Origin of the sequence: Dokdonella sp., from assembly GCF_019634775.1 — a bacterium.
GTDB lineage: Bacteria > Pseudomonadota > Gammaproteobacteria > Xanthomonadales > Rhodanobacteraceae > Dokdonella.
The window spans coordinates 1-229,644 of the sequence record NZ_JAHCAS010000002.1; the positions used below are offsets into that span (position 1 = coordinate 1).

The 229,644-nt window shown below is 66.4% G+C and carries 202 protein-coding genes, 10 tRNA genes and 3 pseudogenes (1 of these 215 only partly in view); 132 read left to right on the forward strand and 83 right to left on the reverse strand.

The genetic code is table 11. The features are described from left to right. Positions 1–112 precede the first annotated feature (112 nt). The 5 genes from KF907_RS10845 (at position 113) to KF907_RS10865 (ending at position 8,129) form a co-directional block, all read left to right on the forward strand. A complete protein-coding gene (locus KF907_RS10845) occupies positions 113–1,153 on the forward strand; it encodes a DNA-binding protein (protein WP_162377049.1) in 1,041 nt (346 codons plus the stop codon). 73 nt (positions 1,154–1,226) lie between these two features. Continuing rightward, entirely contained in the window at positions 1,227–1,415 is a 189-nt protein-coding gene (locus tag KF907_RS10850; protein WP_291220340.1) for a hypothetical protein, read from the forward strand. Then, a complete protein-coding gene (locus KF907_RS10855) occupies positions 1,402–4,215 on the forward strand; it encodes a helicase-related protein (RefSeq protein WP_291220342.1) in 2,814 nt (937 codons plus the stop codon). Before KF907_RS10850 ends, KF907_RS10855 begins: the two co-directional genes overlap by 14 nt. Further along, entirely contained in the window at positions 4,212–7,328 is a 3,117-nt protein-coding gene (locus KF907_RS10860) for a type I restriction endonuclease subunit R (RefSeq protein WP_291220344.1), read from the forward strand. Before KF907_RS10855 ends, KF907_RS10860 begins: the two co-directional genes overlap by 4 nt. A gap of 6 nt (positions 7,329–7,334) precedes the next feature. Next, positions 7,335–8,129, forward strand: a complete 795-nt coding sequence (locus KF907_RS10865; RefSeq protein WP_291220346.1) for a hypothetical protein — start codon at positions 7,335–7,337, stop codon at positions 8,127–8,129. Here the strand turns inward: KF907_RS10865 and KF907_RS10870 are convergent. The 5 genes and pseudogenes from KF907_RS10870 to KF907_RS15445 all read right to left on the reverse strand — a co-directional run bounded on the left by KF907_RS10870 (position 8,070) and on the right by KF907_RS15445 (position 11,895). Further along, positions 8,070–8,381, reverse strand: a complete 312-nt coding sequence (locus KF907_RS10870) for a GIY-YIG nuclease family protein (RefSeq protein ID WP_210433867.1) — start codon at positions 8,379–8,381, stop codon at positions 8,070–8,072. The two genes, KF907_RS10865 and KF907_RS10870, sit on opposite strands and share 60 nt — an antisense overlap. Beyond that, positions 8,374–9,606, reverse strand: a complete 1,233-nt coding sequence (locus KF907_RS10875) for a hypothetical protein (RefSeq protein WP_291220347.1) — start codon at positions 9,604–9,606, stop codon at positions 8,374–8,376. Before KF907_RS10875 ends, KF907_RS10870 begins: the two co-directional genes overlap by 8 nt. A gap of 77 nt (positions 9,607–9,683) precedes the next feature. Continuing rightward, the gene (locus tag KF907_RS10880; protein ID WP_136004701.1) at positions 9,684–10,136 is read right to left on the reverse strand and encodes a helix-turn-helix domain-containing protein; all 453 of its coding nucleotides are present in this window, start codon (positions 10,134–10,136) and stop codon (positions 9,684–9,686) included. A gap of 21 nt (positions 10,137–10,157) precedes the next feature. Further along, the gene (locus KF907_RS10885; protein WP_291220348.1) at positions 10,158–11,339 is read right to left on the reverse strand and encodes a tyrosine-type recombinase/integrase; all 1,182 of its coding nucleotides are present in this window, start codon (positions 11,337–11,339) and stop codon (positions 10,158–10,160) included. 263 nt (positions 11,340–11,602) lie between these two features. Then, positions 11,603–11,895, reverse strand: a pseudogene (locus KF907_RS15445) (Fic family protein). Positions 11,896–11,999: 104 nt separating this feature from the next. Between KF907_RS15445 and KF907_RS10890 the strand changes: the two are divergent. Both KF907_RS10890 and KF907_RS10895 read left to right on the forward strand, forming a co-directional pair. After that, positions 12,000–13,265, forward strand: coding sequence for an AAA family ATPase (locus KF907_RS10890; RefSeq protein WP_291220349.1), 1,266 nt, complete (start codon positions 12,000–12,002; stop codon positions 13,263–13,265). Then, positions 13,265–13,939, forward strand: a complete 675-nt coding sequence (locus KF907_RS10895; RefSeq protein ID WP_291220350.1) for an RloB family protein — start codon at positions 13,265–13,267, stop codon at positions 13,937–13,939. Before KF907_RS10890 ends, KF907_RS10895 begins: the two co-directional genes overlap by 1 nt. 6 nt (positions 13,940–13,945) lie before the next feature. Here the strand turns inward: KF907_RS10895 and KF907_RS10900 are convergent, their stop codons facing one another. From KF907_RS10900 to KF907_RS10935, 8 genes are all read right to left on the reverse strand, one after another. After that, the gene (locus tag KF907_RS10900) at positions 13,946–14,707 is read right to left on the reverse strand and encodes an abortive infection family protein (protein WP_291220351.1); all 762 of its coding nucleotides are present in this window, start codon (positions 14,705–14,707) and stop codon (positions 13,946–13,948) included. Positions 14,708–14,765: 58 nt separating this feature from the next. Next, complete coding sequence (locus tag KF907_RS10905) at positions 14,766–15,443, reverse strand: PIN domain-containing protein (RefSeq protein ID WP_291220352.1); 678 nt, start codon at positions 15,441–15,443, stop codon at positions 14,766–14,768. A 23-nt stretch (positions 15,444–15,466) separates the two neighbouring features. Then, positions 15,467–16,132: a hypothetical protein gene (locus tag KF907_RS10910; protein ID WP_291220353.1), complete on the reverse strand. Its 666-nt coding sequence runs from the start codon at positions 16,130–16,132 to the stop codon at positions 15,467–15,469. Between the two features lie 163 nt (positions 16,133–16,295). Continuing rightward, complete coding sequence (locus KF907_RS10915; protein WP_291220354.1) at positions 16,296–19,313, reverse strand: type I restriction endonuclease subunit R; 3,018 nt, start codon at positions 19,311–19,313, stop codon at positions 16,296–16,298. After that, the gene (locus KF907_RS10920) at positions 19,310–19,888 is read right to left on the reverse strand and encodes a restriction endonuclease subunit S (protein WP_291220355.1); all 579 of its coding nucleotides are present in this window, start codon (positions 19,886–19,888) and stop codon (positions 19,310–19,312) included. The genes KF907_RS10915 and KF907_RS10920 overlap by 4 nt, the downstream gene beginning before the upstream one ends. An 11-nt stretch (positions 19,889–19,899) precedes the next feature. Continuing rightward, on the reverse strand, positions 19,900–20,562 hold the full coding sequence (locus tag KF907_RS10925) for a restriction endonuclease subunit S (RefSeq protein WP_291220356.1): 663 nt from the start codon (positions 20,560–20,562) through the stop codon (positions 19,900–19,902). Continuing rightward, positions 20,559–22,124, reverse strand: a complete 1,566-nt coding sequence (locus tag KF907_RS10930; protein ID WP_291220357.1) for a type I restriction-modification system subunit M — start codon at positions 22,122–22,124, stop codon at positions 20,559–20,561. The genes KF907_RS10925 and KF907_RS10930 overlap by 4 nt, the downstream gene beginning before the upstream one ends. A gap of 10 nt (positions 22,125–22,134) precedes the next feature. Beyond that, positions 22,135–22,458 carry an HVO_A0114 family putative DNA-binding protein gene (locus KF907_RS10935; RefSeq protein WP_472843865.1) on the reverse strand — a complete coding sequence of 108 codons (324 nt, stop codon included), beginning with the start codon at positions 22,456–22,458 and terminating at the stop codon, positions 22,135–22,137. A 162-nt stretch (positions 22,459–22,620) separates the two neighbouring features. On the opposite strand from KF907_RS10935, the gene KF907_RS10940 reads away from it, so the two are divergent. The 10 genes from KF907_RS10940 (at position 22,621) to KF907_RS10985 (ending at position 30,711) form a co-directional block, all read left to right on the forward strand. Further along, positions 22,621–23,184 carry a DUF3489 domain-containing protein gene (locus KF907_RS10940; protein WP_291220359.1) on the forward strand — a complete coding sequence of 188 codons (564 nt, stop codon included), beginning with the start codon at positions 22,621–22,623 and terminating at the stop codon, positions 23,182–23,184. A gap of 89 nt (positions 23,185–23,273) precedes the next feature. Next, positions 23,274–23,639 carry a hypothetical protein gene (locus tag KF907_RS10945; protein WP_291220360.1) on the forward strand — a complete coding sequence of 122 codons (366 nt, stop codon included), beginning with the start codon at positions 23,274–23,276 and terminating at the stop codon, positions 23,637–23,639. A 569-nt stretch (positions 23,640–24,208) separates the two neighbouring features. Beyond that, positions 24,209–24,883 carry a hypothetical protein gene (locus KF907_RS10950; protein ID WP_291220362.1) on the forward strand — a complete coding sequence of 225 codons (675 nt, stop codon included), beginning with the start codon at positions 24,209–24,211 and terminating at the stop codon, positions 24,881–24,883. A gap of 101 nt (positions 24,884–24,984) precedes the next feature. Then, positions 24,985–25,191: a helix-turn-helix transcriptional regulator gene (locus KF907_RS10955; protein WP_291220364.1), complete on the forward strand. Its 207-nt coding sequence runs from the start codon at positions 24,985–24,987 to the stop codon at positions 25,189–25,191. 13 nt (positions 25,192–25,204) lie between these two features. Beyond that, positions 25,205–27,001 carry a hypothetical protein gene (locus tag KF907_RS10960; protein ID WP_291220366.1) on the forward strand — a complete coding sequence of 599 codons (1,797 nt, stop codon included), beginning with the start codon at positions 25,205–25,207 and terminating at the stop codon, positions 26,999–27,001. Between the two features lie 71 nt (positions 27,002–27,072). Beyond that, the gene (locus KF907_RS10965; RefSeq protein ID WP_291220368.1) at positions 27,073–27,912 is read left to right on the forward strand and encodes a hypothetical protein; all 840 of its coding nucleotides are present in this window, start codon (positions 27,073–27,075) and stop codon (positions 27,910–27,912) included. A 72-nt stretch (positions 27,913–27,984) separates the two neighbouring features. Next, positions 27,985–28,329 (forward strand): hypothetical protein, encoded by a 345-nt coding sequence (locus KF907_RS10970; RefSeq protein WP_291220370.1) that lies wholly within the window; start codon positions 27,985–27,987, stop codon positions 28,327–28,329. Between the two features lie 77 nt (positions 28,330–28,406). Beyond that, positions 28,407–28,883 carry a DUF2924 domain-containing protein gene (locus KF907_RS10975; protein WP_291220372.1) on the forward strand — a complete coding sequence of 159 codons (477 nt, stop codon included), beginning with the start codon at positions 28,407–28,409 and terminating at the stop codon, positions 28,881–28,883. Then, the gene (locus KF907_RS10980) at positions 28,880–30,244 is read left to right on the forward strand and encodes a recombinase family protein (protein ID WP_291220374.1); all 1,365 of its coding nucleotides are present in this window, start codon (positions 28,880–28,882) and stop codon (positions 30,242–30,244) included. The genes KF907_RS10975 and KF907_RS10980 overlap by 4 nt, the downstream gene beginning before the upstream one ends. After that, entirely contained in the window at positions 30,241–30,711 is a 471-nt protein-coding gene (locus tag KF907_RS10985) for a site-specific recombinase resolvase (protein ID WP_291220375.1), read from the forward strand. Before KF907_RS10980 ends, KF907_RS10985 begins: the two co-directional genes overlap by 4 nt. 173 nt (positions 30,712–30,884) lie before the next feature. Here KF907_RS10985 and KF907_RS10990 read toward each other — a convergent pair. Continuing rightward, positions 30,885–30,960, reverse strand: a tRNA-Ala gene (locus tag KF907_RS10990). A 217-nt stretch (positions 30,961–31,177) separates the two neighbouring features. Further along, entirely contained in the window at positions 31,178–32,266 is a 1,089-nt protein-coding gene (locus KF907_RS10995) for a ribonuclease D (RefSeq protein ID WP_291220376.1), read from the reverse strand. Positions 32,267–32,374: 108 nt separating this feature from the next. On the opposite strand from KF907_RS10995, the gene KF907_RS11000 reads away from it, so the two are divergent. The 3 genes from KF907_RS11000 to KF907_RS11010 all read left to right on the forward strand — a co-directional run bounded on the left by KF907_RS11000 (position 32,375) and on the right by KF907_RS11010 (position 35,520). Next, positions 32,375–34,285 (forward strand): SUMF1/EgtB/PvdO family nonheme iron enzyme, encoded by a 1,911-nt coding sequence (locus KF907_RS11000; RefSeq protein ID WP_291220377.1) that lies wholly within the window; start codon positions 32,375–32,377, stop codon positions 34,283–34,285. Between the two features lie 179 nt (positions 34,286–34,464). After that, the gene (locus KF907_RS11005; protein WP_291220378.1) at positions 34,465–35,370 is read left to right on the forward strand and encodes a M48 family metallopeptidase; all 906 of its coding nucleotides are present in this window, start codon (positions 34,465–34,467) and stop codon (positions 35,368–35,370) included. A 60-nt stretch (positions 35,371–35,430) separates the two neighbouring features. Then, positions 35,431–35,520, forward strand: a tRNA-Ser gene (locus tag KF907_RS11010). 81 nt (positions 35,521–35,601) lie between these two features. Here KF907_RS11010 and KF907_RS11015 read toward each other — a convergent pair. The 12 genes from KF907_RS11015 to hemN all read right to left on the reverse strand — a co-directional run bounded on the left by KF907_RS11015 (position 35,602) and on the right by hemN (position 46,994). Beyond that, complete coding sequence (locus KF907_RS11015; protein WP_291220379.1) at positions 35,602–36,333, reverse strand: sulfite exporter TauE/SafE family protein; 732 nt, start codon at positions 36,331–36,333, stop codon at positions 35,602–35,604. Between the two features lie 95 nt (positions 36,334–36,428). Further along, positions 36,429–36,602: a cbb3-type cytochrome oxidase assembly protein CcoS gene (ccoS, locus tag KF907_RS11020; RefSeq protein ID WP_291220380.1), complete on the reverse strand. Its 174-nt coding sequence runs from the start codon at positions 36,600–36,602 to the stop codon at positions 36,429–36,431. Continuing rightward, complete coding sequence (locus tag KF907_RS11025; protein WP_291220382.1) at positions 36,599–39,100, reverse strand: heavy metal translocating P-type ATPase; 2,502 nt, start codon at positions 39,098–39,100, stop codon at positions 36,599–36,601. The genes ccoS and KF907_RS11025 overlap by 4 nt, the downstream gene beginning before the upstream one ends. A 13-nt stretch (positions 39,101–39,113) precedes the next feature. Further along, the gene (locus tag KF907_RS11030) at positions 39,114–39,341 is read right to left on the reverse strand and encodes a hypothetical protein (protein ID WP_291220384.1); all 228 of its coding nucleotides are present in this window, start codon (positions 39,339–39,341) and stop codon (positions 39,114–39,116) included. Continuing rightward, the gene (locus KF907_RS11035) at positions 39,338–40,873 is read right to left on the reverse strand and encodes an RdxA/RdxB/FixG family protein (protein ID WP_291220386.1); all 1,536 of its coding nucleotides are present in this window, start codon (positions 40,871–40,873) and stop codon (positions 39,338–39,340) included. Before KF907_RS11035 ends, KF907_RS11030 begins: the two co-directional genes overlap by 4 nt. Then, complete coding sequence (locus KF907_RS11040) at positions 40,870–41,184, reverse strand: hypothetical protein (protein ID WP_291220388.1); 315 nt, start codon at positions 41,182–41,184, stop codon at positions 40,870–40,872. The genes KF907_RS11035 and KF907_RS11040 overlap by 4 nt, the downstream gene beginning before the upstream one ends. A 220-nt stretch (positions 41,185–41,404) precedes the next feature. Continuing rightward, complete coding sequence (gene ccoP / locus KF907_RS11045) at positions 41,405–42,337, reverse strand: cytochrome-c oxidase, cbb3-type subunit III (protein ID WP_291220389.1); 933 nt, start codon at positions 42,335–42,337, stop codon at positions 41,405–41,407. Then, positions 42,334–42,483 (reverse strand): cbb3-type cytochrome oxidase subunit 3, encoded by a 150-nt coding sequence (locus KF907_RS11050; RefSeq protein WP_291220390.1) that lies wholly within the window; start codon positions 42,481–42,483, stop codon positions 42,334–42,336. The genes ccoP and KF907_RS11050 overlap by 4 nt, the downstream gene beginning before the upstream one ends. Then, the gene (gene ccoO, locus KF907_RS11055; protein ID WP_291220392.1) at positions 42,480–43,094 is read right to left on the reverse strand and encodes a cytochrome-c oxidase, cbb3-type subunit II; all 615 of its coding nucleotides are present in this window, start codon (positions 43,092–43,094) and stop codon (positions 42,480–42,482) included. Before ccoO ends, KF907_RS11050 begins: the two co-directional genes overlap by 4 nt. A gap of 9 nt (positions 43,095–43,103) precedes the next feature. Further along, positions 43,104–44,528: a cytochrome-c oxidase, cbb3-type subunit I gene (gene ccoN / locus KF907_RS11060; RefSeq protein ID WP_291220393.1), complete on the reverse strand. Its 1,425-nt coding sequence runs from the start codon at positions 44,526–44,528 to the stop codon at positions 43,104–43,106. A 208-nt stretch (positions 44,529–44,736) separates the two neighbouring features. Then, positions 44,737–45,501 (reverse strand): cyclic nucleotide-binding domain-containing protein, encoded by a 765-nt coding sequence (locus KF907_RS11065; RefSeq protein ID WP_291220395.1) that lies wholly within the window; start codon positions 45,499–45,501, stop codon positions 44,737–44,739. 59 nt (positions 45,502–45,560) lie between these two features. Continuing rightward, positions 45,561–46,994, reverse strand: a complete 1,434-nt coding sequence (hemN, locus tag KF907_RS11070; RefSeq protein ID WP_291220397.1) for an oxygen-independent coproporphyrinogen III oxidase — start codon at positions 46,992–46,994, stop codon at positions 45,561–45,563. Positions 46,995–47,396: 402 nt separating this feature from the next. Between hemN and KF907_RS11075 the strand changes: the two genes are divergently transcribed. The 4 genes from KF907_RS11075 (at position 47,397) to KF907_RS11090 (ending at position 49,806) form a co-directional block, all read left to right on the forward strand. Next, on the forward strand, positions 47,397–48,014 hold the full coding sequence (locus KF907_RS11075; RefSeq protein WP_291220399.1) for an OmpW/AlkL family protein: 618 nt from the start codon (positions 47,397–47,399) through the stop codon (positions 48,012–48,014). Between the two features lie 256 nt (positions 48,015–48,270). After that, positions 48,271–48,663, forward strand: coding sequence for a DUF6165 family protein (locus tag KF907_RS11080; RefSeq protein WP_291220400.1), 393 nt, complete (start codon positions 48,271–48,273; stop codon positions 48,661–48,663). A gap of 1 nt (position 48,664) precedes the next feature. After that, complete coding sequence (locus KF907_RS11085) at positions 48,665–49,432, forward strand: L,D-transpeptidase family protein (protein WP_291220401.1); 768 nt, start codon at positions 48,665–48,667, stop codon at positions 49,430–49,432. Then, positions 49,432–49,806, forward strand: coding sequence for an MmcQ/YjbR family DNA-binding protein (locus tag KF907_RS11090; protein WP_291220402.1), 375 nt, complete (start codon positions 49,432–49,434; stop codon positions 49,804–49,806). Before KF907_RS11085 ends, KF907_RS11090 begins: the two co-directional genes overlap by 1 nt. A gap of 70 nt (positions 49,807–49,876) precedes the next feature. Here the strand turns inward: KF907_RS11090 and KF907_RS11095 are convergent, their stop codons facing one another. Together KF907_RS11095 and KF907_RS11100 are read right to left on the reverse strand one after the other, a co-directional pair. Then, positions 49,877–50,374: a Slp family lipoprotein gene (locus KF907_RS11095; RefSeq protein WP_291220403.1), complete on the reverse strand. Its 498-nt coding sequence runs from the start codon at positions 50,372–50,374 to the stop codon at positions 49,877–49,879. Positions 50,375–50,444: 70 nt separating this feature from the next. Further along, positions 50,445–51,290 carry a 23S rRNA (adenine(2030)-N(6))-methyltransferase RlmJ gene (locus KF907_RS11100; RefSeq protein WP_291220405.1) on the reverse strand — a complete coding sequence of 282 codons (846 nt, stop codon included), beginning with the start codon at positions 51,288–51,290 and terminating at the stop codon, positions 50,445–50,447. Positions 51,291–51,424: 134 nt separating this feature from the next. On the opposite strand from KF907_RS11100, the gene KF907_RS11105 reads away from it, so the two are divergent. From KF907_RS11105 to KF907_RS11115, 3 genes are all read left to right on the forward strand, one after another. Continuing rightward, on the forward strand, positions 51,425–53,248 hold the full coding sequence (locus KF907_RS11105; protein WP_291220407.1) for a DUF885 domain-containing protein: 1,824 nt from the start codon (positions 51,425–51,427) through the stop codon (positions 53,246–53,248). 251 nt (positions 53,249–53,499) lie between these two features. After that, positions 53,500–54,093: a GNAT family N-acetyltransferase gene (locus KF907_RS11110; RefSeq protein ID WP_291220409.1), complete on the forward strand. Its 594-nt coding sequence runs from the start codon at positions 53,500–53,502 to the stop codon at positions 54,091–54,093. After that, positions 54,090–54,974, forward strand: coding sequence for a carbon-nitrogen hydrolase family protein (locus tag KF907_RS11115; protein WP_291220411.1), 885 nt, complete (start codon positions 54,090–54,092; stop codon positions 54,972–54,974). The genes KF907_RS11110 and KF907_RS11115 overlap by 4 nt, the downstream gene beginning before the upstream one ends. Positions 54,975–55,116: 142 nt before the next feature. Here KF907_RS11115 and KF907_RS11120 read toward each other — a convergent pair whose 3' ends face one another. From KF907_RS11120 to cysS, 5 genes and pseudogenes are all read right to left on the reverse strand, one after another. After that, positions 55,117–55,419 carry a hypothetical protein gene (locus tag KF907_RS11120; RefSeq protein ID WP_291220413.1) on the reverse strand — a complete coding sequence of 101 codons (303 nt, stop codon included), beginning with the start codon at positions 55,417–55,419 and terminating at the stop codon, positions 55,117–55,119. A gap of 156 nt (positions 55,420–55,575) precedes the next feature. Then, complete coding sequence (locus tag KF907_RS11125) at positions 55,576–56,121, reverse strand: PH domain-containing protein (RefSeq protein ID WP_291220414.1); 546 nt, start codon at positions 56,119–56,121, stop codon at positions 55,576–55,578. After that, positions 56,084–56,497: pseudogene (locus KF907_RS11130) on the reverse strand (phosphatase PAP2 family protein); the annotation flags it as partial. The gene KF907_RS11125 and the pseudogene KF907_RS11130, both read right to left, overlap by 38 nt. A 170-nt stretch (positions 56,498–56,667) precedes the next feature. After that, the gene (locus KF907_RS11135; RefSeq protein WP_291220416.1) at positions 56,668–57,096 is read right to left on the reverse strand and encodes a SufE family protein; all 429 of its coding nucleotides are present in this window, start codon (positions 57,094–57,096) and stop codon (positions 56,668–56,670) included. A gap of 1 nt (position 57,097) precedes the next feature. Then, positions 57,098–58,495, reverse strand: a complete 1,398-nt coding sequence (cysS, locus tag KF907_RS11140) for a cysteine--tRNA ligase (RefSeq protein WP_291220418.1) — start codon at positions 58,493–58,495, stop codon at positions 57,098–57,100. Positions 58,496–58,793: 298 nt separating this feature from the next. Between cysS and KF907_RS11145 the strand changes: the two genes are divergently transcribed. The 11 genes from KF907_RS11145 (at position 58,794) to tadA (ending at position 70,949) form a co-directional block, all read left to right on the forward strand. Next, positions 58,794–59,348, forward strand: coding sequence for a glycine zipper 2TM domain-containing protein (locus KF907_RS11145; RefSeq protein ID WP_291220420.1), 555 nt, complete (start codon positions 58,794–58,796; stop codon positions 59,346–59,348). A 290-nt stretch (positions 59,349–59,638) separates the two neighbouring features. Further along, complete coding sequence (locus KF907_RS11150; protein ID WP_291220422.1) at positions 59,639–60,649, forward strand: N-acetylornithine carbamoyltransferase; 1,011 nt, start codon at positions 59,639–59,641, stop codon at positions 60,647–60,649. 67 nt (positions 60,650–60,716) lie between these two features. Continuing rightward, on the forward strand, positions 60,717–61,973 hold the full coding sequence (locus KF907_RS11155) for an argininosuccinate synthase (RefSeq protein ID WP_291220424.1): 1,257 nt from the start codon (positions 60,717–60,719) through the stop codon (positions 61,971–61,973). Positions 61,974–62,050: 77 nt separating this feature from the next. Next, a complete protein-coding gene (locus tag KF907_RS11160; RefSeq protein WP_291220425.1) occupies positions 62,051–63,172 on the forward strand; it encodes an acetylornithine deacetylase in 1,122 nt (373 codons plus the stop codon). After that, the gene (locus tag KF907_RS11165) at positions 63,159–64,475 is read left to right on the forward strand and encodes an acetylglutamate kinase (RefSeq protein WP_291220426.1); all 1,317 of its coding nucleotides are present in this window, start codon (positions 63,159–63,161) and stop codon (positions 64,473–64,475) included. Before KF907_RS11160 ends, KF907_RS11165 begins: the two co-directional genes overlap by 14 nt. Positions 64,476–64,494: 19 nt before the next feature. After that, complete coding sequence (gene argC, locus KF907_RS11170) at positions 64,495–65,469, forward strand: N-acetyl-gamma-glutamyl-phosphate reductase (RefSeq protein WP_291220427.1); 975 nt, start codon at positions 64,495–64,497, stop codon at positions 65,467–65,469. Next, positions 65,466–66,758: an argininosuccinate lyase gene (locus KF907_RS11175; protein ID WP_291220428.1), complete on the forward strand. Its 1,293-nt coding sequence runs from the start codon at positions 65,466–65,468 to the stop codon at positions 66,756–66,758. Before argC ends, KF907_RS11175 begins: the two co-directional genes overlap by 4 nt. A 133-nt stretch (positions 66,759–66,891) precedes the next feature. Next, positions 66,892–68,031: a glutamate 5-kinase gene (proB, locus tag KF907_RS11180; protein ID WP_291220430.1), complete on the forward strand. Its 1,140-nt coding sequence runs from the start codon at positions 66,892–66,894 to the stop codon at positions 68,029–68,031. Next, on the forward strand, positions 68,031–69,308 hold the full coding sequence (locus KF907_RS11185) for a glutamate-5-semialdehyde dehydrogenase (protein ID WP_291220432.1): 1,278 nt from the start codon (positions 68,031–68,033) through the stop codon (positions 69,306–69,308). Before proB ends, KF907_RS11185 begins: the two co-directional genes overlap by 1 nt. A 148-nt stretch (positions 69,309–69,456) precedes the next feature. Continuing rightward, complete coding sequence (locus KF907_RS11190; protein ID WP_291220434.1) at positions 69,457–70,467, forward strand: PIG-L deacetylase family protein; 1,011 nt, start codon at positions 69,457–69,459, stop codon at positions 70,465–70,467. Then, positions 70,464–70,949 carry a tRNA adenosine(34) deaminase TadA gene (gene tadA / locus KF907_RS11195; RefSeq protein WP_291220436.1) on the forward strand — a complete coding sequence of 162 codons (486 nt, stop codon included), beginning with the start codon at positions 70,464–70,466 and terminating at the stop codon, positions 70,947–70,949. Before KF907_RS11190 ends, tadA begins: the two co-directional genes overlap by 4 nt. A gap of 78 nt (positions 70,950–71,027) precedes the next feature. On the opposite strand, the gene KF907_RS11200 is transcribed toward tadA, so the two are convergent. The 6 genes from KF907_RS11200 to KF907_RS11225 form a co-directional block, all read right to left on the reverse strand. Continuing rightward, on the reverse strand, positions 71,028–71,837 hold the full coding sequence (locus KF907_RS11200; RefSeq protein ID WP_291220438.1) for a cyanophycinase: 810 nt from the start codon (positions 71,835–71,837) through the stop codon (positions 71,028–71,030). An 84-nt stretch (positions 71,838–71,921) separates the two neighbouring features. After that, the gene (locus tag KF907_RS11205; protein WP_291220440.1) at positions 71,922–74,570 is read right to left on the reverse strand and encodes a sensor domain-containing protein; all 2,649 of its coding nucleotides are present in this window, start codon (positions 74,568–74,570) and stop codon (positions 71,922–71,924) included. 144 nt (positions 74,571–74,714) lie between these two features. After that, positions 74,715–75,620: a hydroxymethylglutaryl-CoA lyase gene (locus KF907_RS11210; RefSeq protein WP_291220442.1), complete on the reverse strand. Its 906-nt coding sequence runs from the start codon at positions 75,618–75,620 to the stop codon at positions 74,715–74,717. Next, the gene (locus tag KF907_RS11215; protein WP_291220443.1) at positions 75,617–76,306 is read right to left on the reverse strand and encodes a hypothetical protein; all 690 of its coding nucleotides are present in this window, start codon (positions 76,304–76,306) and stop codon (positions 75,617–75,619) included. Before KF907_RS11215 ends, KF907_RS11210 begins: the two co-directional genes overlap by 4 nt. Continuing rightward, on the reverse strand, positions 76,303–78,318 hold the full coding sequence (locus tag KF907_RS11220; RefSeq protein WP_291220445.1) for an acetyl/propionyl/methylcrotonyl-CoA carboxylase subunit alpha: 2,016 nt from the start codon (positions 78,316–78,318) through the stop codon (positions 76,303–76,305). The genes KF907_RS11215 and KF907_RS11220 overlap by 4 nt, the downstream gene beginning before the upstream one ends. Positions 78,319–78,378: 60 nt before the next feature. Beyond that, entirely contained in the window at positions 78,379–79,182 is an 804-nt protein-coding gene (locus KF907_RS11225; protein ID WP_291220447.1) for an enoyl-CoA hydratase-related protein, read from the reverse strand. Between the two features lie 342 nt (positions 79,183–79,524). On the opposite strand from KF907_RS11225, the gene KF907_RS11230 reads away from it, so the two are divergent. The 4 genes from KF907_RS11230 (at position 79,525) to hutG (ending at position 82,924) form a co-directional block, all read left to right on the forward strand. Beyond that, positions 79,525–79,764 carry a FeoA family protein gene (locus KF907_RS11230; protein ID WP_291220448.1) on the forward strand — a complete coding sequence of 80 codons (240 nt, stop codon included), beginning with the start codon at positions 79,525–79,527 and terminating at the stop codon, positions 79,762–79,764. Positions 79,765–79,772: 8 nt separating this feature from the next. Then, entirely contained in the window at positions 79,773–81,584 is a 1,812-nt protein-coding gene (gene feoB, locus KF907_RS11235) for a ferrous iron transport protein B (RefSeq protein WP_291221217.1), read from the forward strand. Further along, positions 81,581–81,892: a DUF6587 family protein gene (locus KF907_RS11240; RefSeq protein WP_291220450.1), complete on the forward strand. Its 312-nt coding sequence runs from the start codon at positions 81,581–81,583 to the stop codon at positions 81,890–81,892. The genes feoB and KF907_RS11240 overlap by 4 nt, the downstream gene beginning before the upstream one ends. 249 nt (positions 81,893–82,141) lie before the next feature. Further along, positions 82,142–82,924: an N-formylglutamate deformylase gene (hutG, locus tag KF907_RS11245; protein WP_291220452.1), complete on the forward strand. Its 783-nt coding sequence runs from the start codon at positions 82,142–82,144 to the stop codon at positions 82,922–82,924. Positions 82,925–82,960: 36 nt separating this feature from the next. Here the strand turns inward: hutG and KF907_RS11250 are convergent, their stop codons facing one another. Further along, positions 82,961–84,187, reverse strand: a complete 1,227-nt coding sequence (locus KF907_RS11250) for an MFS transporter (protein ID WP_291220453.1) — start codon at positions 84,185–84,187, stop codon at positions 82,961–82,963. 112 nt (positions 84,188–84,299) lie between these two features. Between KF907_RS11250 and KF907_RS11255 the strand changes: the two genes are divergently transcribed. Beyond that, positions 84,300–84,446 carry a hypothetical protein gene (locus KF907_RS11255; RefSeq protein ID WP_291220454.1) on the forward strand — a complete coding sequence of 49 codons (147 nt, stop codon included), beginning with the start codon at positions 84,300–84,302 and terminating at the stop codon, positions 84,444–84,446. A 50-nt stretch (positions 84,447–84,496) separates the two neighbouring features. Here the strand turns inward: KF907_RS11255 and parE are convergent, their stop codons facing one another. Beyond that, complete coding sequence (parE, locus tag KF907_RS11260) at positions 84,497–86,392, reverse strand: DNA topoisomerase IV subunit B (protein WP_291220456.1); 1,896 nt, start codon at positions 86,390–86,392, stop codon at positions 84,497–84,499. A gap of 211 nt (positions 86,393–86,603) precedes the next feature. Between parE and KF907_RS11265 the strand changes: the two genes are divergently transcribed. The 8 genes and pseudogenes from KF907_RS11265 (at position 86,604) to truD (ending at position 93,463) form a co-directional block, all read left to right on the forward strand. Then, positions 86,604–88,283 carry a CTP synthase gene (locus KF907_RS11265; RefSeq protein ID WP_291220457.1) on the forward strand — a complete coding sequence of 560 codons (1,680 nt, stop codon included), beginning with the start codon at positions 86,604–86,606 and terminating at the stop codon, positions 88,281–88,283. Next, the gene (kdsA, locus tag KF907_RS11270; RefSeq protein WP_291220458.1) at positions 88,280–89,101 is read left to right on the forward strand and encodes a 3-deoxy-8-phosphooctulonate synthase; all 822 of its coding nucleotides are present in this window, start codon (positions 88,280–88,282) and stop codon (positions 89,099–89,101) included. The genes KF907_RS11265 and kdsA overlap by 4 nt, the downstream gene beginning before the upstream one ends. Positions 89,102–89,115: 14 nt before the next feature. Next, entirely contained in the window at positions 89,116–89,577 is a 462-nt protein-coding gene (locus tag KF907_RS11275) for a hypothetical protein (RefSeq protein WP_291220460.1), read from the forward strand. Beyond that, the gene (gene eno / locus KF907_RS11280; protein ID WP_291220462.1) at positions 89,574–90,869 is read left to right on the forward strand and encodes a phosphopyruvate hydratase; all 1,296 of its coding nucleotides are present in this window, start codon (positions 89,574–89,576) and stop codon (positions 90,867–90,869) included. Before KF907_RS11275 ends, eno begins: the two co-directional genes overlap by 4 nt. Before the next feature lie 25 nt (positions 90,870–90,894). After that, positions 90,895–91,206 (forward strand): cell division protein FtsB, encoded by a 312-nt coding sequence (gene ftsB / locus KF907_RS11285; protein WP_291220464.1) that lies wholly within the window; start codon positions 90,895–90,897, stop codon positions 91,204–91,206. Then, positions 91,190–91,891: a 2-C-methyl-D-erythritol 4-phosphate cytidylyltransferase gene (ispD, locus tag KF907_RS11290; protein ID WP_291220466.1), complete on the forward strand. Its 702-nt coding sequence runs from the start codon at positions 91,190–91,192 to the stop codon at positions 91,889–91,891. Before ftsB ends, ispD begins: the two co-directional genes overlap by 17 nt. A gap of 10 nt (positions 91,892–91,901) precedes the next feature. After that, positions 91,902–92,369: pseudogene (gene ispF / locus KF907_RS11295) on the forward strand (2-C-methyl-D-erythritol 2,4-cyclodiphosphate synthase); the annotation flags it as partial. A gap of 80 nt (positions 92,370–92,449) precedes the next feature. Further along, positions 92,450–93,463, forward strand: a complete 1,014-nt coding sequence (gene truD, locus KF907_RS11300) for a tRNA pseudouridine(13) synthase TruD (protein WP_291220468.1) — start codon at positions 92,450–92,452, stop codon at positions 93,461–93,463. Between the two features lie 206 nt (positions 93,464–93,669). On the opposite strand, the gene KF907_RS11305 is transcribed toward truD, so the two are convergent. Continuing rightward, entirely contained in the window at positions 93,670–94,962 is a 1,293-nt protein-coding gene (locus KF907_RS11305) for an MFS transporter (protein WP_291220470.1), read from the reverse strand. A gap of 602 nt (positions 94,963–95,564) precedes the next feature. Here KF907_RS11305 and KF907_RS11310 point away from each other — a divergent pair. Further along, on the forward strand, positions 95,565–95,783 hold the full coding sequence (locus KF907_RS11310; RefSeq protein WP_291220472.1) for a hypothetical protein: 219 nt from the start codon (positions 95,565–95,567) through the stop codon (positions 95,781–95,783). Between the two features lie 9 nt (positions 95,784–95,792). Here the strand turns inward: KF907_RS11310 and KF907_RS11315 are convergent, their stop codons facing one another. Next, positions 95,793–96,383 carry a Smr/MutS family protein gene (locus tag KF907_RS11315; RefSeq protein WP_291220473.1) on the reverse strand — a complete coding sequence of 197 codons (591 nt, stop codon included), beginning with the start codon at positions 96,381–96,383 and terminating at the stop codon, positions 95,793–95,795. Between the two features lie 116 nt (positions 96,384–96,499). Between KF907_RS11315 and surE the strand changes: the two genes are divergently transcribed. From surE to KF907_RS11340, 5 genes are all read left to right on the forward strand, one after another. Beyond that, the gene (gene surE / locus KF907_RS11320; protein WP_291220475.1) at positions 96,500–97,273 is read left to right on the forward strand and encodes a 5'/3'-nucleotidase SurE; all 774 of its coding nucleotides are present in this window, start codon (positions 96,500–96,502) and stop codon (positions 97,271–97,273) included. 31 nt (positions 97,274–97,304) lie between these two features. Further along, positions 97,305–97,985 carry a protein-L-isoaspartate(D-aspartate) O-methyltransferase gene (locus KF907_RS11325; RefSeq protein ID WP_291220477.1) on the forward strand — a complete coding sequence of 227 codons (681 nt, stop codon included), beginning with the start codon at positions 97,305–97,307 and terminating at the stop codon, positions 97,983–97,985. A 25-nt stretch (positions 97,986–98,010) separates the two neighbouring features. Beyond that, entirely contained in the window at positions 98,011–98,616 is a 606-nt protein-coding gene (locus tag KF907_RS11330; protein WP_291220479.1) for a YqaA family protein, read from the forward strand. A 15-nt stretch (positions 98,617–98,631) separates the two neighbouring features. Next, positions 98,632–99,549 carry a peptidoglycan DD-metalloendopeptidase family protein gene (locus tag KF907_RS11335; RefSeq protein WP_291220481.1) on the forward strand — a complete coding sequence of 306 codons (918 nt, stop codon included), beginning with the start codon at positions 98,632–98,634 and terminating at the stop codon, positions 99,547–99,549. 214 nt (positions 99,550–99,763) lie between these two features. Further along, positions 99,764–100,666, forward strand: a complete 903-nt coding sequence (locus tag KF907_RS11340) for a sigma-70 family RNA polymerase sigma factor (protein WP_291220483.1) — start codon at positions 99,764–99,766, stop codon at positions 100,664–100,666. A 33-nt stretch (positions 100,667–100,699) separates the two neighbouring features. Here the strand turns inward: KF907_RS11340 and KF907_RS11345 are convergent, their stop codons facing one another. Both KF907_RS11345 and yhbY read right to left on the reverse strand, forming a co-directional pair. Next, positions 100,700–101,071: an Mth938-like domain-containing protein gene (locus KF907_RS11345; protein WP_291220484.1), complete on the reverse strand. Its 372-nt coding sequence runs from the start codon at positions 101,069–101,071 to the stop codon at positions 100,700–100,702. A gap of 13 nt (positions 101,072–101,084) precedes the next feature. Next, positions 101,085–101,381 carry a ribosome assembly RNA-binding protein YhbY gene (yhbY, locus tag KF907_RS11350; RefSeq protein WP_291220486.1) on the reverse strand — a complete coding sequence of 99 codons (297 nt, stop codon included), beginning with the start codon at positions 101,379–101,381 and terminating at the stop codon, positions 101,085–101,087. 108 nt (positions 101,382–101,489) lie between these two features. Here yhbY and rlmE point away from each other — a divergent pair, with 108 nt between their 5' ends. The 17 genes from rlmE (at position 101,490) to KF907_RS11435 (ending at position 116,447) form a co-directional block, all read left to right on the forward strand. Next, positions 101,490–102,110 carry a 23S rRNA (uridine(2552)-2'-O)-methyltransferase RlmE gene (gene rlmE, locus KF907_RS11355; protein ID WP_291220488.1) on the forward strand — a complete coding sequence of 207 codons (621 nt, stop codon included), beginning with the start codon at positions 101,490–101,492 and terminating at the stop codon, positions 102,108–102,110. Positions 102,111–102,137: 27 nt separating this feature from the next. Beyond that, on the forward strand, positions 102,138–104,078 hold the full coding sequence (ftsH, locus tag KF907_RS11360) for an ATP-dependent zinc metalloprotease FtsH (protein WP_291220490.1): 1,941 nt from the start codon (positions 102,138–102,140) through the stop codon (positions 104,076–104,078). A 61-nt stretch (positions 104,079–104,139) separates the two neighbouring features. After that, entirely contained in the window at positions 104,140–105,027 is an 888-nt protein-coding gene (folP, locus tag KF907_RS11365; RefSeq protein ID WP_291220491.1) for a dihydropteroate synthase, read from the forward strand. A gap of 238 nt (positions 105,028–105,265) precedes the next feature. Further along, positions 105,266–105,859, forward strand: coding sequence for a tetratricopeptide repeat protein (locus tag KF907_RS11370; protein WP_291220493.1), 594 nt, complete (start codon positions 105,266–105,268; stop codon positions 105,857–105,859). Continuing rightward, the gene (locus KF907_RS11375; protein WP_291220495.1) at positions 105,834–106,724 is read left to right on the forward strand and encodes a hypothetical protein; all 891 of its coding nucleotides are present in this window, start codon (positions 105,834–105,836) and stop codon (positions 106,722–106,724) included. Before KF907_RS11370 ends, KF907_RS11375 begins: the two co-directional genes overlap by 26 nt. 233 nt (positions 106,725–106,957) lie before the next feature. Beyond that, positions 106,958–107,034 (forward strand) — tRNA-Pro (locus KF907_RS11380). 44 nt (positions 107,035–107,078) lie between these two features. Then, positions 107,079–107,155, forward strand: a tRNA-Arg gene (locus KF907_RS11385). Between the two features lie 52 nt (positions 107,156–107,207). Further along, a tRNA-His gene (locus KF907_RS11390) sits at positions 107,208–107,284 on the forward strand. Positions 107,285–107,356: 72 nt separating this feature from the next. Next, positions 107,357–107,432, forward strand: a tRNA-Lys gene (locus KF907_RS11395). 75 nt (positions 107,433–107,507) lie between these two features. Beyond that, positions 107,508–107,589 (forward strand) — tRNA-Leu (locus KF907_RS11400). A 133-nt stretch (positions 107,590–107,722) separates the two neighbouring features. Further along, positions 107,723–109,006, forward strand: a complete 1,284-nt coding sequence (gene tig / locus KF907_RS11405) for a trigger factor (RefSeq protein ID WP_291220496.1) — start codon at positions 107,723–107,725, stop codon at positions 109,004–109,006. Between the two features lie 27 nt (positions 109,007–109,033). Beyond that, positions 109,034–109,666, forward strand: coding sequence for an ATP-dependent Clp endopeptidase proteolytic subunit ClpP (gene clpP / locus KF907_RS11410; RefSeq protein ID WP_291220497.1), 633 nt, complete (start codon positions 109,034–109,036; stop codon positions 109,664–109,666). A 116-nt stretch (positions 109,667–109,782) separates the two neighbouring features. After that, positions 109,783–111,060 (forward strand): ATP-dependent Clp protease ATP-binding subunit ClpX, encoded by a 1,278-nt coding sequence (gene clpX / locus KF907_RS11415; protein WP_291220498.1) that lies wholly within the window; start codon positions 109,783–109,785, stop codon positions 111,058–111,060. A 150-nt stretch (positions 111,061–111,210) separates the two neighbouring features. Beyond that, complete coding sequence (gene lon, locus KF907_RS11420) at positions 111,211–113,730, forward strand: endopeptidase La (RefSeq protein ID WP_291220499.1); 2,520 nt, start codon at positions 111,211–111,213, stop codon at positions 113,728–113,730. A gap of 262 nt (positions 113,731–113,992) precedes the next feature. Then, the gene (locus KF907_RS11425) at positions 113,993–114,265 is read left to right on the forward strand and encodes an HU family DNA-binding protein (protein WP_291220500.1); all 273 of its coding nucleotides are present in this window, start codon (positions 113,993–113,995) and stop codon (positions 114,263–114,265) included. Between the two features lie 20 nt (positions 114,266–114,285). Continuing rightward, positions 114,286–114,360, forward strand: a tRNA-Val gene (locus KF907_RS11430). A gap of 179 nt (positions 114,361–114,539) precedes the next feature. After that, the gene (locus tag KF907_RS11435) at positions 114,540–116,447 is read left to right on the forward strand and encodes a SurA N-terminal domain-containing protein (RefSeq protein WP_291220501.1); all 1,908 of its coding nucleotides are present in this window, start codon (positions 114,540–114,542) and stop codon (positions 116,445–116,447) included. Positions 116,448–116,601: 154 nt separating this feature from the next. Here the strand turns inward: KF907_RS11435 and KF907_RS11440 are convergent, their stop codons facing one another. The 3 genes from KF907_RS11440 to gloB form a co-directional block, all read right to left on the reverse strand. Continuing rightward, positions 116,602–117,384: an enoyl-ACP reductase FabI gene (locus KF907_RS11440; protein ID WP_291220502.1), complete on the reverse strand. Its 783-nt coding sequence runs from the start codon at positions 117,382–117,384 to the stop codon at positions 116,602–116,604. Positions 117,385–117,451: 67 nt separating this feature from the next. Beyond that, on the reverse strand, positions 117,452–118,780 hold the full coding sequence (locus KF907_RS11445) for a transglycosylase SLT domain-containing protein (RefSeq protein WP_291220504.1): 1,329 nt from the start codon (positions 118,778–118,780) through the stop codon (positions 117,452–117,454). After that, positions 118,777–119,556 carry a hydroxyacylglutathione hydrolase gene (gene gloB, locus KF907_RS11450; RefSeq protein WP_291220505.1) on the reverse strand — a complete coding sequence of 260 codons (780 nt, stop codon included), beginning with the start codon at positions 119,554–119,556 and terminating at the stop codon, positions 118,777–118,779. The genes KF907_RS11445 and gloB overlap by 4 nt, the downstream gene beginning before the upstream one ends. A 406-nt stretch (positions 119,557–119,962) precedes the next feature. Between gloB and KF907_RS11455 the strand changes: the two genes are divergently transcribed. From KF907_RS11455 to KF907_RS11470, 4 genes are all read left to right on the forward strand, one after another. After that, entirely contained in the window at positions 119,963–120,622 is a 660-nt protein-coding gene (locus KF907_RS11455) for a class I SAM-dependent methyltransferase (protein WP_291221264.1), read from the forward strand. Continuing rightward, complete coding sequence (gene rnhA / locus KF907_RS11460; protein WP_291220506.1) at positions 120,619–121,068, forward strand: ribonuclease HI; 450 nt, start codon at positions 120,619–120,621, stop codon at positions 121,066–121,068. The genes KF907_RS11455 and rnhA overlap by 4 nt, the downstream gene beginning before the upstream one ends. Further along, entirely contained in the window at positions 121,065–121,760 is a 696-nt protein-coding gene (dnaQ, locus tag KF907_RS11465; RefSeq protein ID WP_291220507.1) for a DNA polymerase III subunit epsilon, read from the forward strand. The genes rnhA and dnaQ overlap by 4 nt, the downstream gene beginning before the upstream one ends. 86 nt (positions 121,761–121,846) lie before the next feature. After that, on the forward strand, positions 121,847–123,169 hold the full coding sequence (locus KF907_RS11470) for a cytochrome c family protein (protein ID WP_291220508.1): 1,323 nt from the start codon (positions 121,847–121,849) through the stop codon (positions 123,167–123,169). A 37-nt stretch (positions 123,170–123,206) separates the two neighbouring features. On the opposite strand, the gene KF907_RS11475 is transcribed toward KF907_RS11470, so the two are convergent. Beyond that, positions 123,207–123,695 carry an NUDIX hydrolase gene (locus KF907_RS11475; RefSeq protein ID WP_291220510.1) on the reverse strand — a complete coding sequence of 163 codons (489 nt, stop codon included), beginning with the start codon at positions 123,693–123,695 and terminating at the stop codon, positions 123,207–123,209. A 112-nt stretch (positions 123,696–123,807) separates the two neighbouring features. Between KF907_RS11475 and yddG the strand changes: the two genes are divergently transcribed. After that, positions 123,808–124,677 carry an aromatic amino acid exporter YddG gene (yddG, locus tag KF907_RS11480; RefSeq protein WP_291220511.1) on the forward strand — a complete coding sequence of 290 codons (870 nt, stop codon included), beginning with the start codon at positions 123,808–123,810 and terminating at the stop codon, positions 124,675–124,677. Positions 124,678–124,805: 128 nt separating this feature from the next. Here the strand turns inward: yddG and KF907_RS11485 are convergent, their stop codons facing one another. Then, positions 124,806–125,111 carry a DUF1244 domain-containing protein gene (locus KF907_RS11485; protein ID WP_291220513.1) on the reverse strand — a complete coding sequence of 102 codons (306 nt, stop codon included), beginning with the start codon at positions 125,109–125,111 and terminating at the stop codon, positions 124,806–124,808. 170 nt (positions 125,112–125,281) lie between these two features. Between KF907_RS11485 and folD the strand changes: the two genes are divergently transcribed. From folD to guaA, 3 genes are all read left to right on the forward strand, one after another. Further along, positions 125,282–126,136 carry a bifunctional methylenetetrahydrofolate dehydrogenase/methenyltetrahydrofolate cyclohydrolase FolD gene (gene folD / locus KF907_RS11490; protein WP_291220515.1) on the forward strand — a complete coding sequence of 285 codons (855 nt, stop codon included), beginning with the start codon at positions 125,282–125,284 and terminating at the stop codon, positions 126,134–126,136. 78 nt (positions 126,137–126,214) lie between these two features. Continuing rightward, the gene (gene guaB / locus KF907_RS11495) at positions 126,215–127,672 is read left to right on the forward strand and encodes an IMP dehydrogenase (protein ID WP_291220516.1); all 1,458 of its coding nucleotides are present in this window, start codon (positions 126,215–126,217) and stop codon (positions 127,670–127,672) included. Positions 127,673–127,715: 43 nt separating this feature from the next. Beyond that, on the forward strand, positions 127,716–129,281 hold the full coding sequence (gene guaA / locus KF907_RS11500) for a glutamine-hydrolyzing GMP synthase (protein WP_291220517.1): 1,566 nt from the start codon (positions 127,716–127,718) through the stop codon (positions 129,279–129,281). A 16-nt stretch (positions 129,282–129,297) separates the two neighbouring features. Here guaA and KF907_RS11505 read toward each other — a convergent pair whose 3' ends face one another. From KF907_RS11505 to KF907_RS11515, 3 genes are all read right to left on the reverse strand, one after another. Continuing rightward, the gene (locus tag KF907_RS11505; RefSeq protein WP_291220518.1) at positions 129,298–130,098 is read right to left on the reverse strand and encodes a DUF2189 domain-containing protein; all 801 of its coding nucleotides are present in this window, start codon (positions 130,096–130,098) and stop codon (positions 129,298–129,300) included. A 141-nt stretch (positions 130,099–130,239) separates the two neighbouring features. Next, on the reverse strand, positions 130,240–130,797 hold the full coding sequence (locus KF907_RS11510) for a DUF3228 family protein (RefSeq protein WP_291220520.1): 558 nt from the start codon (positions 130,795–130,797) through the stop codon (positions 130,240–130,242). A 121-nt stretch (positions 130,798–130,918) separates the two neighbouring features. Beyond that, positions 130,919–130,995 (reverse strand) — tRNA-Pro (locus KF907_RS11515). A 152-nt stretch (positions 130,996–131,147) separates the two neighbouring features. Between KF907_RS11515 and hisS the strand changes: the two genes are divergently transcribed. Genes hisS through KF907_RS11530 form a run of 3 tightly spaced genes read left to right on the forward strand, consistent with a single transcriptional unit; the run spans position 131,148 to position 134,733 of the window. Continuing rightward, complete coding sequence (gene hisS, locus KF907_RS11520) at positions 131,148–132,527, forward strand: histidine--tRNA ligase (RefSeq protein ID WP_472843866.1); 1,380 nt, start codon at positions 131,148–131,150, stop codon at positions 132,525–132,527. Further along, complete coding sequence (locus tag KF907_RS11525; RefSeq protein WP_291220522.1) at positions 132,524–134,419, forward strand: HAL/PAL/TAL family ammonia-lyase; 1,896 nt, start codon at positions 132,524–132,526, stop codon at positions 134,417–134,419. The genes hisS and KF907_RS11525 overlap by 4 nt, the downstream gene beginning before the upstream one ends. Beyond that, positions 134,416–134,733 carry a non-heme iron oxygenase ferredoxin subunit gene (locus KF907_RS11530; protein ID WP_291220524.1) on the forward strand — a complete coding sequence of 106 codons (318 nt, stop codon included), beginning with the start codon at positions 134,416–134,418 and terminating at the stop codon, positions 134,731–134,733. Before KF907_RS11525 ends, KF907_RS11530 begins: the two co-directional genes overlap by 4 nt. A gap of 96 nt (positions 134,734–134,829) precedes the next feature. Here KF907_RS11530 and KF907_RS11535 read toward each other — a convergent pair whose 3' ends face one another. The 4 genes from KF907_RS11535 to KF907_RS11550 all read right to left on the reverse strand — a co-directional run bounded on the left by KF907_RS11535 (position 134,830) and on the right by KF907_RS11550 (position 136,882). After that, a complete protein-coding gene (locus KF907_RS11535) occupies positions 134,830–135,468 on the reverse strand; it encodes a HutD/Ves family protein (RefSeq protein ID WP_291220525.1) in 639 nt (212 codons plus the stop codon). Continuing rightward, complete coding sequence (locus tag KF907_RS11540; protein ID WP_291220527.1) at positions 135,461–135,985, reverse strand: GNAT family N-acetyltransferase; 525 nt, start codon at positions 135,983–135,985, stop codon at positions 135,461–135,463. The genes KF907_RS11535 and KF907_RS11540 overlap by 8 nt, the downstream gene beginning before the upstream one ends. Before the next feature lie 12 nt (positions 135,986–135,997). After that, positions 135,998–136,459, reverse strand: a complete 462-nt coding sequence (locus KF907_RS11545; protein WP_291220529.1) for an SET domain-containing protein — start codon at positions 136,457–136,459, stop codon at positions 135,998–136,000. Positions 136,460–136,570: 111 nt separating this feature from the next. Next, complete coding sequence (locus KF907_RS11550; protein WP_291220531.1) at positions 136,571–136,882, reverse strand: ComEA family DNA-binding protein; 312 nt, start codon at positions 136,880–136,882, stop codon at positions 136,571–136,573. Between the two features lie 205 nt (positions 136,883–137,087). On the opposite strand from KF907_RS11550, the gene KF907_RS11555 reads away from it, so the two are divergent. Further along, positions 137,088–138,566: a M20 family metallopeptidase gene (locus tag KF907_RS11555; RefSeq protein WP_291220533.1), complete on the forward strand. Its 1,479-nt coding sequence runs from the start codon at positions 137,088–137,090 to the stop codon at positions 138,564–138,566. A gap of 146 nt (positions 138,567–138,712) precedes the next feature. Here the strand turns inward: KF907_RS11555 and KF907_RS11560 are convergent, their stop codons facing one another. After that, on the reverse strand, positions 138,713–139,408 hold the full coding sequence (locus KF907_RS11560; RefSeq protein WP_291220535.1) for a ribonuclease T2 family protein: 696 nt from the start codon (positions 139,406–139,408) through the stop codon (positions 138,713–138,715). A 102-nt stretch (positions 139,409–139,510) separates the two neighbouring features. Here KF907_RS11560 and KF907_RS11565 point away from each other — a divergent pair, with 102 nt between their 5' ends. Further along, complete coding sequence (locus KF907_RS11565; RefSeq protein ID WP_291220536.1) at positions 139,511–140,011, forward strand: SET domain-containing protein; 501 nt, start codon at positions 139,511–139,513, stop codon at positions 140,009–140,011. Between the two features lie 173 nt (positions 140,012–140,184). Then, positions 140,185–141,414: a hypothetical protein gene (locus KF907_RS11570; protein ID WP_291220538.1), complete on the forward strand. Its 1,230-nt coding sequence runs from the start codon at positions 140,185–140,187 to the stop codon at positions 141,412–141,414. Positions 141,415–141,515: 101 nt separating this feature from the next. Here KF907_RS11570 and fusA read toward each other — a convergent pair whose 3' ends face one another. Beyond that, positions 141,516–143,564 carry an elongation factor G gene (gene fusA / locus KF907_RS11575; RefSeq protein WP_291220539.1) on the reverse strand — a complete coding sequence of 683 codons (2,049 nt, stop codon included), beginning with the start codon at positions 143,562–143,564 and terminating at the stop codon, positions 141,516–141,518. 330 nt (positions 143,565–143,894) lie between these two features. Here fusA and KF907_RS11580 point away from each other — a divergent pair, with 330 nt between their 5' ends. The 15 genes from KF907_RS11580 (at position 143,895) to KF907_RS11650 (ending at position 161,426) form a co-directional block, all read left to right on the forward strand. Further along, a complete protein-coding gene (locus tag KF907_RS11580; RefSeq protein WP_291220540.1) occupies positions 143,895–144,617 on the forward strand; it encodes an alpha/beta fold hydrolase in 723 nt (240 codons plus the stop codon). A gap of 592 nt (positions 144,618–145,209) precedes the next feature. Continuing rightward, positions 145,210–145,569 carry a YerC/YecD family TrpR-related protein gene (locus tag KF907_RS11585; RefSeq protein WP_291220541.1) on the forward strand — a complete coding sequence of 120 codons (360 nt, stop codon included), beginning with the start codon at positions 145,210–145,212 and terminating at the stop codon, positions 145,567–145,569. Next, the gene (hisG, locus tag KF907_RS11590) at positions 145,566–146,450 is read left to right on the forward strand and encodes an ATP phosphoribosyltransferase (protein WP_291220542.1); all 885 of its coding nucleotides are present in this window, start codon (positions 145,566–145,568) and stop codon (positions 146,448–146,450) included. The genes KF907_RS11585 and hisG overlap by 4 nt, the downstream gene beginning before the upstream one ends. After that, a complete protein-coding gene (gene hisD, locus KF907_RS11595) occupies positions 146,447–147,754 on the forward strand; it encodes a histidinol dehydrogenase (RefSeq protein ID WP_291220544.1) in 1,308 nt (435 codons plus the stop codon). Before hisG ends, hisD begins: the two co-directional genes overlap by 4 nt. Next, positions 147,751–148,818: a histidinol-phosphate transaminase gene (gene hisC / locus KF907_RS11600; protein ID WP_291220545.1), complete on the forward strand. Its 1,068-nt coding sequence runs from the start codon at positions 147,751–147,753 to the stop codon at positions 148,816–148,818. The genes hisD and hisC overlap by 4 nt, the downstream gene beginning before the upstream one ends. After that, positions 148,815–149,882 carry a bifunctional histidinol-phosphatase/imidazoleglycerol-phosphate dehydratase HisB gene (gene hisB / locus KF907_RS11605; protein ID WP_291220547.1) on the forward strand — a complete coding sequence of 356 codons (1,068 nt, stop codon included), beginning with the start codon at positions 148,815–148,817 and terminating at the stop codon, positions 149,880–149,882. Before hisC ends, hisB begins: the two co-directional genes overlap by 4 nt. Beyond that, entirely contained in the window at positions 149,879–150,478 is a 600-nt protein-coding gene (hisH, locus tag KF907_RS11610; protein WP_291220549.1) for an imidazole glycerol phosphate synthase subunit HisH, read from the forward strand. Before hisB ends, hisH begins: the two co-directional genes overlap by 4 nt. Then, complete coding sequence (locus KF907_RS11615; protein WP_291220552.1) at positions 150,475–151,203, forward strand: 1-(5-phosphoribosyl)-5-[(5-phosphoribosylamino)methylideneamino]imidazole-4-carboxamide isomerase; 729 nt, start codon at positions 150,475–150,477, stop codon at positions 151,201–151,203. The genes hisH and KF907_RS11615 overlap by 4 nt, the downstream gene beginning before the upstream one ends. Beyond that, the gene (gene hisF / locus KF907_RS11620) at positions 151,197–151,967 is read left to right on the forward strand and encodes an imidazole glycerol phosphate synthase subunit HisF (protein ID WP_291220553.1); all 771 of its coding nucleotides are present in this window, start codon (positions 151,197–151,199) and stop codon (positions 151,965–151,967) included. The genes KF907_RS11615 and hisF overlap by 7 nt, the downstream gene beginning before the upstream one ends. Next, entirely contained in the window at positions 151,964–152,578 is a 615-nt protein-coding gene (gene hisIE, locus KF907_RS11625; RefSeq protein ID WP_291220555.1) for a bifunctional phosphoribosyl-AMP cyclohydrolase/phosphoribosyl-ATP diphosphatase HisIE, read from the forward strand. The genes hisF and hisIE overlap by 4 nt, the downstream gene beginning before the upstream one ends. 874 nt (positions 152,579–153,452) lie before the next feature. Continuing rightward, positions 153,453–154,526, forward strand: coding sequence for an HlyD family secretion protein (locus KF907_RS11630; RefSeq protein ID WP_291220557.1), 1,074 nt, complete (start codon positions 153,453–153,455; stop codon positions 154,524–154,526). Then, positions 154,523–157,267, forward strand: coding sequence for a ribosome-associated ATPase/putative transporter RbbA (gene rbbA / locus KF907_RS11635; RefSeq protein ID WP_291220559.1), 2,745 nt, complete (start codon positions 154,523–154,525; stop codon positions 157,265–157,267). Before KF907_RS11630 ends, rbbA begins: the two co-directional genes overlap by 4 nt. Before the next feature lie 2 nt (positions 157,268–157,269). Further along, positions 157,270–158,397: an ABC transporter permease gene (locus KF907_RS11640; protein WP_291220560.1), complete on the forward strand. Its 1,128-nt coding sequence runs from the start codon at positions 157,270–157,272 to the stop codon at positions 158,395–158,397. A 20-nt stretch (positions 158,398–158,417) separates the two neighbouring features. Next, positions 158,418–160,646, forward strand: coding sequence for a DUF3141 domain-containing protein (locus tag KF907_RS11645; RefSeq protein ID WP_291220562.1), 2,229 nt, complete (start codon positions 158,418–158,420; stop codon positions 160,644–160,646). Between the two features lie 27 nt (positions 160,647–160,673). After that, positions 160,674–161,426 carry an SDR family NAD(P)-dependent oxidoreductase gene (locus tag KF907_RS11650; protein WP_291220563.1) on the forward strand — a complete coding sequence of 251 codons (753 nt, stop codon included), beginning with the start codon at positions 160,674–160,676 and terminating at the stop codon, positions 161,424–161,426. A 164-nt stretch (positions 161,427–161,590) separates the two neighbouring features. Here the strand turns inward: KF907_RS11650 and KF907_RS11655 are convergent, their stop codons facing one another. Next, a complete protein-coding gene (locus KF907_RS11655) occupies positions 161,591–161,962 on the reverse strand; it encodes a DUF3861 domain-containing protein (RefSeq protein ID WP_291220564.1) in 372 nt (123 codons plus the stop codon). 12 nt (positions 161,963–161,974) lie between these two features. Next, positions 161,975–162,829 (reverse strand): SDR family oxidoreductase, encoded by an 855-nt coding sequence (locus KF907_RS11660; RefSeq protein ID WP_291220566.1) that lies wholly within the window; start codon positions 162,827–162,829, stop codon positions 161,975–161,977. A gap of 153 nt (positions 162,830–162,982) precedes the next feature. Here KF907_RS11660 and KF907_RS11665 point away from each other — a divergent pair, with 153 nt between their 5' ends. Continuing rightward, complete coding sequence (locus tag KF907_RS11665; protein ID WP_291220567.1) at positions 162,983–163,354, forward strand: winged helix-turn-helix transcriptional regulator; 372 nt, start codon at positions 162,983–162,985, stop codon at positions 163,352–163,354. A gap of 348 nt (positions 163,355–163,702) precedes the next feature. Here the strand turns inward: KF907_RS11665 and KF907_RS11670 are convergent, their stop codons facing one another. The 4 genes from KF907_RS11670 to KF907_RS11685 all read right to left on the reverse strand — a co-directional run bounded on the left by KF907_RS11670 (position 163,703) and on the right by KF907_RS11685 (position 170,838). After that, complete coding sequence (locus tag KF907_RS11670) at positions 163,703–165,805, reverse strand: hypothetical protein (RefSeq protein WP_291220569.1); 2,103 nt, start codon at positions 165,803–165,805, stop codon at positions 163,703–163,705. A gap of 40 nt (positions 165,806–165,845) precedes the next feature. Continuing rightward, the gene (locus tag KF907_RS11675) at positions 165,846–168,143 is read right to left on the reverse strand and encodes a protein kinase domain-containing protein (protein ID WP_291220571.1); all 2,298 of its coding nucleotides are present in this window, start codon (positions 168,141–168,143) and stop codon (positions 165,846–165,848) included. Positions 168,144–168,145: 2 nt separating this feature from the next. After that, on the reverse strand, positions 168,146–168,700 hold the full coding sequence (locus KF907_RS11680; protein WP_291220573.1) for an ECF-type sigma factor: 555 nt from the start codon (positions 168,698–168,700) through the stop codon (positions 168,146–168,148). A gap of 410 nt (positions 168,701–169,110) precedes the next feature. Continuing rightward, positions 169,111–170,838, reverse strand: a complete 1,728-nt coding sequence (locus tag KF907_RS11685; RefSeq protein ID WP_291220575.1) for a M14 family zinc carboxypeptidase — start codon at positions 170,836–170,838, stop codon at positions 169,111–169,113. Between the two features lie 401 nt (positions 170,839–171,239). Between KF907_RS11685 and KF907_RS11690 the strand changes: the two genes are divergently transcribed. Next, positions 171,240–171,449: a cold-shock protein gene (locus KF907_RS11690; RefSeq protein ID WP_291220576.1), complete on the forward strand. Its 210-nt coding sequence runs from the start codon at positions 171,240–171,242 to the stop codon at positions 171,447–171,449. A 63-nt stretch (positions 171,450–171,512) separates the two neighbouring features. Further along, positions 171,513–171,995 carry an FKBP-type peptidyl-prolyl cis-trans isomerase gene (locus KF907_RS11695; RefSeq protein ID WP_291220578.1) on the forward strand — a complete coding sequence of 161 codons (483 nt, stop codon included), beginning with the start codon at positions 171,513–171,515 and terminating at the stop codon, positions 171,993–171,995. A 236-nt stretch (positions 171,996–172,231) separates the two neighbouring features. Here the strand turns inward: KF907_RS11695 and KF907_RS11700 are convergent, their stop codons facing one another. Further along, on the reverse strand, positions 172,232–173,173 hold the full coding sequence (locus KF907_RS11700; protein WP_472843868.1) for a peptidylprolyl isomerase: 942 nt from the start codon (positions 173,171–173,173) through the stop codon (positions 172,232–172,234). A 283-nt stretch (positions 173,174–173,456) separates the two neighbouring features. Between KF907_RS11700 and KF907_RS11705 the strand changes: the two genes are divergently transcribed. Then, complete coding sequence (locus KF907_RS11705) at positions 173,457–173,795, forward strand: PadR family transcriptional regulator (protein WP_472843878.1); 339 nt, start codon at positions 173,457–173,459, stop codon at positions 173,793–173,795. Beyond that, positions 173,792–174,715: a sensor domain-containing protein gene (locus tag KF907_RS11710; RefSeq protein WP_291220581.1), complete on the forward strand. Its 924-nt coding sequence runs from the start codon at positions 173,792–173,794 to the stop codon at positions 174,713–174,715. Before KF907_RS11705 ends, KF907_RS11710 begins: the two co-directional genes overlap by 4 nt. On the opposite strand, the gene KF907_RS11715 is transcribed toward KF907_RS11710, so the two are convergent. Together KF907_RS11715 and KF907_RS11720 are read right to left on the reverse strand one after the other, a co-directional pair. After that, positions 174,709–175,656, reverse strand: a complete 948-nt coding sequence (locus KF907_RS11715) for an aldo/keto reductase (RefSeq protein ID WP_291220583.1) — start codon at positions 175,654–175,656, stop codon at positions 174,709–174,711. The genes KF907_RS11710 and KF907_RS11715 overlap by 7 nt on opposite strands. Positions 175,657–175,754: 98 nt before the next feature. Beyond that, on the reverse strand, positions 175,755–177,044 hold the full coding sequence (locus KF907_RS11720; RefSeq protein WP_291220584.1) for a polyhydroxyalkanoate depolymerase: 1,290 nt from the start codon (positions 177,042–177,044) through the stop codon (positions 175,755–175,757). Between the two features lie 175 nt (positions 177,045–177,219). Here KF907_RS11720 and KF907_RS11725 point away from each other — a divergent pair, with 175 nt between their 5' ends. The 7 genes from KF907_RS11725 (at position 177,220) to KF907_RS11755 (ending at position 183,451) form a co-directional block, all read left to right on the forward strand. Beyond that, positions 177,220–179,049: a M61 family metallopeptidase gene (locus KF907_RS11725; RefSeq protein ID WP_291220586.1), complete on the forward strand. Its 1,830-nt coding sequence runs from the start codon at positions 177,220–177,222 to the stop codon at positions 179,047–179,049. A 23-nt stretch (positions 179,050–179,072) separates the two neighbouring features. After that, positions 179,073–179,681, forward strand: a complete 609-nt coding sequence (locus tag KF907_RS11730; RefSeq protein ID WP_291220587.1) for a class I SAM-dependent DNA methyltransferase — start codon at positions 179,073–179,075, stop codon at positions 179,679–179,681. A gap of 166 nt (positions 179,682–179,847) precedes the next feature. Next, positions 179,848–180,405 (forward strand): hypothetical protein, encoded by a 558-nt coding sequence (locus KF907_RS11735; protein WP_291220588.1) that lies wholly within the window; start codon positions 179,848–179,850, stop codon positions 180,403–180,405. Positions 180,406–180,477: 72 nt separating this feature from the next. Beyond that, positions 180,478–181,755, forward strand: a complete 1,278-nt coding sequence (gene serS, locus KF907_RS11740; protein WP_291220589.1) for a serine--tRNA ligase — start codon at positions 180,478–180,480, stop codon at positions 181,753–181,755. Positions 181,756–181,840: 85 nt separating this feature from the next. Then, a tRNA-Ser gene (locus tag KF907_RS11745) sits at positions 181,841–181,930 on the forward strand. Between the two features lie 12 nt (positions 181,931–181,942). After that, positions 181,943–182,659: an NAD(P)-dependent oxidoreductase gene (locus tag KF907_RS11750; RefSeq protein ID WP_291221223.1), complete on the forward strand. Its 717-nt coding sequence runs from the start codon at positions 181,943–181,945 to the stop codon at positions 182,657–182,659. 141 nt (positions 182,660–182,800) lie between these two features. After that, positions 182,801–183,451, forward strand: coding sequence for a response regulator (locus tag KF907_RS11755; RefSeq protein ID WP_291220590.1), 651 nt, complete (start codon positions 182,801–182,803; stop codon positions 183,449–183,451). An 87-nt stretch (positions 183,452–183,538) separates the two neighbouring features. Here the strand turns inward: KF907_RS11755 and KF907_RS11760 are convergent, their stop codons facing one another. Next, on the reverse strand, positions 183,539–186,934 hold the full coding sequence (locus KF907_RS11760) for a ribonuclease E/G (RefSeq protein ID WP_291220592.1): 3,396 nt from the start codon (positions 186,932–186,934) through the stop codon (positions 183,539–183,541). Between the two features lie 393 nt (positions 186,935–187,327). Between KF907_RS11760 and KF907_RS11765 the strand changes: the two genes are divergently transcribed. Then, positions 187,328–188,305, forward strand: coding sequence for an RluA family pseudouridine synthase (locus KF907_RS11765; RefSeq protein ID WP_291220594.1), 978 nt, complete (start codon positions 187,328–187,330; stop codon positions 188,303–188,305). Between the two features lie 336 nt (positions 188,306–188,641). On the opposite strand, the gene KF907_RS11770 is transcribed toward KF907_RS11765, so the two are convergent. Together KF907_RS11770 and KF907_RS11775 are read right to left on the reverse strand one after the other, a co-directional pair. Beyond that, positions 188,642–190,216 carry a CPBP family glutamic-type intramembrane protease gene (locus KF907_RS11770; RefSeq protein ID WP_291220595.1) on the reverse strand — a complete coding sequence of 525 codons (1,575 nt, stop codon included), beginning with the start codon at positions 190,214–190,216 and terminating at the stop codon, positions 188,642–188,644. After that, positions 190,213–190,551 (reverse strand): 4a-hydroxytetrahydrobiopterin dehydratase, encoded by a 339-nt coding sequence (locus KF907_RS11775; RefSeq protein WP_291220597.1) that lies wholly within the window; start codon positions 190,549–190,551, stop codon positions 190,213–190,215. The genes KF907_RS11770 and KF907_RS11775 overlap by 4 nt, the downstream gene beginning before the upstream one ends. A gap of 96 nt (positions 190,552–190,647) precedes the next feature. Here KF907_RS11775 and KF907_RS11780 point away from each other — a divergent pair, with 96 nt between their 5' ends. Continuing rightward, complete coding sequence (locus tag KF907_RS11780; protein WP_291220599.1) at positions 190,648–191,232, forward strand: NfuA family Fe-S biogenesis protein; 585 nt, start codon at positions 190,648–190,650, stop codon at positions 191,230–191,232. 114 nt (positions 191,233–191,346) lie between these two features. Here the strand turns inward: KF907_RS11780 and KF907_RS11785 are convergent, their stop codons facing one another. Both KF907_RS11785 and KF907_RS11790 read right to left on the reverse strand, forming a co-directional pair. Beyond that, positions 191,347–191,697, reverse strand: coding sequence for a c-type cytochrome (locus KF907_RS11785; RefSeq protein ID WP_291220601.1), 351 nt, complete (start codon positions 191,695–191,697; stop codon positions 191,347–191,349). A 17-nt stretch (positions 191,698–191,714) separates the two neighbouring features. Continuing rightward, positions 191,715–192,008 carry a c-type cytochrome gene (locus tag KF907_RS11790; RefSeq protein ID WP_291221225.1) on the reverse strand — a complete coding sequence of 98 codons (294 nt, stop codon included), beginning with the start codon at positions 192,006–192,008 and terminating at the stop codon, positions 191,715–191,717. A gap of 251 nt (positions 192,009–192,259) precedes the next feature. On the opposite strand from KF907_RS11790, the gene KF907_RS11795 reads away from it, so the two are divergent. From KF907_RS11795 to KF907_RS11805, 3 genes are all read left to right on the forward strand, one after another. Next, positions 192,260–193,411, forward strand: coding sequence for an efflux RND transporter periplasmic adaptor subunit (locus tag KF907_RS11795; protein ID WP_291220603.1), 1,152 nt, complete (start codon positions 192,260–192,262; stop codon positions 193,409–193,411). Then, positions 193,408–196,707, forward strand: a complete 3,300-nt coding sequence (locus KF907_RS11800; protein ID WP_472843869.1) for an efflux RND transporter permease subunit — start codon at positions 193,408–193,410, stop codon at positions 196,705–196,707. The genes KF907_RS11795 and KF907_RS11800 overlap by 4 nt, the downstream gene beginning before the upstream one ends. A gap of 121 nt (positions 196,708–196,828) precedes the next feature. Then, a complete protein-coding gene (locus KF907_RS11805; RefSeq protein ID WP_291220605.1) occupies positions 196,829–199,930 on the forward strand; it encodes an efflux RND transporter permease subunit in 3,102 nt (1,033 codons plus the stop codon). A 191-nt stretch (positions 199,931–200,121) separates the two neighbouring features. On the opposite strand, the gene KF907_RS11810 is transcribed toward KF907_RS11805, so the two are convergent. Together KF907_RS11810 and KF907_RS11815 are read right to left on the reverse strand one after the other, a co-directional pair. After that, entirely contained in the window at positions 200,122–201,135 is a 1,014-nt protein-coding gene (locus KF907_RS11810) for an isoaspartyl peptidase/L-asparaginase family protein (protein WP_291220607.1), read from the reverse strand. Then, positions 201,132–202,196: a cyanophycinase gene (locus KF907_RS11815; RefSeq protein WP_291220609.1), complete on the reverse strand. Its 1,065-nt coding sequence runs from the start codon at positions 202,194–202,196 to the stop codon at positions 201,132–201,134. The genes KF907_RS11810 and KF907_RS11815 overlap by 4 nt, the downstream gene beginning before the upstream one ends. Positions 202,197–202,402: 206 nt before the next feature. On the opposite strand from KF907_RS11815, the gene KF907_RS11820 reads away from it, so the two are divergent. The 3 genes from KF907_RS11820 (at position 202,403) to KF907_RS11830 (ending at position 207,938) form a co-directional block, all read left to right on the forward strand. Next, a complete protein-coding gene (locus KF907_RS11820; RefSeq protein WP_343214759.1) occupies positions 202,403–205,201 on the forward strand; it encodes a TonB-dependent receptor in 2,799 nt (932 codons plus the stop codon). Positions 205,202–205,365: 164 nt separating this feature from the next. Further along, positions 205,366–206,823: a hypothetical protein gene (locus tag KF907_RS11825; protein WP_291220613.1), complete on the forward strand. Its 1,458-nt coding sequence runs from the start codon at positions 205,366–205,368 to the stop codon at positions 206,821–206,823. Continuing rightward, on the forward strand, positions 206,820–207,938 hold the full coding sequence (locus KF907_RS11830) for an aromatic ring-hydroxylating oxygenase subunit alpha (protein WP_291220614.1): 1,119 nt from the start codon (positions 206,820–206,822) through the stop codon (positions 207,936–207,938). Before KF907_RS11825 ends, KF907_RS11830 begins: the two co-directional genes overlap by 4 nt. A 67-nt stretch (positions 207,939–208,005) precedes the next feature. Here KF907_RS11830 and KF907_RS11835 read toward each other — a convergent pair whose 3' ends face one another. Together KF907_RS11835 and KF907_RS11840 are read right to left on the reverse strand one after the other, a co-directional pair. Then, positions 208,006–210,339 carry a choice-of-anchor Q domain-containing protein gene (locus KF907_RS11835; RefSeq protein ID WP_291220615.1) on the reverse strand — a complete coding sequence of 778 codons (2,334 nt, stop codon included), beginning with the start codon at positions 210,337–210,339 and terminating at the stop codon, positions 208,006–208,008. A 347-nt stretch (positions 210,340–210,686) separates the two neighbouring features. After that, a complete protein-coding gene (locus tag KF907_RS11840; RefSeq protein ID WP_291220617.1) occupies positions 210,687–212,627 on the reverse strand; it encodes a choice-of-anchor X domain-containing protein in 1,941 nt (646 codons plus the stop codon). A 276-nt stretch (positions 212,628–212,903) separates the two neighbouring features. Here KF907_RS11840 and KF907_RS11845 point away from each other — a divergent pair, with 276 nt between their 5' ends. Continuing rightward, the gene (locus KF907_RS11845; RefSeq protein ID WP_291220619.1) at positions 212,904–214,706 is read left to right on the forward strand and encodes a DUF885 domain-containing protein; all 1,803 of its coding nucleotides are present in this window, start codon (positions 212,904–212,906) and stop codon (positions 214,704–214,706) included. 164 nt (positions 214,707–214,870) lie between these two features. Here KF907_RS11845 and KF907_RS11850 read toward each other — a convergent pair whose 3' ends face one another. After that, complete coding sequence (locus KF907_RS11850; RefSeq protein WP_291220621.1) at positions 214,871–217,282, reverse strand: S8 family peptidase; 2,412 nt, start codon at positions 217,280–217,282, stop codon at positions 214,871–214,873. A 165-nt stretch (positions 217,283–217,447) separates the two neighbouring features. Here KF907_RS11850 and KF907_RS11855 point away from each other — a divergent pair, with 165 nt between their 5' ends. Continuing rightward, entirely contained in the window at positions 217,448–217,669 is a 222-nt protein-coding gene (locus KF907_RS11855; RefSeq protein ID WP_291220622.1) for a hypothetical protein, read from the forward strand. Between the two features lie 22 nt (positions 217,670–217,691). On the opposite strand, the gene typA is transcribed toward KF907_RS11855, so the two are convergent. The 3 genes from typA to KF907_RS11870 all read right to left on the reverse strand — a co-directional run bounded on the left by typA (position 217,692) and on the right by KF907_RS11870 (position 221,775). Next, positions 217,692–219,521 (reverse strand): translational GTPase TypA, encoded by a 1,830-nt coding sequence (typA, locus tag KF907_RS11860; RefSeq protein ID WP_291220623.1) that lies wholly within the window; start codon positions 219,519–219,521, stop codon positions 217,692–217,694. 191 nt (positions 219,522–219,712) lie between these two features. After that, positions 219,713–221,140 (reverse strand): FAD/NAD(P)-binding protein, encoded by a 1,428-nt coding sequence (locus KF907_RS11865; RefSeq protein WP_291220625.1) that lies wholly within the window; start codon positions 221,138–221,140, stop codon positions 219,713–219,715. A 35-nt stretch (positions 221,141–221,175) separates the two neighbouring features. Then, entirely contained in the window at positions 221,176–221,775 is a 600-nt protein-coding gene (locus tag KF907_RS11870) for a cysteine dioxygenase (protein ID WP_291220626.1), read from the reverse strand. 239 nt (positions 221,776–222,014) lie between these two features. Here KF907_RS11870 and KF907_RS11875 point away from each other — a divergent pair, with 239 nt between their 5' ends. Further along, positions 222,015–222,533, forward strand: coding sequence for a peptidylprolyl isomerase (locus tag KF907_RS11875; protein WP_291220628.1), 519 nt, complete (start codon positions 222,015–222,017; stop codon positions 222,531–222,533). Between the two features lie 97 nt (positions 222,534–222,630). Here the strand turns inward: KF907_RS11875 and KF907_RS11880 are convergent, their stop codons facing one another. After that, positions 222,631–222,888, reverse strand: a complete 258-nt coding sequence (locus KF907_RS11880) for a GlsB/YeaQ/YmgE family stress response membrane protein (protein WP_291220630.1) — start codon at positions 222,886–222,888, stop codon at positions 222,631–222,633. Between the two features lie 198 nt (positions 222,889–223,086). Here KF907_RS11880 and KF907_RS11885 point away from each other — a divergent pair, with 198 nt between their 5' ends. The 6 genes from KF907_RS11885 to KF907_RS11910 all read left to right on the forward strand — a co-directional run. Then, the gene (locus KF907_RS11885; protein ID WP_291220632.1) at positions 223,087–224,283 is read left to right on the forward strand and encodes a pyridoxal phosphate-dependent aminotransferase; all 1,197 of its coding nucleotides are present in this window, start codon (positions 223,087–223,089) and stop codon (positions 224,281–224,283) included. Then, positions 224,280–224,645, forward strand: coding sequence for a glutaredoxin family protein (locus KF907_RS11890; RefSeq protein WP_291220634.1), 366 nt, complete (start codon positions 224,280–224,282; stop codon positions 224,643–224,645). Before KF907_RS11885 ends, KF907_RS11890 begins: the two co-directional genes overlap by 4 nt. A gap of 43 nt (positions 224,646–224,688) precedes the next feature. Further along, on the forward strand, positions 224,689–225,669 hold the full coding sequence (locus tag KF907_RS11895) for a malate dehydrogenase (RefSeq protein WP_291220636.1): 981 nt from the start codon (positions 224,689–224,691) through the stop codon (positions 225,667–225,669). Between the two features lie 99 nt (positions 225,670–225,768). After that, on the forward strand, positions 225,769–227,172 hold the full coding sequence (locus KF907_RS11900; protein WP_291220638.1) for a sensor histidine kinase: 1,404 nt from the start codon (positions 225,769–225,771) through the stop codon (positions 227,170–227,172). 70 nt (positions 227,173–227,242) lie between these two features. Then, complete coding sequence (locus tag KF907_RS11905) at positions 227,243–227,959, forward strand: response regulator transcription factor (protein ID WP_291220640.1); 717 nt, start codon at positions 227,243–227,245, stop codon at positions 227,957–227,959. Between the two features lie 372 nt (positions 227,960–228,331). Beyond that, positions 228,332–229,644, forward strand: partial view of a beta strand repeat-containing protein gene (locus tag KF907_RS11910; RefSeq protein WP_291220641.1) — the 5' portion only. It continues 6,799 nt past the right edge of the window; the window shows 1,313 of its 8,112 coding nt (coding positions 1–1,313); its start codon is at positions 228,332–228,334; its stop codon lies beyond the right edge, outside the window.

Consider the following 229,644-nt stretch of genomic DNA (forward strand, 5'->3'; position numbering starts at 1 on the left):
ACCACTATTATCCCGTCTTAATTTATCGCCTAATTCATGGCCGTCTCCAAGCTTGATTGGTATGTAATTACGTGATATGTAATACATTACGAAATCATCCGAGGGGACGGCCATGGCCCGTGGCGGGTTGTACAAGAGCGACGTGCAGAAGGCTCGCGATGCGCTGCGGGCGCAGGGCAAGCACCCGTCGGTGGACGCGGTGCGGGTGGCGCTGGGCAACACCGGCTCCAAGACCACCATCCACCGCTACCTGAAAGAGCTGGAAGAAGAGGAAGGGCAAGGCCTGGGCGCCAAGGTAGCGGTCAGCGACGCGCTACAGGATCTGGTCGGCCGGCTCGCCGGGCGCCTGCACGAAGAGGCCGAGGCCGTCGTCGCCGAGGCCCGGCAGCGCTTCGAGGCGCAGCTGCAAGAGCGCGGCCAGGCGCTGGAGCGCGCCCAGCAAGAATCGGCCGCCCTGAGTGCACAGCTCCAGCGCGCTGAAACCGCGTTGCATGAGGAAAAGACCGCGCGCGCCGCCACTCAGCAGGCGCTGGCCGAACGGATGACGGAGGTCGCGCAGCTCGGCGAACGCATCGCCGGCCTGACCACCCGCCTGGCCGAGCACGAGAGCCACGTGCAGTCGCTGGAGCAGAAGCACCAGCACGCCCGCGAGGCGCTGGAGCACTACCGGACGTCGGTCAAGGAGCAGCGCGAGCAGGAGCAGCGCCGGCATGAGCACCAGGTGCAGGAACTGCAGGTCGCGCTGCGACAGGCCAATGAGGCGTTGACCGCCAAGAACCACGAGTTGGTGCAGCTCAACCGCGACAATGGGCAGTGGCTAGAGCGCCACAGTCGGCTGGAGCGGGAGCTGGCGCAGGTCCGGCATGGCGCGGACGATCAGCGGAAGGAACTGGACGCGCTGCGGCTCACGGCTACCGAGCACCAGGCCCTGCAGACGCGCTGGGCGCAAGATACCCAGACCCTCGAAGCCGTACGGACGGAGTTGGCCAGCGCTCGCGCCGATCTAACGAAGGAGCGGGAACGTCGCGAACAGGCCGAAGCCGACGCACTGCGGGCTAGTGTGCGCCTGGACACGTTGGAGCAGTTGCTGGCGCAATTACGACCCGATCACGTGGATAGTTCGGACGCGCGAAAAAATCCGGCAACTCAATGATTCAAAAGACGAAATCAGACTCTATGGGGTATTTTTACACGTATCTCGGCTGAACCCCTTCCTGCTCTGCGAATTGACCCAGGAGCTGGAAGGCCTGCGATTGAAGGACGCGGCGGGGCGCGAGGTCGACCCCGCGCTGCAGGCCCGACTGGATGCCTTTGTCAAGGAGCAGCGCGCGCGTCTGCATCACGCACTCGACGGCGCGTCCGAGTCCCTACGGAGCTACGTCTCGCTGGCGGAGGGGCAAGATGAAGCTGCCTGATTCCTTGAATCTGCATGTGGAAGGACGGCTTTCGGAAGCTGATGCCAAGCGGCAGGCGCGCTCGGCCCAAGTCATCCTCGAACGCTTCAGGACCCAGCCCGGTGTGATCCTAGGCGACGAAGTAGGCATGGGAAAGACCTTCGTGGCGCTCGCGGTAGCGGCGTCGTTCGTGGTCCGCGACCCGAGCCGGCCCGTCGTGATCATGGTGCCGCGCGGCGTGGTGAGGAAATGGGAGCGCGACAGCGGCACGTTCCGCAGCGAATGCTTGCGCGAGGATGAGGAGCGCGCCCGATTCCGGGTGAAGGTTGCGGAAACCGGAATCGAGTTTCTGAAGCTGCTCGATGATCCGGAGGAACGAGAGCCCGCCACCGTCATCGTACTGGCACACGGCGCACTGCAGGGTCGCCTCGCAGACAACTGGGCCAAGCTGGCCTTGCTTCAGGCTGCCATCAAGGGCCGCCATGGTGCCGACCAACTGCGGGAGCGATTGGCGCGCTATGCCTCCAAGGTGCTCCGCATGGGGCCTCGGGTCACCGAGGACCTTGTGCTCAGGTTGCTGAAGTCGCCGACCGCTGATTGGAAGCGGCACATCGTCAAGCAGGGCCTGCTCAGCGAGTCTGACGATGACCCGGTGCCACAACTGTTCGTCGAGACCGTCGAGAGACTCGACTTGAGCGACGTGTACACCCGCGTACTCGAAGTCATTCCAGCGCGAGGTTCGAAATACCTGAATGATCGCCTGCGCGCTGCCCGCAATGCGCTGAACAACGCGAGCGACGGCGTGCTGCCCCCGATCTGGCGTCAGGTGCTTCGGAAGATGAGCCTGGCGCTCCCGCTGCTCGTACTGGACGAGGCACATCGCGCCCGTCATGGGGGCACGCAGCTTGCCCAGTTGCTGGCCCAGCACAGGGAGGGACTTGACGCAGCCAGTGGCCAGCTCGCGCATCGTTTCGAGAGGATGCTGTTTCTGACGGCCACACCGTTCCAGCTCGGGCATGCCGAGCTGTGCAACGTGCTGTCCCGCTTTGAAGCTGTGGCGTGGGACGAAAGCCGTGCGGCAGCCATGGGACGCGAGGCCTTCGTGGCGACAATCCGCGATCTGCGGGCCAAGCTGGATGCCATGCAACTCTCCACGGAACGCCTCGAGCGCGCCTGGAAGCGGCTGCTCATACCGGACCTCGACGAGGCGATCAGCACCTATGGGGAGACCTGGTGGACCGAAGGTGAGCGCGCCGAGAACACTGAGTGCTCTTCGGTCGCCAACGAGCGCGTGCGCGGCGTGATGCTCGCGTACCGCGAAGCTCGCGCGGCGATTCGATTCGCGGAGCAACGGCTGCGTGAATGGGTGCTGCGCAGTTCTCGCTCACTCTGCCTGCCGCCACCTTTTGATCGGGTTCCTCGCCGGGAGCGTGTCGAAGGCGCAGCGGTCGTGTCCGAGCTGCAGACTGGTGCGACTGTGTTGACCGGAGGGCTTCGCGTTACAGCATCCAATGCGCTGCCTTTCCTGCTGGCTGCACGTCTGGGTACCTTGGGCTGCGCTCACCGTGTTTTTGGGGACGGCATAGCATCGAGTTATGAAGCCCTGACCGAAACGCGGCGCGAGGCAGACACCGTCGCCCCGGAGGATGCGGAGGCAGAAGGTCAAGTGTCTGGCAGCTGGCACTTGGCCCGACTGCGAGAGTCCGTGCAGGCCATCGGAACACGCGGACGCGCCCTGCATCCCAAGGTGAGCGCCACCATCGACCTTGCGATGGCGCTTTGGCGACGCGGAGAGAAGGTCCTGATCTTCTGTCACTACCGACAGACGGGTCGAGCACTGCATCGGTACTTGTCGGAGGCGATGATTGAGGAGATCGAAGCACGCGCCGCCAAGCAGCTGGGTTGCCCACGGGGTGAAGTGACCGCTGCCATGCGGCGATTCATCGACCGACTCGACAGGGATCGGGCGACGGATGTGATCGAGCTGATCGACGCGATGTTGGCCTGCTATCCGGAACTGCAGGAACCGCCAAGACGCGCCTCCATCCACGACATCGTCCTTCGCTTTCTTCGTACGCCGACGTTTCTCGTGCGATTCGCGGACCTTGCGGTGGACAAGATTCCTGCCGGATGGATCGACTCGATGTTCGACAGCCCGGATGCCTCGGGCCAGAGTCTTCGCGAGGTGCTTCGGAAGTTCCTCGATTTTCTCGCCGTGCGCTGCGGTACTGAGGAGCGGGACGCCTACCTGGACGCGCTTTCCAAGATTCAGACGGGCGCTCATGCAGGGGCCGAAGTTGAAGCCTCCTTTGGTGAGGACGAAGCCCAAGTCGGTGAGCGGTCGCGTCTGGTGGCGAACGTCCGCCGCGTCTACGGCGACACTCGGGATCAGACCCGGGATCGCATCATGCTGACCTTCAACACACCCTTCTACCCGGAGATCCTGATCGCCAGCAGCGTGATGGCTGAGGGGGTGGACTTGCACCTCAATTGCCGCCACGTGATTCACCACGATCTGGACTGGAATCCCAGCTCGCTGGAGCAGCGCACCGGCCGCATTGACCGTCTCGGATCGAAGGCCGAGCGTAGCGGTCGCTCCATCAAGGTGTACCTGCCCTATGTCGAAGGCTGCCAGGATGAGAAGCTATTCCGCGTGGTCATGGACCGCGAGCGGTGGTTCGGCGTTGTGATGGGGGCAGATGAATCGATGAGCCGGGTTTTGTCGGCCAGTGCTTGGGAGGTCGAACGGATGGCTGAGCAGCCTTTGATCCCAACGCCCATGGTTGATGCACTGAAGTTGCGACTTGGGGCAGACGAATGAAAGAGGACCATCTCGAGGCCGTCTGTCTCGACTGGCTAGCCGGTCTGGGTTGGGAATGCCTGCATGGCGACGCGGTATCGCCGGGTGGGGAGCTGGCTGCAAGAGAACGCTACGCCGATGTCGTGCTGACGCCGCGCTTGCGTGACGCGGTGTTGCGGCTTGCGCCTGATCTGTCGCCGTCCGAAGTGGACGAGGTCGTTGCCAAGGTCGCGAGCTACGGCTCGCAGTCGCTGGTCGACGGCAACCGCGAGATGTACGACTGGCTGCGCAATGGGGTGCCGCTGGAACGCATCGAGTCAGACGGGCGACGCAGCGTGCTGCGCGTGCCGGTGATCGACTTCGATGGCCCCAACGACCTACTCGCGGTCCAGCAGTTCACCGTACACGGCCAGAAGCTCCGCCGGCCCGACCTGGTGCTGTTCGTCAATGGACTGCCGCTGGTAGTGATTGAGCTGAAGAACCCGGCCGATCCGAATGCCGACTACGAGAAGGCGTACAACCAGATTCAGACATACAAGGCCGATATCCCGCAGCTGTTCGCCTACAACCTGCTGAACGTCATCTCTGACGGCACCGTAGCCCGCTACGGCTCGCTCAGCGCTGATCTGAGCCGTCATTCCCGTTGGCGCCTGGTGGGCGGCGAAAAGGCCGCCAAGGGCATGTTGGAGCTGGAGTCGCTGATGCGCGGCCTGATGGAGCCGCGCACCCTGCTCGATTTCTTCCGCGGGTTCGTGGCCTTTGGCGGCAGCGACGGCGGAGCTAGCTTCAAGATCATCGCGCAGTGGCATCAGTACCACGGCGTGAAGAAAGCGGTGCAACGAGCTGTCGACGCCCTGACCCATCGCAAAGACGGCAAGGGCGGCGTGATCTGGTTCACCCAGGGCTCGGGCAAGTCGCTGCTCGCCTTGTTCTACGTGATGGCCCTGCGCGAGCGATCCGAGTTCGCGAACCCGACCGTCGTGCTGGTCACCGACCGCAAAGACCTGGACGGCCAGTTGTTCGAGACCTTTGCCGACTGCCGCTGGTCGATCCGTGCCACGCCGGTGCAGGCCAACAGCCGCGACGACCTGCGCGAGCAGCTCACGGCCGTGGAAGCCGGCGGCGTGTTCTTCACCACCATCAACAAGTTCGCGCCCGAGCGTGGCCAGACTTCGGTGCCGGTGCTGTGCGAGCGCAGCAACGTCATCGTGATCGCCGACGAGGCCCATCGCACGCAGTACGGCTTCAGGGCCGACCTCGACACAAAGACGGGCCAGACCAAATACGGCCTCGCAAAGTACATGCGCGACGCGCTGCCGAACGCGATCTACCTGGGCATGACCGGCACGCCCGTCAGCCTGGACGACCGCGATACCGAGGCAGTGTTCGGCACCTACGTCGACGTCTACGACATGATCGCCGCGCAGGAAGACGAGGCGGTGGTGCCAGTCAGCTACGAGAGCCGGATCATCGAGCTTCGCTTCAATGAGGCCGAGAAGCAGGCGCTCATGGACGAGTTCCTGGAGGCGACCGAGGACGAGGACGAACAGGAGCAGGGCCAGACGGTCAGTCGGCTGACCCGGCTCGAGGCCTTGGCGATGGCGGATGGTCGTCTGGCGACCCTGGCCGCCGATCTGGTCGCCCACTGGGAAGCGCGCAAGGAGCAGATCGAGGGCAAGGCGATGATCGTGGCGGTCTCACGCGAGGCGGCCGTGCGGCTGTTCGACGAGCTCGTGAAGCTGCGGCCCGCGTGGGGCGACCCGGATATCGCCAAGGGTCGACTGAAGATCGTGATGACCAGCAACTCGTCTGACCCTTCGCACTACCAGCAGCATCGGACCGACCGCTCGGGCGCCAAGCTGTTGGAGAAGCGCTTCAAGGACGCGGACGACCCCCTCGACCTGGTGATTGTTCGCGACATGTGGCTAACCGGTTTCGACGCGCCACCGGTCCACACGCTCTATGTCGACAAGCCCATGCAGGGCCACGGGCTGATGCAGGCAATCGCCCGCACCAATCGCATCTGGAAGGACAAGCCCGGCGGGCTGATCGTCGACTACATCGGCATTGGCGAGGAGCTGAAGAAGGCCATCCGCCAGTACACCCGAGACGCTGGGCAGGAGCGCGAGCCGGTCGACACCTCAGGTGAGGCGCTGCGCATCCTGCTCGACACGCTGGACGTGATCCGCCGCGAGTTCTTCCACGGCTTCGACTACGCCGGCTTCGCTGACCCCAAGCGCGCACTTGCCCTGCTGGGGCCGGCGATGGAGCACGTCCTGCAGGTCGACCCCGAGCCGGACGACAAGGGCCGCAATCGCGGCGTGCGCACCTTCCTCGACCAGGTGCTGAAGTTGACCAAGGCGCAGTCGCTGTCCGGCACCCGAAGCGCGGCGATGGAGGTGCGCGAGGAGATCGCGTTCTTCCAGGCGGTGCGAGTGTGTCTGATCAAGCTGACGCGTGCCGGTGAGTCGCGATCGCGGCTCGAAAAAGAAGCGGCGCTTCGTCAGCTCGTCGCCAAGGGCGTGTTGGTCGAGGGCGTGAAAGACGTCTTCGGCACACTGGGCCTCGGCAAGCCGGACATCTCGCTGCTGGACGAACAGTTCCTCGCCCAGATCCAGAAGATGCCGACCAAGAACCTGGCCGCCGAACTGCTGGAGCGACTGATCGCCGACCAGGTGAAGGCGCGTGGCCAGAAGAACGCCATGCAGGCCAAGGAGTTCACCCAGAAGCTCGAAGAGGCGATCGCCAAATACCAGAACCGCGCGTTGACCACGGTGGAGGTGATCGAGGAACTGATCAAGCTCGCCAAGGAGATCAACGCCGCCAAGCCACCGGAAGGCCTGACCGAGGAGGAGTTCGCCTTCTATCAGGCGCTATGCGAGAACGAATCCGCCGTGCGCGAGATGGGCCACCCGGTACTGCGCGCACTGGCGCAGGAGCTGACCGACAAGCTGCGCAAGTCGGCGACGATCAACTGGCAGAACCGCAAGTCGTCGCGTGCAAGGATGCTGGCCATGGTCAAAGTGCTGCTGGCCAAGCACAAGTACCCGCCGGATGCGCAACCTGACGCCACTGACAAAGTGATTGCGCAGGCCGAGCTGCTGGCCGATAGCTGGGCCTTCGAGCACCCGTAAGCCGCCGTGCCTATTCTCTGCTACGAAATCACGGGCGCCGCGACGCCCAACGCACGGAGCACGACCGGCGCCGAGGACGGGCAGCTGTCCGCTGTGCTGAAGTGCGACCACGAGGCTGCGCAGTCGCAGGTCTACGCCGAGCTGGTGGCGAACCGCTTGGCGCTCTTTCTGGGGATTCCCGTTCTGGTCGGCGTGCCGGCGCGGGCGTCGGCCTCGGACGCCCGCCTGCGCTTTGCCGCGCTGCGCGCCGCCGAGGTCGGACTGGACGTGTACGACTTCACGGACGATGACCGACACGATCCCGACAACGATCCTGATGACGCGCCGCCGTTGCCCGACGGCATGTACCGGCACGCCGGTCATGCCAGGGCCATGACGCTGCTGGCGCAGAAGTATCCCAAGGAGACCGCTGACCTCGCGGTGTTCGACCTGTGGATCGGCAACGAAGACCGCGCTCTCAACTTCAAGGCCGATCTGGGCGCCCAGGACCGAGGGGTGATGTTTGCGCTTGACCAAGGATCGTCGCTGCTCGCCTGTCGCCCGACCGTTGACCAATCTCTGGAATGGCTGGCGCGGGACGACTTCCCTTCCTTTCACCCGTTCCAGAAGCTGGTCAATGCCCGCTATTGCGGCGCCATGGTGGAGCGGATTATGTCGATGCCGGACTGGGCGATCCTCTCGGCGACTACCTACGACGACACCGTAGGCAACGTCACGATCGACGAGCAGGTGGCTGCCTACCTAGCCCTGACCGAGCGCAAGCGCTTCCTGGGCGCGCTCGTCGACCGGGTGCTCCTTTGACCACTCCGCCGCCAGAAATCGCTTGTGGGCCGCGGGAAGGCGCTTTACTTGGGCTTCCACCTGCTGCGCTTCGCTGCGATTCTCGAACGGCTTCGCGGCGAGCAGCCGCTCCGGCGGATTGATCCGCGTGAACGCCGCACCGCGTCCGCGCCGATGTGCATTCATCCGGTTCACGAGATCGGGCGTGACCCCGGTATAGATACGACGGGTCCGGCACTCCACCAAGTACACGAACCAGCGGCGGTCAGTCATCGACGTGCCCCGTGATGTGCGCATTTCGGGCCTCCACCAAGCTGGGATCCAGCCGCCGATGGAGGTCTACGGACAACAGGCGCTCAAGCTGCAGGATCGTGGGCATCGACACGCCCATGGTGTGGCGCAGGGTCACGCGATCCAGATGACCGTCGAGCATTGCCGCAAAGATGGCCGATGCGCGCAGCAGGCGCGTACGACCCTGCAGTACCTTTGCTGTGAACTCGTCGAGGTCGGTGATGTAGTGGTCGAACAGCGTGACGAAGCGAAGCGACTCGGGGTCGACCTTGCCCCAACTCGGATCGACGGGCTCGATGATCTTGCGAAACTGGTCGGCAACTCGCTGAGGCACTTCGACCCAGACGAGCGCCGGGCGGATGACCATTCGACCACGGTCGTTCAATTGAATTCGGTCCAGGGTAATGCTGTAGGCGTGCCTGGCGATCATGCCCAGCCGGCACACCATCCACGCGAGCAAATACTCGTGCACGCTGTAGCGCTCGCGCACGTCGGCGAGAAACTGCAGCAGGATCTCGGGACGCAGCACCTGAGGCGGCGGGCGACGCTTGGCGTCACGCATTCGCTTGCGTCCGCCAGCCGGTCGACCGCGGCGCTCACGGAACGGGCGGTGATCCTCCATGGACTGAAGGAAACGCTCGATGGGCTGACGCGGAGCCGCGGGGTTCTTCTGGAAGAACGCGACCAGGTCGCGATTCCTGACGATGTCCCAGCGCTCGATGCCCTCCCCGGCGAGGAAGACGGCCAGTCGCACGGGCACCTTCATGGCGGCCGCGACGTACTTGTGCGAACGCGTGTGCCCGCGCTCAACCAGCGTCTCGTAACGTGCCTGCAATCGCTTCTCGAATGCCAGCAGGCCATCCAGGAGCGGCTGAGGCAATCCGTCCGGAATCCGTGCGCTGGTCGTGGCCGGCCGCACCTCGGCGTTCGGCAGCGCGGCGATGCGCTTGGACAGCGCCGCCCGCAGCTCGGCGGAGCCGTACTTCAGCAGCATCGACCTCGCCTCTGGCGATATCGTCGCCAGCAGGTTGTCGACCGCAAGATCGTCTTGCTGGAACGCTTCGCCGACGCGCCGAAGCAGCTGGAGATACAGGCTGCGCTTTTCCGCGCCCTGCATGGAGGTGACCATCGATTGAGCGCACCACCGCAGTTCCTCCTTGGAGGAATGCAGCCAGCAGGTGCCCGGCGGATCGACCCGCGTTCTCATGCAGAAACGTGGCGCACGCCAGCGTTCACCGCGGCCGATGCTGTGACACAGGGCGCAGGCAATGGCCAAGGCTCAACTCACTTCTTCAGCTTGCCGGCGTGCAGATGCGAGACCCGCGGACCGGCGATTGCATCCAGATCCATCGCCGGCTTTGCCTTCTTGGCGGGCGTTGAGGCGACTTCTCCTGTCGGCTCGGAAGCCATCTCAGTCGCCGGCCCGGGCTTCTGCAGGCGGATCGTGCCGTAGCGGAACGGTTGCAGCCGCGTGCGCAGCTCTTCCACGAACGTCTCGGAAGCGTCGGACACTTCGGTCTCGAAAATGTCGCCGGGCAGGCACTGCAGTTCGTTGCAGATCGCTTCGATCATGGAAAGCGCGAGCGATACATCCTGATCGCGAAACTTCCGGCTCAGTGCGGTGCGAGTGATCTTGCAGCCTTGATTCTGCGTCAGGCGCTGGGCCATCTCCTCGAAGCTGTTGACGCCCGAGTCCTTCATCAGAACCTCGAGTCGGTTGCGGAGCTTGATCTTCATGGTCGGACCTCGTGTATCACGTCATTCCTCGTCATCGCGGAACAGGGCAACGGCGCTGTTGACCTCGTGCGCGGCGTTCAGCGGTGTGGGGTGGTAGTAGTAGAGCGTAGTGAACAGGTTCTTGTGGCGCATGTACTTCTGCGCGATTTCGGGCGAGTACACCGGCACCATGAGCGTGCACCCGGTATGGCGCAGCACATGCGGTGTGAGCTTCTTGCGGATCACGCCAGCGCGCATCGCCATCTTCTTCAGGCGCTTGCGAAATGCCTGGGGGTTGATCACGCCGCCGCGCTCGCTGGGGAACAGCAGCTGTGAGGTGACGAACTTCCGTCCGTCGAACTCGCACAGGCCGTTGCCAGCGTCTTTCCGACGCAGCAGGATCTTCTGGCGGACAGAGGACAGGTACCACTCCAGCAGACCAAAGACTTCCGGCTCCCGCATCGGGATGGTGCCGGTCACGTCGTTTTTGCCGGTGATCGTGAGCGTGCCGAAATTTCCGAAGTGAGCCAGCTTGGGATCGTGGCTGGGCTGGAACGCCGGAAGCTCGACCGTCACCAACTCGGAAACGCGCAAGGCGAAGTGGATCGAGAGGTGAAACATGACGCGGTCGCGCTGGAGCGGCAGCAGGGACTTGCTCCGGGACGCAAACGCCTGCTTGATGTCGGCCACGAACTGGGCATCGATCGCGTCAATCTCTTCCGGCGTCAGCGCCCAAGCCTTCGGAACCCAGTTCGCCTTGTACTTCTTGACGGCAATCGAGTTCTCTTCGGTGACGAACTTGCGTGGTCGCGTCTTGAAGCGCGCCACGATCTCGTTGACGCGATCTAGTTCGAGCATGAAGTTCTGGAACGAGCGCCAGGCAGCGCAGTAGCTGCCGACGGTCGCCGGCGACAGCGCGCCGCTCGGCCGCAGCTTGGACCGCGCCTGCAAGAAGCTGGTGACATGCTCTTTCTTGAGGTCCCACGGTGCGACCTTGGCGTGGTTGAGCAGCCGGAACACGTCGTCGGCGAAGCTCTTGGCGCTGTTGCCCTTGAGCCCTTCCAGATGGATGAGCTGAGCTTCCCAGTCGCGAACGAGGTTGAAGGCGTAGGCGTGGCCGTCGCCACCGAGGAACGCAAGGCTGCGCTCGCTACCCGGCTCTGGCCGGTTTTCCTTGGCCAGTGAACTATTGGGCGTTCCAGAGATGGCCACAACGTTCGTCATGGGAACGAATGTAGCCTGAGAGTACGTAACGTGCAAGTTGTGCACGTTTCTGCACTGGCCCTACTGAGGAGGGCCGGGAGAAACCCGCAAATCCGTCCGAAACGTGCAATTCCTGCACGCCAGAAGTAGCCATAGTAGTGAGAAAAAAAACCAACCGAGAGTGGTTGGTTTTTTGAATATTGGTGGCGGACGGCACCGCCATCGAATAGACGAAAATTATAGCGTATGGCAATGGGGCGGGTTGCCGAGGGAGTGCGGGTGGCTCAGACCGAATCCCCGCCGGGATGCGCCTCCAGCCATCGCCGCCCGATGGCCGTCAGGCGGTAACGCTGCTTGCTGCTGCGGGGCGTGTCAGGCAGGGTCATCTCGATCACCTGCAAGGCCAGCGCAGGTTTCAGTAGGCATTGCGGAAATGATCCTCGTGCTTGAGCGCCAGCCCCTTCTGCAACTGCTGGCGGGACATCTCCCCGACCAGAACCCGTAGCAGGCGCGCGACTTCCCCTGTGACTTCCGTGGTGACTTGGTCGGTCGCCGGCCTGCGGGGGCTTGGATGCAGTGTGTCATCCTAGCATCATCCGATGTGTCATGCAAAAATAAATTGACTTTTCGCGTGCCAATGACAAAAATAACGTCTATTCAATAGATACTCCGGTGAATGCGATGCTGGTCGAGTTCCACGTCAAGAACTTCCGCAGCCTGCGCGACGAGCAGGTGTTGAGCCTAGTCGCGTCCAAGGACAAGACCCTGGCCGACACCCACGCCCTGGCAACCGGCCTGACGGCAGTGCCGCAACTGCTCAAGAGCGCCGCCATCTACGGCGCGAACGCCAGCGGCAAGTCCAACCTCATCAAGGCGCTGCAATACATGCGCGGCGTGGTGTTGGAGTCGGCGGCGCTGCCACCGAGTCAGCCCTTCGCCGTACAGCCTTTCAGGCTCGACGCCGAATCCGGCGGCCAACCCACGGAGTTCGAAGTCACCTTCATCTTGGACGGCGTTCGGTACCAGTACGGCTTCGCCATGACGCAGCAGCGCATCGTGGCCGAGCACCTGCTGGTCTACAAGGCCTTCAAGCCGCAACGCTGGTTCGAGCGCCATTTCGATGAGGCCACGGGCAAGGACGTTTACGAGTTCGGCCCCGGCCTGAAGGGGCCGAAAAATGTGTGGGAGGGTGCGACCCGCCCCAACGCCCTGTTCGTCTCGATGGCGGTGCAGCTCAACAGCGAGGCGCTGCGCCCGGTGTTCGACTGGTTCGCCACCGGCCTGGTCATCTTCAACGAGCAGGCGCAGATCGGCCCACAGTTCTCAATCCAGATGCTCAAGCAGCCCGATGGCCGCAAGCAGATCTGCGAATTCCTCAGCGCCGCCGACATCAGCATCGCGGACATCAACGTCGAGACCCGCAAGGTGCCGGGACAGTCCGTGCATTTCGACCTGCTCGCGGGCAAGACCGAAGTCCGCTCGGAGGAAGTCGAGGAGCATCAACTGCTGTTCTCCCACGTCACGGAGAAGGGCAAGGCAGTGTTCGGCCTGATGGATGAATCCGGCGGCACGCGCAATCTGCTGTTCCTCGCTGGGCCGGTGCTGGACATCCTGCGCAAGGGGCTGACGCTGGTCATCGACGAGCTGGACACCAGCCTGCACACCTTGCTGGTGCGTGAACTGGTGCGACTGTTCCATCGCCCCGAGGTCAACACGGGCGGCGCACAACTGATCTTCACCACGCACGACACCTCGCTGCTGGATGCGGCCGACCTGTTCCGCCGCGATCAGGTGTGGCTGGTGGAGAAGGATGCGCACCAGGCCTCCGCGCTGGTGGCCCTGTCCGAATTCAGCCCGCGCAAGAACGAGGCGCTGGAGCGCGGCTACCTGATGGGCCGTTACGGCGGCGTGCCCCTGCTCAGCGACAGCTTGGGGCAGACGCACTGATGGGCCGTGACAATTCCGCCAAAGAACGACAGCGCAGGCAGCTCGAGCGCAAGCTGAACCAGCGCGCCAGCTACGACCGCATCCTGATCGTCTCCGAGGGCAGCAAGACCGAGCCGAACTACTTCGGCGAAATCCGCGCCGCGCATCGGCTGCATACGGCCAACGTGGTGGTGCGGCCCAGCGAACTAGGCACCGCTCCGATTCAGGTGGTGCAGTACGCCAAGGAACTGTTCGAGGGTGGCGACCGGCATCGGCGCATTCAAGCCCGCGCCTTCGAGCAGGTGTTCGCGGTGTTCGACCGTGATGACCACGAAAGCTATTTCGACGCTCTGCGGCTGGCCGAATCGTTGGACGGCAAGTTGCGGAGCGACGCCAGACAGCCGGTGCGCTTTCGTGCCATTGCCTCGGTGCCCAGCTTCGAGCTGTGGCTGCTGCTGCACTACGAGGACATCCGTGCGCCGCTGCATCGCGACGAGGTGTTGCGCCGGTTGCGTCAGCACTTCCCGAACTACATCAAGGGCGCAGGCAATGCCTTCGCCACGACACGCAACCAACTGGATGTCGCCGCGCAGCGGGCCGAGGCATTGGCCGCGCGGTTCACGGCGGACAACGCCCCCGAACCGTTCACCGCCGTGGTTGAGCTCGTCAGGCTGCTGACGACACTGCGAGGTTGAAGGCGGTTAGAACGGAATTTCGTCTGACTCCAAGCCGGACGACTTCGTTAGTGCCTGTACCTTGATCTTTCCTTCCAGCGCCTTGATGAATCGGATCGAGGCCGCAACGTGGTTGAAGATCAGCAGGCTTTCCTCGTAGTTGAGAATCGGGTTGTCGTGCGCGAGGCTCTTGTTGTTGCGGACATCGTTGAATGCCTCCAGAACGGAGATACTGGATTTCAGGATGCGCTCGGTCATTGCCGACTCCAGGTGCCCGCCATCGCGCAGGGCGCGGACGTACTCGCCGAACACGCTGTGCAGCGGCTTGTCGCGGTTGATCTCGATGCCGTGAGGCTCGCAGGCAATCCGAACAAACTTGATGACAAAAGTGTGCAGCCGGTCGAGTGCGCCTTCGGGCTGGTTCTTCTCAATGGCCTCGCGCACATGCTCGGCCACCACCTCGAAGTCGCGTTCATCGGCGGTCGCAGCCAGTGCGTCCAACTCCGCGACCGGCTGGTCGCTGAGCAGGCGCTGGGCGATCTTGCGGCAGTCGTCGACCAGCACGGGATTGCTGTCACCGAAACACTGCTCCTCGCCCGCGTAGTCGATCAGGCCGCCGATGACGCGACCAACCACATGGTTCGCATCCAATTCCCAATGGGTGCGCAGGCGATTGGCTTTGGATGTTCCGCGCGCCCAGTAGCGATCGGCGTCGATCTCGACCCGGTACTCATCGAAGAATTCCCCGAACGTGCGGTCGGAGAAGTTGAGTACATACCCGCTGCCCATTCCAAGCAGCTTTTCCAGCTTCCGACGTTCACTCCCTGTAAGGTCAGACATTGCGCGCCTATAGCCCCAGAAGATGTCGGGCAGCCCCGAAGTTCGGCGCGTACTCCATCAGCAGGGGGGCAAATTCCGCTTGCAACGCGGTGTGAAGTTTCCCGTTGGCGCAGTAATCGGCCGTGTTCGAGGAAAGGAATACAACCTTGCTCGACAGGCCGCTACTGCGCAAGCGACCAACGGTCTCAAAGTAGGTTTCGATGATGGCGCAGTCGCCCGGCGATCCCTTGCCCTTTTTCGATGGCGGTTGTGCCAACACCGAACGGCGATGGGCGCGGGAAGGAATGTCTGCCGATTGCGGTACGTGCTCGGCTACGTTGATCAAGCGATCAGCGGCAGATCGGGCGAGCTGCGGATGATTGTCCCAATGGCTTGTCGCCAGTGCGCCGTTCGCGCCGAATTGAGCTGCGATGGTATTCACGCGCTCGATCCGTTCGCGGAACTTGTCGAGCGCTTTCTTGCTTTCTTCTTGAATGTTGACGACGTGTTCCTGAAACTCCTGTCGAACCTGATCGCACGCGAGCGCCACGAGCGTCTTCTGGTTCTCGATACGATCCAGAAGATCGAGCGCAACTGCAAGATCGGAGGGTTGCGCTGTATCGCGCGTCGGATCGCGCAGGATGTCGAGGATGGAGCACGTATCGAGGCACAGGACGGGCAAGCCCGCCTGCAGGATGCGCGTCACGTCGGCTGGCTGAAGCCCCATGCTCAATCCAGATGCTGATCGTATTTTTGCAATAACTCCAGACCGAATTCGTACTCGATGACCAAATCCCAAGCGGCTTCCGCAGGCCAGTGCTCGACCTCGATGAGCCACCGTTTCAGGGTGTCGCCCGCCTTGCTCTGCTCCTTGTGCGCTGCAATCACAAAGGCAAGCCAGCGATCCCGGTCCATCGGGTGCGAAGACCCCGTGGACTTGTTGGCGAGCCGAGAAAATCGGACAAGCAGGTCGGCAGTTCCCTGCGACATCCAGTCGGTCAGGGACTGCCTGTCATTGCTGATATCGAGCCGAAGACCAAGGCGTGCCGCCACCGGTGCGACGGTCTGATCGGAAAACTGACGCAAGGCCGCGTTGTACTGCTGATAGTTCAACTCACCGATGTCGACCGGGACGATGTTGGTGACACGGAAACTGTCGGGGTCTTTCCACAGTACCAGCCCGACCTTCGGCGAATCGCCGCTCGCCTCGCGTTCGAAGGCGATGAATTCGGTTTCAGTACCCGATGAAATGGCCGCTTCGCGCTCCGGCGCGTGACGCCACGGCAGCGCAGCCTGCGCGACCAGTGCGTCGCGCACTTCGGTTTGCGCTCGGCCATCGAGCCACAAGGTTAGGTCTTGGAATACTTCGATGGAAGCCGGGGCATCGGCGCTCATGTGCTTCTCCTGCATCGGTTACTGACGACAGGCCCGCCGCTCCAACGCTGCGGGTTGCAAAGTGGTGGCAGGGAAATGGAAGGTGTCCGCCGACACAGCAACCTTCTCCATGCGCAGCAAGGTGTCGGCATCAGATTGTGTAAGTGCGTCCTCGGCCATAACTTCACCCCAATCCGAAATACCGCTCGAAGAACGCCGCGAGCTTGTCCAGCACAGTCTGCTTCTTCGCCGAATGGTTGTTGTTCTTCGAGAACCGCGACACGGGCGGCAGAATCTTCGTGATGGCCGTGCCCGTGGTCGGGATTGCGCCGTCGCGGAAGGCGTTGTCCACGAACGCCTTCGCCTCGTCGGCCTTCAAGCCCTCGTCGGCGATGATCTGGTCAAGCTCTTCGGCCTTCTTCCTGGCAACGAACGCCTGCCATTCCGCATCCACCCGGGCTTTGGGCGAAACGGAATCCACGAACTGCTCGATGAGGTCTTTCTTGTTGCGCAGCGACGGGCTGGAATTGATCGCGCGCTCGATGGTCGCGAGGATTTCCTTGTCCTTGCCAGTGCCCTTGGCTTTGATGTACCGCTCGACCAGCATCAGGATGTAATCGACGTTGATCTCGACCTGCTTGATCAGCTCGATCTCGAACACCACGTCGTCGTTGATCGTTTCCTTCTCGGCCTCGGACGCGCTGCGGAACTCGGCGTACAGGTTCAGGTACAGGCTCTGGTAGTCCTGAAAATCGCGGTCGGAAAGGATTTCGTTACCCGCGAAATCGTCGAAAGCCGTGAGGATGTTCTTCAGCCGCAGGATCGAGCCGAACAGCTTGATGAACGCCTTCTGCGCCGCCTCGCCGGTGATGGCCTTGCCCAGCGGGAACAGCGCCACCAGTTCGGCGACTTTCTTCTGGTACTCGGCGTAGTAGTCCGCGTAGGGCTTGAGCAGCACGATGCCCTTGGCGTCCTTGTTGCCGAACAGGGCCAGCGCGTCGTTGGTCGCCTGCTCCAGATCGCGGAAGGAAACGATGTTGCCGTAGGTCTTGACCGAATTGAGGATGCGGTTGGTGCGCGAATACGCCTGGATCAATCCGTGCGCACGCAGGTTCTTGTCCACCCACAGCGTATTGAGCGTGGTGGCGTCGAAGCCGGTCAGGAACATGTTGACCACGATCACGAGGTCAAGCTCGCGGTTCTTCAGCCGCTGCGACAAATCCTTGTAGTAGTTCTGGAACTTGTCGGCGGAGGTGTCGAAGTTGGTGGCGAACAGGCCGTTGTAGTCCTTGATGGCCGCATCGAGGAAGTCGCGTGAGCCCTGATCCAGCCCTTCGGTCTCGAATTCCTCCTCTTCCAGCAGGCCATCGGCGTCCTCGTTGGCGGCGAAGCTGTAGATCAGGCCGATCTTCAGCCGCTGTGCGGGCGGGATGTCCTTTTGCTGGCTGGCAAACTCCGTGTAGTAGCGTTTGGCCGCATCGATGGAGGCCGTGGCGAACAGCGAGTTGAAGCCGTTGAGCCGCTTGCCGCCATGCCGATAGCTGGCGCTGCGCTTGGTCTTCTGGTCGAAGTGCTCGCGGATGTAGCCCGCGATCTGCGTGATGCGCTCCGGCGCGAGCAGTGCCCGCTCCGTGTCGATGGCTGACACCTGCTTGTCGCGCACGTTCGGCGCGGTCTTGATGGTGTTGATGTAGTCGATGCGGAACGGCAGCACGTTCTTGTCGTTGATCGCATCGACGATGGTGTAGGTGTGCAGCTTGTCGCCGAAGGCCTGCTCGGTGGTGCGCAGTCGAGGATTGCCGCCCGAGCCCGCGTTGTCGGCGAAGATCGGCGTGCCGGTGAAGCCGAACAGGTGGTAGCGATTGAAGACGCGGGTGATCTCCGCGTGCATGTCGCCGAACTGGCTGCGGTGGCATTCGTCGAAGATCACCACGACGTGCGCGTCGTACACCGGGTGCTTCTTGTTCTTGGCGACGAAGCGGCTGAGCTTCTGGATGGTGGTGATGATGATGCGCGCGTTCGGGTCTTCCAGCTGCTTTTGCAGCACCGCCGTCGAGGTGTTGGAGTTCGCCGCGCCTTTCTCGAAGCGTTCGTATTCGCGCATGGTCTGGTAGTCCAGATCCTTGCGATCCACCACGAACAGCACCTTGTCGATCTCCGGCAGGCCGCGCGCCAGTTGCGCGGCCTTGAAGCTCGTCAGCGTCTTGCCGCTGCCCGTGGTGTGCCAGATGTAGCCGCCCGCTGCCACCGTGCCCAGTTGCCGGTGATTGGTGGCGGTGGCGATGCGTTGCAGGATGCGTTCCGCCGCGACGATCTGGTAGGGGCGCATCACCAGCAGCTTGCGATCCACGTCGAACACACAATACTTGGTGAGGATGTTCAGCAGGGCGTGCTTGGCGAAGAAGGTCTTGGTGAAGTCGGCCAGTTCGGTGATCGGCTGGTTCTTCGCGTCGGCCCACCAACTGGTGAAGGAAAAGCTGTTCGAGGTCTTCTTGCGGTCGCGCTTGTTGCGCTGCTCGGCGAGGTGGCCGTCGCGCACGGTGTTGCTGTAGTACTTGGTCAGCGTGCCGTTGCTGATTACGAACAACTGCACGTACTCGAACAGGCCGGAACCGGCCCAGAAGCTGTCGCGCTGGTAGCGGTCGATCTGGTTGAACGCCTCGCGGATGTCCACGCCCCGCCGCTTCAGCTCGATGTGCACCATCGGCAGGCCGTTGACCAGCACCGTCACGTCGTAGCGGTTGGCGCGCTTGCCTTCGATCTCGTACTGGTTGATGACCTGCAGGCGGTTGTTGTGGATGCTCTGCTTGTCGATCAGGTAGATGTTCTTGGTGCTGCCGTCGTCGCGCTTCAAGACCTGAACGTGGTCTTCCTGGATGCGGGCGGTCTTCTCGACGATGCCGTCGTTGGCCCCGGCGATCTTCTCGCCGAAGAACTGCTGCCATTCCTTGTCGCTGAACGTGATCTTGTTCAGCGCCTCCAACTGGCGGCGGAGGTTGGCGATCAGGTCGGCTTCACTGGTGATGCGCAGATATTCGTAGGCCTGAACCTGCAAGCGCTCGATGAGGTCGCGCTCAAGCTCCGCCTCGGACTGGTAGCGTTCTTCGCGCACCTCGTTCGGGCGCACGAACTCCGCGACGACGGTGCTTTCGTTGGAAAGCGCAATCGCTTCGTAGCGGGAGGGCTTGAGGTCTTCGCTCACGCGGCCTCCCGGAAGGTGAGCAGGCGGTCGCGGTAGTGCTCGTACTGCTGGCGGCGGGCCTTGATCTCGGCGGGCAGGCCGGAGGAGAGGTCGTTCACCAGTGCGTCGAATTTGTCGAGGATGGCGGCGATACGTTCCTGATCATCAAGCGAAGGAACAGGAATCGGGTATGCCTTGATGATTCCGATGTTTAGATCGGAGCGATTCCCGTGGCCACGAGAACGCAGATCGTCGTACTGATTGACGAGCCAGTGATAGACGAACCTGTAATGCGCCTGTGCAGGATCGATCTCCATATTGCAGCAATGCTGGTTCGTGGTAAGCGGAATCTTGTTGACCGCGACACGACCTCGCGTGACACCGGCCCCGGAGATGGCAACGATGACGCTGTTCGCTGGGACCCACTTTGCTGCCGAGTTTTTCAGTCCTGCTTCGGTGATCGTTACGCTGGTCGAATGGATGTCCGAGTAGTCAACTTCCTGAGTGCGCAGCCACGGAATATCCCCGCCGTAGAAATCGGCGCGCCTCGACAAGGGCGTCCCGCCGGACGACACGCTTAGACAGATGTCACTCAAGGTCGTCCACCTTATACTTGCTTGCTTGCTTGCTTGCTTGCGCTATCCGTGCGCTCGCCGAACGTCAAAAGCGCGTCGCGGTAGTACTTGTACTGCCGCCGACGCGCCTCCAGCTCCGCCTCCAGCTCCGCCTCCAGCTGGGTGAATCCGTCAAGCACCTTCACTATTTCGCGCTGGATTTCGAGCGGCGGCACGGGCACGCGAATCTTCGCAAGACTCTTGGCCGATACGTCGATGACCTTCGTGCCTGTGGCCTGTTTCTTCTTCTGCGCGAGGAAGTCGGGCGTGCGGAAGTAGTACGACAGGTACTTCGGGTCTTGCCCGTGCTTGATCACTGTGGCGTGGCCGCCGGTGACGATTTGCGATTCACCGAGCCATGCGACCGCCTTGCACACGTCCTCGACGTTCTCGCTGGTGTTGGTGATGATCAGATCGCCGGCATCGACCTTGGCGAGCGGCGCAGCGGTGTCCGGCGCGACGAAGGAGATGGTTTCGGTCGCCCAGACCCCATAGTGGGTGTAAATCTGGCCGTAGTGGATGCAACCGACGCCGGATTCTGTGAAGTCGGATTTGGGCATTCCATTGCCGCGAACCAGTTCGGCGATGTCTCCCAATGCCATGAACTCGATACCGTCGGGGCAAAGCTCGGCGATGAGGCGATCAATGCGGCTCATGCCCGCTCCCCTTCCAGATCGGCGACGATGGCATCGATCTGCGCCCGCAGCTTCGCTTGCCGTGCCACGATGTGGGCTATCTGGGCGTTGAGCGCCTTGATGTCCACGGCTTCCGTGGTGTCCGGCTGTTCGACGTAGGACGAAATCGTGATCTTGTAGCTGTTTCCGGCGATGTCGCCGTTGTCCACCAGCTTGGCGAAGTGTTCGACATCCTTGCGATTGACGAAGGCGTCGAGAATCCTTTGCTGGTTCGCTTCCGTGAGCTTGTTCTTGTTGCCGTTACGCACGAACTCGGCAGAGGCGTCGATGAACAGCGTCTTGTTGTCGTGCTTGGATTTCTTCAGCACGATGATGCAGGTTTCGGTCGTTGTGCCGAAGAACAGATCGGGCGGCAACTGGATGACGGTATCGACGTAGTTGTTGTCGATCAGGTACTGGCGGATCTTCTGCTCCGCGCCGCCGCGATACAGCACTCCGGGATACTCGACGATGGCCGCCGTGCCGTTGACTGCAAGCCAACTGAGGATGTGCATCGTGAAGGCGAGGTCGGCGTAGCTTTTCGGCGCGAGCACGCCCGCAGGCGCGAAGCGCGGGTCGTTGATCAGCAGCGGATTGCTGTCGCCCGCCCACTTGATGGAATACGGCGGATTGGAAACGATGGCCTCGAACGGCTCGTCGTCCCAATGCGCCGGATCGGTGAGCGTGTCGCCGTGCGCGATGTCGAACTTCTCGTAGTTCACGTCGTGCAGGAACATGTTGATGCGGCACAGGTTGTAGGTGGTCAGGTTGATTTCCTGCCCGTAGAAGCCCTGTCGCACCTTGTCGTGGCCCAGCACCTTGGCGAACTTGAGCAGCAGCGAGCCGGAGCCGCAGGCTGGGTCGTACACCTTGTTGACCTCGGTCTTGCCGCTCACTGCGATGCGTGCCAGCAGTTCGGAGACTTCCTGCGGCGTGTAGAACTCGCCACCGGACTTGCCGGCGGTCGAGGCGTACATCTGCATCAGGTATTCGTAGGCGTCGCCGAACAGGTCGATGGTGTTGCCGTTGTGGCTCAGTGGAAGATCACCGATGGCGTCGAGCAGCTTGACCAGTTTTTCATTGCGCTTGGCGACGGTGGGACCGAGCTTGCCGCTGTTGACGTCGAGGTCGTCGAACAGGCCCTTGAAGTCGTCTTCGCTGTCCGCGCCGATGGCCGAGCCTTCGATATCCTTGAACACGCGGGACAGGGTCTCGTTGAGGTTGGCGTCGTGCCGCGCCCGCTCGCGCACGTTGACGAACAGGTGCGAGGGCAGGATGTAGAAGCCCTTTTCCTTGACCGTTTCGGCGCGGCCCTGTTCGGCATCGGCATCGGAAAGCGCGGCGTAGTCGAAAGCCTTTTCGCCGGCGCGATGGGCTTCGTCGTTCAGGTAGGCGGTGAGGTTCTCCGAGACGAAGCGGTAGAACAGCATGCCGAGCACGTAGCTCTTGAAGTCCCAGCCGTCCACGCTGCCGCGCAGGTCGTTGGCGATGCGCCAGATGGTTTTGTGCAGTTCCGCCCGTTCGGCTTCTTTGTTGTTGTTCACGTCCGAACCTTCAGTCGATCAAAATCTTGAAACTGGTCGCCAGCGCCACCGGCTCCACCCCATGCCCGTCGCGCTTGAGCCTGACCAGGCCGTAGCCTTCCATCATCCGCAGCGAACGCGACAGGTTGGGCACGCGCCGCCCTGAGAGCGCCGCCAGCGCCGTCAAAGACTTGGGCCGCTGGTCGCGAATCAGACGCAGCAGCGCCCGGTTGTCCTCGGACAGCACCGCCGCCATCGTTGACATCGACGGGAACCAGACCGAAGGCTGGCCCCGGCCAGTGGCCGGACGGCTCCGATCCTGGGGGTGGCGGATGCCAACGGTGCAGCGCTTCATCTCGGATGGTCGGGCGGATGGAAGATGACCAGCAGTTTATCAGGCTGGCATACAGGCATGGGAACTTTGATGGCGCTGGCTGGAGCATCGGAATCCGCTTGGCTTCCGCGCCGAACAGCGCGTTCATCGTGCTCCCAATCACAATCCTTGAAGGAGCATCCCATGACCGCAGTCCTGTTGACCCCGGCGCAACACGCCATCCTCGCCCACGCCCTCGATCACGCCGATGGCCGGATCGAATGGTTCCCCGACAACATCAAAGGCGGCGCGCGCCAGAAGGTGCTGGAAGGCCTCATCAAGCGCGATCTCATCCGGCAGGTGGGAAAGCGGTGGCTGGTCGCCGCTGGAGGCTACGACGCACTTGGCGTCCCGCGCCCCGGCGTCGGCAAGAAACGCATCGGCAAGTTCGAGGCCAAGCTCGACCAGATCATCGCCAATGCCGAAGGTGCACCGTCCGCGCCGAACGACGCGGAACTGGAGGCCGCCGTTGCCGCCGCCGAAGCAACGTGGGCCACGCCGCGCACGCGGGCGAACAGCAAGCAGGCCGAGGTCGTGCGGATGCTCCAGCGCCCCGAAGGCGCGACCGTGCGGCAGATTTGCGACGCCACCGGCTGGCAGGCGCACACCGTGCGCGGCGCGTTCGCTGGGGCGTTCAAGAGGAAGCTGGGCCTGACGTTGGTATCCGACAAGCAGCCCGCCGGCGAGCGCATCTACCGCGTGGCCTGAGGAGGATGGAGCCGGAGGCCAGAAAGAGCTTGGCTTCCGGCTCCGTCAGCGCGTTACTTCCATCATCGCCACCCACCACGGAGAACGCCATGAGCAACGCCAACATCCCCGCCACCCGCAACGAAGCATGGGGCTTCTGGGGCACGATGAACGAGCACGCCGCAACCGCGTGGCCGATGGCGATTGCCACCGTCGCCGACGCCACGGGCGAGGATTTCGAAAACGTCCGCGCCTTCCTCGACAGCCGCTACGGACGCCACTACGCGGACGAAGTCCAAAACGGCCTCTACGTCGGCAAGACCCTCAAGGACGCCATCGACGCCGCCACGCAGACGTGGATGGGCTGGACGATTGGACGCCAGACCAGCAAGGACTACGGCATCCCGCGCGGGCTGCCTTACCTCACGGGCTTTGTGATCCACTGCGGGATCGTCGAAGAGCAGGAAGCGGCCTGACCATCTTCTGATTGCGCTGCCGGGGTGTCCAGTTTCTGGATACCCTTTCGGCGCTGGCGGCGGTACATTCACTGATCCCAGGTAATCGGGCGTCGAAATGGCACGAACCCCGCGCCGTTGCTGGGTTTCCGGCCGTCACCGTTTTTCGGCCCCCCGTTCCGCAAACCCCGCTGGGGGTGCGAACCTGCGAACCGTGCGAACCTCGGTTCGCACCCTGACAGTAGCGAAGCCCTGCGCTCGCGCCCCCCGTATTACGTCTTCCACAGGAAGGACCCGTTTTGCCTCGGGCGACCTTCGTTCTGCCCGACCACAACAATAAGGAGTGACCGTCACAACCATCACCATCGTCACGCCGGCCGCCATTCGGTGATGGTCGTGACGGTGGTGATGGTCACCGCCCTTTGTTGCGGCTCGCCGAAAACGGACTGCGCGCGGTCGCCAAGCCCGCATCGCACCGCAGCCAACGACCGCGCCCGTTCTCGGACAGCGTTGGACGACGTTGGCCGGTAGACTGATCGGCGATGAATCCCGAACTCCTCGCCCTGGCTCTGCGCACGCCGCTGGAACAATTGCTGGCGCTGCCGAATGCCATCCGCATCGTCGTGCTGGCGAAGGAGGAATTGGTTCGTTTCGACGACGACCAGTTGCAGGAATTGCTGGCGTGGATCGACGCGACGATCCTGCAGGCTGCGGCATTGGACGAGGACGCGGCGCGCGACGACGAACGCGATCTGGATTGGCTGATGCGGGCCATCGAACACCACGAGGTGGTCGCGCTGGAGGACGGCACGTCGTTCGGCTTCCGTGACTGCTACCGCGTGCTGGCGCTCTACAAGCTCGGTGTGGTCATCGATGCCGTGGGCGATCCATCGGCGGGTGTCCTCGGTGTGTCCGTGACGGCCGTGTTGATGGAGGCGTTGGAGGCCGTGTTGCTGTCGGATTTGCTGCCGGACGTAGAGTCGGTGGAGGCGGTCGTCGAGCGTGCGTGGCGCGAGGGATTGACGCCGCCCGTCGATGTGGCGCACGAGGTCAAGCGCGCCAAATCCCAAGGCGGGCGCAAGGCCGCCGACATTCGGCACGCCACGAATCGCGAAGCCAAGACCCGCGCGCTGGAACTGTATTGGAACGGGAAATACAGCAGCATCGATGCAGCGACCAAGATCATCGGCGCGCAGGTATTCCGATCTCCGGCCACGGTGAGGAACTGGATATTCGAGGATCGCAGGCAGCGCGGCACCAGATAGAAGCCGTCACGCTGCGCGCAGCGTGATTCCTGTGCGCGCAGCGGTTCTACCGCCACGACGAATCGTGGCATTGAATAGCGAGCATCCCGAAACGACCACGGATGCTCGCGATGAAACTCTCCCGACCGCTTCTGCCCGATACCGGCTTTCTCCGGTTGCCGCAGATTCTTTCCCTGATCCCGATCAGCCGCTCCGCGTGGTGGGCGGGCATCCGCGAAGGCAAATTCCCCAAGGGCGTCAAGCTCGGTAGCAAGACCACGGTCTGGCGCGCCGAGGACATCCGCGCGCTCATCGACCAGTCGCGCTGACGGGGTGCTGGTCATGGCACCTTCGTTTCCGGCGACCTCAGCAATAGGGGGCGACCATCACCACCATCACGACCGTCACATCGGTGAGGGTGGTGATGGTCGTGACGGTCAAAGCGCACCTGACGCACTGGCCGTCATCGAGGGTGCGCTCGCCCGCCTGCCCGCAGATGTCGGAGCCATCTTCGAGCCGGGGGTGATCTCCGCGCTGTCTGGCCTGCGCTCCCATGACATCGCCAGCTACCAGCGCCTTCGTCAGCAGGCCAAGAAACTCAACCCCGCCTGTTCCATCACGGCACTGGACGCCGCCTTGCGCGGGGAATCGGACGGTGCCGAAGAATCCTCGGCGCTGGACGAACTGGTGTCACTGGCGCGCGAGCAATGCCAGTTGCACCACGACGCCGACCGGCAGGCTGTGGCCGTCGTCCCGATGCCCAACCGTCGGGAGGTCTGGCGCGTGCAGTCTTCCGGTTTCGCGGACTGGTTGCGCGCCGCCTACTGGCGCGCCCGGCAGGCTGGTGTCACCGACACCACGATGAAGGCGGCGCTCGCCACCCTGTCGGCGGCGGGCATCAACGACGGCGAGCCGGTCGAAGTCCACGTCCGCGCCGCCCGCTGGCAGGACGGCTACGTCATCGACCTGTGCGACGAGTGTTGGCGGGCGGTCGAAGTGAATCCACGCGGCTGGCGCGTGGTTGCCGAATCCCCGGTGCTGTTCACCCGCACGCCCTCGATGCGGCCGTTGCCGATGCCTGTTGCTGGCGGCGACATTGGCCTGCTCTGGCACCACACCAATATCCCGCCGAACCGCCGCGTGCTGGTCTTGGCGTGGCTGCTGGACTGCTGGCGTCCCGACACCCCGTTCCCGGTGTTGGAACTGGTCGGCGAACAGGGTTCGGCGAAGTCCACCACGCAATCCGTGCTGCGCAGTCTGGTCGATCCGAACAAGGTGATGTTGCGCGGGCGGCCCAAGACGGTGGAGGACGTATTCGTCGCCGCCGCGAACAACTGGCTCGTCTCCTACGAAAACCTCTCTGGCCTGACGCCGGAACAGCAAGACGCGCTCTGCACGCTCTCGACCGGCGGCGGCTTCGCGGCGCGGCAGCTTTACACCAATGGCGAGGAACACGTCCTCGAATGCAAGCGCCCGGTGGCCTTGAACGGCATCGCCGTCGTCGCCACGCGCCCAGACCTGATCGACCGCGTGATCCACGTCGATCTGCCGACCATTCCGGCCGAGGCCCGGCGTGACGACGCCGACACGCACGCGGGCTGGGAACGCGACCTGCCGCGCGTGTTTGCTGGTCTGCTCGACCTGTTCGCTGCGGCGCTGGCGATCCTGCCCACGGTCACGCTGGCGCGCAAGCAGCGCATGGCGGACTTCGAACGGCTGGGCGAAGCGGTGGCGCAGGCCTTGGGATTCGACGCGGGCGAGTTCCAGCGCCAATACGCCGAACTGGTGCGCGCGGGCATCGACCGGGCTCTGGAGAGCAATGCCGTCGCACAGGCCCTCGACAAATACATCGCCGAGCGCCTGACGCCGCTGAACTGGCAGGGCACGGCTGGGCAACTCTACGACCTGCTCGGCAACTTCGGCATCCCCGACCGCAGCACCTGGCCGCGCTCGCCGAAAGGCTTGGCCGACCAGCTTCGGCGCATTGCTCCGGCTTACCGCGCCAAGGGCATCGACATCAGTCATCTGGGCCACGGGCGCGACGGCGCGCTGTGGCGTATCGCGCAGATGCGCTCCATCAACCCTGCCACGCCGCCCGGCATCGAGAGCGGCATTCGCTACGGAGAACACCGTGGGTAGCTCCGGCCTGCATCCCGTCCAGTGTCTGGACGCCATCCATTTCCCGCAACCCTGATCAGGAGATCACGACCATGAAACTCAACCCCTTCAGCAAGAAGTCCGGCTACCTCGCGCGCATCAAGGCCGAGTACGCCGAAGCACAGCACAAGCTCGACGCCCTGAAAGCACAAGCCACCGAGGCGCAGGCCGAGTACGAAGCCAAGCGCAAGGCCAGCCGCGAGATGGAGGCGCGCGGCAATCACCACCTGTGGACCGACGGCGAAGTCCGCCTGAGCCGCCAAGCCGATGCTGCTTGGCAGCGCGTCAACGAGCTGCAACGCGAAGCCACCGAACTGGAGCGCGAATGCAATCGCCTGCACGCCATCGTCGCGGCGCCGGGCAAGCTGGAGCAAGCGCGTGCCGCGATCATCGATCTGCGTCACCGTCGCGGCGTGCTTCAGTCCGAACGCGCGCAGTCGGTGAAGGCCGTCGCCAAGCTCGAAAGGCGCATCGGCGAACTGGAACAACGCATCGCCGCCGAAACGCAGGCCGCAGGCGAAGCGATGGCTGCGGACGACGGCGACTTCACGATGTCCGAGACCCTGGCAAAGGTCGACACCGAACTGCGCATCGCCCGCACCACGCTGAAGAACGTCACCGGCAAGGTGCAAGCGCTCGATGCCGACATTGCCGCGATCCCGAATCAACTGTGGGAAGCGGAGCGGGCATTCAAGTTTCACCAATCCGAGGTCGCCGAGATCGAACTCAACGAGCAGTTGCCGAATGTGCTCGACACCTTCGCCCGCGCCGCCGTTTCGATCTGCACCGTCAACGGCTACGGCCGGCGCGAGGACGAATACACCATCAGCATTCCGCTGGACTACGTCGAGGCCGCCCGCGCCAAGCTGGCCGCTGAGATGCCGGGCGCGTGATGCCCTCAAGAAACTGGAGGTCATCCCATGAATGATTGTTCGCTACTGCCCATCGGCGCTGACAGCTTGCCGATGGAAGTCGAAGTCCTCGGCTGGTTCGCTGCCGGTCACGACGTGCTGTGGATTCCCATCGTCGAGGTGGGCGACGGGCCGGACGCCATCGCGCGGGCACAGGCGCAAGCCGATGCGCTCGGCAAGCCCTACCTGCTGGAGAGCGTCGAGGAATTCGCCCGGCTGCCCGATGGTGTCCGGGGCTGGGTGTTTCCGGCGCATCAGGACGACACCTGCATCGTGGCCACGCGCAACGGCGGCGAGGTGACGTTCGGCGTACTGCGCCATCCGGTCACGGGCGAAGCCATCCGCTACCGCACCGACACGGAAACCGCCGTGGGCCTGACCCCACCATTGGCGGCCTAGCCACAGAGCGCGGTTTGACCTTGGCTTCTGCCCGCCACAGCGCCTTCATGCGCATCCCTCAACAACGGAAGTTCACGATGTCGAATCCAACGATCACCGCACCGACATTGGCGGCACGTCTGGCGGCGCTGCCGACGATGCCGATGGAACGCCTGTGGCAACTGTGGGACGAGCATTTCCCGCGCCGCCCGCAGAAGGTTACGCGCCGCACCCTCGAAGCACGCCTCGCCCACCGCTTGCAGGAAGTGGAACTGGGCGGCCTGCCGCAGAAGATCAAGGATCACCTTGCCGATGTCGGCGAGCGGCATTCCAAGATCAAGGTCGGACGCGTGCCTGACCGCAACGTCAAGCGCAGTCTCGGCAAACGGTTGATGCCCGGCACGACGCTGATCCGCGAATGGGAGGGACAGGAATTCCGCGTCACGGTCGCGTCCGATGGCTTCTACCTATTCAACGGCCAGCGGTTCAAGAGCCTGTCCGGCGTCGCGCGCAGCATCACCGGCACCAACTGGTCGGGGCCGCGATTCTTCGGCGTGGAGGATGGTGGCCGATGAAGAAGTACCCCGCACCCACCACGCCACTGGTTTCGCCGAAACGATGCGCCGTCTACTGCCGCGTGTCCAGTGACGAACGGCTCGATCAGGAATTCAATTCCATCGACGCGCAGCGCGATGCAGGTCACGCCTTCATCGTCAGCCAGCGCGCCGAAGGCTGGATCGCGGTCGGCGACGGTTACGAAGACCCCGGCTACTCCGGCGGCAACATGGATCGTCCGGCGCTGCGCCGATTGCTGGCCGACATCGAGGCCCGTCGCATCGATGTGGTCGTGGTCTACAAGATCGACCGTCTCTCGCGCAGTCTCGCCGACTTCGCCCGGATGGTGGACGTGTTCGACCGCCACGGCGTGTCCTTCGTGTCCGTCACGCAGCAGTTCAACACCACGACCTCGATGGGCAGGCTCACGCTCAACATCCTGCTGTCCTTTGCGCAGTTCGAACGCGAGGTCACCGGCGAGCGCATCCGCGACAAGTTCGCGGCGTCGAAAGCCAAGGGAATGTGGATGGGCGGCGTCGTGCCCTTGGGCTACCGTGTGGAGAACCGGCAACTGCTGATTGAGCCTGTCGAAGCCGCCACCGTCCGCCGCATCTTCGAGAAGTTCGTCGAGACGCGCTCCACTACGGAGGTCGTGCGCTGGCTGCGGCGCGAGGGCATCACCAGCCGCAAGGGGTGCGCCTTCACGCGCAACGCACTGGTCAAGCTGCTCAACAACCCGATGTATCGGGGCGAGATCGCGCACAAGAACAAGGGCAAGGTGTATCCGGGACAGCACGAGGCCTTGATCGCACCGGAGCTGTGGAACGCGGTGCAGGCCGTCTTCGCCGAGAACCAGCGCGCCTACGGGACGGCCACGCGGCCACGGCGCGGGCCGGAGTTCCTGTTGGCTGGCTTGGTGGAAACCGACGCGGGCGAACCGCTGCACACCACGTTCACCACGAATTCCGCCGGCAGGTGCTACGCCTACTACGTGCCACGGCGCGTGCGAGCCCTGGGCGAACACCACGCTCTTGGGAGCATTCCCGCCGGGCAACTGGACGAGGTGGTGCTGGCGCAAATCCACGCCGCGCTTCGCACGCCGGAGATGGTGCAGTCCGTGTGGGACGCGACGCAGGCCTGCGGCGCGAAGCTCGACGAACCGGAGGTGGTGCTGGCCTTGCTGCGTAACCTCGGCGCGGTGTGGCAGGCGCTGTATCCGGCGGAGCAGCAGCGCATCGCGCAGTTGCTGATCAAGAAGGTGGTGGTCAGCGCGGAAGCCGTGTCCATCGTCTGGCACGACGCGGGCTGGGCGGAACTGGCGACGGAGCTTCGGCCTGGCAGCATCGGCGCGGAACTGCGGGAACTGGAGGAAGCGGCATGAACTTCAAGCAGACGGGCGACGCCATCCGTGGGTCGAACCTGACGACGGTCATTCCGATCAAGTTCCTGCGGCGTGGTGCGCGCAGGCTGGTGGTGCCGATGAACAGCACCGAGCAGGCTCCGAATTGCGATTCACCGATGCTGGTGGCGCTGTGCCGAGCCTGTCACTGGCAGCGGCTGATGGATGAATGCGTGGTCGAAAGCGGCGCCGACATTGCCCGGCGCGAAGGCCTGCACCCGACCACGGTCAACGAACTGCTGCGCTTGACGCGCCTCGCGCCCACCGTGGTGCAGGCCATCCTCGCGGGGCGGCAGCCGCGCACGCCGAGCCTGCTGTGGGTGAAGAACCACGAACTGCCGTGGTCGTGGGAGGAGCAGGAGGCGTTGTTCGGCGGGTTCGATGCCGCATCGGTCGGCACGGTGCCGAACGAACTACCGCGCGCAAGTGCTTGTCCTGCATCGCAGTGACGGCGAGCGTAGCCACCGCATTTTTGAGCATGTGAGACGGGGCTGGCGCGGGAATGCCGAAAAACAGGGTGGTTCTGGACGCCCTTACCCGCCGCATCCCGGCCCGGAACCCCGCGAATACTGGCGATTCCGCAAAGAAAAAGGCCAACTCAGCAGAGTTGGCCTTGGAACGGTGGTGGAGCGGATGGGGATCGAACCCACGACCTTCGCATTGCGAACGCGACGCTCTCCCAGCTGAGCTACCGCCCCGTGATCTGCCAGCGCGGGTCTGGTTGGCCTGGGGGCCGGCCCGTGCGGGGCGCGCATGATAGCCGAGCGCGGCGTGGTGCGCCAAGCCGCGCAGGTCGAACACGGCCCGCTTCGGTGCGCAGCGTCCCGAAGCCTTGCCGCTGGCGGACGTGCGTCCGCTGTGACGGCGCGGTTTCGGGCTTGCGCAGCCGAGGCGCATTGCTGCCGGGGTGGGGGCTCAAACGTCGGCCAGGCGTGCCATCAGCGCATCGTGCAGGATTTCGCGGCGCCAGCCATCGAGCGCAGCAGGCCACTGGCGCGTCAGCCACAGGGCTTCGAGGTGGCGGCGGGCGCAGAGCAGGCCGTCGGGCAGGTCAAGTTCGGCAGCGCGTGCGATGACGATGTCCTTGAGTGCGCTGATTGCCTTGCGCTCACGCGGGCTCGCGGCGGGCGGGATCGTGGCGAACTCGAGGTCGGCGTCTTCGATCGGTGCGGCCAGTGCATCGAACAGGCCGGCGCGTTCGGCCTTGCGCAGCGCGCGCAGGCCGCGGCCACGTTCGTACAGGTCGCCGGGGTCGAGTGGCGGGCGCTGGGCGAAATCGATCAGGCGCTGCTCGTCGAGGAGCCATGGGCGCGGCGTGTCGAGTGCGCGTGCGGTGTGTTCGCGCCAGAGCAGGGTGCGGCGCAGGCGGGCCTGCTGTTCGCGCGGCCAGTCGGCGGCCATGCGGTACGCGAGTTGTGGCTCGGGGTCGATTTCGCGGCGGCGCGCCCGGTCGAGCAGGCGTTGGCAGTCTTCGGCGTGCCAGGCCGCGTAGCCGCGTTCGGCGAGGCGTTCTGCGAGCCGCGCGTGCAGGAACGGCAGGTGCGCGACGTCTTGTGCGGCGTATTCGAGCTGGGTGGGCGACAACGGCCGGCGCAGCCAGTCCGATCGGGTTTCGCCCTTGTCGACTTCGATGCCGGTCAGGCTGAATACCAGCTTCTGATAGCCGAGGCCGGCGCCGAGCCCACAGAACGCGGCGGCGATCTGGGTGTCGAACAGGCGGCCGAGCCCGGCTGGCACGATCGGCGCGAGTGCGTCGAGGTCTTCGCCGGCGCTGTGCATGATCGACGTCGTGCCCGGATCGGACAGTCGCGCGGCGAGCGGTGTCAGGTCCAGGTCGGCGAGCGGGTCGATCAGGGCGATGGTGGTGCCGATCCCGAGTTGGACGAGGGCGAGCTTCGGCGCGAAGGTGTCGACGCGCATGAACTCGGTATCGAGCCCGACGGTGTCGCCGTCGCTGGCGAGGACGTTGCGCAGGGAGTCGGTACGGTCTATCCAGTCCGCCAAGGGCAGGTTCCTTTGTCGATGTGTCATCCGCGCGGTTGCGGATGCCGAGCCGGCTAGCCTAAGGTGCCGGCTCTCGGCTGTCAGTAATTTCCGCTCCAGGCGCCCTGCATGCCCGGTACCGATCCAGTCAGCAAGCAACGCAATCTCGGCGGCGCGCTCGGGATCGCGGTGCTGCTGTTCGCGCTGGTGTACCGCTTCTTTCCGGATGTCCTGCAGGGCGGGCCGAAGGATGAGGTCGCCGGTGATGTCCCTCAGACAACGACGATGTCGCCGCCGTGGCTGGTCGAGCATGCCGCGGCGGAGACCAAGCCTGACGAGGTGCCGGTGGTCGGCACGACCTTGGCCGAGGCGATCACCATGGGTCCGCCCGCGCCGGTGACCAAGGAGGTCGCGGCCCTGCTCGCGCGCGCGCGCGCGGCCGAGGAACAGGGCAAGCTGATCGATCCACCCGAGGCCAGCGCGATCGTGTTGTATCGCGAGGTGCTCACCAAGGACCCCAACAACACGCAGGCGTTGGGCGGCTTGCAGCGCATGGGGGGGGCGATGCGCGACTGGGCCATCGCCGCGCTCGAACGCGGCGACGAGGCGGCGGCACAGCGCTTCGCGGCCGCGTTCGCCGAACTGCCGCATTCGGATCGCGAGCTCGAACAGCTGCGTGCGCGCCTGAAGACGCTGCGCGAGGTCATGCCGCTGCTGACCACGGCCGCCGAGCTGCTCAAGCAGGGACGGCTCATCGGCGATGGCATGGGCAGTGCGCTCGGCGTCTATCGCAAGGTGCTGGCGATCGATCCCGGCAACCGCATCGCCGACAACGGGCTCGCCCAGATCGAGCGCGGTTTCCTCGACCGTGCCTTGAATGCCGCAGCCCAGGACGATTTCACCGCAGCCGATTCGATCCTGGCCGAGGCGGCGGCCATCCGCCCCGGTTCGCAGGCGCAGCAGGACGCACGCTCGCGGATCGAGGGCATCCGCCGCCAGCGCGCCGAAGGCGTGCTCGCGCAGGCGCGTTCGGCACTCGATTCGGGCAATGCCGATCTCGCCGAGCAGTTGCTCGGCACTGCGCAGAAGATCAGTCCCGATCTCGCCGGGCTCGACGAGTTCAACCAGCGCCTGCGCAACGCGCGCCTGTACGCGAACTTCGCGCCAGGCCAGGTCATCGTCGATCGCTTCCTCGACATCTCGGGTTCGGCGCCGGCGGTCGTGGTCATCCCGACCGGGCGTTTCGTCATGGGGTCGCCGGCCGACGAGGAGGGGCATCGCGACAACGAGGAGCCGCAGCGCCAGGTCGCGATCTCGCGTGGCTTCGCACTGGGCCAGAGCGAGGTCACGGTCGCGCAGTTCCGCGAGTTCGCGCGCGCGGTGCGCTATCGCAGCGAGGCCGAGCGCGAAGGCCGCGGCAGCATGTACGAGGAAAGCACGGGCCGCATGATCGAACGCCGCGGCATGGACTGGGAGCGCGACTACAAGGGCACTCGCGCTGGTGAGCGCCTGCCGGTGCTCAACGTGTCGTGGAACGACGCGCGCGTCTATGTCGACTGGCTCACCGAGCGCACCGGCAAGCGCTATCGCCTGCCGACCGAGGCCGAGTACGAGTACGCGCTGCGGGCGGGGACGCAGACCGCGTACTGGTGGGGCGACGGCGAACCGGCGAGCGTGCTCGCCAATCTCACCGGCGATCGCGACCGTTCGCCGGGCAAGCGCAGTTGGGGACGTGCTTTCAAGGACTACGACGACGGTTACTGGGGGCCGGCGCCGGTCAAGTCGTTCCCGGCCAATCCCTTTGGTCTGCACGACATCGACGGCAATGTCTCGGAATGGGTCGAGGACTGCTGGCACGACAACTACATGCGTGCGCCGCGCGACAGCACCGCTTGGGTCAACCCCGGCTGCGCGCGTCGTGTGATCCGCGGGGGTTCCTGGGGCAGTGCGCCGGAGCAGGTGCGTTCGGCCTGGCGACTTGGCGTGCCGGCCAGCGAACGCAGCGCGCGGGTCGGCTTCCGCGTCGCGCGCGATCTTTGACGCCAGCCAGCGCGGTCACCGCCCGCGCCACGCTCGCCCGGCGCAGGGTGGTGCGCGGTTTCGGCGGCGATCAGCGGAGTCGGGGCGCATGTTCGAGCCTGGGGTAAAAATGCGTGGCAACGCGTGCACGCGCCACGCATCACGCTAAAGTGCGCGTGGTAAATCGGAGGGAATGAAACATGGGTCCGTTCGGCAACCGTCCTTCCAGCATGGGCCAGAACCCGGGCCGGCGTCGCGGCATCAAGCTGTGGCCGCTCCTGTTGTTCGGCGCCTATTTCGCCTACTACTACTTCTCCCACAGCAACGAAGCGTCGTTCACCGGGCGCAATCAGTTGCTCGATACCACCGCCCGGCAGGAGGCGGCGCTCGGCTTCCAGTCGTATCGGGAGATTCTCAGCCAGTCGCGCGTCGTGCGCGACGGGCCGAACGCGCAACTGGTCGTCGACATCGCCGGGCGCCTGGTGGCCGTCGCGCCGAAGGTCGAGCAGTACCTCGCCGAATCGGCCCGCGTGCCGGCCACCACCGACTGGAGCGCATTCCAGTGGGAGGCCGCACTGATCCAGTCCGACCAGGTCAATGCCTTCTGCCTGCCGGGCGGCAAGATCGCCGTCTATACCGGCATCCTTCCGGTTGCGCAGAACTCCGATGGCCTGGCCGCGATCATGGGCCACGAGATCGCCCACGCGCTGCTGCGCCATGGCGGCGAGCGCATGGCGCAGCAGAAGCTCGTGCAGATCGGTTCGATCGCAGCGAGCATGTCGACCGGCGAGATGGACCCGCAGCAGCGGCAGATGGTCATGGCGGCGATCGGCGCCGGGGCACAGTACGGCTTGCTGCTGCCGTTCTCGCGCAGCCATGAATCCGAAGCCGACCGGGTCGGCCTGCTGCTCTCGGCTGCGGCCTGTTACGACCCGCGCGAAGCGCCCAAGCTGTGGGAGCGCATGGCCGCCCTCGGCCGCCAGAAGCCGCCCGAGTTCATGTCCACCCACCCCGCCGAAGGCACGCGCATTGCCCAGCTTCAGCAATGGATGCCCGAAGCGTTGCAGGTCCACCAGCAGTTCTGCGGGGCTGCGGCTGCCCGCTGAGCCTTCGGCGGGTTGTCAGTCCGTACGCCGATCCGTATGATGCGCGGCCCACCGCTTCATGGAGAGGTGGCAGAGTGGTCGAATGTACCTGACTCGAAATCAGGCGTGCGTGCAAGCGCACCGTGGGTTCGAATCCCACCCTCTCCGCCAGACACGAAAACGGCCCCGCGAAGGGGCCGTTTTCGTGTCTGGCGGTAGCGTGAATCGTGCCGGGGTTCGCCGGCACCCATTTCAGCCATGCCGTGCGTGCTCGGCCGGTGCGCAATCGAACGGCAGCCAGCCGTGCAGCCACGGTGCATGACCGAGCAGCCACGGCGCGATGGCGGTGATGAGCGCGCTGGCGAGCAGCAGTGCGCCGGCCGAACGACGCAGGCCCTCACGGTTGGCCAGCGCTGCGAAGCGCGGTGCCGCCCACGAGGCGGCGAACAGCGCGGGCAGCGTACCGAGGCCGAACGCGGCCATCGTCGCCGCGGCCTGCAGCGGCTGCGCGGTCAGCGCGGCGACGAGCAGGATCGTGTAGACGAAGCCGCACGGCATCCAGCCCCAGATCGCACCGAAGGCGAGTGCGCGCGGCAGGCTGGCGACCGGCAGCAGGCGCCGCCCGAGCGGTGCGAGTTTCGGCCACAGGTGGCGGCCGAGACCGGCACCCGGATCGCGGATCACGCCGAGCATGACCAGGGCGGCCAGTGCGAGTGCCGCGGCGGTGGCGATGCGCAGCGTCAGGCGCGTCGCCTCGCCATCGAGCAAGGCGATGAAGGCGCCGCCGACCGAGCCGATCAACAAGCCGGCGAGGGTGTATGAGGAGATGCGCCCGAACTGGTAGCCAAGCAGCAACAGGCGTCGCGGCCGCCCGTCGGCCCGCTTGGCCGTGGCCAGGCCGAGCGCACTGGTGATGCCGCCGCACATCAGCACGCAATGGCCGCTGGCCAGCAGACCGAGCAGGAAGGCGGCGAAGGGAGTCATCGCGTTGCTCATGCGGACTTCAAGAAGCTTTCGGTTTCCTCGTCATCCAGGCGAAAGCCGGGATGACGAGCGTTGAGGCGCAGCGGGTGTCCTGCTCATGCCGGATCGTCGTCCTTTGCCGGCACCACGATGTCGTCTTCGGCCAATGGGCTCAGTGAGGGCGTGTCGAGGTCATCGAACTGCGAGTGGTTGACCGCCCAGAAGAACGCCCACACGCCGAGCGCGAGCAGGATGACGCTGAGCGGGATCAGCAGCAGGATGATGTTCATGTGGTCGCCTCCTCGCCCGGAGCGGCTGCCATCACGTTGCCGGTGCCGCGACCGATGCGCAACGAGTTGAGGATGACCACGATCGAACTCGCCGACATGCCGATCGCGGCCAGCCACGGCGGCACGAAGCCAAGCGCGGCGAGCGGTACCACGGACAGGTTGTAGGCAAGCGCCCAGTTGAGGTTCTGGCGCAGCGTGCGCTGCGTCTGTTGCGCGATCGCGCGCGCCTCGACGAGCGTGCCGAGGCGCGATCCGCCGAGCAGGATGCCGCTGGCCGCATGCGCGAGCGAGGCTCCGTCGCCGATGGCGAGGGCGACATCGGCAGCGGCCAGCACCGGCGCATCGTTGACGCCGTCCCCGACCATGGCGACGCGGCGACCCTCGGCGCGCAGTGTGGCGAGGCGCGCCAGCTTGGCAGCGGGGCGCGCACCGGCCTGCCAGCGCTCCACACCGAGGCGTGCGGCCATCGCGGCGACGCGCGGCGCGGCATCGCCGCTCAGGATCTCGGTGTCGATGCCGGCTTCGCGCAGCGCGGCGAGCATCTGCACGGCACCGGGGCGTGGTGCTTCGTCGACAGCGAAGCGCGCGATCTCGCCGGCATCGTCGGCAAGCACGAGTGCGGGCGTGGCGTCGTCCTCGCAGGCAGCGCCGGTCGAGGTCGTGCGCTTCGAGAATGTGGCGAGACCGAAGCGGTAGCACACGCCGCCGATTTCGCCCTCGACGCCGGCACCAGGGGTTTCGCGCAAATTCCCGGCGAGCGGCAGGTCGTCGCCGGCAGCAGCGCGCATGGCGCGTGCGAGCGGATGCTGGCTGGCTTGCTCGAGTGCGGCAGCGATGCGCAGGGCGTCGTCGAGCTGGCCGCGCATGGCATGGCTTCGGGTGCGGTCGAGGCGCGGTTCGGTCAGCGTGCCGGTCTTGTCGAACACGAAGCAGTCGGCCGTGGCCAGCGCCTCGAGTGCATCGGCCTCGACCACGAGCACGCCACGCCGCGCGAGCACGGCCACCGCGCGCGTCAAGGCAGTTGGCACGGCCAGGGCGAAGGCACACGGACAGCTCACCACGAGCACGGCCAGCGCGGCGGAAAACGCACGCGACGGATCGAAATGCAGCCACGCCACGGCAACCAGGGAGGTGATCACGAGCACGCGCACGACGAAGCGCGCCGCGCGAGCATCGGCCATGCGCGCCAGGCGCGGACGTTCGCCGGCGGAGCGAGTGACCATGCGCACGATGCCGGCGAGCACTGTGTCGGCACCGATGCGCTGCACCTCCACCAGCACGGGTCCGTCGAGGGCGAGGCTGCCGGCGACCACGGCCTCGCCGCGCCGGCGCAGCAAGGGTTTCGATTCGCCGCTGAGGAGCGATTCGTCGATGCGGCAACTTGCGTCCGCAAGCACGCCATCGGCCGGGATCGTCGCCCCGGCGGCCACGCGGACCAGATCACCGGCTTCGAGTTCGTGCACGCCGACGGTCTCGAAGGCGGCCGCGTCCCCGCTGCGCACGCGGCGTTCGGCCAGCGCCGGCTGCAGGCGTGCGAGCGCGTCGACGACATCGCCGGCGCGGTGGCGTGCGCGCATCTCGAGGGTGCGCCCGATCAGCAGGAAGAACACGAACATGCTGACCGAGTCGAAGTAGATCTCGTGGCCACCGCGCAGCGTCTCGTACAGGCTGGCGGCGTAGATCGGGGCGATCGCTATCGCCACCGGCGTGTCCATCGACAGGCGTCGCGCGCGCCATTCGCGCAGCGCACCGGTGAAGAACGGCTGTGCCGAATACAGCACCACCGGCGTAGCAACGAGGAAGCCGACCCAGCGGAAAAAGTCGCGCACCGCCGGGTCGATGCCCTCGAACACGCCGGCATACAGCGCCACCGCGTACATCATCGCCTGCATCGCGCCGAGGCCGGCGACGACGAGGCGCTTCAGCGCCGTGCGCGATTCGCGTTGGCGCAACGAGTCGAGTGCCTCGGCGGTCAGCGGATGTGGCGCATAGCCGAGCCGGGCAAGCGCATCGAGCAGTTGCGAAAGTTGCACACGCGAGGGATCGAAACCGAGCTGAACGCGACGTGCCGCGGCATTGACGCCGACTTCGTGCACGCCGGCGAGTGTTCCGAGCGCCCGTTCGATCAGCCAGGCGCAGGCCGCGCAGCGCAGGCCGTCGACGAGCACGACCACTTCGGCACGGTCCGCGGCCGTCCGGCGCACATGCAGGCGTGTGAGTGCGGGGCGGTCCCAGGCCGTGTAGTCGGTGTCGGCCGCGTTGCGCTGCGCGGGTTCACTGCGCAGGCGGTAGTAGTCGCCGAGCCCGAGCCGGCCGATCCATTCCGCGGCGGCGGCGCAGCCGTGGCAGCACACGGCCCGGGTGCGGCCGTCGTGGCGGATCGCGATGTCGACGCCGGCCGGGATCGCCTCGCCGCAATGGAAGCAGGCCGCGTCGACGGCGCAGGCCTGCGCCGCGTTGTCCGTGTCGGCGGCCGGCATCGTGGGCGCAGTGGCCATGCGCGGACGCTCCTCAGCCGCTGCCGTCGTCCGGCGCAGGCTTGGCATCGGCCGGCATGATCGGTGGGATCTTGCTCGGCCGCGGCACGTCGTTCGGCACCACGAGATGCGTGTCGGGCTGGCGCGAGGCCATCGCCATCATCACGAAGGTTCCGACGACTGTCGCGCCGAGCAGGATGAAAATCAGCCACACCTCCGGAACGCGGTACCAGGCGGAGCGGGGAGCAGGCACGGTAGTCATTTCGGATCCGGGGCGTAGAACAGCGACGAACTGGTGGCGAGCACTTCACCATCAGCGCCAACCACCTCGATCGTGATTGGCGCATGGCCATTCACCGTCCCGGCGTCGGCGCGCAGGGTCAGCGGCAGCGAGAATACCTCGCCCGAGGCCAGCGAGACCTCGGCACGCCCGACCGTGCGCAGGGGAAGGTCGGTGCTGGCACGCAGCGACAGCAGCAATGGACCATCGGTCTTGTTGACCAGCTTGACGTTGTAGCTGTTCTCGATCGCGCCGTGCGCGATCGTGCGGAAAAGCGCATTGCGGTCGCGCAGCACCTCGACGATGACCGGAGCGCGCGCGGCCACGCTCCACACGAAACCGAGGATGAAGGCGGTGAGCACGCCGGCGTAGATCAGCGTGCGCGGTCGCAGCACACGGACCGACTTGCCTTCGAGCATGTTCTCGGTGGTGTAGCGGATCAGCCCGCGCGGGTAGTTCATCTTGTCCATGACGGCGTCGCAGGCATCGATGCAGGCGGCGCAGGCGATGCATTCGATCTGCAGGCCGTCACGGATGTCGATGCCGGTCGGACACACCTGCACGCAGGCGAGACAGTCGATGCAGTCGCCGAGATTGGGGGAATCGGGAGTGCGGGATGGAGAATGGATCGAAGCGGGAGCAACGGCATCGGACATGGCTGTCGCGCCGGATCGCGCGGCTGCGCCGCTTTGACCAGTCCCGACCCCGGATTCCCCGGTCCCTGCAGCGGTCGCCGGCTTCGCCCGCCGCCGGTGCCCCCTCGGTTCGCCGCGTGCCACGTCGTAGCTGATCACCAGCGTGTCGCGGTCGAACATTGCGCTCTGGAAGCGCGCGTATGGGCACATGTACTTGCACACCTGTTCGCGCAGGATGCCGGCGTTGCCGTAGGTGGCGAAACCGTAGAACAACACCCAGAACCATTCCCAGCCGCCGGCAGTACCGGCGAGCAGGGATGGGCCGAGTTCACGGATCGGGGTGAAGAAGCCGACGAAGGTGAAACCGGTCCACAGCGAAAACAGGATCCACACAGCCTGCTTGGTGATCTTGCGCCGGGCCTTGTTCGCCGACCACGGTGCGGCGTCGAGCTTCATGCGCGCGTTGCGGTCGCCTTCGATGCGCCGCTCGATCCACAGGAACACTTCGGTCCATACGGTCTGCGGACACGCATAGCCGCACCACAGGCGGCCGGCCAGTGCGGTGAAGAAGAACAGGCTCAGCGCGGCGATCACCAGCAGCAGGGTCAGCAGGTAGAAATCCTGCGGCCAGAAGGTCAGGCCGAACACGTGGAAGCGGCGCGCCGGCAGATCGAACAGCACGAGCTGCTGACCGCCGATGTTGATCCACGGGAACACATAGAACATGCCAAGCAGCCAGAACACCGCCGCCGTGCGCAGGCGCTGGAAGCGTCCGTCGATCTCGCGCGGGTAGACCTTCGGTTCCTTGGCGTAGAGCGAATTGCTCTCGACGACCTTGATGTCGAGCCTGCGTCCCTTCGCGGGCGGGCGATCATTCACAGCGTGGGGGTCCGGTCATCGAGTGGTGGTGGCGAGATCAGGATCGCGGTGAACAGGCAGGCCGAAGCCGTGCACAGCCAGAACATGAAGAACCCGATCGTGTAGCCGGCCTGGCGCGAGATCTCGAAGCGTGGCCAGGTGATGTGTGCGAGTTCGATCGGATCGACGATGGCGAAGAACACCATCGTCGCCACGCCGGCGGCGAAGAACGACGGCCACAGGATCGAGCCGATACGCCGCGCGGCGCTGTCGCGCGGGGTTTCCCGACGCTCGCGACGCTGCGATCCGGCCGGCGGGCGGTAGCTGCTCATGGGAACCTCGAATACCCCTGGTGTTGATCGTCATCCCGGCGAACGCCGGGATCCCCTTGGGCGCATGCAGGTGTGATGGACTGTCCCCGGGATGACGGGGCAGGCGATTTGCTCCGACACGACGTTGCATGCCGATCGCGATGCTGCGCAAGCTGCTTTGCTTGAGGGAATCCCGGCGTCCGCCGGGATGGCGAGGCATGCGCGGATTTCGCGGCTGTGCTCATGGTGCGTTGCCGGCCGCCGTGGATTCCGACTCGGCGTTGGCGGCGCCCTGGGCGAGCAGCCAGGCCACGGCGAGCCGCGAGCGGTCCATGCCGATGATCGGTTCCCAGGCCGGCATCTCGCCGCTGCGGCCGTAGGTGATCGCATCGCGGATTGCGGCGAGGTTGCCCTGGCCGTGCAGCCACACATCGTCGGTGAGATCCGGCGCGCCGAGGGCGTGCATGCCCTTGCCGTCGACGCCGTGGCAGGCGGCACAGACCGCTTCGAACTTGGCCTTGCCTTCGCCGGCGAGGCGCGCGTCGTGGTCGATGCCGGAAAGGCTCAGAACGTAGTGCGACACTTCGTCGACGCCGTTGCCCGGCAGGGTGGCGACCATCGGCGGCATCAGGCCGTGGCGGCCGTTGAGCACGCTGGCCAGCACGGTATCGGGCTCGCCGCCATACAGCCAGTCGCCATCGACGAGGTTCGGATAGCCCTTGGCACCACGCGCATCGGTGCCATGGCAGGCTGCGCAGTTGTTGGCAAACACGTTGCGGCCGACCTTGGTTGCGTTCGGGTCCTTCGCCAGTTCGGCCAGTGGACGGTCACGGAAACCGGCATACAGCGTCTCCAGCCGGGCGTTGGTCTCGTCGAGTTCGGCATTGGCCTCCTGCACCGAGGTCCAGCCGAGCTTGCCGTCGAAGGTGCCCATGCCCGGGTACAGGGCGAGGTAGAGCGCGGTGAACAGGATGGTCAACAGGAACAGCACGAACCACCAGCGCGGCAGGGGATGGTCGAGTTCGGTGATGCCGTCCCAGACATGGCCGGTGTCGCTCGCGGTACCGGCCTCGTCGGCCTTGGTCTTGCGCGAGTTCGCCAGCAGCAGCCAAGTGATCGCGATCGTGAAGACGACCGTCAGGATGATGATGTACCAGCTCCATGACGAGCTCATTGGCGCGGCTCCCGGTAGATGCGGTCTTCCTCGAGTGGCAACTGCGAGGCTTCGCTGAAATCACGTTGGCGGCGCTTGCTCCAGGCCCAGGCGACGAGCCCGAGGAAGGCGGCAAGCAGGACGGCGGTGACGATGCCCGAGGTCATGGCGCGGCCTCCCTGTCGAACTTGCCCAGGCCCTGCAGGTAGGCGATGACGGCGTCCATCTGGGTCTGCCCGGTGACTTCCTCCTTGACCTTCGCGTAGTCGGCCTCGGTGTAGGGATGGCCGAGCTTGGCCAGCATGCGCATCTTGTGTTCGACCAGCGCCGGGTCGACCAGGGTCTGGCTCAGCCACGGATAGCCCGGCATGTTCGACTCGGGCACGACATTGCGCGGGTTGCGCAGGTGCTCACGGTGCCAGTCGTCGGAATAGCGGCCGCCGACGCGGGCGAGGTCGGGGCCGGTGCGCTTGGAGCCCCACTGGAACGGGCGGTCGTATACCGATTCGCCGGCGACCGAATAGTCGCCGTAGCGCAGCTTCTCCGAAGCGAGCGTGCGAACCATCTGCGAGTGGCAGCCGTAGCAGCCCTCGGCGATGTACACGTCGCGACCGGCCAGGCGCAGTGGCGAGTACGGCTTGACACCCGGTGCCGGCTCGATCGTCTGCGCCTGGTACATCAGCGGCACGATTTCGACGAGACCGCCGACCGCGATGGCGATGACGATCAGCACGGCCATCAGGCCGACGTTCTTCTCGATGGTCTGGTGGGTGATCATGTCGGTTCCTCAGGCATGCGCCGGGGCGGGGATGCGCACGACGGGCATCTCGCGCGCGGGGGCCACGGTCTTCCATACGTTCCAGACCATGATGAACATGCCGGCGAGGAACATGGCGCCGCCGACGACGCGGGTGACGTAGTACGGATAGGTCTGCCGTACCGACTCGATGAAGGTGTAGGTCAGCGTGCCGTCCGGGTTCACCGCGCGCCACATCAGGCCCTGCATGACGCCGGCGATCCACATCGCGGCGATGTAGAGCACGATGCCGATCGTGGCGACCCAGAAGTGCACATCGATCGCCTTGATCGAATGCATGCGTTCGACGCCGTAGAGTTTCGGCAGCATGCTGTAGATCGCGCCGATGGTGATGAAGGCGACCCAGCCAAGCGCGCCGGCGTGCACGTGGCCGATCGTCCAGTCGGTGTAGTGCGAGAGCGCGTTGACCGTCTTGATCGACATCATCGGTCCCTCGAAGGTCGACATGCCGTAGAACGACAGCGAGACGATGAGGAACTTGAGAATCGGGTCGGTGCGCAGTTTGTGCCAGGCACCCGACAGGGTCATCATGCCGTTGATCATGCCGCCCCAACTCGGCGCGAGCAGGACCAGCGAGAACACCATGCCCAGGGACTGCGCCCAGTCCGGCAGGGCGGTGTAGTGCAGGTGGTGCGGACCCGCCCACATGTAGACCGAGATCAGGGCCCAGAAATGCACCACCGACAGGCGGTACGAGTAAATCGGCCGCTGTGCCTGCTTGGGCACGTAGTAGTACATGATGCCGAGGAAGCCTGCGGTCAGGAAGAAGCCGACCGCGTTGTGGCCGTACCACCACTGCACCATGGCGTCGACCGCACCCGAGTAGACCGGGTAGGACTCGGTCCATGACACCGGGAGGGCGATGCTGTTGACGATGTGCAGCACGGCGACGGCGAGAATGAAGCCGCCGTAGAACCAGTTGGCCACGTAGATGTGCTTGACCCGGCGCTTGACGATGGTGCCGAAGAACACCACCGCATAGGCCACCCACACCAGTGCGATCAGGATGTCGATCGGCCAGATCAGTTCGGCGTACTCCTTGCTCTGGGTCAGGCCCATCGGCAGGGTGATCGCCGCGGCGACGATGACCGCCTGCCAGCCCCAGAACGTGAACGCGGCGAGCTTGTCGGAGAACAGGCGTGCGTGGCAGGTGCGCTGCACCACATAGTACGCCGTGGCGAACAGGCCGCAGCCGCCGAAGGCGAAGATCACCGCATTCGTGTGCAGGGGCCGCAGGCGGCCGTAGCTCAGCCAGGGGATACCGAAGTTCAGGGCGGGCCAGGCGAGCTGGGCGGCGATGAGGAGTCCGACCGCCATGCCGACGACGCCCCAGACGATGGTGGCGATCGTGAACTGGCGGACGACCTTGTCGTTGTACGTATCCGTGGCTTGCACGGGCACACCTCCGGGCGATTGTGTCGCGGTGAGTTTCCGCGATTCCCGTTCAGCGACTGTTGACCCTGATCAATGCCGGGTGTTTTGGGGCTGGCGATTTGTCGCAGTGCGGCAGGAGAAGCCGGGAATGGGGAATCGGGACTGGGCGGGAGCAAGGCATTGGGGCGTGCGAGCAGGAGCATCGCGGCTGAAGCCGCGATGCCTTTGCTCAGGCCTGGGCCGAGGCGTGGGCCTCGTCATCACCCTGGGCGAGGTTTTCGAGCGCGGCAAGGTCGAGGATGCGCACGTTCTTGCGCTCGACCTCGAGCACGCCCAGCGCCTGCAGGCGCGAAAACAGCCGGCTCACCGTCTCGATGACCAGGCCAAGGTAGTTGGCCAGTTCCTGGCGTGACATGCCGAGGTGCAGTGAAACCGGGTCGTGTCCGGTCGCCCGCCGCCGCTCGCTCAGGCTATGCAGGAACAGGGCGAGGCGCGCCATCGCCTGGCGGCGCCCCATCATCACGGCATGCATCTGCTCGCGCGAGAACTCGCGACCCATGATGCGGTAGACCTGCTGCTGCAGGCCGGGAATGTGCGCGGCGATCTCGGTCAGCCGACCGATCGGCACTTCGCAGACGGTCGAATCCTCCAGTGCCTCGGCACTGGAGTGATGCGGCTCGTCGAGCAGGCCGTCGAAACCGACGATCTCACCGGCCAGGTGGAAGCCGAGCACCTGGGTGTCGCCGTCGGGCAGGGTCGTCGAGGTCTTCAGCAGGCCGCTGCGGACCACGAACAGCGACGGATGGCGCATCCCCTCGCGGTAGAGCACATCGCCACGGCGCAGCGGCCGGCGCTTGCGCACGACTTCGTCGAGGCGTTCGAGGTTGTCGCCGTCCAGCGAGGCCGGCAGGCACAGTGCCTGCCAGGCGCATTGCGTGCATGAGGCCGAGCGGGCTTCATTGAACGGGATGATACCGGTCGTGTGGGCTTTCACGGCGCTTCCTGGGCAGGCCCCGCAAGGGCCCCCTTGGGGTTGCCCATGATGGCTGTTCTTCAGACCGTTTTCGAGTAGCGCAATGCCGCAGGCAGGCCGCGGCCGAGGTAGCGGTCGAAACACATGGCCACGTTGCGCAGCAGCAGCCGCCCCCTGGCGTGCACGCGGATGTGGGTCGGTGACAGCGAAACAAGCCCATCGGCGGCCATTTCAGCCAGTTTGTCGAGCGCCTCGCGGAAGTACGAGGCGAAGTCGATGCGGTGCTGGCTTTCGATGCGGCGCACATCGACGGCGTCGTTGCACATGAGCTGCTGGATGACGTCGGCACGGATCAGGTCGTCGGCATCGAGCGCGAGGCCGCGGCAGACCGGCAGGTGACCGGCATCGATCGCCGCTTCATAGCTTTTCAGGTCACGCGCGTTCTGGCTGAAGCTCGCACCGACATGGCTGATCGAACTCATGCCGAGCGCGACGAGGTCGGTGCGGGCATGCGTCGAATAGCCCTGGAAGTTGCGCTGCAGGGTGCCGGCGGCCTGGGCGAGGGCGAGGTCATCCTCCGGCAGGGCGAAATGATCCATGCCAATGTAGACGTAGCCGGCCGCGCACAGGCGCTCGACCGCCAGTTCGAGCAGGCCGAGGCGCGTGGCCGCGTCGGGCAGTTCGTGGCGGTCGATGCGGCGCTGTGCCGGGAAGCGCTCCGGCAGGTGCGCGTAGGCGTAGGTGACGATGCGTCCCGGCCGCATGGCGACGACGCGGTCGAGCGTGTCGGCGAAACGCTGTTCGGTCTGCAGCGGCAGGCCGTAGATGAGATCCACGCTGGTCGAGCGGAAACCATGGGCGCGCGCCGCTTCCAGCAGGGCCTGTGTCTCGGCCACGCCCTGCACGCGGTTGACCGCGCGCTGCACGTCGGGGTCGAAGTCCTGGATGCCGAGCGAGAGGCGGTTGAAGCCCAACCTGGCGAAGCGCGCGATGTCGCCCGGCGTGGCCAGGCGTGGATCGACCTCGATGCCGAATTCGCGCGAGGGTGCGTGCGACAGACTGAAATGATGGCCGAGCGCGCTCATCAGGTAGTCGAAGCTCGGTTCGTCGAGCACGTTCGGCGTCCCGCCGCCGAAATGCAGCTGGATCACTTCGCGGTCGCGGTCGAACAGCGGCGCGAGCAACGAGGCCTCGCGTACCAGGCGATCGACATAGGCGACCGGCTTGCTTGCGTCGCGCGTGATGATGCGCGTGCAGCCGCAATAGAAGCACGGGCTCGGGCAGAACGGCACGTGCACGTACAGCGACAGCGGATGCGGGATCGGATCCTCGTTCGAGGCGCGCACCGCGGCACGGAACTCCGCCTCGCCGAAATCGGTGCGGAAATGCGGTGCGGTCGGATACGAGGTGTAGCGCGGTCCGTTCAGCTCGTAGCGCTCGATCAGGGCGCGGTCGAACTGGGGAGCGGAAGGCGTGACGGGCAGGGCGGAGGTGGCGAGCATGGCGGCGATCATGCGTGATCGCGGCACGCCGGCCATTGACCGTGGTCAAGCGGGGGCACGGTGGGGAAGGTCGGCCGGTGGCAGGCCTCGCGGTGCACGCGCGCGTTCTGTGTGGCGGCGGACAAGGGGCGGGTACGGGAGTGGCCGGCACAGGTGCGGCGGGTGCGTTGGGTGTGCTGGGTGTGGAAGAACCCTCGGTCGCGATGCTGTCCGGCCCGCGCCGAATTGACCGGCAAAGAGCCATCACGCCGGGCTCCCACCCGCTTCCAGGTCGGACGTCCTCGAGCCGCAGCAGGACCGACCTGGTCACTGTGCTGCGGCGCCTCGTCGCAGCCCGTCGCGTGCTTGACCACGATCAATCCCGGCCGGGATGCGCTGCTCAGAATCGCGGCGATTCCAACGAGGAGCCCCGCCATGAACATGAAAAAGAATCTGCTTGTCGCCGCCGTGCTGGCCGCGATGCCCTGCGCCGCGCTGGCCGCCGAAAGTGGTCCGTGGACGTTCCGTTTCGGTGCCCACGTCGTGCAACCGAAATCGAACAATGGTTCGCTCGCCGGCGGTGCACTGAAGAGCGATGTCGACGACAACTGGCGCCCGACGCTGTCGCTCGAGTACATGCTGACGCCGAACCTCGGCGTCGATCTGCTCGCCGCGCTGCCGTTCAGTCACGACGTCAAGCTCAACGGCGTCAAGGCCGCATCGGTCAAGCAGTTGCCGCCGACGCTCGGGGTCAACTGGTATTTCAACCCGGGTGGCACGGTGAACCCGTTCGTCGGTGTCGGCCTCAACTACACGCGTTTCTTCTCGATCGACGAAAAGGGTCCGCTGGCCGGCACGCGTGTCTCGCTCGACGATTCGTTCGGCGCCGCGGCGCATATCGGTATCGACTTCGCCATTTCGCCACGCTGGGGTGTCACCGTCGACGCACGCTGGATGGACATCGACACCAAGGTCAAGGTCGACGGCGCCCGCGTCGGCACGGTCGCCATCGATCCGCTCGCCTTCGGCGTCTCGGCCGCCTACCACTTCTGATCCGTCTCTCCACGTCCGGTTGACACCGGGCGTTCGCGGTGCGCGTCGGGGGGCGCGCACCGCTTTTTTCCTTGCAGTCCGTGCGAACGACAGCGACGCGGAGCTGCGCCCGGGTCGCGTTTGGCGAGCGCCCGGCGATTCGTGGTTGTAAGCGTGCCAGGGCATGGGCTGGCCGGCGTGCGGCCGCCATGCGCGACGCGCGCGAATGCTGCACGGAATCTGGGCTACCATCGCGATTTTTCCACGGTGGTATCCCATGAGCACGATTTCCGTTCCGGTGTCCTACGGCGAACTGATCGACAAGATCACCATCCTCGAGATCAAGGCCGCGCGCATCGGCGATGCGGCCAAGCTGGCCAACGTGCGCACCGAACTCGACCTGCTCAATGCGACCTGGGCGGCCGATCCGGCTTCGCGCACCGACATCGCCGGCGAACGCGCGAAGCTCAAGGAGGTCAACGAGGCGCTGTGGGAGATCGAGGATCGCATTCGCGTGAAGGAGAAGGCCAGGGCCTTCGATGCCGAGTTCATCGAACTGGCGCGCTCGGTGTACTTCCGCAACGACGATCGCGCGCGCTTCAAGCGTGAGATCAACGACCGCCTGGGCTCGACCCTGGTCGAGGAAAAATCCTACGAGGACTACCGCTGAAGTGCGTGCGCGCCGGCGTCGCGCCTGGATCGTCGTCGCGCTGCTCGCGGTGGCGTTTGCCGCGTTCGCGCCGGCGTTCTGGCGCGACAACGGACACACGCTGATGGCGCGTGCGACGGCTGCCGAAGGCGACCGCGCCGCCGCGGCGGCGACGCGCGTGCGCCCGGCGCTCGAACGCGATCTCGCCGCTGCCGGCCTGCACTGGGGTGCGCCGGTGTTCATGCGCATCTTCAAGGAGGAGAGCGAACTGGAACTGTGGATCGAAGGTGCCGATGGGCGCTATGTGCTGTTCCGCACCTGGCCGGTGTGCGCGTGGTCGGGCAGGCTCGGGCCGAAGCTTCGCGAAGGCGACAACCAGGCGCCGGAAGGCTTCTACCGGGTTGACGCCGCGCGGATGAATCCGCGCAGCCAGTACCACCTGTCGTTCAACCTCGGCTATCCCAACGCCTACGACCGCGCGCATGGCCACACCGGCAGTTTCCTCATGGTCCACGGTGCCTGCGTATCGATCGGCTGCTACGCGATGGGTGATGCCGCGATCGAGCAGATCTACACCCTGGCGGCCGCCGCCCATGCCGGTGGCCAACGCGCCTTCGACGTGCATGCATTCCCGTTCCGCCCGGAAGCTGCCAGACTCGACGCGGCGAAGGCCTCGCCGTGGCACGCGTTCTGGAGCGAGCTGGCACCGGCCTGGACGGCCTTCGAGCAGTCGCGCCGGCCGCCGCGCATCCGCGTCGTCGACGGCCGCTACATGGTGGGGGAGGGGTGATGGCCGAACGAATGGGCCTGGATGTCGAAACACTCGATGAACTCTGCGCCAACTGGCCTGGTGCCAGCCGTTCGATCAAGTGGGAGGTGGATCTGGTCTGGAGCGTGGCCGGCAAGATGTTCGCCGTGCTGTGCATGCTCGGGCCGGAACGCGGCCGCTTGAGTTTCAAGGTCGAGCCCGAGCGCTTCCTCGAACTGACCGACCAGCCCGGTTACGCCCCGGCGCCCTACATGGCGCGCGCGTTCTGGGTCAGCGTGACCGAACCACAGGATTTCGCCGAGGCCGAACTGGCCGGCTATGTGCGTCAGTCCTACGACCTCGTGCGCGCAGCCTTGCCGAAGAAGACGCAGGCTGCGCTAGACGCGAAAGCCTGACCTGCTTTCCTTCTCCCCATGGAAGGAACGGGGGAGAAGGGAGAAAGGGTGCTGATCGCCGATGCGTGCTTCAACGCACGCGCACACCCACGCCGACATGCACGCGCGGACGGCGGTCGAGCATGAAGCCCCACGGCCACACGTGCACTTCGCGACCCCGTACGACCGGATAGAGATAGGGCTGCTCCTGGACCATGCCTGCATGCGTGCCGGCGAGGATGCCGCGCACGGTCAGGTGGCGACCGACCGCATAGTCGAGCGGTTCCACGAAACCCGACAGCTGAAGCATGAAGCGGCCTTCGCTGGGCGCTTCGGTCAACGGACTCTGGTCGCGCGCGAGCGGGTACGAGACGACCTCGATCTCGGCATGTCCACTGCGATGGTCGAAAGCGACGATGCGCCCGCCCCAGAGCACCTCGGCGCCGTCGTCGCGCGCGGGCTGCTGCTGCACGTCGAGCGGACGCAAGGCGACCACGCGGGCCGTGTCGCGGATGGGTGGTGTCGCGCAGCCAACGAGCGTGGCCGCCACCAGCATGGCTGAACCGAGGGTGCGGAGGGGGGATTGCATGGCATGCATTGTGCGCCAGCAAGTGGTGTCGTGACAGGGGAGGCCGCGAACGGATCCGCCCGATGGCGCTTCAGGCGCCCGCCAGCCACTCGATGTGGTGCTGGCCGAAACGGCCCTGCGCGAGCAGCTCCTGCAGGGCCGGCAACAGTTCGGCGAGCGTGCGCTCGAACTTCCACGGCGGGTTGATGATCGCCATGCCGCAGCCGTTGAGACGCAGTGCCGAGTTGTCCGGGTGCAGCAGCAGTTCGGCAACCTGCACCTTCGGAAAGCCCGAGCGCGCGAGCCAGCGGTGGAACGGTTGTACATGCTGGCGCAGCTTGATCGGGTACCAAACCGCGTAGACGCCGGTAGGCCACGACTTCAGCGCCTCGGCAAGCGCCCTCTCGATCGTGCGGAACTCATCTTCCTGTGCCTCGAAGGGGGGGTCGATCAGGACCAGGCCGCGGCGCTGGCGCGGGGGAAGCATCGCCTTCATGCCTTCGTAGCCATTGCGCGTGTGCACGGCGAAGCGCGCGTCGCCACGGAACACGCTGCGCAGGAACTCTGCCTCGCCGGGTTCGAGTTCGCAGAGGATGCCGCGGTCGTCCTCGCGCATCAGCAGGCTGGCGATCAGCGGCGAACCGGGATAGATCGCCAGTTCCTCGTGGCCGCCGTTGAGCGCACGCACCAGGTTGACGTAAACGTGCAGCAGGGCCGGCGCACGCGTCGAGGCGAGCAGGCGTTGGATACCGTTGGCAGCCTCGCCGGTGCGCGTGGCCTCGGCGCCGCCGAGGTCGTAGCGGCCGCGGCCGGCGTGTGTGTCGAAGTAGCAGAATGGCGTCTGCTTGGCCTTCAGGGCTTCGATCAGCCCGACCAGGATCGTGTGCTTGAGGACGTCGGCGAAGTTGCCGGCGTGAAAGGCGTGGCGGTAGTTCACGACGCATCCGCGCCCGTGGTCATGGGATGGCCAGACTAGTGGCCGTGGCGGCACGCGGCAAGGCTGCCGGAAGTCACACCCAGCACGTGAGCGCTGCTACAGTCCACGCCCTCGTCCCGCTCCAGGAACTCCCCATGCGCATCGTGTGGAAATGGCTGTCGCGCCTCGTCCTTCTGGCGATCGCGCTGATTGCCCTGTTCGTCGTCCACGTCTGGTATTTCAAGCCGGCCAAGATCGAGTGGTTCTATGCGCGCACGTTCGCGCAGTTCGCCCTGCAGAGTCCGATGATGTTGAGCAGCATGCGCATCCTGCCGGCGTGGATGGACTTCTACAGCGACGACATCGACGACATGTCTCCGGCGCATCAGGTGGAGATGTCGGCGAAGATGGCTGATGAACTGGCCGTGTTGCGCTCGTACGACCGCGACAGGCTCGATACCGAAGGCCGGCTGTCCTACGACGCGCTCGAGCACTTCCTCGCCGATCAGGTCGAGGGCCAGCGCTTTCGCCTGAACACTTTCCCGGTCAATCAGATGTTCGGCGTGCAATCGGGCCTACCGAACTTCCTCACCCAGCAGCACGCCATTGCCAGTGCCGGCGACGCGTCGAACTACATCAAGCGCATGGAGCTGTTCCCGCGCGCGTTCGGTCAGGTGCTGGAAGGGCTGCGCGAGCGCGAACGACACGGCGCGATCCCGCCGCGCTTCGTGGTCGAGAAGGTGCTGCTGCAGATGAGTGACTTCATCTCCGCGCCGCCGCGCGAGCACATGCTGTACGCGAACCTCGTCGAGAAACTCGACAAGCTGCCGGCCGGCACACTCGATGCCGCGAAGCGAGACGATCTTCTCGCCAGTGCCGCCGCGGCGATCGAGGGCAGCGTCTACCCGGCCTATCGCTTGCTGATCGATCATTTCACCGCCCTGCAGCCGAAGGCGCAGGTCAACGAGGGCGCCTGGAGCCTGCCTGACGGCGAGGCCTATTACGCCTGGGCCGTGCGCAGCCACACCACGACGACGATGACGCCGGACGAGGTGCACGAACTCGGCCTCACCGAGGTCGCCCGCATCGGTGCCGAGATGGACGCGATCCTGCGCGACCACGATCTCGTCGACGGCACGGTCGGCGCGCGCCTGCAGGTGCTGGCACGCGCGCCCGAGCAGATGTATCCGAACACCGACGAAGGCAAGCGGGCGATGCTGGCTGCCTACCAGGCGATCCTCGACGACATCAACGGCAAGCTCGGCGACACGTTCCGTGCGCGTCCGCAGCTCGGCGTCGAGGTCAGGGCGGTGCCGGCATTCTCCGAGAAGACCGCGCCCGGCGCGTACTACGAAGCCGGTGCTTTCGACGGCTCGCGGCCCGGCATCTTCTACGCGAACATGCGTGACCCCGGCGAGACGCCGAAATTCGCCATGCGCACGCTGGCCTATCACGAGGGCATTCCGGGCCATCACTTCCAGATCACGATCGCGCAGGAACTCACGGGTCTGCCGTTCTTCCGTCGCGTGCTGCCGTTCACCGCATACTCGGAAGGCTGGGCGCTCTACACCGAGCGCCTGGCCTGGGAAATGGGTTTCCAGAACGACCCGCTCGACAACCTCGGCCGCCTGCGCGACGAGATGATGCGGGCCGTGCGCCTGGTCGTCGACAGCGGCATCCACCACAAGCGCTGGACGCGCGAGCAGGCGATCGCCTACATGCTCGACAACACCGGCATGGGCGAGGGCGATGTCACCGCCGAGATCGAGCGTTACTTCGTCTCCCCCGGACAGGCCCTGGCCTACAAGGCCGGCATGCTGAAGATCCTCGCCCTGCGCGAAAAGGCCAAGGCCGCCCTCGGTGCGAAGTTCGCCCTCGCCGACTTCCACGACGAGGTGCTGACCCACGGCGCCCTGCCGCTGTCCCTGCTCGAGCGCGTCATCGATGACTGGATCGCGCGCGGCGGCGGGCCGCGTTGAGCGCTGGCGTTTCGCCACGGGTCGCCGCCGCGGGTAGTGGGATATCCCGGGCTGCCCGCGGTGCTGGCCGCAGCGGCGCTGACATGCGGCGTCGCGCGGGTGTTCCCGGCGTTGTCCGGATCGGATCGGATGCCCGGTTCGGAGTGGTGCCGATGCCTGCTGGATCCGCCGTCCGTCCGCGCGCCGGACAGTGGCGGCCGCGACGCTGCGCCGCGTGTGGCTGGCCGCACGCGGCGCCCTAGAATCCGCGCATGGACATTCGCATCTTCACCGGTGGCGCGGTCGCGCCGCATCTGGACGACGTCGCGCGCCTGCGCATCGAGGTCTTCCGCGACTTCCCGTACCTCTATGACGGCGACGTCGGCTACGAGGCGACCTATCTCGCCACCTACGCGAAGTCGCGCGAAAGCCTGTTCGTGCTCGTCTTCGATGGTGCCCGCGTGATCGGTGCCTCGACCGGCCTGCCGCTGGCCGACGAAACCCCCTCGTTCCAGAAACCCTTCGTCGAGCGTGGCATCGACCTCGGCAGGGTGTTCTACTTCGGCGAATCCGTGTTGCTGCCTGCGTACCGGGGGCAGGGCATCGGTCATCGCTTCTTCGACGAACGCGAAGCCTATGCGCGCCAGCTCGGCCGATTCACGATGACGGCCTTCTGCGCGGTGGTGCGGGCCGAGGACGACCCGCGGCGGCCGCCCGGGCATCGCCCGAACGACGTGTTCTGGACGCGCCGCGGATACGTGCAGCAACCGGACATGCACTGCGCGATCGAGTGGAAGGAAGTCGGTGCGAATGCACCGAGCGTGCATCCACTTGCGTTCTGGTTGCGCCCGCTGGAGGCGAAGTGAAGGTCAGGATCGCCGCCGCGCGTTATGCGATCGGCGCTCCCTCGCATTTCCCGGCGTTTGCCACCCGCGTTGCGTCCCGGGTATCGCAGGCTGCGGTGCGTGGTGCGCAGGTCGTCGTGCTGCCGGAATATCTCGCGCTCGAAGCCGGTGCCAGCCTGCCGCCGGCCGAGCGTGGTGATTTCGTGCGGTCGCTCGCCGCCCTGCAGGCGCGCCGTGACGACTACGTCGAACTCGCGTGCACGCTGGCCCAGCGACACGGCGTTTACCTCGTGGCGGGCAGTTTCCTCGTCGACGAGCAAGGCGCCGGTCGTTACCGCAACCGCGCCTGGTTCGCCTCGCCCGACGGCGGGATCGGTTTCCAGGACAAGCTCTGCCTGACCGGCTTCGAGCGCGCCAGCGGGGTGATCGAACCCGGTGACTCTCTCAAGGTGTTCGACACCGCCTTCGGTCGTATCGCCATCGCGATCTGCTACGACATCGAGTTTCCGCTGTACGCGCGCGCGCAATGCGAGGCCGGAGCGCGCCTGCTGCTCGTGCCGAGTTGCACCGACACCGAGGCTGGCGCCAACCGCGTGCGCTACGGCTGCCAGGCGCGCGCGATGGAGAACCAGGTTTACGTTGCCTGTGCCGTCACTGCGGGCAACGCGGAATGGAGCCCCGCGCTCGACGTCAATACCGGCCGTGCGGCGATCTACACCCCGGTCGACCGCGGCTTCCCGGACGACGGCATCGCCGCACGCGACGACGGCGAATGGGCCGTGACCGAGCTCGACCTGGACGCCCTGGACACCTTCACGCCGGAAGCCCAGGTCGGCATCCGTACCGATTGGCCGCAGCAACAGCGCCCAAGCGTCGTGCGCGCACGGGTCGAAGTGCTGTAGGCGATCCTCGCGGACGTGCACGATGGCTGCGACGACATCGTCGGACGCGCATGATCGTCGGGCACGGGCGCGGCGGCGTCGTTAGAGGCAGCGGGCGTGCCGGTGGGCGCGCGCCGGACGACCCTCGGCGCAGTCCGGGGGCTCAGCGTGGCTGGCTGCGCAAGCGCCGCTTCGCCATGAACCGGGCAGCGACGATCGGCGGCAGCGCCAGCACCGAGAACACGATCATGCCGAGCGGCAACAGGCCGAAACTGCCACTGCTCACCGCCAGCACGCCCGCCTGCGCCAGCATCACGCCGAGACCCCAGCGCCACGGCTTTTCGGGAACCTGGGCGCCGAGCCAGCCGGCCAAGGCAATGGAAAAGGGGTAGGCGAGCATCCAGTAGAGCGGTGAGTCCCAGGCTTCCACCCGGCGGCTGATGGCAGCGGTCACGATCCACAGCAAGGCCCCGCCGACGATCGCAATGGTATGGGCGAACGTGGCCCTGTCGTTCGTGGCCTGCCGTTCCCGTGCGGATGGCTCGGGCGCGGTGTCGTCCGTGTCATTTCGGGAGGAAGTCATGCGTTCCCCGGTCGCCGGGTGTGCATCGGGCCGGTGCGTTCAGCGCGCAGGCGATGAACGGGCCGCGCCACGACGCGCCGCCTCGACATCCCGCATGAACCGCTCCTTGTCACGCGGGGAGATCATGAGTGATCGGCCCGGACCGTACTCGATGCGAAGCCGATCCAGCGAAAGGGCCGGACTCGACAGCGGATTGGAGGTCGGCACGATGCCGGTGATGTCCGCCACCGTGATACGCCACCTGAACGGACCGCTCTGGACGAGCAGTTCGCCGCGCGCCAGCGTGTAGCGGGTCGAAAGCAGCAGCCAGAGCGGCAGCCCGATGCCGACGATGGCCGTGAATGCCGAGATTGCCCAGGCCACGGGCGATGGGACTGCCAACGCCATGATCGCAGCGACGAGTGCGCCGAGCATCGCGGTCGCCAGCACGACCGCCAGCCACGCGTCGATTTTCGATGGGTGCACGATGGGCATGTCGTGAGCGATCCTGCGATGGCCGGCAAGAGTGGTCAAGCGTGGACACGGCCCTGCGATCGCCGGGTCCCGGTCACGCTCCGTAGCTTGCGGCGGCGTGGCCTGGGCCAAGCGCTCGCCGGTGCTGTCGCACCAGCGCAATCGACGCTTCGGCAAGCGCGAATCCGATCGCCGAGGCGACGAGGACATCGCTCGGATAGTGCAGGCCGAGCACCACCCGCGAGGTGGCGACGAGGGCGGTGAATGGCGGCAGCAACGGCGCGAGCATGGGGAACCAGGCGAGTGCGACGAGGGCGAAGCTCAGCGCATGCAGCGTGTGCCCGGACGGGAAGCTGAACTCGTCGAGTGGGGCGATGTGGGCGATGATGCCGGCATGCGCGCGGAACGGACGCGGGCGTCGCGTCCAGCGTTTCAACCTGCGGTAGAGCAGCGCAGCGACACCGCCGGTCAGCAGCATGTGCAGCGCGGCCTGCCAACCGAGTGTGCCGCCGAATGCCACGCGACCCATGCCGGATTGGCGCGGGCGCACCACCTCGACCGCGTGGCCGAGTGCGCGACGGCCGTTTCCTACGGGGGATCAACCGATCAGGCGGCCGAACGGAGCGTCGGAAGATCCGATGCTTGAACGGAGCGCCAAGGGAATCGCCGAACGATGACTTACGAAGCCAATGCCATCCGCGCGTGCTCGCGGATCTTCTCGAGCATCGCTGCGAGTCCGTTCGAGCGGGTCGGCGAGAGATGCCTGGCAAGGCCGATCGCATTGATGAAGCGCGGCTCGGTGGCAAGGACTTCTCCGGCGCTGCGGCCCGAGTAGACGCGCAGCAGCAGGGCGATCAGGCCCGAGACGATCGCCGAGTCGCTGGCGGCGCGAAACTCCAGGCGTGTGGCATCGCCGCTGGCGACGAGCCAGACCTGGGACTGGCAGCCGTCGACCTTGTGTTCGTCGGTCCTTAGTTCGACCGGCAGTTCCGGCAGCTTGCGGCCGAGATCGATCAGGTACTGGTAGCGCTCGGTCCAGTCGCCGAAGAAGCCGAATTCGTCGGCGATGGCGTCCTGGGCGGCGTCGGCGGAGGGTGTGGTGTCCATTTCAGCCGGCGTCCGTCGGTGCGACGACCTTCCAGCGCGTACCCTGCGCGCCGTCCTCGATGACGATGTTGCGCGTGGCGAGTTCGGCACGGATCGCGTCGGCGCGGGCGAAGTCCTTCGCCTTGCGGGCGGCAATGCGTTCGTCGAGCAGGCCCTGCACCCAGTTTGCGTCGATCGCTTCAGCGGCACCGCTGTGCTGGAACCAGGCTTCGGGATCCTGTGTGAGCAGGCCGAGGAAGCCGGCACCCGCGCGCAGGGCGGCCTTGGCGGCAGCCTTGCCATCCGGCGTGGTCTGCCGGCGTGCTTCCGCGGCGAGGCGGGCGATCGCGGCAAGCGCCTTGGGCGTGTTGAGGTCATCGAGCAGGGCGGCCTCGACCTCGGTGGGCAGGTCGGATGCGGTCTCCATTTCGACATCGGCGAGATCGCGCAGTGTGCCGTACCAGCCATCCAGCGTCGCCCGCGCCTGGGCGAGGGCGCTGTCGGACCAGTCCAGGGGCTGACGATAGTGGCCGGAGAGGAGCAGGCAACGCAGTACTTCGGGTGGGTGCTTGGCCAGCAGTTCGTGCAGGCGCAATACGTTGCCGATCGACTTGGACATCTTCTTGCCGTCGAAGGTCAGCATGCCGTTGTGCAGCCACCAACGTGCGAACACCTTGCCGCCGTGCGCGCAGGTGCTCTGCGCGATCTCGTTCTCGTGGTGCGGGAACATCAGGTCGTTGCCGCCGGCGTGGATGTCGATGGTCTCGCCGAGATGGGCTTCGGCCATCGCCGAGCATTCGATGTGCCAGCCGGGCCGGCCGCGGCCCCACTGGCTGTCCCAGCCCGGCAGGTCGTCGCTGGAGGGCTTCCACAGCACGAAGTCGGCAGGGTTCTTCTTGTACGGCGCGACCTCGACGCGCGCGCCGGCGATCATGTCCTCGAGCGAACGTCCCGACAGGTGGCCGTAGTCGGCATAGCTGGAAACGTCGAACAGCACATGGCCTTCGGCCGCATAGGCATGGCCGGAGGCGATCAGGCGCTCGCACATGGCGACGATTTGCGTGATGTGGGCTGTCGCGTGCGGATTCACGTCGGGCGCGTCGACGCCGAGTTTTTCCATGTCCTCGAAGAACGCGGCGGCATAGCCTTGCGTGATCTGCTCGATCGGCACGCCGGCCTCGCGCGCGGCGGCGTTGATCTTGTCGTCCACATCGGTGATGTTGCGTGCGTAGACGACCTTCGGATAGATCCTGCGCAACAATCGCGCGAGCAGGCCGAACACCACGTAGGGGCGCGCGTTGCCGATGTGGACGTAGTTGTAGACCGTGGGGCCGCAGACATACATCGTCACTCGCGTCGGATCGAGGGGTTCGAACGGTTCGACACGGCGGGTCAGGGAGTTGTGCAGGCGCAGGCTCATCGACGGTCGGCGGATGCGAAGGGTCGGCGATCATAGCAGGGGGCGGGAGCCGGCCTGGTGCAGGTGCAGATCGAGGCGCGACGGCGAGGGCAGACTGGCCGTCCGTCGAGTCGGCGCAACGCCTGGCTGCGCCCGCACAGGACGCTGACGCCATTGTGGAATTGACCGGAGCATCCTTAAATCGGCATTCAGACGCCGGATGCTGTAATGCGTCGCAAATCCGTGACCGCGTACCGCTCCAGGCGGCAAGTCGCATCCCACGCAGGACGACCACGCGGTATGCACCCCCGATCAGGAGATGACTGTGAAGATGTCGATCAAGTGTTCGCTGCTCGTCGCTGCGGGATTCGCCGCTGCCGGTGTCGCCCATGCGCAGGGCCGCGGTTACGGCGGCGAGCGTGACGGCAACGAGCGTGTCGCCTGGGCCGACGTCCTCAGCGTCGATCCGATCTACGACGACGTCCAGGTCAGCCGCCCGCGCGAGGAATGCTACGACGCCGAAGTCGATCGCTACGAGGATTCGCGCGGCGACAACGGAGCCGGCACGGTCATCGGTGCGATCGTCGGCGGCGTGCTCGGCAACGCGGTCGGCAAGGGCGATGGCCGCAAGGCGGCCACCGTGGCTGGGGCCCTGGTCGGCGGCGCCATCGGCAACAATGCCTCGCGTCGCGATGATCGCTATTACTCGTCGGTCGAGACGCGTTGCCGAACGATCAACGAGCGCGTCAGCGAGCGCCGCATCGTCGGCTACGACGTGCAGTACCGCTATCGCGGCGACGTCTACATGTCGCAGCTCGACTACGATCCCGGCGAGCGCATGCGCGTGCGGGTCAGCGTGACGCCGGCGGAGTAGGTTCCGGCTTTCCTTCCCCCGCGAAGCGGGGGGAGGTGGGGCGGCAGCGCCGGAAGGGGCGATCCACTGTTGCACCGCCGCACGTTTGCCGGTAACGTCCGCAACCGCATGAACGCACACCTTTCCGCCAGCGAATACCTGTCCAGCGCGCATCTTGCCGCCGGCATGACTTCGCGTGCGCGCCGACCGTCGCCGGAGATCCGGGTCGGGTAGGCATCCGCATGCGCTGTTCGCATGCATCGCTCGAAACCCGGCCCCCGTGCCGGGTTTTTTCGTTTCCAGGGGATCCCATGACGCTCAAGCACTTTCTCACCACGCAGGATTGGAGCCGTGCCGAACTCGACGCGCTGCTTGCGCAGGCGGCGGCGTACAAGCGCACGCGCCTCGGCAGCGAACTGGCTGGCAAGTCGATCGCGCTGATGTTCTTCAATCCGTCGATGCGCACGCGCACGAGCTTCGAGCTGGGCGCGCATCAGCTCGGCGGCAAGGCGATCGTGCTCGCGCCCGGCAAGGACGCATGGCCGATCGAATTCGACGTCGGCACGGTCATGGATGGTGAGGCGGAGGAACACGTCGCCGAGGTCGCGCGCGTGCTCAGCCGCTATGTCGACCTGATCGCCGTGCGCGCATTCCCGAAGTTCCAGGACTGGTCGATCGATCGCCAGGACCGCGTGATCCATGCCTTCGCCAGGCACGCGACGGTGCCGGTCATCAACATGGAGACGATCACGCACCCCTGCCAGGAGATGGCCCATGTCATGGCCCTGCAGGAACGCTTCGGCACCGATCTTCGCGGGCGCAAGTACGTGCTGACCTGGACCTACCACCCGAAGCCGCTCAACACGGCGGTCGCCAACTCGGCCCTGCTGATCGCCACCCGGTACGGCATGGACGTGACCCTGCTTTGCCCGAACGAGGGCTACCTGCTCGATCCGCGCTACATGGATTTCGGTCGCGCCAACGCAGCCGAGAACGGCGGCTCGCTGACCATCAGCCACGACATCGAATCGGCCTACCGAGGCGCCGACGTCGTCTACGCCAAGAGCTGGGGCGCGCTCCCGTTCTTCGGCCGCTGGGACCAGGAGAAAGCGGTGCGCGAAGCGAGCAGGCATTTCATCGTCGACGAGGCCAAGATGGCCCTGACCAACAACGGCGTGTTCAGCCACTGCCTGCCCTTGCGCCGGAACATCAAGGCCACCGATGCGGTGATGGACTCTCCCGCCTGCATCGCCATCGACGAAGCCGAGAACCGGCTGCATGTGCAGAAGGCGGTGATGGCCGCGCTGGCGGGGAAGCCGTGACTCGTCATTCGTGATTCGCAGAAGCCAGCTTCGCTGACAACCTCTTCCAGCTGCCACGGACATTTCCATGTCGCAATCTCCAGCTTCATCCAATCACCAATCACCGATCGCCAATCACCACGGCAAGCACATAGTGCTTGCCTTCTCCGGCGGGCTCGACACCAGCTTCTGTGTCCCCTACCTGCAGGAGCAGGGCTATGCCGTGCACACCGTGTTCGCGGATACCGGCGGCGTGGATGCCGAAGAGCGTGCCTTCATCGAGGCGCGTGCGCATGAGCTTGGCGTGGCGAGCCATGTCACGGTCGATGGTGGACCGGCGATCTGGGACGGTTTCGTCAAGCCGTTCGTGCGTGCCGGCGAGGGCTACCAGGGTCAGTACCCCCTGCTCGTCTCCGACCGCTACCTGATCGTTGCGGCGATGCTCAGGCGCGCCGACGAACTGGGCACGAAGCATGTGGCGCACGGCTGCACCGGCATGGGCAACGACCAGGTGCGCTTCGATCTTGCGATCAAGGCGCTCGGCGACTACGTGATCGTCGCGCCGATCCGCGAGATCCAGAAGGAGCACACGCAGACGCGCGCGTACGAGCAGCAGTACCTCGAGGCGCGTGGTTTTGGCGTGCGCGCCAAGCAGAAGGCCTACACGATCAACGAGAACTTGCTCGGCGTGACCATGTCCGGCGGCGAAATCGACCGCTGGGAGGCGCCGGGTGACGGTGCGCGTGGCTGGTGCGCGCCGCGTGCCGAATGGCCGGCGGAAGCGCTGCGGGTGACGATCGGTTTCGAGCAGGGCGAGGCGGTGTCGCTCGACGGAGAGCGCATGGCGGGTCCCGCCATCCTTGCGCGGCTGAATCGCCAGTTCGCGGCCTATGGCGTCGGTCGCGGCCTCTATACCGGCGACACCACCATCGGCCTCAAGGGCCGCATCATCTATGAAGCACCCGGCCTGGCTGCGCTGCTCACCGCGCATCGGGCACTCGAGGAAGCCGTGCTGTCGAAACAGCAGAACCGCTTCAAGCCGGTCGTTGCGCGGCAATGGGTCGAGATCGTCTACGAAGGGTTCTTCCACGATCCGCTCAAGGCCGACCTCGAAGCTTTCCTCGCTTCGAGCCAGCGTTGCGTCAATGGCGACGTCACGCTCGAGACAAGCGGCGGCAGCGTGCAAGCGGTCGCCGTGAAGTCGGCACATCTGCTGCACGCCAAGGGGGCCACGTATGCCCAGTCGGCCGATTGGGGCGTCGAGGAGGCCGAGGGTTTCATCCGCTTGTACGGCATGAGCTCGACGCTGTGGGCGGAGGTGAATGGAGCGGGGAATCGGGAATAGCGCAATGCATCGCACTTGCTCCCGTCGTCCCGGTGCAGGCCGGACCTGGTGCCCTCGCCCTGACAATGGATCGATCGATGGATCTGCTCGCTGACACCTTGAAGCATCTGCGTGCGCTGGTCGGATTCGACACGCGCAATCCGCCGCGCGCGATCGATGCGGGCGGCATATTCGCGTACCTGTGCGCGAACCTGCCGGGCTTCGAGTGTACGGTCACCGACCATGGCGCCGGTGCGGTCAGCCTGCATGCCGTGCGTGGCCGGCCAAAGCGGCTGTTCAACGTGCACCTCGACACCGTGCCCGATTCGCCGCACTGGTCGGCAAGCCCGTTCGAGCTGCGCCTGACCGACGATCGTGCGATCGGTCTCGGTGCTTGCGACATCAAGGGGGCCGCCGCCGCCCTCGTCGCCGCCGCCAACGCCAGCGATGGCGATGCCGCGTTCCTGTTCAGCAGTGACGAGGAGGCCAACGATCCACGTTGCATCGAAGCCTTCCTGCGCGCCCATCCTGCCACTCCGAACAGCGAATCGCGGACTCCTGCCGTCGTGCTTGTCGCCGAACCGACCCGCGCCGAGGCCGTGCTCGCGCACCGCGGCATCAGCTCGGTGCTGATGCGCTTCGGCGGTCGTGCCGGGCACGCCTCGGGCCGGCAGTCTGGCGCCGACAGCGCCCTGCACCAGGCGGTTCGCTGGGGCCAGCGCGCGCTCGACCATGTCGAATCGCTTGCCCACGAACGTTTCGGCGGGCTCACCGGCCTGCGCTTCAACATCGGCCGCATCGATGGCGGGATCAAGGCCAACGTGATCGCGCCGACCGCTGAATTGCGCTTCGGCTTCCGCCCGTTGCCATCGACCGACATCGATGCGCTGCTGGCCACGTTCCGCGCGTTCGCCGAGCCCGAGCCGGTCGAGTTCCGCGAGACCTTTCGCGGACCGAGCCTGCCGGGCGGTGCGATCGCCGAAGCCGAGGCGCGCCGCCTCGCAGCACGCGACGCCGCCGATGCGCTCGGGTTGCCGGTCGGCAACGCAGTCGATTTCTGGACCGAGGCATCGCTGTTCTCGCAGGCCGGCTACACCGCCATCGTCTACGGACCTGGCGACATCGCCCAGGCGCACAGCGCCGACGAATGGGTCGCACTCGAACAACTCCGGCAGTACGCCACCACCGTGCATGGGATCATCGATGATGGAAACGCATAGGCAGACGCGGCAGACGATCGTGCGCCTGCTGTCGAGCATGGCCAGCGCGAAGGAAATCTCGCAGTATCTCAAGCGCTTCTCGCAGGTCGATGCGAAGCGCTTCGCCGTGGTCAAGGTTGGCGGCGCCGTGCTGCGCGACGATCTGGAAGCGCTGACCTCGTCACTGGCCTTCCTGCAGGAAGTCGGCCTCACGCCAATCGTCGTGCACGGCGCCGGTCCGCAGCTCGACGAGGAACTTGCCGCTGCCGGCATCGAAAAACACACCGTCAACGGCCTGCGCGTGACCTCGCCCGCGGCGCTGGCCATCGTGCGTCGCGTCTTCCAGGCGCAGAACCTCAAGTTGGTCGAGGCCCTGCAGGAGTCCGACGCACGCGCGACCTCGATCATGTCCGGCGTATTCGAGGCGGACTACCTCGACCGCGACACCTACGGGCTCGTCGGTCAGGTCACTCGCGTCAATCTGGCGCCGATCGAAGCCAGCCTCAACGCCGGCTCGATCCCGGTCATCGCCAGCATGGGTGAAACCAGCGGCGGACAGATCCTCAACGTCAACGCCGATTTCGCCGCCAACGAGCTCGTGCAGGTGCTGCAGCCATACAAGATCATCTTCCTGACCGGCACCGGCGGCCTGCTCGACGACCAGGGCAAGGTGATCGATTCGATCAACCTGTCCACCGAGTACGAGCACCTCATTGCGCAGCCGTGGATCAACGGCGGCATGCGCGTGAAGATCGAGCAGATCAAGGACCTGCTCGATCGGCTGCCGCTGACTTCCTCGGTTTCGATCACCAAGCCCGCGGAACTGGCCAAGGAGTTGTTCACGCACAAGGGCTCGGGAACTCTCGTGCGTCGTGGCGAGAAGGTGCAGTGCGCGACCTCGTGGAGCGACCTCGATCTCGCACGCATGCGTTCGCTGATCGAATCGAGCTTCGGCCGGACCCTCGTCGACAACTATTTCGAGCGCACACGCCTGCACCGCGCCTATGTCAGCGAAAACTACCGTGCGGCGCTGATCCTCACCGAGGAGGAAGGCATCGCCTATCTCGACAAGTTCGCCGTGCTCGATGATGCCCAGGGCGAGGGCCTTGGCCGCGCGGTCTGGCAGGTCATGCGCGAGGACAATCCGCGTCTGTTCTGGCGCTCGCGCCATGGCAATTCAGTCAATCCGTTCTACTACGCCGAATCGGATGGCTGCTGGAAGCAGGAGAAATGGAAGGTGTTCTGGTACGGCATCGATGACTTCGACCTGATCCGCCGCTGCGTCGAGCACTGCGCGCAACGGCCGCCGACCCTGCTCGGCTGAATCGGATGGAGACTGTGGCATGACCGCGAAGAAGAATCTCGGCATCGTCGGCGCACGCGGCCATACCGGCGCGGAGCTGATCCGACTGGTCGCCGGTCATTCGCAGCTCGCCCTGGCGTTCGTCTCGTCACGCGAGCTGGATGGCCAGCGTGTGTCCGATCATGTCGGATGGTTCAGTGGCGATCTTCGCTACGAGAATCTCGATGCGGGCGCAGTCGCGGCGAAAGGGGCCGATGCGGTCGTGCTGGCCCTGCCGAACGGCAAGGCCAGCGGCTACGTGCAGGCGCTCGACAGCGTCGCCGCGGATACGGTGATCGTCGACCTGTCAGCCGATCATCGCTTCGACGACCGCTGGTACTACGGTCTGCCAGAACTGACCCGCGGGCAGTATCGCGGCCAGCGCCGTATCGCCAATCCGGGCTGCTATGCGACGGCGATGCAGTTGGCGATTGCGCCGCTCGCCGGTTGCCTGGCCGGACCGCCGCAATGCTTCGGCGTGTCCGGTTACTCGGGCGCGGGCACCACGCCGTCGGACAAGAACGACATCGCCAAGCTGCGCGACAACCTCATGCCGTACGCCCTGGTCGATCATCTGCACGAGCGCGAGGTTTCGCGCCAGCTCGGCCTGCCGGTCGAGTTCATCCCGCATGTCGCGCCGCACTTCCGCGGCATCACGATGACGGTCAATCTGTGGTTGCAGGAGCCGATGACGCGCGAGGCGATCCGCGGGCGCTACGTTGAACGCTATGCGGACGAACCGCTGGTCGCGGTCGTCGACGACGCCCCCTGGGTCAGCCGCATCGCCGGCCGTCATGGCGTCGAGATCGGCGGTTTTGCGGTTGCGCCGGGCGGACGTCGCGTGGTCATCGTCGCCACCCTCGACAACCTGCTCAAGGGCGCCGCCACCCAGGCGATGCAGAACCTCAATCTCGCGCTCGGCTTCGATGAGTTCGCGGGGATTCCACTGCAACACGAAGGGGAGGCCGCGGCATGAGCGGATTGCTCTGGCAGAAGTCCGGCGTCGAGGTCGACGCGCGCATCATGCGTTTCCTCGCCGGCGACGACGTGATCCTCGATCGCGAGTTTTTCCTTTACGACATCGAGGCGAGCAAGGCGCATGTCGAGGGGCTGGCGCGCATCGGCATCGTGGCAGCCGACGAGGCCGTGGCACTCGCGCGCGAGCTCGACACATTGGCGACAGACTTCCGTAGTGGCGCTTTCGTTCTCGATGAGCGCCACGAGGACGGCCATTCGGCGATCGAGGCGCGCCTGACCGAACGTCTCGGCGACCCCGGCCGGCGCGTGCACACCGGGCGCAGCCGCAACGACCAGATCCTTGTCGCGACGCGGCTGTGGCTGAAGGCGAAGCTCGATGAACTCGGCGCGACCTGTCGCACGATTGCCGCAACGTGCCTCGACCGGGCCGCGCGCGAATCACTGCCCATGCCCGGTTACACGCACATCCAGCGCGCCGTGGTGTCGTCGACGGCGATGTGGTTCGCCGGTTTCGCCGAAGCCTTCATCGACGACGCCTGGCGCGCCCGCCAGACCCTCGACCTGGTCGACGCCAATCCACTCGGCACGGCGGCGGGATATGGCGTCAACCTGCCGCTCGATCGCGCCCACACCACCATGCGCCTCGGCTTCGCGCGCATGCAGGTCAGCCCGATCTATGCCCAGCTCTCGCGGGGCAAGTTCGAGATTGCCGCGCTTGATGCACTCGGCGCGGCCACACTCGACCTGCGCCGCCTGGCCTGGGATCTGTCGTTGTTCACGACTGCGGAGTTCGGCTTCGTGACGCTGCCCACCCGCTACACCACGGGCAGCTCGATCATGCCGAACAAGCGAAACCCCGATGTCGTCGAACTGATGCGCGCGACCCACGCCAGCGTCGCTGCCGCGCGCGCGGAGATCGACAACCTGCTGTCGTTGCCCTCCGGCTACCAGCGCGACCTCCAGCTCGGCAAGGGTTCGATCGTGCACGGCTTCGGCCGCGGCCTCGCCGCGCTCGCCCTGTTGCCCGACCTGATTGCCGGGTTCGATTGGAACGAAGCGGCGATGCGCGCCGCGATCGAGCCATCGATGCATGCCACCGACGTCGCCATCGAGGCGGCGATCGCCGGCGTGCCGTTCCGCGAGGCCTACCGCGCCGCCGCCGATTCCGGCACGGGCAGTGGCGCAGGGCGCACAGCCGAATCAAGCCTCAACGCGCGCACCTCGCCCGGCTCAGGCCACGACCTGCGCCTCGACGAACTGCGCGCGCGCCTGGCGGCGTTGTCGTGAAAACCGTTTGCTCCCTCCACCCGCCCGGCAGGAGCCCCTGCAGGCGCGATGCTTCCACGCATCTCGAAAGAAAAGCATCGCCCCTGAAGGGGCTCGTACAGGTCGAGCGGGTTGCACCGGACGATCGCCGCCCATGACACCGCATCGCTTCAGCGAACAGGCCCTGCCGCACTGGCGCCGCGCCGTACTCAAGGTCGGCAGCAGCCTGCTCGCCGCCAACGGCGGCGGGTTGAGTCCGCGCCATGCCCTCGGACTCGCACAGTTCGTGTCGGCCAGCCTGGCGGCCGGACGCGAAGTCGTGGTCGTTTCGTCCGGCGCGGTGGCAGCCGGCCGTGCGATCGTGCCGAGAGCAGCCGAAGCCGGCGCGGCAATGGCAGCGCGGCAGGCGCTTGCGGCACTCGGCCAGGCCCAACTGATCGGGCTCTGGCAACGCTTCTTCGAACGTCCGGTCGCGCAGGTTCTGCTGACCCACGACGACCTGCGCAACCGCCGCCGCTACCTCAATGCGCGCGCCACGCTCAACGAACTGTTGCGCCTCGGTACGCTGCCGGTGGTCAATGAGAACGACACCGTGTCGGTGGATGAGCTGAAACTCGGCGACAACGACAACCTTGCCGCGATCGTCGCCGCCCTCGTCGATGCCGAGGTGCTGTTCATCGCCACCGACATCGATGGTTTGTACAGTGCCGATCCGCGTATCGATGCCCACGCGCGCGCGATCGACGAAGTCGCCGCACTCGGGCCGGAGATTTTCGCCATGGCTGGCGGCAGTGGCAGTGCGGCTGGAACCGGCGGCATGCGCACCAAGCTCGAGGCGGCTTCCAAGGCCGCAGCCGCCGGCATAGAGACGATCCTCTTCAATGGCACCGACGCCGAAGCCGTGCGCCTGCTCGGCCAGGGCCGCCTGCGCGGCACGCGCCTGCGCGCCGGACAAACGCGCGTCGCTGCGCGCAAGTACTGGTTGCGCCATGTGCCGGCGGTGCCGGGCGCGATCATCGTCGATACCGGCGCGGTGCGTGCCCTCGTCGACAAGGGGGCGTCGCTGTTGCCCGGCGGCGTGACCGGCACCGAAGGCGAGTTCGCGCGCGGCGACATGGTCGAGATCCGCTGCCGTGACGAGGCTGGTGAACGCACGGTCGCGCGCGGCGTGAGCCAGTATTCGGCGGTCGACATCCGCCGCATCGCGCGCCGGCACACCCGCGACATTGATGGCGTGCTCGGTTACAACTACGGCGAGAACATCGTCCATCGCGACGACATGGTGCTGCTGTGATGAGTGCCTCGACGATCCGTAGCGAAGCCATCGCCTGCCGCGAGGCCGCGCGCGTGCTCGCGCGCATGAGCGCGGCGGAGAAATGTGCATTGCTGCTGGCCATGGCCGCGGCGCTCGAAGCCGATGCCACGGTGATCCTGGCGGCCAACGCCGAAGATATGTTGGATGCTCGGGGCAAGGGCGTTGCCCCGGCCATGCTTGATCGCCTGCGCCTCGACGAAACGCGCCTCGCCGGCATCGCCGCGGCCGTGCGCGAGGTCGCCGCGTTGCCCGATCCGGTCGGGATCGTGACGCGCCGCGAGACGCGCCCGAATGGGCTCCTCGTCGAACGCGTGCGCGTGCCACTCGGTGTAGTCGCGATGATCTACGAGGCGCGCCCGAACGTGACCGCCGACGCCGCCGCGCTGTGCATCAAGGCTGGCAACGGGGTAATCCTGCGAGGCGGGTCCGAAGCACTGCATTCGAATACCGCGATCGCCACGGCCTTGCGACGCGCGCTGGTCGAGGCCGGTGTGGATGGTGCCGCGCTGACCCTGGTCACCGATCTCCGGCGCGAGACCATGGTCGAGATGTTGCAGCTGGCCGACATTGTCGACCTCGCCATTCCGCGCGGGGGTGAAGGCCTGATCCGCTTCGTCGCCGAGCACGCGCGCGTGCCGGTGATCAAGCACTACAAGGGCGTGTGCCATTTGTACGTCGACCGCGCCGCAGACATCGAACTCGCGCTCGGCCTGCTGGTTGATGGAAAGACCACGCGACCGAGCGCCTGCAATTCACTGGAGACCCTGCTCGTGCATGCCGGCATCGCCGCGGAGTTCCTGCCCGCGGCAGCAACCGAGCTCGGTGCACGCGGTGTCGAACTACGCGGTTGCGCGCGCACACAGGACATTCTGCCGTTCGTGCGCGCCGCGGACCCGGCCGACTACGCGGCCGAGTACCTCGATCTCGTCATCGCCGTGCGCGTCGTCGACGATCTGGATGATGCGATCGCGCACATCGTGGAGTACGGCTCCGACCACACCGAAGTCATCGCCACCCAGGACGAGTCCGCCGCGCGGCGCTTCATCGAGGCGCTGCGCTCGGCCGTGGTCATGGTCAATGCCTCCTCGCGCTTCAGCGACGGCGGCGAACTCGGCCTGGGCGCCGAGATCGGCATCTCGACCACGCGCCTGCACGCCTACGGCCCGATGGGTGCGGAGGCGCTGACGATCGAGCGCTTTGTCGTGCGTGGGGTGGGGCAGGTGAGGCATTCGTTGAGCCTGGGGATTGGGGAATAGGGAGTTGGGAGTTGGGAATGATTGGAGCCAAGCGGTTGCTCTCCACCGTTCCCCATTCCAAATTTTCGGCTCCAAGTGGTTCAATTCGCGCTTTCGCCCCACCGGGCAATCGGGATCGCGCGTCATTTTTCAGTCCACGCAACCATCGATGGCGTCGTTTACGGCAGCACCCGCGTTCGAGGCGGGGCATCGCCTGCTCGTGCTGGCGCCGCACCCGGATGACGAGACCCTGGTCACCGGCGAGCTGCTCCAGCGTGCGCGGGTAGCCGGTGCCGAGGTACGCGTGGTGATCGCCACCGATGGTGATGACAACCCATGGCCGCAGCGCTGGATCGAGCGACGCTGGCACATCGACGCGTCGGCACGTCGGCGCTGGGGAAAGCGGCGACGCGAGGAATCTCTGCGCGCGCTCGACGTGCTCGGGGTGCCGCGTGCGGCCGTGCATCATCTCGGTTGGGGTGACGGCAGCCTGACTGGGCGACTCATCGGCGATGCGAACGCCGAAGACGAACTCGCCGATGTCATCGCCACGTTCGCGCCGACTCATGTCGCCGTGCCGGTGCTCGACGATCGCCATCCGGACCACAGTGCGTTGCGGGTGCTTGCCGAACTCGCCTGGGCGACGCGACGCGTCGCGCCCGCGCAGCGTCTCGGCTTCGTCGTGCATGCCTGCGCGCGCGTGGCAACGCGCACAGCCGCGCATGGCCCCTTGCTGAAGCGCAAGCTCGAAGCCTTGGGCATGCACACTTCGCAACTCGCATTGAGCGCGAAGCGCATGCACGGCATTGCCATGCGCGAGGAATGTTTCGATACGTCCGTGCCGTTCATGCACCTTTCCGACGGCGGGTTCTCCTTGCCATTGCGTGGCCCGCATCTGCGCGCGCGGGAGTTGCTGATCATCGCAACGATCGGTAGGTGGGCGTGGCGCGGCCGCCTGCGTCTGCGCCACGGCAGCAGCACGCTGCGCCTGGAATCCGCCGGCGCCGCGCCGCTCGAAGGGCGCATTGATTGCCGGCGCGGACGGGCTGACTTCACCTTCACCGGCTGCGCCCCCGAATGCGTCTTCGCCAAACTGCACCGGCGCGGCCGGCGCCTGCTGATCTTCGATACTGAAGGCTGGCATGCCTTCGGTGGCGTACCCGTTGTGGAGCATCCATGAGCGATCCCGTATCGCCCCCGCCGCCGTTCGACGCCGCTGACGCGGCATGGATGCGCCGCGCACTCGAACTCGCCGCGCATGCGCGCGACGTCGATGGCGAGGTGCCGGTCGGCGCGGTGCTGGTCGTCGATGGCGAGGCCATCGGCGAGGGCTGGAACCGCAATATCGGTTTGCATGACGCCAGTGCGCATGCCGAGATCCTCGCCCTGCGTGCCGCGGGGCAGCGCCTCGGCAACCACCGTCTGCCCGGTTCGACGCTGTACGCCACGCTCGAACCCTGCGCGATGTGTGCAATGGCCCTCATCCACGCCCGCGTCGCCCGCGTCGTCTACGCTGCGAACGACCCGAAGACCGGCGCCGCCGGCAGCGTCTTCGACACTCTCGTGTCGCCGCTGCACAACCATCGCGTCATCGTCGAATCGGGCCTTTACGCCGACGAGAGCGCGACCTTGCTGCGCGATTTCTTTCGCGGAAGGAGATAGAAGCCGGGAATATGCAACGGGGAATCGGGATCGATCAGGGCTTGCTCTCGGTTTCTATCCATTCCCATTCCCGGCCCTTCACCCAATCGCCCGCCGAAAGTCGAGGTCGTAGCGCGCGCCGGCGGTGAGTGAGTGCAGGCGCAGGTTGGTGATGCGGATCGGTGCGCCGTGGTCGAGTTCGGCGGCGTTGGAATCGCTCATCTCGCTCGGGTCGATCAGGGTGACTCCGCCGTGGCCGAGCACGTCGAGCACGTTGTCCGGGCCGATCACGGCGACGGTCGCCGCGTCGATGCCGAGTCCGAGCGCGAACGGATTGAGCGCGAGTGCGGCGAGCAGGCGGCCGAGGCGGTCGCTGGCATGACCGCCCTGGTCGATGACGACGCGGTTGGTCAGGCCGAGGCCGGGCGCCAGAGAGCTGCCACCCATGCGCGGCGTCGGCCCCGGTGCACCGGCGGCAAGCATGTGCTCGCACAGCACGGCGGCACCGGCGCCGATCCCGCAGACGACCATGCCCGAGGCATTGCGCCGGCGCAGCAGGCGAGCGAGCGAGGTGCCGCCGATCACGGTGCTGAGGCGCAATGGTTGAACGGCATCGAGGACGACCAGGTCGGCCTGTTCGACGAGGTCGAGCAATTCACGGTTCTCCGCGGCAGCGCGTGTAGCCAGGTCGAAGCGGTGTGGATTCGTGGTGCCTGCGGCGTACAGCAGGGTTTCCAGTTCGGTGTCGTCGTCCTCGCCGTCGACGGCGCGCACCAGTACGATGCGTGGCGATTCGGCGGCATGGGCGAGGATACGGGTGAGCAGGGCCAGGGTGCGTGGGTCTGCACGAAGTTCGCCGCAGGCGATGATCGCGCCGCGCGTGTGTTCCGGGGCAAGTTTGGCGGGCACGCTTGGGTTTCCGTGGGAGGCTCTGGATTTTAGGGATGCTCGGAGCGAATCCACAACGGCATCACCGCATGGACTCGAGTATCCCTAGGCGCCGCGCTGCCTGCTGCTGCGCACTTCGCTGCGTGCATTGCACGCGCGCGCGTAGGCGGCGAAATCGTTTGCGCGCAGCGGTCGGCTGAACAGATATCCCTGGGCAATGCACATGCCGCGTGTGGCGAGAAAGTCGAGTTGCTGCTCGTTCTCGACGCCTTCGGCGATGACCTCGAGGTCGAGGCTCTGACCAATACGGATGATCGCCTCACAGATCGCCATGTCGGCGGCAACGACCGGGATGTGTTGCATGAAGCGGTGACTGATCTTGATGCCTTCGATCGGCAGGCGGCGCAGGTATCCGAGTGCCGAATAGCCCTCGCCGAAATCGTCGATGACCATGCGCACGCCGAGGCCCTGCAGGATCGAGAAGGTCTGCTGGCTGTCGCTCAGGTCCTCGATCAATACGCGTTCGGTCAGTTCGAGTTCGAGCGCCTCGCCGGGCAGGTCGAACTCGCGCAGCGCGGAGACGATGCAGCTGGTGAGCGAGCCTCCGAGCACCTGCCGGTACGAGACGTTGACCGCGACGTGGGCGAGGTCGAGGCCATCGTTGCGCCATTGCCTGAGCTGGCGGCAGGTTTCGCGGATCGTCCACTCACCGATCGCAACGATATCGCCGTTCGCCTCGGCATACGGAACGAACAGATCAGGCGAAACTTCGCCCAGGTCGTGGTTGGTCCAGCGCAGCAGGGCTTCGGCGCTGCGAACGCGTCGCGTGGCAAGGTCGAGCTGCGGTTGGAACTCCAGTTGGAACTCGCCGGCGTCGATGGCGCGGCGCAGTTGCGATTCGATGTGTACGCGATGGCTCGCGCGGCGCGCGAGTGCCGGTGTGAAGCGTTGCCAGAGGTTGCGGCCACGTCGCTTGGCTTCGACCATGGCGGCGCCGGCATGGCTCATCAACTGGTGCAACGTCGCGCCATCTTCCGGATGCTGCGCAATGCCGGTCGACAGGGTCAGGCGCATTTCGTGGTCGTCGACGCGGAATGGTTCAGCGAACGCGCTGGCAAGCGCTTCGGCCGTGCGCTGGCACTGGTCCTCGTCGCAGTCGGCCGGCAGCAACACCATGAACTCGTCACCACCGATGCGCGCGCACAGCCATTCGCCCGCCAAGTTCGCGCGCAGGCGTTCGGCGACGACGGCGAGCAGGCGGTCGCCAGCGCCATATCCGAGCAGATCATTGACCGTGCGGAAGCGGTCGAGGTTGATATGCAGCAAGGAAGGGCCGCCTTGGCTGCCTGCTTCGGCGATCTCCGCAGCAATGGCTTCGAGCATGACATCGCGGTTCGGCAGTCCGGTCAGCGGGTCGGTCATCGCCTTGCGGCGCAACTGGTCCTCGACGGCTTTCTGCTCGGTGATGTCCTGCAGGGTGCCGCTGAGCGCAGTGACGCTGTCGCCGTGGCGGATCGGGCGGGCGACGATGCGTATCCAGCGCCGGCGGCCGATCGCCGAGGTCATGCGCAGGTCGATCTCGACCAGATCGCCACGACGCACCGTGGCGAGTGCCTCGCGAAAGCGTGTACGCGATTCGCCAGGCATGCAGCACATCATGCGTTCGAGGGTGATCTCGGAATCGAGGGGCAGGTCGAAGATCACGTAGATCTGCCGCGTCCAGTCGATGTGGTCGTTGTCGAAGCCGTATTGCCAGCCACCGATATGGGCAAGTTCCTGGGCCTGTGCGAACAGTTCGGATTCGCGCTTGATCGCGGTCACATCGGTGAAGGTCGACACGACCTGAAGGACATCGGCGCAACCCTCCTTGAATTGCGGTACCGAAGTCACCGACAGCCAGCGTTGCGCACCGATGTGCGGCAGATAGATGCCGATGACGGTATTGCTGATCGCGCGGCCGCTGCGCAGCGCGCGCAGGTTAGGCATTTCCTCGATCGGGAACGGCTGGCCATGCTCGTCGAGCAGCTTCCACTCGGCGAATTGTGCTTCACGCATGGCACGCAATTGCTCGCTGCTGCGCGCGAAGATGCGGCACGCGGCTGGATTGCACGAGACGATGCGTCCGCGCCGATCCTGCACGATCACGCCCTTGTCCATCGCTTCGACGAGCAAGCGGAAGCGTGCTTCCGATGCTCGCAGTTCGAGATCGGCCTTGTGGCGCGAGCTGATGTCGCGCGCGACAGCGACGATGCGCTTGTCGCCGCCGTCGAAGTAGGCGTTGGAGTGCACTTCGACCGGGAAGCCCATGCCGTCGCCGCGTCGGTTGACGGTTTCGATCGTGTAGGTCTGGCCGAGGCGAAACTCGGAGAGCACGCGCTCCATGTGGTCAGGTGGCAGGCCGGGATTGAGGTCGTGGACGCTGAGCGTCTTCAGCACTTCGCGTTCGTATCCGTAGGTGCGGCAGGCTGCGGCATTCGCGTCGACGATGCGGCCAAGTTCATCGTGGATGGTGACCGCATCGGGTACGGCGTCGACCAGGCTGCGGTAGCGCGTGGCGACGGCGATGGCGACGCTGTGAAGGGCGCGTTGCGATGCGAGTGCCTCGCCGAGCGCAGCCTGAAGCTCAGGGTCGGCATCGGAACGTGCGGCCAGTTCCGCGAGTCGGGACCAGACATCGCCGTTTGCGGCCGGCGCGCAGGAAGGTTCCGCATCCGAAATGCGAGCTGATGCGCTTGAGACCTCTTGCTCACCCATTGCATGCATCCCGTGCGTTTGCAGGAATGGCTGCACCCCCGTGCCGGGCGAGCATAGCACCGTCTGAACAAGCCCATCGCGGCTGAAGCCGCTCCCGCAAGATCAGAGCATTGTGGGAGCGGCTTCAGTCGCGATGGGGCTCGATCATGGCTTCCCCGGCGCCATCGCGCGGGCGACCTTGCTCGAGGTTTCCCGGCCCAGCTGGGTGGACAGCCATAGTCCTGTTTCGACCAGGGCGGGCAGGTCCACGCCGGTGGCGATGCCCATGCCGTCGAGCATGTAGACCACATCCTCGCTGGCGACGTTGCCGGTGGCGCCGTTCGCGTAGGGGCAGCCGCCGGTGCCGGATACCGCCGAATCGACCACGGCGGCGCCTTCCTCGAGGCAGGCGAGGATGTTGGCCAAGGCCTGGCCGCGGGTATCGTGAAAGTGCACGGCCAGCGCATCGACCGGCACCTCGGCGGCGACTGCGCGGAACATCGCGCGTGCTTTCGCAGGCGTGCCGATGCCGATCGTGTCGCCGAGCGAGATCTCGTAGCAGCCGAGCTCGTGCAGCCGGCGCGCGACGCGCACCACGTCGCTGACCGCGACCTCGCCCTGGTACGGGCAGCCGAGCACGGTCGAGACATAGCCGCGCACGCGCACGCCCTCGGCCTTCGCGCGTTCGAGCACGGGCCGGAAGCGCTCGATCGATTCGTCGATCGAGGCATTGATATTGCGCTGGTTGAACGCTTCCGAGGCGGCAGTGAACACCGCCACCTCGTCGGCACCGACTTCGCGCGCGCGCTGGTAGCCCTTCTCGTTCGGCACCAGCACCGGATAGGCGATGCCGGGCCGGCGCTCGATGCCCGTGAATACTTCGGCGGCGTCGGCGAGTTGCGGAATCCATTTCGGGCTGACGAAGCTGGTTGCCTCGATCGCGCGCAGGCCGGTGCGTGAAAGGCGGTCGATCAGTTCGATCTTGGTCGCCGCCGGAATGATCGTCTTTTCATTCTGCAGGCCGTCGCGCGGGCCGACTTCGACGATGCGGACGGCGGTGGGCGTGTTCATGGCGACGGATCGGCAGCGGCAGGAGCCGTCGACATGGGGATCGAGTCGACGCGGATCAACGAATTGCTCGGGCGCTTTTCGAAGATGCCAGGCTTGCGGACGACTTCGACCATGGCCGAAGCATCACCGGCGACGAAATTTTCCTGCGAGCGTCCATGCGATTGCCGGTGTACGCCCGGACGCTGGGACACCATTTCGACGCGCCCGCGCAACTTGCCGTCGATCAGAAGGTGAGCGACGCGATCGTGGTCGACCGCGTACATGTCGATGCGGTTTGCGCGGGTGTCGTAGCGGAAGTAATGGTATCCCCCATCCCATTCGCCCTTTGCCTTGCCCTTGTCCTTCTGCTCGATCAGTTGGACTGCGAGGATGCGCATGCGGTCGACGCGCGCGAAGTGCAGATCGGCGGTCAGGTCGTCGTCCTGCTTGCCCTTCTCGAATACGCGGATGTCGCGGCAGCCCGCCCCGATCGCGATGAATACGGCATCGTCCGCCGCTTCCCGCTTGTCTTCGGAGGATACGAATCGCCAGTTGCCGACCCAGCGCGCATCGCAACGCTCGACCTGGTCTCCGGGGAGCGATTCGAAGCGTGTCTCTACACAGCCGGCGAGAACGAGCAAGAGGGTGAGCGCCCCGGCCATGCGCGCGAAACCGTGACCGAACGGGATGGGGTGATGGCGGTTCATTTCGCGTCTCCTGCGGCAAACCGCACCAGCACCGCGTCGGCCTCGACAAAATCGCCGGCGGCAGCCTGAACGGCCTCGATCATGCCTGCACGCGGCGCGCGCAGGCTCAGTTCCATCTTCATGGCTTCCATGACCAGCAATTCCTGGCCTTCGGCAACGACGTCGCCGGCCGTACAGCGCACGACGACGACACGGCCGGGCATCGGCGCCTTGATGCGGTCCTCGCCGCTGGCTTTCACGCTGGTGCCGACGAAGGCCGGCGCATGGCCGAAGCCGCTGCGGCGCGTTCCGTCGTGGATGACGACGCGGCGCGCGTCGGTGAACAGGCGGTGGCGACGGCCGTTGCCGTCGTAGCGCGCACTCAAGGTGCCACCGTCAAGGCGTGCGCCGGCGATCTCGATCGTGCGGCCATCAAGTTCTATGCGGTAGTCGCCACCGGCGCCGAATGCGGCGACTGCATGGCGCTGCCCGGCGCCATCGACCAGGGCGATCACGCGCTTGCCGGCATGGCCGCTGCGCCAGCCATCGGCGCGGCCCCACGGCGAATGCGGATCGCCGCTCGCACGCGCGGCCTGGACGGCGGCGGCTTCCTCGTCGAGCAGGGTGGCGACGACGGCGGCGACCAGCGCATCGTTGCCGGCGGCGTCATCCGCGCCGATGAACTCATCGAGGTGGCGGTCGAGATAGCCGGTGTCGATGCGCCCCTCGACGACGGCCGGATGACGCACCAGGCGTTCGAGGAAAGCAACATTCGATTTCGGCCCGACCACGTCGATCGCGGCGAGTGCCTCGCGCATGCGTTGCAGCGCGGCCGCGCGGTCCACGTCGTGGACGATCAGCTTGGCGATCATCGGGTCGTAGAAGATCGTCACCGTATCGCCTTCGACGACGCCGGCATCGATGCGCACGTGTGCGTCCGCAGTCGGCAGGCGCAGTGTTTCAAGGCGGCCCGAACCGGGCAGGAAGCCCTGCTCCGGGTCTTCGGCGTAGAGGCGCAGTTCGATCGCATGGCCCCGGCTCGTGACCGGGCCGGCGAGCAGTTCGGCCGGCAGGGGCTCACCGGCGGCGATGCGCAATTGCAGTTCGACCAGATCGAGGCCGGTCACGCATTCGGTCACCGGATGTTCGACCTGGAGACGCGTGTTGATTTCCATGAAATAGAAATCACCAGCCTCGCCGACGATGAACTCGACGGTGCCGGCGTTGACGTAGTCGAGCGCGCGCGCGGCGGCGACCGCGGCTGCGCCCATGGCGGCGCGCAACGATGGGGTGACGAAGGGCGAGGGCGTCTCTTCGAGCACCTTCTGGTAGCGCCGCTGCGCCGAGCACTCGCGTTCATTGAGGTGGATGGCATGGCCATGGCGGTCGCCGAACACCTGCAACTCGATGTGGCGTGGGCGCTCGACGTAGCGTTCCAGCAGCACGCGGTCGCGGCCGAAGGCGTTCTTCGCCTCGCGCTGGCAGGATTCGAGCAGCCCGGCGAACTCGCCGGCTTCGCGCACGATGCGCATGCCCTTGCCGCCGCCACCGTAGGCGGCCTTGATCATCAGTGGAAAGCCGATGCGTCCGGCTTCGGCGGCCAGGCGCGCGGGATCCTGGTCCTCGCCCGTGTAGCCCGGCACGACCGGCACGCCATGCGCGGCCATCAATTCCTTGGCGCCGGCCTTCGAGCCCATGCGCCGCATCGAATCGCCGGAGGGGCCGATGAAGGCGAGGCCGGCGGTGGCGACGGCATCGGCGAAGTCGGCGTTTTCGGACAGGAAGCCGTAACCGGGATGGACCGCCTGTGCGCCGGTGGCCAGCGCCGCTTCGATGATCGCGTCCCCGCGCAGGTAGGACTCGGCCGGCCGCGGCCCGCCGATGGCGATGGCGACATCGGCCTGGCGCACGTGCTGCGCATCGGCATCGGCGCTCGAATACACCGCGACCGTGCGGATGCCGAGCCGGCGGCAGGTACGGATCACGCGGCAGGCGATCTCGCCGCGGTTGGCGATCAGGATCGTGTCGAACATGGGCGCTCCGTGGGCCGGTGGGCGGTCGGGTTCATGGACGAAAGGGCCGCGCGGGGCGACTCAGGCTTCGCCGCCGCTGCGTGCCCATGCCGGCGGGCGCTTGTCGAGGAAGGCGCCGAGGCCTTCCTGACCTTCCGGCGAGACGCGCAGGCGCGCGATCAGGTCGGCGTTGGCTGCGTCGATCGCGCTGGCGCCTTCGGCGGTGATGCCGGCCATGCGCAGGGCCAGGCGCTTGGCCTCGTCCTGCGCAACCGGGCCGCACTTGCCGAGGAAATGCACGAGGCGGTCGATCGTGTCGTCGAGTGCCTCGCGGGCGACGCAGTCATGCAGCAGGCCGATGCGCCGCGCTTCGGCGGCATCGAAGACCTCGGCGCTGGTGAAGTAGCGCCGTGCCTGGCGTGCGCCGATCGCGGCGACCACGTAGGGCGAGATCACCGCCGGCACGAGGCCGAGGCGCGCCTCGGACAGTGAGAACTTCGCGTCGACGACGCCGATGGCGATGTCGCAGCAGGCGACCAGACCGACGCCACCGCCATAGGCCGAACCGTTGACGCGCGCGATCGTCGGCTTGGGCAGGAAGTTCAGCGTGTGCATGAGGCGGGCGAGGGCGAGTGCATCGTTGCGGTTCTCATCCTCGCCGGCGCGGGCCATGCCGCGCATCCAGTTGAGGTCGGCACCGGCCGAGAACGTGCTGCCGAGGCCGGTGAGGACGACCGTGCGCACGTCCGGGTCGGCCCCGGCCATCGCCAGAGCCACGGTCAGTTCGGCGATCAGCGCGGCATCGAAGGCGTTGTGCACCGATTCGCGGGCCAGGGCGATGCGCGCGACACCGCCGTGCCGTTCGATGCGCAGGGTTTCGCTCATGCAGAGGCTCCGCGAGGGGAAGCGGGGATTCTAGGGATGTTCCGATCAATCCCACAACGGCGTCATGACATCCGCAAGGCCCACCGCGCTGCGAACCTTGCGGATGTCATGACGCCATTGCGGCATGGACCAGAGCATCCCCATGGGCCGGGGGTGCGAGCACGGTTTGGAACGGGTGGGTAGCGCGGTGCAGGCTCGAATCTCCGCTGCAGACACGCTCGGGCGGCCGAAGGCGTGCGTGGATGTTGCCGCGTCCGCTTGTCGCGCCCGTGCCGCGCGCCCTGCTGGGGACGCTTGCAGGGCCTATAATGCGAACCATTCTTGTTTGCGGGCGGTCATAGCGTGCGTCTATCCGAACTCTCCCGAGGTGCCAGCGCCGTGGTTCGCTCGATCGAACCCGTATCCGCGACCGATGCCGTGGCCCGGCGGCTGCGTGACCTCGGCTTCGTCGATGGCGAGCCGGTGCGCATCGTCGGCCAGGGGCCGTTCGGTGGCGATCCGCTGCTCGTCCAGGTGGGCTACACGCGCTTCGCCCTGCGCCGCGCCGAGGCCGCGCGTGTGATCGTCGAGGGCACGCCGTGAGCACGCCCATGCTGCACCTCGCCCTCGTCGGCAATCCGAACTGCGGCAAGACCGCACTGTTCAACCTGCTCACCGGGGCGCGCCAGAAGGTCGCCAACTATGCCGGCGTCACCGTCGAGCGCAAGGAGGGCAGCTTCACCACCGCCGCCGGCCGCAGCGTGCGCCTGCTCGACCTGCCGGGCACCTACAGCCTCGATGCGGCCAGCCCGGACGAGATCATCACCCGCGACGTCTGTCTCGGCACCGTTCCCGGCGAACCGCGGCCGGATGTCATCGTCTGCGTGGCCGACGCAACCAACCTGCGCCTGCACCTGCGCTTCGTGCTTGAGCTCAAGCGTCTCGGCCGGCCGATGATCCTTGCCCTCAACATGATGGATGCGGCGCGCCGGCGTGGCATCGTCATCGATGTGCCTGCACTCGAGCGCCGTCTCGGCATTCCGGTGGTCGAGACGGTGGCGGTGCAGCGCCACGGTGCCGATGCCTTGCGCGCACGCCTCGATACCGCGGTCGCACCGGCATCGGCACCGCCAGCCGACCTCGACCTGCATGCCGAAGTCCGCAGCCTGCTGGATGCCGCGGTGACGATGCCGAATCGCACGGCGGCGACCGACGAGGCCCTCGACCGCGTGCTCGTGCATCCGGTGTTCGGCCTGGCCATCCTCGCCGTGGTCATGTTCCTGATCTTCCAGGCAGTGTTCTCCTGGGCCGAACCGCTGATGGACGGCATCGAGGTGGCGTTCGGCGCGCTCGGCGAATGGATCGGCCCGGCGCTCGAATCGATGCCGCTGCTGCAGAGCCTCGTCGTCGACGGGATCATTGCCGGCATCGGTGGCGTGCTGGTGTTCCTGCCGCAGATCCTGATCCTGTTCCTGTTCATCCTCGCCCTCGAGGAATCGGGCTATCTGCCGCGCGCGGCCTTCCTGCTCGACCGGCTCATGCTCAAGGTCGGCCTGACCGGGCGCTCGTTCATCCCGCTGCTGTCGAGCTTTGCCTGTGCGATCCCCGGCATCATGGCCACGCGCAGCATCCAGGATCCGCGCGACCGTCTGACCACGATCATGATCGCGCCGTTGATGACCTGCTCGGCACGCCTGCCCGTCTATACCCTGCTGATCGCCGCCTTCATTCCCGAGCGCACGGTGGCTGGCGCGTTCAACCTGCAGGGCATCGTGCTGTTTTCGCTGTACGTCGGAGGCATCGTCAGCGCGCTCGCCGTGGCCTGGGTGATCAAGCGCTTGCGCAAGGACAAGAGCGAGCATGCGCTGCTGATGGAACTGCCGTCCTACCGCATCCCGCACCCGCGCGACCTCGCCATCGGCCTGTGGGAGCGCGCGATGATCTTCGTCAAGCGCGTCGGCGGCATCATCCTCGCCCTGACCGTGATCCTGTGGTTCCTGTCGACCTTTCCGGCACCGCCGGAAGGCGCGACGGAGCCCGCGATCGACTACAGCTTCGCCGGCAGGCTAGGTCATGCCCTGCATGCGGTATTCGCGCCGATCGGTTTCAACTGGCAGATCTGTATTGCCCTCGTGCCGGGCCTTGCAGCGCGTGAGGTCGCCGTGGCATCGCTGGCGACGGTCTACGCGCTCGGCGGCAACGAGGACGGCCTGCAGGCGGTCGTCGCCAACGAGTGGACCCTGGCCACGGCACTGTCGCTGCTCATCTGGTATGTGTTCGCGCCGATGTGCCTGTCGACGCTGGCCACGGTGCGGCGCGAGACCAACTCGTGGCGGCAGGTGTGGATCATGACCGGCTACCTGTTCGGCCTGGCCTACCTTGCATCGTTCATCACCTATCGCATCGCTTTGGCCTGGTCATGACGATGGCATCGCTCGCGCAGACGCTGATCCTCACCGCGGTGGCGCTGGTCGCGCTCGGCTTCGCGGTGCGACGGCTGCTGCCTGGGACGAGCACGCGCATGCTGGCCGGTGTTGCTGGCTACCTCGACGCGCCGGGCCGTTCGCGTTTCAGCCGTTGGCTCGGTGCGCGCCTGCGCCCGGCGCGTGCCGCCGGCGGTTGTGGCAGCGGTGATGGCTGTGGCGGTTGTGGTGGCTGCGGCAGCACGGATGGCGCGAAGGCGAAGGGCGATGCGCAGCCGCTGGTGTTCACGTCCAGAAAACGACCGTAGGAAACGGCCGTAGGAAACGGCCGTAGGAAACGGCTTTAGCCGTGATGCCCGTTCTTTGCGGCCTATTCCAGACAAGCATCACGGCTAAAGCCGTTTCCTACGGAGGATCGAAGGATCGAAGGATCGGAGGATCGAAGGATCGAAGGATCGAAGGATCGAAGGATCGAAGGATCGAAGGGCCGGGGAGCCGAACGACTGCGAGCGCCGCCGTTTCAACCATTCCCCATTCCCGGCTCGTACACTCCCGCCATGAACGACACCTTCACCCTGCATCGCGGTACGGCACCGCTGCTGGTCAGCCTGCCGCATGACGGCACCTACCTGCCCGATGACATCGCCGCGACGCTGACCCCGTCGGCGCGGCGCGTGCCTGATACCGACTGGCATGTTTCACGCCTGTACGCCTTCGCGCGCGAGCTCGGCGCGTCGATCCTCGTGCCACGTTGCTCTCGTTACGTGGTCGACCTCAATCGCCCGCCCGACGATGTCTCGCTGTATCCGGGGCAGAACACGACCGGCCTGTGCCCGACCGTGCAGTTCAGCGGCGAGCCGGTCTATCTGAATGGTCGCGAGCCAGACACCGCCGCGATCGCCGCGCGCGTCGAAACCTGCTGGAAGCCCTACCACGTGGCGTTGGCCGACGAACTGGCGCGCCTGCATGGCATGCATGGGCGCGTCGTCTTGTGGGAAGGCCATTCGATCCGCAGCGTCGTGCCGTTCCTGTTCGAGGGCCGCCTGCCTGATTTCAACCTTGGCACAGCCAACGGCGCGAGCTGTTCGCCCGCCCTGCAGCAGCGTCTCGTCGACGTCCTCGAAGCCCAGGCCGACCATTCGTTCGTCGTCAACGGCCGCTTCAAGGGCGGCTACATCACGCGCCACTACGGCCGCCCCGCCGATGGCATCGAAGCCGTGCAGCTCGAACTCGCGCAGGTGACCTACATGGACGAGGCGACGTGCCTCTACGACGCCGATCTCGCCGTGCGCCCACAGGCCCTGATCCGTCGCCTGCTCGAAGCTGCTCTTGCTGCCTGATTCACCTTCGCGTCCGCGCCGATCACGTCCTCCCGCCTACGGGTGGTGGGGTTTCGTCTTCGGCAGGAACCAGGCAAGCAATCCGATCGCCGGCAACCAGGCGCAGATCGCATAGACGGCCTCGATGCCGATACGGTCGGCCAGCTGGCCGAGTACTGCTGCGCCGAGGCCGCCCATGCCGAAGGCGAAGCCAAAGAACAGACCCGAGACCGTACCGGTGCGACCCGGTACGAGTTCCTGCGCGTAGACGAGGATCGCCGCAAACGCCGAGGCGAGCACGAAGCCGATGACGATGGTCAAGACCGTCGTCGCGCCGAGGTTTGCGTGGGGCAGCAGCACGGTGAACGGCAGCACGCCGAGGATCGAGCCCCAGATCACGTAGCGGCGGCCGATGCGGTCGCCGACCGGGCCGCCGACCAGCGTGCCGGCGGCGACCGCTCCAAGGAAGGCGAACAGGTGCAACTGCGCAGAACGCGCGTCGAGCCCGAACCGTGCCATCAGATAGAACGTGTAGTAGCTCGTCAGGCTGGCGAGGTAGAAATATTTCGAGAACACCAACAAGCCGAGCACAAAGAGGGCACGCACCACGGTGCCGCGGGGCAGGACGAGCGCGGTCGAGACGACATGCTTTTGCCTGCGCGCATGTGCGAGTTCGGCTGCGTACCAGCGGCCGATGCGAGCGAGCATGATGATGCCGGCCAGCGCGGCGATGGCGAACCAGCCGATGCTTCCTTGGCCGCGCGGCATGACGATGAAGGCGGCGAGCAGCGGTCCGATCGCCGAGCCGATGTTGCCACCCACCTGGAACAGCGATTGCGCGAACCCATGCCGGCCGCCCGAGGCCATGCGCGCGATGCGCGAGGATTCGGGATGGAACACCGACGAGCCGGTACCGATCAGCGCCGCGGCGACCAGCAGCAGCGCGAAACCCGTCGCCTGCGACAGCAGGACGAGGCCGATCAGGGTCGAACCCATGCCGAAGGCCAGCGAATACGGCTGCGGGTGGCGGTCGGTGTAGATCCCGACCAGCGGCTGCAGCAGCGAGGCGGTGAACTGCCAGGTCAGGGTGATGAGGCCGATCTGGCCGAAGTCGAGCGCGAACCGTTCCTTGAGCAGCGGATAGACCGCTGGCAGCAGCGACTGGATCAGGTCGTTGAGCAGGTGGCACAGACTCAGCGCGACGAGCAGCGGCAGGGCGATCGGTTTGACCGCGCCAGGCGAGGTCGCCGGTACAGACGGGATATCGGCAGCGGGTGTGGACATCGGCGGGATGGGCAGGCCAGGACGAAAGCATAACCGGCCAGCGATCAATCGGAGGATTGCGGGAGCTATCCCCGGCAACTTTCACTCCCCATCACCTGTTCCGGGACTCCGCATGAACGAGCAGGAACAACGATCGGTCCCCGCCTTGAGCCTGATGGCCGCCTTTGCCGACGGCGGCAAGCACGAACGCGAGCGCGAGGAGATCCGGCGCATCGCCGGCTCGACGGACGGCCAGTCTGCCTTCGCCGTCGCGCCTTGATCTGCCCACGCACAGGACGGTGACGCCGTTGTGGGATCGATCAGGGCATCCTAGACCTCGAGCGAAGCCAGGTCGCCCTTTTCCTCGAGCCAGGCCTTGCGGTCGGCGGCGCGCTTCTTCGCCAGCAGCATGTCCATGAGCTTGTGCGTGGCTTCGCCGTCGCCATCGTCGATGGTGAGCTGGACGAGGCGGCGCGTATCCGGGTTGATGGTCGATTCGCGTAGCTGCGTGGGGTTCATTTCGCCGAGACCCTTGAAGCGCGTGACGCTGACCGCGCCGCGCAGCTTCTCGCGCTGGATGCGTTCGAGCGTGGCGTCGCGCTCGGCTTCGTCGAGGCAGTAGAACATCTGCTTGCCGACGTCGACGCGAAACAGCGGCGGCATGGCGATGAACACGTGACCATTGCGCACCAGCGCCGGGAAGTGGCGCAGGAACAAGGCCGACAACAGGGTGGCGATGTGCAGGCCGTCGGAGTCGGCGTCGGCGAGGATGCAGATCTTGCCGTAGCGCAGGCCGCCTATGTCGTCCTTGCCGGGATCGCAGCCGATGGCGACGGCGAGGTCGTGCACTTCCTGCGAGGCGAGCACGCTGCCCGATTCGACTTCCCAGGTGTTGAGGATCTTGCCGCGCAGCGGAAGGATGGCCTGGAAGTCCTTGTCGCGCGCCTGGCGCGCGCTGCCGCCGGCCGAGTCGCCCTCGACGAGGAAGATCTCGGTGCGCGAGAGGTCGCTGGACGCGCAGTCGGCGAGCTTGCCGGGCAGGGCGGGGCCCTGGGTGATCTTCTTGCGCACGATCTGCTTCTCGGCCTTGAGGCGCAGCGTGGCGCGCTCGATGGCGAGCTGGGCGATCTTCTCGCCGATCGCGACATGCTGGTTGAGATACAGCGAGAAGCCGTCGTGCGCGGCGCCCTCGACGAGGCCGGCTGCGTCGCGCGAGGACAGGCGTTCCTTGGTCTGGCCCGAGAACTGCGGCTCCTGCATGCGCAGCGACAGCACGAAGCACAGGCGGTCGAAGACGTCCTCCGGCGCCAGCTTGACGCCGCGCGGCAGCAGGTTGCGGAAATCGCAGAACTCGCGCAGCGCGTCGGTGAGGCCGGTGCGCAGGCCGTTGACGTGGGTGCCGCCCTGCGCGGTCGGGATCAGGTTGACGTAGCTTTCCTGCACGAGTTCGCCCTCGGGCAGCCAGGCGATCGCGAAATCGACTGCGCTCTTTTCGCGCTGCTGGTTGCCGATGAACAGCTCCGCGGGCAGGTACTCGGTTGCGCCGAGCATCGAGCGCAGGTAGTCGCGCAGGCCATCCTCGTAGCGCCACTCGACCTGCTCACCGCTGGCCTCGTCAGTCAGGCGCACGCTCAGGCCCGCGCAGAGCACGGCCTTGGCGCGCAGCAGGTGCTTGAGCTTGCCGAGCAGGATCTTCGGCGAGTCGAAATACTTCGGGTCCGGCCAGAAGCGCACGCTGGTGCCGGTCTGCTTCTTCGGCACGCTGCCGATCACGCTTAGCGGGGTGGCGCGGTCGCCGTTGGCGAAGTCGATGCGGTGGACCTGGCCGTCGCGGCGGATCGTGACCTCCACGCGCGTCGACAGCGCGTTGACCACGCTCACGCCGACGCCGTGCAGGCCGCCCGAGAATGCATAGTTGCGGTTCGAGAACTTGCCGCCCGCGTGCAGACGCGTGAGGATCAGTTCAACGCCCGGGATGCCTTCTTCGGGATGGATGTCGACCGGCATGCCGCGGCCGTCGTCGGTGACGCTGACCGAACCGTCGGCGTGGACGACGACCTCGATGGTCTTCGCATGGCCGGCGAGCGCCTCGTCGACCGAGTTGTCGATGACTTCCTGGGCGAGGTGGTTCGGGCGGGCGGTGTCGGTGTACATGCCCGGGCGACGCTTGACCGGCTCGAGGCCGGACAGGACTTCGATATCGGCGGCGTTGTAGCGGCTGCTCATCTTCTGCGGTGCGGCAAGGGACCGCGCATGGTGGCCGGATCGCCCATGGCTGGCAAGACGCCTGGTCACGGCGGGGTGCCTGCCGGGTGTGCAGGGCACGCGACAGCCTGCCGCGGTGGGCGTCGGGCGGCGCTGCGGCCTGCGTGCCGGTCCGCCCTCGCAGGCCGGGCGTGATCCTGTAAAATGCGCTTTTCCTGCGGAAGCCCGCCCCATGACTCCCCTGATCTTCGTCACCGGCGGCGTGGTGTCCTCGCTTGGCAAGGGCATCGCTGCCGCCTCGCTGGCGGCCATCCTCGAAGCACGCGGTCTGCGCGTGACGATGATGAAGCTGGATCCCTACATCAACGTCGATCCGGGCACGATGAGCCCGTTCCAGCACGGCGAGGTCTACGTCACCGACGACGGCGCCGAGACCGACCTCGATCTCGGTCACTACGAGCGCTTCGTGCGCACACGGCTGACCGGCAGGAACTCGATAACCACCGGCAAGATCTACGAGAGCGTGATCGCCAAGGAGCGTCGTGGCGATTATCTCGGTGCGACCGTGCAGGTCATCCCGCACATCACCGACGAGATCAAGCATCGCATCTACGAGGCGACCAACGGTTACGACATCGCCCTGGTCGAGGTTGGTGGCACGGTTGGCGACATCGAGTCGCTGCCGTTCCTCGAGGCGATCCGCCAGATCCGCATCGAACACGGCTCCGAGATGTCGATGTTCATGCACCTCACGCTGGTGCCGTACATCAAGGCTGCCGGCGAGATCAAGACCAAGCCGACCCAGCACTCGGTCAAGGAGTTGCGCTCGATCGGCATCCAGGCCGACGTGCTGCTGTGCCGCTGTGAGCAGCCGTTGCCGCAGGCCGACCGCCGCAAGATCGCGCTGTTCACCAACGTGCCCGAGAAAGCCGTCATCAGTGCGGTCGATGTCGACGTGATCTACAGCCTGCCGCTGTGGCTGCACCAGCAGAAACTCGACGACATCGTCCTCGATCGTCTCGGTATCAAGGCCAGGCCGGCGGATCTCTCGGAGTGGCAGCGCACGGTCGAGGCGGTCGAGCATCCGAAGGACGAGGTAACGATCGCGATCGTCGGCAAGTATGTCGAGCACAAGGATGCCTACAAGTCGCTCGGCGAGGCGCTGCGCCATGGCGGCCTCAAACAGCACACGCGGGTCAACCTGCGCTGGGTCGAGTCCGAGGAAGTCGAGCGCCATGGCGGCGAGGCGCTCAAGGGTGCCGACGGCGTGCTCGTGCCCGGCGGCTTCGGCAAGCGTGGCTTCGAAGGCAAGATCGCCGCAGCGCGGTACGCACGCGAGAACCGGGTGCCGTACTTCGGCATCTGCTACGGCATGCATGCCGCGGTGGTCGACTTTGCCCGCCATGTCGCTGGTCTCGAGGCGGCCAACTCCAGCGAGAACGATCGCAACTGCAAGGATCCGGTCATTGCCCTCATCACCGAGTGGACGACGAGCACGGGCGAAGTCGAGAAGCGCGACGAGAACTCCGACATGGGTGGCACGATGCGCCTGGGTGCGCAGGAATGCCGACTCAAGGCCGGAACGCTGGCGCGCCAGCTCTACGGCCAGGACGTCGTGCGCGAGCGCCATCGCCACCGCTACGAGTTCAACAACCGTTATCGGCAGGCCTTCGAGGACCTTGGCCTCGTCATCTCCGGCAAGTCGATGGACGATCTGCTGGTCGAGATGATCGAGCTGGCCGACCATCCGTGGTTCATCGCCTGCCAGGCGCACCCGGAGTTCACCTCGACGCCGCGCGACGGCCATCCGCTGTTCGTCGGCTTCATCGGTGCGGCACGCGAGTACAAGGCCGTGCGCAATGCGCCCGCCGTGGACAATGTCGTCAGCGCGAAGATCGGGGCAACGGCATGAACCTGTGCGGGTTCGAGGTCGGCCTCGATCGGCCGCTGTTCCTCATCGCCGGCCCCTGCGTGATCGAGAGTGAACAGCTTGCCCTCGACACCGCCGGGCAGCTGAAGGAGATCACCACGCGCCTCGGCGTGCCGTTCATCTACAAGTCGAGCTTCGACAAGGCCAACCGCACCTCGATCAACGGCCATCGCGGCCCCGGTGTCGACGAGGGCCTGCGCATCCTCGCCGAGGTCAAGCGCCAGATCGGCGTGCCGGTGTTGACCGACGTGCATGAATACACGCCGATGGACGAGGTCGCCGAAATCGTCGACGTGCTGCAGACGCCGGCCTTCCTGTGCCGGCAGACCGATTTCATCGTAAAGGCCTGCAGCGTCGGTCGCCCGGTCAACATCAAGAAGGGCCAGTTCCTGTCGCCGTGGGAGATGAAGCACGTCGCCGACAAGGCGAAGTCGACCGGTAACCCGCAGATCATGGTCTGCGAGCGTGGTGCCAGCTTCGGCTACAACAACCTGGTTTCGGACATGCGTTCGCTGGCGGTGATGCGCGACACCGGCTGCCCGGTCGTGTTCGATGCCACCCATTCGGTGCAACTGCCCGGCGGCGCGGACGGCAAATCCGGCGGCCAGCGCGAATTCGTGCCCGTGCTTTCGCGCGCCGCGGTCGCGGTCGGCATTGCCGGCATCTTCATGGAAACCCATCCCGACCCCGACAAGGCGCTCAGCGACGGGCCGAATGCCTGGCCGCTCGGCAAGATGGAATGGCTGCTCGAATCGCTGCTGGGCATCGATGCGCTGGTCAAGAGAGGGGCGTTGTCTTGATTCGCTTGGCCGTCATGATCGCGATTGCGGTAATGACTTCGCCAGCGTTCGCGTGCAGCAGGGTTGGTGGCCCACCGACAGTGGCCGAGAGCCTTGCATCGGCTGATGAGGTCTTCATCGCGCACCTTGTCTCGGTCAAGGAAATCGTGATGAAAGGTCCCGAGCGCGAAGAGGGGCCCATTCTCGAAGGTCAATACCGGTTGATCGAGGTGCTCAAAGGGAAGCCGGCGCGTAGCGGAAAGGTCCATGATCTTCCATTTGGTCCAGGCAATTGCAGTTTGGGCCTGATGGTTGGGTGGGACTACGTGTTCATGATCAAACGCGCCACGGAATTCCCGCGCTTGCGTTGGGTAGGCATGTTTTCTGGAAGCTTCCCCCTCGGCCCTTATCGCGAAGCAGGGCAATCTGAAGAATCGGAATTGGTCGAAGTCCGAAACATACTCAAAGCACAAACGTCGGTTAAACAAACCCCATGAGCACAATCAGCAAAATCCACGCCCGCGAAATCCTCGATTCCCGCGGCAATCCAACTCTCGAAGCCGAGATCACGCTCGCCGATGGCTCGTTCGGCCGCGCCGCGGTGCCTTCGGGTGCCTCCACCGGCTCGCGCGAGGCGGTTGAGCTGCGTGACGGCGACAAGGCCCGCTATCTCGGCAAGGGCGTGCAGAATGCCGTGGCCAACGTCAACACCACGATTGCCGCTGCGCTGAAGGGTTTCGACGCGAACGATCAGCGTGGCCTCGATGCGAAGCTGATTGCGCTCGACGGTACGTCGAACAAGGGACGGCTCGGCGCCAATGCGCTGCTCGGCGTATCCATGGCCAACGCGCATGCCGTGGCCGCTTCGCGCAAGCTGCCGCTGTGGCAACACCTGGCCGGGGACCGCGCCGCGCGCCTGCCCGTGCCGATGATGAACATCATCAATGGCGGAGCGCATGCCGACAACAACGTCGACATGCAGGAGTTCATGATCCTGCCGGCCGGACTGCCCAGTTTTTCCGAAGCCTTGCGCGCCGGCACGGAAGTCTTCCATGCCCTGAAGTCGGTGCTGAAGGGCCGCGGCCTCAATACCGCCGTGGGCGACGAAGGCGGCTTCGCGCCGAACCTCAAATCGAACGAGGAAGCGGTCGAGACCATCCTCGAAGCGGTGACCAAGGCCGGCTACGCGATCGGCAAGGACATCTGGCTGGGCCTCGATGTGGCCAGTTCGGAGTTCCACAGGGACGGCGCATACCACCTCGAAGGCGAGGGCAAGGTGCTTGGCTCGGCCGAGTTCAGCGAGTTCCTTGCCGGCTGGTGCGCGAAGTATCCGATCATCACCATCGAGGACGGCATGGCCGAAGGCGACTGGGACGGCTGGAAGCTGCTCACCGAGCGCGTGGGGAAGACCGTGCAGCTGGTCGGCGACGACCTGTTCGTGACCAATACGGCGATCCTGAAGGAAGGCATCGACAAGCACATCGCCAATGCCATCCTGATCAAGGTCAACCAGATCGGCACCCTGACCGAAACCCTGGACGCCATCGCCATGGCCGCGGCGGCCAACTATGCCTCCATCATCTCGCATCGATCCGGCGAGACCGAGGACACCACCATCGCCGACCTGTCCGTGGCCACCACCGCCACCCAGATCAAGACCGGATCGCTGTGCCGTTCCGATCGCGTGGCCAAGTACAACCAGCTCCTGCGCATCGAGGAGGCGCTCGGCGCGCAGGCGCGCTACGCTGGCCTCGACGCATTTCCGAACTTGCCGGGATTCCGGCGCTGAGGCCGCGACGGAGGCGGTCCCTGCCATGCTGCGCTATGTCGCCCTGATCCTGCTGATCGTGCTGATCGCCCTCGAGGTCAAGCTGTGGGCGGGGCAGGGCGGCATGGCCGAGGTGTGGCGGCTGGAGAAGGCCGTGGCCGAGCAGAAGGCACAGAACGAGCGGTTGAAGTCACGCAACGACGCGCTCGCCGCCGAGGTCGAGAACCTCAAGACCGGCGACGAGGCGGTCGAGGAGCGCGCACGCTCGGAGCTCGGCCTGATCAAGCCCGGCGAGACCTTCTACCAGGTCGTCGAGTCCACCCAGCCGGCGAATCGCGGCAATGATGGTGGCCGCTGATTCCGCTCTCTGGTGTGTCGTCCCGGCTGCCGGCCGCGGCGCGCGTTTCGGTGCCGAGGTGCCGAAGCAATACGTCAGCGTCGCCGGCAAGCCTCTGCTGCGCTGGACGCTGGAACGACTCGCTGCGCATCCGCGCGTGGCTGGCATCGTCGTCGTGCTGTCGGCCGGTGATCGCTGGTGGTCCGCGGACGAACACATCGGTGGCAAGCCGCTGCTGACCGCGACCGGCGGTGACGAACGCGCCGATTCGGTGCTCGCCGGCCTGGTCGCGCTGGAGACGCGCGTTGCTGACGATGCCTTCGTGCTCGTGCACGACGCCGCGCGTCCCTGCGTGCGTGACGCCGACATCACGCGCCTGGTCGAACTCGGCAGCGGGGCCGGCGGTGCATTGCTCGCCGCGCCGCTGCGCGACACGCTCAAGCGGGCCGATGCCGATGGCCGCGTCGCTGCGACCGAGCCGCGCGAGTCGCGTTGGCGTGCGTTGACCCCGCAGTTGTTCCGCCGCGGCGAACTCGCTGCCGCGCTCGCGCGCGCGCGTGCCGATGGTGCCGTCGTAACCGACGAGGCGATGGCGATGGAGCGCGTCGGGTATCGACCGCTGCTCGTCGAAGGCAGCGACGACAACATCAAGGTCACCACGCCAGCAGACCTCGCGCGCGTGCGCGCGCTGCTTGCCGGCAACTGAGGAATCGCCCATGCGCATCGGCCAGGGTTTCGACGTCCACGCCTTCGGCGCAGGCCACCAGGTCGTGCTTGGCGGCGTCAGCATCCCGCACACGCACGGGCTGGTCGCCCACTCCGATGGCGATGTCGTCATCCATGCGCTGTGCGACGCCATCCTCGGCGCGCTCGCCCTCGGCGACATCGGACGGCATTTTCCACCGAGCGAGGAACGTTGGCGTGGCGTTGGCAGTCGCCACTTCCTCCTGCATTGTGCCGCGCTTGCGCTCGAACAGGGATATGAGCTCGTCAATGCCGACGTCACCGTGATGTGCGAGCGGCCGAAGGTCGCTCCGCATGCCGACGCGATGCGCGTCAATCTTGCCGCAGATCTCGGCTGCACGATCGGTCAGGTCAGCATCAAGGCGACCACTACCGAGAGGCTCGGTTTCACCGGGCGCGGCGAGGGCATCGCCGCATCCGCCGTGGTCTTGCTGCAACGGCGTGCGCAGCGCGTTGCCGAAGCGCCCGCATCGCCCGAGCTGCGCGAACTCGTCGCCCGTCTCGACGTGGACACGCTATCGTGAGAGGCCTGCCGTTCGCACACGGGGGGCCGCCGCTGCGTGGCCGCCTGCGTGCCGTGCCGGAGGATTTCGAGGTCGACGAATGCCTCGGCTTCACGCCGGACGGGCAGGGCGAGCACCTGTTCCTGCGCATCGAGAAGCGCGGCGCGAACACCGAGTGGGTCGCACGTCAGCTCGCCGTGGCGTTGCGCGTTGCGCCGATGGCGGTCAGTTTCTCAGGCCTCAAGGATCGCCACGCGGTGACGCGGCAGACCTTCTCGATACACCTGCCCGGCAAGATCGAACCCGACCTTGGTGCGCTCGCCATCGAAGGCGTACGCGTGCTCGATGCGGCCCGCCACTCGCGCAAGCTCAAGCGTGGCACGCACCGGCGCAACGGCTTTCGCATCCGCCTCACTGATGTCGAAGGTTCGCGCGAAGCAGCCGAGACGATCATTGCCGCCATCGTCGCACGCGGCGTGCCGAACCATTTCGGTGAGCAGCGCTTCGGGCGTGACGACGACAACCTGCGCCTCGCCGAAGCCCTGTTCGGCGGTGCGCGGCTCGACCGCCAGCGCCGTGGCTACGCGCTGTCGGCGGCACGCTCGGCGATCTTCAACCGCGTGCTTGGCGAGCGTGTCGCTGCCGGCACCTGGGATGCCGCCCTCAACGGCGAGGTATGGATGCTGGCCGGCACGCATTCGATTTTCGGTCCGCAGGTCTTCGACGACGCGCTCGCCGCACGGCTTGTCGCCGGCGACATCGATCCGACCGGCCCGTTGTGGGGGCGTGGCGACTTGCGCAGCACCGGCGAAGTCGCGGCGATCGAGCAGGGCGTCGCCGAGGCCATGGCGACGTTCGCCGCCGGACTTGCCGCAGCCGGCCTCGAGCAGGAACGCCGCGCCCTGCGCCTGCGCCCCGCGGAGTTTTCGCATCACTGGGACGGTGACACCGCCCTCGTGCTGTCGTTCACCCTGCCGGCCGGCGCCTTCGCGACGACTGTCGTGCGCGAGCTGTGCGAAATCGTGGCCTGAGCACTTCGATCCCGCGCCTGCACCCAGCGCTGCTCCGGAGCGATGTCCTGCGGCATTGCTGGCCCCGCCCCCTGGCCGTGTCGAGCAGGCTCCGCACGCAACCGATCACATGGCATGGGTGGCATTCGCTGGGAATGCGCGGGTTCGGGGCGGTCGGTCATCCGCATTGGGCCGAATCGTTACGGGCCGGCCGCATTCCCGCCCGGTCAACCGGGTGGGCGGACGACCCGCGCTCTGGCGCCTGTTTCGCGCAGGAAGACGCTGAGGATCATCGCCACGACCACGCCTGCGATGAGCAGGCCGCCGCCGGCCTGATACTGTGACAGGCCGATCGCCTCGCCGGGCGGCGTGCGCGCATTGAGAAACCGACTGAACACCGGATTGAGCAGGGCGGTCATCGAGAAGACGAGACAATTGATCGCGCCGGTTGCCGACCCCTTGATCTGGTCCGGATTGACTTCCTTGATGATCGTGTAAGGGATCATCGCGGCACCCGAGCCGATGCCCATGAGCAGGCCGAGCACATAGGGCGGAAAGTATCCCGGTGGCAGATAGAGTATCGCGGCGAAACAGAGCGCCAGCAGCGCGGCGCCGCCAAGGATCACGGGCTTGCGCCGACCCATGCGGTCGGCGAAATAGCCCAGCAACGGTGCGCCGACCACCCAGCCGAGGGGCACTGTGCTCGCGCGGGCGACTGCGGAGGCCTTGTCCACGTTCAGGCCGTCGCTCAGAAACGGCACGCCCCAGATCATGTCGAAGATCGTCGTCGGGAGAAACAGGAGTCCGGCGATCAGCCCGCAAAGCCAGCTTTGCGGGTTGGCGAGAACCGTCTTGTACGGCGCCAGCATCCTGCGGACCGGCTCGGGAGGCCCATTGGTGGGCGCATAGTCCTGGCGCGCCGGGGTTATCAGCATCATGCCCACCGCAAGCAGGACCAAGATGATTCCCGAAAGGAACCAGAAGTGTTGCCACGGCATCATGGTGTGCACGATCGGGCCGACCGCGAACTGTCCGACGGAACCGCCGAGCATGCCGAAGCACTGGGTCATGCCGACCGCGGTGGCCAGCCATTCCTTGGGGAAGCCGCGGGTCGCCAGATAGACAGCGCCGGTGAACGCCACCGCGGAACCCGCGCCCTGAAGCAGGCGACCGACCTGGGCTGCCGCAAGGTCTCCGAGCCCGAACAGCACCGAGCCCACAGCGACGGCGATCACGCCGACGGGGACCACGTATTTCGGGCCGGCTCGGTCAAGCGCTGCTCCCGTGATGATCGCGAAGATCGCGTAGGTGTAGTAGTAAAGGCCGATGAGCGTGCTCAATGCGACCCTGTTCAGGGTCAGGGCCTGCCCGAGTTCATCCAGCATGACGCCCGGTGCCGACCGCAGCGCATACTGAGCAAAATAGAAAAGGCTGCACATCAACCAGGCGGCGATGAACGCGAGGCGAAGATGTTCGGCCCGAGACAGTTCGTCTGGTTGCGGATTGGTCAGCTGTGGCATGAGTTCATCCCGTTCTGCAGGGTGCCCGAAGGGGGGTAGCGATTCCCGGACTCCACTCAATGCACTTGGTCCGCAAGGAACCCCACGGTCATCCTCGGCTGCGCCGCGTGCGACACCCTGCAGACTCTACCGATGACGTGCCGCCAGTGGAATCATGCGCCCGGCAGCTGCGTCGATGGCCGCGCGGATGTCTCCCGGGAATTGGAATCAACTGGTGTGGCCGACCTGTGCGGGCGCCGCTTGGCGGTGCGCCGGCTCGACAGACGGCCAGCCTGCCTTCGCCGTCAAGCCTTGGTCCGTGTCCTCACTCGACGGTCACGCCGTTGCGGAGTTGTTCGGAGCATCCCTGGGGAGTTTCCGGTTTTCCCCATCGTGGTCGAGGCCGCCCCACGAAATTCAAACCCTGGGGGTGCGGGTTCAGCCGCGAAGGAGTCGGATCGGGCCATCCCCGGAAGAAGGTGCGCCGCCATGGCCGTACCGGGGACGCTGCGCAGGCTTGTGCCGGTGACGCCGTACTCTTGCCACCCTGCCTATAGTGCATGTCGAGCGGTCGCAGCAGACCGGGCCCGGTCGTCCGGCCGCCGTCCTCGATGGAGGTCGTCATGCGCAAGTTCATGTTGATGCTGACAGTGGTGGTCGTTTCCGGAAGCGTGGGTTGTGCGAGCTCGTCGAACGGCGTCGTGCGCAAGGACCGCAATGAAATCGACAGCGCGAAAATCGCGGCCGTCAACGCTTGGGCATTGCAGCGCGGGGTGAAGACCACCTGGGTCAATCCGCCGCTGAAGCGCGTGGCCTACGAACGCGCTCCGCGCAACGATTGAGCCGCCCATTCAGGGTCGTCCCAGCAGGACGAGCACGGCACCCGTGCCGCCCTGCGCCGGCAGGGCCGACGAGAACGCGACCACGTCGCTGCGGCGACGCAGGATCTGCTCGGTCAGGCCCTTGAGCACCGGCCCGCGCGCGGTCGCGGAGCGCAGCCCCTTGCCGTGCACGATGCGCACGCAGTATTCGTGGTGGCGGATCGCCTCGTCGAGGAAGGCGTGGATCGCTTCGCGCGCGACCTCTGCGGTCATCTGGTGCAGGTCGAGTTCGGCACGCACGCTGAACTGGCCACGGCGCAGCTGGCGCAGCAGCCGTCCGGGTTGTCCGGCTTTCAGATGATGGATTTCCTCGCCGACTTCGATCGTTGCGGGGTCGAAAGCGTGATCGAGCAGTTCGTCGCGCACGGCGGCTTCGTCGCGCTCGAATTGGCGGGGTTCTGCGGGCGGCCTTTCCGCCATGACCGGTACTTCGCTGGCGTGCGTGAGCGGGCGCACCGGACCGATCAGTTCGCGGAACAATGCGCTGTCGGCGTCGGTTGGCGCGGGCCGCGCCGGCGCACTGGCATGGCGCGAGGGCTTCGGGATGCGTGGCAGTTTCATCGTTGGCCGCACCATGCCGCGATCGGGCAGGCGCGGCAAGCCGCGGCGCTTCCGCTATCATCGCGGTTTCGCCATGCCTGCCGCGCTGGTTTGCGGTGTCGATCCGAGGGTTTCCGATGCGTGTACTGGTCAGCAACGACGATGGTGTCGATGCACCGGGCATCCATGTGCTGGCCCGTCACCTGGCCACGGTCGGGGAAGTCGTCGTCGTCGCGCCCGACCGTGACCGCTCGGGCGCGAGCAATTCGCTGACCCTGGATCAGCCGATCCGCGTCACCCGCCTCGACGACAGCCGCTACCGCGTCGCCGGCACACCCACCGATTGCGTGCATCTCGCCCTGTCCGGCCTGCTCGACGTCGAGCCCGATATCGTCGTGTCCGGTATCAACAACGCGGCCAACCTCGGCGACGACGTGATCTATTCGGGCACGGTGTCGGCGGCGATGGAGGGGCGTTTCCTCGGCTTGCCGGCGATCGCCGTCTCGTTGGCCACGCGCGACCACAAGGGCGAGCATTTCGAATCAGCCGCATTGGCAGTCATGCAGCTGATGCGCAAGCTCGTGGTCGATCCGCTGCCGGCCGATACCATCCTCAACGTCAACGTGCCTGACCTGCCGTGGGAGCAGATCCGAGGCTTCTCGGTCGCGCGGCTCGGTCGCCGCCATCGTTCGGCACCGTGCATCGCCCAGCAGGACCCGCGCGGACGCCCGATCTGGTGGATCGGTCCTGCCGGCGAAGCCGAGGACGACGGTCCCGGCACCGACTTCCACGCCGTGCGATCGGGCTATGTTTCGATCACGCCGATCCACGTCGACCTGACGCGCTACCAGGCGCTGGAGAAGGTCAGCGGCTGGGTCGGTTCGCTGAGCATGGAGAGCCACGCCGCATGAGCGGGACCGCGATGGCCAGGACGCTCCCGCGATGACTTCCTATCCGCACCTGACGCCGGAGGTGCGAGGCCTAGGCATGACCTCGCAGCGTGCGCGCGACCGCCTGGTCGACCGCCTCGAAAAGGAAGGCATCCGTGACCGCCGCGTGCTCGACGTACTGCGCCAGTTGCCACGCCACCTGTTCGTCGACGAGGCACTGGCCACCCGCGCCTATGAGGATGATGCACTGCCGATCGGTCGTGGCCAGACGATCTCGCAGCCGCAGGTCGTCGCGCGCATGACTGAACTCGTGCTTGAACACGGCGTGCCGAAGCGCGTGCTCGAGGTAGGCACCGGCTCGGGTTACCAGTGTGCCGTGCTGGCAGCGCTGGTCGACCATGTCTATACGGTCGAGCGCATCGACGAATTGCTGCGCAACGCGCGTCGACGCTTCCGCAGGCTCGGTTTCACCAACATCCGCTCGCGCCATGATGACGGCCGTCTCGGCTGGCCAGACGAAGCGCCGTTCGACGCGATCCTGGTCACGGCTGCCGGAGCCGACATCGAAGACGCGCTGCTCGCCCAGTTGTCTCCACAAGGCGTGCTGGTTGCGCCGGTCGGGCCGAGTGGTCGCCAGCAGCTCGTGCGCGTGCGCGCCGGCGAGGAGGGGGCTTGGCGGCGCGAGGTGATTGCCGCGGTCAGCTTCGTGCCCCTGCTCGGTGGCGTCGGATGATTGGTTGCGTGCGCGGGAGCATCGAGTGAAGCTGTTCCGGCCGCTCTACGAAAAGGCGCTGCATTGGGCCGCGCATCCGCGTGCGGAACCCTATCTGGCCGGACTGAGCTTCGTCGAGGCAATCATCTTTCCGGTCATGCCCGAGGTGATGCTCGGCCCGATGGTCCTGGCCAAGCCGTCACATTGGGCGCGCTATGCGACGGTGAGCCTGGTGTTCTCCCTGCTGGGTGCGCTGGTCGGCTATGCACTCGGCCACTACGCGTTTGAGGCGCTGCGTCCGCTGCTGGGTGCGCTCGGCTGGCTCGACCGGATCGATGCGCAGGTCGCCGAATTGAACGCGATCGTGCAGCAGAGTCCGTGGATGGCGTTCTGGGCCCTGGTCGTGGCCGGCTTCCTGCCGATCCCGCTGAAGATCTTCACCTGGGCTTCGGGCATCGTTGGCGTGCCACTGCTGCCGTTCTTCGCCAGCATGGTGGTCGGTCGCGGCAAGCGCGTCTACCTGCTTGCGGGCGTGATCCGCCTTGCCGGCCCGCGCGCCGAGGCGATGCTGCACCGCTGGATCGAATGGATCGGCTGGGTGCTCGTCGCCTTGATCGTGTTCGTCGTGGTCTACTTTCGTTTCCTGCACTGAGCGACCCGCCTGACCGTGCTTCGCCGCCTCCGCCCTGTCATCGTCGCCCTGCTTGCCGGCCTCGTCGCCGCGTGCGCGAGCACGCCGCCGGCACCCGTGCACGACCGCAGCGTCGGTGCGCCGCGCAAGTCCGTGCCGTCGCGTGCGCTGAATCCCGCGATCAGCGGCGAGCATGTCGTCGTGCGCGGCGACACCTTGTACAGCATCGCTTTCCGCAACGGCCTGGACTATCGCGACCTGGCGCGCATCAATGGCATAGCGCCGCCGTACACGATTCATGCAGGCCAGCGCATACGCCTTGCCGGCGCAACGTCGCCGCGCGTAGCTGCCGCTCCCGCGCCACGACAGCCGCCGCGGACCCAGCCCGTGCGTCCGGCGCCGACACCGAGTGCGCCGAAGGCGCCGAAGTTCGAGGACGTGCCGCCGGCCGCGCCGCCGCTGGTCGCATCCGCACCTGCTGCGACCACATCGGCATCGCCGACCGCATCGACGCCGGCCGTGACCCCGCCGAAGCCGGCCACGCCTGCGACCAGCGCACCGCCGGTGGCTGCCTCGACTTCCGGCATCACCTGGCGCTGGCCGGCCGAGGGGCCGCGCCTGAACGGTTTCGTTGCCGGCGATCCGACCCGTCAGGGCATCGACATCGGTGGCCGTGCCGGCGATGCCGTTCGTGCCGCCGCCGATGGCGAGGTCGTCTACAGCGGCAACGGCCTGATCGGCTACGGTGAACTTGTCATCATCAAGCACAGCGCGGCCCTGCTGTCGGCCTATGGCCACAACCGCCGCCGTCTGGTGCAGGAGGGCGACAAGGTCAGGGCCGGGCAGCAGATTGCAGAAATGGGCTCGTCGAGCGCGAGCCGCGAGATGCTACATTTCGAAATCCGCCGCAATGGCAAGCCGGTCGATCCGGCGGCATTCCTGCCGGCACGCTGAGCCGCTGCCCTTGCGGATGCCACCCCATCATTGGGAATCAAGAGCTTGGGGCCGTCCGGTGCAGGCGCAGATGGGCGTTGCGCCGGCTCGACAGACGGCCAGTCTGGCTTCGCCGTCGCACCTTGATCAGCGTCCGCACAGGATGGTGACGCCATTGTGGGATTGATCAGAACATCCCTTGCGCAGTCGATCCAGCGCTCCCTAAGCTCGCACGATGAGTTCCGCACTGCCGCCTGAACCGGGTTCCGAGCCCGAGGTCGAGGAAGTCCTCGCCCTGCTCGAGGCGATCGAGCCCGCGAACGAGGAAGTGCGCAGCTCCACGGGCGCCTACCTCAACGAAATCGGCCTCATTCCGCTGCTGCGCGCCGAGGAGGAATGGGCGCTGGCCGAACGTGTGCAGGCCGGCGATGTGGAGGCACGCCGTCGCCTCATCGAGGCCAACTTGAGACTCGTGGTCACGGTTGCACGCGGTTACGTCGGTCGCGGCGTGCCGCTGCTCGACCTGATCGAGGAAGGCAACATCGGCCTGATCCGCGCAGTCGAGAAATTCGAGCCGGCCAGGCGCCTGCGTTTCTCGACCTATGCAATGTGGTGGATCCGGCAGGGCGTACAGCATGCGCTGTCGCACCAGGGGCGCACCGTGCGCATTCCGGTGCACGTGCTGCGCGAACTGGCCCAGGTGCTGCGTGCCAACCGCGAACTGACCGCTCGCCAAGGCCGTGCGCCCAGTCTCGAGGAACTGGCTGCCGCAGTCGGCAAGCGCAGCCAGGACGTCGCCGAACTGTTCCGCGTCAGTGAGCACATCAGTTCGCTCGATGCGCCGTATTCCGACAGTGATGACCGTGCCCTCATCGAGCACATCATCGAAGAGGATGAGCCGGTCGCCGCGGCGAGCGAGGTCGGCGATCCGGGGCGTCTGCAGGACTGGCTGGCGGCGCTGAACGAGCGCCAGCGCCTCGTCATCGAACGTCGCTTCGGTCTCGGTGCGCAGCCGGTGCAGTCGCTCGCCGAGATCGCCCGTGATCTGGGCGTGACCCGCGAGCGCGTGCGCCAGATCCAGCAGGACGCGATCCGCCGCCTGCGCGGCCTGTCGCAGACGCCGCCACCGCGTGCCTGAGCCGTTCGGCGCGTCGACGACGTCCGCCTGGGTTCAGCCGAGGATGAATGCGCCGACGACGCGGCGCCCTTCGGCGGCGAGCAGGTTGTAGGTACGGCTGGCGGCACTGTTGTCCATCACCTCGACGCCGACCTGGCGACGCTGCAGTGGCAGCAGCAGTTCGCGCGGCGGGAACACGAGGCGGGCGCCGCTGCCGAGGATGACCAACTCGGGCTCGAGGTCGAACAGGCGCGCGATCGCTGCCGGATCGAGCGCGGCCAGCGAGGGCACGGGCCAGTCCTCGATGACGCGGTCCGGGGCGATGACGAAGCTGGCGCGCAGTTCGCGGTCGATCACGGTGATCGCGTCGGCACGGCAGGCGCGGATGAAGAAATAGCCTTCGGGACGGTCGTGGCTCAGGTGCATCGGTCGCACCGGCTCACTTAGGCAGCGGCAGTCTTGGTGCGTCGGCGTTGCGCCGCCACAACGTGGCGGTGCGGCCGATGGTCTGCACGAGTTCGGCGTCGAGTGGCGTGCACAGTGCTTCAATCTGCGCCGCGCGTTCCGCTCGGTCACCGCCCGAGAGCTTCACCTTGACCAGCTCGTGGTGGTCGAGGGCGAGGCCGAGTTCGGCGATGACGGCCGGCGTGACGCCCTTCTGGCCGAGCAGGACGACCGGGTCGAGCGAGTGGGCGAGACCACGCAGATAGCGCTTCTGGAACGGGGAAAGGGGCATGAACGGAGTCCGTGTACGGGCCCGGAAGCGGGGCGCCGGCAAGATTTCGGGCTATTATGCGGCTTCATTCCCGGCTGGACCAACGCGCGCGGCGCGTGCGGAACAAGTGTGGCACGAAGCAAATCGAGTTCACGCTGGCTGCAGGAGCATTTCAGCGACCCGTTCGTAAAGAAGGCGCAGGCCGAGGGCTGGCGCTCGCGGGCGGTGTTCAAGCTCGACGAGATCCTTGAACGCGATGCCCTGCTCAAGCCCGGCATGGTCGTCGTCGACCTCGGCGCGGCGCCCGGCGGCTGGTCGCAGATGGTGCGCGAGCGCCTCGGCGATGCCGGTCGCATCGTCGCCCTCGACGTCCTGCCGATGCAGGGCATCGGCGGCGTCGAATTCATCCAGGGCGATTTCCGCGAGGACGAGGCAGTGCGGCAGCTCGACGCAGCTCTCGGTGGTGCAGCGGTCGATCTTGTGCTTTCCGACATGGCCCCCAACATGAGCGGGGTGTCCGCGGTCGACCAGGACCGTTCCATGCATCTGGCCGAACTGGCCGAAGAATTCGCCGATGCGCATTTGCGCAAGGGCGGGGCCTTCCTGGCCAAGCTGTTCCAGGGCCAGGGATTCGATGAGTACGTCAGGCGCTTGCGTGGAAAGTACGCACGCGTCAGCATCCGCAAGCCGAAGGCTTCGCGGGCGCGCAGCAACGAGGTGTATGCGCTCGCCACCGGCAAGCGCGGCTGAGGGACCCGGAGAGGATCGCGCACGAACATGAACGACATGGCCAAAACCCTCCTGCTCTGGGTCGTCATCGCGGTCGTCCTGCTGACGGTGTTCCAGAGTTTCAATCCGCGCGTGGCCACCGTCACGGACCTGCCGTATTCGGAGTTCATGCAGGCCGTGCGCGACAACCGCGTCGATGAAGTGCTGATCAAGAACGATCCGGGCTTCAACCGCACCATCGAGGCCAAGCTGCGCGACGGCAGCAGCGTGCGCACGACCGCGCTGTTGACCGAACAGGCCATCGCCGAAATCGAGAAAGGTGCGCAGAAGGTCAAGATCGAAGCGGCCGACCCGCCGATGCCGATCGCGTTGCGCATCCTGTTCGACTGGCTGCCGATCATCATCTTCATCGGTCTGCTGTTCTATTTCATGCGCCAGATGCAGGCCGGTGCGGGCGGACGCGGGGCGATGTCGTTCGGCCGTTCGCGCGCCAAGCTGCAAGGCGAGGACCAGATCAAGGTCACCTTCGCCGACGTCGCCGGCTGCGATGAGGCCAAGGAGGAGGTTTCCGAGCTGGTCGAGTTCCTGCGCGATCCGTCCAAGTTCACCCGGCTCGGCGGCAAGATCCCGCGTGGCGTGCTGATGGTCGGCTCGCCAGGTACCGGCAAGACCCTGCTCGCCAAGGCGATCGCCGGCGAGGCCAAGGTGCCGTTTTTCTCCATCTCCGGCTCCGACTTCGTCGAGATGTTCGTCGGCGTCGGTGCGGCGCGCGTGCGCGACATGTTCGAGCAGGCCAAGAAGCAGGCGCCGTGCATCATTTTCATCGACGAAATCGATGCGGTCGGCCGCCATCGCGGGGCTGGCCTTGGTGGTGGCCACGACGAGCGCGAGCAGACGCTGAACCAGTTGCTCGTCGAGATGGATGGCTTCGAAGGCAGCGAGGGCGTGATCGTCATCGCCGCGACCAACCGCCCCGACGTGCTCGACCCGGCCCTGCTGCGCCCGGGCCGCTTCGATCGCCAGGTGGTCGTACCGCTGCCCGACATCAAGGGCCGTGAGCAGATCCTCAAGGTGCACATGCGCAAGGTGCCGCTCGCCGCCGACGTCGAGCCGGTCGTCATCGCGCGCGGCACGCCGGGCTTCTCCGGCGCCGATCTCGCCAACCTCGTCAACGAGGCCGCGCTGTTCGCTGCGCGCGAGAACTCGCGCGACGTGACCATGCTCCATTTCGAGCGGGCCAAGGACAAGATCATGATGGGGGCCGAACGGCGCTCGATGATCATGAGCGAGGAGGAAAAGAAGCTCACCGCCTACCACGAGGCCGGCCACGCGATCGTCGGCCTGTCGGTACCGCTGCACGATCCGGTGCACAAGGTCACGATCATTCCGCGCGGACGCGCGCTGGGCGTGACCATGTACCTGCCCGAGCAGGATCGCCACAGCTACAGCAAGACCGAGCTCGAGAGCCGCCTCGCCAGCCTGTACGGCGGGCGTGTCGCCGAGGAGATCATCTTCGGCGAGGACCGCGTGACCACCGGTGCCTCGAACGACATCGAGCGCGCGACACAGATGGCGCGCAACATGGTCACCAAGTGGGGCCTCTCCGACGAAATGGGCCCGATCGCCTACGGCGAGCAGGAAGACGAGGTCTTCCTCGGCCGCTCGGTGACCCAACACAAGAACGTGTCCGACGAGACCGCGCGCCGGATCGACGAGGTCGTGCGTGGCATCCTCGATCGGGAGTACGCACGTGCCAAGCGCATCCTCACGGAGAAATTGGGCATCCTGCATGCCATGGCCGAGGCGCTGCTGACCTACGAGACGATCGACCGCGAGCAGGTGGCCGAGATCATGGCCGGGCGTACGCCCTCGCCGCCGAAGGACTGGAACGGCGGTTCGCCGCGCAGCAGCGGCAGTGGCAATGGCCCTCGCGGCGGCGAAAGCCCGATCGGTGGGCCGGCCGCGCAGACGCGCGACGGCGAAGTCTGAAGCCTTGTTCCATGCCGACGAAGGCCGCCCGGTGCGGCCTTCGTTCTTTCCAGGGGGCATCATGTTGCACGCCAGCCTCGACTGCCGCGGCCGCATCCTCGAGCTCGACCGCCCGCGTATCGCCGGCGTCGTCAATATCACCACCGATTCGTTCTCCGATGGCGGACGCTGGCTCGACCGCGATGCCGCCATCGAGCACGCCCTGCGCCTGGTCGAGGAGGGCGCCGATCTGCTTGACATCGGCGCCGAATCGACGCGTCCCGGCGCCTCGCCGGTCGCCGCCGGCGAGCAGATCGCACGCGTCGTGCCGGTGATCGAAGCCGTCGCCGCGCGCACCACGGTACCGATTTCGATCGATACTTCGGATGTCGAGGTCATGCGTGCCGCCGTCGCCGCCGGAGCAGGGATGCTCAATGACGTGCACGCGTTGCGCGCCGACGGTGCGCTCGAAGTCGCCGCCGAACTCGGCGTGGTCGTTTGCCTGATGCACATGCAGGGCGAACCGCGCACGATGCAGCAGGATCCGCACTACGACGACGTCGTCGGCGAAGTGCACCGTTTCCTCACGGACCGCCTGTTCGCCTGCCAGCTGGCAGGCATCGAGCGCAAGCGCATCGTCGTCGATCCGGGTTTCGGCTTTGGCAAGACCCTCGAACACAATCTCGCCCTGCTGGCCCAGTGCGCCCGTTTCGCCGAGATCGCGCCGGTCTTGGTGGGGCTGTCACGCAAGTCGATGATCGGCGCATTGACCGGGCGCGAGGCGCCGGAGTCGCGCGTGGCCGGCTCGGTCGCGGCGGCCCTGATTGCCGTGCAGAACGGTGCCGCGATCGTGCGCGTGCATGATGTCGCGCCGACCCGCGATGCGCTGGCCGTGTGGCACGCGGTGAAGTCGCAGGTCGTGCCGACGGCCCGCCGTACCGACGTGGTCGCCGCATGGGACGACGATTGATCCGTGGGGGAGCCTCCCGTCGAGCGGTTCTCGGAGCGATGTCGGCCAGGATCTTTCATGCTCACGTGTCCAGCTGAGGCCTGGATCCGTCGCGATTGCCCCGTTTCGCAGTTGACGGCCTGCGTCGAAAAGCATCAGCGGCGCGCCCCGGAATTGTGAAGCGGTTCGCAAACTTCCCAGCGAGCCCCCATTGGGGCTAATCGCGAAGATGAGGCTTGATCGTCGAGGAGGGGCGGCGATGCGGATCATGCGAAGCAGTGGCGCGATGGTGTTCGCGCTCGTTTTGGCCAGCGGCATCGCCAATGCACAGGACTCCTGGCAACCCTATGTGCAAAAGGGTGGAGCCATGGCTGGTGTACAACCGATCGATGCCATGATGGTCGTCGATTGCCTGCTGCCTGGTCAGGTCCGACGCTCCGGGGCCATGTCCTACATCGGGCCACGCTTGCCGGTGAAGACCACCGCGCAGTTGTGCGCGATGCGCGGCGGCGAGTACGTCGCCTACGACCGCGCAACGCTCAAATCGAGTCTTGCCGTGTGGATGGACAAGGCCAAGGGTGGCGATGCCCAGGCGCAGTACTACGTCGGCCAGATCTACGAGAAGGGCATGGACGGCGCGCCGGACTACGCGGCTGCGGCGGACTGGTACCGCAAGGCTGCAGCCGTTGGTTCCAACGAAGCCAAACTGTCGCTGGCGGCAATGCTCGAAAGCGGGCGCGGCATGCAGGCCGATCCAACCGGCGGCGAGCCCGAAAGGCCGGCGGTCAGAAGGCGCGCGCATCGATGGCGCAGCTCTGGGCCTTGGCGTGGTCGCCTCGGCGAGCGCGGTTGACCTACCCGACGGCGACGCGTTGTTCCTGATCGCGACCACCCCCGCCGCGCAGCACTGGCACCCGCTCTCGGTGGACCCGGATACGGCGGTCACCACCTCGATCGGCCCTGCCACCACGCTCGACGGTGATGCCGGGCAATTCCAGGGGCACTACGACCCGGCAAGCAGCCGTGGCTACTACGTTCGGGAGTATTACGACCCCACGTCTGGCTATTCCTATTCGCTTGCCTCGATCAACCCCGCGACCGGCGCGCAGACGGCGGTCGGCCAACTGGTGGTGAACCCGGGAGGCGCGCCAAGCTATCCCGCTGGTGGTCCGCTTGCCATCGGGCCGGCAGGAGCATTCTTCATCGGTGGCCAGGCGCTGTACCGGGTGAACCTTGCGACCGCCGTCGCGACGCATGTGGCGAACATCACTTTTAGCCACCCCATGCGTACGGCCAGTTCCTTTGCCTACGACGCGGTGACGGGCGCCTACCACGTCATCGAGACGGGCGATGCTCCCCGTGTTTACAGGATCGATGTGACGAACGGGAGCCTGGTGGACCTCTTCTACATCGGCGGAGCCGGGTCGTCGGTCAAGTCGTTGCAGTTCGACTCGGAGGGGAATGCCTGGATCATCTACCGGAATGAGTTCGAAGAACCCGAGCTGGTGCCTCGGCTGACCAGCTTCCCGTTCGCGAATATTTCGGCCTGGGAGAATCGCGGGTTTCTGACTTTCGGTGGCGACTACCTGGACCTTGCCGATTCGCTGCTGCTGGTGTCCGGGGCCAGCGATGACAGCATCTTTGCCGACGGCTTCGAGGCGCAAGCCACGCTGTTGACGGTTCCGGAAGTCGAGGCGGAGCAGCTGCGGCGGAAGTGAAATCGGGCGTGGTAGCGTCGTTCACGGGATACAGGAACCGGGGCATCCGGAGCGTCGGGGCGAGTCCGCCAGGACATCAGGAAGGGAGGTTCCTCCGCTCGGGGACGGAGCAGCGATCCACCGAAGTTGCACGGAGTCGTGGGCCCATGAATTGACGCGACGCGGCACCGACATTAACATTCCGCGCCTTTCCGGTCGGTGCGGGCGCGAGCGTCGGTTCCATTCGGTAACGGCGGGGTATAGCGCAGTCTGGTAGCGCGCCTGCTTTGGGAGCAGGATGTCGGGGGTTCGAATCCCTCTACCCCGACCACTCCGGCGGCCCGCCGCATCGGCGAACGAAGTTCGTGCGATGTTGCGCCCGTAGCTCAACCGGATAGAGCATCGGCCTTCTAAGCCGACGGTTGCAGGTTCGATTCCTGTCGGGCGCGCCACTTGCGGGGCATGCGGATCGCGCCGGATCGGCGGGAACAATCGGTTTCGATGGTGGCTGTAGCTCAGTTGGTTAGAGTACTGGATTGTGATTCCAGTTGTCGGGGGTTCGAGTCCCCTCAGCCACCCCACTTCGACGGCAGCGTGAGCCGTGAGGGTTTCGCAGGCGCGGCTTGCCTTGCTACAATCGCGGTTCCTGTTTCGGGTCGTTAGCTCAGTTGGTAGAGCAGTTGACTCTTAATCAATAGGTCGTAGGTTCGAATCCTACACGACCCACCAAACAGGCCTTTCTCCGGGTGCGGGCGCGCAAGGCGCCATCGATACGAGCCACCCGCCATGCCCGGCGACGTCCGCGCGAACGTGGTGGAACTGGTAGACACGCTGGATTTAGGTTCCAGTGGGGCAACCCGTGAGAGTTCGAGTCTCTCCGTTCGCACAACCGTTCGTGACCGTTCCGCGGCGATCCACAGCCGATGCTGTGGATGCACGGGGGCGGCGCGATCGCTTATCATGTCCGGCTCGACGAGTCCCGGTTGCTGCCCGGGCGTACGCAGTTCCAAGGAGCATCCATGCAAGTTTCGGTTGAGAACGTCGGCGGCCTCGGGCGCAAGCTGACGGTGCGCATTCCCGCCGCGCGCCTCGATGACACGGTGCGCAATCGAGTCCTCGAGATGGGGCGCAATGCACGCATCAAGGGTTTCCGTCCGGGCAAGGTACCGACCAAGGTGATCGAGCAGCGTTTCGGCGCGCAGATCCGCGGCGAGGCGTTGTCCGAACTGATCGGTTCGACCTTCCAGGAAGCCGTCAGCAGCGAGAAGCTGCGTCCGGCCGTGCAACCGTCGATCGCGACCAGCGGCAAGCCCGAGAACGGCGAGATCGAATACACCGCGACCTTCGAGGTCATGCCCGAGTTTGGCCCGATCGACGTCAGCGGACTCGAGATCGTGCGCCAGGTAGCCAGTGTCGAGGAGCCGGACGTCGACCAGATGATCGAGACGCTGCGTCTGCAGCGGCGCAACTGGACGCCGGTCGAGCGCGCAGCGCAGAAGGACGACATGGTGCTGTTCGAGCTCTCGGCCCAGGCCGGCGATTTCCGTTACCCGGAGTCGGGGGCCGACCGCGTCGGCACCATCATCGGTTCGAACGCGCTGCCGGCGATGCTCGAGGATGTGCTGGTCGGCCACAAGGCTGACGAGGCCTTCGAAGCCGACCTCGACTTCCCTGCAGATTTCCGCGTTGCCGGCCTCGCCGGCAAGAACGCGCACGTGGCGATCACGGTCGTGCGTGTGCAGGAGCCGTCGCTGCCGGCCCTCGACGATACCTTCATCGCCGCATTCGGCGTCAGTGAAGGGGGGGTGGCGAAGTTTCGTGAGGACGTGCGTGCCAACCTCGAGCGCGAGCTGTCGGCCGCCTTGGCCGCACGCCTCAAGGCCGTCACGGTCGAGAAGCTGGTCGATGCGCACGCCGATCTCGAGCTGCCGCAGGGCGTCATCGAGAACGAGGCGCGCGACATGGCGCGCCGTGCAGCTGGCGAAGGCAAGCCGCCGCTCGCCCATGAGCCGTTCCTGGCAAGTGCGCGCCGCCGCGTCGCCGGTGGCTTCCTCCTCGCCGAACTCGCGCGCCAGAATGACATCCGCATCGATAGCCGCCGCGTCGCGGAAATGCTGCAGACGATCGCCTCGACCTACGAGGAGCCGGACCAGCTCATTGAACTCTACACGCGTGACCCCCAGTTGATGAGCGGCCTGCAGAGCCGCGTGCTGGAAGACCAGGTGGTCGACTGGGTTGCGGCGAACGCCAAGGTCAGCGAGCACAGCCTGAGCTTCAACGACGTGATGCGTCCCGGCGGCTGATCCGCCGGAACCCGAAGGAGACCGAACATGTCCAGCCGTATCGTCCCGCAAGGCCTCAACCTCGTGCCGATGGTTGTCGAGCAGACCTCGCGTGGCGAGCGCGCCTATGACATCTATTCGCGTCTGCTCAAGGAGCGGGTGATCTTTCTGGTCGGCCCGGTCGACGACTACGTGGCCAATGTCGTTGTCGCCCAGCTACTGTTCCTCGAGTCGGAGAACCCCGACAAGGACATCAACCTGTACATCAACAGTCCGGGCGGTTCGGTCACGGCCGGCCTCGCCATCTACGACACGATGCGCTTCCTCAAGCCCGACGTGAGCACGATGGTGATCGGCCAGGCGGCGAGCATGGGCGCCTTCCTGCTCACGGCGGGTGCCAAGGGCAAGCGTTACGCCCTGCCGAACTCGCGCGTGATGATCCACCAGCCGCACGGCGGCGCGCAGGGCCAGGCCACCGACATCGAGATCCAGGCGCGCGAGATCCTCTACCTGCGCAAGCGCCTGAACGAGGAACTGGCGGCCAACACCGGCCAGCCGCTTGAACGCATCGAGCGCGATGTCGAGCGCGACCTGTTCTTCAACGCCCAGGACGCCAAGACCTATGGCCTGATCGACGAGGTGCTCGAGCAGCGCCCGCAAGAGAGCATCCGCGCCGGCTGAGGCCGGTACTCCTAACCATCGCCGCGCCGGTCCGAGGGCTCCGGAACGCGTTTCCTGGCCCGTTTCGGGCCTGTGCTATGCTCGCGCGGCATCACGTGAACCACCCGAGGCGGGGCATGACTGACGAGCGACAGGGCCGATCGGGCGACGGCGGGAAAATCCTCTACTGCTCCTTCTGCGGCAAGAGCCAGCATGAGGTGCGCAAGCTCATCGCCGGCCCGTCGGTGTTCATCTGCGACGAATGCGTCGAGCTGTGCAACGACATCATCCGTGAGGAACTCGAGGAAAAGGCCGCCTCGGCACGCAGCCACCTGCCGAAGCCGAAGGAAATCCTCGACGTCCTCGACCAGTACGTGATCGGCCAGGGGCGCGCCAAGAAGGTGCTCGCGGTCGCCGTCTACAACCACTACAAGCGCCTCGAGTCGCGCACGCGCGGCGATGAGGTCGAACTGGCCAAGTCGAACATCCTGCTGGTCGGTCCGACCGGCTCGGGCAAGACCCTGCTGGCCGAGACGCTGGCGCGCCTGCTCAACGTGCCGTTCACGATCGCCGACGCGACCACGCTGACCGAAGCGGGCTACGTCGGCGAGGACGTCGAGAACATCATCCAGAAGTTGCTGCAGAAGTGCGACTACGACGTCGAAAAGGCGCAGAGCGGCATCGTCTACATCGATGAGATCGACAAGATTTCTCGCAAGAGCGAGAACCCGTCGATCACCCGCGACGTATCGGGTGAGGGCGTGCAGCAGGCCCTGCTCAAGCTGATCGAAGGCACGGTCGCTTCGGTGCCGCCACAGGGCGGACGCAAGCATCCGCAGCAGGAGTTCCTGCAGGTCGACACCAAGAACGTGCTGTTCATCGTCGGTGGCGCCTTCGCCGGCCTCGAAAAGATCATCCAGCAACGCTCCGAGACGACCGGCATAGGCTTCTCGGCCGAGATCCGCAGCACCAGCCGCAAGGCCGAACCCGGCAAGTGGCTGACCGATGTGCAGCCCGGCGACCTGATCAAATTCGGGCTGATTCCCGAATTCGTCGGTCGCCTGCCGGTCGTCGCGACACTCGAGGAACTCGACGAGACGGCCCTGGTCAAGATCCTGACCGAGCCGAAGAACGCGATCACCAAGCAGTTCAAGCGCCTGTTCGAGATGGAGGGCGTCGAGCTCGAATTCCGCCCCGAGGCATTGACTGCCGTTGCGCGCAAGGCGCTCAGCCGCAAGACCGGCGCGCGCGGCCTGCGGACGATCATCGAACAAGTCCTGCTCGATACGATGTTCGACCTGCCCTCGCTCGAGCACGTCAGCAAGGTCGTCGTCGACGAGGCTGTCATCAACGGCCAGGCCGAGCCCTACTTGATCTACCAGGGCAACATGCAGACGCGTGCGGTTGCCGAATAGGCGCCGCCGCGTCCCGCATCGCACGGCGCCTCCTTGCAAACCCGCGGCGTGGCCGCACTTCCGACGGGTCGGTACATCCCTTGACCGGGCGGCCGCGTGCCTGCACGCTGCCGGCGTACCGCAACACCGCACCACTTTCAGGATCCGACGATGGATAAACCGAGCAAGCCCGCGCCGCGCGCAGCCCACGACGTGATCGAACTGCCGATCCTGCCGTTGCGCGATGTCGTGGTCTTCCCGCACATGGTCATCCCGCTCTTCGTCGGGCGAGAGAAGTCCGTGCGCGCGCTCGATGCGGCGATGGAAGGAGACAAGCAAATTCTGCTGGTCGCGCAACGCAGCCCCGACATCGACGATCCAGAAGCCTCTGATCTGTATTCGATCGGCACCGTTGCGACTGTCCTGCAACTGCTGAAGCTGCCCGACGGCACGATCAAGGTGCTGGTCGAGGGTACCGCGCGAGCCGAGGTCGAGCACTGGTCCGAGCGCGATGGCCTCCTGTGTGCGCGCACACGCGCACTCGACCCGATAGTCTCGCGCACCGAACGTGAGATCGAGGTCATCTCGCGCTCGCTGGTGGCGCTGTTCGAGCAGCTGGTCAAGCTGTCGCGCAAGCTGCCTCCCGAACTGATGGCGACGCTGGCCGGTCTCGACGACCCGTCGCGCCTGGCAGACACGATCGCTACCCATCTGACCGTGCGTCTGCAGGACAAGCAGCAGGTGCTGGAGACCGTGGACATCGCCGATCGCCTCGAGCGCCTGATCTCGCTGGTCGATGGCGAAATCGACGTGCAGCAGATCGAAAAGCGCATCCGCGGTCGGGTCAAGTCGCAGATGGAGAAGAGCCAAAGGGAGTACTACCTCAATGAGCAGATGAAGGCGATCCAGAAGGAGCTCGGCGACGCGGAGGAAACGCCGAACGAGCTGGAGGAACTGTCGCGCAAAGTTGAGGCGGCCGGCATGCCGAAGGCCACGCTGGCCAAGGCGCGCACGGAACTCAACAAGCTCAAGCAGATGTCGCCGATGTCGGCCGAGGCCACGGTCGTGCGCAACTATGTCGACTGGTTGGTCGGCGCGCCGTGGAAGAAGCGCACCAAGGTGCGCAAGGACCTTCACCTCGCCCAGCAGACGCTCGATGCCGACCACTATGGCCTGGAGAAGGTCAAGGACCGCATCCTCGAATATCTGGCCGTGCAGCAGCGTGTCAACAAGATGAAGGGACCGATCCTGTGCCTGGTCGGCCCGCCCGGTGTCGGCAAGACTTCGCTCGGCCAATCGATCGCGAAGGCGACCAACCGCAAGTTTGTGCGCATGTCGTTGGGCGGCGTACGCGACGAGGCCGAGATCCGTGGTCATCGGCGCACCTACATCGGCTCGATGCCGGGCCGCATCATCCAGAACATGTCCAAGGCCGGTACGCGCAATCCCTTGTTCGTGCTCGACGAGATCGACAAGATGTCGATGGATTTTCGCGGCGACCCGTCATCGGCCCTGCTCGAGGTGCTTGATCCCGAGCAGAATTCGGCATTCAACGACCACTATCTCGAGGTCGACTTCGATCTGAGCGAGGTCATGTGGATCGCCACGGCGAACTCGCTGAACATTCCCGGGCCGCTGCTCGATCGCATGGAGGTCATTCGTATCCCCGGTTATACCGAGGACGAGAAGATCAACATCGCCGAGCGCTACCTGGTACCCAAGCAGCTCAAGGCCAATGGTCTCAAGGCCGGCGAGCTGGCCATCGCCGAGGCGGCGATCCGCGACGTGATCCGCTACTACACCCGCGAGTCCGGCGTGCGCAATCTCGAACGCGAGATTTCCAAGATCTGCCGCAAGGTGGTCAAGGAGCTGAGCCTGCGCACCAGCGACAAGCCGACGAAAGGCAAGAGCAAGGCGGCCGCCAAGACTGCCACGGCGACCCGGGTGGCCAAGAAGGGGCGCAAGTCCGGCAGGATCACCGTGGACGCGACCAACCTCGACCACTACCTTGGCGTGCGCAAGTTCCACTACGGGCTTGCCGAGCTGCAGAACGAAGTGGGGCTCGTCACCGGCCTGGCCTGGACCGAAGTTGGCGGAGACCTGCTCAGCATCGAGGCGACCACCGTGCCGGGCAAGGGCAAGCTGATCCATACCGGCCAGCTCGGCGAGGTGATGCAGGAGTCGATCCAGGCCGCGCTGAGCGTCGTGCGCGCGCGTGTCGATCGGCTCGGCGTTGACCCCGAGTTCCACCAAAAGCTCGACATCCACATCCATGTGCCGGAAGGCGCGACGCCGAAGGATGGTCCGAGCGCGGGCATCGCCATGTGCACGGCGCTGGTGTCCACGCTGACGCGCATCCCCGTGCGTTCCGATGTGGCGATGACCGGCGAGATCACCCTGCGCGGCCGCGTGCTGCCGATCGGCGGACTCAAGGAGAAACTGCTCGCCGCGCATCGCGGCGGTGTCGCCACGGTCATCATCCCGGACGAGAATCGCAAGGACCTTGCCGACATTCCCAAGATCGTCACCGAATCGCTGTCGATCCGGCCGGTGAAGTGGATCGACGAGGTGCTCGACATCGCTCTTGAAAGGCCCGTTGGGCCTCAGCCTCGCGACGGGGACGCGGACGCATTGCCGATGGACTCGGCGCGCGAAGCACGTCTCGAGGAAAACCCGGCGCGTCCGCACTGATCGCCGGTGTTTGGCGGTGATGCCGTAAAAATGCCGTCATATCGCGTGAAATGCCTGAAAATCGCGGTGTTTTCTGGCATTCCTCGTTGCGGCGGGCGGGAGGCGCTGGTATAAAGGCCGCGCCATGGCCGTCCGGCGAGCACGCCGAGCGGTCCCTGCGGGCTGCTACCCCGTACGCCTGCGCTTGCCCACCCCGACGATTCCACCTGCGTTGCGCGTCATCCGGCGTGCGCGCCGCCTTTCCAGAACCAGGGAGCTGTCCATGAACAAATCCGATCTCATCGCGAAGCTGGCCGAGTCGGCCAATCTGTCCAAGGCCGAGGCCGAGCGCGCGCTCGACGCCATCGTCGATGTCGTCAAGGATGCCCTCAAGGCGGGCGATAGCGTGAATCTCGTCGGCTTCGGCTCGTTCGTGGTGCGTTCGCGAGCAGCGCGTACCGGGCGCAATCCGCGCACCAAGGAAACCATCACGATCGCTGCTTCGAAGGTGCCGGCATTCAAGCCCGGCAAGGCCCTCAAGGACGCAATCAACTGAGCGAGTGGACCACGCGTCCAGGGTGCTTAGCTCAGCGGTAGAGCGTCGCCCTTACAAGGCGAGGGTCGGGGGTTCGAAACCCTCAGCACCCACCAGACCGTGAAGAGGGTGCGCAGTCGGCTACAATGCGCGGCTGTCGCATCCGGGCAGAGGTGGCGGACATGATCCGCTACCTGGCCCGACCGAGGGCGCCCGAGTGGCGCCTTCGCTTTTCGTGCGTGCCGCGACTCCACGGAACGTTGTCGTGCCGCCCCCTTATCTTGCAGGCGATTCCATGCTTGAAGCCCTTCGTCAAAAAACCACTGGCCTGGTCGCCAAGATTCTCTTGGGCGCGATCCTCATTGCCTTCTCGTTCTTCGGCATCGAGTCGTATTTCGTCTCGCGGATCGACGATTTCGTCGCCAAGGTCGATGGCAAGGAAATCACCCAGCAGGATTTCCGTGAGCGCTTTGATCAGTTCCGTCAGCGGCAGATGCAGATGACCAACGGAGCGCTCGACGCGGCGTACTTCGAACAGCCGGAGGTCAAGCGCCAGGTTCTCGACCAGTTGATCGACGAGCGGGTCCTGCTTGCGGCCAACGAGCGGCTCGGCATCGTCATTCCGGCTGACCGCCTGCGCCAGGAGATCCTGAAGATCCCGGCATTCCTGCGCGACGGCCAGTTCGATGAGGCGCAGTACCGCGCGATCCTGACGTCGCAGGGCATGACGCCGCTGAGCTTCCAGCAGCGCTTCACCCAGGAAATCGCCGCGGGCGAGATCCCGCGCGAACTGCTGGCCAGTACCTTCGTCACCGAAGTCGACGTCGACGCCTACCTCCGCTTGCGCGGCCAGTTGCGTGACTTCCGCACGCTGACCCTGGCGTCGCCGACGGTGGTCAACGCCGAGGTGTCCGACGACGAAATCGGTGCCTACTACACGCAGCACCAGCAAGAGTTCATGAACCCCGAGCAGGTTGCGCTCGAATACCTCGAACTCGAAGCGTCGAAGATCGACGTCGATCTGACCCCCGACGATGCCACGCTCAAGGACCGCTACGAGCGCGAGAAGGCGCGTTTCGTCGCCCCCGAGCAGCGCCTGGCCTCGCATATCCTCGTCAAGGTCGGAGGCAAGGGTGGCCCTGACGACCAGAGGGTCGCACTCGAGAAGGCACAGAAGCTCGCTGCCGAGGCGCGCGCCGGCAAGTCCTTTGCCGATCTTGCCAGGCAGAACTCGGATGACCTTGGCTCGAAGGCGATCGGCGGCGATCTCGACTGGATCGAGCAGGGCATGACCGATCCAGCGTTCGAGGCTGCGCTTTACGCCCTGGAAAAAGGCGCAGTATCGGATCCAGTGCTCTCGAGCGAGGGTTACCACGTCATCGAATTGCGTGACGTGCGCCCCGGCAAGACGCGCAGCTTCGAGGAAGTTCGCCCCGAACTGATCAAGGAGTATGCGGAGTCCGAGCACGAGCGCGTGTACAACCAGCGTTCGAGCCGCCTGATCGATCTCGCCATGCAGGATTCGACCTCGCTCGAGCCGGCGGCACGCGAGCTCGGCCTGACCCTGCAGAAGACCGCACCGTTCACACGCAATGGTGGCGTTGGCCTCGCTGCGAACCCCGCGGTGGTGCGCGTCGCGTTCTCGGACGAAGTGCTCGTGCAGGGCAACAATTCCGATTCGATCGAGCTCGGCCCGAACCATGTGGCCGTCGTGCGTATCGCCGAGCACAAGCCGGCAACGCCGCGCCCGCTCGACGAAGTGCGTGAGGATATCCGTGGACGCATCCTCGCCGCGCGTCGTGCAGATGAGGCGAAGACGCGTGCGGAGGCGTTGTTTGTGCGCTTCGACGGTGGTGAGGAGCTGAACAAGCTCGCCGAGGAACTGAAGCTCGAGGTCAAGGCCGAGCAGGGCATTGGCCGCAACTCACTGACCGTCGATTCGAGTCTCGTCAGTGCGGTGTTCGATCTGTCGCGTCCGGCCGAGGGCCAGGTCGCGCGCAAGTTGGTCAAGCTGGCCAACGACGAATATGCCTTGGTCGAGCTGACCAAGGTGGTCGATGCCGATCCGTCGGCTCTCGAGGCGCCGACGCGCGAAGCAGCGCGAGACACGCTCAAGCAGGCACGGTCCTATGCGGCCATGCGTGACCTCGTCGCTTCATTGCGTGCGGGCATGAAGGTCGAGGTGGCCGAACAGCGCCTGTGATCCTGGGTTCCGCAAATGAGAAAGGGCCGCGCAAGCGGCCCTTTCCCGTTCTGGTGCCGACGCGCGTTGCATGCGGCCAACCTGCATGTCTCCGTAGGCGTCCTGATCAATCCCCACCGCGGCTTCCGCCGCGATTCGACACATTCGGACAGGGTCAGATGTCGGTCATGCCGACTGTGTTGTAGCCGCCGTCGACGTAGGTGACCTCGCCGGTGATGCCCGAGGCGAGATCCGAGCACAGGAAGGCACCGACGTTGCCTACTTCCTCGATCGTCACGCTGCGGCGCAGCGGTGCGGCCTTTTCGACGTGGTCGAGCATCTTGCGCAAATTGCCGATGCCGGCCGCCGCCAGGGTCTTGATCGGACCGGCGGAGATCGCGTTGACGCGAATGCCCTCCGGACCGAGCTGGTAGGCGAGGTAGCGCACATTCGCCTCAAGGCTGGCCTTGGCCAGGCCCATGACGTTGTAGTTGGCCAGTGCGCGCTCGGCACCGAGGTAGGACAGGGTCAGGATCGAGGCGGCACGCCCCTGCATGGCCGGGCGCGCGGCCTTGGCCAGTGCGGCGAGGCTGTAGCTGGAGATGTCGTGGGCGATGGCGAAGCCCTCGCGCGTCAGGTTGTCGAGAAAGCCGCCCTGAAGGGTTTCGCGCGGTGCGAAGCCGACCGAGTGGACAAGGATGTCGAAGCCATCCCAGTGCCTGCCCAGTTCGGCGAAGGCTGCGTCGATCTGCGTGTCATCGGCAACGTCGAGCGGCAGCACGATGTTCGAGCCGTATTCGGCGGCGGCCTCTTCGACACGGCTCTTGAGTTTGTCGTTCTGGTAGGTGAAGGCGAGTTGGGCGCCCTCACGGTGCATTGCGCTGGCGATGCCCGAGGCGATCGATCGCGTGCTGGCGATGCCGACGATCAGCGCACGCTTGCCATGCAGGAAGCCCATGGATCCTCCGGAGTCTGGTCAGGGGTGACAAAGGCTGGAAGTGTAACCGAGACGGCTGCCTCCTCCCTCACGGCGCGCGCACGTGCAGGCGCATGCCGAGGCGCAGCGTGGTGCTCGCGCGCAACCGGTTCCAGCCGAGCAGATCGGCCAGGCGCACGCCGTAGCGGTGCGCGATTGCCGAAAGAGTGTCGCCGGGACGGACGATATGCAGCGCGTCCGTCCCGGTCTGTGCGTCGGCGTATGGTGACGGCGCGGGTGGCCCAGGTACCAGCATCTCGCTGTTGGCGGCGATGCGCGTGTCTTCGGCAAGGCCATTCGCACGGGCCAGCGCCTGCGGCGCAAGGCCGGCCGCACTGGCCAGTTCATCGAGGTCCGTCGTGCGCTTCGGAGCATGGACCTGCCAGTGCAGGGCCAGCAGTTCGGGGTGCTCTGACCTTGCTTGGACGAAGCGCGCCACATGCGTCGCCGGCAGCAGGATCCGCGGTGGCGCCCCGGCGGCGCTGCGCCGCTGGCGGTGCGCGGCGTTGTAGCGCAGCACGATCTCCTCGGGCAGGCCGGCGAACGCGGCGGCGACGCGCAGATCGAACGGGCCGTCGACGGGCTCGGTGATCAGTTGATCGTCCGCACCGGGTTCCGGGAGCTCGACACCGAAACGCGCGGGGTCGGCGATGATGCAGGCCAACGCGAGCATGCGTGCCAGATGCGTGTGGGTGGTCGGACTGAGGTCGAGGCCAGCCAGCGCCAGTGCGTCGAGAGTGTCGCCCGTGCGTGCGCCGAGCAGGCGCTTGATGCGGTATTCGCCGGCATTGAACGCCATGGTCGCCAGTCGCCAGTCGCCAAACTCGCGGTCATGGCGTTCGAGCAGATCGAGTGCGGCGCGTGTGGCGTCGATCGCGTCGAGACGGCCGTCGTAGTCGCGTGCCACGCGCAATCCGCGTTCACGCGCAGTGCCCGGCATGAGCTGCCACATGCCTGCCGGGCGGTTGCCCTGTGCCGGCAGTGGTTGGTAGTGGCTTTCGACATAGGGCAGCACGGCAAGCTCGCCGGGCAGGTCGCGCTTCTCGATCTCGACGAGCACCAGCAGCAGGAACGGCAGGGCCGATTTCCAGCTGGCGGTGAAGTGCTTCGGCGAACGCGTGTAGCGCTGCGCCTCGCGCAGCACCGCTTCGCTGTAGTCGCAGCCGGGCAGGGCGAAGCGCGTGCGCAGGCGCGCCCACGGCGACGCATCGACCACGACCGCCGACACCTCGGGCACGGCCTGTATCGAAGTCGCCGTGGCGGGCGCCGGTGCGGTCGGTGGTGGCGCGGGCGCCGGTGCGCGCGGCACGCTCGCGCAGGCACCAAGCAGGAGCAGCGCTGCGGCGAGCGCGGTGGCGCGCAACACGGCGCCGTTCATGTGCGGAACTCGTCCTTGAGGCGGCGCAGGGTGGCGAAGCGCGCGACGCGGTTTGCATCCGCCGGAAGGTGTGCGGCGACGGCTGCGACGAGTTCGGGCGCATCGACACGCAGGAACGGATTGCAGGCACGCTCGTCGGCGAGCAGCGAGGGCAGGCTGGGTTTGCCGCTTGCGATCGCCGCGCGCGCCTCGGCTGCGCGTGCACGCAAGGTGGCGTTGTGGGGATCGACATGCATGGCGAAGGCGCAATTGGCCAGCGTGTATTCATGGCCGCAGCAAACCTGAGTCGTACCTGGCAGGGCAGCGAGGCGGTCGAGCGCATCGAGCATCTGCGCCGGCGTGCCCTCGAACAGTCTGCCGCAGCCGATGCTGAAAAGCGTGTCGCCGCAGAACAGGAGGCCTTCACCGTGGTAGGCGATGTGGCTGCGCGTATGTCCGTGCACTTCGATGACCTCGAAGCGGCTGGCCGGATGGCGGAACTCGACGCAGTCGCCCGCGCCCACCCGCCGGGTGGCCGTGGCGATGCGTTCATCGAACGGGGCAATGACCTCGATGTCGTCACCAGCGGCCATCAGTGCGCTGACGCCATCGATGTGGTCGGCATGATGATGGGTCAGCAGGATCGCACGCAGGCGCAGTCCACGCGCATGCAGGGCCTCGATGACCGGTGCAGCCTCGCCCGGATCGACCACGAGCGCATCGCCGCCAGCATTGGCGAGCACCCAGACATAGTTGTCGCGCAGCGCGCGCACGGGAAACAGGCGATGGCCGGTCATGCGGCCAAACTATAACGAGCTCAGCGCGCGCCTGCGTTAAGGATGTTCTGATCAATCCCGCAATGGCGTCATGACATCCGCAAGGTTCGCAGCGGGGTGGGCGTGGCTAAGTGCAGGCTGGCCGCCTGGGCGAGCCGCGCATGCCGCCCTGCGGGCCTTGCGGATGTCACCCCCTCATTGGGAATCGAAAGGCTGGGGCCGTCCTGTGCGGGCGCAGCTCGGCGTTGCGCCGGCTCGACAGACGACCAGTCTGCCTTCGCCGTCGCGCCTTGATCTGCGTCCGCACAGGACGGTGACGCCGTTGTGGGATTGATCAGAACATCCTTAAACTCGCGTTCCGATCCGGCCTCCGACCGTCCCCCGATCAGTGCAACCTGCTTCGACTCCCTTGTTTTCGCTGCCGCCGATGCGCCGCCTCCTCGACGAAGAATGGGGGCGGGTTGAGCACGAGGCGGGCGGGCTTGCGTCGGGGCCGGCCTTGTCGATCACGGCAACGGCCGCTGCGGCACAGGCGCGTCTGCACGGTCGTCCTGGTTCGGTTTGCCTGCATGTCGAAGGTGCAGCGCTCGCTGGTGATGTGCGCTGCGAGACCGATGTACTGCCGTGGGCAGCAGCGAGTTTCGACTTGATCGTCGTACGCCATGCGACCGACCTGCTCGCCGATCGCGGCCTCGAATGTGAACTCGCGCGCCTGCTCGCGCCCGGCGGGACGTTGCTGCTGTTTGGCCTCAATCCGCTGAGTCCGTGGCGGTTGTGGTGGTCGCGGCGGGCAGGCGCTTGCGAACCACGGCTGCGCTGCCTTGCTCCGACGCGCATGCGCGAACGCCTTGCTGGGTTCGGCCTCGACGTCACCCGGCCGTGCTGGCTCGGTGGCGCCTGGCCCAGCGCGCCGGCATCGCACGTGATGCAGGCCGATGACGGCGCGCGCTGGCACGGTGTCTGGATGTTGCGCGCCGACAAGCGTGCTGCGGCAGTGCGTCCGCTGCCGTTGCGCCACGCACTCGGTGCGACCGGACGGGTCGCCCCGGCGCTGGCACCGCGGGTCAGTTTGCGCGAGTGCGCATGAGCGAGGTAGAGGTCATCACCGACGGCGCTTGCCTGGGCAACCCAGGGCCGGGTGGCTGGGCCGTGCTGCTGCGCCACGGTACGACCGAGCGCGAGCTCTGCGGGGCCGAGGCGCACACGACCAACAACCGCATGGAGCTGATGGCGGCGATCGCCGGGCTGGAGGCATTGCGCCGGCCATGCAGCGTGAAGCTGACCACCGATTCGCAGTACCTCATGCGCGGTGTCGAGGAATGGATGCCGCGCTGGATCGCCAAGGGCTGGCGCACGGCTGGAGGTGATCCGGTCAAGAACCGCGACCTGTGGGAACGGCTGGCCGCCGCGCTCGGGCCGCATCGTGTGCGCTGGGCCTGGGTGCGTGGCCACGCCGGCCACGCCGACAACGAACGCGTCGACCGCCTTGCCCGTACGGCGGCCGAGCGTGTGCGTGATGAAGGACAGACATGAAGCAGATCGTGCTCGACACTGAAACCACCGGCCTCGAGGTCGGCAAGGGCCATCGCGTCATCGAGATCGGCTGCGTGGAACTGCTGGAGCGCCGGCCCAGCGGACGCACCTTCCATTGCTATCTCAACCCCGAGCGCGAGGTCGACGAGGGGGCGCGCCAGGTGCATGGCATCGGTGATGCGTTCCTTGCTGACAAGCCGCGCTTTCGTGACGTCGCCGCCGATTTCCTCGCCTTCATCGCCGGTGCCGAGCTGATTGCGCACAATGCGATGTTCGACATCGCCTTCCTCGACAACGAGCTGACCCTGTTCGATCCGGCCCTGCCGCTGCTGCGTGGCACCGCGCGCATCCTCGACACCTTGCAACTGGCGCGCGAGAAGTACCCGGGCCAGCAGAACAACCTCAATGCCCTGTGCCGACGCCTCGGCATCGACGTGCGCCACCGCGAATTGCACGGCGCCCTGGTCGATGCCTGGTTGCTGGCCGACGTCTACCTGGCGATGACGGCCGGGCAGGGCGACCTCGGTTTTGCCGTCGAAGTGGCGGAAAGGCCGCATGCCGCGCCCGATGCCGCCAGTCTGGAGCGTCGCGCCCTGCGCGTGGTCCGTGCCGATGCCGGGGAACTGGCCAACCATGCCCGTCGCATCGAGGCCATCGACGCCGCATCGCGCGGCGCCTGCCTGTGGAAATGAGCAACCGCGCCGAACTGGTGCATAATCGGCCGCGGGGAGTGACAGCCCGAACGTGAATCCGGTTGGATAGCTACGGGGAGTGGGCCATGAAGCGTTTCGGACTTGCCTTGCTGGCAGTAGTGCTGCTGGGGATGGGAACCGCAGCTGATGCCGCTGCGTCGGCCGTTGCCGCAATCGAGGCACATCGCCACCTCGGCGTCGCCAGTTGCGCGAACAGCGTCTGCCACGGTGCCTCGCAACCGTTCCGCGATTCCAACGTGCAACAGAACGAGTTCGCCATCTGGCAGGAATTCGATCCGCATGCGCGTGCGTACCAGACCTTGACCAACAAGGCCTCGCAGGACATCGCGCGCAAGCTCGGCATCGGCGATCCGACCCAGGCCAAGGTCTGCCTCGACTGCCATGCCGATTCGATCGCCGCCGACAAGCGCGGTGAACGCTTCCAGATCAGCGATGGCGTGGGCTGCGAGTCCTGCCATGGAGGTGCCGAGCTCTGGCTCAACGCGCATGCGGACAAGGATGTTGCCCACGCCGACAACCTCGCCAAGGGCATGTATCCGACCGATCGCCCGGTCGAGCGGGCGCAGTTGTGCCTGTCGTGCCACATGGGCACGAAGGACCGCATGATCACCCACCGCATCATGGGTGCCGGCCACCCGCGCCTGTCGTTCGAACTCGACACCTTCACCTGGTTGCACCCGCACTACAAAATCGGTGAGGCCTGGAACCGGCGCAAGGGCGAGTGGAATGGCGTGCGCGACTGGGCGGTCGGCCAGGGCGTTGCCGCCGAGAACCTGCTCGACCTTGTCGTCGACGAGCGGGCCGGTTGGCAGGGCATCTTCCCCGAACTGGTGCTGTTCGACTGCCATGCCTGCCATCGCGTGATGTCGGGCAAGCAGTGGGGGCCGCGCCAGGGCACTGGCCTTGGTCCGGGCGTGGTGCGCCTCAACGACGCCAATCTCGTGATGTTCCGCCACGTGCTCGCGCCGGTCGATGCGGACGCGGCGAAGAGCCTGCTCGAACAGACGCGCGCCCTGCACAAGGCGACCACCCAGAGTCGTGAAGCGACCTTCACCGCCGCGCGCCGCCTGCGCGCCACGGTCGACGGCCTGCTGGCCAAGGTCGCCGCGTTCAACTACGGGCCGGAAAACCTCGACGCGATCCTCGCCAGCATCGAAGCCGATGCCAAGCGCGGCGAGTACCGCGATTACGCCTCGGCTGAGCAGGTCGCCATGGCCGCACAGTCGGTCGTGGTCGCCTTCGAGAACGACGGCAAGGTCGACGCCGACCGGGCCGCCGTGCTGCGTGCGCGTCTCGACGCGCTCTACGAGACGATCAAGAACGAGGACGCCTGGTCGCAGCAGCGCTTCAACACCGCGCTGTCGGCCCTGCGCGCCGCGGCGCCATAGGCCTCCGCGCCGAAGGTCATCGCCCGTAAACGGGCCCCTACAACCGCGTGTGGCTCCACGACACCATGCGTCCATCGCGGTACGGCATGACCCCGTGGAATGGGCGCGGGTCGGTATCGAAGACCAGCGGCAGGAAATGGCGGTCACCTTCCCACAGGGGCAGGTCGAGGATGGAGGACACCGGCTTCCATTCGAGCGTCCCCTCGGCGTTGGCCGGCGGCGGCGTGCCGTCGTAACGCGTGACGAGGAACACGAAGCCGAACCAGTCCTCGCCCTGCTTGCCGAAGCCGGGCCAGTTGATCGTGCCGCGCAGGTGCAGGTCGAGGCATTCGATCATCGCTTCCTCGCGGATCTCACGGCGCATGCACTCGACCACGTCCTCGCCGGGCTCCATCTTGCCACCGAGTCCGTTGTACTTGCCGAGGTGCTGATCGTCGGCACGTGCGTTGCGGTGGACCAGCAGGACATCGGATCGATCGGGTGAGAGCACGTACCCGAGCGTGGCGAGGATCGGCGTGTAGGGCATTGGTGCAGATGGTGACGAACGATGGCGCATTCTCGCAGATCGGGCGTGCTCGCGACGTCACGCACCGTCGCGACATCGCCGATAATGCGCGACCCCAATCCGTGCCCTGGTCATGCCCACTTCCCGTACCCGCGCGACGATCGGCGGGATCGTCGCCATCCTGCTGTGGTCTTCGCTCGCCGTGTTCACGCTCGGCACGGCCAGCCTGCCGCCATTCCAGGTGCTTGCCATCGTGTTCCTCGTCGGTGGCATCAGCGGCCTTGCCGGCAATGCCGTGGATGGCAGCGGGTTGCGCGCGCTGCGCCAGCCATGGCCAGGGTTCCTGCTCTCGGCCGTCGGCCTGTTCGGTTACCACGCGCTGTACTTCATCGCCTTTCGCCATGCGCCGGCGATCGAGGCGAACCTGGTCAACTATCTGTGGCCTCTGCTCATCGTCGTGTTCGCCGCATTCGTGCCCGGCGTCGGCCTGCGCGTCGGCCAGCTCGTCGGCACGCTCGTGGCACTCGCCGGGGTCGTCGTCATGCTCACCCGTGGGCGCGCGCTCGAGATGGATCCGGCACATGTCCGGGGCTATGCCGCTGCAGCGATGGCTGCGCTGACCTGGGCCGCGTACTCGGTGTCGAACCGCCGCTTCGCCGAGGTGCCGAGTGCAGCGATCGCAGGCCCGTGCCTCGTCGTCAGCATGCTCGCGGCAATCGTGCATCTGGCCAGTGAGCGCACTGTGGCGCCAGGCGCGCTGCAGTGGGTTGTGCTCGTGCTGATGGGCATCGGCCCGACCGGCATTGCCTTTCGTCTGTGGGATGGGGGCACCAAGCGCGGCGACCTCGCCTTGCTCGGCACGCTGTCGTACGCCGCCCCCGTGCTTTCGACCGGCTTCCTGCTCGCCAGTGGTCGTGTCGATGCACATCCGACCCAGGCGATTGCGCTGGCCCTGCTGCTGCTCGGTGCCTGGATCAGCGTGCGTGCATCGCGGGCGAGGTAGGGCGGGCGGCGGACCTGCCGCAGGAGCCCCCGCAGGAGCCCCTTCAGGGGCGATGCTCTTTACACATCGCCACACCCGTCGCCCGTGAACCGGCTACGGAGAATGGCACCGGTATCATGCGTGCATCCTCAACCCTGCGGCGGATGCGCCTTGCGCGTGGCCTCGAACGCGGCGAGTTGCTCCGGAGTCGCCTCGCGCTGGTGACGGGCCTTCCATTGCGCGAACGGTTCGCCATAGATTCGCTCGCGCGCGGTGTCCTTGTCGATCACGAGGCCGTGTTCCGCGGCGGCCTCGCGGTACCAGTCTGCCAGGCAGTTGCGGCAGAAGCCGGCGAGGATCATCAAGTCGATGTTCTGCACATCGCTTCGTCGGTCGAGGTGGGCGAGCAGGCGGCGGAATGCGGCGGCTTCGGCTTCGATGGTCGGGTCGGACATCCGGGATTCTCCTTGGGGGAAGGTCAGCGAAGCCGGGATGTCCCGGTGGACCCCGTCGTCGAGCGGCAAGACGTTGGGGCCATCCGGTGCAGGATCAATCAGGACACGCCGGGTCGTTTGAGGGTTGCGCGGCGAGCATGGATAATCCGCGCTTTCCTGCGGGACTCCCGATGAGCGCACGCATCCTCGACGGCAAGCGCATCGCCGACGAACTGCTCGATCGCTTGCGCATGCGCGTGGCGGCGCGGGTCGGTGCCGGCAAGGCGCGGCCCGGGCTCGCCGTGATCCTCGTCGGCGACGAGGCAGCCTCGGCGGTCTATGTGCGCAACAAGCGGCGCGCCTGCCGCCACGTCGGCTTCGAATCCTTCGACTTCGATCTGCCTGCCGCGACCACCGATGCCGAACTGACCGCCCTGGTCGAGCGCCTCAATGCCGATCCGCGCGTGCATGGGATCCTGGTGCAACTGCCGCTGCCGGCCCATGTCGATGCTGGTGCGTTGATCAACCGGATCGATCCACGCAAGGATGTCGACGGCTTCCAGGCCGAGAACGTCGGCCGGCTCGTGCTGCGCCAGCGTGGCCTGCGGCCGTGCACCTCGAAGGGCGTGATGACACTGCTTGCCAACACCGACCGCCCGGTGCGTGGGCGGCATGCAGTCGTCGTCGGCGTGTCGAACCATGTCGGCCGCCCCCTCGTGCTCGAACTGCTGCTCGCCGGCTGCACGACCACGGTTTGCCACCGCTTCACCGAAGACCTCGACAACCAGGTCGCGCAAGGCGAGATCGTCGTGGTCGCCGCCGGCAAGCCGGGCCTGGTCAAGGGCGAATGGATCAAGCCGGGCGCGGTCGTGGTCGATGTCGGCATCAACCGCCTCGACGACGGCCGCCTGGTCGGTGACGTCGAGTTCGCAGCGGCGGCCGCACGCGCCTCGTGGATCACGCCGGTCCCGGGTGGTGTCGGTCCGATGACCGTGGCCACGCTGATGGAAAACACGCTCGAGGCGGCCGAGACCTTCTTCGATTGAGGTCCTGCTGCCGCTCCGCCATGGCGCCCTGCGGGCACGGACGCTAAAATGGTCCATTGCAGCCCTCCCTGGCCCCTCATGCGCCTACTCGCCGATGCCCTGACGTTCGACGACGTCTACCTCGTTCCCGGTCACTCCACCGTCCTGCCGCGCGACGTCGATACCTCCACCCGCCTGACCCGCGGCCTGCGCCTCAACGTGCCGATCCTGTCCGCAGCGATGGATACCGTCACCGAGGCACGCCTTGCCATCGTCATGGCCCAGTGCGGTGGTATCGGCATCATCCACAAGAACATGTCCCCCGAACAGCAGGCCGCGGAAGTGCGCCTGGTCAAGAAGTTCGAGGCCGGCGTGATCCGCGATCCGCTCACCGTGCAACCCGACACCTCGATCCTCGACGTCATGCGCATCACCCGCGAGCACGGCATCTCCGGCGTTCCGGTGGTCGACGGCGACCAGCTCGTCGGCATCGTCACCAGCCGCGACATGCGCTTCGAGAAGAAGCACGACGATCCGGTCAAGAACATCATGACGCGCAAGGATCGCCTGGTGACGGTCAAGGAAGGCGCGAGCGAGGATGAAGTGCTGGCCCTGCTGCACAAGCATCGCATCGAGAAGGTGCTGGTGGTCAACGACGATTTCCAGTTGCGCGGCCTGATCACCGTCAAGGACATCCAGAAGGCGCGCGACAACCCGCGTTCGGCCAAGGATGACAGCGAGCGCCTGCGCGTCGGCGCTGCAGTCGGGGTTGGTGGCGACACCGAGCGCCGTGTCGCCGCGCTGGTCGAGGCCGGTGTCGACGTGCTCATCGTCGATACCGCGCACGGCCATGCGCAGTCGGTCATCGACCGCGTGGCCTGGGTCAAGAAGCACTTTCCGCAGACGCAGGTCATCGGCGGCAACATCGTCACCGGTGATGCCGCGCTGATGCTGCGCGATGCCGGCGCCGATGCGGTCAAGGTCGGCGTCGGTCCCGGCTCGATCTGCACGACGCGCATCGTCACCGGCGTCGGTGTACCGCAGATCACCGCGATCGACCTCGTCGCCAACGCGCTCAAGGACGACATCCCGCTGATCGCCGACGGTGGCATTCGCTATTCGGGCGACGTCGCCAAGGCCATCGTCGCCGGTGCCTCGACGGTCATGCTCGGCAGCATGTTCGCCGGCACCGAGGAATCGCCGGGCGAGGTCGAGCTCTACCAGGGGCGTTCATACAAGAGTTACCGCGGCATGGGGTCGGTCGGAGCGATGGAGAGGGGGTCCAGCGATCGTTACTTCCAGGATGCCTCCGAACCCGAGAAGCTCGTGCCCGAAGGTATCGAGGGTCGTGTGCCGTACCGCGGTTCGATCCGCAACATCATCCACCAGCTCGTCGGTGGCCTGCGTGCGTCGATGGGCTATTGCGGCTGCGGCACGATCGACCAGATGCGCTCTCGTCCGCAGTTCGTGCGCGTCTCCGGCGCCGGCGTGCGCGAGGCGCATCCGCACGACATCGAAATCGTCAAGGAAGCGCCGAACTACCGCTTGAGCAGTTGAGCCGGCACATCGACGTGCGCCGCCACACGGGAGTTCCGAGCGCGTGACCGACCTACATTCCGACCGCATCCTGATTCTCGACTTCGGCGCGCAATACACCCAGCTCATCGCGCGCCGCGTGCGCGAGTTCGGCGTGTATTGCGAGATCTGGGCGTGGGACCACGATCCCGCTGAGATCGCCGCATTCGGCGCCAAGGGCATCATCCTCTCCGGCGGCCCCGAATCGACCACCGAACACGGTGCACCGCAGGCGCCGCAGCAGGTGTTCGACTCCGGTCTTCCGATTCTCGGCATCTGCTATGGCATGCAGACACTGGCCGTCCAACTCGGCGGCAGCACCGAAGCCGCCGATGCGCGCGAGTTCGGCCATGCCGAGGTCGAGCTGGTCGCGCACGATGCCTTGCTTGGCGGCCTGAGCGACCACGACGGAGCGCCGCGCCTCGATGTCTGGATGAGCCATGGCGACCACGTCGCCACGGTGCCGCCGGGCTGGACCATCACCGCGGTCACCGAGCGTATCCCGGTTGCTGCGATGGCCTGCGAGGACAAGCGCTGGTACGGCGTGCAGTTCCATCCCGAAGTGACGCACACCAGGCAGGGGCAGGCCTTGCTGCGTCGCTTCGTCGTCGACATCTGCGGCTGTCGCACCTTGTGGACAGCGGCCAACATCATCGACGACCAGATCGCGCGCGTGCGCGAGCAGGTCGGTACGGATGAGGTCATCCTCGGCCTGTCCGGTGGCGTCGATTCCTCCGTCGTCGCCGCGCTGCTGCACCGGGCGATCGGCGAGCAGCTGACCTGCGTGTTCGTCGACACCGGCCTGCTGCGCTGGCAGGAAGGCGACCAGGTGATGGCGACCTTTGCCGAACACCTCGGCGTCAAGGTCATCCGCGTCGACGCTGCGCCGCGCTACTTCAGGGCGCTCGAAGGCGTCGCCGACCCGGAAGCCAAGCGCAAGATCATCGGCAACCTGTTCGTCGAAATCTTCGAAGAGGAATCGAACAAGCTGACGAACGCACGCTGGCTGGCCCAGGGCACGATCTATCCCGACGTGATCGAATCGGCAGGCAGCCGCACCGGCAAGGCACACGTCATCAAGAGCCACCACAACGTCGGCGGCCTGCCCGAACACATGAAGCTTGGCCTGGTCGAGCCGCTGCGCGAACTGTTCAAGGACGAAGTGCGCCGCCTCGGCGTCGAGCTCGGCCTGCCGCGCACGATGGTCTATCGCCACCCGTTCCCCGGCCCCGGCCTCGGCGTGCGCATCCTCGGCGAAGTGAAACCCGAGTACGCCGAACTGCTGGCCAAGGCCGACGCCATCTTCATCGACGAACTGCGCACCGCCGACCTGTACGACAGGACCAGCCAGGCCTTCGCCGTGTTCCTGCCGGTCAAATCCGTCGGCGTCGTCGGCGACGCCCGCGCCTACGAATGGGTCATCGCCCTGCGTGCCGTGGAGACCATCGACTTCATGACCGCCCACTGGGCGCACCTGCCGTACGACTTCCTCGGCAAGGTCAGCAACCGCATCATCAACGAACTCCGCGGCGTCTCGCGCGTCGTCTACGACATCAGCGGCAAGCCGCCGGCGACGATCGAGTGGGAGTGATGGGGTTCTGCATTGGTCAACCGAGCCGCGGCCATTCCGCCGCGTCGATGACTTCGTGGTAGGCATGCCAGGCCGAGTAGGCGAGCCAAGGCATGGCGAGGCCGAGGCCGATGAAGCCGGCAGCGATGCCGAGCGCGGTGATGGCGACGATGAGGAAGGCCCATAGCGCCATCACCGGCAGGTTGCGCGCGACCGCGTTCACGCTGGATACGGCAGCGGTGATCATGTCGACGTCGCGGTCGGCGATCATCGGCAGCGAGAACGCGGCCACGGCGAAGGTCAGCGCGGCGAACACACCGCCGACGGCGCTGCCGATGGCGAGGTATTCGAGCAGGGCGGTGGTGTCGCCTTCCATCGCCGGCCACAGCGCGGTGATGATCATGCCGGCGCGTGACCAGACCAGGATGATGACGCCCTGGGCCAGCGCGAACACGGCGGCCTGGCCGGCGACGCGGCGGGCGAGCACGAAGGAATCGGCCAGGCGCGGCGTCTGTCCACGCTCGAGCGCGCGGCTGACGCAGTAGAGGCCGACCGCAATCAGCGGCGCGACGAAGACGAAACCCGACAGCAGGGTGGCGAGCAGGGCGAAGCGTCCGAGCTTCCACGCCAGCATCGAGATTGCCGCACTGGCGACGACGATGACGCCGCCGAACAGCGCACTCAGCGCGGGTGCGCGACGCAAATCGTTCCAGCCGAGGCGCAGCCAGCGCAGCGGTGCCGACCAGCCCGGATGCGAGCACGGCACGACGAAGGGGCGTGACGCGGCTTGCGTTGCTTCATCACCGGTAGGCTGCGTGGGCTGCTCGGAATCGCTCATGGAATCTCGCTGCATGCGTTCACTCCCGGGTTTCTCCAATCGCGGCTGTAGGAACCGCCTTCAGGCGTGCTGCTCTCTCTGTGGGGGCTTGTTCAGAAGGAGCATCGCGGCTGAAGCCGCTTCCTACAAGGGTGTGACTTGCTACGGACGCCAGTTCGCATGGTTTTCCCAGTACGCGACACTGCGGTGGTAGGCCTCGCGGTCGAGCGGCACTCCGGAACCGCCTTCGTCAACGCCGAGCGCGTTGCGCATCATCGTGATCGGCGCCATCGGGATCTCCTCCGGTTCTGCCGTGTACAGGCAACCGACGATGCCCCAGTCGGCTTCGATCGGCGCGCCTTCCTTCGCCAGTTGTTCGCGGCTGTAGAGGATCACGACCAGCCAGTCCGCGATCGGCGCCTCGACGCCTTCGAACCAACGCACGAGCACCGGCAGTTCGTCCTTCGTGCGCGCCTCGTAGGCCGAGCGCAGCAAAGGGCGGTTGACCTCGGTGATCGGTACGGTCAGGCAGCGCGTCGAGGTCCAGTTGCGGTGTACGTGCAGCTTGCAGAACGGCGCATAGCCGTCGAGCACCTTGTGTGGCGCTTCGTCATTGAGCCGACGCTCGAACTCGGCCGGGGTGCAGTCCTGGATCGTGTTGCGGCGGGGCTCGCGTGGGAACAGGCGGGCGAGGGCGAAGGGGGTGAGGACGATCGACACGGCGAAGGGGGCTGGAGTGGGCGAAAGCCAAACCTAGCACGGCCGCCGGGCCGGCCGGATCGCGCGGCGCAAACGAAAAACCCGGCGCGTGGCCGGGTTGCGTGCGGAGTACCGCAGGATTTGGTCGGGGAGACAGGATTCGAACCTGCGACCTCTACGTCCCGAACGTAGCGCTCTACCAGACTGAGCTACACCCCGACATGGATCCCGCCAAGGCGGGGCGCGCATGATAGTGGCCGCGTCGCGGCGATGCAATGGCGGCTGCGGGCGGCTCGGTTCGGTCTGCTAACCTATGCGCCTTTTTCACGGCCCCGCATGGTGCCGATACGCCGGTTTTTCCGAGGATTCCGATGGCCCTGACGCCTGCCCGCACGCCACCCGGCGTGCTCGAACTGCTGCCGCTCGACCAGATCGCCTTCCAGGGCATGCTCGACACGATCCGCGGCAACTTCGAGCGCTTCGGTTTCCTGCCGATCGAGACGCCGGTGATGGAATTCGCCGACGTGCTGCTGACCAAGTCCGGCGGCGAGACCGAGCGCCAGGTCTATTTCGTGCAGTCGACCGGCGCGCTGGAGCGGGGCGAGAAGCCGGAACTGGCGCTGCGCTTCGACCTGACCGTGCCGCTTGCGCGCTACGTTGCCGAGCACGAACACGATCTCGGCTTTCCGTTCCGTCGCTACCAGATGCAGCGCGTCTACCGCGGCGAGCGCGCGCAGCGCGGGCGCTTCCGCGAGTTCTACCAGTGCGACATCGACGTGATCGGCAAGGATGCGCTCTCCGTGCGCTACGACGCCGAACTGCCGGCGACGATCTACTCGGTGTTCCGCGATCTCGCGATCGGGCCGTTCACCATCCAGCTCAACAACCGCCGCCTGATGCGCGGCTGGTTCGAGGGGCTCGGCATCGCCGAGGGCGAGCGCCAGATGACCGTGCTGCGCGAGGTCGACAAGCTCGACAAGCGCGGCACCGATGCCGTGCGGCAGACGCTCGAGAGCGAGTTCGGCCTCGGCGCCGACGTGGTCGCGAAGATCCTCGCCTTCGTGCAGGTGCGCTCGACCTCGCTGACCGACGCGCACGCGCAGCTCGATGCGCTTGGTTCCGGCAGCGAGACCTTCGAGCAGGGCCGTGCGGAACTGCGCGAGGTGCTCGACCTGGTCAAGGCCTTCGGCGTGCCGGAGACGCATTTCGCGCTGAACCTGTCGATCGCGCGTGGCCTCGACTACTACACCGGCACGGTTTACGAGACCACGCTGAACGATCATCCGCAGATCGGTTCGATCTGCTCGGGTGGCCGCTACGAGAACCTCGCCGGCAACTACACGAAGTCGAAGCTTCCGGGCGTCGGCATCTCGATCGGCGCCACGCGCCTGTACTGGCAACTGCGCGAGGCCAAACTGATCGGCACGGCGACCAGCACCGTGCAGGCGCTGGTCACGCAGATGGACGAGGCGCAGTTGCCGGCCTATCTCGCCTTGGCCTCCGAGCTGCGTTCGGCCGGCATCAATACCGAAGTCGTCATGGAGCCGTCCAAGCTCGGCAAGCAGTTCAAGTACGCCGACCGCGCCGGCATCCGTTTCGTGCTCGTGCTCGGCGAGAACGAACTTGCCAGTGGTACGGTCACGGTCAAGGACCTGCGCCGCGAGGATCAGTTCGAAGTGCAGCGCGGTGAACTGGTGAAGACGCTGCGCGTCGAGCTCGAGCAGGCTGCGGTGATGCGGAGGCTGGCATGAGCGTGGTCGTTCTCGATGGCGTGTCCCTGACCCGCGCTGCGCTCATCGACATTGCCGAGGGTGGCGCGCGTGTTGCCCTCGCGCCGGTGGCCCTCGAACGCGTGCAGCGTGCGGCGGAATTCCTTGCCGACAAGGTCAGTTGCGGCGAGCCGGTGTACGGCGTGACCACCGGCTTCGGCAGCAATGCCGACAAGCTGCTCGGCGCACATCGCGCGCGCGACGAGTTGCCGGGCGGCAATCCCGAACGGCACGACGGTAGCCTGCTCGAGGAACTGCAGCGCAATCTCGTCATCACCCACGCGGTCTGCGTCGGCAAGCCGCTGGCACCCGAGGTCGTCCGCGCGATGCTGGCGATCCGCATCAATACGCTGCTGCGCGGCCATTCCGGCATCCGCGTGGCCACGCTCGAGGCGCTGGCGGAGTTGCTCAACCGCGGCATCGTGCCGGTCATCCCGGAGAAGGGCTCGGTCGGTGCCAGTGGCGATCTTGCGCCGTTGTCGCATCTGGCCATCGTCCTGCTCGGCGGTGGCGAGGCCTATTTCGAGGGCGACCGCATCGACGGCGCCGAGGCGCTGCGCCGTGCCGGACTCGCGCCCGTGCGTCTGTCGTTCAAGGAAGGCCTTGCGCTCAACAATGGCACCGCACAGATGCTGGCGACCGGCGTGCTCGCCCTGGCGCGCATCGAACGCTTGATTGCCACCGCCGACTTGGCCGCGGCGATGACGCTCGACGCCTTCGCCGGCCGCAGCGGCGCGCTGCGACCGGAAGTGCACGAACTGCGCCCGCATCCAGGCCAGGTCGCCACATCGGCATCGGTGCGCGACCTGCTCGAGGATTCGACGCTGGTCGATATCGCCTACCACCTCGTGCCGCGCTTTCGCACGTGGACGGCCGAGGCCTGGCAGGAGGCCGAGGATCGCGCGCAACGTTTCGACATCGCCTGGGACTACGTGCCGCCGTCGCAGCGCCATGGTCGCGAGGCGTTCTACCAGCGTTTCCTGCCGTTCAAGGGCGGCAAGAAGCACCAACCACAGGATGCCTATTGCCTGCGTTGCATGCCGCAGGTGCATGGCGCCGTGCGCGATGCCTGGGCGCAGGCCTGTCGCGTCATCGACATCGAACTCAACGCAGTCACCGACAACCCACTGGTGTTTCCCGACGCGGAGAACCCGCGCTACATCGAGGACCAGGTCATCTCGGCCGGGCATTTCCACGGCATGCCGCTGGCACTGGTGATGAGCTACGTGAAGGCGGCGATTCCGGTGCTTGCCTCGATCTCCGAGCGGCGCCTGGCCAAGCTCGTCGATCCCTCAACCAATGACGGCCTGCCGGCCTTTCTGATCGGCAACGAGGACGGCACCGATTCCGGTTTCATGATCGTGCAGTACACGGCGGCGGCGCTGGTCAACGATCTCGCCACGCGCGCGCATCCGGCCAGCGTGTATTCGATCCCGACCAGCGCGAACGCCGAGGACCACGTGTCGATGGGCACGAACGAGGCGCGCCACGTGCTCGAGATGTGCGAGGACCTCGGCCACGTGCTTGCGCTTGAGCTCTACACCGCCGCACAGGCGCTGGAGTACCGTCAGGACATGCTCAATGCCGCGCGCCGCCTTGCCGCGCGTGGCGACCGTGCCGCGTTCGCCGCCAAGGTCGCCGGCGCGCCGACCGAGGACAGCCCGCAACGTGCACAGTTCGATGCCGAGGTGCAGGCGTTGATGCATGCGTTGGCCACCGCCGGGGATTTCCATGCCGGTCGCGCCGTGCGCCTCGCGCATGCACTGATCCGCGAACGCATTGCGTTCATGCCACGCGATCGTGCGATGGACAGTGACGTGCGCGGCATCTGCGAACTGGTCGCCTCGGGCGTACTCGCGGAGGTGATCCGATGAGCGAGAACTGGGTGCGCATCTGCCATACCGCCGAATTGCTGCCCGGCGAGGTGCAGGTCGGCTGGGACGGCGACACCGCGATCGCCGTGTTCAACATCGACGGTGAGCTGTACGCGATCGAGGATGTGTGTACGCACGATGGCGGCGAACTCGTCGGCGGCCCGATCATCGGCTACGAAGTCGAGTGCCTGCGCCACGGGGCGCGCTTCGACGTGCGCACCGGCGCGGCGACCTGTCCGCCCGCCTACGAGCCGACCGCCAAGTTCCCGGTCAAGGTTGAAGACGGCTGGGTGTATTCGCGCGACGATCGTTGAGCGCGCTGCAAAGAATGCCTCGCAGGAAGCGGCTTCAGCCGTGATGGTCTGGCTGTACAACGTCACAAGAAGGAGCATCGCGCCTGAAGGCGTTTCCTACAGGGGCTTCGAGCCTGAGGCGTTGTCGATCAGCTTCACCAGCACGAGCTCACCCGCGCCGGTGAGCACGCCGCGTGCATGCGCGGCGGTCGGTTCGAGGATCAGGCTGTCGTTGAGCGTGGCCTCTATCGAGGTGCCGTCCATCTGCAGCGTGGCGTGGCCGGCCAGCACGTGCACGAACCAGCACACGCCGGGTTCGCGAAACAGCAGCATCGAGCCGGTCAGCGGACGCGCGGCCACTTCGGCCGAGACTTCGCCGCGGCGGACCATGACATTGAGGTCGCGCGTCGGCCCTGCCAGCAGGCGGCATTGCACCGCCTGTTCGCCGGCGAAACGCACGGCCTGGAGGCGACGGTCCATGCGCAGTGGAGAGGCTTCGTCGATGTCGAGTTCCATGCCGTTGCCGGCGAGCAGGACGAGGTCGCGGTCGATGCCGGGGAATGTCGAGAACGGGCCGTCGCACTCGATCTCGGCGATGCTGATGCGCCAGCGGAACGCGCCGAGCCCGCCGTCGGTGTCGGCTGGTGGATCGCAGGCGAGTTCGGTGGTCCAGCCGCCGTCGTTCTTCCAGCGCGTACGCCGGTAGTCGGCTGCGTGCAAGCGACGCACGCCGGCTTCGGCGAAGGCGTCAACCATGTTCGTCCGGACGATGGTAGGTGTAGACCAGGGTGGCACTGCCGAGGAAATCGATCGTCGTCGATTGGCGTCCGCCGAGGCGGCGGGCGACCCGCTCGGAGGCGGAGTTCTCGATGCGGATCAGGCTGATCACGCGCTCGGCACCGAGGCGCTGGAAGGCATAGGCGAGCACGGCCCGGGCCGCTTCCGTGGCAAGGCCCTGGTGGCGGAACTCCGGCCGCAGCATCCAGCCGATTTCGAGATCGGGCCAACCCTCCGGATTGTGCAGGCCGGCGCGGCCGACGAACTCGCCGGTTTCCTTGAGTTCGAGTGCCCACATGCCGTAACCGCGCAGCATCCAATGGCCCAGCAGCATCGCCATCGAACGCCACGCATTCATACGGTCGAGCGGCTGGCCGTCGCCGACGAAGCGCGTGGTGCCCTCGTCGGCAAGCATCGCCGCATAGGTTTCGAAGTGCTTGTCCGCCAGCGCGGTCAGGCGCAGCCGCTCGGTGATGATGACGGGAATCTCGAGCATGTCGGGCGTGCCTCAGCCGAACAGTCCGAGCAGCGCCTGCGAGGACGCGCGGAGACTGTCGCTCCAGGAATAACCGACGATGCGCCCGCCGGTCGCGGAATCAAGGAAGGCCTCCACCTGCCCGGGGCCGAGCAGGTGGCGGTAGTCGACGGTGACCTCGGTGCCGGCGACGAGGTCGCCGGCCGCAAAGACGAAGCCGAGATGCCAGAGCCCGGTCGGGGCGAAGGCATGGTTGACGTAACACTCGTCAGGCCAGTCCGGCGAGATGGTGTAGCGGTCTTCGAACCAGCGCACGCTGCTCGGCAGCAGGGCTGCCGCGTCGGGCATGGCTTCGATCTCGGCCAGGCTGAAGGTGCGCGGGATCGCATCCGGCGCGATCAGGATGCGACCACGGGCGATGTTTTCGTCGAGGAACAGGCCCTTGCCAGCGCCTGCGATCGTCGACGGTCCGATGTGGTAGCGGGGAACGATCAAGACGGCATCTGCGCACCGGCGGGGGCGCGCAGAGTCTAGCAGCGAAGCCCGTGTTGCGCAGCAACACGGGCTTCGCGCCGGGGGCGGGAACGAGTCCGTGGGGCGACCGGCTCAATCCGCGGCCGGTGCCTTCGGCGCCTTGGCAAGCTTGCCCTTGCCGCCAGTCAGGATGTTCGCGCGGTTGAGCTCGACGGTCTTCTCGCCAATGCCCTTGACGTTGACGAGGTCGTCGGCGCTGGCGAACGGGCCGTGCTCGTCGCGGTAGGCAACGATCGCCTCGGCCTTGCTCATGCCGACGCCGTCGAGGCCTTCGGCGAGTTCTGTCGCACTGGCCGTGTTGATGTCGACCGGGCTGCCGGCGAAGGCCGGCAGGGCCAGCGCGCAGGACAGGATCAGCGAGGCGAGGATGGACTTCATGTTCATGGCTGTACTCCCTTTGAATTGGTGGCCGGCGCGGGATGCGTCCGGTGCAGGCATCCTGCGCGCTTCGCCGGCACGGCGAATCGGCGGAACGCCGCGTCCGCGCGTGCGGCGCCGGCGCGACGGCGTGTAGGTGATTTCCTACGCCGACCGGGTCATCGGGCTAGAATCCGCGGTCCGACATACACGCGCAGGCGAGGCAGGCATCATGGATTCACGCCAGATCAGCGACTTCGTTGGCAAGCTCTGGGACGATGAGATCGTCCCGCAGCTCGTCGAATACATCCGCATCCCGAACAAGTCGCCGATGTTCGATGCACAGTGGGCCGAGCATGGCTACATGGACCAGGCCGTCGCGCTTATGGAGAACTGGGCCAAGGGCCAGCCGATCCCCGGCATGAAGATCGAGGTCGTGCGCCTCGAAGGCCGCACGCCGTTGATCTTCATCGAGGTGCCCGGGCAGGGCGACGACTGCGTGCTGCTGTACGGCCATCTCGACAAGCAGCCGGAAATGACGGGCTGGGCCGAGCATCTCGGGCCGTGGAAGCCGGTGATCGAGGGTGACAAGCTGTTCGGCCGCGGTGGCGCCGACGACGGCTACGCGATCTTCGGCTCGCTCGCCGCGATCCTCGCCCTGCAGGCGCAGCAGATCCCGCATTCACGCTGCGTCATCATGATCGAGGCCTGCGAGGAATCCGGCAGCTACGACCTGCCGTACTACGTCGACCACCTCGCCGCACGCATCGGCAAGCCCTCGCTGATCGTCTGCCTCGATTCCGGTTGCGGCAACTACGAGCAGATGTGGCTGACCACTTCGCTGCGCGGCATGACTGGCGGCAACCTGCGCGTCGACGTGCTCGATGAAGGCGTGCATTCGGGCGATGCCTCGGGCGTGGTTGCCTCGAGCTTCCGCATCCTGCGCCAGGTGCTCTCGCGCCTCGAGGACGAGACCACCGGGCGCATCCTGCCCGGCGAACTGCACGCCGAGATTCCGGCACAGCGCCTCGAGCAGGCGAAGCGCAGTGCCGAGGTGCTCGGCACGGATGTGTATTCGAAGTTCCCGTTCGTCGGCGGCATGCGGCCGATGAACGACGACCTTGCCGAGCTCGTGCTCAACCGTACCTGGCGCCCGGCGCTGTCGATCACCGGCGTCGGAGGTTTGCCCGCGCTCGACTCGGCCGGCAACGTGCTGCGCCCCTTCACCGCGGTCAAGCTGAGCCTGCGCCTGCCGCCGACTGCCGACGCGATCAAGGCTGGCGAATTCCTCAAGAACCTGCTCGAGAAGGACCCGCCATACGGCGCTAGGGTCAGCTTCCAGCTCGAGAAGGCCGGCAGCGGCTGGAACGCGCCGGCGCTTGCGCCGTGGCTGGAGCAGTCGGTCGACGAGGCTTCGCGCACGTTCTTCGGCCCGCCGCCGGCCTACATGGGCGAGGGTGGCTCGATCCCGTTCATGGGCATGCTCGGCGAGAAGTTCCCGGGTGCGCAGTTCCTCATCACCGGCGTGCTTGGCCCGCATTCCAACGCGCACGGCCCGAACGAGTTCCTGCACATCCCGACAGGCAAGCGTGTCAGCGCCTGCGTGGCCAAGGTCATCGCCGACCACCACGTCGCCAGCAACAAGGGTCTGACCCGGGGCGTCGCGGCCAGCCATGCGCACACGGTCAAGGGCGGCGACGGCTGCTGTTGAGGCGGAGATTCGGGATTCGGCCTGGGGATTCGAGCGAGGCTTTTCCTTTCCACGATGCAAGTGGAAAGGAAAGGCGACAGAGGACCCGCCCCCAATCCGAAGCCCGGCTTTGCCCAATCTCCAATCCCGAATCCCCAATCCCGGATTCAGCGCAACGCCGGAATCCGCAACTCGGTGTTGCGCGGGCAGCGCGTGCGAACATCGCGGCCGCAGCGGCGCGGTGAAAGGTCGTCGTTGACGCAGATGCGTACCTCGGCGAGGTCGCGGCCGCGGCAGACCACGGCGAACATGTCGGCGCGCAGGCTGGGGTTCGCGGCGACGAAGGCATTGCGCACGTCGTCGGCGCGCATGCGCGGCGGCGAGCGCGGCGAGGCGAAGGCCGGTGGAATGCGCACCGAGGCGAAGGCGCGGTCGGACAGATCGAAATAGTCCCGGGCGTCGAGTCCACTGCAGGCGCCGTGGGCGCGCCATTCGTGCTCGATCAGGCGCCGGCTCGGCATGAAGGCCAGGCTGCGCGCGATCGTCGCCGCGTCGGGGCGTTCGCGGGTCGGACAGTCCTGCGGGCCGCCGCCCCGTTCGTATTGCGGCCACAGGCCGTGCAGGACGAAACCGTAGCCGCGCGGTCCGCATTGTTCACGGTCATGCGGGTTCGTCTCGCAATACGCGGGTGACCACGACAGCGCGACGAGCCAGTAGTCGAAGCCATGTACAGCGGGTGCCTGACGTGCGTTTCCACGTTCGGCTTGCGCCACCGTCGGCTCGGACGGCCGCGTGAAATGGCCGATGCCGGTGGTGATGGCGATGACGAGCACGCAGACGATGGCGCGCGAAGTCCGGTTCATGAGCGCGATGATGGCGAATGCGTGCGCACCTCGCCAGCGCCCACTCCGGGCGTGAGCCGCTATCATGTGCACGCGCCTCCATCCTCAATCCGCAAGGCTTCCATGACCCGACGCATCCAGCAACGCCGTTCGCCAATCCACGGCAACGGCGTCTTCGCCAAGACCCACATCCCGGCCGGTACCGAAGTCGTCGAATACCGCGGCCGCCGTCTCACCCACGCCCAGGCTGATCGCCTGTATTCGGGGACCACGGAAGCCGGTCACACATTCCTGTTCACGCTGAATGACAAGTACATCATCGATGCCAACGTCGACGGCAACGTCGCACGCTGGATCAACCACAGCTGCGCACCAAACTGCCAGGCCGTGCTCGAGGAGAACGCCGACGGCAAGCGCAAGCTCGATCGTGTGACCATCGAGACGCTGCGCGCGATCAGGCCCGGCGAGGAACTGACCTACGACTACGGCATCACCCTCGAGGAGCGCTTGACCCCGCGCCTCAAGAAGATCTGGGCCTGTCGTTGCGGCGCACCGAAGTGCGTCGGCACGATGCTGCGACCGAAGCGCAAGCCGGCCAAGGCCAAGACGTCGCGCACCGGATGACCGGATCGTGCCGTTTGGCGGCTTGCGATTGACGGCACGGTGACGGGATTGCAGGCTAGCGAGAGTTCCGCCCGTCATGCCACTGGGTGGCTGTCGCGGGTGGTGGGGGCCGGCGTGCCGGCAAACGCCGGATCTGCCTGAGCAGGCCTGTCCGGTCCGAGAAGCGTGCGTTCATGCCGAAACAAAAGACCATTACCGCGATCGGAGCCTCCGATGAGGACATCGCCCACCTGCGCCTGCTGATGCGCAAGGCGGCGCGTGAGCTCGAGCATGCCTGGCGCTGGGGTGGTGAGGTCGGCGCCGATCTCGTCGTGGTCGATCCGAACCAGTTCGCCGGACAGATGGCGCGTGCGCGTGCGCAGGCGGCCGGTGTCCGCTGCGCCGTCATCTGCGATGCCGGTGTCGACACGCAGGCGGCGCTGCGTTTCGAGCGGCCATTCCGTCTGGACGACGTGGTCGGCGTGCTCAACGAAGTGACCCGCCCGACGGTCGTGCCGGCCGCGATCGTGCCGGCACAGCCGGGATACTACTTCGAGGATGTCGAGGTCGAGCCGGTCATCGCCGATGCTGTCGATGACCGGTCGCCGGCGAGCGACGACGTTGCGCCGGGTCTCGATGAACTGATCCGGGGCAACCCGCTGGTCGATCCTTTCGCCAATGCGCGTCCGCCGATCGGCATGGACGACACGGTAACGATCGATGCCGGCGAAGGCCCGACCCGACGCAGTGAAGCGCGGGTGCAGCGCGATCCGCAACGTCCCGCCGACGAGCCTGCGCCGGTGCGTCGCTACGCGCCGGCGACCAAGCGCATCGCGCCCGAGGACCTTGCCCTGCGGCCGTTGCGCGATTTTCTCGCCGGTGACCTGCTCGGCGGTCCGGCCCAACTCGCCTTGCCCGAGGTACCGCCCCTCGTGCTCGACCCGAAGAACCGCGTGTTCCACAGCGAGGCATCACTGAGTGCGCTCGAGCCGTATTGCCGCGAGCCCTCGCGGCGCAGCGACTGGCATGCGCTGACCAGTGCGGAAATCGCGCAGCTGCGCGAGGCGCAGGTGGCCCAGCCTTACATCAAGCTCGTATGGCTGGATGCCCTGCTGCGTTCGGGGGGGCGGCTGGCCTCGCATCTGGATCCCGGTGGCACGTTCAAGGTGACGCGCTGGCTCGACATCCTGCGCGACTACCCACGCCAGGCGCGCATCTCGACGACGATGATGAAGCCCTTGCGCCTGCACGAGATCGCCGCGTCGAGTGGCACCGGCATGTCCGACGTGTTCGACGTGGTCAATGCCTACGACGCGATTGGCTGGCTTGAATGGACACCCCGCGCACCGCGCCACGGCGAATCGTCCGCGGCCTCTGGTCGCGGCAGTCTCGTGCAGCGCCTGCGCAAGCCGTTCGGACGCTGATCGCCTGGGCGCGCGCATCCGCACGGAACACCCGTGTGAACCGCCTGCAAGAAACGCCGCAGGAAACGGCCGCGATTGCCTCACGCCGTGGCGTTGTCTCCTCAATCGTCATCGACTCGCGGCCGGTACGCTTCGACGAGCTGGCGTTGCACGTTCGGCGGCACCGGTTCGTAGTGGCTCAGCTCGAGCGTGTAGCGGCCGCGGCCGCCGGTCATGGCTTTCAGTTCGGTCGAGTAGTCGCCGATCTCGGCCAATGGCACCTGTGCCCGCACGACGATCTCGCCGCCACGCAACACATCGGTACCGTTGATGCGCGCGCGCTTGCCGGCAAGGCTGCCGGTGATGTCGCCGACATGCGCCTCTGGCACGTTGACGTCGAGGTTGACGATCGGTTCGAGCACGGTCGGCCGTGCCTTGGCGATGGCGTCGAGAAAGGCTTTTCGGCCGGCGGCGACGAAGGCCACTTCCTTCGAGTCGACGCTGTGGTGGCGACCGTCGTAGACGGTCACGCGCACATCCTGCAGCGGATAGCCGGCGACTGCGCCGTGTTCGAGCACCTGACGCACGCCCTTCTCGATTGCCGGCACGAACTGGCCGGGAATCGCGCCACCCTTTATCTCCTCGTTGAACTCGAAGCCGGCCCCGCGCGGCAGCGGCTCGATGCGCAGGTAGACCTCGCCGAACTGGCCAGCGCCGCCGGTCTGCTTCTTGTGCCGATGGTGACCCTCGGCCGCGCTGGCGACCGTCTCGCGATAGGCGATGCGTGGCGGGCGCGTCTTCACCTCGACGCCGTAGCGTTCCTTCATGCGCTCGAGCATCAGCTTGACGTGCAGGTCGGAGAGCCCGCGTACGATCGTCTCGTTGAGCTCCTTGCTGTGCTCGACCTGGAAGCAGGGGTCTTCCTCGCCGAGGCGTGCGAGTACGGTGGCGAGCTTCTGTTCCTGGCCCTTGTGTGCCGGCTCGACCGCAAGGCCGAACATTGGCTGTGGAAAATCGAGTGGCTTGAGGTGGATGTGGTCTTCGTCGTGCGAATCGTGCAGCACGGCATCGAAATGGATCTCGTCGACCTTGGCCACCGCGGCGATGTCGCCGGCGACGGCGACGTCGATCTCGATGTGCTCCTTGCCCTTGAGCCGGAACAGATGACCGACCTTGAACGGTTTGCGGCCATCGTCGATGAAGAGCTGGGTGTCGCGACGCACCGTGCCCTGGTAGACGCGGAACACACTGAGCTTGCCGACGAAGGGATCATTGACGATCTTGAACACGTCGGCGATGACATGTCGGTCCGGGTCGGCAACGGCCTCGATCGGCTCGGCGCTGGCACCACTGCCCTTGATGAAGGGCGGCGGATTGCCCTCGAGCGGGTTCGGCAGCAGGCGCTTGGTGACATCGAGCAGCTCGCGCACGCCGGCGCCGGTGCGCGCCGAGGTGTAGCAGATCGGCACGAGATGGCCCTCGCGCAGGCATTGCTCGAAGGCGTCGTGCAACTCGCTGCCGGACAGGCCTTCCTCGCCGAGATCGAGATAGTGGTTCATCACCGTTTCGTTGATTTCGACGACTTGGTCGATGATGCGTTGGTGGGCTTCGGCGACCGACGAGAAATCGGCCTCGCCGGACGGATTGAAGAAGCAGTCGACAACGGTGCTCCCGCCCTGCGCGGGCAGGTTGAGCGGCAGGCACTCGCTGCCGAACTCGTGGCGCAGCGTTTCCGTCAATGCCTCCGGCCTGGCGCCCTCGGCGTCGATGCGGTTGACCACGATGACGCGCGCCAGGCCACGAGCCTTCGCGCGCTCCATCATGCGCCGGGTGAGGTGTCCGATGCCGTGCACCGCATCGACGACGATCGCGCAGGTTTCGACGGCGGCCAGCGCCGACAGCGTCGGACCGCGGAAGTCCGGGTATCCGGGCGTATCGATCAGGTTGATATGGCAGCCATCGTGGTCGATCGAGGCGATCGTCGCTGCCATCGAGTGGCGTCGCTCGCGTTCCATCGGATCGAAATCGGACACGGTGTTGCCGCGGTCGATCGTGCCTGCCGTCTGGATTGCGCCGCCGGCATGCAGCAGGGCTTCGAACAGCGTGGTTTTGCCGGCGCCGGCATGGCCTGCCAGGGCGATGTTGCGGATGTCGGGTGTGCCGTGGGACATGGTCGCCTCCGTCTAGCGTGCGCGCGATTCGCTTCCATGCAGGGAAGGGCGTCCATGCGGAGCCGCGGATGGCAGCGCGTGCTCGCACGCGCAACAGGTCGCGGCGGCGTTCGATGGATGGCCTGCAAGGCGCGGTGGCCGGCGGCACATCGTCCGGGGCGGGTGCCGTTCAAGGCGACAGGCCGGGCAATGCGATCGGGCAACCGCAGCGATGGGAGACGGCCAGTGCCAGCGGGCGTCGCGGCAAGCCTTGCGCCATGCGGCGGACGGATCAAGCTGCACCGCGCAAGCGGGGTGATAATGGCGGATCGGATTGGAGGATCGACGCGGATGAGCGAGTCGACGAAGCAGCGTCCCTGGCGGGTTGTGTGCGTGCATGGCGCTGGCGGTGGTGCCTGGGAATGGAACATCTGGGCGCGCGTGCTGCGCGCGCGTGGCATCGACGTGGTCAGCCGTGACCTTGAGGCCGGCCCGGAGGGGCTCGCGGCGACGTGTTTCGCCGATTACCGCGCCCAGGTCGCCGACTGGTGCAGGGAAGCCGGGCATGACGGCGCGCCGCTTGCACTGATCGGCGCCAGCCTCGGCGGGTTGCTCGCGCTGGCGGCTGCGGTCGAGGCACGGGCCGCCGCATTGGTCCTGGTCAACGCATTGCCGCCGGCCGGAGTGGTCAGGCGCCTGCCGGACGTCGCGCCGGCGGCGGTCGTGCCCTGGGGCAGCCGGCGCTCGCTGCATGGCACGCGACGCGCCATGCCGGATGCCGATGATGCCGCCGCACTGTACGCGTTCCGTCGTTGGCGTGACGAATCCGGCCAGGCCATCGCCGAGGCGCAGGCCGGCATCGTCGTCGAATGGCCGCACTGCCCGGCTCTGGTCGTCGCCGGCGAGCACGATGACGAAATCCCGGCCTTCGCCAGCCGCGCCCTTGCCGTGCGGCTCGGTGCGGATTTCGAATGCTTGCCCGGCGCGAGCCATGTCGGCCCCTTGCTTGGCGCACAGGCGTCCAGCGTGGCAGTGCGCGTGGCCGACTGGCTCGCGGCGCGGCAGCGTGCGTAGGAACTGCCCTGTGTGCGATCGGAGCTCGTCAATCCGTCGCCCCGGTGCTTCTTTCTGATTTGCTGGCGTGATATCCGGTTCCGCTCGCCTCGGCGGCTCGCGTGTTGCTTCTCTTTGCTTGCGCACTGCGCCGCAGGAGCGGCGCGAACGGCGAAGCCGGCCCCGAAGGGGCGAAGTGCAGGATGCGCGCAGTCAGGAGAAGCAACCAAGCGAAAGGGCACCCCGGCATCCGCGCCGCCTGGGCTTCACCCAATCGGTTCCCTGCGGTGCGCGCCGTCCACCGGCCGGCAAACAACCCGGCCATCCATGGCCTCAAACAGTTTGCCTTTCCCTGGTGGTCGACTCCGCTCCTCGGCGCTTCTGCAGGGGCCCCTAAGAGCAAAGGCCCAAGCAAAAGCGCCCGCTGACATTCTTTCGTAGGAGCGCACCCCGTGCGCGATTACCTTGATGCGATGCCTCAATCGCGCACAGGGTGCGCCCCTACGGATTCCATGTTCGCTCGACAGGGAATGTTCGACTTTCACAGGAGGCTTGCGCCGACGCACCTCCTCGGCTATGGTGCGCGCCAATGTACTAATGCGTTAATACATTGATGAAACGGAAATCCCTGCAGGCCGAGACGCCGACCGCACGTGCGGAGGAGAGCCTGTGCCGGGCCTTGCTGGCGATCGGCGACGTGGCGGGCATGCGTGCCTTCCTGCGCGACCTGTGCACGCCGGCCGAGCTCGAGGCGCTGGTCGATCGCTGGCGGGTCGTGCCGTACCTGCTGGACGGCATGCCGTACCGCGAGATCCACGAGCGCACTGCGGTCAGCATCACCACGATCGGGCGCGTCGCACGCTTCCTCAACCAAGGCAACGGCGGTTACCGCGCCGTTCTCGACAGCGGCGCGCTCGTGGCGAAACCGCCACGCCGCACGAAGAAGGCCGTCGTTGCCGGGGCGCGCGCATGAGCACTCGCGACCGCTTGCGCATCGCCGTGCAGAAGTCGGGGCGTCTCAGTGAGCCGTCGCTGGACCTGCTCGCGCGCTGTGGCCTCAAGTTCCGGCAGAGCCGCGACAAACTGTTCTGTTTCGGCGAGACGCTGCCGGTGGATCTGCTGCTGGTGCGTGATGACGACGTGCCCGGCATGATTGCCGATGGCGTCTGCGATCTCGGCATCGTCGGCCGCAACGTGCTGGCCGAGCAGGTCGGCGAGGGCAAGGATGCGGTGCGCGAGCTGCGCGCACTCGGTTTCGGTCCGTGTCGGCTGGCGCTGGCGGTGCCGCTCGATTTCGATTACAGCGGACCGGGCCAGCTCGCCGGCCTGCGCATCGCGACCACGTATCCGAACCTGCTCGGCGAGTGGTTGCGTGGCGCCGGCGTCGAGGCCAGGGTCGTCACCCTGTCCGGTTCGGTCGAGATCGCGCCGCGCCTCGGTACCGCCGACCTCATCTGCGATCTCGTTTCGAGTGGAGCCACGCTGGCGGCCAACCAGTTGAAGGAAGTGGCCATCGTGCTCGAATCGGAGGCCGTGCTTGCCGGCGCCGCGCAACGACTGACCGACGAGCGCGGCGAACTGGTCGACATGCTTCTGCGCCGCATCGAGGGTGTCATCCAGGTGCGCGTATCGAAACTGGTCATGCTGCAGGCGCCGCGCACGGCAATCGACGCGATCGCGCGCCTGCTGCCGCGCGGGCAGCGCCCGACCGTGGTGCCGGTCGAGGGTTCCGATGACGACGTCGCCCTGCAGGCCGTATGCACCGATGCGATCACCTGGCAGCATCTGGAGGACATGAAGCGTGCCGGTGCGCGTCAGATGCTGGTGCTGCCTGTCGAGCAGATGCTGGCATGAAGCGCATTGACTGGAACGCGCTCGATGCTGATGCGCAGGCCGATGCACTGCGTCGGCCGGTGCAGCGTGTGGCCGAGGAGACGCGAGCGACGGTTGCGCGCATCCTCGCCGATGTGCGCGCTGGCGGTGATGCCACATTGCTCGCACTGACCGAACGCTTCGACGGTTGCCGACTTGCCGATCATCGCGTCAGTGACGAAGAGTTCCAGGCTGCCGAGGCAGCGCTCGGCGCCGACATCAGGCAGGCGATCGCCGATGCGCGGGAACGCATCGCCATGTTCCATCGCGCCGGCGCACCGCAGCCGTATGCTATCGACACCGCGCCGGGCGTACGCTGCGAACGCTTGCTGCGCCCGATTGCGCGGGTCGGCTGCTATGTGCCGGCGGGTGCCGCCCCGTTGCCGTCGACCGCACTGATGCTCGGTGTGCCGGCCGAACTCGCCGGCTGCCGCAACATCGTGCTGTGCACGCCGCCACGCGCTGATGGCCGCTGCGACGAAGCCGTGCTGTATGCCGCGCGCCTGTGCGGAATCCGCCGCGTGCACAAGCTCGGCGGTGCGCAGGCGATCGCGGCGATGGCCTATGGTGCGGGCTCGGTATCGCGCTGCGACAAACTGTTCGGCCCAGGCAATGCGTGGGTGACGGAAGCCAAGCGCCAGGTCGCTGCCGACCCGGATGGCGCGCTGATCGACATGCCGGCCGGGCCGTCGGAAGTGCTGGTCATCGCCGATGCCGCGGCCGATCCGCGCTTCGTTGCGGCCGACCTGCTCGCCCAGGCTGAGCATGGCGGCGATTCGCAGGTGATCCTCGTGACCGACTCGACCGTGCTGGCGGCGGCGGTCGAGGCCGAGGTCGCACGCCAGTGTGATCTGCTGCCGCGTGCCGCGCTGGCCGCGAGCGCCCTCGAACATGCGCGCATCATCCGCGTCGACGATCTCGACGCGGCCGTCGCGCTCAGCAACGCCTACGCTCCGGAACATCTCATTCTCAATGTCGCGCGCCCGCGCGCCCTGCTCGATGCGGTCGAGCATGCCGGATCGATCTTCCTCGGCGCGTGGTCGCCCGAATCGGTCGGTGACTACTGTAGCGGTACCAACCATGTGCTGCCGACCAGCGGCAGTGCGCGTGCGTGGAGTGGCCTGTCGGTGGCGAGCTTCCAGAAGCAGGTCAGCGTGCAGGAACTGTCGGCCGATGGCCTGCGCGCGATCGGGGCCTGCACGACGACATTGGCGCGGGCCGAAGGCCTTGAAGCGCATGCGCAGGCGGTCGACGTGCGCCTGGCTGCATTGGATGCCGTCGCATGAGCGTGCTCGAACTCGCCCGCCCCGAGATCCTCGCCCTGCAGCCGTACTCGTCCGCGCGCATCGAGGCGACCGGTGGCGAGGTCATGCTCAACGCCAACGAATCACCGTGGCCGCCGTCCGGCGTCGTGACGGATCCGCCGCTCAATCGCTATCCAGATCCGCAACCTTGCAGCCTGGTCGAGCGCCTTGCCGAACTCCATGGCGTCGCTACGGATAGCATCCTGGTTGGTCGTGGCAGTGACGAGATGATCGACTTGCTCGTGCGCGCGTTCTGCCGTCCTGGGCGCGATGCCGTGGTGACCTGTCCACCGACCTTCGGCATGTATTCGGTATGTGCGGCGGTGCAGGGTGCGCCGCTGCTCGAGGTGCCGCTCGACGAGGCGTTCGAGATCGACTTCGGTGCACTCGCGACGGTGCCCGATCAGGCGCGCCTCGTGTTCCTGTGTTCGCCAGGCAACCCGACCGGCGGGCTGGCTCCGCTTGCCGCGATCGAACGCCTCGCCGAGGTTCTGCGTGGGCGCGCACTCGTCGTCGTCGACGAGGCATACATCGAATTCGCTGCGGCGCCGAGCGCGGCGAGTGTCCTGCAGCGCCATGCAAACCTGTGCGTGCTGCGTACCCTGTCCAAGGCCTGGGCGCTGGCCGGCGCGCGCATCGGCTGCCTGCTGGCCAGCGCCGAGATCGTTGGCCTGCTGCGGCGGATCATGCCGCCGTACCCATTGCCGACGCCGAGCACCGCCGCGGCGCTCGCGGCACTGAGCACCGAAGGCCGTGAACTGACCCGGCAACGTGTGGCAGTGATCGCCGCCGAGCGCGAACGCATGGCGGCCGAACTCGCACGTCTGCCGCAGGTGGAGGCGGTACTGCCATCGCGCGCGAATTTCCTCTGCGTCGCCTTCAAGGATCGCGCCGCCGCATGCCGGCACCTGCTTGCCGGCGGCGTCGTCGTGCGCGATGTCAGCCGTCATGTGCGGCTTGCTGGCTACCTGCGCATCAGCATCGGCCAGCGTGACGAGAACGCGCGCGTGATCGACCTGCTGGCCAGCATGGAATCCGGCCGATGAGTGCGCGCAAGCTGCTGTTCCTCGACCGCGACGGCTGCCTGATCGAGGAGCCGCCTGACCAGCAGATCGACGCGTTCGAGAAACTCGCCTTGTTGCCGGGCGTGGTTGCCGCGCTGCAGCGGTGTGTCGCATCCGGCTACGAACTGATCATGGTGACCAACCAGGACGGGCTCGGTACACCGGCGTTCGCACAGGCTGACTTCGAAGGGCCACACGCATTGCTGCTGCGCATACTCGCTTCGCAGGGCATCGTGTTCCAGGAAGTGCTGATCGATCGCAGCTTTGCCCACGAGGGTCGCGATACACGCAAGCCAGGCACAGGACTGGTGCGCCACTGGCTCGCCCGCGACGACTGGTCGCGGACGCGGTCGGCGATGGTCGGTGACCGTGACACGGACATGGCCTTTGCTGCCAATCTCGGCGTTCGCGGGTTTCGATGCGGGGCGCAAGGCCTGCCCTGGGCCGAGATCGCGCATCAGCTCTGCGCCACGCCGCGCGTCGGCGTGTTCACGCGGCAGACGGGTGAGACGCGGATCCATGTCCGCGTCGACCTCGATGCGCCGGTACATGCCTCGATCCGCACTGGCCTTGGGTTCTTCGACCACATGCTCGAGCAGATCGCGCGTCACGCCGGCTTCGCCCTCGAGCTGACCTGCGACGGCGACATCCACGTCGATGAGCACCACACCGTCGAGGACAGCGCGCTCGCCCTTGGTGAGGCGCTGCGTGCAGCACTCGGCGACAAGCGTGGCATCGGCCGCTACGGTTTCACCCTGCCGATGGATGAGAGTCTGGCCAGTGCCGTGCTCGACCTGTCGGGCCGACCGTACCTCGTCTTCGAGGGCAGCTTCCCACGCGCCGAGGTCGGCGCGCTGCCCAGCGAGCTGGTGCCGCACTTCTTTCGCTCGCTGTGCGAAGCGCTTGGTGCGAACCTGCACCTTTCGGTGCGCGGTGACAACGCACATCACATGATTGAAGCCTGCTTCAAGGCCTTCGCACGTGCACTGCGCCCCGCCATCACCGTGCAGGGCGACGAGCTGCCGAGCACGAAGGGCATGTTGTGAGCACGCGCGAAGTGGTCTTGGTCGATGCCGGAGGTACCAATATCGGCTCGCTGCGCTATGCGTTCGAACGTCTTGGGATCGGTGTCGAACTGAGCGCCGATGCGGCACGCATCCGCGCTGCCTCACATGTGATCCTGCCCGGTGTCGGTGCGGCGGCACCGGGCATGGCGCGCCTGCGCGAGGCCGGGCTGGTCGAGGTGTTGCGCGGGCTCACACAGCCCGTGCTGGGTGTCTGCCTCGGCATGCAATTGCTGTTCGAGCATTCGGAGGAGGGCGATACGCCATGCCTCGGCATCATTCCCGGTCGGGTGCGCCGCATCGTCGGCGACGAGCACCGGCGCGTGCCGCACATGGGCTGGAATCGCCTCGCCATCGAACGTTGCGACGCCTTGCTCGCCGGGATCGATGCACACGCCTGGGCCTATTTCGTGCACGGCTATGCCGCCGCCGTCGATACGCACACGCTGGCCCGCGTCGACCATGGCGAGTCGTTCGCGGCGATTGTGCGCGTGCGCAATTTCACCGGCATGCAGTTCCACCCCGAGCGTTCATCGGCGCTGGGTGCACGCCTGCTCGCCAACTTCATTGCCACATGAGCCTCGAGCCGATCCCCGCCCTCGACCTGCGCGAAGGCCGCGTCGTGCGCCTGCGCCAGGGTGACTACGCGCGCCAGACCGACTACGCGGTCGATGCCGTGGTGCAGGCCCGGCGCTATCGTGATGCCGGCGCACGCTGGCTGCATGTCGTCGATCTCGATGGTGCGCGCAGCGGCCGGCTCGACAACCTGCGCACGATCGAGGCGATGGCCCGACTCGGATTCGCACTCCAAGCCGGAGGTGGCGTACGCGGCTCCGATGATCTGGTCCGCCTGTTCGAGGCAGGCGTGCAGCGCGTCGTGGTCGGCAGCGTTGCCGTGCGCGACCCCGCCTGCGTGGGCGAATGGATCGCTCGGCATGGCGCCGAGCGCATCGTCGTCGCCCTCGACACACGCTTCGTCGATGGCGCATGGCGATTGTCGGCCAGTGGCTGGACCGAGCCGGTTGCGGCCACGCTCGACGCGCTCGCGCCGCGTTTCGCCGAGGCCGGCGCGCGTCATCTGCTGTGCACCGACATCGACCGCGACGGCATGCTGGCCGGGCCGAATCTCGCCCTCTATGCACATCTCGGTGTGCTGGTACCGACGCTGGACGTGCAGGCGTCTGGTGGCGTGCGCGATCTCGGCGACATCCGTGCGTTGGCGGCAACGCCGGCCGCCGCGGTCATCCTCGGCCGCTGCCTGCTCGAAGGCCGCGTAGACCTGAGCGAGGCACTGACATGCTGAGCCGACGCATCATTCCGTGCCTGGACGTGCGCGATGGAGTGGTCGTCAAGGGCGTGCGTTTCCGCGACCATGTCGTGGTCGGCGATATCGTCGAGCTGGCCCTGCGCTATCGTGACGAAGGTGCCGACGAACTCGTGTTCTACGACATCACGGCCAGCCCGGAGCGACGTCGTGTCGAACGTGCCTGGATCGAGCGCGTCGCCCGCGTCATCGATATCCCGTTCTGCGTCGCCGGTGGCATCCGCGATGTCGCCGGCGCACGTGAAGTTCTGCACGCCGGAGCCGACAAGGTCTCGATCAACTCGCCGGCGCTGGAAAACCCAGATCTGGTCGATGCGCTCGCCGAGGCCTTTGGCGTGCAGTGCGTGGTGGTCGGCATCGACAGCCGCCGCGACGTCGACGGCGAGTGGCGCGTGCGTCGATACAGCGGCGATCCTTCGCGCATCGAGGCGCTGCCACGACGCACGCTCGACTGGATCGTCGAGGTCCAGCGGCGCGGTGCTGGCGAGATCGTGCTCAACTGCATCGACGCCGACGGCGTGCGCGAGGGCTACGATCTCGAACAACTGCGTGCCGCGCGCGCGCTGTGCCGGGTGCCGCTGGTCGCCTCGGGCGGGGCCGGTTCGATGGAACACTTCCGTGCCGCCTTCATCGAGGTCGACGTCGATGCCGCGCTCGCGGCGAGCGTGTTTCATTCCGGTGCGATCGCAATTCCGGAACTCAAGCGGCATCTCGCCGCGCATGGTGTGGAGGTGCGTCAGTGAGCGCAGGTATCGAACCCGACTGGGAAAAGAGCGGCGGCCTGCTGCCTGCAATCGTGCAGGATGCGTACCGCGGCACCGTGCTCATGCTCGGCTGGATGAACCGTGAGGCGTTCGCGACGACGCAGGCGAGCGGCAAGGTGACCTTCTTCAGTCGCAGCCGGCAACGCCTGTGGATGAAGGGCGAGACCTCGGGCCACGTGCTTGAGCTTGTTTCGCTGCATCTCGATTGCGATGCCGACACGATCCTCGTGCATGCCGTGCCGCACGGCCCGACCTGCCACACCGGCACGCGGAGCTGCTTCGGCGACGTGGCGTTGCCCGCCGCTTTCCTTGGCGAACTCGATGCGCTGGTCGCGCGCCGCGCCGTCGAGCGTCCATCCGGGAGCTACTCGACGAAACTGTTCGAGTCGGGCCTGCGCCGCATCGCCCAGAAGGTCGGTGAGGAAGGCGTGGAAACCGCGCTCGCCGGTGTCGATGCCGACGATGCGGAACTGCTCGGCGAAGCCGCCGATCTCGTGTTTCACCTGCTCGTGCTGCTGCGTGCGCGCGGCCTGGGCCTCGCCGAGGTCGACCGCGTGCTCGAATCGCGCCATGCCGCGCGCTCTGGTTGAATCCGCGACGCCACCGGAGCGCAGCCGGAGCACGAGCTGGACATGCGCGAGGATATCGATGTGCGCCCCGATGCCGGCTTCGACAACACGAGGTCCGGACAGAAGAATCGGCTCGCGTACGCGGCCATGGCCTCGGCCGCATCCGCCACGCTGGTGATAACGCCTGCTGCGATGGCGTGGTGCCGGCTGCCACCCGTTGTCGCCCGGTGCCCTCCGCGGCCCGAATATCCGTGTCGGCGAGCACGACGGTTGCACCGGATTCGGCAAGTGCAATAGCCGTTGCCGGCCCAATCCACGGTGCCGCGCCGATGATGAGTGTGTTCTTGCCGTTTCACGGGATGTGTCGCCGGGTGCCCGGAAAGCGGCTGTGACCCCCGCGAGTTCGATGACTCTTGCCCCAGCGGGTCAAGGGCAGATTCCGCAAATGCTTCCTGGTGTTCGCGGGCGTGAGAAATCAGCGCGTGAATGCGGCGCACGGTGTGAGACCAGTGGTTGATAGTGCGCTGCACCATTCCGAGGGGGTAGAATGCGCTGGTGCAGCTCGCTGCAAGACCGCGCATAGGTCGAATTGGAAGAGACCATTCGAGCAAGCGGTGCCATCGCGGCCAAGCTCATGGGCAACAAGTTCGCCACCCAAGGACTCCGCAGCAGTTGCAGGCGGCACCGGAGACGGAGTGGGTCGATCCCCTGCAATCATTCGTGGAATGCCCGAATGAGCATGTTCCGAACCAACCATTGGTATCCGGCAAGACGATGGTCCCGTGCCGTGACGTTGCCGGACGAAGTGGGTGGGCGAGCAACGCGCCGCGCCACTGGTGTCGATCCCAAGATCCCATTCGGAATACTCAACTGACTCTTTCAGGTGCATATCGCCATGGACTTCCGACTCAAGAACAAGTTGATCCCTGCTGCCGCCCTGATCGTGCTTGCGCTCGGTGGATGGTATGCGTGGCGGCAAATTGCCGCTGCCGACGACCATTCGGCTTTCGCCTCGGGCAACGGACGCATCGAGGCCACCGAACTCGACATCGCCACCAAGCTGGCCGGTCGCGTGGACCAGATCCTGGTCACGGAAGGTGCGTTCGTGAAAGCCGGACAGGTGCTGGCGACCATGCAGGTGCAAACGCTGGAGGCGCAATTGCGCGAGGCGCAGGCGCAACGGGCGCAGGCCGTCACTGCCGTGGCGGCAGCAGAGGCGCAGTTGGCCATGCGCCAAAGCGACAAGGCCGCACTGGCGGCACAGGCGCATCAGGCCACCGCCGAGCGCAACGCTGCGCAGCGTCGCCTGACGCGCTCGGAGACTCTGGTGCGGGGTGGCGCCATCTCGGTGCAGGTGGTGGACGATGACCGCACCCGCCTGGAAAGCGCGGTCGCTGCCGTTGCCGCTGCGCAGGCGCAGGTGACATCGGCCGATGCCGCCATCGGCGCGGCCAAGGCGCAAGTCGTGAGTGCGCAATCGCAGGTCGAGGCGCTGGATGCCACGCTGGAGCGTATCCAGGCGGAGATCGACGACAGCCAGCTCAAGGCACCGCGCGACGGCCGCGTGCAGTTCCTCGTGGCACAGCCCGGCGAGGTGCTTGGCGCCGGCGGTCGCGTGATGAACATGCTCGACGTTTCCGATGTCTACATGACCTTCTTCCTTCCCACCGAGGCCGCCGGCCGGGTGGCGCTTGGCGCGGAGGCGCGCCTGGTGCTGGATGCCGCTCCGGACTTCGTGATTCCCGCCACGATCTCCTTCATCGCCAGCGCGGCGCAGTTCACGCCCAAGACGGTGGAGACGGCGAACGAGCGCCAGAAGCTGATGTTCCGCGTGCGTGCCCGGATCGACCGGCAGTTGCTGCTCGATCACCTCGAGCACGTCAAGACCGGCCTGCCCGGCGAGGCCTGGGTTCGACTTGATCCGACACAGGAGTGGCCGGCCCGACTGGCGTTGAAGGCACGGCCATGACAGCGCTGGCCAGCGCCCCCGTGGTGCGCATGGACGCGCTGCGCCTGCGCTATGGCAAGGTGCAGGCGCTGGCGGGCGTGACGCTGGACTTGCCCGCCGGCTGCATGGTGGGGCTGATCGGCCCCGATGGCGTGGGCAAGTCCAGCCTGCTGTCGCTGTTGGCCGGTGCGCGCGCGGTGCAGGAAGGGCGCGTCGAGGTGCTGGGTGGCGACATGGCCAGCAAGCGACACCGCGACATCGTCGGTCCGCGCATTGCCTACATGCCGCAGGGGCTGGGCAAGAATCTGTATCCCACGCTGTCGGTGGAAGAAAACCTGCAGTTCTTCGCGCGCCTGTTCGGTCACGACAGGATCGAACGTCGCCGGCGTATCGACGAACTGACGCGCGCCACGGGATTGCATCCATTCCTCGCTCGCCCGGCAGGCAAGCTGTCCGGTGGCATGAAACAGAAGCTCGGCCTTTGCTGTGCCTTGATTCATGATCCGGACCTGCTGATCCTCGACGAGCCAACCACCGGCGTCGACCCGCTGGCGCGCGCGCAGTTCTGGGACCTGATCGCCAGCATCCGTCGCGGTCGCCCCGACATGAGCGTGATCGTGGCCACCGCCTACATGGACGAAGCCCAGGGCTTCGACTGGCTGGTGGCGATGGACGGCGGCCAGGTGCTGGCCACCGGGACGCCGGCCGAACTGCTCGAACGTACCGGTTGCGATGCGCTCGAAGCCGCCTTCATCGCCCTGCTGCCGGAGGAGAAAAAGCGCGGCCACGCGCCGGTGGTGATTCCACCCTTGCGGGCCGGGGCCGACGATATCGCGATCGAAGCCCGGGAGCTGACCATGCGCTTCGGTGATTTCGTTGCGGTCGATCGCGTGAGCTTTCGCATACGCCGTGGCGAGATCTTCGGCTTCCTCGGCTCCAACGGCTGCGGCAAGTCCACCACGATGAAGATGCTGACCGGCCTGCTGCCGGCCAGCGAGGGGCAGGCCTGGCTGTTCGGTCGCGAGGTAGACCCCAAGGACATCGCCACCCGCAAGCGCGTGGGCTACATGTCGCAGGCCTTCTCGCTCTACAGCGAACTGACGGTGCGGCAGAACCTGGTGCTGCACGCGCGGCTTTTCGACGTGCCGGAGGCAGATATCCCGGCGCGCGTGGCGGAGATGGTCGAGCGTTTTGGCCTCGGGCCGGTGCTGGACGAACTGCCCGAATCGTTGCCGCTGGGCATTCGTCAGCGGCTGTCGCTGGCGGTGGCGATGGTGCACAAGCCCGAGCTGCTGATCCTGGACGAGCCGACCTCGGGCGTGGACCCGGTGGCGCGCGACACGTTCTGGCGGTTGCTGGTCGAACTGTCGCGGCGTGATCAGGTGACCATCTTCATCTCCACCCATTTCATGAACGAGGCCGAGCGCTGCGATCGCATGTCGATGATGCACGCAGGCAAGGTGCTGGACAGCGACGTGCCGGCGCGGCTGGTGGAAAAGCGCGGCGCGGCGTCTCTGGAAGAGGCCTTCATCGGTTATCTGGTGGAAGCGGGCGGTGGCGCGCCGCACAGCGAGGTCGAGATCGGTGCCGCGGCAACTGCCCCGCCGCTACAGGACGCGGCACGGCACGCGCGCAGGCGCTTCAGCCTGCAGCGCCTGTACAGCTACCTGTGGCGCGAAACGCTGGAGCTCCAGCGCGATCCGGTACGCGCCACGCTGGCCCTGGTCGGCTCGATCATCCTGATGATCGTGATGGGTTTTGGCATCGGCAACGACGTCACCGGCATCCGTTATGCCGTGCTCGATCGTGACCAGAGCACGCTCAGCACCAGCTATCTGCTCGACATCAGCGGCTCGCGCTACTTCCTGGAGCAAGCCCCCATCGCCGACTATGGCGAGCTCGAGCGGCGCATGCGCCGCGGCGAGCTGTCGCTGGCCATCGAGATTCCCTCCGGGTTTGGCCGCGACCTGATGCACGGGCGCGAGGTCGCGATCGGCGCCTGGTTCGACGGCGCGATGCCGCAACTGGCCGAGACCGTGCGCGGCTACATCCAGGGCATGCACCAGCACTGGCTCAGCGACCAGGCGAGCCGCAGGCAGGGAGGCAGCGCATCGGGCAGCGTTTCGGTGGAGAACCGATTCCGCTACAACCCGGACGTCAAGAGCCTGCCGGCAATCGTGCCGGCGGTGATCCCGCTGCTGCTGATGATGCTGCCGGCCATGCTGGCGGCGTTGGCGGTGGTGCGCGAGAAGGAAATGGGCTCGATCATCAACCTGTACGTCACCCCGGTGACGCGCGCCGAGTTCATGCTTGGCAAGCAGCTGCCCTATGTGGCCCTGGCGATGATCAACTTTGCCTTGATGACCCTCATGGCAGTGACCGTGTTCGGCGTGCCGATCAAGGGCAGTTTCCTGGCGTTGGCGGTCGCCACGCTGCTGTTCTGCCTGATCTCGACCGGCATGGGCCTGCTGGCCTCGGCGGTGACCCGCAGCCAGATCGCGGCGATGTTCTTCGCCTTGGTCGGAACCCTGATTCCGACGACGCAGTTTGGCGGCTTGTTTGATCCGGTGTCCTCGCTCGAGGGCGGCGCACGCTTCATCGGCGAGGTCTATCCCGCCAGCCACATGTTCACCATCAGTCGCGGCGTCTTCAACAAGGCGCTCGGCTTCGACGACCTGACGGCCAACTTCTGGCCGCTGCTGCTGGCGGTGCCGGTGATCATCAGCGCAGCGGTGCTGCTGTTGAAGAAGCAGGAGTCCTGAGCATGCGGCGGACCTTGGCCAACATCTATCGCCTGGGCGTCAAGGAGCTTTGGAGCCTGTGGCGCGACCCGATCATGCTGGTGCTGACGGTATTCACGTTCACCTTTGCGGTGTATTCGGCGGCCTCCTCGATGCCCGAGACCCTGCACAAGGCGCCAATCGCCATCGTCGACGAGGACCACTCGCAGCTTTCCGAGCGCATCACCAGTGCGTTCTACCCGCCGCATTTCACCCCGCCTTTCCTGATCGACCAGGCGCAGGTCGATCCGGGCATGGACGCGGGCACCTACACCTTCGCCCTGATCATCCCGCCCAATTTCCAGCGCGACGTGCTGGCCGGGCGCGATGCGCAGATCCAGCTCAATACCGATGCCACCCGCATGAGCCAGGCCTTCACCGGCAGCGGCTTCATCCAGCAGGTGGTGCTGGGCGAGGTGCAGGAATTCGTGCAGCGTTACCGCGCCGGCACAGCGCTGCCCGTGAACCTGGAACTGCGTGCCCGCTTCAACCCCTCGCTGGAGAAATCCTGGTTCGGCGGCCTGTCGCAGATCATCAACCAGATCACCATGCTGTCGATCGTCCTGGCCGGCGCGGCGCTGATCCGCGAGCGCGAGCACGGCACGGTCGAACACCTGCTGGTGATGCCGGTGACGCCGGCCGAGATCATGCTCGCCAAGATCTGGTCGATGGGGCTGGTTGTGCTGCTGGCTTCCGCGATGTCACTCAACCTCGTCGTGCGCTGGGCCTTGGGTGTACCTGTGGCCGGTTCGCTGCCGCTGTTTTTCTTCGGCGCAGCGCTGCTCTTGTTCGCCACCACCTCGATGGGGATCTTCCTGGCCACCATCGCCCGCAACATGCCCCAGTTCGGCATGCTGGTGATCCTGGTGCTGCTGCCGCTGCAGATGCTTTCCGGCGGCAGCACCCCGCGCGAGAGCCAGCCCGGCTGGCTGCAGGACCTCATGCTCGCTGCGCCGACCACCCAGTTCGTGAAGTTCGGCCAGGCCATCCTGTTTCGCGGTGCCGGCATCGAGGTGGTGTGGGTGCAGCTGCTGGCCATGGCGCTGATCGGCGCCGTCCTGTTCGCGTTCTCGCTCGCGCGTTTTCGCAAGACCATCGGTCAAATGGCATGAAGATCTCGGATATGTACCCCATGCAGTGGTTTGGCGCTGCCAGCGAGTACGCGGTGGACGCCTGCCAGCGCGTCCTGTTGTATGGCGACATCCGTCGCCAGCGCGGCAACCAGTACCGCACGCACCTGCAGGAGCGCGCGCCGAACGTGCTCAATTTTGCCGGTGAGCTGGTGATGTCCGGTCTGGACCTGCCGCGGCCGGTCAACTACGGGCTGGTGCGCATCCTGCCGGCCGAGGGCGTCCCGACCGATCCGGCCAAGCGTCCGTTCGTCATTGTCGATCCGCGCGCAGGGCACGGTCCTGGAATCGGCGGTTTCAAGCCCGACAGCGAGATCGGCGCGGCGCTCCAGGAGGGCCATCCGTGTTATTTCGTCGGCTTCCTGCCCGATCCGGTGCCGGGGCAGAGCGTGGAAGACGTGATGCACGCGGAGGCGGCGTTCCTGCGCAAGGTCGCTGCGCTGCATCCGGACAGCATCGGCAAGCCGGCGGTGATCGGCAATTGCCAGGCCGGCTGGCAGGTGCTGATGACGGCGGCGGTGTGGCCGGAGCTGTTCGGCCCGATCATCCTGGCCGGCACGCCGCTGTCGTATTGGGCCGGCGACAATCCGATGCGCTACGGCGGCGGCCTGACCGGCGGAAGCTGGCTGACCGCGTTGACCAGCGATCTGGGCGCCGGTCGTTTCGATGGTGCCTGGCTGGTGCAGAACTTCGAGAACCTGGACCCGGCCAACACCCTGTGGAAGAAGCAGTACGACCTCTACGCCAAGGTCGACACCGAGGGACCGCGGTATCTGGGCTTCGAGAAGTACTGGGGCGGCCACGTTTTTCTGGATGGCGGCGAGATGCAGACCATCGTCGATGACCTGTTCATCGGCAACAAGCTGGCCACCGCGGAGCTGTCGACCTCCGATGGTGTGCGCATCGACCTGCGCAACGTCCGCTCGCCGATCATCGTGTTCTGTTCGTACGGCGACAACATCACGCCGCCGGCCCAGGCATTGGGCTGGATCACCGACCTGTACCGCGACGACGAGGACGTCGTCGGCCACGACCAGACCATCGTCTTCGCCACGCACGACAGCATCGGCCATCTGGGCATCTTCGTGTCGGGCAGCGTGGGCCGGAAGGAGCATCGGCAGTTCGCGGCCCACATCGACATCATCGACCTGATGCCGGCCGGCATCTACCGTGCCGAGGTCGCCGATCGCGTGCCCGGCGAAACGGTGAACGGGGCGGACGACAGTAGCTACCTGATGAAGATCCGTCGCAGCGGCGTCGAGGAAGTGCGCGGCATCGTCAAGCCCGACCCGGCGTCCGAGCGCCGCTTCGCCGCCGCTGCCCGCGTCTCGGAGATCAATCTTGCGCTGTACCGCAATCTGCTGCAGCCGTGGGTGCGGGCCTGGGCCACGCCGCATTCGGCGAGGATGATGGAAATGTTCCATCCGCTGCGGGTTGGCTATGAAACCTGGTCCGATCGGCATCCCTGGGCCGGGATCGTGGCGGCTGCGGCCGAAAACGCGCGCGAGAACCGCCGGCCTGTCTCGGCTGACAATCCGTTCCTGCAGGTTCAGGAGCAGATCTCCGATGGCATCGAACAGTCGCTCGATGCCTGGCGCGATCAGCGCGACGCGCTGTACGCGCGCACTTTCGATGCGATCTACAGCGCGCCCGCCATGCAGGCGCTGGCCGGGCAGAGCACGAATGACACGACGCCGGTGCGTCCGCACCCCGGTGATACGCCGGAGCATCGCGCCTTCATGGCCGCGCAGATGAGCCGCCTCGACGAGGAGATGGCGCAGGGCGGCCTGGTCGAAGCCATGATTCGCGCGCTGTGTGTCGTGTTTCTGGCCCGCGGCGAAGCCGATGGCCGCCATTTCGACCACGCCTGGGAGCTGAGCCGGCCGCAGCTTCAGCCCACGCCGGGCCAGCCCTCGCGTTTTGCAGATTTCCGCAGGCTGATCCGCCATCAGGCCTTGCTCGTGCGGCGCGACGGCGCCGCCGCGCTGGCGCAGATTCCGCATCTGCTGCGGGACGTGCCCGCCCGGTCCGCGCGCGAGGCCGCAGCGGTGATCGCCGATCTGGCGCGCCGTGGCGGGCCCTTGGCAGAGCACGAGCAGGCCAGCCTGCAGCAGGTGCTGGCACTCTTCAGCCAAGGTGCGGAGAGATCCGCCCCGAAACCCCGCAGCCGCCGCAAGGCGCCGTCACGCACTTCCAAGGGCAAGCGCTCGCCATCGCCTGCCTCCGGATAGGGACGTACTCGACCAAGGAGTGAATCCATGCGCTACTCATTCAGCGGTCAATCCGCCCTCGTCACCGGTGCCGCATCCGGCATCGGCGAGGCCACCGCCCGCCTGCTCGCGGCCAACGGCCTGTCCGTCGTTGTATCGGATCTCAAGGCCGATGCGGTGGAGCGCGTCGTGGCCGCGATCACCGCAGCCGGCGGGCGTGCCGTGGGGCACGTCGCCGACGTCTCCAGCGCCACCGATGCCAAGGCCACGGTCGACCGCGCGGTCGAGGCCTTTGGTGCCCTGCATTACGCGGTCAACAATGCCGGCATCGTCGGTCCTGCGACGGCGGTAGGCGAGCTGGAACCGGCGGACTGGCGGCGCGTCATCGACATCAACCTCGGTGGCGTGGCCTACGGCCTGCGCCATCAGATCCCGGCCATCCTCGCCGCTGGTGGCGGTGCCATCGTCAACACGTCTTCGATCATGGGCCTGGTCGGCAGCCCTGCCGATCCGGCCTATGTCGCCTCCAAGCACGGCGTCACCGGGCTGACCCGGTCGGCGGCGCTGGCCTATTCGAGTCAGGGTGTCCGCGTCAATTCGGTTCATCCCGGCGGCGTTGAGACGCCGATCCTGGACACGGTCGACCCCAAGGCGCTCGAAGGGCTTGTCGACCAGCATCCGATCGGTCGACTGGGACGTGCCGATGAGATCGCGCATGCCGTGGCGTTCCTGCTGTCGGAAGGCGCCGGCTTCATCACGGGGGCCACGCTGGTCGCCGACGGCGGGTACACCGCGCGCTGAGATTTCGCACAGCAGACCGACAGAGCCGCGCCATGATGGTGAGCTTGAGGATTCCCTGATTCACTTCCCTGAATGCGGCCAGACGCGTCTGGCCCATTCCCGATGCAGCGACGTCCCCTCGCTATGAGTAGCGTTCGAAAATGTGCACCTTGGCGCAAGCGGCATCAGGCGTCCTTGAGCGAGGCTTTCAGCTTTTTCATGAACTCCAGAAAGTGCGGCCGCATCTCGGTGAACAGCGATGAGTCCCGGTGCAGCAGCATGGTTTCGCCGAACAGTTTCAGGCCGATGGCGAATGCGGCGGCCTCGTCTGGCGGGAACTGTCCGGCTTCCTGCACGCGCTTGACGATCTCGGTGAGTTCGTCATGGTTGGTCGCGGTGAATGCGATCGCGGGGCCGTCGGTGGGGTTGCCGTCCTTGTCCTCGGTACGGCGGACGGTGATGGTGTACTTGTGGCTTTTCATGGTGGGCTCGTGGTTGTGGTCAGGGTAGGGCGCGGCATTCCGCGCGGTGGGCCTTGCGCCGCCTGTGCGACGCAAGGCCGCCGTGCATCAAGCCGCCGCCTTCAGTGCCTGTGCCACGACGGTGGACAGGGGCGTGGTCGGCCGGCCCAGCAGCTTCGACAGCTGGTGCCCGTCGTCGAACAGGCCGCCCTTTGCGGCACCGGTATCCCAGGAAGCGAATGCACCCGCCAGGCCCTCCGGCAGGCCGGCGCCCTCGAGCGCGGCGGCATACTCGGCCTCGGGCAGGTCGACATAGGGAATCGAGCGGCCGGCCTGTCGGGAGATTTCCGCGGCGAGGTCGGCCAGGGTGTAAGCATCGTCGCCGGCAAGCTCGTAGGTCTTGCCCGCGTGGCCGGTGCTGCTCAGGACCACCGCGGCCGCTTCGGCATAGTCGGCCCGCGGCGCGGAGGCAATCCGGCCTTCGCCGGCGCTGCCGTGGAAGGCGCCGTTGGCCAATGCCGCCGGCACCGAGGCGGTGTAGTTCTCGGTGTACCAGCCGTTGCGCAGCAGGGTGTGGGGAATGCCCGATTCCTTGAGCATCGCTTCGGTCTGCCGGTGCTCATCGGCCAGGTTCAATGGCGAGACGTCCGCATGCAGCAGGCTGGTGTAGACGATCTGCCTGACCCCGGCCTGTTTGGCTGCGGTGATGACATTGGCGTGCTGAGCAGCACGTTGCCCCACTTCACTGCTGGAGATCAGCAGCAGCGTATCGATGCCGGCCAGCGCCGGTGCGAGCTGCTCGGGCCGGGTGTAGTCGAAGGCGCGAGCCGCCACGCCCAGGTCCGCGGCCTTGGCCGGTGTGCGTACCAGCGCCACGATGTCCGTGGCCGGCACCTTTTGCTTGAGGGTGGCGATGACCAGGTGGCCCAGCTGGCCGGTGGCTCCGGTGATGGCGATGTTCATGGTGTGGCTCCTTTCATTGACGGGTGGAGTCCCGAAGTCTAGGATTAGCGCTTACGAATAGTAAGTACGCACACAAAGGTAAGTATGAACACTGTTCAGCCTCGCGTATCCGCGGCACCGGCCACTGAAACCGACTCGCCTTTGCTGGATCAGATGCAGCGCGGTCAACTGTTGGCAGCCGCCTGCCCCTCGCGCGAAGTGCTCAAGCACATGACCAGTCGCTGGGGCGTGCTGGTGTTGATGGTGCTGGAAACGCGCATGCACCGCTTCAGCGAGCTGCGCCGCACCATCGGCGGGGTAAGCGAGCGCATGCTGGCGCAGACCCTGCAATGGCTGGAAAGCGATGGGCTGGTGGATCGCATCGCCCATGACGTGGTGCCGCCGCACGTCGAGTACCGCCTGACCCCGTTGGGGCAGGAAGCCGCGGCGAAGGTACGCGGCTTGGCGGACTGGATCGAGATCAATCTGCCGCGGGTACTTCGCGCTCGAGCCTTGCGCCGCGACGAGTACGCAGCTACCCGCTGAGCACACCGCTGGAGCCTGCATGCGCCCCACGCCGTGGCTGGGGAACGAACGGTGCTCGGCCGCTGCCGGAGATGCGTCGCAGCGCAAGGACGAGGTACATGCTCACCTCGTGCGCGGCCGCTGCGAACGTGCGGATGTCACCCCGTCATTGGGAATCCGAAGGTTGGGGCGGTGCCGTGCGGGCGCAGTTCGTTGTTGCGCCGGCTCGACAGACGGCCAGTCTGCCTTCGCCGTCGCGCCTGGATCTGCGCCCGCACGGGATGGTGACGACGTTGCGGGATCGAAAAGCACATCCCTGGCGCCGCCCCGACCGGTGCAGGCACCGCCATCCCGGCAGACGCCACGTACTCAGGGATCGGCACCATCGCAGAACATGTGCACGTCGAGAGTCAGTCGTGCGCGATCCGGCAGGACTTCGACCTCGGCGCGTGAGCAGCGCTTTCCGGGCGGCAGTACCATCTGGTCGAACTGTCCGCTGACCGCGTTGCCGGTGACGATGTCGATGACCAGTTCGCCTTCGGTATCGAATCCGGGGGGGAAGTCGAGGAGCAGGCTGCCGTCGAGCACGATGTTGCCGCCGCCGACGATCCGGTCGAAGCTCGGTGCGCCGAAGACATCGATGTGCAGTTCGCTGGTGCTGGTCATGACGAGTTGCGTGCCGGCGTCGAGGGTCAGCACGCCGGTCGGGCCAACTGGGGCGAATGGCTGGTCGGGGTCAATGGCGCCTTCGATGCGCAGGTTGCCCGCCAGGCGTCCGAAGCCGGTCAAGGTCTGGGCGGGACCCAAGGTCATGAGGCCCGTGCCGGCGCTGAGCGTAGCGGCGTTGCCCGACGTGCTGGAGGCGGCCAGGCGCACCGCGCCGCTGCCGTCGATGAGGACATCGCCGACACCCCGCACCGTGGCGAAATTCGGGCCGCAGCCGGCGTTGTCCACCGTGATGACGCCATCGTTGTCGATGCCGCCGACGAGTTCCAGCTCGCGGAAGCAGGGCACCCACACATTGGCGCCGCCGGAGATCGCGAGATTCTCGAGGCGGGAGGCAGATCCATCCATGACGATGATGCCGTCGCCGCTGGTCGCCAGCACGCCACCACGCACGGTTCCAGCGCTCAGCACCACGCTGGAATCCGCCGCCGCGCGCAGCGTGCCAACGAGGCTCTGATCCAGCGTGGTGTCAAACAGGAGAATGCTGCCGCCGTTGCGGGCTTCCATCAGGCCTTCGTTCGCCATGGCGGAGGTCTGCATCTGCAGGATGCCCGCACCGCTGCCCTGGCCATTGCGGTCGGCCAGCACTTCGCCCTGATTGGTCAATGCCAGCGAGATCGTGCCGACACCGCCGATGGTGTGGCCGGGCGCGTTGACCAGCGCATAGCCGGTTCCGCCAAAGATGTCGGTCAACCCGCCGTCCTCCAGCTGCAGCCGGCCAGTGCCGCTGATCGTCGCGCTCTCGCCAAAGCGCGAGGCCACGAAGCCTTGGGTGAGGATGATGCCGTCGTTGCGCAGACCGGCCGGGCCGATCTGCAGACCGAGGTTATTCGGGACCTCCACACGCGCCGACGCCTGCAGATGCACGTCCTCGATCGGCGCGCCCTGGCAGGTGATCACCAGCGGCCCCGGACCGAACACCTGGCCGCCGGTCAGGCCGCGATTGCCGCAGTTGCCCAACGAGGCGCTGCTGCCGGCGTCGATGCGGATCGATCCGTCGGGCGACTGGTCGAAGCCGTTGCTGCCGTTGCCCGTTGCAAGGCGCAGGTGGCCGCCGTTGCGGGCGCGCATGGTGCCGTTGTTGGTGACCGTGTGAAGCCCCGAAAACGCCAGCTCCGCGCCGGCGACGTCGGCTTCGATGGTGCCGTCGTTCTGCAGGCTGACGGTGATGTTGCCGCTGCCCTGGATCGTGTGGGTCGGCCAGTTCACCAGATGCCATCCGGCACTGCCAGGTGCTTCGATGCTGGCGTTGTGGCCGGCGGGCTTGTGCAGGCGAATGCGACCGCTGCCGTTGGCATTGGTGTGGGTGGCGATCACCAGTCGCGAATCCTGCAGCGCGTCGGCGCCACCGACCAGAATGGTCCCTTCGTTGTCGATCTGGCTGCCGTGCACTTCCAGGATGCCCGGTGTCGAGGAGCCTGCGATCCGCAGGGTCGCGTGCGGGTTGCCGATGCTCAGGTGATGGCATTGCCCGATGGCCCCCTGGCCCAGCAGGCTGACCGTGTAGGGCGTGTTGTACGACAGGTGGGCGGTGACCAATGAATCCGGCGGTCCCGCCTGGTGCGGCAGCACGGCGCCCCAGCGGAAAGGTTCGAACCACAGGTCATCCACCGCTTGCGCCCAGAAGGCAATGCCGTTGGGGCCGGGCGTCTGCGCCCGTGCGGAATGGGCGCCGAGGCCGGCGCAGGCCAGCAGCGCCGGCAGAGCTGCGCGCCGCAGGAATCGGTGGAACGTGGTGGTTTTCATTGAAGGCTCCCCTGCGCAGTCGAAATGCTGCGCCTGCCTTCTAAGGCGTGGAACGGCCTGCGGATGTCTCATCGCCTTGGTCGCCGGGCTTGCCGGCCGCCGCGCGCAGCAGTTCCCGCGCCTGATCGAGCCACTGCGGAGCCGCCGAATCGGCACGCTCGAACACGGCCAGCGCCGCCTCGGCGTGACGCTGCGTGCCGGCCAGGTCGCCAGCCGCCAGAGCAACGCGCGCGGCGCCGAGATGGACGTGGCCGCGGCCAATGTAGTCTGGAGCGAATGCGCGCTCGGCCAGCGCCACGGCGCGTGCGGCCGAGGCTTTGGCATCGTCGATCCGGCCTAGTTCGGCCTGCAGCCGGGCGGCGTTGATGAGCGAACCGGCGAGATCGGCGTGGTCGGGTCCGAAGGCCTGTTCGCGCACCTGCGCGGCGCGCTGGAACAGGCTCAAGGCCTCTTCGCGATCGCCGCGATCGCGCTGCACGAGGGCAAAGTTGTTCAGCGCAATGGCATAGGCGACCGTGCGCTGCGGCAGCGCGCGCCCAAGACGTTCGATAGCCTCACGGTAGGTCTGTTCGGATTGGTCGAGCCGGCCCAGCCCCTGCAGCGCGCTGCCGAGGTTTTCCAGGCGCGCGCCGAGTGCGCCGTCGTCGATCGCGAGGCGGCGCCCACTGGCAACCGAGGCTCGGGCGAATGCGACCGCCTCCTCGAAACGACCGAGGTCGCTCAGCAGCGAGGCGAGATCGTTCTGCACCTCACCCGCGTCGCGCAGCAGCGCAGGATCGGCGGAAAAGACCTCGAGTGCCGCACGGTAGTCGGCTTCGGCGGCATCGGTGCGGCCGCGTGTCCAGGCCAGCAGCGCACGCGCCTGCAGCACCTCGGCCCAGCCGCGCGTACCGGGCGTGCGCAGGGCCAGCGCGCGGGCAAACTGCGCTTCGGCGGCGTCCAGTTGCATCAGGTTGGTGTAGGCCAGTCCGATGCCGAGGCGAACGTCGGCCTCGCTGTCGGCCTGGCCGCGGAAATGGTCGGGGATGCGCGGCAGGGCCTGGTCGAGTGCTTCCTTGAGCGTGGGTTCGCGCCCGCTCACAACCGGGTTGGCGTCGGCGATCAGGGCGAGCAGGAACGCGCGCGCGCTCTCCGCCCGTGCCGCCTCGCGCGCTACCTGCCAGGCCTGGTGGGCCGCGATGCCCAGGCCGATCGCCAGCGCGAGTGCGGCCGCGCCGGCCGAAGTGACCGCCAGCGCATTGCGACGGACGAACAGGCGCGCGCGATACAGCGCATCCCCTTGGCGCGCGCTGACCGGCCGCGACGCCAGCCAGCGCCCGAGGTCTTCGCCGAGGGCGGCGGCACTGGCATAGCGGCGTTCCGGATCGGCTGCCAGTGCCTTGAGCAGCACGCGATCGAGGTCGCCGCTGAGCAGCGAGCGCCAGTGCCTGAGATCGCGTGGCAGCAGCGCCAGCGCGGCAGCATCGATGCGTGCGCTCGGCCGGGTCGGCGCCTGGCGTCGCATATGTGCCAGTGCTTGCGCAGTGGACTGCCCCGCGTGCTCGAAGGCGTGTCGCCCGGTCAGCAACAGGTGCAGCAGCAGACCCAGCGCGAACACGTCGGAGGCGGTGGTGAGCGGCTCACCGGCCAGTTGCTCGGGGCTGGCGAATTGCGGCGTCAGCGGGGCGAAGCCGGTGCCGGTGAGGCCCGCCTCGCCGGCAAGGCTCTTGGCGATCCCGAAATCGAGCAGCTTGACCTGGCCTTCGGCCGTCACCATCACGTTGGCGGGCTTGATGTCGCGGTGCAGGATCAAGGCCCGATGCGCTGCTTCCACCGCCGCGATCACCTGCAGAAACAACAGCACCCGCTCGCGCAGCGCGAGGCGCCGATTGGCGCACCAGCGGTCGATCGGCTCGCCGTCGACGTACTCCATGGCGACGTAAGGCCGGCCATCGGCGGCGCTGCCGCCATCGATCACGTGGGCGATGTTGGGATGCTCGAAGCGTGCGAGGAACTGGCGTTCGGCGTGGAAACGCGCCACCGCCGCGGCACCGCCGATACCCAGCGCACTCAGTTTCAGCGCCGCGCGCTGGCGGAAGCCCGCGCCTTCGCGCTCGGCCAGGAACACCTCGCCCATGCCGCCGCTGCCGAGCCGCTCCAGCACCCGCCAGTCGCCGATCCGCGCAGGCAGGGCCTCCGGCTCGAAGCGACCTTCGCTTTCGCCGTGGGCACGCAGCAAGGCCAGCGCGTCCTGCAGCAACGAGGGCGAGGCGCCGGCGGCCTCGTGCAGGAAACGCTCGCGCGCGTCGCGTGGCTGGTCGAGCGCCTGTTCCAGCAGTGACAGCGCGCGTGGATCCATGCTCAGGCCAGTTGCAGGTGCAGGAACGCCCGCGCGACCTCCCAGTCGCGCTGCGCGGTGGCGCGCGAAATACCCAAGAGCTCGGCGATCTCTGCCATTTCCAACCCACCGAAGTAACGCAGTTCGACGACCTGCGCCTTGCGTGCATCGTGCGCCTCGAGGTGTTGCAAGGCCTGCTCCAACGCCAGCACGTCGACGTCGCGTTCGAGCAGGACCGTATCGGCCGCCGACAGCGTCACCGGCGCCACGCCGCCGCCGCGCTTGTCGGCCTTGTGCTGACGTGCATGGTCGATCAGAACCTGGCGCATCCGCCGCGCGGCGAGCGCATAGAACTGGCTGCGGTCGCTCGATTCCGGATCCTGCTCGGCCGACAAGCGCATCCAGGCCTCGTGAACCAGTGCCGTGGGCGTCAGCGTGTGTCCGCTGCGCTCGCCCGCAAGCTGACGTTGGGCGAGGCGGCGAAGTTCGGCATAGATCAACGGCAGCAGCGCCGCTTCGGCGTTGGCATCGCCGGCCGCGCGCGCGCGAAGCAAACGGGTGACCGCCCCGAAAGTCATCCGCGCTGTCCACGCTGGGGTCGATCGTGCATTGTCGGCATGCGCCTTCCCATCGGCTGTCGGGATGCTCAGCATGATAGGCGCGCGCGGGTCGACCGGCGAGCGCGAGCTACGCGGCAGCGGGGCTGACGGCGGTCCGGCCCCGTGGAACGTTCGCCCCGCATGGCGGCTGAGGTGCTGCCTCAAGGATGCTCTGGTCAAACCTGCAATGGCGCCATGACATCCACTAGGTTGGGGCCGTCCTGTGCGGGCGCGGCTCGGCGTTGCGCCGGCTCGACAGACGGCCAGTCTGCCTTCGCCGTCGCGCCTTGATCTGCGCCCGCACAGGACGGCGACGCGGTTGTGGGATTGATCAGGACATCCTTGACCATGAACCGGATCGCCGCGCGCGTCCCTGCCGCACTTCGGGGTCATTCCTGTGCGGGCGGCTCGAAGCCGTCGCGGAAGATCGTGTCGTTTGGGGCGAGCACATCGAGGAACACCGCGTCAGGTACGCCGGGCGTGCCGCCGTTTGCCGCATTCACGCCTTGCACGTAGACGAGATGACGGCCGGGGGCGAGACCGCTGGTGTCGAGGTTGCCGATGACGTTCTCGGTCTTGGAGTTGAAATTTCCGTCCGCCGCGGCAAGCGGGATATGCAGCGCGTCGGCATGCCAGGGCGGGAGATCGATCGTCGCGCGCGCTGCGGTGATGGCGAAAGTCGGCTGCGCCGGCGATGCCGTGCGGTAGCGCAGGTCGTCGATGGTTGCCATGATCGACACCGGCTGGCCGGCCTCGACCTGCATCGGCGCCAGCGACAGGGAATGGGTTTCGGGGCCGAGCGGCAGTTGGTACGGTGCCTTCGCCGTGCGTGCGGCGTATTTCAGCGCGGCCAGGTTGTGCGGAAACACGGTCGATTCGAACGTGCTGCACGACTGGAAGAACGAGCTGCCGACTTCCATGACGAAGGACGGCGCGCCGAGCTGGCCGTAGAACGTGTCGATGGTGCCGCCATCGGTCGCGTAAAGCTGCACCGCGCGCAGCGGCGTGTACTGGTTGAACCAGGCGAGGCGTCGGCCGAGTACCTGGAACGCGGAGGCGTTCGGTGTCGACGTGTTCACGTCGCCCCAAGGGTACAGCACGAGGCCGCCGTAACTGTGGATGTCGAAGAAGATGCCGGCGTAGTCATCGGGCGCGGCGATGGTGGTGGCATCGGCCTTGCGGTCGGGCAGGGCGCCGCCACTGAACGCGCCGTCCTCACCCTGGATGCCGGCGACGTAGCGCACGAGGTTCTGGGTCTCCGGCTCGGACATCGGCGCCGGACCACGGTAGACCGCCTCGCAGGGCGCGCCACTCGAGCCACCCGGCGCGCTGTTCCAGTGGAACGGGAAATTGCGATTGAGGTCGATGCCCGCGTGGTAGCTGCTGTCTGGCGAGCCCGAGCAGACGTTGTTCGAGGTGTTGGTGTTCTTGCGCCAGAGCAGGCCGGCTTCGGCCTTCTTGCGGCCGTCCGGGTTGGCATGCAGGACGAAGCGGAAATCGACGTGGTCGACCAGCCAGGTTGCCTGCGGGTCGGTGCCGTAACCGGTGACCAGCCATTCCGCCATGCGTGTCAGCAGCTCGGCTGGCGCGTACTCGCGCGCGTGGATCGAGCCGAACAGGACCATGGGTGGACGCCCGGGATCGCTGGCGGCGGTGGCGAGATGGGTCACACGCAGCGCGCGCATCCTGTAGCCGTTGGCCGGCAACTGCACGTGTTCCCAGGTCGGGCCGATGTCGTCCGCGACCGCGATGTCGGGATGGGCGAGGACGAGGGCGTCGATGCGGGCAGCGGTTTCCTCGACCGTGCGGTAGCAGGTGTAGGAAGGGATGCTCGCGAGCGCCGCACCCGGCGGTTGCAGCTCGCGCAGCAGGGCCGAGGCGACCATGTCCACATGCACTTCGAAGCCGGCCCCGGTGAGGAAGGCGATGCCTGCCTCGTCGGCCTCGACGGTCAGCAGGCGCTGGTCGCGGTCGAGGATGACGTGCTGGAAATGGGCGCCGAGGTGCCGCAACTGGGCTTCGTCGGTGTAGCGTGCGTCGACGATCCACTCCCCGGCGCGGACAGTGGCAGGCAGCACCACGGCAAGCATGGCGATGAACACGATGATCGTGCGCAAGCTGGCATCCTCCCCGGAAAGGCGTGCACGGTAGCGCCGGATCGGCAGTTCTGGAAGTCGCCCGCGGCGGGCGATCGGGTCTGGCCTGTGCTCGCGGGGGGGCGTGGTTAAGGATGCTCTGATCAATCCCGCACAGGACGGCCCCAACCTTGAGGATGTCATGACGCCGCTGAGGGATTGATCGGAACATCCTTAACGGAATATTCGCATTTGCCGTCGGGCTCGCGTACACTCCGCCGCACTGTGTATGCCGGATCACAATGAATCGTGACACGGGCATAGCCGATCCTTGATCTGCCACTTGCCGCGTCCCGCTACAGCTCCTCGCACACCCAGTACCACGACGCTTCACGAGGGGCGCGTGTTTCCTTCAAGCAAGTTCCAATCAAGGGTTCATTGTCATGTCCAATCGCGAAACTGGCACGGTCAAGTGGTTCAACGACGCCAAGGGTTTCGGCTTCATCACGCGTGAGTCGGGTCCCGACGTGTTCGTGCACTTCCGTTCGATCGAAGGCACCGGCTTCAAATCGCTCGCCGAAGGCCAGAAGGTCACCTTCACCGTGACCCAGGGCCCGAAGGGTCCGCAGGCGGAAGCCGTCCGTCCGGAGTAAGCCGACAGGTTTGCTGTTCGACCCCGGGTGCTCGCGCCCGGGGTTTTTTTATGGAGTGTCGAAATGCAGATCACCGAACGGATGGTCGCCTCGTTCCACTACACCCTGACCAATGACGCGGGCGAAGTGCTCGACAGCTCGCGCGGACGCGAGCCGCTGGTCTACCTGCACGGCGGACACAACATCGTGCCGGGACTCGAGGCGCAGATGGCCGGTCATGTCGCCGGCGACCGCTTCACGGCCGATGTCGCCGCCGCCGAGGGCTATGGCGACTACATCGACGAACTCGTCCAGGTCGTTCCGCGCAAGGCTTTCGCCGGCGTCGACGAACTCGAAGTGGGCATGCAGTTCCAGGCGCAGACCGCACACGGCACGATCCCGGTCGTCATCACCGAGATCGACGGCGACGAAGTCACCGTCGACGGCAACCACCCCCTCGCCGGTGAGGCCCTGCATTTCGACATCGAAATCGTCGACGTGCGTGAGGCCAGCGTCGAGGAAGTCCTGCACGGACACGTGCACGGGGCAGGTGGGCATCATCATTGATGCGGCTCGCGGCTCACGCCGCGTCGCCGGCGGACGCGCCAACCGCAGGGGTGCCCTGATCAATCTCGCAATGGCGTCATGACATCCGCACGGTTGGCAGCGGGCCTTGCGGGGGTCACCCCGTCATTGGGAATCAAAAGCTTGGGGCTGTCCCGTACGGGCGCAGTTCGGCCTTGCGCCGGCTCGATCTGCGCCCGCACAGAACGGTGACGCCGTAGTTGGATTGAGGAACATCCCTAGGTCTCCCTTGCCGGCAGCGGCACGCTGCACAGGTCGATGCTGCCGGCCGGGACGTGGTACCAGTCGTCGCGGCGGTTGCGGCGCGATTCGATCAGGGCCTGGAAGGTTGCCGTGTCGGTGCGCAGTAGTTCGAGCGCACTGCGTTCGGCGACGGGGACGTCGGCCGCGACGCGCATGGACAGGATCGGCAGGCGCTGCCCAGGATCTTCGTAGAAGCCGAGTGGCCCGCTGCCACGTGGCAGTGACGACAGTAGTTCCATGCCCTTGACCACGCGGCCGACCGTGGCGATGTTGCGGTCGAGCTGACGTGGCGCATGGCCGATCACGACGTAGAGCTCGGCGCCGTTGCCCGATTCGGCGTCGTTGTCACGGCCGGCACCGACCATGCCGTAACAGTGCGCGAGCCAGGCTTGGCCCGATTTCGGATCGCGTGCGGCCGGGAAGCCGCCGGAGAAGCCGACTTCGGGTGCGAACACATCGCCGTCGGCGAGGCGGGTGAACGGCAGGCCTTTCAGCGGTCGCGTGAACTCGGCGGCAAGCGTGCGCTTCGCCTTGCCGAGCGGACGCGCGGCGTGCTCGTCACTGCCGGCGGGATCACCCCATTGGGTCACGAAATTGTCCTGCACGCGCAGGATGGCGAGGCCGTCGAAGTACTTCTCTCGCACCAAGGTGCGGATGTTGTCGGCATGCAGCGGCGCGAAGGCCGTGGCCAGCTCGATGACGACGCGGCCGCGCGGCAATTCGAGATAGAGCGTGTTCTCGGGCGCGAGTGTTCGCCAGTCATCCGGCTTCGCAGCCTCGAGAACCTGCTGCATCGTCAACGCCGGCGTTGCTGGTTCTGCATCGCGGGGGCGTGCCTGCGTGGTGGCACAGGTGAGGGCGGCGAGCGCGCCGGCGGTGGCTGGAAGCAGGAAAGACAAACGAGTGGGCTTTGGCACGGCGGACTCCGGCAGTGGCGTGTGGTCATGATGGGCCGTCGGGGACCCCTTCGCCGCACCGCGCAGGAACGCGGGATGGGAGGAGCGTCGAACCCCCTGGCGGTCACGAACCAGGAGGAGGATCGCGCGGGCTCATGGTCCTGCCAACCCCGCGGCCTCGGCATGACTTCTGGCCGATTTGCTATTAATAAGTACATAGTATTGTCCAATCAACGCTATTACGGATCGGACAAGACCCGCCGTGGACGAGCTCGAGGGCCATCTCAAGAAATTCCAGAAGGAAATGTCGGCCGGCACGGTTTCGCTCGTGCTGCTTGGCGTCCTTGCCCGGGCCGAGGCGCCGCTGTACGGCTATCTGATCGCCAAGCGTCTCGGCGCGGCCGGCGAGGGCGTGCTCGCCGGCAAACAGAGCGCGCTCTACCCGGTGCTGCGCAATCTCTGCGCAGCCGGCCTGCTCGACAGCGAGATCGAGCCGTCGGTGGCCGGACCGCCGCGCCGCTACTACCGCATCACCGCGACCGGGCGCGCCGTGCTCGGCCAATGGACCGAAGCCTGGACGGCGACGCGCGATTTCGTCGATGGCGTCCTCGACGGAAGCATCAACAAGGGGGCCAGCGCATGAACCAGCCGATTCCGAAAACGATTCGCCAGTATCTCGACCAGCTGCGCGACCAACTGCGTGGCGCCGACCCGGCGATGGTGCAGGACGCGCTGTACGACGCCGAGGAGCACCTGCGCGCCGAACTGGCCGACAACCCGCAGCTCGACGAAGCCAGCATGCTCGCCCGCGTGGCGACGAGCTATGGCGCGCCGGCCGAGGTTGCCGAGATCTACCGCGTGAAGGAAGACGAGGTCGAGCGCGCGTTGCGTCCGCCGCGGCGGCGCCCACCGCTCGAGAAGTCGGCGCTCGCGCGCTTCTTCGGCGTCGCCGTCGATCCTCGTGCCTACGCGGCACTCTTCTACATGCTGCTTGCCTTCGCCACCGGCACGTTCTACTTCACCTGGGTGATGACCGGCCTGTCGCTGTCGGCGGGCCTGGCGATCCTCGTCATCGGCGTGCCGTTCGTGATCCTGTTCTTCGCCACGGTACGCGCGTTGTCGTTCGTCGAGGGAAAGATCGTCGAGGCCATGCTTGGTGTGCGCATGCCACGACGTCCCCAATACGTCGACCATGATGTGTCGATCTGGCGGCGCATCGGCGCGATGTTCACCGATGCGCGTACCTGGAGCACGCTGTTCTACATGCTGCTGATGCTGCCGCTCGGCGTGGCCTATTTCACTTTCACGCTGACCGTGCTGGCCACCTCGTTGTGCCTGATCGTGGCGCCGTTTGCGCGCTTCTACGCCGAGGATGGCGTGGTCATCATCGACGGCTCGATCCTGCACTGGGACGCGCCCGACTGGTCGTTGCCGTTGCTGTTCATCGCCGGCGTGCTGCTGCTGTTCGGCCTGCTGCACGTCGCGCGCGGCATCGGCCGCCTGCACGGGCAGCTTGCCAAGCACCTGCTCGTGCGGGTCACCGACACACCGGCGACTCAATAGCCGCTGGCGGAATCCAGTTCGGCGATGTCGATGCCGGACAGGGTCAGGTCGGCGGCGGCGAGCAGTTCGTCGAGTTGGGTGAGGCTGGTCGCGCTGACGATGGGGGCGCTGATGCCGGGGCGGGCGATGAGCCAGGCGAGAGCGACCTGGGCCGGTGTCGCCGAGCGTCGTGCAGCGACTTCGTCGAGCCTGGCAAGGATGCGCAGGCCGCGCGCATCGAGGTACTTGGCCACGCCCTGGCCACGCGCCTTGCTCTTGGCGAGGTCGGCCGTGCTGCGGTACTTGCCGCTGAGGAAGCCGCTGGCCAGCGCGTAGTAGCCGATCACGCCGATGCCTTCGGCACGTGCCAACGGTTCGAGTTCGGCCTCGTAGCCTGCGCGCGCATGCAGGTTGTATTCGGGTTGCAGGGTTTCGTAGCGCGGCAGCCCGTGCTGACGGCTGGCGGCAAGCGCGGCGGCGAGGCTCGCAGCGCTGTAGTTCGAGGCGCCGATCGCGCGCACCTTGCCTTCCTCGATGAGTCGCGAGAATGCGCCGAGCGTTTCCTCGATTGGCACGTTCGGATCTTCCTCGTGTGCCTGGTAGAGGTCGATGCGTTCGATGCCGAGGCGTTTGAGCGAGTCGTCGCAGGCAGCGCGGATGTTGGCCGGTGACAGGCCTGGATGTTTCGCCCACTTGGCGACCTTGGTGGCGATGACGACACGGTCGCGCTTGCCGCTGCGTTGCAGCCAGTCGCCGATGATCGTCTCCGATTCACCGCCCCTGTTGCCGGGCACCCAGGCCGAATACGCGTCGGCAGTGTCCACCAGGTTGAAGCCGGCGTCGACGAAGCGGTCGAGCAGGGCATGCGAAGTCGCCGTGTCGGCACTCCAGCCGAACACGTTGCCACCCAAGGCAATAGGCGCGATGTCGATGCCGGACTGGCCGAGCGGGCGTGGGGTCATGGTCGAATCTCCGTGCAACAGGAATCGGTCAGCGCGCATCGGCGCGCCACAGGTCCAGGGTTTCGAAAAGGCGGGCCGCGCGCAGGTGCGCGCGTGGCTCAGGCCTTGTTCCGGCGTAGCGCCGTCACCTTTGCCGACGCGGGCGCCGTGTCGTACTTCGCGATGAAATCGCGCACGACCGGATAGATCTTTTCGCGCCAGCGACGACCGCTGAAGATGCCGTAGTGGCCGGCACCCTTTGCGGTGAGATGCTGGCGGCGCTCGGTGGCGATGCCGGTGCACAACCGGTGCGCGGCCTCGGTCTGGCCGAGGCCCGAGATGTCGTCGAGTTCACCCTCGATGGTGAGCAGGGCCGTGCTGCGGATGTCGCCGGGTTTGACGCGCTGGCCGCCGACGTCCCACAAGCCGCGTGGCAGCAGGTGCTGCTGGAACACCGTGCGGATCGTGTCGAGGTAGTACTCGGCGGGCATGTCGAGCACGGCGTTGTACTCGTCGTAGAACTTGCGGTGCGCTTCGGCATCTTCGAGATCGCCGCGGCGCAGGTCTTCGTAGAAGTCCCAATGCGACTGGAAATGGCGGCTCGGGTTCATGGCCACGAAACCGGCGTGCTGGAGGAAGCCTGGATAGACCTTGCGCCCGGCGCCCGGATAGCTGGAGGGCACCTGGTGGATGACGTTGTTCTCGAACCAGGACAACGGTTGCGTGGTGGCGAGGTTGTTGACCTTGGTCGGGCTGCAGCGTGGGTCGATCGGTCCGCCCATCATCGTCATCGTCAGCGGTGTGGTCTCGCCGTTCGAAGCCAGCAGCGAGATCGCCGCGAGTACCGGTACGGTTGGCTGGCACACCGAGATCACATGCAGCCTCGCCGCACCGATGTGGCGGATGAACTCCTGCACGTAGGCGACGTAGTCGTCGAGGGTGAATGCGCCGTCGGCGAGCGGCACCATGCGCGCGTCGGTCCAGTCGGTGACGAAGACCTTGTGGTCCTGCAACAGGGTGCGCACGGTGTCGCGCAGCAGGGTGGAGTGGTGACCCGAGAGCGGGGCGATGACCAGCACGGCCGGATCGTTCTTCAGCTCGTACAGGGTCTCTATGTCGTCGACGAAGCGCTTGAAGCGGATCAGGTTGCAGAACGGCTTGGCCAGCGCGACCTGTTCGGAGATCGGCGTGTGGCGACCATGTGCCTGCACGGCTTCGATCGCGAAGGCCGGCTTCTCGTATTCCTTGCCGAGCCGATGAAACAGTTCGTAGCCGGCGGCGAGTCGTTGCACGCCGGGAAATCCCGATACCCAGTTGTCCTTCGACGAGAGCAGTTGCGCGGCGGCCCCGGACCAGGCGACCAGTGGATTGAGCATCGCGCGATTGAGTTCGTTGAGGCGATAGAGCATCGGTGTTGGGCCCCCTGGAACGGAAAACCGGGCTAGCTTAGCCCCTTGCGGTGCACTGCACCATTGGACGGTGGTCTATCGCCGGCGTGATGCGGCGTGGACAATCTCCCCGGATTGACACGGGAAGGGGCAAATGCGGCAAGCAGTACGAGTATCCATCATTCTGTTTTTACTGGTGTTTTCCACGGTCGGCCTGACCGCTGCGGCGACGCCCGCGGCGGCGATCCGGCTCGATGTGGATGCTTCCGATACCGACCGCCGCATTTTCCGTGTGCGTGAGGAACTGGCTGTCGAGCCGGGCCCGCTGACCCTGCACTATCCGAAATGGCTGCCCGGAAACCATGCTCCAACCGGGCCCATCGAGCAGTTTGCCGGCCTCGTCATCGGCGCCGGCGATCAGCGCCTGGCCTGGCGTCGCGACCCTCTCGACATGCATGCCTTCCATGTCGTGGTGCCGCCCGGCGTGTCGCGTCTTGCCCTGGAGTTCCAGTTCGTCTCGCCGCTCGACCGTTCTGCCGGGCGGGTCGTTGTCACGCCATCGATCATCGGCGTGCAGTGGAACGCCGTCATCCTCTATCCGGGCGGCGTTGCAGCGAAGGACATCGGTGTCGAGGCGACCCTGCGCCTGCCGGAAGGGTGGGCATATGCGACTGCGCTCGAAGGTGTGCGCCGTCCGGATGGCGTCATCGCCTTCGCGCCGACGTCGCTGGAAACCCTGGTCGATTCGCCGCTGTTCGCCGGCCGGCATTTCCGGCGCTTCGAACTCGATGCCTCGAAGGCCTCGCCAATTGGCCTCAATGCCTTCGCCGATGCCGCACATCTGCTCGAAGCGGATGCGGGCATCGTCGATGCGCATCGCGCACTCGTCGTGCAGGCTGATCGCCTGTTCGGCACGCGGCCATTCGAACGCTACGACTTCCTGCTCGCAGTGTCAGACGTGTTCTCGGGTATTGGCCTCGAACACCACCGTTCCAGCGAGAACGGCACCTATCCGGACTATCTGACCGCACCGCGCCACTTCTCCGGCCGCGATTTGCTCGCCCACGAGTACGTACATGCCTGGAATGGCAAATTCCGCCGGCCGGCCGGGTTGGCGACGCCGGACTTCCACACCCCCATGCGTGGCGACCTGTTGTGGCTGTACGAGGGGCAGACCGAGTACTGGGGCATCGTGCTTGCTGCACGTTCAGGTTTGTGGACGAGCGAACAGGCGCGCGACGCGATCGCGGAGATCGCCGCGGCCTGCGCGCATCGTGAGGGTCGCGCTTGGCGCAGCCTTGCCGATACGACGAGTCAGCCGACCATCGCCTATCGTCAGGCACCGGCTTGGCCGAATTGGCAGCGCGGACGTGACTACTATTCGGAGGGCGTGCTGGTCTGGCTGGATGTCGACACCCGTCTGCGCGAACTGAGTCGCGGCCGCAGGTCGCTGGATGACTTCGCGCGTCACTTCTTTGCCGGCGGCGACAACCGCGCGCAAGTATCGAGCTACGCGCTCGACGACATCGTGCAGGCGCTCGAACGCGTGCAGCCCGGAGACTGGGCGGCATTCCTGAAAGCACGCATCGATGCCACTGGCGACCCGGCACCACTCGACGGTCTCGCTCGTTCCGGCTGGGCGCTTGTCTACCGGGGTGAGCCGGGCACCTATGCGCGCGACGCGGCACAGACCTCGCGGCAGGCCGACTTCAGCTATTCGCTTGGTTTCAGCGTGGCATCCGGCGGCCAGATCGCCGAAGTGCTGTGGGACAGCCCGGCATTCGCCGCGGGGTTGTCGCCGGCCATGACCGTCGTCGCTGTCGATGGCGAAGCCTGGGACAACGCGCGACTCGAACGCGCAATCCGGGATGCGGCCAAACGCAAGCGTCCGGTCGAACTGCTCGTGCGCGACTTTGATCGCTACCGCAGCGTGCGCATCGACTACCACGGCGGCCTGCGGCATCCGTATCTGGAGCGCGCCAGCGGCCGCGACCGTCTCGGCGACATCCTCGCTCCGCGCCGCTGAGCGCGCCCGCCTATCGAGAGCACATGCGCAAGAACAAGGCCAAACACTACGATCGCGCCTATTTCGACCGTTGGTACCGCGATCCCGCGCATCGCGTGCGTGCACGCGCCGAAAGCCGGCGTCGCGTTGCCATGGTGGTTGCGTTGGCCGAGTTCTATCTCGGTCGCCCGATCGTCAATGTGCTCGACGTCGGTTGCGGCGAGGGTGTCTGGCGCGCGCAGCTGCGCGCGCTGCGCCCCGGCATCGACTACCTGGGCCTGGACGCCAGCGAGTATGCGATCGCGCGCTTCGGTCGCTCGCGCAATCTGCGTCTCGCACGCTTCGGCGACCTTGCCGAACTGCGATTTGAACGCCGTTTCGACCTGATCGTCTGTTCGGACGTGCTGCACTACCTCAAGGCCAACGAGATCGTGCGCGGGCTGTCCGGTTTCGACGAACTGCTGGAAGGTCTGGCCTTCCTCGAGGTGTTCACCAGCCGTGACCCGATCGAGGGCGACACGCACGGGTTCATCCGCCGCAGTCCTGCCTGGTATCGCGCACGCTTCGCCGACGCCGGCTTGCTTGCGGTCGGTTCGCAGGCGTACCTGTCGCCGCGCCTGATGCGCTCGGTGGCCGCGCTGGAGCGCGCCTGACACATGGGGGCGGCAGGAGCCCGTTCACGGGCGCTCCGGTGGCACCATTCGCAAAACAGCATCGCTCGTGAACGGGCTCCTGCCGGGGATTCCATTTGCGCCTCTCGGTTGCGGCGTCGCGGTTGTCGGCGCAGCATGCGTCCACCAATCCGGGGAGGAGCGATCCATGCGCATTTTCGTTGCGGCACTGCTCGGCGCCATCGTGCTGTTCTTTTGGCAGTTCGTTTCGCACACGATGCTGCCGATCGGCGACATGGGTTTCCGCGCACCACAGAACGAGGACGTGGTGATCCGGGCGATTGCCGACGGTGCGCCAACCACGGGCATCTATGCGTTGCCTTACATAGACATGGAGCAGTACGGCAACGAGACGGCGCAGAAGGCCTGGGTCGAGAAGGCCAAGGCCAACCGTTTTTCGTTCATCGTGGTCAGTGAACCGCAGGCCGATCCGGCCAGCATGGGGCCGCAACTCGGCAAGCAGTTCAGCTCGAATTTCCTCGGTGCGCTGATCGTCTCCCTTCTGCTCGGCGCAACCGCCTGGGGCTTCGGCGCACGCGTGCTCGGCAGCCTCGGCTTCGGCATATTCGGCTGGTTGCTCAACATCGTTCCGCAATGGAACTGGTATCGCTTTCCAGGCGACTACCTGCTCGGCGGCCTGCTTGACCAGGGCATCGGCTGGCTGCTGGCCGGCATGCCGATGGCATGGTGGTTGGGGAGGCGCTGACGCGCCCCTGTTTGCGGGCATGGCAGGGGCGCGGCGATAATCCGCGCCCCGTTTGCGTTTCCGGACCGCCCCATGCTCGATCCCGCCCTGCTGCGCACGCAGCTCGATGTCGTCGCCGAACGGCTCGCTCTGCGGGGCTATGCGCTCGACATCGTTGCCTTCGAGGCGCTCGAAGCGCAGCGCAAGACCGTGCAGGTCGAAACCCAGGATCTGCAGAACGCGCGCAATACACGTTCGAAGGCGATCGGCGCGGCCAAGGCGAAAGGCGAGGACACCGCCGCGTTGATGGCCGAGATTGCCGGTCTCGGTGACCAGCTCAAGGCCAACGAGCAGCGGCTTGCCGACATCCAGCAGCAACTCGCCACGCTGACCCTGGTCGTGCCGAACCTCGCCGACGAATCGGTGCCGACCGGCAGCGACGAGACGCACAACGTCGAGCAGCACCGTTGGGGCACGCCGCGCCGCTTCGACTTCGCGGTCAAGGACCATGTCGAACTCGGTGCGCGCAACGGCTGGCTCGACGGCGAAACAGCGGCCAAGCTTTCCGGGGCGCGATTCACCGTGCTGCGCGGAGCGCTCGCGCGCCTGCACCGAGCGCTCGCCCAGTTCATGCTCGACCTGCACACGGGCGAGCACGGTTATGTCGAAACGAACGTGCCGCTGATCGTCAACCAGGAGTCGATGCAGGGCACCGGCCAGTTGCCGAAGTTCGAGGAAGACCTGTTCGCCACCGAGGTCAATGGCGCACGCCGGTATCTCATTCCGACCTCCGAGGTGCCGCTGACCAACATCGTGCGCGACTCGATCGTGGAGGCCGGGAAGTTGCCGATGCGCATGACCGCGCACTCGATGTGCTTCCGCGCCGAAGCCGGTTCAGGGGGGCGCGATGTGCGCGGCATGATCCGCCAGCATCAGTTCGAGAAGGTCGAATTGGTCAGCATCACGCGCCCCGAGCAGAGCGGTGAAGAACATGAACGCATGACGCGCAGCGCCGAGGTCGTGCTCGAACGCCTCGGCCTGCCGTATCGGCGCATGCTCCTGTGTACCGGCGACATGGGTTTCTCTGCTGCCAAGACCTACGATCTCGAAGTCTGGTTGCCGAGCCAGGATACGTATCGCGAGATTTCCTCGTGCTCGAATTGCACCGACTTCCAGGCCCGGCGCATGCTTGCACGCTGGCGCAACCCGGATACCGGCAAGCCCGAGCTCGTGCACACCCTCAACGGCTCCGGCGTCGCCGTCGGCCGGGCACTGATCGCGGTCATGGAGAATTATCAGAACGCCGACGGCACGATCGACGTGCCGGAGGTGTTGCGGCCGTACATGGGTGGACTCGAGCGGTTGGGCTAGACTGACCAACCGAATGCGGAGCGCAACGAGGGGGCAGGATCCGCGTCCAGCCCGTGTGCCCGCAAGCAGTGCGAAACATGATTCTGGAGAGGTGGCCGAGCGGTTTAAGGCACCGGTCTTGAAAACCGGCGAAGGGTCAAACCTTCCGTGGGTTCGAATCCCACCCTCTCCGCCACTTCAGGATGCTCTGCGACTATTCGTTCTCGGGGCATCCGGCGGCGTCGGGTCCAGTCTGCTCGAGCAAGCGACGGCGCGTGGTCATCGCGTGACGGCGCAAACCCGCGATGCGAGCAAGTTGTCGTCGACGAAATCGATCCGCGTCGTTGTCGGATCACCCACGGACGAAACGTTCCTGCGACAGCATCTCGGCGGACACGATGCCGCCGTTTTTTGCATCGGTATCGGCACCATCGGTCAGACGACGCTTTTTTCAGACTCGACAAAAGCGCTCATCGCCGCAATGGAAGCGACCGGAACGAATCGCCTGGTGGTCATTACCGGAATCGGAGCCGGCGACACCAAGGGTCACGGAGGATGGTTCTACAACCACGTCACCTATCCGCTGTTCACTCGCAATCGCTATGTCGACAAGGATCGTCAGGAAACGATTCTCGCGCGGACGAACCTCGACTGGACGATCGTCCGGCCAGCCCCGTTTTCGGTGCGATCGACCACAGGACCGATGCAGGTCTTCACGGAGATTCCATTGGGGTTGCAACTTCGATCCGTCACCCGCGCAGAAGTGGCCACGTTCATTCTGGATATCCTGGAAGACGGCAAGTTCATCCGTCAGAGGCCGTTTATCGGCCACGCCTTATCTGATCCGCCAAGTGGAGACGTATCGCCGGCAATGATGGGGTTTGCCCCACGACCGATGCATGCCGCCGAAGGCGTCGGAGGATGAGTCGGACAACATGTGCCCGAGCATGCCTGAATCGCCATGCGTGCCGCAGGTGCGGCGGGTTCCGGCGTGGATGGGCGTCCCCCTTGCATCCAGGCCGCATGCGGCGACACACTGCGGCCTCGATGGGGGCGCAGGAAGCGGATGATGCTCAGCGTTGCAATCATCGACGACCATGAACTGGTCCGTACGGGGTTCCGCCTGATCCTCGGCCAGCATGCCGACATCCAGGTGGTCGGGGAGGCCGGGGATGGCGAGAGCGGGCTCGCGCTGCTGCGCAGTCTGGCGCCGCAGGTTGCCTTGGTCGATGTCCACATGCCGGGTGTCAGCGGCATCGAGGTCACCGAGCGCGCACGCCGACTCAAACTGCCGACGCGCATCATCATCGTGTCGATGGTCGGCGAGGCGCCGTTCCCGAAGCGCTTGCTCGAAGCCGGTGCGAGCGGATATGTCACCAAGGGCTGCGCGGCAAACGAACTGATACGCGCGGTGCGTCAGGTGGCAGATGGCCGGCGCTATCTTGCGCCGGAGATCGCCGAGGCGATGGCATTGTCGGCGCTCGGGGCTGCGCAGAAGTCGCCGTTCGAGGCGCTGTCATCGCGCGAGCTCGAGGTTTCGCTGGCACTTGCACGCGGCGAGGCGATGCAGCGCATCGCCGAACGCCTGAACCTCAGCGCAAAAACGGTGGCGACGTACAAGTACCGCGTATTCGAGAAACTTGGCATCGACAATGCGGTGACACTGGCCCATCTCGCCCATCTGTATGGGTTGATCGACGCGCCGACTTCCGCTTGAGACGCAGCCCGCCTGCATTGGCACGCGGGTTGCGCGGTCGCTTGAGGGGACTCCATGGGATTGATCGGAGCATCCCTTGCGAATCGATCAGCCGTTCTTCGGCGTCTCGTCGCTTGCAGCACCATCCTCTTCCGGCGTTGCCGCGGGCTTGTGGACCGGGTGCGGTTGGGCCGGCGTGCCGGCAATTGGTGATGGTGTTGCCGCTTGCGCGGGCCTTGCCGCCGGACTTGCCGGTGTGGTGGTCGGTGCGAACGGCGATGTCGGACCCGGTGTCGGCGTCGAATTCGGCGTCACGGTCGAAGCCGGCGTCGCGGTCTGAGTGGGACGCACAACCGGCGTTACCGGCGTGGCAGCCGGAGCGGCCGGTGTAGCCATCGGTTTGGACGTCGATGACGGCGCCGGTGTCGGCGTCGAAGTTGGCGTTGCGGTCGAAGCCGGCGTCACGGTCTGTGCGGGACGTACAACCGGCGTTACCGGCGTGGCAGCCGGAGCGGCCGGTGTGGCCATCGGTGCGGACGTCGATGACGGCGCCGGTGTCGGCGTCGAAGTCGGCGTTGCGGTCGAAGCCGGCATCACGGTCTGAGTGGGACGCACAACCGGCGTTACCGGTGTGGCAGCCGGAGCGGCCGGTGTGGCCATCGGTGCGGACGTCGATGACGGCGCCGGTGTCGGCGTCGAAGTCGGCGTTGCGGTCGAAGCGGGCATCACGGTCTGAGTGGGACGCACAACCGGCGTTACCGGTGTGGCAGCCGGAGCGGCCGAGGTGGTCGTCGGTGCAGGCGTCGAAGCCGGCGTCGGCGTCGCAGTCGCAGGCGAGGTCGAAGTCGGTGCCGACGCCGAGCTCGGAGCTGGAGCAGGTGTGGATGCCGGAGTCGTGGACGTCGGCGTGGGTGTTGCTGCCGTAACGGGCAGCATCGGCGCACCCGTTTCGTCGAGCCTGAGCACGGGCGACGGTCGCGTGACCGGCAGTTCGGATTGCGTCGCCGGGCGTGACGGCACCGAGAACAGATCGTCGACCGGTGCGTCGCGACGCGGTGCTGCGGTTTGGCTCATCAGCGGCGAAACAGGCGGTGTGCCCGGCTTCATCGGGGCGGCATTGCCGACGCTCGATGCGGCCGTGGGTGCCATCGGCCGGTCGCCGGTGCCGGGCGCGTTTGCTGCGGATTCGGTCGGTTTCGGCGCGACGCTGCGTGTCGGCAGCTCCATTGGCTCGGCATCGTCCTCGTCGTCGAAATCATCGCCGCTGGTGCCCGTTGCCACGTTCGCGGCGGAAGCGGCGTCGAGACCCTCGGCCTTGCGGCGACGGCGGCCACCGCGGCGGCCACGGCGACGCTTGGCCGGCGTGGCTGCGTTGGCGGCGTCACTCTCTGCAGGTGTCCGATCGGCCTCGGTCAGCGGCGTTGCGGCAGTGGGGCCGGGCTGGCGGGCATCCTCACTGATCGGCGTCGGACCGACGGGGCGGGCGGTTGCAGGCGCAGGCTGACGTGCCGGAGCAGCGGCGGGCTTGGGTGTCGCGCTGGCGGCTGGCTTGCGCTCATCGCGCGGGGACTGCGCATCCTGGCGTGGTGTGCGTGCCGGCTGTCCGTTGGGCTTGCGCTCCTCGTTGCGGCCACCGTCGCGGCGCGCATTGTCGCCGCGCGACGAGCGTGCATTGCCACCTTGGCTGGCGCGCTGGCCCTGACCCTGACGATTGCCGTCGCGGCGGTTGTTGTTCTGACTCTGCGGGCGCGCGGCCGGCTTCTGTGCCGGAGTTGACGCAGCGCGTGCTGGTTGTGCCTCGTCGCCGCCTCCGAACAGGCCGCCGAGCCAGGCGAAGAAGCCGCTGCGCGGTTTGGCGGCGGCCGGTGCCGGCGCGACCGCCTCGGGTTCCGATTTGACCGGTGCCGGTGCGGCCGGCACGACGCGGCTGACCGCGGGTTGCTCGGGTTCGTCGCCGGGCTTGGCGAGCTGCGGCAGCGGCGTGGCCTGTACCGGGGTGACGCGCTTGTAGCTCGGCTTGGTGTCGTCGCCCAGATCCGACGATCGGATGCGCTCGATGTGGAGGTGCGGCGTCTCGAGCTTGTCGTCGGCAACGACGATGACCTGTACTTCCTGGCGCTTTTCGATTTCGCTGAGCTGGGCACGCTTCTCGTTGACGAGGAAGTTGGCGACCTCGGGTGGCGCCTGCACGAGCACCTGGCCGGTGCTGTCCTTCATCGCGTGCTCCTCGACCAGGCGCAGCGCCGACAGCGACAGCGACTCGACGCTGCGGATGCGGCCGTGGCCATCGCAGCGCGGGCAGACGATCTGGGTCGCCTCGCCGAGCGAGGGACGCAGGCGCTGACGCGAAAGCTCGAGCAGGCCGAAGCGTGAGATGCGTCCGACCTGCACGCGAGCGCGGTCGGCCTTCATCGATTCCTTGAGCCTCTCCTCGACCTCGCGCTGGTGGCGTGGGCTGTCCATGTCGATGAAGTCGATGACGATGAGGCCGCCGGCGTCGCGGATGCGCAGCTGGCGGGCGATCTCGGCAGCCGCCTCGAGGTTGGTATTGAACGCGGTTTCCTCGATGTCGCTGCCCTTGGTCGCCTTCGACGAGTTGATGTCGATCGCGGTCAGCGCCTCGGTCTGGTCGATGACGATCGAGCCGCCGGAGGGAAGGCGCACGGTGCGCTCGAAGGCGTTCTCGATCTGCGTCTCGATCTGGTAGCGCGAGAACAGCGGCACCGTGTCCTTGTACAGCTTGAGCTTGCGCAGGTTGTTCGGCATGACCTGCTGCATGAACTCGCGCGCGTCGTTGTAGAGCTCTTCCTGGTCGATCAGGATCTCTCCGATGTCATTGCGCAGGTAATCGCGCAGGGCACGGATGATGAGCTTGGATTCCTGATAGATCAGGAACGGCGCCGGTCGCGAGGTGGCGGCTTCGGCGATCGCCTTCCACAGTTGCAGCAGATAGTCGAGGTCCCACTGCAGCTCTTCGGCGTCGCGGCCCATGCCGGCGGTACGGATGATGAGCCCCATGTCGTCGGGGATCTTCAGCTCGTCCATCGCGTCCTTGAGACTCTGCCGGTCCTCGCCCTCGATGCGGCGCGAGACGCCGCCGGCACGAGGGTTGTTCGGCATCAGCACGAGGTAGCGGCCGGCCAGGCTGATGAAGGTGGTCAGCGCGGCACCCTTGTTGCCGCGTTCCTCCTTGTCGACCTGGACGACGACGGCCTGGCCCTCTTTGACCAGATCACGGATGCCGGCCTTGTTGGCGTCGACGCCTGGAGTGAAGTACTGCCTGGAGATTTCCTTGAGCGGCAGGAAGCCGTGGCGTTCGCCACCGTACTCGACGAAGCAGGCCTCCAGCGACGGCTCGACGCGGGTGATGCGGCCGGCATAGATGTTCGACTTCTTCTGCTCGCGGGAGGGGATCTCGATGTCGAGGTCGAACAGGGTCTGGCCATCGACGATGGCCACGCGCAACTCCTCACGCTGAGTTGCGTTGATCAACATGCGCTTCATTGTGGTTTTCCATTGGAGGCGCTCCAACCGCTGCCGCGCGTGGCCGCGCCCCGGGAAGGGTCGCGTCGCGCGATCCGTTGGACCGGATTGACGGCCGCGGGAGCGCCTGTAGTCATTGTCAGCCGACGCTTTCCGGGCGCCGGCGCTCATGTGGTGCGTACGTCTCGAGTGACCCTTCGCCACCGCAAAGGCGGCAAGCAATCTCCCAATCGAACCGCTACGATGTCCGCGTCGGGACCTGCACGACGCCCTCACAGGGGAACCGGCGGCAGGGGCCCGGACGGGCGCAGGGGCCGAATGCGCCATGGATGCCGGAAGAAGTCCCGCGATGGGCGGGCTTCCGCAGGCGGCGCGAAACGCCCGCGGAGTGTAGCAGCCGGGGACTTTTTTTCAATGAAGACACAGACTTCGGCGAAATTCCGCGAGCCGGTCTCGGTCTCGGTCCAAGTCGTCACGGTCGAGCCGGGACGCGGTGGCCAGCGCATCGACAACTTTCTCAGCGGACGGCTCAAGGGCGTACCGCGCAGCCTGATCTACCGCATCCTGCGCACCGGCCAGGTGCGCGTGAACGGGCGCCGGGCCAAGCCCGAGACGCGTCTGGAAGATGGCGACGAGGTGCGCATCCCGCCGGTGCGGGTGGCCGAGCGCGAGTCCGGCGCCGCTCCGGCCGGGGACCAGCTTGCCCGCATCGAGCGTGCCATCGTCCATGAGGACCGCGACTTCCTCGTCCTCGACAAGCCGAGCGGCGTGGCCAGCCATGGTGGCAGCGGGGTCAATTTCGGTGCGATCGAGCTGCTGCGTGCTGCGCGTCCGCGCGACACGCTCGAACTCGTTCATCGCCTCGATCGCGACACCAGCGGGGTACTCGTGCTGGCCCGGCGCCGGCCCGCCCTGACCGGCCTGCAGGCGGCGATCCGCGAGGGTCGGGCGACCAAGCGCTACCTGGCCCTGGTGCGTGGCCACCTGGCCCGGGCCCGCCTGACCGTCGATGCGCCGCTGCGCAAGTCGATCCTGCAGGGGGGGGAGCGCATGGTCCGTGTCGACCCAGAGGGCAAGGACTCGGTGTCGCACTTCATCGAGCTCGAACGCCACCCCGGCGCGAGTTTCGTCGAGGTTGCCATCGACACCGGCCGCACGCACCAGATCCGAGTCCATGGTGCGCACATCGGGCATCCGCTCGCCGGCGATGACAAGTACGGCGACAAGGCTTTCAACAAGCTGATGCGCGAAGCCGGCCTGAGACGCTTGTTCCTGCACGCGGCGCGTTTCGAGTTCAGCCTCGGTGAGCGCGATTACAGCTTCAGTGCGCCGTTGCCGGCCGACCTGCGTGGCGTGCTCGATGCGCTCCAGAAGAGAAAGCATCACGGCTGAAGCCGTTTCCTACGAGGCTGCTTCTGTTGCATGGCCCGGCACGCCGTTTCCTGCGAGGCTGCACTTGTTGCATGGCCCGGCAAGCCGTTTCCTGTGAGGCTGCTCCTGTTGCATGGCCCGGCAAGCCGTTTCCTGTGAGGCTGCTCCTGTTGCATGGCCCGGCAAGCCGTTTCCTACGAGGCTGCTCCTGTTGCATGGCCCGGCACGCCGTTTCCTACGAGGCTGCTTCTGTTGCATGGCCCGGCAAGACGTCTCCAGCGGAGTTGCTTGCGTAGGAAACGGCTTCAGCCGTGATGCCTCTGGAAGGTCTGGCGTGCAACGCGGCAAGGAAACCGGTCAGTAGTTCCCGAACAGGAAATACCGCGCACCGATCTCGGCCGAGCGCAGCCATTCCGGCGGCAGGCCGGTTGCCAGCACGAGGCCGCTGACGGCATGCGCCAGCGTGTTGGCGAGCAGGGCGCGGTGCCGCTGCCAGTTCCAGGTCCACAGCAGCGCGCCGATGAAGGTGAACTGCATCAGCATCGCGTTCGGCGCGTGCAGCAGGGCAAAGGCGAATGCAGCGAGCACGATGGCCGCGCGCGTCGAGCCGGTCAGGCGGGCGATGCGTTCGGCGACGATCACGGTGACGAGGAACTGCTGCAGTGCGGCCCAGCCGAGGTAGCGCAGGATGCGTTGCGGTGGAGGCCATTCCCAGGTCTGCGCGGGATCACGCAGCACGACAACGATCGCGATCGCGACGGCGACGCTGGCGAAGGCAATCGCAGCACCGCGTAGCCAGGTTCGTGTGGCTGGCTGGCGCGGCGCATCGCCCTTGAGCAGGCTCGCGGCGAAGGTCACGCAGAGACCGAGCGCGACCAGGGTCGGTGCACCGAGATCGTCGCCGATCGCACCGATGGCGAGCAGGGCCAGCGGCACGCCGAGCGTGCCTGCGAGTTCGGCGGCGGCCTGTCGACCTGGCGAGGGCCAGGGGCGCAGGCGTACCCAGGCGAGTGTGGCGGCGAGCACGGCCACCGCGATCCATGCGAGGACCGTGCTGCGATGCGTGGACTTCGCCGCAGCAGGAGGCATGGCGCGGGCGTCGGCGAGCACACGCATGTACTGGCCTTGCGGAACGATGATCGCAGCCGGCGCGACTGTGCGGATCCGGTCCATCGCGAGCAGGGTTGGTTCAACACGTTCCTGCATGTCGAGTTCGATCACTCGCCAGCGTGATGCCTGCTGGTGCTCGGACACGGCCAGCGCGAAGGCATCGATCGGCATGTCGAGGCGCAGTACGTCGAGCGCAGCCGGATCGACTTTGCTCGCCGGCCGCAGGCGCACGTTCGCGAGACGCACGCTGGTTCCGGCCAACGGGTCGAGGCGCAGGCGCAGAAGTATCGTCCGCACGGGCGGGGTCGTGCTGTCGTCGTCGCATTGCCAGTTCAGCGTGGACAGGTCCAGGCGCAGCACTTGGACACCCCGCACGACGGGCATCGGCGCACTGATGCAGGACGGCCCGTCGCGCGTGTGCTGCGTACGCACCGCGAACTTGCCAGCAGCTTCGGCATCGACGTCGAGTTCTAGAACGGCGTAGCGGGCGAGATCGAGCGGTGCGTGCAGCACAAGGCCGACTTCGAAGCCGTCATCGTCCGCGCGCACATGCAGGCCGTCGCGCTCAACTGTGCTGGCCGCTGCGCCGATTGCGGCCCCGGTGATGATGTCGTTGGCGGCATTGAGCGACCAGCGCATCGGCGTGTCGCCATGCAGCAGTGCAGCCAGGATGCGCGTGGCGGTGTCGATCTGGTGGGCACGCATCTGCGCGCGTGCAATGCGGTCCAGTGCGAAGGACCCGCCGATGATGGCGAGCAAGCCGAGCAGGCCGGCGGCCAGGGCCGGCACGTGCAGTGCGCGGAGTGTCGCGGGCGGATTCAAGTCAGCAGGCGTTCCACATGGGCCGCACAGATGAAGTCGTTGAGCGAAAGTCCGCCGACGTCATGCGTCGAATAGCGCAGCACGCAGCGCGCATAGCCGACCTCGAAATCGGGATGGTGGTCCTCGCGATGGGCGATCCACGCCACCGCGTTGACGAAGGCCATGGTGCGGTGGAAGTCATCGAAGGTGAATTGTTTCTCGATGTGCTGGCCGTCGTCGGCGACGTTCCAGCCTGGCAGCGCGCCGAGCAGGCGTTCGATGTCGGCGCGGTCGAGCGCGTGTTCACGCCCGCTGCGCGGCACGCAGTGTGATTGGGCGAGCGTTTCGGGCGTCATACGGGCCTCCGGCCAGGGCAGGGTGGGCTATTTGACGCGGATGTCACCCCGCACATCAAGGACTAGAATGCACGGGATTTCCGAGGAAGCATGGCCATGATCGACCTGAGCGACAACGCGCGCGCGCATTTCCTGCACCTGATCACGCAGCAGGACATGCCGGGTCTCGGCATCCGCCTGCGTGCGGTTGCGGCCGGCACGCCGAAGGGCGATTGCGAACTCGAGTTCTGCGAGCCGTCAGACCTGCGCGGCGACGAATGGGAAGTCGACTGCGGCGGTTTCCTGCTGTTCGTCGAGTCGGCCAGCGTGCCCTTCCTCGACGGTGCGTCGATCGACTACACGAAGGACGCCACCGGCGGCCAGCTCTCGATCAAGGCGCCGCGCCTGCGCGGCGTGCCGCCGGCTGACGACGCCAGCCTGTTCGAGCGCGTGCAGTACGTGATCGACGCCGAGGTCAATCCGCAACTGGCTTCACACGGCGGCCGCGTGAGTCTGCGCGGCATCGAGGCCGAGGGCATCGTCGTGTTGCAGTTTGGCGGCGGCTGCCACGGCTGCGGCATGGTCGACGTGACCCTGCGCAACGGCATCGAACGCACCCTGCGTGAACGAGTCCCCGGCGTCACCGGCGTGCGCGACGTCACCGACCACAGCAGCGGGTCGAAGCCGTACTACGCGCGTTGAGTTGCCGCAGGAGCTCCCGTTGGAGCCGCTGTGGGAGCCCGTTCACGGGCGATGCTCTACGACACCGGGACGAAAGGGCATCGCCCCTGAAGGGACACCTGCAGCGACCTCGCGTTATTTCGCCTTGAGGTGCCTGCTGAGGTCGTCGATGCTGCTCGGCAGGGCCGAGTAGTAGGCGGCGAGGTCGGCAATGTCCTGGTCGGAAAGGGTGGCAGCGAAGCCGGCCATGATCGCGTTGTTGCGCGTGCCGTCGCGGTACCCATGCAACGAATGGGCAAGGTAGTCGGCGTACTGGCCGGCGAGCTTGGGATACATCGGGTCGATCGAATTGCCGTCGGCGCCGTGGCAGGCCTGGCAGGCGACCGACTTCTGCTTGCCGGCTTCGACGTCGCCCTTCGCGGCGAATGCCGGCGCGGCGAAGGCGGTGACAGCGAGCACGAGCGTGGCGAGGCGTGGAGTCATCATCGGGATCATCGTTCGGCTCACTTCGCGGCGGTGTCGAGGCTGGAAAGGAAGGCCGCGATGTCGCGGATGTCCTGGTCGCTGAGGCTCTCGCCCTGCGCGCGCATGGTCGGGTGGTGGCGTTCGCCGTTGCGGTAACCGGTCAGCGCGGCGACGACGTACTCATAGTTCTGCCCGGCGATGCGCGGCACGCTGTAGTTCGGGTAGGCGTTCCGCCAGCCGGTGACTCCGTGGCAGCCCGTGCAGGTATAGGCCTTGATGCGGCCTTCGGCAGGGTCTCCCTTGGCGTCCTCGGCGAGGGCTGGGGTGGACATCAGGGCAACGGCAAGCAGCAGCGCTCGGGTCATCTCGAAGCTTCCGGATCCGGCTGGGTCGGTGGGTAACGCGGCAAGCGCCGGAGTATAGCCGGTCACGCCAAGGGCGCGAAGCGCCTCGGCGCAACCAATGCGTGCTGCAGGGCATCACCTTCGCGGGAACGCCGGAGCACCCCGGGGGTGACTTTCGTCCCATGCGGTCTTTTGGTGTCATAGTATAGTACAACACTACACGCCGCAGAGGATGAAGGATGGACAAGCGTTCTGCAGCTGCGGGAAGGGGCGCCGGGGTCTTCGTGCTGGCCCTGGCCTGCTTGACACTGGTCGCCTGCAAGGGTGGCGACACCGGGAAGGACTCGGCGGCCAAGGCCGACAATGCGGTGCCGGTTGAGGCTGTCGCGCCCGCGCGGCGCACGATCGACGCGAGCTACACCGGCGTGGCCACGCTCGAGGCCGACAGCGAGGCCGAGGTCGCGGCGAAAATTCCGGGCGTGCTGGTCAAGCTGCTGGTCGAGGAGGGCGACAGCGTGGTTGCCGGCCAGGCGCTGGCGCAACTCGACGACGAAGGCCCGCGCCTCAACCTCGCCAGGGCCGAGGCGGTGCTGCGCAAGCTTGAGAACGACTATCGCCGTTCCAGCGAGATGTTCGCGCGCAAACTGCTCAGTGTCGAACAGAACGACAAGATTCGATTCGATCTCGAGACCCAGCGTGCGACCTACGAGTTGGCCCGCCTCGAACTTTCCCATACGACGATCAGGGCGCCGATCGGTGGCGTGGTCGCGCGGCGCATGGCCAAGGTCGGCAACTACATCCAGCTCAATCAGGCGCTGTTCCGTATCGACAACTTCGATCCCTTGCTGGCCGTGCTCAACGTGCCTGAGCGCGAACTGCACAAGCTGCAAGTGGGGCAGGTGGTCGGCATGCGTGTCGATTCGATTGCCGACGCTCGTTTCGAGGGACGCATCCAGCGCATCAGCCCGGTGATCGACGCAAGCAATGGCACCTTCCGCGTGACCTGCGAGTTCCGCGATGCGGGCGGGCGCCTGAAGTCTGGCATGTTCGGCCGCCTCGACATCGCATGGGGTCGGCGTCAGGACGTACTGACGATCCCGCACGCGGCACTGATCGAGGAGGACGGAGAGACGGCCGTGTTCGCGGTCGTGCACGAGGAGGTGCCAGCGGCTGACGCGGCGAACAAGGGCAAGGCCGAAGCGGATTCCGCGCCGCCGAAGCCGTCCGAACCGGCCTGGGTCGCAAGGCGACGCCCGGTCAGGGTCGGCTATGCCGATGCCGCGCACGTCGAGATCCTCGAAGGTCTCGATGAGGGCGATCGCGTCATCACCATCGGTCGCGCCGCAGTGCGCGACGGCACGCACGTGCAGGTGCTGGAGGGCGTGCAGTGAACCTCGTCGAATTCGCCACACGCCGACGCGTGACGATCGGCATGACCACGCTGACCCTGGTGCTGTTCGGCCTGATCGCCCTTTCCGGACTGAAGGTCAACCTGCTGCCCGATCTGTCCTATCCAACCCTGACCGTGCGCACCGAGTACGAGGGCGCGGCGCCGATCGAGATGGAGAATCTGGTATCGCAACCGGTAGAGGAAGCACTCGGCACGGTCAAGAACGTGCGCCGCATCCACTCGGTATCGCGCACCGGCCAATCCGACGTGATCCTCGAGTTCACCTGGGGCACGGACATGGAAATGGCCAGCCTCGACACGCGTGACAAGCTGGACGTGCTCAGCCTGCCGCTGGAAGCGAAGAAGCCGGTGCTGCTGCGCTTCAATCCGTCGACCGACCCGATCATCCGCCTCGGCCTTGCCGGCAGCGATGCCGGTGGTGTGTTTAACGAAGCCGAACTCAAGCAGTTGCGTCGCTTCGCCGACGACGAACTGAAGAAGCGTCTCGAGCCGGTCACCGGTGTCGCCGCAGTCAAGGTCGGGGGAGGGCTCGAGGACGAGATCCAGGTTGCCCTCGATCAGCAGAAGCTCGCCCAACTCAACCTGACCGTGGCTGATGTGGTGGGGCGGCTGCGCAACGAGAACGTCAACATCTCCGCGGGACGCATCGACGAGGGCAGCCAGCGCTACCTCGTGCGCACGATCAACCAGTTTGCCAACCTCGAGCAGATGCGCGACATGTTGGTCAAGCTCGACAACGGCGTGCCGATCCGCTTGCGCGACATCGCCGAAGTGCGCCAGGGCTTCAAGGAGCGCGAGGGCATCGTGCGAATCGATGCCGCCGAGGCGATCGAGCTGGCGATCTACAAGGAGGGCGACGGCAATACGGTCGCGGTTGCCGCCGCTGTCAGGGCCGCGCTGGAAAGGCTCAAGCCGATCCTGCCGGCTGGCGCCAAGCTGACCGTCATCGATGACCAGTCGGTGTTCATCCAGCACTCGCTGGACGAGGTGCGCAACGACGCCTTGCTCGGCGGCACGCTTGCCGTGCTGATGATCTTCTTCTTCCTTGGTCATGCACGCAGCACTTTCATCATCTCGCTGTCGTTGCCGGTGTCGCTGATCGCCACGTTCTTTTTCATGGGACAGGCTGATCTCGGTCTCAATGTGATGTCGCTCGGTGGCCTCGCCCTCGCCACCGGCATGGTCGTCGACGATTCGATCGTCGTGCTGGAAAACATCGCGCGCCTGCGCGAGAAGGGCTTCTCGGTGATCGACGCCACGGTCAAGGGGGCCAGCGAGGTCGGCATGGCAGTGACTGCGTCGACGCTGACCACGGTCGCCGTGTTCTTCCCGCTGGTGTTCGTGCAGGGTGTTGCCGGCCAGTTGTTCCGCGACCAGTCGTTGACGATCACCTTTGCCATGCTGATTTCGCTGGTCGTGGCGATGACCCTGATCCCGATGATGGCCTCGTTGCAGGGGCGTTCGCCGCTGGCCTTCCGCGACGAACCCGAGGCATTGCCGCGACCTCTGCCGCGCAACCCCGTGCTGCGTGGCCTGCGCCGGTTTTTTTCCGCGATCGGCGAGGGACTGTTCCAGATCCTCCCGCGCAGCCTGGTCGCGTTGGTGCGTTTGTTCGCCAGGGCTTTCGACGCAACGATCGGTCGCGTGCTGCGCCTTGTCGCGCGCCTGGTCGTCGGTACCTATGAACGTACCGCGGCGGTCTACCATCGCCTGCTGCCGGGGGCGATGGACCGGCCATGGCTCGTGCTCGGCGTCGCTGCCGTGGCGTTCGCGGGCAGCATCGCGCTGGTTCCGACGCTCGGCATGGACCTCATTCCGAGTCTCGCCCAAGGTCGCTTCGAGACCACGATCAAGCTGCCTCCCGGCACGCCGCTGGCAGAGACCGATGCACTCGTTGCCGGCCTCGAACGCCGCCACGCGGACGACCCCAACATCGCTTCGATCTATGGCGTTTCCGGTACCGGCACGCGCCTCGATGCGAACCCGACCGAATCGGGTGAAAACATCGCGCGCCTGCTGGTCGCGCTGAAGCCCGGTGTCGGCAATGCCGGCGAACGCGCGGCAATGGATGCGCTGCGCGCCGATCTGGCCACGCGCCCGGACAGCGAGGTCAAGTTCGCGCGGCCGTCGTTGTTCAGTTTCGCCACACCGCTCGAGATCGAGGTGCGTGGCTACGACCTCGACGCGCTGACCCAGGCCGGCAAACGACTCACCGCGCTGCTCGCGACCTCGGACCGCTTCGCCGACATCAAGTCGACCGTCGAGGATGGCTATCCCGAGGTGCAGATCCGCTTCGACCAGGACCGTGCCGCCGCACTTGGCCTGACCACGCGCCAGGTCGCCGATGCCGTGGTCGGCAAAGTGCGCGGCGAGGTGGCAACGCGCTACAGCTTCCGCGACCGCAAGATCGACGTGCTCGCGCGTGTGCGCGAGAGTGACCGTGCCAGCGTCGACGATATCCGCAACCTGGTTGTCAACCCGGGCGCCGAGCGGCCGGTGCGCCTGTCGGCAGTGGCCGACATCGAAGCCACCGAGGGCCCCAGTGAGATCCATCGCGTCGATCAGGAGCGCGTGGCCCTGGTCTCGGCGAACCTGCGTCATGGCGACCTTGCCAGCGCAGTCGCCGAAGTCGAGCGCCTGCTGCGCGAGAACCCGCCCGGTGCCGGCGTGGCAGTGCACATCGGCGGCCAGGGCGAGGAAATGGACGCCTCGGCGAAGTCGATGCTGTTCGCCTTCGCCCTCGCCATTTTTCTCGTCTACCTCGTCATGGCCTCGCAGTTCGAGTCGCTGCTGCATCCGTTCGTGATCATGTTCTCGATCCCGCTCGCCCTCGTCGGTGCCGTGCTCGCCCTCAAGCTGACCGGGACCCCGGTATCGGTGGTCGTGTTCATCGGCCTGATCATGCTGGCCGGCATCGTGGTCAAGAACGCGATCGTGCTGATCGACCGCGTCAACCAGTTGAGAGAGGAAGGCCACGCCAAACGCGAGGCGATCGTGCTCGCCGCGGAATCTCGCCTGCGTCCGATCGTGATGACCACCCTGGCGACCCTGCTCGGCTTCCTGCCCCTGGCGATCGGTCTAGGCGAGGGCAGCGAGGTGCGTTCGCCGATGGCCATCACGGTGATCGGCGGGCTGCTCGTGTCGACCCTGTTGACCCTGGTCGTCGTGCCGGTGGTCTACGAACGGCTCGACCGCAAGCCCGATGCCTGGTACGTGGCCCGTGGTGAGCGCAGGGCGCGGTCGGTGGGTGGGATGCCGGTGGAGGCTGGCGTGTGATGGCCCGCGCATCGATCTCCGCAGGAGTGCACGCAGTGGGCGATCGGCACGAGATGGGAAATCGATCGCGCACAGGGTGCGCTCCTGCGGCCGTGCGTGGAAGAAAAACGAGGGGTGTGCCATGACGTTGGCCGAGTTGAGCCTCAAGCGGCCGGTCACGGCGATCATGTTCTACGTGTCGATGACGGTGGTCGGCCTGATCGCGGCGTTTCGCTTGCCCCTGGAATACATGCCGGACATCGAGGCGCCGTTCCTGTTCGTGCAGATTCCCTATCCGGGTTCGACGCCCGCGGAAATCGAGCGGACGATCACGCGGCCGGTCGAGGAGGCGCTGGCGACCATCCCGGGCATCCAGTCCATGAACTCGCGTTCGCGGGCGGATTCCGCCGAGATCTTCATGGAGTTCAAGTGGGGGCAGAACGTCGCCACCAAGGCGGTCGAGGCGCGCGACAAGCTCGATGCGATCCGCGCCGACCTGCCCGACGATCTGCAGCGCTACTTCGTGCTGAAGTTCTCCACCAGCGACCAGCCGGTACTGCAACTGCGCATCTCCAGCGATCGCGATCTCTCCAATGCCTACGAGATGCTCGACCGCAAGCTCAAGCGTCCGCTCGAACGTGTGCCCGGCGTCGCCCGCGTGCAACTGCATGGCGTCGCCCCGCCGGAGGTGCGCATCGAGCTGTCGTCCGATCGCCTGACTGCGCACAACATCGGTCTCGATGACCTCGCCCGTGCATTGAAGGATGCAAACTTCTCGACCTCGGCGGGCCTCGTCCACGACGGCGGGATGCGGTATCGAGTGCAGCCTCACGGCGAATGGCGTTCGCTGGATGACATTCGCAATGTCGTCCTCGACGGGCGCGGCCTGCGTCTCGGCGACATCGCCGAGGTCTCCATGCGTCCGGCCGAACTCGACTACGAGCGTCGCCTCGATACTCGCCCGGCGGTTGCGCTCGAGATCAGCCGCGAGCGCAGCGCCAACCTCGTCGAGGTTGGCCGGCTCGTGCTCGAGCAAGTCGAGAAGGCATCACGCGAGCCGGAGATGAAGGGCCTGCAACTCTTCTTCATGCAGAACCAGGCCAAGGGCGTGACCGACTCGTTGCGCGAACTCGGCAAGGCAGGCATCGAAGGCACGCTGCTGTCGGTGCTGGTGCTGTTCTTCTTCCTGCGGGACTGGCGCTCGACGATGATGGTTTCGCTGGCGATCCCGGTCTGTTTCGTGATGACGCTCGGCTGCATGTACTTCCTTGGCATCAGCCTCAACATCCTTTCCATGATGGGCCTGCTGCTTGCGGTAGGCATGCTCGTCGACAATGCCGTGGTCGCAGTCGAGAGCATCTACCAGTACCGGGAGAGGTTCCCCGACCGGCCGTGGTACTGCGCTATCGAGGGCACTCGCGTGGTTGGCATGGCGATCACCGCAGGCACGCTGACCAGCATCATCGTGTTCCTGCCCAACGTGTTCGGTGAGCGCAGCCCGATCGCGATCTATCTGACCCAAGTCGCGGTGTCGATGTCGATCGCGCACCTTGCCTCGTGGCTGATTGCGATAAGCCTGATCCCGATGCTGTCGGCGAAGCTCCCCACGCCGGAGTTCATCGGCCGCGAGACCCTGGTCACGCGCCTGCAGTGCCGCTACGAACGGTTCGTGCGCTGGTCTCTGGCGCATCGCCGCCTGACCATGTTCGGCGTGTTCAGCCTGCTGCTGATCAGCGTCGTGCCGATGACGCAGACGAAAAGCGACATGTTCCCGACAGGTGAAACGCGCGATCTCCGTCTCGACTATGAGTTGAACGGCAACTACCGTCTCGAGCAGTTGCGTGGTGCAGTCGGCCAGGTCGAACGACTCCTTCTCGACAACAAGGAGAAGTGGGAAATCAGTTCGGTCTACAGCTACTACGACGAGCGCGGCAACGCGACGACTTTGATCCTGCTCAGCGACGCCGACACGGCGACCAGGTCTGCCGCGGAGATCATGGACGAGATTCGGGCAAGCCTGCCGAAGCTGGCAGTCGGCAAGGTTGCGTTCAGCAATGGCGACGGTGGTGGCGGAAACAGCGGCAGCAATGACGGGATCCGCCTGTCCCTGGTCGGTGACTCGAGCGAACGCCTGCGTGAACTGTCCGCTTCCGTGTTGCCGGTGCTCGCGCGCGTGCCGGGGCTGCACGACGTGCGCCTTGCACAGAACGCGTCGGAACGCGAGGTCGCCGTGCGCGTCGATCGCGAGCGCGCGCGTGCCTACGGATTCAGTGCGGCCGACGTCGCCCGATATGTATCGGTTGCCCTGCGCGGAACGCAACTGCGTGATTTCCGCAACGGTGACACGCAGATCCCGACCTGGTTGCGATTCCAGGACGCCGATGCGCAGAGCATTGCCGAGTTGTCCGACTACAGGTTACGCGCGCCGGACGGCAGTCAGGTGCCGCTGCTGGCGATGGTGGAGGTGCAGACCCAGGATGCCGCCGCGGTCATCCAACGCCAGAACCGGCAAACCGCGTTGCCAATCCAGGTCAACGTCGCCAGTGGCACGACCCAGGATGAGGCACGCAAGCGGATCGAGGCTGCCATGCAGACGGTCAGCCTGCCGGCAGGCTATCGCTGGACGTTCGGCACAACTTTCCGTGAGGCCGACGAGACGGGGCAGCGCATGGCATTCAACCTGCTGGTTGCGTTGGTACTGGTTTACGTCGTCATGTGCGCAATGTTCGAATCGCTGATCTATCCAGCCGCGATCATGATGACGTTCGTATTTTCCGTATTCGGCGTGTACTGGCTGTTCTGGATCACCGGCACGACATTCTCGTTCATGGCGATGATCGGCGTACTGATCCTCATGGGCATCGTCGTCAACAACGGCATCGTCATGCTCGTGCACATCAACCAGTTGCGCCACGAAGGTCGGTTGCGCAGCGATGCGCTGGTGCACGGCAGCCGTGACCGGCTGCGTCCGGTACTGATGACGATGGGCACAGCGATCCTCGGCATGGTGCCGTTGTGCATCGGCAACGTGCAGATCGGCGGTGATGGTCCGCCGTACTTCCCGATGGCGCGCGCCATCGTCGGTGGTCTCGTGTTCTCGACCCTGGTTACCCTGTTGGCGCTGCCGGTCATCTACTCGCTGCTGGACGATGCCCGAACCTGGTTGCGCAATGTCCTGCGTGACGGCATGTCCGGGCGCGTGCGGCGACAGCGAGTCGATGCAGCCGCGGCTGCGCAACCGTAGGAAACGGTCGAGGAAAACGGTTGCAGGAAACGGCCATCCGAAACGGCGATCCGAAACGGCCATCCGAAACGGCCATCCGAAACGGCCATCGCGCACCGCTGTAGGAAACGGCTTCAGCCGTGATGCTCCGGCCGTACAACCTTCACACCTGTTAGCCTCGTACAGACAGGCACCATGGCTGAAGCCGCTTCCTACGGAGTGCCTGCGCTCTCGTCGGCGTAGATCGCCACGTGGACTGCGCCATTGCGATCGAGCCATGCGCGGAACATGCCATCGGTGTTGAACGGCATGGCGATGTTGCCGTCACGGTCCAGTGCGATCGCTCCGCCGTCGCCGCCGAGCCTCGGGATCTGGTTGTTGATGACTTCCACGGCCGCCTTGGCGATCGGTTCCTTCAGCAGCGCATGGCGCGTGCAGATCGAATGTGCGGCGGCGGTACGGATGTAGAACTCGCCCCAGCCTGTCGCCGACACCGCGCAGCGCTCGTCGGCCCAGGTGCCGGCGCCGATGATTGGCGAGTCGCCGACGCGGCCGTGGCGCTTGTTGTTCATGCCGCCGGTCGAGGTGCCGGCCGCAAGCTTGCCGGTGCGGTCGAGGGCGACTGCACCGACCGTGCCGAAATGTCGCGAGGTTTCGTAGTCGCTCAGTGCGGCGCCGGCCTTTTCTTCGGCCAGCGTCTTCTGCAGCTGCTGCCAGCGGCGCTCGGTGTGGAAATACGCGGGATCAACCAGGGTGATGCCAACGGTCTTGGCGAACGCCTCGGCGCCGCTGCCGACCATCATCACGTGCTTCGATCGTTCCATGATCGCGCGCGCCAGCGTGATCGGATTGCGTACCGTGGTCACGCCGGCGACAGCGCCGGCACGTTGTGCAGCGCCGTCCATGATCGAGGCATCGAGTTCGTTGCGGCCGTCATGGGTGAACACCGCGCCGCGCGCGGCGTTGAAGTTTGGGTCGTCCTCCAGCACGACGATTGCTTTCGTCACCGCATCGAGCGCGGGCTTGCCGGCTTCGAGTTCACTGCGACCAGCTTCGATGGCGCGCGTGAGCGCCGCTTTCACGTCGCGTTCGACTTCCGAGGTCATTTCCGCGCGCACCACGCCGGCGCCTCCGTGGATGACGAGCACGGGTTTCACTTCGGCAGCAAGGGTACCTGCGCAGGCGAGCAGGGTGACGGGAAGGACGAGGCGGCGCAGGGTCTTCATGGCGGATCCGATGTGGGGGTTGGCAGGGGAAACGGCAGGGCTGGATCGAACTCGAGCACGCCGTCGTGGACCGAGGCGGTGGTTTCCAGTGCGGGCGGGGAGATCGACAACGGTCGCATGTGGATATGGCTTGCGCTGCCGGCAGCGATGATGCGTATGCCATCGAGGTCGAGTGCGACGCCGGTGCGCAGCGGCGGCATCGTGCGGGGCAGGCGGATGAACCAGGCGTGGCCGTTGTCGGCGCTGAACACGCGGGCGCGACCGTCGGCTTCGATGCACAGCATCGTGTTCTCGTCGACGCCGATGCCGAGCGGATCGGCGATACGGCCTTCGTGGCGGGCACGGACGAGAAAGGTGATCAGCCGGCCGAAGCGGTTTCGTTCGAAAAAATGCGTGTCGGTGACGACGTCGTCGAGGAAGGGCAGGTCGAGGAAGCCGCTGTCGAGGGTCACGCTGGCACCGAGCGGATCGGCTAGTGCGTGTGGCGATATCAGGCTGCGGCCATCGAGCGCGCCATAGCTGGCATGGCCGAGGATGGCGAGACCGGCGCTGGTGCCGCCGAGCGGTTTGCCGTTCCTGACGTGCTCGTCGAGCAGACGGTTCAGTGGCGTGCCTTTCCAGTAGCGGATGTAGCGCGACTGGTCTCCGCCGGCGATAAAGATTCCGTCGGCCTTCGCGACCACGTCGAGCACCCGCGGGTCGGCTGCCGCTGTGCGGTCGTTGAAGACGATGGTCTGCACCGAGGCGACGCCACCGATATCCTCGTACCAGCGCTTCTGCAGATCGTCTTTTCCGGACGCGCGCAGTATCACGATATTGCCGTTTCCTGCCTGGCGCGAGAACCACTGGAATGCCGGCTTCACCCAGTCGCTGCCACCCATGAGCATGAGTCCTGGCGAAGTGCGCGCAGGGCGTTCCGTGCGGGTGTCGCCGATTGCGAAATGGAGATGGCTGCCGGTCGGTGCGGCATCCCGGGCGGCCGCGGGGCCGGCCAGTACAAAGGCGACGACGAGGGTGACGATCCGCAGCCAGGCGCGGGTGAGCGGAGTGGCGAAGACCATTCTCTGGAACGGGATCGATGCGCGGGAGGGGGGTGAGTTTGGCAGGTCACCGCCCTGCGCTCAAACGCCACCGATCCCGCCTTGCAGCGTGAAGCGCATCGGGTGTCGGATCAGGATATGCTGGCAACGGCGCGCTCATACCGCTCCAGCTGCAAGAACCCTTCGAACCGAACCCCATCCAGAGAGTAGCCATGTGCAGGAACCTGATGTCACTGTCGATCCGACGCGCATTGTCGGGTGTGCTGGCGGTTGCCGTATCCCCCGTATTCGCCCAGTCGGCAGATGATTCCACGACCGAAGGCAGTCAGTCGCTCGAGACCATCATCGTCACCGGATCACGCATCCCGCGTGCGCAGGTCGAGGGTCCGGCGCCGATCACCGTGATCACTTCCACGCAGATCCAGGCAGCCGGCCTCACTTCCGTTCCAGACGTGCTGCGCTCGCTCAGCCAGAACAGCGGCAGCGTGCAGGGCCAGCAGAACACGACCAGTGCGCAGTCCACGCCCGGCGCGCAGGCGGTCGACCTGCGCGGCCTCGGTCCCAACCATACCCTCGTGCTGATCAACGGTCGGCGCATTGCCGATTTCCCGTTGCCGCTCAACGGTCGCAGCAACTTCACCGACATCGGCAACATTCCGCTCGGCATGATCGACCGGATCGAAGTGCTGACCGGCAGCGCATCGGCCGTCTACGGTTCGGATGCGATGGCCGGCGTGATCAACTTCATCCTGAAAAAATCCAGCGACGGGCTCACCCTCGACTACCGCTACGGCGATACCGAACGCGGCGGCGGCGAATCTCAGAACCTGACCCTCACCACCGGGTTCGACCGTGGTGACTTCACCGGCATCGTTGGCCTGGAACTGCTGGACAAGCGCCCGTTGTGGGGAACCGACCGTGGCATCCAGGATTCGACGCTTGACGCGCCGACTTCTCGTCGCCGCCTGCCGCGCCTGATCGCCCAGATCTATGACTGGGACGACGACGTCAACATCGCGCCGGACGACGACTGCGCAGCAATGGCCAGCCTGAACGAAGGCACCACCGTGCTTGCAGAAGACCGCTACGGTGAACCGTACTGCGGAAGCGAACGCGCGATCGCGTATCGCACGATCGTCAACGAGCGCAAGGGGGCGACTGGCTACGGCTCGTTCGAGTACCGGATCTCCGACACCCTGTCCTGGTTCGCGGACGTGCAGGTCGGCGACCAGAAGGTCCGCCTGCTGACCGGCACCAATGGCAACGACGTCGCCAGTGACCACATGGGCTGGGAATTCCATGACCCGGCCTCGACCGACAACTACCGCCGCAAGATGTTCTACAACGCGAACACCGGCCACTACGAGATCTGGTCGCGCCAGTTCTCACCCGAGGAGGTCGGAGGGTTGCGCAAACGCATGAACAGCACCGAGCAGAAGACGCTGGGTGTGACGACCGGCCTCAAGGGCATCTTCGGCGACACCTGGAGCTGGGAGGCGGCCTACAACCATTCCCAGTACAAGGCGGTCGTGAAGATGCCGCGCATCAGCGCCGAGGCTGCCAATCGCCTGTTCCTGGGCGAACGGCTTGGCTATGACGACGACGGTTACGCGATCTACGCGCCGGATCCGGCCAGCCTGTTCACTCCGCTCACGCCAGCCCAGTTCGCCACGATCGGGGTCATGTCGACGTTCCGCCCGAAAGCCGACAATGACAACCTGAGCTTTACGGTCGATACCCCGTCGTTGTTCGCACTGCCGGCGGGCGACGTCGGCTTCGCCGGTGCGATCGAGTACGGCGAGCAGTCCTACCGCATCAATCCCGATCCGCTGGCCCTCACCGAGGACGCCTACTACGGCCCGCGCTACGGAGACGGTCGTGGCGACCGCGACCGCTGGAGCGTTGCTGGCGAGCTGCGCATGCCGCTGCTGTCGAGCCTGCAGGCCAGTCTCGCCGGCCGCTACGACCGCTACAGCTACGGCAACAAGGATCCAGGCAAATTCACCTGGAGTGGCGGCCTTGAGTGGCGTCCGCTCGATTCGCTGCTGGTCCGGGGCTCCTACGGCACGGGGTTCCGTGCTCCCGACATGCATTACCTGTTCGCCGGCAACGACTATTACCGCACACGTTTCGCCACCGACTATTTCCAGTGCCGCAGCGCCGAGCCGGGCGTGAGCGACGGTTACTGCTACGACGACGGTAGCTATGACGTCAGCACTTTCGACGTCTACAGCGGCAACATCGGCCTGGATGTGGAGACCAGCCGGTCGCACACCGTCGGCTTTGTCTGGTCACCGATCGACAACCTCGATCTGTCGCTGGACTACTACCGTATTCGCGTCATGAACCAGGTGCAGACGCAGAGTCGCGAACAGCTGCGCATCACCGAGGCTGACTGTCGGCTCGGCGTGACCGATACCGGCACTCCCGTCGACATCAATTCGCCAACCTGCGTCGATGCGCTGGCCCGCGTCATCCGCGATCAGAACGGTGACATCACCAGCGTGCTGTTCGGCCCGATCAACATCGCCAAGGAGCAGACCTCCGGTGTCGACGTGACAGCCAGCTACCGCCTGGACACGGACAGCATCGGCAGTTTCCGCTTCACCGCCAACTACAACTGGGCGCACCGCCATACCACCCAGCAGTATCCCGGCGATCCGACCGAGAACATGCTTGGCGTCGGCTACAGCGCCACCACCTTGCCGCGGGCCAAGGGCAACTTCGGTGTGAACTGGGAGCGCGGTGCCTGGGGAGCCAGTCTGTTCGGCAACTACCTCGGTCGCGTCGCCAATTACGACAACGATGCGTGGACGAAGGCCACCTGGCGCTTCAATGCCGGCGGTCGCTACGACATCAACGACCACATGCGCGTGGCACTGACCGTCAACAATGTGTTCGACAAGATGCCACCGAAGGATCCGACCTGGTCGAACTACCCGTACTACGACACCTCTTGGTTCGACAGCCTCGGCCGCAGCTACTACCTGCGGTTCACCTGGAAGTTCGGCGGCTCGCCGCTGTGATGCCGTGCGGCCCGTGTCGACGTTGACACGGGCCGCTGCGCCAGGCGGCTCGCCTGCCTTCGTCGCCCCGCCCCGGCTTGCACCCACACGGGCCAGGGCGGCACCGTTGTGGGTTCGGCGAAGACGTCCCTAAACTGTCATCCCCGAATCAGGAAGACGCCGGCATGGTGAACCCGAACGACGAGGCGCAAGCTGCGTCAGACGACATGCCGGTCACCGGGGGGCGCATCGCCTTCGAGCGTCTGCGCGAGCGCACCGACGAACTCGAGCTCATCATCTCGGGCATCAGCCTGGTTGCCCTGACCGCCCTGCCTGGCTGGTTGTTCGACCAATGGGTGAAAGTGGATGCGCACACGGACGGCGGTCGTGCTGTACTGATCGGTTTCGGCTTTCCGCTGGCCATCGGCCTCTGCTACACCCTCGCCGCGGCTTTCCTGATCCACTTGGTTGCACGCGCCTACTGGGTCGGCCTGATCGGGCTCAAGTCGGTGTTTCCGCAGGGCGTGCGCTGGGAACACGTGACCAGTCAGGGGCCGCTCCTGCGTGAATGGCTACGCGAACGGTTCTCCGACCTTGGCCAATCGATCGACGCCAGCGATCGATTCGCCTCGACGGTGTTCGCGGTGGTCAGTCTCGTCACCCTGAGCATCGTCTGGGTGGTGTTGCCGTTGGCGGCCATCACCGTGCTCGCCGATTTCGCCGGCCGCTTCGTCACGGTTGCCGATTGGCTGCTGGCCGCGATCTTCGTCGGATTCTTCGCTGCGTTCGCATTGATTTCGCTGCCGCTGTTCCTGCTCGACCGGCGTGCCGGCTGGTTGCGTTCGCGCGGTCGTGAGCCTTCGCCTGCCCTGATCGATGCCGTGCGCATGCTCACCCGCGTACAGGGCTTGTTCTATCCACGGCGCCTGCTGTTGCCGATCCAGCTCATCCTGGAAAGCAACCTGCCCAGGCGCGCGTTCTCGTTCGCATTTGCCACGATCATCATGTTCACCACGGTCATCGGCACGATCCAGCTGACGTCGGCCCGCACGTTCACCCTGCTCGGAAAATACGACTACGCAACGAATGACGACGTTGCCTCGGGTGTGCGCACGGCTCACTACGAGAACCTGCGCGCGGCCAGCGACGCGCTGCTGCGAGAGCCCATGATCCCATCGGATCTCGTCGCCGATCCGTACCTGCGGCTGTTTCTGCCGTACCTGCCGAAGCGCGACAACGGTGTGCTCGCCGAGCGATGCCCCGTCGATGCCGATGCCGCTACGCGTCGCGCCTGCGTGGCGGCGCTGTGGACGGTGAGTCTGGATGGCCAGCCGGTCGACGTCGGCGGTTTCGATTTCGCCGAACGGCGCGATCTGGGCCTGCGAGGCCTGCAGGGCTATGTGACGACGGGTGGGCTGGTGCCGGGTCGACACGAACTGGTCGTCACCTGGAATGCCGTACGCCCAAGCGGGCACCAGCGTGCACGCGAGCAGCGCTGGCGCATCCCGTTCTGGTTCGCGCCACCGTATCAGCTCGACTACACCGCGCCCGCGCCCGTGCCCGAGGCGGGTGACCCGTGCTGCCCGGCTGCATTGCCATCGCTGTCTCCGCCCGCATCGCCCGGCCATCGCGACCTGCCATGAAGCCGCGCACCTCGTTCGGCCAGAAGACGCTCGGCCGCGGCTACTTCACCTCGAAGGACATCTTCGACATGGAGCGCGAGCGCATCTTCCGTACCGGCTGGCTGCTGGTCGGCCATGTTTCGCAGCTCGACGTGCCGGGCCGCTTCTTCGTGTTCGATCTCGATCACGAAAGCGTGATCGTGCTGCGCGACGAAGACGGTGCCATCCGTGCCTTCCACAACCATTGTCGGCATCGCGGAAGCCGGCTCTGTGCGGCGGGTGAAGGTAATCTCGGCCGTTCGATCCGCTGTCCCTATCACGCCTGGAACTACGGCCTCGACGGCCGCCTGCGCAGTGCGCCGTCGATGGCGGACGTGGCCGGATTCGACGCGGCCGACTGGCCCCTGCATACGGTGGTGGTCGAAACCTGGCTCGGTTTCGTCTTCATCAGCCTCGCCCGCGAACCGCAACCGTTCGCGCACGTCCTTGCCAACCTGACCGGGCGTTTCGCCCACCGCGACACCAGCGTGCTGCGTGCCGTGCACCGCGAGGTCTATCTGGTCGCGGCGAACTGGAAGCTCGTATTCCACAACTTCAGCGAGTGTTACCACTGCCCGGGCGTGCATCCGCAGCTCAATCGTCTGACGCCGTTCCGCAACACCGAAAATGACCTCGATGAAGGCGCCGTGCTCGGTGGCCCGATGTGGATGAACAATCCCGAAGGCAGCATGACGATGGGCGGTGAACGCTGCGCGGCACCGCTCCCCGGCATCAGTTCCGAGGAGCGTGGACGCGTGTACTACTACACGGTGTTCCCGAGCGCGTTCATTTCATTCCATCCCGACTACGTGCTGCTGCATCGTGCCGAGGCGCTGGCCATCGACTGCACGCGCGTGACTTGCGAGTGGTACTTCCATCCCGACGCGATCGCCACGCCGGGCTTCGACCCGCAACCCGCGATCGCGTTCTGGGATCTCACCAACCGTCAGGACTGGACGCTGTGCGAGAACACCCAGCGCGGCGTTGCCTCGCTGACCTGGCAGCCGGGTCCGTACTCCGAACTCGAAAGCCAACTCGCCGCGTTCGATCGCGAATATCGGCGCGTGATGGCACTGGATGCAGCGTCCGGGGATTGAGGGCTCCTCGCCGGCGACCACAGACGCTGCACGGACCTATGCATGCAGGCGGATGCCTGGCGGAGCGTCAATCATCGAATCCATCGATGAAGATCGCGTCGCTCAGGCCTTCCGAAGCGCCGATGTCGCAGCGGAAGAAGACGCCATCGAACGGGCGCGGCTGACCGCGTTGGTCGACGATCAGGCGCACGCCGGATTCGTCGGCACAGGCCAGCATGTCGCTGCTGATCGGCGCCGGCACATGGTTGATCGCAGGATTGCCTGCCAGCAGGCCATGTGTGCGTGTCGGCCCTCCGAAGTTCGCCAGGGGCGACAGCGGCGCGGCGACGTTGCTGAGTTCAGTTGCCGGTACCGGGCCGGATGGGGAGCAGCCGCTGGTCGTGCCGATCAGGTTGTATCCCAGGCGCTGCACGCTGCCGGCACAGTCGGGGGCAATGCTGGAGTCGTCCCGGTTGCCGGAGATCAGGGTCGCCCTGACGAAGATGCTGCCGCTGGAGCGATGAATGCCGCCGCCACTCCCGGCGCCATCGCCATTGCTGTCGGCGCGGTTGCCGCTGATGGTTGAGAATGAGCTGTGCACGCTGCCGAGGCTGTACAGGCCGCCACCACTGCCCTCGGCGATGTTGCCGCTGATCGTGCTGTTGAGCAGGAAGAGTTCTCCGCCGGTATTGACGTAGATACCTCCGCCATTGCCGTTGAGGCCGTAGTCGGCGCGGTTGCGTGAAATCGTCGAGTGGTAGACGCGCAGACTGCTGTTGGTGCCGACGTAGGCGCCGCCGGCGTTGAAGCCGGTCGAGTTCTCGATGGCCGATTCAAACAGGAGCGCGTTGGTGGCCGCGCTGGTCGCACCCACCTGCAGGCCGCCGGTGCCGAGGCCGGAACCCGGCTTGCCACCGCTCAGGGTCACTCCGATCAGGGCAAGGCTACCTCTTGCAAGGCTCAACACGTTGTTGGCCTGCCCGTTTGGCTCGATCTGCATCTCGATGAAGGTTCGGTCGGCACCATCGCCCCGGATCACCACCGCGTCGTCGACGGAGACGTTGAGATCGCCGCCGGCAATGCCGCTCTGCGTGCTGCGCAGGAAGTATCGTCCGGCCGGCAGACGGATCTCGGTAGCGCTGGCGCGTTGACCTGCCTTGGTCAATGCCGAACGGATCGTGCAACCCCCACCGTTCGGCGCGACGCTGTCGCAAATCGCCGGATTCGACGAGGAAGGGCCGCCATCTTCGGGTGTATCGACAGTGAAGGTGCTGCGTTGTTCGTAGGCACCGATGTCACAGCCCCCGCTGCGTGAAACGCCGCGCTGATCGGTGCTTGTGCAACTCGAGCCACCGCTGCCAGGCGTGGCCGGATTACCCGCGTCGCGTGCAGGGCTGTCGAGACGCAAGGCGAGCGTTGGGGTCGGGCCGCCGTAGTCGAACAGCGGCAGCAGGCGCGGATCGGTATTGACCAGGTCCAGTGCCGTCTGTCCCACGAGCGTGCAGTTGCTGGTGTCACTGATCAGGTTGTAGCCCTGCGAGGTGAACGTGCCGTTGCCGCAATCGCGCGATGCGGACTCGCCACGCGTGTAGTTGTGCGCGAGGATCGAATTGCGCAGGGTCACGTAGGATCCTGGCAGGCTGCTGATGCCGGCGATCAACGACCCCTCGCGGGAGATCTGGGTATTGAAGGCGATCGTGCTGCTCAATACTTTCAGGGTCGCGACGTTGCCGCCGAGCCTGATCGTACCGTCGGAGGTGCGGTTGCCGCTGATCGTGCTGTTCTGGATCGTCACGTCCGAACCTCCCCCGAGCAGCATTGCGCTGCCGCCGGAGAGGCTGCTGACGGCGTCGTTGTCCGAAACGGTGCTCGCATCGAGCAGCAGGGTGGCTGTCCCCGTGGTGCTGGCAATATAGATCGCCCCGCCTGCAGCGGCAGTGTTTCGGGTTAGGTGCACGCGACGCGCGGTGACTGCCGCCTGTGCGCTCACCATCAACGCGCCGCCGCTCGATGCGTTGCCGCCGGTGATGGTCAGGTCCTCCAGGGTCGCCGACACGCCGTTGCCGCCGACGTGAAAAACCCCTTTCTGTGACTGATCGTTGCCATCGATGATCGTGCGCTCGGCACCTGTGCCGCGGATGGTCGTCGTACCAGCACCAGAGATAGCCAGGTGTGAGGAGTTGTTGGATGGCGTCAGATCAAGATTGTAAGTCCCGTCGGACAGGACGATCGTGTCGTCGACCGTGCCGGCAATGCAACCGCCGTAGGCGGTGTTGGTCCGTGCAGCGGTGATCGCTTCGCGCAGCGAGCATTGGACGCCTGTGCCGTCCTGGTCGGCGGTCGTGTTGACCGTGATGGTGGCCGCATGCAGCGACGAGGTGCCTGCCAGCAAGGCCAGTGCGAGAGCAAGTCGATGTTTCATGGTTCGGGATCCGGGACAGCCGAGCAACGGCCATTGCGTCTATCCACGGCGACCGGCAGTGCCAGGGGCCACCACCGATCAAGAGCGGGCGTGCTCGGGCCTCGGTGCGGCATCCGGTGGCCGATTTCGGGAGCAAGGCCTGCGACCGGCCCAGGCATGCCGGAAAGCATGACGTCAGTGTCCCGTATGGTGCACCGGTCAGTCGGAGCCGGGGCCAGCCTGCCCGGCCAGGTACACGTGCCGACGCATCCTGTCGGCGTCACGGCTCCGCCGAGACGGCTTCGGCGGAAGCCGCCGGATCGATGCGGCGGGCGGAGCGCGACGGTCGTCGCGCTCCGCGGCGTCGATCAACGTGCAGCGTTGCTGTTCATTGTCGCGTTGCGGCTGGCGTTCAGGTACTGAGCCGGGTCGCGCATGCCGCTGGTATGGCACTGGCCGGTGACATGACCGCGGTTGACGCCGCCGGACAACTGGCCGTTGACCTGTTCTGTGGTGCCGTCTTCCGGATCGCTCAGCACGAGGTCGGTGGCGAACTGGCAGTAGTCGTTGGTCCACCAGTTGGTCAGCTTGAACGAGGTCGTGTAGTAATTGACCTTGGCGCGCGCCGAATTCGGCACTCCGGCCAGCCACGCCGATGCGCCGCTGTAGGTGAGGTTGCTGTTGGAGCCGCAGGCGATGCCGAACCAGCTGCCGAGTGTGGCCAGGATGCCAGACAGGTTGGTGCCCTTGTACGGCGTGCCAACCGACTGGATCAGCCGGTTGCCGGTGGCGTTGTCCAGACCGCTCCAGTAGAACGCGTACAGGTGCAGCGAAGCAGCTCCGCCCTGGCTGTGGGCGACCGTTCCGAATGAGTTCCAGGTTGCGCCGAAGTTGCGGATCAACTGCGCAAACTGGTCGTGGCTGCGGTTCTGGTTGGCGTCGAGGAAGGTCGAGGCCGTGCTGAACTGGCTGGCCGGCCAGACTCCGCCTGAGCAGTAGCCGTGCACGAGCAGCAGGCGCTTGCCGACACCTTGGGTGGCGTTGCCGCCGGTTGGACGCGGGCCCATCGTCATCATTTCGTCAATGACGATTTCCGAAGCCGCCTGGGTCGTGCGCAGGGCCGGCATCGTCAGCGCGATGCGCTTCGCGGAAGCGACGGTGATGAAGTGGTCGGGATCCTCGATGCGCAGGTTGCGCAGTTCATAAGGCGGCTTCGCGTTGCTCAGGGCGACCCAACGCTCGTCGAAGCCGAGAGCAAGTTGCCCGTTGCGCGGGGTGACCATGCCGCCGAGCCATGCGACAGCGACGGGACGATCGTTGCCATCGGTGCCCCACACCTCGCCGATCGCGCGATAGTGCTGGCCGGCCTTGTGTGCCGCCACCGGTACGCGGATCGACAGGCGATTGACCTCGCCGGCGACTGCGCTGGCCTGTGTCGATATCAGGTCGAGGCTGCGGTCGACCACGGGGATCAGGTGTTCGGCGGTGCGCACGAAAGCCCGGCCATGCCGATTGCTGCCGCGCGCCTCGACCTGGGCCACGTAGTTGCCCGCCGATGTGGCCGGGAAATCGCCGCCGAACAGGCCGTCGCCGGCGCGACCGTCGTCGTGGCGCCCATCGTCGAACATCGGATGCTGCGAAACCGAACCGTCGGGTGCGGTGACGCGGATGAAGGCCTCGGTGATGCGTCCGGCTTTCCGGCCGACCCGCACGTCGGCATCGGTCGACGCCGTCAGCAGGGCGGTCAGGCCGAGGCGTTCGCCGACCAATTGCCGCGTGTGGGTCTGGTAGGAGGCGAGCTCGGTGGCCGCATCGCCCTCGACGAGAATGAACCCGTCGCCGGCATCGGCCGTGCTGCGCAGCTTGAGGCTCCAGTTGTCGCCCTGCAGATTGTCGAAGTCGTAGCGCACGGTCGGCACGCGCGCCTCGCCGATGCCGAAGTCGGTTCCGATCACGCGCGCGGCCAGCGCGGCGGCTTCCATGCTGCGGCCGGATGCGCCGACCATGTCGATTTGCCAGTTCGCCTGTGCGGGGGCGAAGACGAGGAAGCGCAGCGTATCGCTCTCGATCGGCAGGGTGGTCTGCCATGTCGACCCGCCGACACCGCTGCCCGCGAAGCGGACCGGCAGCAGGGCGCTGCGCGAATGGATCGTCGCATCGACCGGCGACGGCGCGCGCATCGCCTCGATCTCGGCGGCTGGCCCGGCCAACTGCTTGGCGAAGGAGTGCACATCGACATCGCCCTGCGCGAACAGCGGCGCGGCGGCAAACAGGGTCACGGCGGACAACAGGCGATGCGTTCGATTCACAGGAACTCCTCCCGGCTGGACTGGTTTCGAGTCAATGGATCACGCTGGATGCACGGAAATTTGGCGGCGGATTCGGCGTCGCCCGATGCACAGGCCGGTGTACCGCCTGCGGCACCGTCCCCAGCGATGGCCGAATCCGGGCGAGCGTGCTCGGCCGCGTGCTGCATTGCAAGGCGCAGTGCGGCACATTGGGGGGAATTGCGCCTATGCTTACCGGTGCCGTGCCTTGCCGCACAACGGATGCTCTGAACAGAGCATCCCAAGGGGAATACCGAAATGCGCCAGATCCTGCTTGCCCTTGCCCTGTTGTCCATCCTTGGTGCCTGCCGGAAGTCCGAAGCGCCGGTCGATCCGGTGCCGGCTCCCGTTGCGACGACCGTGGCTGATGCCGATGCGACGTTCGCCGACCTGTCCAGACGCGCGCTCGACGGGTGGCTGCAGTTGTCGCCGGTCGCCGCGACCCAGATCGGCGAACACCGCTATGACGGCGAACTCGACGATCTCACTGCGGCAGGGCGGCAGAGGGGCATCGATTTCGCGCGTCGGATGCTGGCTGAACTCGACGCGGTCGATGCTGCGCAACTCTCGCGCGAGAACCAGGTCGATGCAGCGATCCTGCGCAATCAGCTCCAGTATGGCCTGTGGGATGCCGAGACCCAGCAAAGCTGGGCGACCGACCCGCTGGTCTACAGCGGCCTCGCTGGCGGTGCGATCTACAACCTCATGGCGCGTGAGTTCGCGCCGCTGCCCGAGCGCATCCGCTCGGCCACTGCGCGCATGGAGAAGCTGCCGACCTTGCTCGCGCAGGCGCGCGCCAACCTCGATCCCGCACGCGTTCCGGCGATCCACGCCGAGACGGTCGCAAGGCAGAACAACGGCGTACTCGGCATCGTCGACATGTTCATCACCCCGCACCTGAAGGATCTGTCGCAAGCGGATCGAGCGCGCACCGAACAGGCCATCGAAACCCTGAGAGCCGCGGTAGCAGAACATCAGGCATGGCTCGACCACACCCTGGTGCCGAACGCGAAGGGCGATTTCCGCGTCGGCCAGGCCATCTACGACCAGAAACTCGGCTTCGCACTGCTGTCGTCGCTGTCGCGCGCGGACATCAGGCAACGCGCCGAAGCGGAACTGAAACGCGTGCGCGAGGACATGTACGTCATCGCGCGTGGCGTGCTCGCGGACCAGCCCAAGGCACCGCCACTGCCGGACGTGCCGGACGACGCGCAGCAGCAGGCCGCGATCGAAGCCGCGCTCGAACTCGCCTACGCCGACAAGCCGGCCCGCGACAAGGTCGTCGAAGCGGCCGAAGCGGCGCTGAAGTCGGCCACCGGCTTCGTGCGCGAAAAGGACCTCGTCACGCTGCCCGACGCGCCGGTCCGGATCATCCTGATGCCGGAGTTCCAGCGAGGCGTTGCCGTCGCCTATTGCGATTCGCCTGGCCCGCTCGACAAGGGTCTCGCAACCTTCTACGCAGTGTCACCGATCCCCGATGACTGGACCGATACCCAGGTCGACTCGTTCCTGCGCGAATACAACTCGCGCATGATCCACCTGCTGAGCATCCACGAGGGTACGCCGGGCCACTATCTGGAAGGCTGGCACTCGGCACGGTTCCCCTCGACCCTGCGCGGCGTGCTGCGCTCGGGCCTGTTCGCAGAAGGCTGGGCCGTGTACACCGAGAAGATGATGGCCGACGCCGGCTACCTCGACCACGACCCGCTGTTCCGCCTCGTCCAGCTCAAGTTCTACCTGCGCACGATCGCCAACGCGATCCTTGACCAGGGCGTGCACGTCGACAATTGGACGCGCGAACAGGCCATGGACCTCATGGTCCGCCAGACCTTCCAGCAGGAACGCGAAGCTGCCGGCAAGTGGACACGCGCGCAGCTCACTTCGGCACAGTTGCCGACCTATTTCGTCGGCGTGCAGGAACACTTCGATCTGCGCAAGGCCGCAGAAGCAAAGCAGGGCGATGCATTCAACCTCAAGGCCTACCACGACCAGGTGCTGTCCTATGGCGCGCCGCCGGTGCGGTTCGTGCGGCAGCTGATGTTGGGCGAAGCCATCCACTGAGCGCGCTTCGGGCGATTCCATCGCACGCACCCCGGTGCCGGGCCATCGTCAGCGTCGCTGCGCGAAAACAAGAGCCCGTGCAAGCGGCCTGCGTCACGCATGGCTGCCCCGGTCGCGATGGGCCGGGCGATCACGCCCGGGCAGGGCGGTGAACGGCGGCGCCCTCACGCCTCCAGCAGCATCCGCATGAGGTTCGGCAGCCCCGCGCCCTGGTGGTAGCGGTCGCGGCCGAGGTCGATGCAGGTGCGCAGCAGCAGGGCCTTGACCTCGTCCGGGCGGCCGCGGAACTCCGGGCGCACGGACAGGAAGGCGGCGAGCAGGCCGGAGACGTGCGGGGCGGCCATGCTGGTGCCGCTTTCGTTGCGGTAGAGATCGTCGATCGTTTCGGCGCGGTAGCGCGAATCGCAGGAGCGGATGCGTTCGCCAGGGGCGACCACGTCGGGTTTCACGCGGCCGTCGGCGGTCGGGCCGCGCGAGGAGAACGTCGACACGCCGTACAGGTGCGGCTTGTCGGCATTGACCGAACCGACCGCGATGCAGTCCTCGAGGTTGGCCGGGTCGCCGATCGAGAGCGAGGTATTGAGATCGCGCTCGCCGTCGGGTGTGGAGACTTCGGTCTGGCCTTCGTTGCCGGCGGCGACCACGACGAGCACGCCGGCTCGCCACAGCCTGCGCAGTTCGGCACAGATCGGCGTGAAGCCACAGCCGTAGACCGTGCTGTCGTAAGGACCGCCGAGGCTCAGATTGATGCCGTCGACGAGCATCGTCGAGGCGTTCTCGTTCTGCTCGGCGATGTGGTCGAGCGCCTTGATGATCCAGGCGTCCTCGCCGTTGCCGCGGTCGTCGAGCACCTTGTAGACGACGAGCTGCGCGCGCGGCGCGAGTCCGGACGGCACCTCATTGCCGCTGCGCAAGGATTCGGGCGCGATGCCGGCGATGATGCCGGCGACGTGCGTGCCGTGGCCGTCGCGATCCTTGCGCATCATCTCGCGCCGGGCGCGGCGTTCGGCCGTCTCGTTCGGCGCTGCGATGTCGATGCGCGTCGGCGGGCCAGGCTGGGTGCAGTCCCAGACCTCGACCAGGTTGCCGTGGCTCTTGAAATGCGGATGGTCGCAGTGGACGCCGGTATCGAGTACGGCCCAGCGGATGCGCTCACCGAAGGCGCCGTAGCTGCTGCGTGCCGCATCGACCTGCACGGCGCGTGCCGAACGGTGCACGAGGCGGCGCTTGCTGGCGCTCTTCCAGATCGCATAGACGCGCAGTTCGCGGTGGCGCGCGGCGATGATGCCGAGCTCGAACGGGGTCAGGTGCGCGGCGACGAAGCGCCGCAGCGGATCGATGCGCGCAGCGGCGAGGGCTGCCGCCGCGTTGCGCTCGGGCGAGACTTCGGCATGGCTTTCGACGACGGCCTCGATCATGCGCGCGGCCTCGGCGATGCGCGTGCGCAGGTCGTTCGCGCCATTCGCGGTTTTCTTCTCGCGGGCTTGCATCTGCTCCTTGCTTTCGTCGAGCGCGCGATAGCCCGGTTCGAGGATCTCGATCAGCACGGGCTGGCGCCGTTCGACGGCCAGTTCCACGGCGACGTCGCGGGCGACAAGGAAGCGCGCATGCATGTCGACATGCGCGGATTCCTGCACAACGCGGCGGACCTTCGGGTGCGCGAGATAACCGATCGCCGAATGCGGGTTCAGCCCTTCGAGGCGGCGCAGTTCGGTATTGAGGATCAGTTCGTCGATGATGAAACCGCGTGCGCCGAAGTCGCCGGCCAGACCCTTGTCGAGCGCGACCGGGTCGAGCGGATCGGCGAAGTTGTGCCAGCGCTGGATACCCTTCGGCACCTCGAGCTTGCAGGAAAGGAAATCCTGCACTTCACGCAGGCCGAGCGGCGAACCGAGGGTGACGCAGTGTTCGACGTCGACCGGCGTGCCGTTCTTCGCGATATCGGCCAGCACTTCCAGCGAGACGACCGTGCCCTGGCTGTGCGCGACGACGAGCTTCGGGCCATCGCCGGCGAGTGCTTCGCGGAAGCGCTGCTGGATGCGCTGGCGGATGTCCTTCTTGAAGAAATAAGCCGCGCTGTCCTTGACCAGCCATTCGAGGAACTTGCGTGCGATCGGCTTGCGCAGGAAGGCAGGCAGCGGCAGCACCTTCGTACCCACTGCGCCGGCCTCGACCGGCACGCCGGCCACAGCGAGCAGGGCGTTTGCGAGTTCCTCGGCGTCCGCACGGCTGCGCGCGGCGATGCCGGCTTCATCGAGCAGGGCGTCGGTGTCGAGCGCGGTTTCGGAAACCGCCTTGCCGGACTTGCCGCCGCCTGACGATCCCGGGCCGTGCAGGATGTCCGCCCAGTACGCCATGCGCGTGCGCGCGCCCATGTCGCGGCCGAACAGGGCCAGATCCCACTGGCGCTTCAGCTCATCCTTGGGCGGCTTCTCGCCAATGCCGTGGATGTAGACGACGACGGGCGGATCAAGGCCGGCCGAACCGGCAGTGCGGGTCCTGCGCGTGCCGATCTTGCGGGTGGTCTTCGCCGCGGGTGCGGGCTTGCGGGAACGGGGCGTGCTGCGCGTCGCCATGGCGGTCTCCGACAGGGGATGCGCCGCCAACGGCCGGTCGGCGCGGTTGGAATCGTGTCGTTTCCGGTTTCATTTCAACGATACGGAAAACAGGACCAGTTGCTGACTCGGTCGGGTGGCCGCCATCCGCAACCTGCACGTCCCCTGCCGTGGGAACCAGGCATCATGCGCACGAGCAGTGCGCCGTTTGCGCTGCCTTGCATCACCGCCCATGGCGACTTCGACGAGACCGTGCGGTCCGCCATGGGCGTCGGCGTGACCGCGGCGTCTTGCCCGACGCGGTACTGGCGCCGCCATGCGACGGCGACCGGGCAGGGGGAATTGGCCTCGCAGCAGGCACTCTCCGGCGTGATGCCCGTTCTTGCACCGACCGGGTGGCGCGGCTGACGCGGTTTCCCGCAGCGCGGACTCAGGCGGCGCGCGAAGCGCGCTTGCGGTCGCTTTCGGTGAGGTTCTTCTTGCGCAGGCGGATCGCCTTGGGCGTGACCTCGACGAGCTCGTCGTCCTCGATGAACTCGAGCGCCTGTTCCAGCGACATGCGCACCGGCGGGGTGAGCTGCACGTTGTCGTCCTTGCCGGCGGCGCGGATGTTGGTGAGCTGCTTGGCGCGCAGAGCGTTGACGGTGAGGTCGTTGTCCTTGGCGTGGATGCCGACCAGCTGGCCTTCGTAGATCTCGTCGCCCTCGCCGACCAGCAGGCGGCCGCGCTCCTGCAGGCCGACCAGCGCATAGGCCGGTGCCTGGCCCTGGCCGTTGGAGATCATCACGCCGTTCGGCCGCTTGGCGATCGCGCCTTCGGCCTTCGGGCCGTAGTGGTCGAACACGTGGAACAGCAGGCCGGTGCCGGCGGTGAGCGTGCGGAACTCGGTCTGGAAGCCGATCAGGCCACGTGCGGGGATCAGGTATTCGAGGCGCACGCGGCCCTTGCCGTCGGGTTCCATGTTGCGCAACTGGCCGCGGCGCATGCCGAGGCGTTCCATGACGCCGCCCTGGAATTGTTCCTCCATGTCGACGACGAGCTGCTCGATCGGTTCGCTGGCGACGCCGTCGATGTCTTTGATGATGACCTCCGGGCGCGACACGGCCAGTTCGTAGCCTTCGCGGCGCATGGTCTCGATCAGCACCGACAGATGCAGCTCGCCGCGGCCGGACACCTTGAACTTGTCAGGGTCTTCCGTTTCCTCGACCTTGAGCGCGACGTTGTGCAGGGTCTCGCGCATGAGCCGGTCACGCAGCTGGCGGCTGGTCAGGAACTTGCCGCCGCTGTGGTCCTTGGTGCCCGCGAACGGCGAGTTGTTGACCTGGAAGGTCATGCTGATGGTCGGTTCGTCGACGGTCAGCACCGGCAGTTGTTCCGGCGCGTCCGGCGCGCAGACCGTGTCGGAGATGCCGAGTTCCTCGATGCCGGAGATCGCGATGATGTCGCCGGCCTGTGCCTCCGGCACTTCGAGGCGTTCGAGTCCCATGAAGCCGAGCACCTGCAGCACCTTGCCGCTGCGCTTCCTGCCCTCGCGGTCGAGGATCGCGACCGGCATGTTGGTGCGGATCTTGCCGCGCTGGATGCGGCCGATGCCGATCAGGCCGACGTAGCTGTTGTAGTCGAGCTGGCTGATGCGCATCTGGAACGCGCCGTCGGGATCGACCGGCGGCACCGGCGCGTGTTGCATGATCGCCTCGTACAGCGGGGTCATGTCGCCCTCGCGCGCGTCCGGGTCGAGGCTGGCGTAGCCGTGCAGGGCCGAGGCGTAGACGACCGGGAAGTCGAGTTGTTCATTGGTCGCGCCGAGGCGGTCGAACAGGTCGAAGGTCTGGTCGAGCACCCAGCCCGGGCGTGCACCGGGGCGGTCGACCTTGTTGATGACGACGATCGGCCTGAAGCCCATCTGGAACGCTTTCTGGGTGACGAAGCGCGTCTGCGGCATCGGCCCATCCATGGCGTCGACGAGGATGAGCACGGTGTCGACCATCGACAGCACACGCTCGACCTCGCCGCCGAAATCGGCGTGTCCGGGGGTGTCGACGATGTTGATGCGGTTCCCACGCCAGGTGATCGCGGTGTTCTTGGACAGGATGGTGATGCCGCGTTCCTTTTCCTGGTCGTTCGAGTCCATCACGCGCTCGGCGAGCACGGTGCGTTCGCCGAAGGTGCCCGATTGCTTGAGCAGGCAGTCGACCAGGGTGGTCTTGCCGTGGTCGACGTGGGCGACGATGGCGATGTTGCGGAGGTTTTCGATGGACATGCACGACACCGTGGGCGTCCGCGGGGACGCCGTTGCGAAAGGGAAGGAGAGCGCCGCGAAAACGGCAGCCGTGCATTATGCCCGGAAAAATGTTGCGGTGCTGCAACTGGGGCTGGGAATGGTGAATGGGGAATCGGGAATGGAGAAGCAGGAAGCGGGATGCGTCGCTCCTGATCTCCCCGTTCCAGGTTTCACCCCACCAACGCCAGCGGCGTGCGCGAGAGCCCGCCGGTTCGCGTGCTGCGCCCGGCATCGACGGCGTCGCTGACGAGGCCGTGGGCGATGCTGCGGGCGAGCTGGCGGATCTCGGCAAAGGCCGCGCATTCCCAGACGCTGCCGCGCATCAGCGCGCCGAGCACGTGCAGGCGACCGCTGCGCTCACCGCCGGCATTGCGCAGGCGGCCGTCGTTGTCGCAGGCGAGGCCGAGGCCGACGGTGTCGGCGCGCACGAGGCCGTCGGCGAGCAGCTGGCGCACCAGCGGATCGCGCGTCGCGCTGGCGTCGAGGCGCGGGCCAGTGGCCTGCACGACGAGATCGGCGTCGAGGCGACGGCGCCGGCCGCTTGCGCGTTCGACGATGTCGACGGCGAGCAGGTTGTCGCCATCGACGCGCTCGATGCGTGCGGCGACGATATCGAGCCGCCCCTGCTGGCGCAGTTGTTCGATGAAATCGGCGGTCGGCGTCGGCAGGCGATGGCGCGAGATTTCCCAGTAGGAGCGCAGGTGGCGCAGGAATCGCCGGCGCTCGGTTTCGGGCAGGGCCTGCCACAGCGCGACCGTGACTGGGCGCAGGCCGTCGACGACGGCACGCCAATCGGCGCCGTCCTCGCGTGCGGCCCGACGCAGGGCACGGGTCCAGCGCGCGACGCGTGGCTCGGCGAACAGGTCGTCGATCAATTCGGCCTGGTGTTCGTATGGCGCACCCGGTTCGGCCAGGTGTGCCCCGGGCAGGTGGCCGTGGCGCGAAACCGCGGTGATGTGTGCATCGGGCCAATCACGCACGGCATCGAGAATCACGTCGACCGCGGTGAGGCCGGTGCCGATCACGACGATGCGGCGAGGCGTCTTCGCGCGCAGTGCGGGTTGCCAGGCATCGACGACGACGTTGCCGCCATCGAGTGCGCGCGGCGTCACTTCCGGCAATGCGCTCGGCGGCAGTGCGCCGAGTGCGAGCACGGCCTCGTCGATGCGTGTGCGCGAACCGTCCTCGGCCTCAATGACCAGGCCTTGCGTGCCTTCGCACATCGCCACGGCGACGGTCTGGCGGATGTCCACGGTCTGGTTGCGTCCGCGCGCCTCCTCGATGAGGCCGGCGAGCGTGCGCTCGACGTAGTCGCCGAACCATGCGCGCGGCAGGAAGTCGGTCGGTTTCGCGCTCGGCACGTGCGCGACCACGTCGCGGAAGAACGCGCCGCCATCGTCGGCGAACAGGCCCATCGCCGCCGCGCGCACGTTCAGCACGTGGTGGTCGGCCGGGGTCGCGTAGGCGATGCCGCGGCCACGCAGGCCGTGTCCGGCAAACCAGTGGACCGCGACCTGGTCGCCGCGCGGATGGCGCAGGATCTCGCCGACCACGGCCGCTGCCGCCGCGCCCCCGCCAATGACCGCCACGTGTTTCATCGTCGTCTCCCGTGCAGTGGGCGATCCGCGCTGGATCAGATCATCACGGCATCGATGCCGGCGCGCCGTCGCGTCGCCGTGGCGCGACCGAGGGTGTCGGTGTTGAAGGCCGAGTAGGTATCGAACTTGCCACCATACACATGCAGCGACAAAGCCGCGCGCTGCACCGACAGGTTGCGGCAGGAATGCACGTAGTCCGGGTTGGCGAACGAAACCGCATCGCCGATGCCGAGGATCAGGCTGCGCTCGTGTTCCAGGAAGGTCGCACCGGGCGTGTCGCTTCTGCGGAACTCCTCGACCATGAGCGCGCCTTCGAGTACGAGTTCGATGCCCCACAAGCCGTCATGGTCGTGCAGCGGCGTGCGGTGGCCCGGCGGCCAGGCGATCAGCAGGGCGGTGTAGCCGCGCCGCGCGTCGCCGTCGATCAGGAGGCGACGATAGCGCGGTGGGGTTCGGGTCTGCACCAGTGCGTCCGCGCTGGGGCAGGCATTGATCCAGGGCAGTGAGGCAAGGCGATCGAGCAGTGGCTCGATGTCTGTCGGCCCCGGGGCGTGCGGCAGCTCGCGCAGGCGTTCGCGTGCCGCGTGGAGCCACGCCGGGTCGACTGCGCCGGGATTGGGATGGGACGTTGCCATGCTGGCCTCGATCTGCCGGTGGCATCGGCGCCGATCAGAGCACGCCGGATGTTAGGCCGACGCTAAGGGTGCTCCGATCAATCCCGCAATGGCGTCATGCCATCCGCAAGGTTCGCAGCGGGGTGGCGTGGCGACGTGCGGGCGCGGGCGCCCGGCCCTTGGCCGCGCCGTTCCGGTCCATGCAGGCGCGGGTTCGGCGTTTTCGGGTAGGCTGCGCGACTTTCCGCAGGAGCCCGAGCATGACCCTCAAAGCCACGATCACCACCTCGCGCGGCCCGATCCACCTCACCCTGTTTGCCGAGCAGACGCCAGTCACGGTGGCCAACTTCGTCAACCTGGCGAAGCGCGGCTACTACGACGGCCTCAACTTCCACCGCGTGATCCCGGATTTCATGATCCAGGGAGGTTGCCCGAGCGGCACCGGCACCGGTGGTCCGGGCTATCGCTTCAACGACGAGATCGTGCCCGGACTCAGGCACGATCGCCCGGGCATCCTGTCGATGGCGAATGCAGGCACGCATGGTGGGCAGGGCACGAACGGCAGCCAGTTCTTCATCACCCACGTGCCGACGTCCTGGCTGGACGGCAAGCACACCGTATTCGGTGCGGTGGTTGGCGCGGAGGACCAAAAGGTCGTCGACGCAATCCGCGGTGGCGACAGGATCGAATCGATCACCATCGAGGGCGACACCACGGCCCTGTTCGCCGCCGCGGCACCGCATCTGGAGAAGTGGAATGCGGTGCTCGACGCGCGCTGAGCAGGATTCGTAGGAGCCCCCGCAGGAGCCCGTTTGCGGGCGATTCTGTTCGCAGAAAAGCATCGCCCCTGAAGGGGCTCCTACGGACAGGTGTCGCTCAGCGCTTCTTGGTGACCAGGCCGTACAGCACCAGCAACAGGATCGCGCCGATCACCGAAGCGATGAAGCCGGCGGTCTGGCCGACCGTATACCAGCCGATCGCCTGGCCGGCGTAGGTGGCGACGAACGAGCCGGCGATGCCGAGCAGGATGGTGACGATGATGCCGCCGGGATCCTTGCCGGGCTTGAGGAACTTCGCCACGATGCCGACAAGCAGGCCGATGACAAGGGTCATGATGATGCCGCGATCGCCCATTGCATTCTCCGGTTGATTGAGCCGGGCGGCGCCCGGCGCGCGGCAAGCATACGCTGCCGGTGGATCGCGTCACCATGCCGCGGCAAGCACCCGGGTGTCATGCGGTCAATCATTGGTTGCAGCGCAGCATGAATGCGCGTGCGTGCTAGAATCCGCCGGTTTCCGCACTGTGTTTCCCGCTTTTCGTCGAGGTTTCCCATGCCGAATCTTGCCGCGCGCATGAGCCGCGCGAAGCCGAGCGCGATCATGCTGGTGGCCGAGAAGGCCAAGCAGCTCAAGGCCGCCGGTCGCGACATCATCAGCTTCTCGATCGGCGTGCCGAATTTCCTGCCGGGGCCGCACGTCTACGAGGCCGCACGCAAGGCGCTCGAGCACGACAGCGGCCAGTACGGCTCGAACCGCGGCCCGGATGCGCTGCTCGACGCCTTCCTGCATCACCTCGAAGGCAGCGGCCTGACGGGCTACACGCGGCGCAATGTCGCCACCGGCATCGGCGCCAAGCACATGCTCTACAACCTTGGTGAGGCCCTGCTCGACGCGGGTGATCTCATCGTCTTTCCGACCCCGTACTGGACGACCTATCTCGACATCGCCGAGATCCTCGAGGCGCGCGTGCGCACGCTGCCGTGCCCGGCCTCGCAGAACTACAAACTCACTCCGGCGCAGCTCGACGCAGCCTTGCCTGGCGCGAAGGTGTTCCTGTTCAACAACCCGTCGAATCCGACCGGCATGGTCTATTCGAAGGACGAGATCGCCGCACTCGCCGATGTGCTGGTCAGGCATCCGGACGTCTGGGTCATCTGTGACGACATCTACAACCGCATGGTGTTCGACGGCGTCGGCTACCACAATTTCGTCAACGCCCGCCCCGAGCTGCGCGAGCGCGTGATCCAGGTCGATTCGCTGTCCAAGACCTACGGCATGCCGGGCTGGCGCGTCGGCTTCGTCGCCGGTCCCGAGGTGGTCGCGCAGGCCATGGTGACGCTCAACTCGAACCACATCACCAGCATTCCCGAGGTCGTCAATGCCGCGGCGACCGCTGCACTGGGTGGCCCGCAGGACGTGCCTGAGCAGAAAAACGCCGAGTTCGCGGCCAAGCGCGACCAGGTCCATGCCGCCCTGAGCGCGATCCCCGGCGTGGTCTGCCCGCGCCCGCAGGGAGCGTTCTATGCGTTCCCCGACGTTTCCTGTGCGTTCGGCAAGTCGCACGGCGGCAGGCGTATCGACAACGATGTCGATTTCTGCAACGCGCTGCTGGAGTCGAAGGGCGTGGCCTGCGTGCCGGGCAGCGCCTTCGGCGAACCGCGCGCGCTGCGCATCTCCTACACGTGTCCGACCGCCCAGCTCGCACCGGGTCTGGCGCGCATCCAGGAATTCTTCGCCGAACTCGTATGAGGCCCGCCACGCACCGCGTCTGCGTCGTGCTGTTCGCCGTCGTCGTGGCGGCGCTGGCTGGCTGCCGCAGGGGCGTCGATGCCGTCGCCGCGCGCGCCGAGGTCGGCGATGCGCCGGTGGTGCTGCTGTCGACCTCGTGGTGCGGCTATTGCAGCAAGCTGCGCAACGATCTGGCGCTTTGGGGCGTTTCCCATTCCGAGTTCGATGTCGAAGCCAGCGCCGAGGGACGCCGTGCGTACCATCTCGTCGGCGGGCGTGGTGTGCCCATCCTGCTCATCGGCGACCAGGTCGTGCACGGCTACGCACCGGATCGTGCGCGCGAACTGATCGCTGCGGCCGGACTCGGCGCGGCGTCCGACTGAAACCCGATTCCTTCCTCCACTGCCTTCCCGCGAGGTTGCTACGATGAAAGCTCCCGTCCGAGTTGCCGTCACCGGTGCCGCCGGCCAGATCGGTTACGCCCTGCTGTTTCGCATCGCTGCCGGCGACATGCTCGGTCCCGACCAGCCGGTGATTCTGCACCTGCTCGAGATCACGCCCGCGCTGCCGGCGCTCAACGGCGTGGTCATGGAGCTCAACGACTGCGCATTCCCGACCCTGCACGGCGTGGTCGCCACCGATGACGTCAATGTCGCCTTCAAGGACGTCGACTACGCCCTGCTGGTCGGTGCGCGTCCGCGCGGACCGGGCATGGAGCGCAAGGACCTGCTCGAGGCCAATGGCGCGATCTTCGGTCCGCAGGGCAAGGCCATCAACGACCATGCCAAGCGCGACGTGCGCGTGCTCGTGGTCGGCAATCCGGCCAACACCAACGCGCTGATCGCCCAGCAGAACGCACCGGACCTCGATCCGCGGCGCTTCACCGCGATGGTGCGCCTCGACCACAACCGCGCTATCAGCCAGCTTGCCGAGAAGACCGGCGCGCTCAATACCGACATCGCCAGGGTGACGATCTGGGGCAACCACAGCTCGACCCAGTACCCCGACATCCACCACACTTCGGTAAAAGGTCGGGCGGCGCTGTCGTTGGTCGACCAGGCCTGGTACGAAAACGACTTCATCCCGACCGTGCAGCAACGTGGCGCGGCGATCATTAAGGCGCGCGGTGCTTCCTCGGCAGCCTCGGCGGCTTCGGCGGCGATCGACCACATGCGCGACTGGACGCTTGGCACGAGCGAAGGCGACTGGGTGTCGATGGCGATTCCGTCGGACGGTTCCTACGGCGTGCCGCCCGGCGTGATCTTCGGCTATCCGGTCACGGTGAAAAACGGCCAGTACGCGATCGTGCAGGGGCTCGACCTCAACGACTTCTCCAAGGCGCGCATCGCCGCCACCGACAAGGAGCTGCGCGAGGAACGTGCGGCGGTCGAACACCTGTTCGCCTAGGAGCCCCCGTAGGAGCCCCTTCAGGGGCGATGCCTTTCGTAGGGGGGCATGTCCCCCCCAATCGTCCGCAAACGGGCTCCTGCGGAAAACCTTCGCGCCATGAACGAATCCGGATCGTCCCAGGCCAGGGCCTGGTTGCGACATCCATGGCGTTCCTTGCGGAGCTGGCTGGCCGATGTGCCGGTGGTCGATCCGGTCGAGCGCCGCAATGCGCCGATGGTGCAGCTCGTCCTGCTCGTGCTCGCCGTGGCGGCTTCGTTGCTGTGGATCTATCGCATCGTTTTCAGCGGTATTCCATGGCGATCAGGCGAAACCGTCGATCTGCTGACCAGCCTTGGCGTCATCGTCGTGTGCCTGGGAGGCGTGATCCTGATCCGACGCGGGCGCTTCCAGCGGGCCACGCGGATGGTGCTTGCGGTGGTGGCGCTCATGTTGTTGGCGGCCTCCGCGCGCAACGGGTTTGACGGCCAGGCCTACGAGCAACCGATGCAGGTCGTCTGGCTCGTGCTTGCCGGACTCATCGTCGGGCGGCCGGCGCTGTGGTGCATGTATGCGGTGTTGGTGCTGGCGATCGTGCTTGGCATCGCCACCGATATCGCCGCTGACCTGCCCACCGCGGCGGCGCCCCCGCGGCACGCCGTTTCCGATCGTATCGGCAGCGGCATCATCGCGGCGACCATCTTCCTGCTCGTCACGCTCGCCATCGATCGCAGCGTGGCGGCGCTGCGCGCGACCCTGCGCGAAGCCAACCGACGTGGAGACCAGCTCGCACTAGCCAATGCGCGCCTGGGCGAGGAGATCGCCGAGCGCGAACGCTTGACCGAGCAGCTCATCCATGCGCGCAAGGTCGAGGCGGTGGGACACCTCGCCAGTGGCGTGGCCCACGACTTCAACCACCTGCTCGGCCTGATCCTCGGCCATGCGCGCCGCGGGATGCGCAGTGATGGGCTCACCGCCGCGAAAGACGCGCTTGGCGGCATCGACTCCGCGGCGCGTCGCGCCACAGCGGTCGCACAGACCCTGCTGAACTTCAGCCGGCGGGACGCGACGCGGGTCGAGGTGTTCGACGCCAACGAGGCACTCGCCGAACTGCAACCGATGCTCACCCAGCTGTTTGGTGCCGGAGTACGCCTAGACATCGAGCCGTCCGCCGGGCCGGCCAGGATAAGTTTTGATCGCAACCAGTTCAGCCTGCTCGTGCTCAACATCGCCACCAATGCGCACCAGGCCATGCCCGAAGGCGGCAGGTTCCGCATCGCGGTGGATGCCGGCACGACGGATACGGTTTCGATCAGCTTCGCCGACACGGGACAGGGGATGAGCGACGAGGTACGCGGACGCATCTTCGAACCATTCTTCACGACCAAGCCGGCCGGGCAGGGCACCGGGCTCGGGCTTGCGGTGGTTGCCAACCTGATTGCCGCGGCCGGCGGGCGCATCGCGGTGGACAGTCGCCCTGACCACGGCAGCTTGTTTCACATCGAATTGCCGCACGGGTTTTGAAACACGCGTCCTGTCCGGGCATGCTTGATGCCGTTCATGCGCGTTGGCATGGGAGGTGGACGGTACGGTCATGTCATTTTCTGTTGCCGTGCTCGAGGATGATGCCGAGTTCAGGGACACGATTCTCGTGGCCGAACTCAATGCGCTCGGCTTCGCGGCCGAGGGCTTCGCGACCTCGACGGAAATGGTGCGACGCATGCAGCAGATCCGCTTCGACCTGGCCGTGTTGGACGTCGGCCTGGCCGGTGAGAGCGGCCTCGACGTGGCCCGGCGCCTGCGTGCGACTTCACCGATCGGCATCGTCATGCTGAGCGGGCGCGGCATCCAGCACGAGCGCGTGCTCGGCTTGCGTGAATCGGCCGACGCCTGGCTCGGCAAACCGGTCGACATTGAGGTGCTTGCCGCCACCCTGGTCAGCGTGGGGCGGCGTGTGCACCCCGAACCCGTCGCCACGTCCATGGCCGCCACGCCTCCTGCCGCTGCACCCGGCTGGCATGTCGATGCCGCGGCCTGGAAACTGGTCGCCCCGAACGGGCAGACGCTGGACCTGAACCGGGCGGAGAGACTGCTGCTGGCGCAGTTGTTTGCCCATGCCGGTGAGCCGGTCTGCCGCGAGCAGCTGATCGCCGGCATCACCTCGATGCCGGACGAGTTCGACCCGCATCGGCTGGACATGTTGCTGCACCGCCTGCGCCGCCGCGTGCTCCTCCAGCTCGGGGCCAGCCTGCCGGTACGGGCGGTGCGCGGCTACGGCTATGTGGCAGTGGCCGACGGGGAGGACACATGATTCGCGTCACAATCGTTGACAGACCGGTCAAGGCCGCGCGCGCTGCTTGAAAACGCAATCGGCGTACGATTTGCACGGCTAATGTGAGCGCAGGCAAGTTTTGGTGAGTGATTCTGTGCGGTCGGTTTTCTTAGGCTTCGTGCAGGCGGGATCCGACTCGTGCGGTTTCGGCTGTCCACCCGCGGGATGATGTCCCGCCGGGCGGGCGGAGCAGGCCCGGCGCAGATGCGGCCGGATCGAGTGCCAGCGACAAGATTCACCCGCGGTGTCCGCCAGCCGGGCATGCGCGGGTGCACGTGCAACCCAGGGGGATGTATGTTCAAGCGACTTTCCACATTCACGCGCGCCTGTTGGCCCGCTGCGCGACGGGTCATGCTCGTCGTGGCCGGGCTCGCGGCGTTCTCTTCACAGGTGGCCGCGGAAGGCAGCCGCAACCTGCATCCATCCACCTATCCCGCCAGCGGCGCGCGCGCGGTGATGGATCTGAGTGGCGGCACCACGTACGGCGGTGTCGCGACCTCCCGGCAGTTCCTGTACGTGTATGCGCAGGCCGGCGAGTACATCCTGCTCGGTTCGCGGAACCGGGTCGCCGATGGAGCCACTGAAGGCCCCATCCGTCTCTATGGCCCACGCATTGTTGGCGCGCCGGTCGGGAGTGGCGGCTTCGGTCCGAAAGGCAACGAGGGCACACCGGCAGCACTGGGGACGCCCGCCTTCATCTGCGACGGCACCGGGACGGGGGGCAACGGACCGGGCCGTGGTCTCATTCCTACCCGGGCTGCAGAGCTGGCGCGCCCGAGCAGCGCGGATGGCTCGGTCACGGCCCCCGACAGCTGGACTCCCTGTTACTACGTGGCGCCGACCACCGGCGTCTATGGCGTGTATTTCTCCGGGGCGAGCACCGGTTCCCCGAGCACTCTCGCCAGGAGGGCGGTCGATCCTCCCGCGGTCATCTCCGCGAATGCGGTCAGTGCATGGGACATCACGGTTCGTTCCGCGGCAGATACGCGCGACGACCTCGATGGCCGCGTGTTCACCTTCAACTGGACGATGTATCTGGTCAGCAACGGTGCGAACTTCCGCCTGCACAACACGATCTACATCGTCACGGGTGACGGTTATCGCTACAGCCAGGCCCTGCGCGGCATCGATCCGAATCGCGCCGCCTTCTATGCCAATTCCAAGGGCCTGATCGACGCCGGCAATCCGCTTTACCATGATTTCCGTGGTACCAATGCGTCGGCAACCGGCTTGCCGTCGGGTGGTGCGGGTGGTGGCAACATCACCTACCAGCTTCCGGAATACCCGATCTTCTTCAGTGATGTCGATCCTTCCGTCGCGCACAACGCCGAGGTCAACCGGGTGCTGGGCGAACTGGCGATCCCAACCGTCCCGGCCGCGCCGATCCTGCTACCTACTCCGGCCCCCACCTTCGTTGGCAATGTTTCCGGCAACCAGTCCAACATCAACGTCGGCGGCACCTTCACGTTCTCGACGCAGAACACGCTGACCTACGAGATCGTCATCCGGCGTGGTGCGACCGGGCCTGGCGATACACCACCCAACTGCGTCAGCGACTACGATCCCGCCAATCCCTGCAACCGCGTGCTGACCGGCACTGCGCTCACCGGCTCGCACGCCGTGCTGTGGGATGGCAGGGACAACAGCGGCAACCCGTTCCCGGT

Bases quoted from the DNA above. Each gene is read 5' to 3' on its own strand.
- KF907_RS11640 (WP_291220560.1), top strand. From the start codon at position 157,270: ATGCGGCGGACCTTGGCCAACATCTATCGCCTGGGCGTCAAGGAGCTT.
- folP (WP_291220491.1), top strand. From the start codon at position 104,140: ATGTTGCACGCCAGCCTCGACTGCCGCGGCCGCATCCTCGAGCTCGAC.
- KF907_RS11050 (WP_291220390.1), bottom strand. From the start codon at position 42,483: ATGACCTCGGGCATCGTCACCGCCGTCCTGCTTGCCGCCTTCCTCGGG.
- yddG (WP_291220511.1), top strand. From the start codon at position 123,808: ATGCCCACTTCCCGTACCCGCGCGACGATCGGCGGGATCGTCGCCATC.
- hisG (WP_291220542.1), top strand. From the start codon at position 145,566: ATGAGCACTCGCGACCGCTTGCGCATCGCCGTGCAGAAGTCGGGGCGT.
- KF907_RS11870 (WP_291220626.1), bottom strand. From the start codon at position 221,775: ATGGCAACGTCCCATCCCAATCCCGGCGCAGTCGACCCGGCGTGGCTC.
- KF907_RS10975 (WP_291220372.1), top strand. From the start codon at position 28,407: ATGTCGAATCCAACGATCACCGCACCGACATTGGCGGCACGTCTGGCG.
- KF907_RS11455 (WP_291221264.1), top strand. From the start codon at position 119,963: ATGCGCCGCCTCCTCGACGAAGAATGGGGGCGGGTTGAGCACGAGGCG.
- tig (WP_291220496.1), top strand. From the start codon at position 107,723: ATGCAAGTTTCGGTTGAGAACGTCGGCGGCCTCGGGCGCAAGCTGACG.
- KF907_RS11310 (WP_291220472.1), top strand. From the start codon at position 95,565: ATGCGCAAGTTCATGTTGATGCTGACAGTGGTGGTCGTTTCCGGAAGC.
- KF907_RS11730 (WP_291220587.1), top strand. From the start codon at position 179,073: ATGCGCAAGAACAAGGCCAAACACTACGATCGCGCCTATTTCGACCGT.
- KF907_RS11345 (WP_291220484.1), bottom strand. From the start codon at position 101,071: ATGCACCTGAGCCACGACCGTCCCGAAGGCTATTTCTTCATCCGCGCC.
- KF907_RS11585 (WP_291220541.1), top strand. From the start codon at position 145,210: ATGAAACGGAAATCCCTGCAGGCCGAGACGCCGACCGCACGTGCGGAG.
- KF907_RS11720 (WP_291220584.1), bottom strand. From the start codon at position 177,044: ATGCTCTATCGCCTCAACGAACTCAATCGCGCGATGCTCAATCCACTG.
- KF907_RS11785 (WP_291220601.1), bottom strand. From the start codon at position 191,697: ATGATGACTCCACGCCTCGCCACGCTCGTGCTCGCTGTCACCGCCTTC.
- KF907_RS11005 (WP_291220378.1), top strand. From the start codon at position 34,465: ATGGGTCCGTTCGGCAACCGTCCTTCCAGCATGGGCCAGAACCCGGGC.
- gloB (WP_291220505.1), bottom strand. From the start codon at position 119,556: ATGACCGGCCATCGCCTGTTTCCCGTGCGCGCGCTGCGCGACAACTAT.
- KF907_RS11370 (WP_291220493.1), top strand. From the start codon at position 105,266: ATGCGGATCATGCGAAGCAGTGGCGCGATGGTGTTCGCGCTCGTTTTG.
- KF907_RS11025 (WP_291220382.1), bottom strand. From the start codon at position 39,100: ATGGCCACTGCGCCCACGATGCCGGCCGCCGACACGGACAACGCGGCG.
- KF907_RS11110 (WP_291220409.1), top strand. From the start codon at position 53,500: ATGGACATTCGCATCTTCACCGGTGGCGCGGTCGCGCCGCATCTGGAC.
- KF907_RS11875 (WP_291220628.1), top strand. From the start codon at position 222,015: ATGACCCTCAAAGCCACGATCACCACCTCGCGCGGCCCGATCCACCTC.
- KF907_RS11570 (WP_291220538.1), top strand. From the start codon at position 140,185: ATGCCGAAACAAAAGACCATTACCGCGATCGGAGCCTCCGATGAGGAC.
- KF907_RS10860 (WP_291220344.1), top strand. From the start codon at position 4,212: ATGAAAGAGGACCATCTCGAGGCCGTCTGTCTCGACTGGCTAGCCGGT.
- KF907_RS11850 (WP_291220621.1), bottom strand. From the start codon at position 217,282: ATGGCGACGCGCAGCACGCCCCGTTCCCGCAAGCCCGCACCCGCGGCG.
- KF907_RS11340 (WP_291220483.1), top strand. From the start codon at position 99,764: ATGAGTTCCGCACTGCCGCCTGAACCGGGTTCCGAGCCCGAGGTCGAG.
- KF907_RS11760 (WP_291220592.1), bottom strand. From the start codon at position 186,934: ATGAAGCGCATGTTGATCAACGCAACTCAGCGTGAGGAGTTGCGCGTG.
- KF907_RS11075 (WP_291220399.1), top strand. From the start codon at position 47,397: ATGAACATGAAAAAGAATCTGCTTGTCGCCGCCGTGCTGGCCGCGATG.
- KF907_RS11205 (WP_291220440.1), bottom strand. From the start codon at position 74,570: ATGGGTGAGCAAGAGGTCTCAAGCGCATCAGCTCGCATTTCGGATGCG.
- KF907_RS11885 (WP_291220632.1), top strand. From the start codon at position 223,087: ATGCCGAATCTTGCCGCGCGCATGAGCCGCGCGAAGCCGAGCGCGATC.
- KF907_RS11135 (WP_291220416.1), bottom strand. From the start codon at position 57,096: ATGGACACCACACCCTCCGCCGACGCCGCCCAGGACGCCATCGCCGAC.
- KF907_RS10845 (WP_162377049.1), top strand. From the start codon at position 113: ATGGCCCGTGGCGGGTTGTACAAGAGCGACGTGCAGAAGGCTCGCGAT.
- KF907_RS10960 (WP_291220366.1), top strand. From the start codon at position 25,205: ATGGCACCTTCGTTTCCGGCGACCTCAGCAATAGGGGGCGACCATCAC.
- KF907_RS11565 (WP_291220536.1), top strand. From the start codon at position 139,511: ATGACCCGACGCATCCAGCAACGCCGTTCGCCAATCCACGGCAACGGC.
- surE (WP_291220475.1), top strand. From the start codon at position 96,500: ATGCGTGTACTGGTCAGCAACGACGATGGTGTCGATGCACCGGGCATC.
- KF907_RS11105 (WP_291220407.1), top strand. From the start codon at position 51,425: ATGCGCATCGTGTGGAAATGGCTGTCGCGCCTCGTCCTTCTGGCGATC.
- KF907_RS11145 (WP_291220420.1), top strand. From the start codon at position 58,794: ATGACTGTGAAGATGTCGATCAAGTGTTCGCTGCTCGTCGCTGCGGGA.
- KF907_RS10940 (WP_291220359.1), top strand. From the start codon at position 22,621: ATGACCGCAGTCCTGTTGACCCCGGCGCAACACGCCATCCTCGCCCAC.
- KF907_RS11795 (WP_291220603.1), top strand. From the start codon at position 192,260: ATGGACAAGCGTTCTGCAGCTGCGGGAAGGGGCGCCGGGGTCTTCGTG.
- KF907_RS11680 (WP_291220573.1), bottom strand. From the start codon at position 168,700: ATGACTTTCGGGGCGGTCACCCGTTTGCTTCGCGCGCGCGCGGCCGGC.
- kdsA (WP_291220458.1), top strand. From the start codon at position 88,280: ATGAACCTGTGCGGGTTCGAGGTCGGCCTCGATCGGCCGCTGTTCCTC.
- KF907_RS10970 (WP_291220370.1), top strand. From the start codon at position 27,985: ATGGAAGTCGAAGTCCTCGGCTGGTTCGCTGCCGGTCACGACGTGCTG.
- hutG (WP_291220452.1), top strand. From the start codon at position 82,142: ATGAACGACACCTTCACCCTGCATCGCGGTACGGCACCGCTGCTGGTC.
- KF907_RS11780 (WP_291220599.1), top strand. From the start codon at position 190,648: ATGATCGACCTGAGCGACAACGCGCGCGCGCATTTCCTGCACCTGATC.
- KF907_RS11255 (WP_291220454.1), top strand. From the start codon at position 84,300: ATGAACGAGCAGGAACAACGATCGGTCCCCGCCTTGAGCCTGATGGCC.
- KF907_RS10890 (WP_291220349.1), top strand. From the start codon at position 12,000: ATGCTGGTCGAGTTCCACGTCAAGAACTTCCGCAGCCTGCGCGACGAG.
- KF907_RS11250 (WP_291220453.1), bottom strand. From the start codon at position 84,187: ATGTCCACACCCGCTGCCGATATCCCGTCTGTACCGGCGACCTCGCCT.
- KF907_RS11790 (WP_291221225.1), bottom strand. From the start codon at position 192,008: ATGTCCACCCCAGCCCTCGCCGAGGACGCCAAGGGAGACCCTGCCGAA.
- KF907_RS11805 (WP_291220605.1), top strand. From the start codon at position 196,829: ATGACGTTGGCCGAGTTGAGCCTCAAGCGGCCGGTCACGGCGATCATG.
- KF907_RS11425 (WP_291220500.1), top strand. From the start codon at position 113,993: ATGAACAAATCCGATCTCATCGCGAAGCTGGCCGAGTCGGCCAATCTG.
- KF907_RS11265 (WP_291220457.1), top strand. From the start codon at position 86,604: ATGACTCCCCTGATCTTCGTCACCGGCGGCGTGGTGTCCTCGCTTGGC.
- KF907_RS11190 (WP_291220434.1), top strand. From the start codon at position 69,457: ATGGCGTCGTTTACGGCAGCACCCGCGTTCGAGGCGGGGCATCGCCTG.
- KF907_RS11220 (WP_291220445.1), bottom strand. From the start codon at position 78,318: ATGTTCGACACGATCCTGATCGCCAACCGCGGCGAGATCGCCTGCCGC.
- proB (WP_291220430.1), top strand. From the start codon at position 66,892: ATGACACCGCATCGCTTCAGCGAACAGGCCCTGCCGCACTGGCGCCGC.
- typA (WP_291220623.1), bottom strand. From the start codon at position 219,521: ATGTCCATCGAAAACCTCCGCAACATCGCCATCGTCGCCCACGTCGAC.
- argC (WP_291220427.1), top strand. From the start codon at position 64,495: ATGACCGCGAAGAAGAATCTCGGCATCGTCGGCGCACGCGGCCATACC.
- rbbA (WP_291220559.1), top strand. From the start codon at position 154,523: ATGACAGCGCTGGCCAGCGCCCCCGTGGTGCGCATGGACGCGCTGCGC.
- KF907_RS11735 (WP_291220588.1), top strand. From the start codon at position 179,848: ATGCGCATTTTCGTTGCGGCACTGCTCGGCGCCATCGTGCTGTTCTTT.
- dnaQ (WP_291220507.1), top strand. From the start codon at position 121,065: ATGAAGCAGATCGTGCTCGACACTGAAACCACCGGCCTCGAGGTCGGC.
- cysS (WP_291220418.1), bottom strand. From the start codon at position 58,495: ATGAGCCTGCGCCTGCACAACTCCCTGACCCGCCGTGTCGAACCGTTC.
- KF907_RS11325 (WP_291220477.1), top strand. From the start codon at position 97,305: ATGACTTCCTATCCGCACCTGACGCCGGAGGTGCGAGGCCTAGGCATG.
- KF907_RS10955 (WP_291220364.1), top strand. From the start codon at position 24,985: ATGCTCGCGATGAAACTCTCCCGACCGCTTCTGCCCGATACCGGCTTT.
- KF907_RS11880 (WP_291220630.1), bottom strand. From the start codon at position 222,888: ATGGGCGATCGCGGCATCATCATGACCCTTGTCATCGGCCTGCTTGTC.
- KF907_RS10880 (WP_136004701.1), bottom strand. From the start codon at position 10,136: ATGAAGATCAAGCTCCGCAACCGACTCGAGGTTCTGATGAAGGACTCG.
- KF907_RS11445 (WP_291220504.1), bottom strand. From the start codon at position 118,780: ATGAACGGCGCCGTGTTGCGCGCCACCGCGCTCGCCGCAGCGCTGCTC.
- KF907_RS11645 (WP_291220562.1), top strand. From the start codon at position 158,418: ATGCAGTGGTTTGGCGCTGCCAGCGAGTACGCGGTGGACGCCTGCCAG.
- KF907_RS11755 (WP_291220590.1), top strand. From the start codon at position 182,801: ATGATGCTCAGCGTTGCAATCATCGACGACCATGAACTGGTCCGTACG.
- KF907_RS10910 (WP_291220353.1), bottom strand. From the start codon at position 16,132: ATGAGCGCCGATGCCCCGGCTTCCATCGAAGTATTCCAAGACCTAACC.
- KF907_RS11550 (WP_291220531.1), bottom strand. From the start codon at position 136,882: ATGAACATGAAGTCCATCCTCGCCTCGCTGATCCTGTCCTGCGCGCTG.
- KF907_RS11825 (WP_291220613.1), top strand. From the start codon at position 205,366: ATGGTGAACCCGAACGACGAGGCGCAAGCTGCGTCAGACGACATGCCG.
- ftsB (WP_291220464.1), top strand. From the start codon at position 90,895: ATGCTGCGCTATGTCGCCCTGATCCTGCTGATCGTGCTGATCGCCCTC.
- KF907_RS11185 (WP_291220432.1), top strand. From the start codon at position 68,031: ATGAGTGCCTCGACGATCCGTAGCGAAGCCATCGCCTGCCGCGAGGCC.
- KF907_RS11810 (WP_291220607.1), bottom strand. From the start codon at position 201,135: ATGAAGACCCTGCGCCGCCTCGTCCTTCCCGTCACCCTGCTCGCCTGC.
- KF907_RS11015 (WP_291220379.1), bottom strand. From the start codon at position 36,333: ATGACTCCCTTCGCCGCCTTCCTGCTCGGTCTGCTGGCCAGCGGCCAT.
- KF907_RS11615 (WP_291220552.1), top strand. From the start codon at position 150,475: ATGAGCCTCGAGCCGATCCCCGCCCTCGACCTGCGCGAAGGCCGCGTC.
- clpP (WP_291220497.1), top strand. From the start codon at position 109,034: ATGTCCAGCCGTATCGTCCCGCAAGGCCTCAACCTCGTGCCGATGGTT.
- hisB (WP_291220547.1), top strand. From the start codon at position 148,815: ATGAGTGCGCGCAAGCTGCTGTTCCTCGACCGCGACGGCTGCCTGATC.
- KF907_RS11535 (WP_291220525.1), bottom strand. From the start codon at position 135,468: ATGGTTGACGCCTTCGCCGAAGCCGGCGTGCGTCGCTTGCACGCAGCC.
- KF907_RS11855 (WP_291220622.1), top strand. From the start codon at position 217,448: ATGCGCACGAGCAGTGCGCCGTTTGCGCTGCCTTGCATCACCGCCCAT.
- KF907_RS11485 (WP_291220513.1), bottom strand. From the start codon at position 125,111: ATGTCCGACCCGACCATCGAAGCCGAAGCCGCCGCATTCCGCCGCCTG.
- KF907_RS11210 (WP_291220442.1), bottom strand. From the start codon at position 75,620: ATGAACACGCCCACCGCCGTCCGCATCGTCGAAGTCGGCCCGCGCGAC.
- ccoP (WP_291220389.1), bottom strand. From the start codon at position 42,337: ATGAGCTCGTCATGGAGCTGGTACATCATCATCCTGACGGTCGTCTTC.
- KF907_RS10855 (WP_291220342.1), top strand. From the start codon at position 1,402: ATGAAGCTGCCTGATTCCTTGAATCTGCATGTGGAAGGACGGCTTTCG.
- KF907_RS11900 (WP_291220638.1), top strand. From the start codon at position 225,769: ATGAACGAATCCGGATCGTCCCAGGCCAGGGCCTGGTTGCGACATCCA.
- KF907_RS11890 (WP_291220634.1), top strand. From the start codon at position 224,280: ATGAGGCCCGCCACGCACCGCGTCTGCGTCGTGCTGTTCGCCGTCGTC.
- KF907_RS11215 (WP_291220443.1), bottom strand. From the start codon at position 76,306: ATGAACCGCCATCACCCCATCCCGTTCGGTCACGGTTTCGCGCGCATG.
- KF907_RS11530 (WP_291220524.1), top strand. From the start codon at position 134,416: ATGAGCGAGAACTGGGTGCGCATCTGCCATACCGCCGAATTGCTGCCC.
- KF907_RS10870 (WP_210433867.1), bottom strand. From the start codon at position 8,381: ATGACTGACCGCCGCTGGTTCGTGTACTTGGTGGAGTGCCGGACCCGT.
- KF907_RS11830 (WP_291220614.1), top strand. From the start codon at position 206,820: ATGAAGCCGCGCACCTCGTTCGGCCAGAAGACGCTCGGCCGCGGCTAC.
- KF907_RS11315 (WP_291220473.1), bottom strand. From the start codon at position 96,383: ATGAAACTGCCACGCATCCCGAAGCCCTCGCGCCATGCCAGTGCGCCG.
- KF907_RS11845 (WP_291220619.1), top strand. From the start codon at position 212,904: ATGCGCCAGATCCTGCTTGCCCTTGCCCTGTTGTCCATCCTTGGTGCC.
- fusA (WP_291220539.1), bottom strand. From the start codon at position 143,564: ATGTCCCACGGCACACCCGACATCCGCAACATCGCCCTGGCAGGCCAT.
- rnhA (WP_291220506.1), top strand. From the start codon at position 120,619: ATGAGCGAGGTAGAGGTCATCACCGACGGCGCTTGCCTGGGCAACCCA.
- KF907_RS10925 (WP_291220356.1), bottom strand. From the start codon at position 20,562: ATGAGCCGCATTGATCGCCTCATCGCCGAGCTTTGCCCCGACGGTATC.
- KF907_RS11895 (WP_291220636.1), top strand. From the start codon at position 224,689: ATGAAAGCTCCCGTCCGAGTTGCCGTCACCGGTGCCGCCGGCCAGATC.
- KF907_RS11555 (WP_291220533.1), top strand. From the start codon at position 137,088: ATGGATTCACGCCAGATCAGCGACTTCGTTGGCAAGCTCTGGGACGAT.
- tadA (WP_291220436.1), top strand. From the start codon at position 70,464: ATGAGCGATCCCGTATCGCCCCCGCCGCCGTTCGACGCCGCTGACGCG.
- KF907_RS10875 (WP_291220347.1), bottom strand. From the start codon at position 9,606: ATGAGAACGCGGGTCGATCCGCCGGGCACCTGCTGGCTGCATTCCTCC.
- hisD (WP_291220544.1), top strand. From the start codon at position 146,447: ATGAAGCGCATTGACTGGAACGCGCTCGATGCTGATGCGCAGGCCGAT.
- KF907_RS11670 (WP_291220569.1), bottom strand. From the start codon at position 165,805: ATGAAAACCACCACGTTCCACCGATTCCTGCGGCGCGCAGCTCTGCCG.
- hisC (WP_291220545.1), top strand. From the start codon at position 147,751: ATGAGCGTGCTCGAACTCGCCCGCCCCGAGATCCTCGCCCTGCAGCCG.
- KF907_RS10885 (WP_291220348.1), bottom strand. From the start codon at position 11,339: ATGACGAACGTTGTGGCCATCTCTGGAACGCCCAATAGTTCACTGGCC.
- KF907_RS11865 (WP_291220625.1), bottom strand. From the start codon at position 221,140: ATGAAACACGTGGCGGTCATTGGCGGGGGCGCGGCGGCAGCGGCCGTG.
- KF907_RS10965 (WP_291220368.1), top strand. From the start codon at position 27,073: ATGAAACTCAACCCCTTCAGCAAGAAGTCCGGCTACCTCGCGCGCATC.
- KF907_RS11470 (WP_291220508.1), top strand. From the start codon at position 121,847: ATGAAGCGTTTCGGACTTGCCTTGCTGGCAGTAGTGCTGCTGGGGATG.
- KF907_RS11000 (WP_291220377.1), top strand. From the start codon at position 32,375: ATGCCCGGTACCGATCCAGTCAGCAAGCAACGCAATCTCGGCGGCGCG.
- KF907_RS11150 (WP_291220422.1), top strand. From the start codon at position 59,639: ATGACGCTCAAGCACTTTCTCACCACGCAGGATTGGAGCCGTGCCGAA.
- KF907_RS10980 (WP_291220374.1), top strand. From the start codon at position 28,880: ATGAAGAAGTACCCCGCACCCACCACGCCACTGGTTTCGCCGAAACGA.
- KF907_RS11665 (WP_291220567.1), top strand. From the start codon at position 162,983: ATGCAGCGCGGTCAACTGTTGGCAGCCGCCTGCCCCTCGCGCGAAGTG.
- KF907_RS11815 (WP_291220609.1), bottom strand. From the start codon at position 202,196: ATGGTCTTCGCCACTCCGCTCACCCGCGCCTGGCTGCGGATCGTCACC.
- parE (WP_291220456.1), bottom strand. From the start codon at position 86,392: ATGAGCAGCCGCTACAACGCCGCCGATATCGAAGTCCTGTCCGGCCTC.
- KF907_RS11540 (WP_291220527.1), bottom strand. From the start codon at position 135,985: ATGCTCGAGATTCCCGTCATCATCACCGAGCGGCTGCGCCTGACCGCG.
- eno (WP_291220462.1), top strand. From the start codon at position 89,574: ATGAGCACAATCAGCAAAATCCACGCCCGCGAAATCCTCGATTCCCGC.
- hemN (WP_291220397.1), bottom strand. From the start codon at position 46,994: ATGATCGCCGCCATGCTCGCCACCTCCGCCCTGCCCGTCACGCCTTCC.
- KF907_RS11095 (WP_291220403.1), bottom strand. From the start codon at position 50,374: ATGCAATCCCCCCTCCGCACCCTCGGTTCAGCCATGCTGGTGGCGGCC.
- yhbY (WP_291220486.1), bottom strand. From the start codon at position 101,381: ATGCCCCTTTCCCCGTTCCAGAAGCGCTATCTGCGTGGTCTCGCCCAC.
- ftsH (WP_291220490.1), top strand. From the start codon at position 102,138: ATGAACGACATGGCCAAAACCCTCCTGCTCTGGGTCGTCATCGCGGTC.
- KF907_RS11580 (WP_291220540.1), top strand. From the start codon at position 143,895: ATGAGCGAGTCGACGAAGCAGCGTCCCTGGCGGGTTGTGTGCGTGCAT.
- KF907_RS11505 (WP_291220518.1), bottom strand. From the start codon at position 130,098: ATGAGCGATTCCGAGCAGCCCACGCAGCCTACCGGTGATGAAGCAACG.
- KF907_RS11475 (WP_291220510.1), bottom strand. From the start codon at position 123,695: ATGCCCTACACGCCGATCCTCGCCACGCTCGGGTACGTGCTCTCACCC.
- KF907_RS11165 (WP_291220426.1), top strand. From the start codon at position 63,159: ATGGAAACGCATAGGCAGACGCGGCAGACGATCGTGCGCCTGCTGTCG.
- KF907_RS11905 (WP_291220640.1), top strand. From the start codon at position 227,243: ATGTCATTTTCTGTTGCCGTGCTCGAGGATGATGCCGAGTTCAGGGAC.
- KF907_RS11630 (WP_291220557.1), top strand. From the start codon at position 153,453: ATGGACTTCCGACTCAAGAACAAGTTGATCCCTGCTGCCGCCCTGATC.
- clpX (WP_291220498.1), top strand. From the start codon at position 109,783: ATGACTGACGAGCGACAGGGCCGATCGGGCGACGGCGGGAAAATCCTC.
- KF907_RS11040 (WP_291220388.1), bottom strand. From the start codon at position 41,184: ATGAGCAGCTACCGCCCGCCGGCCGGATCGCAGCGTCGCGAGCGTCGG.
- KF907_RS11690 (WP_291220576.1), top strand. From the start codon at position 171,240: ATGTCCAATCGCGAAACTGGCACGGTCAAGTGGTTCAACGACGCCAAG.
- KF907_RS11240 (WP_291220450.1), top strand. From the start codon at position 81,581: ATGACGATGGCATCGCTCGCGCAGACGCTGATCCTCACCGCGGTGGCG.
- KF907_RS10895 (WP_291220350.1), top strand. From the start codon at position 13,265: ATGGGCCGTGACAATTCCGCCAAAGAACGACAGCGCAGGCAGCTCGAG.
- KF907_RS11525 (WP_291220522.1), top strand. From the start codon at position 132,524: ATGAGCGTGGTCGTTCTCGATGGCGTGTCCCTGACCCGCGCTGCGCTC.
- guaB (WP_291220516.1), top strand. From the start codon at position 126,215: ATGCGCCTACTCGCCGATGCCCTGACGTTCGACGACGTCTACCTCGTT.
- feoB (WP_291221217.1), top strand. From the start codon at position 79,773: ATGCTGCACCTCGCCCTCGTCGGCAATCCGAACTGCGGCAAGACCGCA.
- KF907_RS10900 (WP_291220351.1), bottom strand. From the start codon at position 14,707: ATGGGCAGCGGGTATGTACTCAACTTCTCCGACCGCACGTTCGGGGAA.
- KF907_RS11705 (WP_472843878.1), top strand. From the start codon at position 173,457: ATGTCGGCCGGCACGGTTTCGCTCGTGCTGCTTGGCGTCCTTGCCCGG.
- KF907_RS11560 (WP_291220535.1), bottom strand. From the start codon at position 139,408: ATGAACCGGACTTCGCGCGCCATCGTCTGCGTGCTCGTCATCGCCATC.
- KF907_RS10935 (WP_472843865.1), bottom strand. From the start codon at position 22,458: ATGAAGCGCTGCACCGTTGGCATCCGCCACCCCCAGGATCGGAGCCGT.
- KF907_RS11030 (WP_291220384.1), bottom strand. From the start codon at position 39,341: ATGACTACCGTGCCTGCTCCCCGCTCCGCCTGGTACCGCGTTCCGGAG.
- ispD (WP_291220466.1), top strand. From the start codon at position 91,190: ATGATGGTGGCCGCTGATTCCGCTCTCTGGTGTGTCGTCCCGGCTGCC.
- KF907_RS10945 (WP_291220360.1), top strand. From the start codon at position 23,274: ATGAGCAACGCCAACATCCCCGCCACCCGCAACGAAGCATGGGGCTTC.
- KF907_RS11275 (WP_291220460.1), top strand. From the start codon at position 89,116: ATGATCGCGATTGCGGTAATGACTTCGCCAGCGTTCGCGTGCAGCAGG.
- KF907_RS11160 (WP_291220425.1), top strand. From the start codon at position 62,051: ATGGATCTGCTCGCTGACACCTTGAAGCATCTGCGTGCGCTGGTCGGA.
- KF907_RS11305 (WP_291220470.1), bottom strand. From the start codon at position 94,962: ATGCCACAGCTGACCAATCCGCAACCAGACGAACTGTCTCGGGCCGAA.
- KF907_RS11820 (WP_343214759.1), top strand. From the start codon at position 202,403: ATGTCACTGTCGATCCGACGCGCATTGTCGGGTGTGCTGGCGGTTGCC.
- KF907_RS11695 (WP_291220578.1), top strand. From the start codon at position 171,513: ATGCAGATCACCGAACGGATGGTCGCCTCGTTCCACTACACCCTGACC.
- KF907_RS11435 (WP_291220501.1), top strand. From the start codon at position 114,540: ATGCTTGAAGCCCTTCGTCAAAAAACCACTGGCCTGGTCGCCAAGATT.
- KF907_RS11090 (WP_291220402.1), top strand. From the start codon at position 49,432: ATGGCCGAACGAATGGGCCTGGATGTCGAAACACTCGATGAACTCTGC.
- KF907_RS10985 (WP_291220375.1), top strand. From the start codon at position 30,241: ATGAACTTCAAGCAGACGGGCGACGCCATCCGTGGGTCGAACCTGACG.
- KF907_RS11835 (WP_291220615.1), bottom strand. From the start codon at position 210,339: ATGAAACATCGACTTGCTCTCGCACTGGCCTTGCTGGCAGGCACCTCG.
- KF907_RS11650 (WP_291220563.1), top strand. From the start codon at position 160,674: ATGCGCTACTCATTCAGCGGTCAATCCGCCCTCGTCACCGGTGCCGCA.
- hisF (WP_291220553.1), top strand. From the start codon at position 151,197: ATGCTGAGCCGACGCATCATTCCGTGCCTGGACGTGCGCGATGGAGTG.
- KF907_RS11660 (WP_291220566.1), bottom strand. From the start codon at position 162,829: ATGAACATCGCCATCACCGGAGCCACCGGCCAGCTGGGCCACCTGGTC.
- KF907_RS11080 (WP_291220400.1), top strand. From the start codon at position 48,271: ATGAGCACGATTTCCGTTCCGGTGTCCTACGGCGAACTGATCGACAAG.
- KF907_RS11225 (WP_291220447.1), bottom strand. From the start codon at position 79,182: ATGAGCGAAACCCTGCGCATCGAACGGCACGGCGGTGTCGCGCGCATC.
- folD (WP_291220515.1), top strand. From the start codon at position 125,282: ATGAGCGCACGCATCCTCGACGGCAAGCGCATCGCCGACGAACTGCTC.
- ccoS (WP_291220380.1), bottom strand. From the start codon at position 36,602: ATGAACATCATCCTGCTGCTGATCCCGCTCAGCGTCATCCTGCTCGCG.
- serS (WP_291220589.1), top strand. From the start codon at position 180,478: ATGCTCGATCCCGCCCTGCTGCGCACGCAGCTCGATGTCGTCGCCGAA.
- KF907_RS11775 (WP_291220597.1), bottom strand. From the start codon at position 190,551: ATGACGCCCGAAACGCTCGCCCAATCACACTGCGTGCCGCGCAGCGGG.
- hisS (WP_472843866.1), top strand. From the start codon at position 131,148: ATGGCCCTGACGCCTGCCCGCACGCCACCCGGCGTGCTCGAACTGCTG.
- KF907_RS11155 (WP_291220424.1), top strand. From the start codon at position 60,717: ATGTCGCAATCTCCAGCTTCATCCAATCACCAATCACCGATCGCCAAT.
- KF907_RS11715 (WP_291220583.1), bottom strand. From the start codon at position 175,656: ATGACCCCACGCCCGCTCGGCCAGTCCGGCATCGACATCGCGCCTATT.
- KF907_RS11765 (WP_291220594.1), top strand. From the start codon at position 187,328: ATGAAGACACAGACTTCGGCGAAATTCCGCGAGCCGGTCTCGGTCTCG.
- ccoO (WP_291220392.1), bottom strand. From the start codon at position 43,094: ATGATCACCCACCAGACCATCGAGAAGAACGTCGGCCTGATGGCCGTG.
- KF907_RS11175 (WP_291220428.1), top strand. From the start codon at position 65,466: ATGAGCGGATTGCTCTGGCAGAAGTCCGGCGTCGAGGTCGACGCGCGC.
- KF907_RS11675 (WP_291220571.1), bottom strand. From the start codon at position 168,143: ATGGATCCACGCGCGCTGTCACTGCTGGAACAGGCGCTCGACCAGCCA.
- lon (WP_291220499.1), top strand. From the start codon at position 111,211: ATGGATAAACCGAGCAAGCCCGCGCCGCGCGCAGCCCACGACGTGATC.
- KF907_RS11440 (WP_291220502.1), bottom strand. From the start codon at position 117,384: ATGGGCTTCCTGCATGGCAAGCGTGCGCTGATCGTCGGCATCGCCAGC.
- KF907_RS11710 (WP_291220581.1), top strand. From the start codon at position 173,792: ATGAACCAGCCGATTCCGAAAACGATTCGCCAGTATCTCGACCAGCTG.